General features: G+C 53.4%; 225 protein-coding genes, 2 tRNA genes and 2 riboswitches (1 of these 229 only partly in view). Of the genes, 144 read left to right on the top strand and 83 right to left on the bottom strand.

The features are described from left to right. The 5 genes from CLV80_RS09635 to CLV80_RS09615 all read left to right on the top strand — a co-directional run. Positions 1–778: the 3' portion of a KpsF/GutQ family sugar-phosphate isomerase gene (locus CLV80_RS09635; protein WP_106357420.1), read on the top strand. It extends 218 nt beyond the left edge of the window; the window shows 778 of its 996 coding nt (coding positions 219–996); its start codon lies beyond the left edge, outside the window; it ends in the stop codon at positions 776–778. Positions 779–864: 86 nt separating this feature from the next. Then, a complete protein-coding gene (locus tag CLV80_RS09630) occupies positions 865–2,928 on the top strand; it encodes a capsule polysaccharide biogenesis protein (RefSeq protein ID WP_165793357.1) in 2,064 nt (687 codons plus the stop codon). Then, positions 2,925–4,124, top strand: a complete 1,200-nt coding sequence (locus tag CLV80_RS09625) for a KpsE/RkpR family capsule polysaccharide export protein (RefSeq protein WP_106357414.1) — start codon at positions 2,925–2,927, stop codon at positions 4,122–4,124. Before CLV80_RS09630 ends, CLV80_RS09625 begins: the two co-directional genes overlap by 4 nt. A gap of 5 nt (positions 4,125–4,129) precedes the next feature. Continuing rightward, entirely contained in the window at positions 4,130–4,903 is a 774-nt protein-coding gene (locus tag CLV80_RS09620) for an ABC transporter permease (protein ID WP_106357411.1), read from the top strand. Between the two features lie 2 nt (positions 4,904–4,905). Beyond that, positions 4,906–5,553: an ABC transporter ATP-binding protein gene (locus tag CLV80_RS09615; RefSeq protein WP_106357408.1), complete on the top strand. Its 648-nt coding sequence runs from the start codon at positions 4,906–4,908 to the stop codon at positions 5,551–5,553. Here CLV80_RS09615 and CLV80_RS09610 read toward each other — a convergent pair. Next, entirely contained in the window at positions 5,538–6,167 is a 630-nt protein-coding gene (locus CLV80_RS09610; protein ID WP_106357405.1) for a TetR/AcrR family transcriptional regulator, read from the bottom strand. The genes CLV80_RS09615 and CLV80_RS09610 overlap by 16 nt on opposite strands. Before the next feature lie 160 nt (positions 6,168–6,327). Between CLV80_RS09610 and CLV80_RS09605 the strand changes: the two genes are divergently transcribed. The 8 genes from CLV80_RS09605 to CLV80_RS09570 all read left to right on the top strand — a co-directional run bounded on the left by CLV80_RS09605 (position 6,328) and on the right by CLV80_RS09570 (position 16,065). Continuing rightward, positions 6,328–7,389 carry an efflux RND transporter periplasmic adaptor subunit gene (locus tag CLV80_RS09605; protein ID WP_106357402.1) on the top strand — a complete coding sequence of 354 codons (1,062 nt, stop codon included), beginning with the start codon at positions 6,328–6,330 and terminating at the stop codon, positions 7,387–7,389. Continuing rightward, a complete protein-coding gene (locus CLV80_RS09600) occupies positions 7,386–8,462 on the top strand; it encodes an efflux RND transporter periplasmic adaptor subunit (protein WP_106357399.1) in 1,077 nt (358 codons plus the stop codon). Before CLV80_RS09605 ends, CLV80_RS09600 begins: the two co-directional genes overlap by 4 nt. Next, the gene (locus CLV80_RS09595) at positions 8,459–11,497 is read left to right on the top strand and encodes an efflux RND transporter permease subunit (protein WP_106357396.1); all 3,039 of its coding nucleotides are present in this window, start codon (positions 8,459–8,461) and stop codon (positions 11,495–11,497) included. The genes CLV80_RS09600 and CLV80_RS09595 overlap by 4 nt, the downstream gene beginning before the upstream one ends. 174 nt (positions 11,498–11,671) lie before the next feature. Beyond that, on the top strand, positions 11,672–12,577 hold the full coding sequence (locus tag CLV80_RS09590; protein WP_106357394.1) for a siderophore ABC transporter substrate-binding protein: 906 nt from the start codon (positions 11,672–11,674) through the stop codon (positions 12,575–12,577). A gap of 9 nt (positions 12,578–12,586) precedes the next feature. Beyond that, complete coding sequence (locus tag CLV80_RS09585; RefSeq protein ID WP_165793356.1) at positions 12,587–13,558, top strand: ABC transporter permease; 972 nt, start codon at positions 12,587–12,589, stop codon at positions 13,556–13,558. Then, positions 13,545–14,516 carry an iron chelate uptake ABC transporter family permease subunit gene (locus CLV80_RS09580; RefSeq protein ID WP_106357391.1) on the top strand — a complete coding sequence of 324 codons (972 nt, stop codon included), beginning with the start codon at positions 13,545–13,547 and terminating at the stop codon, positions 14,514–14,516. The genes CLV80_RS09585 and CLV80_RS09580 overlap by 14 nt, the downstream gene beginning before the upstream one ends. Further along, a complete protein-coding gene (locus tag CLV80_RS09575) occupies positions 14,513–15,289 on the top strand; it encodes an iron ABC transporter ATP-binding protein (RefSeq protein WP_106357388.1) in 777 nt (258 codons plus the stop codon). The genes CLV80_RS09580 and CLV80_RS09575 overlap by 4 nt, the downstream gene beginning before the upstream one ends. 8 nt (positions 15,290–15,297) lie before the next feature. After that, entirely contained in the window at positions 15,298–16,065 is a 768-nt protein-coding gene (locus tag CLV80_RS09570) for a siderophore-interacting protein (protein ID WP_106357385.1), read from the top strand. Position 16,066: 1 nt separating this feature from the next. Here CLV80_RS09570 and CLV80_RS09565 read toward each other — a convergent pair whose 3' ends face one another. Further along, positions 16,067–16,915, bottom strand: coding sequence for an AraC family transcriptional regulator (locus CLV80_RS09565; RefSeq protein WP_106357382.1), 849 nt, complete (start codon positions 16,913–16,915; stop codon positions 16,067–16,069). A 181-nt stretch (positions 16,916–17,096) separates the two neighbouring features. Here CLV80_RS09565 and CLV80_RS09560 point away from each other — a divergent pair, with 181 nt between their 5' ends. Then, entirely contained in the window at positions 17,097–19,211 is a 2,115-nt protein-coding gene (locus CLV80_RS09560) for a TonB-dependent siderophore receptor (RefSeq protein ID WP_165793355.1), read from the top strand. A 63-nt stretch (positions 19,212–19,274) separates the two neighbouring features. Beyond that, on the top strand, positions 19,275–20,804 hold the full coding sequence (locus CLV80_RS09555) for an esterase family protein (protein WP_165793354.1): 1,530 nt from the start codon (positions 19,275–19,277) through the stop codon (positions 20,802–20,804). Here the strand turns inward: CLV80_RS09555 and CLV80_RS09550 are convergent. From CLV80_RS09550 to CLV80_RS09535, 4 genes are read right to left on the bottom strand one after another with little or no spacing between them, the layout of a single operon-like run. Beyond that, positions 20,801–21,853 carry a 4-oxalomesaconate tautomerase gene (locus CLV80_RS09550; RefSeq protein WP_106357375.1) on the bottom strand — a complete coding sequence of 351 codons (1,053 nt, stop codon included), beginning with the start codon at positions 21,851–21,853 and terminating at the stop codon, positions 20,801–20,803. The genes CLV80_RS09555 and CLV80_RS09550 overlap by 4 nt on opposite strands. After that, positions 21,846–22,517, bottom strand: a complete 672-nt coding sequence (locus CLV80_RS09545; RefSeq protein ID WP_106357373.1) for a 4-carboxy-4-hydroxy-2-oxoadipate aldolase/oxaloacetate decarboxylase — start codon at positions 22,515–22,517, stop codon at positions 21,846–21,848. The genes CLV80_RS09550 and CLV80_RS09545 overlap by 8 nt, the downstream gene beginning before the upstream one ends. A gap of 9 nt (positions 22,518–22,526) precedes the next feature. Next, positions 22,527–23,486 carry a VOC family protein gene (locus CLV80_RS09540; protein ID WP_207766552.1) on the bottom strand — a complete coding sequence of 320 codons (960 nt, stop codon included), beginning with the start codon at positions 23,484–23,486 and terminating at the stop codon, positions 22,527–22,529. A gap of 11 nt (positions 23,487–23,497) precedes the next feature. Further along, a complete protein-coding gene (locus CLV80_RS09535) occupies positions 23,498–24,232 on the bottom strand; it encodes a PIG-L deacetylase family protein (RefSeq protein ID WP_106357371.1) in 735 nt (244 codons plus the stop codon). Positions 24,233–24,486: 254 nt separating this feature from the next. On the opposite strand from CLV80_RS09535, the gene CLV80_RS09530 reads away from it, so the two are divergent. The 5 genes from CLV80_RS09530 to hglS all read left to right on the top strand — a co-directional run bounded on the left by CLV80_RS09530 (position 24,487) and on the right by hglS (position 30,071). Continuing rightward, positions 24,487–25,671, top strand: a complete 1,185-nt coding sequence (locus CLV80_RS09530) for a LysR family transcriptional regulator (protein ID WP_106357369.1) — start codon at positions 24,487–24,489, stop codon at positions 25,669–25,671. A gap of 118 nt (positions 25,672–25,789) precedes the next feature. Beyond that, a complete protein-coding gene (locus CLV80_RS09525; RefSeq protein ID WP_106357367.1) occupies positions 25,790–26,761 on the top strand; it encodes a TRAP transporter substrate-binding protein in 972 nt (323 codons plus the stop codon). A gap of 3 nt (positions 26,762–26,764) precedes the next feature. Beyond that, complete coding sequence (locus CLV80_RS09520) at positions 26,765–27,274, top strand: TRAP transporter small permease (RefSeq protein ID WP_243394489.1); 510 nt, start codon at positions 26,765–26,767, stop codon at positions 27,272–27,274. Further along, the gene (locus tag CLV80_RS09515) at positions 27,267–28,571 is read left to right on the top strand and encodes a TRAP transporter large permease (RefSeq protein ID WP_106357365.1); all 1,305 of its coding nucleotides are present in this window, start codon (positions 27,267–27,269) and stop codon (positions 28,569–28,571) included. The genes CLV80_RS09520 and CLV80_RS09515 overlap by 8 nt, the downstream gene beginning before the upstream one ends. Positions 28,572–28,682: 111 nt before the next feature. Further along, positions 28,683–30,071 (top strand): 2-oxoadipate dioxygenase/decarboxylase HglS, encoded by a 1,389-nt coding sequence (gene hglS, locus CLV80_RS09510; protein WP_106357363.1) that lies wholly within the window; start codon positions 28,683–28,685, stop codon positions 30,069–30,071. A 1-nt stretch (position 30,072) separates the two neighbouring features. On the opposite strand, the gene CLV80_RS09505 is transcribed toward hglS, so the two are convergent. The 8 genes from CLV80_RS09505 to CLV80_RS09470 all read right to left on the bottom strand — a co-directional run bounded on the left by CLV80_RS09505 (position 30,073) and on the right by CLV80_RS09470 (position 39,699). Further along, entirely contained in the window at positions 30,073–32,517 is a 2,445-nt protein-coding gene (locus CLV80_RS09505; RefSeq protein WP_106357361.1) for a beta-glucosidase, read from the bottom strand. A gap of 84 nt (positions 32,518–32,601) precedes the next feature. Beyond that, positions 32,602–33,972 (bottom strand): FGGY-family carbohydrate kinase, encoded by a 1,371-nt coding sequence (locus CLV80_RS09500; RefSeq protein ID WP_106357359.1) that lies wholly within the window; start codon positions 33,970–33,972, stop codon positions 32,602–32,604. Then, complete coding sequence (gene rhaM, locus CLV80_RS09495; RefSeq protein ID WP_106357357.1) at positions 33,969–34,283, bottom strand: L-rhamnose mutarotase; 315 nt, start codon at positions 34,281–34,283, stop codon at positions 33,969–33,971. Before rhaM ends, CLV80_RS09500 begins: the two co-directional genes overlap by 4 nt. After that, on the bottom strand, positions 34,283–35,287 hold the full coding sequence (locus CLV80_RS09490; protein ID WP_106357355.1) for an ABC transporter permease: 1,005 nt from the start codon (positions 35,285–35,287) through the stop codon (positions 34,283–34,285). The genes rhaM and CLV80_RS09490 overlap by 1 nt, the downstream gene beginning before the upstream one ends. Next, entirely contained in the window at positions 35,284–36,264 is a 981-nt protein-coding gene (locus CLV80_RS09485) for an ABC transporter permease (protein ID WP_106357353.1), read from the bottom strand. The genes CLV80_RS09490 and CLV80_RS09485 overlap by 4 nt, the downstream gene beginning before the upstream one ends. Continuing rightward, positions 36,264–37,814, bottom strand: coding sequence for a sugar ABC transporter ATP-binding protein (locus tag CLV80_RS09480; protein ID WP_106357350.1), 1,551 nt, complete (start codon positions 37,812–37,814; stop codon positions 36,264–36,266). Before CLV80_RS09480 ends, CLV80_RS09485 begins: the two co-directional genes overlap by 1 nt. 56 nt (positions 37,815–37,870) lie before the next feature. After that, positions 37,871–38,863, bottom strand: a complete 993-nt coding sequence (gene rhaS / locus CLV80_RS09475; protein ID WP_106357347.1) for a rhamnose ABC transporter substrate-binding protein — start codon at positions 38,861–38,863, stop codon at positions 37,871–37,873. A gap of 29 nt (positions 38,864–38,892) precedes the next feature. Further along, the gene (locus CLV80_RS09470) at positions 38,893–39,699 is read right to left on the bottom strand and encodes a DeoR/GlpR family DNA-binding transcription regulator (RefSeq protein WP_106357345.1); all 807 of its coding nucleotides are present in this window, start codon (positions 39,697–39,699) and stop codon (positions 38,893–38,895) included. A 192-nt stretch (positions 39,700–39,891) separates the two neighbouring features. Here CLV80_RS09470 and CLV80_RS09465 point away from each other — a divergent pair, with 192 nt between their 5' ends. Continuing rightward, on the top strand, positions 39,892–41,994 hold the full coding sequence (locus CLV80_RS09465) for a bifunctional rhamnulose-1-phosphate aldolase/short-chain dehydrogenase (protein WP_106357343.1): 2,103 nt from the start codon (positions 39,892–39,894) through the stop codon (positions 41,992–41,994). Between the two features lie 12 nt (positions 41,995–42,006). After that, positions 42,007–43,281, top strand: coding sequence for an L-rhamnose catabolism isomerase (rhaI, locus tag CLV80_RS09460; RefSeq protein ID WP_106357341.1), 1,275 nt, complete (start codon positions 42,007–42,009; stop codon positions 43,279–43,281). On the opposite strand, the gene CLV80_RS09455 is transcribed toward rhaI, so the two are convergent. Together CLV80_RS09455 and CLV80_RS09450 are read right to left on the bottom strand one after the other, a co-directional pair. Beyond that, the gene (locus tag CLV80_RS09455) at positions 43,278–44,174 is read right to left on the bottom strand and encodes a sugar kinase (RefSeq protein WP_106357339.1); all 897 of its coding nucleotides are present in this window, start codon (positions 44,172–44,174) and stop codon (positions 43,278–43,280) included. The two genes, rhaI and CLV80_RS09455, sit on opposite strands and share 4 nt — an antisense overlap. After that, complete coding sequence (locus CLV80_RS09450; protein WP_106357337.1) at positions 44,171–44,863, bottom strand: GntR family transcriptional regulator; 693 nt, start codon at positions 44,861–44,863, stop codon at positions 44,171–44,173. Before CLV80_RS09450 ends, CLV80_RS09455 begins: the two co-directional genes overlap by 4 nt. Before the next feature lie 81 nt (positions 44,864–44,944). Between CLV80_RS09450 and uxaC the strand changes: the two genes are divergently transcribed. The 9 genes from uxaC (at position 44,945) to uxuA (ending at position 53,712) form a co-directional block, all read left to right on the top strand. Next, positions 44,945–46,351, top strand: a complete 1,407-nt coding sequence (gene uxaC / locus CLV80_RS09445; RefSeq protein WP_106357335.1) for a glucuronate isomerase — start codon at positions 44,945–44,947, stop codon at positions 46,349–46,351. A 30-nt stretch (positions 46,352–46,381) separates the two neighbouring features. Next, complete coding sequence (locus CLV80_RS09440; protein WP_106357333.1) at positions 46,382–47,362, top strand: TRAP transporter substrate-binding protein; 981 nt, start codon at positions 46,382–46,384, stop codon at positions 47,360–47,362. Between the two features lie 68 nt (positions 47,363–47,430). After that, positions 47,431–47,943: a TRAP transporter small permease gene (locus CLV80_RS09435; protein ID WP_106357331.1), complete on the top strand. Its 513-nt coding sequence runs from the start codon at positions 47,431–47,433 to the stop codon at positions 47,941–47,943. Position 47,944: 1 nt separating this feature from the next. After that, complete coding sequence (locus tag CLV80_RS09430) at positions 47,945–49,225, top strand: TRAP transporter large permease (protein WP_106357329.1); 1,281 nt, start codon at positions 47,945–47,947, stop codon at positions 49,223–49,225. A 7-nt stretch (positions 49,226–49,232) separates the two neighbouring features. Continuing rightward, a complete protein-coding gene (locus tag CLV80_RS09425) occupies positions 49,233–49,544 on the top strand; it encodes a cupin domain-containing protein (protein WP_106357327.1) in 312 nt (103 codons plus the stop codon). Between the two features lie 14 nt (positions 49,545–49,558). After that, positions 49,559–50,383: a 5-dehydro-4-deoxy-D-glucuronate isomerase gene (gene kduI, locus CLV80_RS09420; RefSeq protein WP_106357325.1), complete on the top strand. Its 825-nt coding sequence runs from the start codon at positions 49,559–49,561 to the stop codon at positions 50,381–50,383. Continuing rightward, positions 50,380–51,108 carry a 2-dehydro-3-deoxy-D-gluconate 5-dehydrogenase KduD gene (gene kduD / locus CLV80_RS09415; protein WP_106357323.1) on the top strand — a complete coding sequence of 243 codons (729 nt, stop codon included), beginning with the start codon at positions 50,380–50,382 and terminating at the stop codon, positions 51,106–51,108. Before kduI ends, kduD begins: the two co-directional genes overlap by 4 nt. After that, positions 51,086–52,537, top strand: a complete 1,452-nt coding sequence (locus CLV80_RS09410) for a mannitol dehydrogenase family protein (RefSeq protein WP_106357321.1) — start codon at positions 51,086–51,088, stop codon at positions 52,535–52,537. Before kduD ends, CLV80_RS09410 begins: the two co-directional genes overlap by 23 nt. Next, entirely contained in the window at positions 52,537–53,712 is a 1,176-nt protein-coding gene (uxuA, locus tag CLV80_RS09405) for a mannonate dehydratase (protein WP_106357320.1), read from the top strand. The genes CLV80_RS09410 and uxuA overlap by 1 nt, the downstream gene beginning before the upstream one ends. Here uxuA and CLV80_RS09400 read toward each other — a convergent pair. Further along, entirely contained in the window at positions 53,709–54,578 is an 870-nt protein-coding gene (locus CLV80_RS09400) for an AraC family transcriptional regulator (protein WP_106357318.1), read from the bottom strand. The two genes, uxuA and CLV80_RS09400, sit on opposite strands and share 4 nt — an antisense overlap. Before the next feature lie 430 nt (positions 54,579–55,008). On the opposite strand from CLV80_RS09400, the gene CLV80_RS09390 reads away from it, so the two are divergent. The 7 genes from CLV80_RS09390 to CLV80_RS09360 are packed head-to-tail and all read left to right on the top strand — an operon-like array spanning position 55,009 to position 63,221. Next, positions 55,009–55,893 carry a carbohydrate ABC transporter permease gene (locus tag CLV80_RS09390; RefSeq protein WP_106357314.1) on the top strand — a complete coding sequence of 295 codons (885 nt, stop codon included), beginning with the start codon at positions 55,009–55,011 and terminating at the stop codon, positions 55,891–55,893. A 4-nt stretch (positions 55,894–55,897) separates the two neighbouring features. After that, positions 55,898–56,791 carry a carbohydrate ABC transporter permease gene (locus CLV80_RS09385; protein WP_207766550.1) on the top strand — a complete coding sequence of 298 codons (894 nt, stop codon included), beginning with the start codon at positions 55,898–55,900 and terminating at the stop codon, positions 56,789–56,791. Beyond that, the gene (locus tag CLV80_RS09380; RefSeq protein ID WP_106357312.1) at positions 56,791–57,909 is read left to right on the top strand and encodes an ABC transporter ATP-binding protein; all 1,119 of its coding nucleotides are present in this window, start codon (positions 56,791–56,793) and stop codon (positions 57,907–57,909) included. Before CLV80_RS09385 ends, CLV80_RS09380 begins: the two co-directional genes overlap by 1 nt. Positions 57,910–57,932: 23 nt before the next feature. Then, complete coding sequence (locus CLV80_RS09375) at positions 57,933–59,198, top strand: ABC transporter substrate-binding protein (RefSeq protein WP_243394487.1); 1,266 nt, start codon at positions 57,933–57,935, stop codon at positions 59,196–59,198. Between the two features lie 60 nt (positions 59,199–59,258). Beyond that, complete coding sequence (pglA, locus tag CLV80_RS09370; protein ID WP_106357310.1) at positions 59,259–60,758, top strand: polygalacturonase PglA; 1,500 nt, start codon at positions 59,259–59,261, stop codon at positions 60,756–60,758. Positions 60,759–60,760: 2 nt separating this feature from the next. Then, positions 60,761–61,846, top strand: coding sequence for a glycoside hydrolase family 88/105 protein (locus tag CLV80_RS09365; RefSeq protein WP_106357308.1), 1,086 nt, complete (start codon positions 60,761–60,763; stop codon positions 61,844–61,846). After that, a complete protein-coding gene (locus tag CLV80_RS09360; protein WP_106357306.1) occupies positions 61,839–63,221 on the top strand; it encodes a pectinesterase family protein in 1,383 nt (460 codons plus the stop codon). Before CLV80_RS09365 ends, CLV80_RS09360 begins: the two co-directional genes overlap by 8 nt. On the opposite strand, the gene CLV80_RS09355 is transcribed toward CLV80_RS09360, so the two are convergent. Next, entirely contained in the window at positions 63,209–64,177 is a 969-nt protein-coding gene (locus tag CLV80_RS09355; RefSeq protein ID WP_106357304.1) for a LysR family transcriptional regulator, read from the bottom strand. The two genes, CLV80_RS09360 and CLV80_RS09355, sit on opposite strands and share 13 nt — an antisense overlap. Positions 64,178–64,369: 192 nt before the next feature. Between CLV80_RS09355 and chvE the strand changes: the two genes are divergently transcribed. From chvE to CLV80_RS09320, 7 genes are all read left to right on the top strand, one after another. After that, on the top strand, positions 64,370–65,431 hold the full coding sequence (gene chvE / locus CLV80_RS09350; protein ID WP_106357302.1) for a multiple monosaccharide ABC transporter substrate-binding protein: 1,062 nt from the start codon (positions 64,370–64,372) through the stop codon (positions 65,429–65,431). 113 nt (positions 65,432–65,544) lie between these two features. After that, complete coding sequence (gene mmsA, locus CLV80_RS09345; protein ID WP_106357300.1) at positions 65,545–67,077, top strand: multiple monosaccharide ABC transporter ATP-binding protein; 1,533 nt, start codon at positions 65,545–65,547, stop codon at positions 67,075–67,077. Beyond that, positions 67,074–68,282, top strand: a complete 1,209-nt coding sequence (gene mmsB, locus CLV80_RS09340) for a multiple monosaccharide ABC transporter permease (RefSeq protein ID WP_207766548.1) — start codon at positions 67,074–67,076, stop codon at positions 68,280–68,282. The genes mmsA and mmsB overlap by 4 nt, the downstream gene beginning before the upstream one ends. Positions 68,283–68,286: 4 nt before the next feature. Beyond that, positions 68,287–69,270 carry an AraD1 family protein gene (gene araD1, locus CLV80_RS09335; protein ID WP_106357298.1) on the top strand — a complete coding sequence of 328 codons (984 nt, stop codon included), beginning with the start codon at positions 68,287–68,289 and terminating at the stop codon, positions 69,268–69,270. An 8-nt stretch (positions 69,271–69,278) separates the two neighbouring features. Continuing rightward, positions 69,279–71,021, top strand: coding sequence for an L-arabinonate dehydratase (gene araD, locus CLV80_RS09330; protein WP_106357296.1), 1,743 nt, complete (start codon positions 69,279–69,281; stop codon positions 71,019–71,021). After that, a complete protein-coding gene (locus CLV80_RS09325) occupies positions 71,008–71,934 on the top strand; it encodes a Gfo/Idh/MocA family protein (RefSeq protein ID WP_106357294.1) in 927 nt (308 codons plus the stop codon). The genes araD and CLV80_RS09325 overlap by 14 nt, the downstream gene beginning before the upstream one ends. A 15-nt stretch (positions 71,935–71,949) precedes the next feature. Then, positions 71,950–73,473 (top strand): aldehyde dehydrogenase (NADP(+)), encoded by a 1,524-nt coding sequence (locus tag CLV80_RS09320; RefSeq protein WP_106357292.1) that lies wholly within the window; start codon positions 71,950–71,952, stop codon positions 73,471–73,473. 123 nt (positions 73,474–73,596) lie between these two features. Here the strand turns inward: CLV80_RS09320 and CLV80_RS09315 are convergent. Next, a tRNA-Leu gene (locus CLV80_RS09315) sits at positions 73,597–73,683 on the bottom strand. A gap of 164 nt (positions 73,684–73,847) precedes the next feature. Between CLV80_RS09315 and CLV80_RS09310 the strand changes: the two genes are divergently transcribed. Continuing rightward, on the top strand, positions 73,848–74,828 hold the full coding sequence (locus CLV80_RS09310) for a complex I NDUFA9 subunit family protein (protein ID WP_106357290.1): 981 nt from the start codon (positions 73,848–73,850) through the stop codon (positions 74,826–74,828). Here the strand turns inward: CLV80_RS09310 and CLV80_RS09305 are convergent. After that, positions 74,825–75,628 (bottom strand): undecaprenyl-diphosphate phosphatase, encoded by an 804-nt coding sequence (locus CLV80_RS09305; protein ID WP_106357288.1) that lies wholly within the window; start codon positions 75,626–75,628, stop codon positions 74,825–74,827. The two genes, CLV80_RS09310 and CLV80_RS09305, sit on opposite strands and share 4 nt — an antisense overlap. 218 nt (positions 75,629–75,846) lie before the next feature. On the opposite strand from CLV80_RS09305, the gene CLV80_RS09300 reads away from it, so the two are divergent. The 7 genes from CLV80_RS09300 to queG all read left to right on the top strand — a co-directional run bounded on the left by CLV80_RS09300 (position 75,847) and on the right by queG (position 85,849). Then, positions 75,847–77,274 (top strand): NAD(P)-dependent oxidoreductase, encoded by a 1,428-nt coding sequence (locus tag CLV80_RS09300; protein WP_106357286.1) that lies wholly within the window; start codon positions 75,847–75,849, stop codon positions 77,272–77,274. 39 nt (positions 77,275–77,313) lie between these two features. Next, the gene (locus tag CLV80_RS09295; protein ID WP_106357284.1) at positions 77,314–77,985 is read left to right on the top strand and encodes a hypothetical protein; all 672 of its coding nucleotides are present in this window, start codon (positions 77,314–77,316) and stop codon (positions 77,983–77,985) included. After that, positions 77,982–78,692, top strand: a complete 711-nt coding sequence (locus tag CLV80_RS09290) for a hypothetical protein (RefSeq protein ID WP_106357282.1) — start codon at positions 77,982–77,984, stop codon at positions 78,690–78,692. The genes CLV80_RS09295 and CLV80_RS09290 overlap by 4 nt, the downstream gene beginning before the upstream one ends. Further along, complete coding sequence (gltB, locus tag CLV80_RS09285) at positions 78,679–83,211, top strand: glutamate synthase large subunit (RefSeq protein ID WP_106357280.1); 4,533 nt, start codon at positions 78,679–78,681, stop codon at positions 83,209–83,211. The genes CLV80_RS09290 and gltB overlap by 14 nt, the downstream gene beginning before the upstream one ends. An 81-nt stretch (positions 83,212–83,292) precedes the next feature. After that, positions 83,293–84,042: a monofunctional biosynthetic peptidoglycan transglycosylase gene (mtgA, locus tag CLV80_RS09280; protein ID WP_106357620.1), complete on the top strand. Its 750-nt coding sequence runs from the start codon at positions 83,293–83,295 to the stop codon at positions 84,040–84,042. 64 nt (positions 84,043–84,106) lie between these two features. After that, positions 84,107–84,772 (top strand): FtsZ-binding protein FzlA, encoded by a 666-nt coding sequence (fzlA, locus tag CLV80_RS09275; RefSeq protein ID WP_106357278.1) that lies wholly within the window; start codon positions 84,107–84,109, stop codon positions 84,770–84,772. A gap of 42 nt (positions 84,773–84,814) precedes the next feature. Further along, a complete protein-coding gene (queG, locus tag CLV80_RS09270; RefSeq protein WP_375342194.1) occupies positions 84,815–85,849 on the top strand; it encodes a tRNA epoxyqueuosine(34) reductase QueG in 1,035 nt (344 codons plus the stop codon). Here queG and CLV80_RS09265 read toward each other — a convergent pair. Next, entirely contained in the window at positions 85,817–86,842 is a 1,026-nt protein-coding gene (locus CLV80_RS09265; protein WP_106357273.1) for a fatty acid desaturase, read from the bottom strand. The genes queG and CLV80_RS09265 overlap by 33 nt on opposite strands. A gap of 113 nt (positions 86,843–86,955) precedes the next feature. Here CLV80_RS09265 and CLV80_RS09260 point away from each other — a divergent pair, with 113 nt between their 5' ends. Then, positions 86,956–87,876: a DMT family transporter gene (locus CLV80_RS09260; RefSeq protein WP_106357271.1), complete on the top strand. Its 921-nt coding sequence runs from the start codon at positions 86,956–86,958 to the stop codon at positions 87,874–87,876. 2 nt (positions 87,877–87,878) lie between these two features. Here CLV80_RS09260 and CLV80_RS09255 read toward each other — a convergent pair whose 3' ends face one another. Continuing rightward, a complete protein-coding gene (locus CLV80_RS09255; protein ID WP_106357269.1) occupies positions 87,879–88,478 on the bottom strand; it encodes a hypothetical protein in 600 nt (199 codons plus the stop codon). A 393-nt stretch (positions 88,479–88,871) separates the two neighbouring features. Then, a complete protein-coding gene (locus CLV80_RS09250; protein WP_106357267.1) occupies positions 88,872–89,741 on the bottom strand; it encodes a branched-chain amino acid aminotransferase in 870 nt (289 codons plus the stop codon). A gap of 147 nt (positions 89,742–89,888) precedes the next feature. Between CLV80_RS09250 and CLV80_RS09245 the strand changes: the two genes are divergently transcribed. From CLV80_RS09245 to dxs, 6 genes are all read left to right on the top strand, one after another. Next, the gene (locus tag CLV80_RS09245; protein WP_106357264.1) at positions 89,889–90,395 is read left to right on the top strand and encodes a MarR family winged helix-turn-helix transcriptional regulator; all 507 of its coding nucleotides are present in this window, start codon (positions 89,889–89,891) and stop codon (positions 90,393–90,395) included. Next, a complete protein-coding gene (locus CLV80_RS09240) occupies positions 90,392–91,093 on the top strand; it encodes a response regulator (RefSeq protein ID WP_106357262.1) in 702 nt (233 codons plus the stop codon). Before CLV80_RS09245 ends, CLV80_RS09240 begins: the two co-directional genes overlap by 4 nt. Positions 91,094–91,175: 82 nt before the next feature. Then, on the top strand, positions 91,176–92,099 hold the full coding sequence (locus CLV80_RS09235; protein WP_106357260.1) for a histone deacetylase family protein: 924 nt from the start codon (positions 91,176–91,178) through the stop codon (positions 92,097–92,099). Further along, entirely contained in the window at positions 92,096–92,332 is a 237-nt protein-coding gene (locus CLV80_RS09230) for an exodeoxyribonuclease VII small subunit (protein ID WP_045995436.1), read from the top strand. The genes CLV80_RS09235 and CLV80_RS09230 overlap by 4 nt, the downstream gene beginning before the upstream one ends. Beyond that, positions 92,325–93,188 (top strand): polyprenyl synthetase family protein, encoded by an 864-nt coding sequence (locus tag CLV80_RS09225; RefSeq protein WP_243394485.1) that lies wholly within the window; start codon positions 92,325–92,327, stop codon positions 93,186–93,188. Before CLV80_RS09230 ends, CLV80_RS09225 begins: the two co-directional genes overlap by 8 nt. 11 nt (positions 93,189–93,199) lie before the next feature. Further along, positions 93,200–95,113 (top strand): 1-deoxy-D-xylulose-5-phosphate synthase, encoded by a 1,914-nt coding sequence (dxs, locus tag CLV80_RS09220; protein WP_106357256.1) that lies wholly within the window; start codon positions 93,200–93,202, stop codon positions 95,111–95,113. Here the strand turns inward: dxs and CLV80_RS09215 are convergent. Then, a complete protein-coding gene (locus CLV80_RS09215; RefSeq protein ID WP_106357254.1) occupies positions 95,110–95,895 on the bottom strand; it encodes an ion transporter in 786 nt (261 codons plus the stop codon). The genes dxs and CLV80_RS09215 overlap by 4 nt on opposite strands. Before the next feature lie 189 nt (positions 95,896–96,084). Between CLV80_RS09215 and CLV80_RS09210 the strand changes: the two genes are divergently transcribed. Beyond that, entirely contained in the window at positions 96,085–96,738 is a 654-nt protein-coding gene (locus CLV80_RS09210; protein ID WP_106357252.1) for an androgen-induced gene 1 family protein, read from the top strand. Here the strand turns inward: CLV80_RS09210 and CLV80_RS09205 are convergent. Continuing rightward, the gene (locus CLV80_RS09205; protein WP_106357250.1) at positions 96,704–97,564 is read right to left on the bottom strand and encodes an SDR family oxidoreductase; all 861 of its coding nucleotides are present in this window, start codon (positions 97,562–97,564) and stop codon (positions 96,704–96,706) included. The genes CLV80_RS09210 and CLV80_RS09205 overlap by 35 nt on opposite strands. A 162-nt stretch (positions 97,565–97,726) precedes the next feature. Beyond that, the gene (locus CLV80_RS09200) at positions 97,727–98,338 is read right to left on the bottom strand and encodes a TetR family transcriptional regulator C-terminal domain-containing protein (protein ID WP_106357248.1); all 612 of its coding nucleotides are present in this window, start codon (positions 98,336–98,338) and stop codon (positions 97,727–97,729) included. 171 nt (positions 98,339–98,509) lie between these two features. Here CLV80_RS09200 and CLV80_RS09195 point away from each other — a divergent pair, with 171 nt between their 5' ends. The 7 genes from CLV80_RS09195 to CLV80_RS09165 are packed head-to-tail and all read left to right on the top strand — an operon-like array spanning position 98,510 to position 105,199. Continuing rightward, on the top strand, positions 98,510–99,760 hold the full coding sequence (locus tag CLV80_RS09195; protein WP_106357246.1) for a Zn-dependent hydrolase: 1,251 nt from the start codon (positions 98,510–98,512) through the stop codon (positions 99,758–99,760). Further along, positions 99,757–100,104: a hypothetical protein gene (locus CLV80_RS09190; protein WP_106357244.1), complete on the top strand. Its 348-nt coding sequence runs from the start codon at positions 99,757–99,759 to the stop codon at positions 100,102–100,104. Before CLV80_RS09195 ends, CLV80_RS09190 begins: the two co-directional genes overlap by 4 nt. After that, positions 100,101–101,555: a dihydropyrimidinase gene (gene hydA / locus CLV80_RS09185; protein ID WP_106357242.1), complete on the top strand. Its 1,455-nt coding sequence runs from the start codon at positions 100,101–100,103 to the stop codon at positions 101,553–101,555. Before CLV80_RS09190 ends, hydA begins: the two co-directional genes overlap by 4 nt. Before the next feature lie 18 nt (positions 101,556–101,573). After that, on the top strand, positions 101,574–102,356 hold the full coding sequence (locus CLV80_RS09180) for an ABC transporter ATP-binding protein (protein WP_106357240.1): 783 nt from the start codon (positions 101,574–101,576) through the stop codon (positions 102,354–102,356). Positions 102,357–102,401: 45 nt separating this feature from the next. Further along, the gene (locus tag CLV80_RS09175; RefSeq protein ID WP_106357237.1) at positions 102,402–103,322 is read left to right on the top strand and encodes an ABC transporter permease; all 921 of its coding nucleotides are present in this window, start codon (positions 102,402–102,404) and stop codon (positions 103,320–103,322) included. After that, on the top strand, positions 103,319–104,176 hold the full coding sequence (locus CLV80_RS09170) for an ABC transporter permease (RefSeq protein WP_106357235.1): 858 nt from the start codon (positions 103,319–103,321) through the stop codon (positions 104,174–104,176). Before CLV80_RS09175 ends, CLV80_RS09170 begins: the two co-directional genes overlap by 4 nt. 39 nt (positions 104,177–104,215) lie before the next feature. Beyond that, positions 104,216–105,199 (top strand): ABC transporter substrate-binding protein, encoded by a 984-nt coding sequence (locus CLV80_RS09165; RefSeq protein WP_106357232.1) that lies wholly within the window; start codon positions 104,216–104,218, stop codon positions 105,197–105,199. Between the two features lie 54 nt (positions 105,200–105,253). Here the strand turns inward: CLV80_RS09165 and CLV80_RS09160 are convergent, their stop codons facing one another. Then, positions 105,254–105,823 carry a TetR/AcrR family transcriptional regulator gene (locus CLV80_RS09160; protein ID WP_106357230.1) on the bottom strand — a complete coding sequence of 190 codons (570 nt, stop codon included), beginning with the start codon at positions 105,821–105,823 and terminating at the stop codon, positions 105,254–105,256. A gap of 69 nt (positions 105,824–105,892) precedes the next feature. Between CLV80_RS09160 and CLV80_RS09155 the strand changes: the two genes are divergently transcribed. Continuing rightward, a complete protein-coding gene (locus tag CLV80_RS09155) occupies positions 105,893–106,300 on the top strand; it encodes a RidA family protein (RefSeq protein ID WP_106357228.1) in 408 nt (135 codons plus the stop codon). On the opposite strand, the gene CLV80_RS09150 is transcribed toward CLV80_RS09155, so the two are convergent. Further along, on the bottom strand, positions 106,289–107,308 hold the full coding sequence (locus CLV80_RS09150) for a P1 family peptidase (protein WP_106357617.1): 1,020 nt from the start codon (positions 107,306–107,308) through the stop codon (positions 106,289–106,291). The genes CLV80_RS09155 and CLV80_RS09150 overlap by 12 nt on opposite strands. A gap of 207 nt (positions 107,309–107,515) precedes the next feature. Between CLV80_RS09150 and panB the strand changes: the two genes are divergently transcribed. From panB to CLV80_RS09135, 3 genes are all read left to right on the top strand, one after another. Further along, a complete protein-coding gene (panB, locus tag CLV80_RS09145) occupies positions 107,516–108,343 on the top strand; it encodes a 3-methyl-2-oxobutanoate hydroxymethyltransferase (RefSeq protein ID WP_106357225.1) in 828 nt (275 codons plus the stop codon). Continuing rightward, positions 108,340–109,197: a pantoate--beta-alanine ligase gene (panC, locus tag CLV80_RS09140; RefSeq protein WP_106357222.1), complete on the top strand. Its 858-nt coding sequence runs from the start codon at positions 108,340–108,342 to the stop codon at positions 109,195–109,197. Before panB ends, panC begins: the two co-directional genes overlap by 4 nt. 135 nt (positions 109,198–109,332) lie before the next feature. Continuing rightward, a complete protein-coding gene (locus CLV80_RS09135) occupies positions 109,333–109,803 on the top strand; it encodes a hypothetical protein (protein WP_106357219.1) in 471 nt (156 codons plus the stop codon). Positions 109,804–109,841: 38 nt separating this feature from the next. Here the strand turns inward: CLV80_RS09135 and CLV80_RS09130 are convergent, their stop codons facing one another. Further along, the gene (locus CLV80_RS09130) at positions 109,842–111,116 is read right to left on the bottom strand and encodes an acetylornithine deacetylase/succinyl-diaminopimelate desuccinylase family protein (RefSeq protein WP_106357216.1); all 1,275 of its coding nucleotides are present in this window, start codon (positions 111,114–111,116) and stop codon (positions 109,842–109,844) included. Between the two features lie 142 nt (positions 111,117–111,258). Here CLV80_RS09130 and CLV80_RS09125 point away from each other — a divergent pair, with 142 nt between their 5' ends. From CLV80_RS09125 to CLV80_RS09090, 8 genes are all read left to right on the top strand, one after another. Further along, positions 111,259–112,194 carry a glycosyltransferase family 2 protein gene (locus CLV80_RS09125; RefSeq protein WP_243394484.1) on the top strand — a complete coding sequence of 312 codons (936 nt, stop codon included), beginning with the start codon at positions 111,259–111,261 and terminating at the stop codon, positions 112,192–112,194. Between the two features lie 15 nt (positions 112,195–112,209). Then, entirely contained in the window at positions 112,210–112,602 is a 393-nt protein-coding gene (locus tag CLV80_RS09120; protein ID WP_106357210.1) for a GtrA family protein, read from the top strand. Positions 112,603–112,653: 51 nt separating this feature from the next. Next, a complete protein-coding gene (locus CLV80_RS09115; RefSeq protein ID WP_106357208.1) occupies positions 112,654–114,441 on the top strand; it encodes a hypothetical protein in 1,788 nt (595 codons plus the stop codon). Positions 114,442–114,477: 36 nt separating this feature from the next. Further along, positions 114,478–116,472, top strand: coding sequence for a hydantoinase/oxoprolinase N-terminal domain-containing protein (locus CLV80_RS09110; protein ID WP_106357206.1), 1,995 nt, complete (start codon positions 114,478–114,480; stop codon positions 116,470–116,472). A gap of 94 nt (positions 116,473–116,566) precedes the next feature. Beyond that, positions 116,567–117,175 carry a CDP-alcohol phosphatidyltransferase family protein gene (locus CLV80_RS09105; protein ID WP_106357203.1) on the top strand — a complete coding sequence of 203 codons (609 nt, stop codon included), beginning with the start codon at positions 116,567–116,569 and terminating at the stop codon, positions 117,173–117,175. Positions 117,176–117,188: 13 nt separating this feature from the next. Continuing rightward, positions 117,189–118,388, top strand: coding sequence for an ABC transporter substrate-binding protein (locus tag CLV80_RS09100; RefSeq protein ID WP_106357201.1), 1,200 nt, complete (start codon positions 117,189–117,191; stop codon positions 118,386–118,388). A 73-nt stretch (positions 118,389–118,461) separates the two neighbouring features. Further along, positions 118,462–120,105, top strand: a complete 1,644-nt coding sequence (locus CLV80_RS09095) for an ABC transporter permease (RefSeq protein WP_243394496.1) — start codon at positions 118,462–118,464, stop codon at positions 120,103–120,105. Next, a complete protein-coding gene (locus CLV80_RS09090; protein ID WP_106357197.1) occupies positions 120,098–120,739 on the top strand; it encodes an ATP-binding cassette domain-containing protein in 642 nt (213 codons plus the stop codon). The genes CLV80_RS09095 and CLV80_RS09090 overlap by 8 nt, the downstream gene beginning before the upstream one ends. Here the strand turns inward: CLV80_RS09090 and CLV80_RS09085 are convergent. Then, positions 120,736–121,818, bottom strand: a complete 1,083-nt coding sequence (locus tag CLV80_RS09085; protein WP_375342193.1) for a THUMP domain-containing class I SAM-dependent RNA methyltransferase — start codon at positions 121,816–121,818, stop codon at positions 120,736–120,738. The two genes, CLV80_RS09090 and CLV80_RS09085, sit on opposite strands and share 4 nt — an antisense overlap. Before the next feature lie 64 nt (positions 121,819–121,882). Beyond that, positions 121,883–123,241, bottom strand: a complete 1,359-nt coding sequence (locus tag CLV80_RS09080) for a tetratricopeptide repeat protein (protein WP_106357193.1) — start codon at positions 123,239–123,241, stop codon at positions 121,883–121,885. A 158-nt stretch (positions 123,242–123,399) separates the two neighbouring features. Between CLV80_RS09080 and CLV80_RS09075 the strand changes: the two genes are divergently transcribed. Continuing rightward, complete coding sequence (locus tag CLV80_RS09075; RefSeq protein WP_106357190.1) at positions 123,400–123,903, top strand: CAP domain-containing protein; 504 nt, start codon at positions 123,400–123,402, stop codon at positions 123,901–123,903. 2 nt (positions 123,904–123,905) lie between these two features. On the opposite strand, the gene CLV80_RS09070 is transcribed toward CLV80_RS09075, so the two are convergent. After that, on the bottom strand, positions 123,906–124,658 hold the full coding sequence (locus tag CLV80_RS09070; RefSeq protein WP_106357188.1) for a methyltransferase domain-containing protein: 753 nt from the start codon (positions 124,656–124,658) through the stop codon (positions 123,906–123,908). A 62-nt stretch (positions 124,659–124,720) separates the two neighbouring features. Between CLV80_RS09070 and gloB the strand changes: the two genes are divergently transcribed. Both gloB and clpA read left to right on the top strand, forming a co-directional pair. Continuing rightward, entirely contained in the window at positions 124,721–125,497 is a 777-nt protein-coding gene (gene gloB, locus CLV80_RS09065; RefSeq protein WP_106357186.1) for a hydroxyacylglutathione hydrolase, read from the top strand. A gap of 181 nt (positions 125,498–125,678) precedes the next feature. Continuing rightward, the gene (clpA, locus tag CLV80_RS09060; RefSeq protein ID WP_106357184.1) at positions 125,679–128,006 is read left to right on the top strand and encodes an ATP-dependent Clp protease ATP-binding subunit ClpA; all 2,328 of its coding nucleotides are present in this window, start codon (positions 125,679–125,681) and stop codon (positions 128,004–128,006) included. A 129-nt stretch (positions 128,007–128,135) separates the two neighbouring features. Here the strand turns inward: clpA and CLV80_RS09055 are convergent, their stop codons facing one another. The 5 genes from CLV80_RS09055 to idi form a co-directional block, all read right to left on the bottom strand. Further along, entirely contained in the window at positions 128,136–128,762 is a 627-nt protein-coding gene (locus CLV80_RS09055; protein ID WP_243394483.1) for a dimethylsulfonioproprionate lyase family protein, read from the bottom strand. 42 nt (positions 128,763–128,804) lie between these two features. Continuing rightward, positions 128,805–130,511 carry a peptidoglycan -binding protein gene (locus CLV80_RS09050; protein ID WP_106357182.1) on the bottom strand — a complete coding sequence of 569 codons (1,707 nt, stop codon included), beginning with the start codon at positions 130,509–130,511 and terminating at the stop codon, positions 128,805–128,807. A gap of 3 nt (positions 130,512–130,514) precedes the next feature. Further along, positions 130,515–131,597 carry a biopolymer transporter ExbB gene (locus CLV80_RS09045; protein WP_106357615.1) on the bottom strand — a complete coding sequence of 361 codons (1,083 nt, stop codon included), beginning with the start codon at positions 131,595–131,597 and terminating at the stop codon, positions 130,515–130,517. Between the two features lie 153 nt (positions 131,598–131,750). Next, positions 131,751–132,281 (bottom strand): gamma-glutamylcyclotransferase, encoded by a 531-nt coding sequence (locus CLV80_RS09040; protein ID WP_106357180.1) that lies wholly within the window; start codon positions 132,279–132,281, stop codon positions 131,751–131,753. Positions 132,282–132,336: 55 nt separating this feature from the next. Beyond that, positions 132,337–132,876: an isopentenyl-diphosphate Delta-isomerase gene (gene idi, locus CLV80_RS09035; protein WP_243394482.1), complete on the bottom strand. Its 540-nt coding sequence runs from the start codon at positions 132,874–132,876 to the stop codon at positions 132,337–132,339. 147 nt (positions 132,877–133,023) lie between these two features. On the opposite strand from idi, the gene CLV80_RS09030 reads away from it, so the two are divergent. The 8 genes from CLV80_RS09030 (at position 133,024) to CLV80_RS08995 (ending at position 141,388) form a co-directional block, all read left to right on the top strand. Then, positions 133,024–133,806, top strand: a complete 783-nt coding sequence (locus tag CLV80_RS09030; protein WP_106357178.1) for a ThuA domain-containing protein — start codon at positions 133,024–133,026, stop codon at positions 133,804–133,806. After that, a complete protein-coding gene (locus tag CLV80_RS09025; protein ID WP_207766546.1) occupies positions 133,803–134,852 on the top strand; it encodes a Gfo/Idh/MocA family protein in 1,050 nt (349 codons plus the stop codon). Before CLV80_RS09030 ends, CLV80_RS09025 begins: the two co-directional genes overlap by 4 nt. A gap of 198 nt (positions 134,853–135,050) precedes the next feature. Further along, entirely contained in the window at positions 135,051–135,458 is a 408-nt protein-coding gene (locus CLV80_RS09020; RefSeq protein WP_106357175.1) for a hypothetical protein, read from the top strand. A gap of 90 nt (positions 135,459–135,548) precedes the next feature. Beyond that, positions 135,549–136,388: a flagellar motor protein MotB gene (locus CLV80_RS09015; protein ID WP_106357173.1), complete on the top strand. Its 840-nt coding sequence runs from the start codon at positions 135,549–135,551 to the stop codon at positions 136,386–136,388. A 96-nt stretch (positions 136,389–136,484) separates the two neighbouring features. Then, positions 136,485–137,804, top strand: coding sequence for a flagellar hook protein FlgE (locus CLV80_RS09010; protein ID WP_106357171.1), 1,320 nt, complete (start codon positions 136,485–136,487; stop codon positions 137,802–137,804). Between the two features lie 22 nt (positions 137,805–137,826). Beyond that, positions 137,827–139,275: a flagellar hook-associated protein FlgK gene (flgK, locus tag CLV80_RS09005; protein ID WP_106357169.1), complete on the top strand. Its 1,449-nt coding sequence runs from the start codon at positions 137,827–137,829 to the stop codon at positions 139,273–139,275. Positions 139,276–139,277: 2 nt separating this feature from the next. Then, positions 139,278–140,282: a flagellin gene (locus tag CLV80_RS09000; RefSeq protein ID WP_243394481.1), complete on the top strand. Its 1,005-nt coding sequence runs from the start codon at positions 139,278–139,280 to the stop codon at positions 140,280–140,282. Beyond that, on the top strand, positions 140,282–141,388 hold the full coding sequence (locus CLV80_RS08995; protein ID WP_106357604.1) for a flagellar basal body P-ring protein FlgI: 1,107 nt from the start codon (positions 140,282–140,284) through the stop codon (positions 141,386–141,388). Before CLV80_RS09000 ends, CLV80_RS08995 begins: the two co-directional genes overlap by 1 nt. A gap of 161 nt (positions 141,389–141,549) precedes the next feature. On the opposite strand, the gene fliP is transcribed toward CLV80_RS08995, so the two are convergent. From fliP to fliF, 4 genes are read right to left on the bottom strand one after another with little or no spacing between them, the layout of a single operon-like run. Beyond that, entirely contained in the window at positions 141,550–142,278 is a 729-nt protein-coding gene (fliP, locus tag CLV80_RS08990) for a flagellar type III secretion system pore protein FliP (RefSeq protein WP_106357167.1), read from the bottom strand. Beyond that, a complete protein-coding gene (locus CLV80_RS08985; protein ID WP_106357165.1) occupies positions 142,279–142,566 on the bottom strand; it encodes a FliM/FliN family flagellar motor switch protein in 288 nt (95 codons plus the stop codon). Further along, positions 142,559–143,119 (bottom strand): FliH/SctL family protein, encoded by a 561-nt coding sequence (locus tag CLV80_RS08980; protein WP_106357163.1) that lies wholly within the window; start codon positions 143,117–143,119, stop codon positions 142,559–142,561. Before CLV80_RS08980 ends, CLV80_RS08985 begins: the two co-directional genes overlap by 8 nt. Continuing rightward, a complete protein-coding gene (fliF, locus tag CLV80_RS08975) occupies positions 143,119–144,678 on the bottom strand; it encodes a flagellar basal-body MS-ring/collar protein FliF (protein ID WP_165793352.1) in 1,560 nt (519 codons plus the stop codon). Before fliF ends, CLV80_RS08980 begins: the two co-directional genes overlap by 1 nt. Before the next feature lie 121 nt (positions 144,679–144,799). Here fliF and CLV80_RS08970 point away from each other — a divergent pair, with 121 nt between their 5' ends. The 9 genes from CLV80_RS08970 (at position 144,800) to CLV80_RS08930 (ending at position 153,747) form a co-directional block, all read left to right on the top strand. Beyond that, entirely contained in the window at positions 144,800–145,273 is a 474-nt protein-coding gene (locus CLV80_RS08970) for a flagellar basal body-associated FliL family protein (RefSeq protein WP_106357158.1), read from the top strand. Between the two features lie 10 nt (positions 145,274–145,283). Continuing rightward, positions 145,284–145,643: a hypothetical protein gene (locus CLV80_RS08965; protein WP_106357156.1), complete on the top strand. Its 360-nt coding sequence runs from the start codon at positions 145,284–145,286 to the stop codon at positions 145,641–145,643. Next, complete coding sequence (locus CLV80_RS08960) at positions 145,643–146,215, top strand: MotE family protein (protein WP_106357154.1); 573 nt, start codon at positions 145,643–145,645, stop codon at positions 146,213–146,215. Before CLV80_RS08965 ends, CLV80_RS08960 begins: the two co-directional genes overlap by 1 nt. Positions 146,216–146,296: 81 nt before the next feature. Beyond that, positions 146,297–147,166 (top strand): flagellar motor stator protein MotA, encoded by an 870-nt coding sequence (motA, locus tag CLV80_RS08955; RefSeq protein ID WP_106357152.1) that lies wholly within the window; start codon positions 146,297–146,299, stop codon positions 147,164–147,166. Continuing rightward, positions 147,163–149,235 (top strand): hypothetical protein, encoded by a 2,073-nt coding sequence (locus CLV80_RS08950; protein WP_106357150.1) that lies wholly within the window; start codon positions 147,163–147,165, stop codon positions 149,233–149,235. The genes motA and CLV80_RS08950 overlap by 4 nt, the downstream gene beginning before the upstream one ends. Before the next feature lie 177 nt (positions 149,236–149,412). Further along, positions 149,413–151,503 (top strand): flagellar biosynthesis protein FlhA, encoded by a 2,091-nt coding sequence (gene flhA / locus CLV80_RS08945; protein ID WP_106357148.1) that lies wholly within the window; start codon positions 149,413–149,415, stop codon positions 151,501–151,503. Further along, positions 151,500–152,282, top strand: coding sequence for a flagellar biosynthetic protein FliR (locus CLV80_RS08940; protein WP_106357146.1), 783 nt, complete (start codon positions 151,500–151,502; stop codon positions 152,280–152,282). The genes flhA and CLV80_RS08940 overlap by 4 nt, the downstream gene beginning before the upstream one ends. Beyond that, on the top strand, positions 152,279–153,352 hold the full coding sequence (locus CLV80_RS08935) for an EscU/YscU/HrcU family type III secretion system export apparatus switch protein (protein WP_106357143.1): 1,074 nt from the start codon (positions 152,279–152,281) through the stop codon (positions 153,350–153,352). Before CLV80_RS08940 ends, CLV80_RS08935 begins: the two co-directional genes overlap by 4 nt. Next, positions 153,352–153,747, top strand: coding sequence for a hypothetical protein (locus CLV80_RS08930; protein ID WP_106357141.1), 396 nt, complete (start codon positions 153,352–153,354; stop codon positions 153,745–153,747). The genes CLV80_RS08935 and CLV80_RS08930 overlap by 1 nt, the downstream gene beginning before the upstream one ends. Here CLV80_RS08930 and CLV80_RS08925 read toward each other — a convergent pair. The 9 genes from CLV80_RS08925 to CLV80_RS08885 are packed head-to-tail and all read right to left on the bottom strand — an operon-like array spanning position 153,735 to position 158,257. Further along, the gene (locus CLV80_RS08925) at positions 153,735–154,232 is read right to left on the bottom strand and encodes a flagellar basal body-associated FliL family protein (protein WP_106357139.1); all 498 of its coding nucleotides are present in this window, start codon (positions 154,230–154,232) and stop codon (positions 153,735–153,737) included. The genes CLV80_RS08930 and CLV80_RS08925 overlap by 13 nt on opposite strands. Before the next feature lie 21 nt (positions 154,233–154,253). Next, positions 154,254–154,976, bottom strand: coding sequence for a flagellar basal body L-ring protein FlgH (gene flgH / locus CLV80_RS08920; protein WP_106357137.1), 723 nt, complete (start codon positions 154,974–154,976; stop codon positions 154,254–154,256). Between the two features lie 9 nt (positions 154,977–154,985). Next, the gene (flgA, locus tag CLV80_RS08915; protein WP_106357135.1) at positions 154,986–155,402 is read right to left on the bottom strand and encodes a flagellar basal body P-ring formation chaperone FlgA; all 417 of its coding nucleotides are present in this window, start codon (positions 155,400–155,402) and stop codon (positions 154,986–154,988) included. After that, on the bottom strand, positions 155,399–156,184 hold the full coding sequence (gene flgG, locus CLV80_RS08910) for a flagellar basal-body rod protein FlgG (RefSeq protein ID WP_106357133.1): 786 nt from the start codon (positions 156,182–156,184) through the stop codon (positions 155,399–155,401). The genes flgA and flgG overlap by 4 nt, the downstream gene beginning before the upstream one ends. Before the next feature lie 15 nt (positions 156,185–156,199). Further along, complete coding sequence (locus tag CLV80_RS08905; protein ID WP_106357131.1) at positions 156,200–156,913, bottom strand: flagellar hook-basal body complex protein; 714 nt, start codon at positions 156,911–156,913, stop codon at positions 156,200–156,202. A gap of 2 nt (positions 156,914–156,915) precedes the next feature. Next, positions 156,916–157,182: a flagellar biosynthetic protein FliQ gene (locus CLV80_RS08900; protein WP_106357129.1), complete on the bottom strand. Its 267-nt coding sequence runs from the start codon at positions 157,180–157,182 to the stop codon at positions 156,916–156,918. Next, complete coding sequence (gene fliE / locus CLV80_RS08895) at positions 157,182–157,463, bottom strand: flagellar hook-basal body complex protein FliE (protein ID WP_106357127.1); 282 nt, start codon at positions 157,461–157,463, stop codon at positions 157,182–157,184. Before fliE ends, CLV80_RS08900 begins: the two co-directional genes overlap by 1 nt. Positions 157,464–157,474: 11 nt before the next feature. Next, entirely contained in the window at positions 157,475–157,867 is a 393-nt protein-coding gene (gene flgC / locus CLV80_RS08890) for a flagellar basal body rod protein FlgC (protein WP_106357125.1), read from the bottom strand. Positions 157,868–157,876: 9 nt separating this feature from the next. Further along, positions 157,877–158,257 (bottom strand): FlgB family protein, encoded by a 381-nt coding sequence (locus tag CLV80_RS08885; protein WP_106357123.1) that lies wholly within the window; start codon positions 158,255–158,257, stop codon positions 157,877–157,879. An 86-nt stretch (positions 158,258–158,343) separates the two neighbouring features. Between CLV80_RS08885 and CLV80_RS08880 the strand changes: the two genes are divergently transcribed. Next, complete coding sequence (locus tag CLV80_RS08880) at positions 158,344–159,669, top strand: FliI/YscN family ATPase (protein WP_106357121.1); 1,326 nt, start codon at positions 158,344–158,346, stop codon at positions 159,667–159,669. A 40-nt stretch (positions 159,670–159,709) separates the two neighbouring features. Here CLV80_RS08880 and CLV80_RS08875 read toward each other — a convergent pair whose 3' ends face one another. The 6 genes from CLV80_RS08875 to CLV80_RS08850 form a co-directional block, all read right to left on the bottom strand. After that, positions 159,710–160,513 carry a DUF1217 domain-containing protein gene (locus CLV80_RS08875; RefSeq protein WP_106357119.1) on the bottom strand — a complete coding sequence of 268 codons (804 nt, stop codon included), beginning with the start codon at positions 160,511–160,513 and terminating at the stop codon, positions 159,710–159,712. Then, positions 160,510–160,914 carry a flagellar biosynthesis repressor FlbT gene (gene flbT, locus CLV80_RS08870; protein ID WP_106357117.1) on the bottom strand — a complete coding sequence of 135 codons (405 nt, stop codon included), beginning with the start codon at positions 160,912–160,914 and terminating at the stop codon, positions 160,510–160,512. The genes CLV80_RS08875 and flbT overlap by 4 nt, the downstream gene beginning before the upstream one ends. Beyond that, positions 160,914–161,288: a flagellar biosynthesis regulator FlaF gene (gene flaF, locus CLV80_RS08865; protein ID WP_243394480.1), complete on the bottom strand. Its 375-nt coding sequence runs from the start codon at positions 161,286–161,288 to the stop codon at positions 160,914–160,916. The genes flbT and flaF overlap by 1 nt, the downstream gene beginning before the upstream one ends. A gap of 92 nt (positions 161,289–161,380) precedes the next feature. Next, on the bottom strand, positions 161,381–162,226 hold the full coding sequence (locus CLV80_RS08860) for a flagellin N-terminal helical domain-containing protein (RefSeq protein ID WP_106357111.1): 846 nt from the start codon (positions 162,224–162,226) through the stop codon (positions 161,381–161,383). Positions 162,227–162,437: 211 nt separating this feature from the next. Continuing rightward, complete coding sequence (locus CLV80_RS08855; protein ID WP_106357109.1) at positions 162,438–162,779, bottom strand: hypothetical protein; 342 nt, start codon at positions 162,777–162,779, stop codon at positions 162,438–162,440. Then, positions 162,772–163,065 (bottom strand): rod-binding protein, encoded by a 294-nt coding sequence (locus tag CLV80_RS08850; protein WP_106357107.1) that lies wholly within the window; start codon positions 163,063–163,065, stop codon positions 162,772–162,774. The genes CLV80_RS08855 and CLV80_RS08850 overlap by 8 nt, the downstream gene beginning before the upstream one ends. Positions 163,066–163,172: 107 nt before the next feature. Between CLV80_RS08850 and CLV80_RS08845 the strand changes: the two genes are divergently transcribed. Further along, positions 163,173–164,408 carry a flagellar hook-length control protein FliK gene (locus tag CLV80_RS08845; RefSeq protein ID WP_106357105.1) on the top strand — a complete coding sequence of 412 codons (1,236 nt, stop codon included), beginning with the start codon at positions 163,173–163,175 and terminating at the stop codon, positions 164,406–164,408. Between the two features lie 9 nt (positions 164,409–164,417). Further along, entirely contained in the window at positions 164,418–165,077 is a 660-nt protein-coding gene (locus tag CLV80_RS08840) for a flagellar hook capping FlgD N-terminal domain-containing protein (RefSeq protein ID WP_106357103.1), read from the top strand. Here the strand turns inward: CLV80_RS08840 and ubiB are convergent. Next, on the bottom strand, positions 165,074–166,603 hold the full coding sequence (ubiB, locus tag CLV80_RS08835; RefSeq protein ID WP_106357101.1) for a 2-polyprenylphenol 6-hydroxylase: 1,530 nt from the start codon (positions 166,601–166,603) through the stop codon (positions 165,074–165,076). The genes CLV80_RS08840 and ubiB overlap by 4 nt on opposite strands. A 1-nt stretch (position 166,604) precedes the next feature. After that, complete coding sequence (ubiE, locus tag CLV80_RS08830; RefSeq protein ID WP_106357098.1) at positions 166,605–167,357, bottom strand: bifunctional demethylmenaquinone methyltransferase/2-methoxy-6-polyprenyl-1,4-benzoquinol methylase UbiE; 753 nt, start codon at positions 167,355–167,357, stop codon at positions 166,605–166,607. Between the two features lie 215 nt (positions 167,358–167,572). Between ubiE and mutM the strand changes: the two genes are divergently transcribed. From mutM to CLV80_RS08780, 10 genes are all read left to right on the top strand, one after another. After that, positions 167,573–168,424 (top strand): bifunctional DNA-formamidopyrimidine glycosylase/DNA-(apurinic or apyrimidinic site) lyase, encoded by an 852-nt coding sequence (mutM, locus tag CLV80_RS08825; protein ID WP_106357096.1) that lies wholly within the window; start codon positions 167,573–167,575, stop codon positions 168,422–168,424. A gap of 62 nt (positions 168,425–168,486) precedes the next feature. After that, entirely contained in the window at positions 168,487–169,263 is a 777-nt protein-coding gene (locus CLV80_RS08820; protein WP_106357094.1) for an enoyl-CoA hydratase, read from the top strand. Positions 169,264–169,436: 173 nt separating this feature from the next. Further along, a complete protein-coding gene (locus CLV80_RS08815) occupies positions 169,437–170,384 on the top strand; it encodes a type IV pili methyl-accepting chemotaxis transducer N-terminal domain-containing protein (RefSeq protein WP_165793351.1) in 948 nt (315 codons plus the stop codon). A 159-nt stretch (positions 170,385–170,543) separates the two neighbouring features. Then, a complete protein-coding gene (gene rpsT, locus CLV80_RS08810; RefSeq protein ID WP_106357089.1) occupies positions 170,544–170,807 on the top strand; it encodes a 30S ribosomal protein S20 in 264 nt (87 codons plus the stop codon). A 609-nt stretch (positions 170,808–171,416) separates the two neighbouring features. Beyond that, the gene (gene dnaA, locus CLV80_RS08805; protein ID WP_106357086.1) at positions 171,417–172,766 is read left to right on the top strand and encodes a chromosomal replication initiator protein DnaA; all 1,350 of its coding nucleotides are present in this window, start codon (positions 171,417–171,419) and stop codon (positions 172,764–172,766) included. A 125-nt stretch (positions 172,767–172,891) separates the two neighbouring features. Further along, on the top strand, positions 172,892–174,010 hold the full coding sequence (gene dnaN / locus CLV80_RS08800) for a DNA polymerase III subunit beta (protein WP_106357083.1): 1,119 nt from the start codon (positions 172,892–172,894) through the stop codon (positions 174,008–174,010). Positions 174,011–174,070: 60 nt separating this feature from the next. Beyond that, positions 174,071–175,171 (top strand): DNA replication/repair protein RecF, encoded by a 1,101-nt coding sequence (gene recF, locus CLV80_RS08795; protein ID WP_106357081.1) that lies wholly within the window; start codon positions 174,071–174,073, stop codon positions 175,169–175,171. Beyond that, positions 175,168–175,596: a VOC family protein gene (locus CLV80_RS08790; RefSeq protein WP_106357079.1), complete on the top strand. Its 429-nt coding sequence runs from the start codon at positions 175,168–175,170 to the stop codon at positions 175,594–175,596. The genes recF and CLV80_RS08790 overlap by 4 nt, the downstream gene beginning before the upstream one ends. Further along, positions 175,593–176,126, top strand: a complete 534-nt coding sequence (locus CLV80_RS08785; RefSeq protein WP_106357077.1) for a GNAT family N-acetyltransferase — start codon at positions 175,593–175,595, stop codon at positions 176,124–176,126. The genes CLV80_RS08790 and CLV80_RS08785 overlap by 4 nt, the downstream gene beginning before the upstream one ends. Continuing rightward, the gene (locus tag CLV80_RS08780; RefSeq protein ID WP_106357075.1) at positions 176,126–176,746 is read left to right on the top strand and encodes a LysE family translocator; all 621 of its coding nucleotides are present in this window, start codon (positions 176,126–176,128) and stop codon (positions 176,744–176,746) included. Before CLV80_RS08785 ends, CLV80_RS08780 begins: the two co-directional genes overlap by 1 nt. Here CLV80_RS08780 and CLV80_RS08775 read toward each other — a convergent pair. Next, the gene (locus tag CLV80_RS08775) at positions 176,730–177,329 is read right to left on the bottom strand and encodes a TetR/AcrR family transcriptional regulator (protein WP_106357600.1); all 600 of its coding nucleotides are present in this window, start codon (positions 177,327–177,329) and stop codon (positions 176,730–176,732) included. The two genes, CLV80_RS08780 and CLV80_RS08775, sit on opposite strands and share 17 nt — an antisense overlap. A 102-nt stretch (positions 177,330–177,431) precedes the next feature. Here CLV80_RS08775 and CLV80_RS08770 point away from each other — a divergent pair, with 102 nt between their 5' ends. From CLV80_RS08770 to CLV80_RS08760, 3 genes are all read left to right on the top strand, one after another. Next, positions 177,432–178,022: an NAD(P)H-dependent oxidoreductase gene (locus tag CLV80_RS08770; RefSeq protein WP_106357073.1), complete on the top strand. Its 591-nt coding sequence runs from the start codon at positions 177,432–177,434 to the stop codon at positions 178,020–178,022. A 107-nt stretch (positions 178,023–178,129) separates the two neighbouring features. After that, complete coding sequence (gene gyrB, locus CLV80_RS08765) at positions 178,130–180,544, top strand: DNA topoisomerase (ATP-hydrolyzing) subunit B (RefSeq protein ID WP_106357071.1); 2,415 nt, start codon at positions 178,130–178,132, stop codon at positions 180,542–180,544. A 271-nt stretch (positions 180,545–180,815) separates the two neighbouring features. Beyond that, the gene (locus tag CLV80_RS08760; protein WP_106357069.1) at positions 180,816–181,289 is read left to right on the top strand and encodes a GNAT family N-acetyltransferase; all 474 of its coding nucleotides are present in this window, start codon (positions 180,816–180,818) and stop codon (positions 181,287–181,289) included. A gap of 90 nt (positions 181,290–181,379) precedes the next feature. Here the strand turns inward: CLV80_RS08760 and CLV80_RS08755 are convergent, their stop codons facing one another. Continuing rightward, positions 181,380–182,438, bottom strand: a complete 1,059-nt coding sequence (locus tag CLV80_RS08755) for an AbrB family protein (RefSeq protein ID WP_106357066.1) — start codon at positions 182,436–182,438, stop codon at positions 181,380–181,382. A 110-nt stretch (positions 182,439–182,548) separates the two neighbouring features. On the opposite strand from CLV80_RS08755, the gene CLV80_RS08750 reads away from it, so the two are divergent. Beyond that, on the top strand, positions 182,549–182,686 hold the full coding sequence (locus CLV80_RS08750; protein WP_207766543.1) for a hypothetical protein: 138 nt from the start codon (positions 182,549–182,551) through the stop codon (positions 182,684–182,686). Here CLV80_RS08750 and CLV80_RS08745 read toward each other — a convergent pair. From CLV80_RS08745 to CLV80_RS08735, 3 genes are all read right to left on the bottom strand, one after another. Beyond that, complete coding sequence (locus tag CLV80_RS08745) at positions 182,683–183,912, bottom strand: APC family permease (RefSeq protein ID WP_106357063.1); 1,230 nt, start codon at positions 183,910–183,912, stop codon at positions 182,683–182,685. The two genes, CLV80_RS08750 and CLV80_RS08745, sit on opposite strands and share 4 nt — an antisense overlap. A gap of 67 nt (positions 183,913–183,979) precedes the next feature. Next, entirely contained in the window at positions 183,980–184,888 is a 909-nt protein-coding gene (gene trhO / locus CLV80_RS08740) for an oxygen-dependent tRNA uridine(34) hydroxylase TrhO (RefSeq protein WP_106357061.1), read from the bottom strand. Positions 184,889–184,914: 26 nt separating this feature from the next. Further along, on the bottom strand, positions 184,915–186,159 hold the full coding sequence (locus CLV80_RS08735) for an Hsp70 family protein (protein ID WP_106357597.1): 1,245 nt from the start codon (positions 186,157–186,159) through the stop codon (positions 184,915–184,917). A 117-nt stretch (positions 186,160–186,276) separates the two neighbouring features. Between CLV80_RS08735 and CLV80_RS08730 the strand changes: the two genes are divergently transcribed. From CLV80_RS08730 to pncB, 4 genes are all read left to right on the top strand, one after another. Beyond that, the gene (locus CLV80_RS08730) at positions 186,277–187,059 is read left to right on the top strand and encodes a metallophosphoesterase (protein WP_106357058.1); all 783 of its coding nucleotides are present in this window, start codon (positions 186,277–186,279) and stop codon (positions 187,057–187,059) included. A gap of 51 nt (positions 187,060–187,110) precedes the next feature. Beyond that, on the top strand, positions 187,111–187,617 hold the full coding sequence (locus tag CLV80_RS08725) for a P-loop NTPase family protein (RefSeq protein ID WP_243394479.1): 507 nt from the start codon (positions 187,111–187,113) through the stop codon (positions 187,615–187,617). A gap of 10 nt (positions 187,618–187,627) precedes the next feature. Next, on the top strand, positions 187,628–188,221 hold the full coding sequence (pncA, locus tag CLV80_RS08720) for a bifunctional nicotinamidase/pyrazinamidase (RefSeq protein WP_106357054.1): 594 nt from the start codon (positions 187,628–187,630) through the stop codon (positions 188,219–188,221). Between the two features lie 64 nt (positions 188,222–188,285). After that, complete coding sequence (gene pncB, locus CLV80_RS08715) at positions 188,286–189,578, top strand: nicotinate phosphoribosyltransferase (RefSeq protein WP_106357051.1); 1,293 nt, start codon at positions 188,286–188,288, stop codon at positions 189,576–189,578. A gap of 17 nt (positions 189,579–189,595) precedes the next feature. Here the strand turns inward: pncB and CLV80_RS08710 are convergent, their stop codons facing one another. The 7 genes from CLV80_RS08710 to CLV80_RS08680 form a co-directional block, all read right to left on the bottom strand. Further along, on the bottom strand, positions 189,596–191,083 hold the full coding sequence (locus CLV80_RS08710; RefSeq protein WP_106357049.1) for a P-loop ATPase, Sll1717 family: 1,488 nt from the start codon (positions 191,081–191,083) through the stop codon (positions 189,596–189,598). Between the two features lie 50 nt (positions 191,084–191,133). Further along, the gene (gene arfB, locus CLV80_RS08705; protein ID WP_106357044.1) at positions 191,134–191,547 is read right to left on the bottom strand and encodes an alternative ribosome rescue aminoacyl-tRNA hydrolase ArfB; all 414 of its coding nucleotides are present in this window, start codon (positions 191,545–191,547) and stop codon (positions 191,134–191,136) included. 336 nt (positions 191,548–191,883) lie between these two features. Continuing rightward, positions 191,884–192,513: a queuosine precursor transporter gene (locus CLV80_RS08700; RefSeq protein WP_106357042.1), complete on the bottom strand. Its 630-nt coding sequence runs from the start codon at positions 192,511–192,513 to the stop codon at positions 191,884–191,886. A gap of 88 nt (positions 192,514–192,601) precedes the next feature. Next, positions 192,602–193,435, bottom strand: a complete 834-nt coding sequence (locus tag CLV80_RS08695) for an esterase-like activity of phytase family protein (protein WP_106357040.1) — start codon at positions 193,433–193,435, stop codon at positions 192,602–192,604. Further along, complete coding sequence (gene mepA, locus CLV80_RS08690; RefSeq protein WP_106357038.1) at positions 193,436–194,335, bottom strand: penicillin-insensitive murein endopeptidase; 900 nt, start codon at positions 194,333–194,335, stop codon at positions 193,436–193,438. It abuts the gene before it with no gap. After that, positions 194,323–195,699, bottom strand: coding sequence for an MFS transporter (locus tag CLV80_RS08685; RefSeq protein WP_106357036.1), 1,377 nt, complete (start codon positions 195,697–195,699; stop codon positions 194,323–194,325). Before CLV80_RS08685 ends, mepA begins: the two co-directional genes overlap by 13 nt. 63 nt (positions 195,700–195,762) lie before the next feature. Then, complete coding sequence (locus tag CLV80_RS08680) at positions 195,763–196,302, bottom strand: acyl-CoA thioesterase (protein WP_106357034.1); 540 nt, start codon at positions 196,300–196,302, stop codon at positions 195,763–195,765. A gap of 141 nt (positions 196,303–196,443) precedes the next feature. On the opposite strand from CLV80_RS08680, the gene CLV80_RS08675 reads away from it, so the two are divergent. From CLV80_RS08675 to CLV80_RS08665, 3 genes are all read left to right on the top strand, one after another. After that, positions 196,444–196,734 carry a YggT family protein gene (locus CLV80_RS08675; RefSeq protein ID WP_106357032.1) on the top strand — a complete coding sequence of 97 codons (291 nt, stop codon included), beginning with the start codon at positions 196,444–196,446 and terminating at the stop codon, positions 196,732–196,734. Between the two features lie 120 nt (positions 196,735–196,854). Continuing rightward, positions 196,855–197,256 (top strand): PA2779 family protein, encoded by a 402-nt coding sequence (locus CLV80_RS08670; protein ID WP_106357029.1) that lies wholly within the window; start codon positions 196,855–196,857, stop codon positions 197,254–197,256. Positions 197,257–197,309: 53 nt separating this feature from the next. Further along, a complete protein-coding gene (locus CLV80_RS08665) occupies positions 197,310–198,068 on the top strand; it encodes a PA2778 family cysteine peptidase (protein WP_243394477.1) in 759 nt (252 codons plus the stop codon). Here the strand turns inward: CLV80_RS08665 and CLV80_RS08660 are convergent. Both CLV80_RS08660 and CLV80_RS08655 read right to left on the bottom strand, forming a co-directional pair. Next, a complete protein-coding gene (locus tag CLV80_RS08660; RefSeq protein ID WP_106357027.1) occupies positions 198,065–199,099 on the bottom strand; it encodes a permease in 1,035 nt (344 codons plus the stop codon). The two genes, CLV80_RS08665 and CLV80_RS08660, sit on opposite strands and share 4 nt — an antisense overlap. Continuing rightward, positions 199,096–199,395, bottom strand: a complete 300-nt coding sequence (locus CLV80_RS08655) for an ArsR/SmtB family transcription factor (protein WP_106357025.1) — start codon at positions 199,393–199,395, stop codon at positions 199,096–199,098. The genes CLV80_RS08660 and CLV80_RS08655 overlap by 4 nt, the downstream gene beginning before the upstream one ends. A gap of 163 nt (positions 199,396–199,558) precedes the next feature. Between CLV80_RS08655 and fdhF the strand changes: the two genes are divergently transcribed. Next, positions 199,559–202,327 (top strand): formate dehydrogenase subunit alpha, encoded by a 2,769-nt coding sequence (gene fdhF / locus CLV80_RS08650; protein WP_106357023.1) that lies wholly within the window; start codon positions 199,559–199,561, stop codon positions 202,325–202,327. 107 nt (positions 202,328–202,434) lie between these two features. Beyond that, positions 202,435–203,901 (top strand): peptidoglycan-binding domain-containing protein, encoded by a 1,467-nt coding sequence (locus CLV80_RS08645; RefSeq protein WP_106357020.1) that lies wholly within the window; start codon positions 202,435–202,437, stop codon positions 203,899–203,901. A 55-nt stretch (positions 203,902–203,956) separates the two neighbouring features. Here the strand turns inward: CLV80_RS08645 and CLV80_RS08640 are convergent, their stop codons facing one another. The 4 genes from CLV80_RS08640 to CLV80_RS08625 form a co-directional block, all read right to left on the bottom strand. Further along, positions 203,957–205,156 (bottom strand): ABC transporter substrate-binding protein, encoded by a 1,200-nt coding sequence (locus CLV80_RS08640; RefSeq protein ID WP_243394476.1) that lies wholly within the window; start codon positions 205,154–205,156, stop codon positions 203,957–203,959. 156 nt (positions 205,157–205,312) lie between these two features. After that, the gene (locus CLV80_RS08635; protein ID WP_106357018.1) at positions 205,313–205,879 is read right to left on the bottom strand and encodes a hypothetical protein; all 567 of its coding nucleotides are present in this window, start codon (positions 205,877–205,879) and stop codon (positions 205,313–205,315) included. An 82-nt stretch (positions 205,880–205,961) separates the two neighbouring features. Further along, complete coding sequence (gene ykgO, locus CLV80_RS08630) at positions 205,962–206,087, bottom strand: type B 50S ribosomal protein L36 (RefSeq protein ID WP_008231708.1); 126 nt, start codon at positions 206,085–206,087, stop codon at positions 205,962–205,964. A 76-nt stretch (positions 206,088–206,163) separates the two neighbouring features. Continuing rightward, positions 206,164–206,238 (bottom strand) — tRNA-Val (locus CLV80_RS08625). 153 nt (positions 206,239–206,391) lie between these two features. Between CLV80_RS08625 and CLV80_RS08620 the strand changes: the two genes are divergently transcribed. Further along, a complete protein-coding gene (locus tag CLV80_RS08620; protein WP_106357016.1) occupies positions 206,392–207,255 on the top strand; it encodes an N-formylglutamate amidohydrolase in 864 nt (287 codons plus the stop codon). A 27-nt stretch (positions 207,256–207,282) separates the two neighbouring features. Here CLV80_RS08620 and CLV80_RS08615 read toward each other — a convergent pair whose 3' ends face one another. Next, entirely contained in the window at positions 207,283–207,564 is a 282-nt protein-coding gene (locus CLV80_RS08615) for a DUF1330 domain-containing protein (RefSeq protein ID WP_106357014.1), read from the bottom strand. Between the two features lie 84 nt (positions 207,565–207,648). On the opposite strand from CLV80_RS08615, the gene CLV80_RS08610 reads away from it, so the two are divergent. Further along, positions 207,649–208,530, top strand: a complete 882-nt coding sequence (locus CLV80_RS08610; RefSeq protein ID WP_243394474.1) for a LysR family transcriptional regulator — start codon at positions 207,649–207,651, stop codon at positions 208,528–208,530. Here the strand turns inward: CLV80_RS08610 and CLV80_RS08605 are convergent. Both CLV80_RS08605 and CLV80_RS08600 read right to left on the bottom strand, forming a co-directional pair. Then, positions 208,527–210,035 carry an ABC-F family ATP-binding cassette domain-containing protein gene (locus CLV80_RS08605; RefSeq protein ID WP_106357012.1) on the bottom strand — a complete coding sequence of 503 codons (1,509 nt, stop codon included), beginning with the start codon at positions 210,033–210,035 and terminating at the stop codon, positions 208,527–208,529. The genes CLV80_RS08610 and CLV80_RS08605 overlap by 4 nt on opposite strands. A gap of 224 nt (positions 210,036–210,259) precedes the next feature. Continuing rightward, positions 210,260–211,513: a DNA polymerase IV gene (locus CLV80_RS08600; RefSeq protein ID WP_106357010.1), complete on the bottom strand. Its 1,254-nt coding sequence runs from the start codon at positions 211,511–211,513 to the stop codon at positions 210,260–210,262. A gap of 25 nt (positions 211,514–211,538) precedes the next feature. On the opposite strand from CLV80_RS08600, the gene CLV80_RS08595 reads away from it, so the two are divergent. The 4 genes from CLV80_RS08595 (at position 211,539) to CLV80_RS08580 (ending at position 214,729) form a co-directional block, all read left to right on the top strand. Next, on the top strand, positions 211,539–211,976 hold the full coding sequence (locus tag CLV80_RS08595) for an NUDIX hydrolase (protein ID WP_106357008.1): 438 nt from the start codon (positions 211,539–211,541) through the stop codon (positions 211,974–211,976). An 89-nt stretch (positions 211,977–212,065) separates the two neighbouring features. Then, a riboswitch (glycine riboswitch) is annotated at positions 212,066–212,154 on the top strand. A gap of 117 nt (positions 212,155–212,271) precedes the next feature. Then, the gene (locus CLV80_RS08590) at positions 212,272–213,522 is read left to right on the top strand and encodes a D-amino acid dehydrogenase (RefSeq protein ID WP_106357006.1); all 1,251 of its coding nucleotides are present in this window, start codon (positions 212,272–212,274) and stop codon (positions 213,520–213,522) included. A gap of 42 nt (positions 213,523–213,564) precedes the next feature. Beyond that, the gene (locus CLV80_RS08585) at positions 213,565–214,455 is read left to right on the top strand and encodes an SPFH domain-containing protein (RefSeq protein ID WP_106357004.1); all 891 of its coding nucleotides are present in this window, start codon (positions 213,565–213,567) and stop codon (positions 214,453–214,455) included. Position 214,456: 1 nt separating this feature from the next. Then, entirely contained in the window at positions 214,457–214,729 is a 273-nt protein-coding gene (locus tag CLV80_RS08580; protein ID WP_106357002.1) for an NfeD family protein, read from the top strand. Positions 214,730–214,834: 105 nt separating this feature from the next. Here CLV80_RS08580 and CLV80_RS08575 read toward each other — a convergent pair whose 3' ends face one another. The 3 genes from CLV80_RS08575 to CLV80_RS08565 all read right to left on the bottom strand — a co-directional run bounded on the left by CLV80_RS08575 (position 214,835) and on the right by CLV80_RS08565 (position 216,361). Beyond that, on the bottom strand, positions 214,835–215,014 hold the full coding sequence (locus CLV80_RS08575; RefSeq protein WP_106357000.1) for an orotidine 5'-phosphate decarboxylase: 180 nt from the start codon (positions 215,012–215,014) through the stop codon (positions 214,835–214,837). Between the two features lie 74 nt (positions 215,015–215,088). Beyond that, entirely contained in the window at positions 215,089–215,805 is a 717-nt protein-coding gene (gene pyrF / locus CLV80_RS08570) for an orotidine-5'-phosphate decarboxylase (protein WP_106356998.1), read from the bottom strand. A 355-nt stretch (positions 215,806–216,160) separates the two neighbouring features. Beyond that, positions 216,161–216,361, bottom strand: coding sequence for a hypothetical protein (locus CLV80_RS08565; protein ID WP_207766541.1), 201 nt, complete (start codon positions 216,359–216,361; stop codon positions 216,161–216,163). A gap of 290 nt (positions 216,362–216,651) precedes the next feature. Between CLV80_RS08565 and clpB the strand changes: the two genes are divergently transcribed. Both clpB and CLV80_RS08555 read left to right on the top strand, forming a co-directional pair. Beyond that, complete coding sequence (gene clpB / locus CLV80_RS08560) at positions 216,652–219,264, top strand: ATP-dependent chaperone ClpB (RefSeq protein ID WP_106356995.1); 2,613 nt, start codon at positions 216,652–216,654, stop codon at positions 219,262–219,264. Between the two features lie 144 nt (positions 219,265–219,408). Further along, positions 219,409–219,783, top strand: a complete 375-nt coding sequence (locus CLV80_RS08555; protein WP_106356993.1) for a SpoIIAA family protein — start codon at positions 219,409–219,411, stop codon at positions 219,781–219,783. 36 nt (positions 219,784–219,819) lie between these two features. Here the strand turns inward: CLV80_RS08555 and CLV80_RS08550 are convergent, their stop codons facing one another. Next, entirely contained in the window at positions 219,820–220,296 is a 477-nt protein-coding gene (locus tag CLV80_RS08550) for a fasciclin domain-containing protein (protein ID WP_106356991.1), read from the bottom strand. Between the two features lie 230 nt (positions 220,297–220,526). On the opposite strand from CLV80_RS08550, the gene CLV80_RS08545 reads away from it, so the two are divergent. The 10 genes from CLV80_RS08545 (at position 220,527) to msrQ (ending at position 228,138) form a co-directional block, all read left to right on the top strand. Further along, a complete protein-coding gene (locus CLV80_RS08545; protein WP_106356989.1) occupies positions 220,527–220,958 on the top strand; it encodes a hypothetical protein in 432 nt (143 codons plus the stop codon). A 105-nt stretch (positions 220,959–221,063) separates the two neighbouring features. Beyond that, positions 221,064–221,153, top strand: a riboswitch (TPP riboswitch). Positions 221,154–221,197: 44 nt separating this feature from the next. Then, positions 221,198–221,983 carry a hydroxyethylthiazole kinase gene (gene thiM, locus CLV80_RS08540; RefSeq protein ID WP_106357583.1) on the top strand — a complete coding sequence of 262 codons (786 nt, stop codon included), beginning with the start codon at positions 221,198–221,200 and terminating at the stop codon, positions 221,981–221,983. Continuing rightward, positions 221,974–222,609 carry a thiamine phosphate synthase gene (thiE, locus tag CLV80_RS08535; protein WP_106356987.1) on the top strand — a complete coding sequence of 212 codons (636 nt, stop codon included), beginning with the start codon at positions 221,974–221,976 and terminating at the stop codon, positions 222,607–222,609. The genes thiM and thiE overlap by 10 nt, the downstream gene beginning before the upstream one ends. After that, positions 222,606–223,406 (top strand): bifunctional hydroxymethylpyrimidine kinase/phosphomethylpyrimidine kinase, encoded by an 801-nt coding sequence (thiD, locus tag CLV80_RS08530; protein WP_106356985.1) that lies wholly within the window; start codon positions 222,606–222,608, stop codon positions 223,404–223,406. Before thiE ends, thiD begins: the two co-directional genes overlap by 4 nt. A 14-nt stretch (positions 223,407–223,420) precedes the next feature. Beyond that, the gene (locus CLV80_RS08525; protein WP_106356983.1) at positions 223,421–224,359 is read left to right on the top strand and encodes an ABC transporter substrate-binding protein; all 939 of its coding nucleotides are present in this window, start codon (positions 223,421–223,423) and stop codon (positions 224,357–224,359) included. Next, a complete protein-coding gene (gene tenA / locus CLV80_RS08520; protein WP_106356981.1) occupies positions 224,356–225,042 on the top strand; it encodes a thiaminase II in 687 nt (228 codons plus the stop codon). Before CLV80_RS08525 ends, tenA begins: the two co-directional genes overlap by 4 nt. Further along, entirely contained in the window at positions 225,039–225,764 is a 726-nt protein-coding gene (locus CLV80_RS08515; RefSeq protein ID WP_106356979.1) for an ABC transporter ATP-binding protein, read from the top strand. The genes tenA and CLV80_RS08515 overlap by 4 nt, the downstream gene beginning before the upstream one ends. After that, complete coding sequence (locus CLV80_RS08510) at positions 225,761–226,504, top strand: ABC transporter permease (protein ID WP_106356977.1); 744 nt, start codon at positions 225,761–225,763, stop codon at positions 226,502–226,504. The genes CLV80_RS08515 and CLV80_RS08510 overlap by 4 nt, the downstream gene beginning before the upstream one ends. 105 nt (positions 226,505–226,609) lie before the next feature. Then, on the top strand, positions 226,610–227,509 hold the full coding sequence (gene msrP / locus CLV80_RS08505; RefSeq protein WP_106356975.1) for a protein-methionine-sulfoxide reductase catalytic subunit MsrP: 900 nt from the start codon (positions 226,610–226,612) through the stop codon (positions 227,507–227,509). After that, positions 227,509–228,138: a protein-methionine-sulfoxide reductase heme-binding subunit MsrQ gene (gene msrQ, locus CLV80_RS08500; protein ID WP_106356973.1), complete on the top strand. Its 630-nt coding sequence runs from the start codon at positions 227,509–227,511 to the stop codon at positions 228,136–228,138. The genes msrP and msrQ overlap by 1 nt, the downstream gene beginning before the upstream one ends. The last annotated feature ends 513 nt before the right edge of the window (positions 228,139–228,651 follow it).

The raw sequence follows: 228,651 nt of genomic DNA, 5'->3' as shown, positions 1-228,651 counted from the left end.
TGCGTCCACGTTTCGTTCGCTTGGTCAGCAGTCTGTGTTTCTACATGCGGCCGAGGCGAGCCATGGTGATCTTGGTATCATTCACGATGACAGTGTTGTGCTCGTTCTATCCAATTCTGGTGAAACAACCGAGTTGGGTGATTTATTGGCATATTGTCGCGAATATGAAATCCCTGTTATCGGCGTTACGGCATCTGAGAACAGCACTTTGGGTAAAGCGAGCAAGATCGTAATTGCACATGGCAAGGTGCAAGAGGCTTGTGTGAACGGCCTTGCGCCGACAACGTCGACGACAGTTGCTTTGGCAATTGGTGATGCGCTTGCAGTTGGTGTAAGCCACCTTTCAAAAACAGAACCCCAGGATTTCCGGCGGTATCATCCCGGTGGTAAACTTGGCGCACGCTTACTGACAGTGCGGGACCTTATGCACACCGGGGATGCCTTGCCAATTGTTGCACCTGAAATGCCGATGCAAGAGGTCGTGATCACGATGTCTGCCAAAGGTTTCGGTGCTGCGATGGTTTGTAAAGGAACCGACGTGATTGGTCTGATCACAGATGGCGATATGCGTCGCAACGTAGCGCGTCTTTGGCAGTCGCGGGCAGCGGATCTTGTTTCTGGCCCGCCCAAAACAGTCGTTCCAGAAACCACTGCTGCCGCCGCTCTTACATTCATGAGTAGTCAGGCAATTACGGCTGCTATTGTTGTAGATGATAACGGCAAGATGCTTGGCCTGTTGCATATCCACGATTGCTTGCGGGCCGGAGTAGAGGAGTGAGCGTTAACGCGCGTCAAAGGGCATGTTATGCTTGGATTGACGCGATGTAGTTGCATAACGCCGCAAAAATGGTGCCTGTTAGAAAAATGAAGATTGTCGGCACTCTTGCGTTGACTTGGCGTCGGGCATCCAAGCTCGGTCAGTGGTTGCGGTTGATGGCTGGTCGGTTGCGGACCCAGCCCGGCGCGGATTTAGTGACATCAATGGATCTGTGCGACGACCCTCTTGTCGCGGATGCTTTGGGTGCTGTTCCGGCTTTTCACAGTCGGCTTATCCGGCCTAATGCAAACCGGTTTGTCGGCTGGGGTCGTAAATGGTCTGGGCGCCGTGCAGTCGATATTGCACAAGATCACGGTGCTGCCTTTGTGTTGCTTGAAGACGGGTTTTTGCGATCTGTAGGGCGCCGTGATCGAGCGGTTTCAGTCGCGGTGGACAATTTAGGTGTGCATTATGATGCTTCGACGCCTTCTCGGCTCGAAACCTTAATTTCCGGCGGACTTTCACCAGACGAAGACCTGCGCGCCGCGAATATAATTCAAATTTGGCGTGACGGTCGTGTATCCAAATACAACGCTGCGCCGGAGTTAACCCGCAGGCTGCCCGACCAATACGTATTGGTCGTAGATCAGGTGCGCGGTGATATGTCGATTGGGTTTGGTAGTGCGACAGCAGACAGTTTTCATGTCATGCTGCAAGCGGCTCTGAACGAAAATCCAGATATTGATATTGTCGTAAAACTACACCCCGATGTTTATACGAACGCAGCTAAAAGCCATTTTAACCCTGATCAGTTGCGCGAAATGGACCGTGTTCATGTCATCGCGGAAAACTGTCACCCGGTTTCTCTCATTTCGGGGGCGCGTGCTGTTTATGCGGTAACATCACAAGTCGGGTTCGAGGCTTTGATTTGGGGGCGGCCAGTTCATACGTTTGGGATGCCGTTTTATGCAGGATGGGGATTGACCACTGATGCCTTGCCCACGCCAACACGCCGCGGTCAAGCAAGCCTTCATCAACTTGTTCACGCTGCGTTGGTTGGATACGCGTTTTATGCAAACCCGGTGACGCGAAAACCGTGGGAAGTGGAAGATGCTATTGGCTATATTGCAGAGCAACGCAGGTTGCTTTTTGTGCTCCCTCCAAAGGTGACCGCAATAGGATTTTCAGCATGGAAGCGCCAGTTTATTCCTAAGTTCTTCGCTGACACAAAGGTACACTTCGCGAAAGAAGCAGCACCGCAAAGCGCTGTCGCTGTCTGGGGTAGGGCGACTGCACCTCGTCATGCGAAATCTATTTTACGTATTGAAGACGGCTTTCTGCGTTCTGCGGGTTTGGGGGCCGATCTTGTCCGCCCGATGTCGTTGGTTATTGACCAGACGGGAATCTACTACGATGCGACCTGCCCCTCTGACCTGGAGAACATTTTAAACACGCAGGACCTAACCCTTACGCAAATGGCGCGTGCACACAGGCTGCGAGAAAGCATCGTGGCTGGTCGGGTAAGCAAATATAATGTTGGCGCAGACAACTGGACGCGCCCCAGTAACGTGGAAAACGTTGTTTTGGTCGTTGGGCAGGTGGAAACAGATGCATCACTGGCATTCGGATCGCCCGAAGTCACAACAAACCTAGAGCTATTGCAACGTGCACGTCATCTGCATCCCGATGACTATATCATTTTCAAACCCCACCCTGATGTAATGGCGGGTTTGCGTGATCTTAAGGGGGTAGCAGGTCCGTTTGCGGAATTCTGCGATGAGGTCTTAACCACAGATGTGTCTGCCGATTGTTTGTTAGGGCAAGTCGATCGATTGCATACAATGACATCATTGATGGGGTTTGAAGCATTACTTCGTGGGGTTGCTGTGACCTGTCATGGTATCCCATTTTATGCGGGCTGGGGGCTTACGACTGATGTGTTACCGTGCCCGAGGCGGGTAAAAATATTGTCGCTGGATGAATTGGTGTTTGGTACATTGATTAGCTATCCACGTTATTTTGATTTTACAGCAAACTGCTTTGTGGGCCCGGAAGATACGCTTTATGCGCTCGGAAAAGCGCGTGAGGCGAGCCTAAGTTACAACTGGTATCGCAAGTTGCGCAGATCACTGATAGTATCCGCTCTAAAATTAAGAGGCGTAAAAAAATGAGCGACGCTCCAAAAGTTGAGGCCGCGCAAAAGGTCGTTTCGCTGACTAAAACCGAGGCGCAAAAGTCGTCGACAGTTCGGTTGCAACGCAAGCGGCGCAATAAGCTGTGGCTGTCGTTCGTTTTGCTCGTTCTGATCCCGATTACTTTGGCGACATTCTATTACACGGCGATTGCGACAGACCGTTACGCGGCGCGTGCAGGGTTTTCCATCCGAGGGATCGAGACTGGCGCAAGTCTTGACGGCTTGGGCGCGCTGACGGGATTGGCAAGTGCGGGTTCTACGACTGCAGACACCTATATTGTGTTAGACTACCTAGAAAGCCGCCGTCTGCTTGAGGACGTCGATGCGCGCTTATCTTTAAGAGAAGTGTTTTCCGACCCAAGTATTGATTTTCTGACACGGTTGGATCCTGACGCTCCTATCGAGGATTTCGTGAAATATTGGAACCGTCGTATCCGGACACAGTCTGATCCGACGTCAGGTATAATTGAGTTCGAGGTGCAATCGGTTACGCCAGAACATGCCCAGCAAATTGGGCAGGTTGTGCTTGAATTGACACAAAGCCTTGTGAACGAACTATCGGCAAGCGCGCGCCAAGATGCGCTTAGCTTTGCCCGCGAAGAGGTCGATTTACAAGAAATCAGATTGCGCGACTCTTTGGACAGTATTCGTGATTTCCGTAATTCTGAACAATCGGTTGATCCGACGGCAAGTGCAGCGCTTGAGATTCAGCTTTTGTCCGGGCTTGAGTCACGGTTAATCGATATTAACGCGCGCCTTGCCGCACAACGCGAGTCGCTTGATGAAAATGCGCCTAGTTTGGTTGCGTTGCGCCGTCAGGCCGAGGCTTTGTCAGAGCAAATCGATACACGTCGCCTTGAGATTGGTGGAGCGCTATTGGATGAAACTGGCACATCGGCAGTAACTGAACAGCTTGCTGCTTTTGAAACATTGGATGTTGAACGGAGGTTGGCCGAACAATCCTACGCGTCTGCTTTGAACTCGTTAGAGCAAGCACGCCGTGACGCAGATCGCCAACAACGTTACCTTGCCGTCCACGTGCGACCGCAAACCCCAGAGAAGTCAGAATATCCGCGACGGGTTAGAAATATTTTGCTGGCCAGCTTTATGTTCTTTGCGATTTGGGGCATCGGCACGCTGCTGACGTATTCCGTCAGGGACCACTTAACGTGAGGCAAATGGACACAGCCGAACTGCTTACATTGCAGCTTCGGGTTATTCTGAGCCTTGTTCTGCGTGAGACAAGGGCAACGTTTGGCACATCGTCATTCGGCTATGCCTGGGCCGTCATTACGCCGACGGCAAGTGTCGCGGTGCTCGTAATCTTGTTTTCCTTGATCGGTCGCCATGCGCCATTTGGCTCCAGTTTAGCGCTGTTCTTTGCGACGGGTATTTTGACGCTGCAATTCTTTACTGAAGTGTCGAGCAAACTGATGACTGTGTTTGATGCGAACAAGGCACTGCTAACTTATCCTGTGATTAAAGATGTCGACACGATTTTGGCGCGTGCGCTATTAATCTCAGCTACGTACCTTGTTATCATGGTGATATTCTACTCGGCGTTAATCGCCGTTGGCATGGCGGAGTTACCCGCCCGGCCTGAGCAATTGATTTTGGTGTTCTTTACAACTGCCTTATTGGGATTGGGGTATGGGACGTTAAATGCGGTTATTGCCTCGCTGTGGGATACGTGGATCCAGATTGAAAAGGTTCTGACGCGCCCGCTGTTTTTTATTTCCGGCATTTTCTATGTGCCAAGCCAGTTGCCTGTGCGCGCGCAAGAGGTGTTGCAATGGAACCCGATCCTTCATCTGGTTGAGGGTTTTCGCCATGGGTTCTATCCCAATTACAAAACGAGCATCTTGGACATGACATACCCAGCAATAGTTGGGACGATATTGCTGCTGATTGGGCTGACGGGCGAGCGGCTATTTCGCAGGTCGAGGTTTTAACGATGCTTGCATTCGATCGTGTGTCGAAAGTTTATAAATTGAAGGGCGTCCAAAAAGTAATTTTGGATGATCTGTCATTTGCATTTCCCGAAGACCGTAACGTTGCGATTATGGGTAAAAATGGCGCAGGTAAGTCAACCATGATGCGTTTGCTTGCCGGGTCAGAGCCGCCTACGACTGGCCGCGTGTACCGGAGCTTGCGGGTTTCTTGGCCGCTAGGTTTTGCGGGCGGTTTTAACGGCAGTATGACGGGGATCGAAAATATACGTTTTGTTTCACGTATATATGGGCAAGATACAGAACGTGTGATCGAATACGTGAAAGACTTTGCAGAGCTTGGGCCTTCGCTACAGCTTCCAATCAAGACCTATTCAAGCGGGATGAAGGCGCGCTTGGCTTTTGGGCTAAGTATGGCAATCAATTTTCAAGTCTACCTTATTGATGAAATCACGGCAGTAGGCGATGAAACGTTTCGCAAGAAAAGTAACGCGGTGTTTCAGGAAAAGCTGAAGAGTAGCCAGATCATTATGGTGTCTCATTCGGCTGCGACAATCAAAGAATATTGTGATTGCGGCTTGCTATTGAACAACGGCGGCGTCACATTTTACGATGACGTTGGTGATCTTCTTAAGGATTATAAGTCGCTTTGATCATTGCGTGACTTTTGACACGATCGCATCGTAGCGTCCAAGAAAACCCCCAAGGTTTCTATCACCGTTTTAGGGTCGTGCCGTGGCATCATGAGCTTTAGCCCGCGTGCCATCGCGATCATGCCACGCGCAATCTGATCCGCAGGCGCACATAGTGTCATTTTACGCGCACGTGCTATCTCGGATACAATATCAGTCATTTTTGCCGCGTGTTCATCAAGTAAGGCAAAGTAGCTATCGGCGAATTTCATATCCCGCATTGCATGCAGGCTAATTTCGGCTTCTAGCTGGGCTTTTTCGTCTGACCCACACATATCTTGCAACCAGACTGATGCTTCTGCCAGCATTTCGTCTGTTGGTGTCGTGGTATCTTTGCTGAAGTACGAAATTGAATCATAGGCGTGTTGGAATAACCGCCGCATGATCGCAAAGACCAGTTCGTCTTTGTTTTTAAAGTTCGAATAGAACGCGCCTTGGGTAAAACCAGCTTGGGCGGCGATGTCGCGCACTGAAGCACCAGCATACCCGTTTTGGGCAATTAATTGTGCACCCGCTTGAAGCAGGGCGTCCCGTGTTTGCTGTTGGGATTTTGCGCGATTGGATTGTTCTGACATATGTGACGAAATAGCAGTTGTAATCTGAATAGGCCAGTTTTATGTAACGTCAAATAGCAGTCGCTATCTGAATTTTCCGCAGGCGCTATTTGGCTGGGTTGTTCGGTTCCGAATCTGCGTTAGGCTGCAATTAGCGAGCCAAGAATATAGGGGAAAGCGAATGTTGCGTCTAAATGTCTTGGTTGCGTCGGTGGCGTTGGTCATTGGGTCACCCGCAGTTGCGGAAACGCCGTTGACCGTGGTGATAGTCACCGCACAATCAACTGAACTGGAACGCGGGATTTCGCTAACGGGGGAAATCGTTGCGCGAAATTCCCTGAGCGTATCGTTTCCCAGCGGCGGCCGCGTCGAAAGTGTTGAGGTCCGTGAAGGTGATGTCGTCGAGGCAGGCGCCGTATTGGCGCGTATAACGGCCATTCAACAAGAGCAGGCGCTTCGTGCCGCGCGCGCCGGGGTTTCGACGGCCACCGCAGATAGGGATCAAGCGCTTGAAGATCTTCGTCGCCAAGATGCACTGCTAGAGCGCGGGGCAACAACGCGCGTTTCCCGCGACAATGCTGCTGACCAGACGCGCGTTAAGGAAGGCGTGCTTGCTCAAGCGCGCGCAGATTTAGACCTTGCAGAAAAGGCGCTGGAAGACACGGTTGTAACTGCGCCAGAGGCCGCAACCGTCACCGCCCGCTATGCGGAGCCTGGGCAGGTTGTCGGCGCAGTTGAACCCGTTGTTGAGCTTGCGTTGGGTGGCGCGGTTGATGCGGTGTTTGATGTCCCTGAAAATCTTATGACCAGTACAAATCAAATCGAACACGTGCGTATGTTTCCGCTAGAACGCCCCAGCCAACTGTTTGCGGGCGCCGTGAGAGAGGTGTCACCTCTTGTGGACCCAACGACAGGTACCGTTGCTGTTAAGGTGAGTGTCGACGACAAACCGAACGGTATTGAATATGGCGATGCCGTTCGCGGTTCTACAACTGAATCAGTCGGTGAGGCGGTTGTCCTACCTTATAGCGCGATGAGCGCGTCCGCGCAGGGCCCCGCAGTGTGGGTGGTGGACCCCAAAACGATGCGGGTGTCGCTTGCGCAGATTACAGTGGACCGGTTTGAAACTGGAAACATCTTAGTCGCGGACGGTATTGAGGAGGGCGCGCTGGTTGTGTCAGCGGGTGCGCAGTTGCTTTACCCCGGTCGCCTTGTTCGCACCGAAGCGGGGACAAACGAATGAAACGTCTATTTATGTTACTCGCCTTGATGAGCGGCCAATCCGCATTTGCGGAATCCGCGCCAGTATCGGCCGAGATTGTGTCGGATGTTCCTCGTCCAGTTATATCACGCCGTGTTGGTGCCGATGCTGTGCAGCAGGCGACATATATCGGGACGGTTGCTGCCGGTAACGAAGTGTCGCTTGGTTTTCCGATCAGCGGTACAATGGTGGAACGCCGGGTTGATTTGGGCGCTTTAGTTGCCAAAGGCGATGTTTTGGCTCTGCTAGACCCAAAAGATTTGCAGGCAGAGGAGCGTAGCTCTCAAGCGGGTGTTCTTGTTGCTGAAACGAATTTAGGAGCAGCCCAAGAAGCATGGAACCGTGCGGTCGAGTTGGCAGAACGTGGCGTTGATTCCGCCACGCGTCAGGAAGATGCACAGCGGGCTTTGGTCGCGGCGCAAGCTGGTGTCGAACAAGCCCAAGCAAACCTTGCAAGCGCCCAAGACAAATTGGACCTCGCTGAACTGCGCGCCCCACAAGACGGAGTGATCACCGGAGCCTATGAAGATGCAGGCACGCTGGTTTCGCCGGGGCTAGAGGTGTTGCGCCTTGCGAACACTGACCGCCGAGAAATTGTCGTTGATATCAGCGAACAGGGTCTTGCCGAACTGGAAATCGGAACGGTATTTGTGGTCGCGTTGGTATCAAATCCACGTTTGACAACAAGCGCGCGTCTGGCACGGATTGACCCCGTTGCCGAAAGCCTGACACGGAACCGTCGTGCGCATTTGTTGCTGTCCGATCCGCCTCCTGGGTTTCGTTTTGGCGCGCTGGTTCAAATCCGCGCCGTCAGTGATGGCGCCACGGTTGTCAGTTTGCCGATTAGCGCAGTCTTGAACCCTGAAGGCGACGCTGCCGTGTGGCTGGTCGATCGCGATCAAAATGTGGTGAATCTACGCCACATAACGCTTGGGTTGAACTTTGGGGATCATGTCCGCGTGACCACAGGAATTGAATTGGGCGACGAAGTCGTTCTGCGGGGTATCCATTCCCTGCATGAAGGCCAAACCATCGGGCGGAGTGTATCGCAATGAACCGTTTTAATCTGTCCGACTGGGCGCTATCGCATCGGTCTTTTGTCTGGTTTTTAATGATCGTTTCGGTCGTTGCAGGGGCAATGTCATATATGAACATTGGTCGCGAAGAAGACCCTAACTTTGCGATTAAGACCATGATCGTGTCTGCCGCTTTACCGGGTGCGGATGTTGAACAGACGCTTTCACAGGTCACTGACCGCATTGAGAAGAAGCTAGAAGAACTACCAGAGCTGGATTTCACGCGGTCGGTCACTGCTGCGGGTACTTCGATTGTTTATATTGAATTGCTGGCTTCGACTGATGCCGACGAGTTGCCACGGATATGGCAGCGGGTCCGCAGCATGATGGGCGACATTCGCGGTGAGTTCCCGCAAGAATTTTCGGGGTTCCAGTTCAACGATAGCTTTGGTGATGTGTTCGGCAATCTGTATGCCTTTACCTATGATGGGTTCACCCCGCGCGAGGTCCGCGATTACGTCGAACGTGTCCGTCGCGAAATCCAAGCGTTGGATGACGCTGGTAAAGTCGAAATATACGGCGTGCGCGACGAGGTTATCTATCTTGAGTTCTCGACTGAACGGATGGCTGCACTTGGCCTGAACCAAGAGTCGGTGCAAGCAACGCTTGCCGCCCAGAACGCCATTCTGCCGTCCGGCGTGATTAAGGCCGGCGCAGAACAGGTGCTGGTTCGTATCGGCGGTCAATTCGCCGATGCAGAGAGCCTTGCCGATATTAACTTGCGTGTTGGTGATCAGTTCTTTCCATTGACCGATATCGCCGACATTCAACGTGCCTACGAAGATCCGCCGTCTGAGATGTTCCGCTACAAAGGCCAAGAAGCAATCGGTCTTGCGGTTGGTATGCGCCAAGGCGCGAACATCGTTGATTTCGGTGTGGAACTAGACGCAGTGATGGCGCACGCGATCACAGAATTACCAATTGGGATCGATATTCAACAGGTTGCCAACCAACCACACGTCGTTGACGAAGCCGTCGGTCACTTTCTACAGGCGTTGCTAGAGGCCGTGTTGATCGTGTTGGCCGTTAGTTTTGTAAGTCTTGGGATGCGGGCCGGTTTGGTTGTTGCCCTGACGATTCCATTGGTTTTGGCGATTACGTTTGTGATCATGGAATACACCGGGTTCACGCTGCAGCGGATTTCGCTGGGTGCATTGATTATCGCGCTTGGCCTGTTGGTGGACGATGCGATGATCGCGATTGAGACGATGATTTCGCGTCTTGAAAAGGGCGAAAGCCTGACGGCATCTGCGTCTTATGCGTGGACTTCGATCGCGTTCCCAATGTTGACGGGGACATTGATCACGGTGGCGGGGTTTATTCCGATTGGTTTGAACTCATCGGCCGCTGGTGAATTTACCTTCTCGCTCTTTGTCGTTATCGCGGTGGCTTTGCTGATTTCGTGGATTGTTGCGGTGTTATTTGCTCCGTTGATTGGGGTGACCTTATTAAAGGAAAACGTCGGACATCATCATGCAGAGCCTGGGCGCTTCCGCAGGATGTTTCATGTTGTGTTACGTGGGGCGATGCGATTCCGTTGGCTGACGATTGCCTTGACCATTGGGGTCTTTGGGTTTTCGATTTATGGAATGCGTTTCGTCGAACAGCAATTCTTTCCAAGTTCGGACCGGCCAGAGCTTATCATTGATTTGGCCATGCCGCAAAACACTGCGATCACTGAAACCCAAGCCCAGCTAGATCGGTTCGAAACCTACCTTGAGGGTGACGAAAACGTATTGTTCTGGACATCATATGTTGGCCGCGGTGCGCCACGTTTCTTGCTTGCGTTTGATGTACCGACACCCGGCCCGAATACTGGGCAAATTGTCATTCAAACACCGTCGGTCGAGGCGCGCGATGCATTGCGTGCTAAGCTGACAGATGTTGCCGAAACGCGGTTCCCAGGTGCTGATATCTTTGTCAAATTGCTGGAAATCGGTCCGCCTGTTGGTCGCCCAGTTCAGTATCGCCTAAGCGGGACAGATCCCGACACATTGCGCGACCACGCCCGTGACTTAGCCGCGGTTATGGCGACAGATGACCGTCTGACGGGGATCATCCTTGACTGGAATGAACCAGCACGCGTGGTGCGTATCAATATCTTGCAGGACAAAGCGCGCCAGCTTGGACTTTCGTCCAGTGACATCGCGACATCACTGAACACCATTTACGATGGTAAGACCGTGACGGCGCTGCGCGATGATGATTATCTGGTTGATATCCGTGTGCGCGGAAACGAAGCTGATCGTCAGTCGGTCGAGGCATTGTCGAACCTGCAACTATCCTCACCCAGTGGTTCTGCGATCCCCCTTCGGTCGATTGCGACGTTTAGTTATGAAACTGAACAGCCCGTGATCCACCAACGCGACCGCACGCCGACGATTACCGTTAAGGCTGCGATTGTTACGGATGACCAACCTGCCACGATTGTAACCCAACTGACAGATAAGATTGCTGCTTTTAACGCGGACCTACCGCTTGGCTATCAGGCGGTAATCGGCGGCGCCGTTGAATCTAGCGTTGATAGCCAAGCACCTATTGCTGCGGTTGTGCCTGTGATGCTGTTGATCATGCTGACACTGATCATGGTCCAAATGCAGGGGTTTAGGCTCGCGTTTATCGTGTTCTGTGTAGCGCCACTGGGGTTGATTGGTGTGGTTGCTGCGCTGGTGCCATCGGGCGCGCCGTTGGGCTTTGTTGCGATCTTGGGTGTGCTTGCTTTGATGGGGATTTTGATCCGGAACTCGATCATTCTAGTGTCCGAAATCGAAGTGCTGCGCGACAAAGGGCGCAATGCTTGGGATGCGGTTTTTGAGGCTAGCGATGCGCGTGCGCGTCCGATCCTGCTGACCGCCGCTGCAGCGAGCCTCGCGCTTATCCCGATCTCCCGCCAGATTTTCTGGGGTCCGATGGCCTATGCAATGATGGGCGGGATCATCGCTGGTACGGTGATCACGCTGGTTTTTGTGCCCGCGCTGTATCTGGCGGTCTTTCGGGTCAAACGAGACGTCTAACTTTAATAGCAAACCGACCCGCCTGTCTTGGTTGGGTCGGTTTATCCGTTAGATCACGTTTTAAAGTTTACTCTTTTTATCGATTATTATTTCGAATACATCGCATTGTATATTGAGGACACTGCGCTGTTAGCTGCCGCCAGAGCCTGTGACCGTCAAACAGAAAGGATTACTATGTTTGAACGATCTATTTTTGGTGCGGCTTTTGTTGCAATGGTTGCGACGTCTGGCTTTGCTGACACGTCATTAACAACGCCGGATGGTGCGGTTTCTGTCGCTGAAAAACCTGAAACTGTCATTACTTTTGATGTTGGAGCACTGGATACGCTCACGGCGTTGGGTGTCGATGTTGCTGGCCTAACAGAGCCACTATATGTCCCTGCGCTTGCTGCTTTGGATGACGGAACTAAACCCAAAATTGGATCGCTGTTCGAACCCGATTTTGAACAAGTTTTTGCGCTTCAGCCTGATCTAATCATTGTTGGACCGCGCAGCGTGAGTCAGATGGATGCGCTGTCTGACATTGCGCAAACAGTCAATCTAAGCCCCTTTTCAGATGACCTAGAACAGGTTGTGCTTACGCAAACGACAGAGCTTGGCGCGTTATTTGGGAAAGAAGCCGAAGCCGAAGCTCTTATTGGGGAACTGCACAGTTCACTGACCGAACTGCGAGGGCTGACGGAAAATGCGGGTAAAGGTCTTATTGTGATGACTAACGGGCCAAAGATTTCTGTCTTTGGACCAGAGTCCCGTTTCGGGTGGGTCCACGCCACGCTTGGCGTTGTGCCTGTGCTTGAAAACGTTGAGGCGGAAACACACGGCGAGGCGATCAGTTTTGAATTCTTGCACGATGCAAATCCAGATTGGATGATCGTCTTTGATCGGACATCTGCTACTGGCGGCGACGGGCCAAGCGCGAACGAAACACTGGACAACGAACTGGTTGCGCAGACGACTGCGATGCAAACAGGTCAGGTCATCTATGTGAACCCCGCTGACTTCTATATCGCGACATCTGGCGTGCGGTCGTTGCAAGATACGGTCGACCAATTCATCGAAGCTTATAGCGCCAATCAATAAGCGCAATCGATGAAATCGCTTTCTTTGCACATGCTGTTGGCCTTGGCGGCAATCGTAGCCATGGCGATGCTTAGTCTGACAATCGGCGCAGCTGATATGTCGATTAGCGCTGTGTGGCGTGGGCAAGGGGACGATACACTTATCTTGATGGCCAGCCGTGTTCCTAGGACGTTGGCCATCATTCTAACAGGGATATCAATGGCGATATCCGGTCTGATTTTTCAAATGCTGACCCGCAATAAATTTGTTGAACCTGCAACGGCTGGTACGACAGAAAGCGCTGGGTTGGGTTTGCTGGTCGCCGTGTTTTTTCTACCAAGCGCGCCGTTGATCGTTAAAATGTGTGTTGCCGCCGTTTTCGCCATCGCAGGCACAGTGCTTTTCTTGCGCATCCTTGACCGGCTGCCTGTGCACGAACCATTGCTTGTTCCGCTAGTCGGGCTGATGCTGGGCGGGGTCATTGGGGCCGTTGGCACGTTCTTTGCCTATCAAGCGGATCTTTTGCAGTACCTTGGCATATGGACGACGGGAGAATTTTCTGGCGTCCTACGTGGCCGGTACGAGATTTTATGGATCACGGGTGTATTGGCTGCTTTGGGCTACGTTTTTGCAGACCGGTTTTCGATCATGGGTATGGGGAAAGACGTTTCTGTCACGCTTGGGCTAAACTATCGCGGTGTGATGTGGCTCGGATTGCTGATTGTATCGGTCATCAGCGCAGTTGTTGTGGTGACAGTGGGCACCATTCCATTTTTAGGACTGATTGTCCCTAATATTGTTAGCAGAATGATGGGGGATAACCTGCGTGCAGCTGTGCCGTGGGCTGCCAGCCTTGGTGCGGGGCTGCTTTTACTATGCGACATTTTAGGCCGTGTTGTCCGTGCACCTTACGAAATTCCCATTGGCACAATTTTTGGCGTTATCGGATCGGCAGTGTTCTTGTATTTACTCTTGGGGCGCCAAAGTCATGCGGTCCGATAGTACTGCTCCACGCTTTGGTTTGCGGCTTGGCCTGCTTGGGGGGGCGGCTCTGATCGCGGTCGCACTGTTCTTTGTGCTTGGTGTGCCGGCAGGGGCTTGGGCGTTTGCGCTCAAGTTTCGAACGGGTAAAGTCGTTGCATTGATCCTTGTGGCGTTTGCAATTTCGGCGTCGACGCAACTGTTTCATGTCACGACCCGCAATCAGATTTTGACGCCCGCAATCATGGGCTTTGACGCATTATACCTGATGATACAGACCGGATTGGTCTACAGCATCGGCGGTATGGCCGCGCTGTCGATCGACCCAGTTGCTAAATTCTCGGCGGAAGTTGTCGCGATGATGGTGTTTTCTACGGGATTGTTCTTGTGGTTGTTCACCGCGAAATCGCGGGACCTGCATCTATTGGTACTGGTTGGGATCATCTTTGGCGCGTTGTTCCGCAGCCTGTCCAACTTTGCCGCACGGATGATTGACCCCAATGATTTTGTGGTTGTCCAAGGCGAGATGTTCGCCCGTTTCAACGCAGTGAACCTTGATCTGCTTTGGATTTCTATCGGGCTTTGTGCTGGAACAGTGCCGATTTTATGGGGCATGCGCCACCAATTTGACGTGCTGGCATTGGGACGCGAAACCGCAATTAATCTAGGTCTACGCTACAAACGTGTGATGCTCATTTCATTTGCGACGATTGGCTTACTCGTGTCGGTTTCCACAGCGCTTGTTGGTCCAGTCACATTCTTTGGGCTGCTTGTAACGCATTTAGCCTATCGGTTCTTACCCGGAGCACGCTTTGGCGTAACGCTGATCGCGACCACGCTGGTTGCCATTGTGACGCTCGTTGGGGGGCAGGCGATTTTCGAACATGTGTTAGGTTTCAAAGGCACGCTGTCTGTTGTCATCGATATGCTTGGCGGATTGGTTTTTCTTACTCTGCTGCTTAAGGGGGCTGCAAAATGATCCGAATTAATGGGGTCAGTCATCAGATTGCGGGTGCGCCTATCCTATCAGATGTCACACTAACCTTGCCCAAGGGGGGCATTACCGCATTGATTGGGCCGAACGGCGCGGGCAAGTCTACGCTGCTTTCATTGATGGCACGCTTGACGCGTATCCAAAGCGGTAGCATTTCTTTTGATGATGCGGATGTGGCAGAAACACCGACGCAAGAGCTTGCCAAGCGGTTGTCGATCTTACGCCAAGACAACGTGTTGACTGCGCGCTTAACGGTGCAAGACCTCGTTGGGTTTGGCCGGTATCCACACCACAAAGGGCGACCGGGGCCGACCGATGTGAAGCTTGTCAACGACGCCTTACAGGCAATGGCGTTGACGCCGCTGCGAACACGGTTCCTGGATGAACTGTCTGGTGGCCAGCGGCAGCGCGCGTTGGTCGCGATGGTTTTGGCGCAAGACACAGATTACGTACTGTTGGATGAACCGCTGAATAATCTCGATATGCGCCATGCGCGCCAGATGATGATACGGCTACAGACGGCTGCCCGTACACAAGGCAAAAGCTTTGTCGTTGTGATCCACGACATCAATTTCGCGGCGGCCTATGCCGATAGGATTGTCGCGCTAAAGGATGGTCGTGTGCTCGCGACCGGAACCCCGGCCGAGATTGTGACCCCAGCGATGCTAAATGATATTTTCGACCTTGATATTGTGGTGCAGCAAATTGCGGGGCACCCGTTTGCCCTGCATCAGATTGCACCGCCTTCGACGCAATAGGATCTCGTATGAACACCACAGCTCCGCAACTCTCCGATGCGTTCCGCCTTGCCGAATTAGTGTCGATTGATCGGCCATTCCCAAGCTTCTTTCGTGTCACGATGCGCGCGCCTGACTTGCAGCGTTATACCGAAGGCGGGATGCATTTTCGTTTACTTCTCCCGCCAAAGGATCGCACACCTGTTTGGCCATATATAGACGAAACAGGTCGTGCGCGGTTCCCAACCGGGGATGATCAGCTTCACAATCCGGTCTACACTTTTGTTTCGGTTGATGTCGCGGCCGAGCAGTTCACATTTGATGTTTATATCCATGAAGGTGGAAGGATCACCGAATGGATGCGTAACGCGTGTTTGGGGGACACAATCGGAATCAATGGTCCCGGTGGTGGCACGATGCCTGTCGCAGATAAGATCATTATGGCGGGTGACGAAACTGCATTACCTGCGATCCGACGGATTTTGGCGGCGTCGGCGGTAGACGTGACAGGTGCCGCCTATATCGAAATCGGAGCGCCAGAGGATGTTCAGGACCTCAAAAAGCCTGCCGGGGTTGATCTGCAATGGCTTATCCGCGGGCGCGATGTTGGCCCAGTTCAAGCATTGATTGATAATCATTCAAATCTGTCTGTTGGTAATCCGCCGTTCGTTTGGTGCGGCGCCGAAAAATCGCAGGTACAAAAGGCGCGCGCGCATTTCCGTGATACATTGGGCATTGGTACTGACCATAGCTATCTGTCTGGATATTGGCGTCTGGCAAAGCCCACGGTGATATGACTTAAATTGCGCAGTTGCGCATTGTTTGTGGCGGATGCCCAAACGCATGCCGAAACGCAGTCGAGAAATTTTCTGGTGTTGAATAACCCGCGATATGCGCCGCTTGGGCAACTGTGAACCCGTCTTCGGATAGGGCGCGGCGTGCCTGTACAAGTCGTTCACGTCTCATAAAGTCACTTAACGTGATGCCGGTACCCGTCTTAAAATGCCGTTGAAGCGAACGCCTGTTCATGCCCAAATCTTTTTCAATCCGATCCAGTGTCAAATCCTGACTTAGATTGCGTAACAAATACAGACGTATGCGTTCTGCAATCGGATGCGCGTCGCTGGGGGACTGGGCAGGTTCATTGATGCAGTCGGTCAAGGCCCGACGGATCAATTCTAGCGCACGAGAAATCCGAAACAGTTCCTTTTGCGTCGCGTTGTCCTGTGGCGGGGGGAGCAGGATTTGCGTTGCGAGCCGGGTCAATTCGGTATCAATGGACCAAATGTGATAGGTAAACGTGGTGCTGCCCTTACATAGGCTAGCTGCAACAGTATCTCCGCTGGCGGTGAGTTGGTGTAGCCATTCGCTTGGGGTTGCCAGTGCAATCTTCCTATAGGGCGCGCCATATGAAATGTCGTAGTGCAACTTTGCGGTGCGTCGCAGATGCATCATCATCGCGACAGGGTGCTCTCTCGCGTCGAGTTCGATCTGGTGATCGTCGATTGAAAATCGCTGATAGCCTTTTAACAGCACCATTATTTGAAACTTTGGATCGACTGTATCAACAGGCGGTCGTCGTCCGGGTGTTACGACCTCGTCCAGAACGCCGATGCGTAAGTTGCCGGGAAACAGTTGAACTGCCATATTGTGTCGCCCTTAGGGTGCGTGATTATCCGTTGTGTCGCGCGATCAAAGGTATGAGTCGCCCGCGCAGGGGGCTGGCACGTGGACGCGCTGGCGTGGTGACTTTAGTAAACCTGATAGAAAAACTCAAGTAAATCGGGCGTGCCCTTGCGTCCGGGTAAGTATGTATTGGGACACGATAATGACATTGCGAACAAACAGACATTCAAACGCGCGCCATCTGATCTTGGCTGGGCTTATGGCAAGCACAGCACTGGTCGGTCCAGGGTATGCACAAGATGCGATCAACATCGGCACTGTCGTTCTAGAAACAGAGGATGGTACGGCAATTGGCTATGTCGCAACTGAATCATCTGCGGGTACAAAGACTGATACGCCGCTGTCTGAAACGCCTATCACTGTAAATGTCGTGACCGCTGAACAGATCGAAGCACAGGGCGCTAATTCCGTGGCCGAAGCCGTACGTTACGTTTCGAACGTACAGGGCGAATACCGCGGCACGTCGAATTTTCACGACGAAGTAATGATCCGTGGCTTCACATCTTATTCAGGAAAATCGTTAGACGGCATGTCGTTTGGCGGATCGTCTAATGGTCAGCTCGATACATACCTGCTTGACAGTGTTGAGGTCGTCAAAGGCCCGAACTCGCTGACTTATGGTCAGGTCTCGCCCGGTGGTCAGATTAATCAGGTGCTGAAAACACCAACTGATAATCAAACGAACCGCGCTGAAATTGCGGTGGGTAGTGAAGACTATCGTCGCTTTAGCGCTGACCTACAGGGTGATCTGAACGACAGCGGTTCTGTGCACTATCGTCTGCTAAGTTCCATTTGGGATAAAACAATTGAAAGCGGGCTGGGTCAAAGCCGTGTGCTTGTTGCGCCATCTGTAACGGCAAACCTGTCTGACCAGACCGAAGTCACTGTTTATGGCATTTACCAAGCTGACCCCGAAGCAGGTTATCGTAACCACCAAACGCAGGGCGGTACCCTAGAGGAAACGTCTGCGGGCTATCTATACCCAGATGGTTTTGCGTCTTACGCTCCAGATTATGACGAAGCAGACAGGACGACGACTTCGTTTGGGTATGGGGTTGAACACGATTTTGGCAACGGTCTGACGCTAAATCAAAAGGCACGCTACAACACGATCGATCTGGATCACAAAGGTGTTTCGGGCGATGCAGTCACTGCTGATGGCTTGGGTGTTGACTTGTTCGCCTTCCATTCTGTGGATCACAGTGAGCAGCTGACAACCGATTCATATTTGTCCACATCGTTCGCGACAGGAACGATTTCACACGAGGTTGTCGGTGGCGTTGATACCCAATGGATCGAAACACGAACCGACTATGCGCGCGCATTCGGTATCGGCACATATTACTTTGCCGACGGATCAACCACAGATCTAAGCACGATCACAGTGAACCCTGTATATGACGAAACCACAACTGTTACCCAAGTTGGCGCTTATGTGCAGGACCAAATGAAGGTTGGTAATTTTAGCGCGGATGTTGGTTTGCGCCACGATTGGGCCGAAACAGACACTGGTGCGACGGATGGATCGTATTCATCCAACTTCACAGAGGAAGCCACAACAGGGCGCGCTGCGTTATCTTACAAGTTTGCGAATGGTTTAATGTCATATGTCAGCTATTCTAATTCATTTACTCCGGTCACGCGCAGCAGCGGTACAGGTACCCCGTTTGATGCTGAAACGGCTGAGCAGTGGGAAATTGGTGCTAAATGGGCGACGCTTGATGGCGCGTTGCAAGTGTCGGGTTCAGTCTTTGATATCACCCAAGAAGGCGTGATGGAGTGGGTGTCCGGTGTAGGTTGGTCACAGGTTGGTAAAGTTCAAAGCCATGGTGTCGAACTTGAAGCGCAAGGTCAGGTGAATGACCGTCTGGCTGTCGTTGCATCATTCGCGCATCTTGATCCTGTTTACAAAGAAGGCGGAAATACCGGTAACCAGCAACAGCGTGTTCCTTTGGAATCTGCCGCTGTGTGGTTGGACTATGATGTGACCGAAGCCATTGGCGTATCTGTCGGTGGGCGTTTCATTGGCAAAAGCTGGGGCAATGCAACAAACACCGTCGAGGTGCCATCAACAACGCTTTACGACATCGGTATGACCGCTGATTTAGGTGCTCTTAACAGTGGCCTAGATGGAATTGGTGCACGCGTAGCAGTCACTAACGTTGCGGATACGCGCTATACCGCGTCCTGCACCAATGGGTATTGCTGGCAAGGCGAAGGCCGCGCTGTTGTCGCGACCGTCGGATACGAGTGGTAAATTATGGCCCTGAAATACTTTCAGGCTGCTCTACCGGTGCTCTTCTTGAGCGCCGGTATCGGCATGTGTGAAGATCTCGGTAGTGATCTTTCTCAAGAAACGACGTGGATCGCGCCAGGGGAAACTGCATCGTTTGAAATGGATGCAACGCCGGGTACCTATGTTCGGGGGCGCTTGCATTCTTTGGGGCATCCCTTCGACCTTTCTTTGACCGACAAGACGGGCATGCATGTTCGGCGGCTGCTCGACGACAACACGGGCGCTGGGCAGTTTCATGTTGTGATCGGTGAACAAGGGCAGCAATTTCGTGCTTTGAATGATGGTGATGTGGGTGCTGAAGTGACGCTTGAGATCGAACGTATTGTCCCACCAGATGAACAAATTGGCAACGCCAAATCTTATCTCAGCCCAATAATTGCAGCACTTTCTGATGGCGGTGATACAGCCGAATTCTGGGCTGCACGTGCTGTTCAAGGCACACCGATGGTTGAACCGTCCACACGTGACGGGCAAATCATCACGACATTCCTATGGCGAGGTGCCGAAAAAAACGTACGGCTTTGGGGAGGTCCGGCGGCTGACCACATGTGGATGGATCGCCTCGGTGACACCGACGTTTGGTACATCTCTTTTGAAATGCCCGACAGTGGTCGCCTTTCCTATGGCTTTTCGCCTGATGTTCCGCAGTTTGACGGTAGCATGCGTGAAAACCGCGTGGCGTTGCTGGCCACCTTGCAGGCGGATCCGCTGAACAAGACGCCAATCTATTCGGAGGCACCAGATCAATGGGCGCAGCGTTCGCTCTTCGAAGCCCCGAACGCGCCCGTTCAGCCGGGGATGGATGGCCAAGGGGATTTTGCAGAGGGAACCATTGAACCCGGGCTGTTACGCTCTGATGCTTTCTCAGATCGGAGGGTTGATTATTACCGCCCCGCTGATTTCGACGCAAACGACCCTAACACAGTGCTTTTGGTGATGTTCGACGGTCCAGCCTATCAGACAGAACGCGCACCTATCCCCCAAATCTTAGACCGTTTGATCGCCGATAGTCGGCTGCCACAAGTTGCTGTCGCGTTCATTGATCCGGTAGACGGTGATCAACGTGGTGTGGATCTGACATGTAATCCTGAGTTTTTGGATGTGCTTGCGAATGATTGGTTGCCGCAGGTCGAGAGCACTTTGAAAATTGCACCAACGGCTGCGCAAAGGGTTGTGTCTGGGTCTTCGTATGGTGGTTTAGCGTCTGCGTGCCTTGTGCATCGTCATCCTGAGACCTTTGGCAACGCGGTCGTTCTATCGGGCAGCTTTTGGTGGGCGCCACAAGGATACGAAGGCCAGGGAACACCCTATGTCTCAGCGCTTTGGATGGATAATGCGCCTAAGGATGTTCGGATTTGGATGTCTGCTGGGATTTATGAAATCAGCCGTTTGCCGGGCAGCGTGTCGATCTTTGAAACGACCCGGCACCTGCGCGATGTGCTGACGTTACAGGGGATCAAGGACGTGACTTACCGCGAATTCGTGGGCGGTCACGATTACCTCGTTTGGCGCGGTGCGTTGGCCGAAGGCTTGCTGCATCTATTTGGTGATTAGGGCGCCGGAAAAACTTTCCCATCGAACAGTTTGCGCGCGGTCCTTAATGTGCCCGCGCACTGAACCTGACCGTGTGTGTCGCGTTCAATCAATACGTCGGCAGCTCCAGTCGGATGTTCGATCGCGAATGTGTTGTCGGTTGGTAAAACCGCGACGCTCGCGGCAGGCGATCCGGGCAATGTGCAGGCCGTCGCCACGCTAACCGCCGCAAAGACCCCAATCGTTGCGTGGCATCGATGCGGGATAAAGCTACGGGTTGTGATGGTGCCGTTCTTTGGCGGTGCGACTAACGTCATTTTCGGAACTGATTTTTGCGCGACATCACCAAGGCTCATCAGTGGCCCGCACTGTAGGCGAATTGCCTCTAGCCGCGCTTTCAGCGTAGTATCAGCATCAAGCACTTCACGAGGTTCATAGCCCGTTAGCCCAAAATCGGTGGCACGCATAATTACGCAAGGCATGCCGTTATCGATTAGCGTACATTCGATCCCATCTATTACATCTACAGCATTGCCAGAGGGCAACAGCGCCCCACACATCGACCCTGCGACATTGTCGAACATCAGCGGAATTGGCGCATGGGTGCCGGGAACGCCATCAATATGCGCGTCACCAGCATAGGTCACGATACCATCCGGGCTTTGCACCCTGGCAGTCGCGATTTCGCCGGTGTTTAGCATATGAATGCGGACAGAGGTTTCATCCATATTGGCAGGAACCAAGCCCCGCTCAATAGCGGCAGGGCCAACCCCGGCAAGGATATTTCCGCAGGCTTGTGCGTCTGTTACGACGGCCTGATCAACGAATACTTGTAGAAACAGATAATCTACATCGGCGTCAGGGCGTGACGCTGGCGATAGGATTGCCACCTTGGACGTTAGTGGATCTGCCCCACCGATCCCGTCGATTTGTAGCGGATCAGGTGACCCCATGATCCGTAGCAACAATGCGTCACGGTCGGCCGTGTCGGTGGACAAATCGGACGCAAGAAAATATGCGCCCTTTGACGTCCCGCCGCGCATCCAAAGACATGGAATGCCTTCAGACATACTTCAGACCCTTCTCCGCCAGCCGTGGCCGCATGTCGTAGATATCTAATCCCAGTTCACCGGCTGCTAGGCGAACGCGTTTGGCCTCTTCCGCATCAAGCCGTTTTTGCGCGTTGACCAAGACTGTCTCGGCTTCGGCCTGTTTAACGACGACAACGCCATCATCATCCGCGACGATGACATCACCTGCGTCAATCGCTTGTCCTGCGCAAACGATTGGCACGTTCACAGAACCAAGCGTTTCTTTGACGGTGCCCTGCGCGCTGATCGCTTTGGACCAGACCGGGAAATTCATTTGGGTAAGGTCGCGAATGTCGCGGATGCCCGCATCAATGATCAACCCACGACAGCCGCGTGCCATCGCCGAGGTCGCTAACAAGTCACCAAAGTACCCGTTATCGCAGGGCGACGTAGGTGATAGAACAAGGATATCGCCTTCTTGCAACTGCTCGATCGCGACATGAAGCATCCAGTTATCACCGGGCGCTGCGCTGATCGTGACGGCAGACCCAGCGATCTGTGCACCGCGATATATCGGGTTCATATAGGAGGCTAGGCATCCTTTGCGACCCTGTGCCTCGTGAACAGTTGCGACACCTGCTTCACCTAGTTTCTTGATGGTTTCAGGGTCAGCGCGTTTCACGTTTTGAACAACTACAGACATGGGGTTTCCTTATTTCTTAACCGGCGGCGTGCCGTGGGTGTGGAAGCTTTCGATGGTCTTCAAGCCCCAAGCCTGACCTTTCATGCGGTCTGCTTGTGTCCATTTTATTGGCTTCCAATCGGGTGCCATGATCAGGCGTGCGCCCGCATTCGCCAATTCCACGCGGTTCCCCGCAGGTTCCCAGACGTACAGAAAGAACGTCCCTTGAATGGCGTGTTTATGCGGGCCAGTTTCGATATGGACACCGTTTTGCAAAAAGATGTCAGCGGCACGCAGGATGTCTTCGCGTTGGTCCGTGGCATAGGTCACGTGGTGCAGTCGCGCGTTGCCGCCGCCTTGTTCTTCGGTGCAGGCCAGATCGTAGGTCTTGTTATTCACGGTGAACCAGCAGCCGCCAATGCGCCCGTTGTCTAACTCAATGTATTCTGTGACACGTGATCCAAGGCAGGTCTCCATGAACCGCTTGAATTCAGTCACATCACTGGAAAGCAGGTTCAAGTGGTCGACCCGGCGCGGCGCGGCACCTTCGAACGCAGAGGCCGTATTTTTCAGTGCGGCAACGTCATCGCCTTTGGCTTCGAACCAAACAGTATCGTAGTAAATTTCGAATACATGGCCAAAGGGGTCTTCGAAACGGAAGGCCCGCCCGTGGCTAAGATCGCCATCGTTCCAGCCGTGGACCTTATATCCGCTTTCCTCAATCACTTTGACGCGACGCTCTAACGCTTCGGGTGATGCAGCACGGTAACCAATGTGGCCGACCCCAGTGGTGTCCGCCTTGGTCAGTTTGAGCGTTGCGAATTCATAGTCATCCCACGCCCGAAGATATGCCGATGTTTCGTCCTGCCCTGAGAGTTTGAGGCCATAAACGCGAGTAAAGAAATCAAGGCTTTCTTCGAATTTGTCGGTCAGCATTTCGACGTGGCCCAAGTGGGCCAAATCGAATGATTGATTTGTCATGTCTGTCATACGTGTCGACCTTACAGCTCGTCTACGGTGCGTGGAAAAATTGATTGGAACCCTTCGGCGTATTGGCAATCGCGTCCGCCAGATTGGCCGCCAGAGTTACGCTTAAAGTGGTTCGCACGCTGCTGGGCGACGCGGGTGTAATAGTCCCACAGGTGGACCTGACCTTGATTACATTCCATCGCTTTGCGTTTCTTGTCCCAGACCGGCGTGATGTCGAGGAACGTATCTGGCTTCCAACCCATCTGTTCGGTCTGATGCGGTTCAAACAGGTATAGCTGTGGCGCACCAAGAACCTTTTCACCGGGGTTGTGGCCCCACGCTTGCGCGATCATTCGGCATTCAAGCGCGACCTGCGTCATATACATGTGGTCGGTGTTGTAGGGGTCGTATTGGCTGTGGCTTATCATGAATGACGGCTGCACCTTTCGGATAAGGTCGACGAGTTTGAACTTGTCGTCCTTATCAAGCTCGAGCGGATAATCCCCCAAGTCAAAGCATTCCAAGTGGTGCGCACCAAGCGCGTCAGCGGCGGCTTCGGCCTCTGCACGACGGATGTCTTTGACTTCTTGGAGTGATTTGCCTTCTTTCCACAGACGCGCGCTTTCACCGCGTTCGCCGAATGAAAGGCAGGCAACGGTGACTTCGTAGCCAAGGTCAGCGTGCAGCGCGATTGCGCCGCCGCAACGCCAGACAAAGTCAGCGGCATGGGCCGAGATAACGAGGGCGGTCTTCTTTTGGGTGGTCATGGAATTGCTCCGAAAAATCGTGTTTGTCCGACTGTCACATGGCAATCCCCGGCAAAACAATTTTGAAGGCCGTCTATCAGGATAAGAATTTGCTATAGTGTATGGTCATGGTGGCCCTCGGATGGCAGGCTTGTTTGGGTGGATACGCATAGTGTTTCGGTATCGCAGGGGAGTAATTTAGTGAAAAGTAGCACGATACTTGAATTAGGTTCTGTAACGCATCCTGCGCCAGATTACGGTTTGGGCCACAAGCTATGATTTCGCGAAATCTCCGTCACTTTCGGGTGTTTCTTGCCGTTGCCACTTCGCGTTCGCCAACTATAGCAGCGGCGCGGTGTAATGTGTCGCAACCCGCCGTGACCCAATCGTTGGCTAAGCTCGAACGAGAGGCGGGTGGCGAACTTTTTGACCGTACACGTCACGGATTCTTTTTGACCGAGCGCGGCGCATTATTCGAATTGCGCTTGCGCCGCGCGATGCAGCGATTGGATGCAGCATTAGCAGAGGTGTCACCGCGTTTAATCGTGACGGCTACCGTTGCGCAGTTGCAGGCGCTCATTGCGGTTGTTGATGCACAAAACTTTACCTTAGCTGCACGTAATCTGGGGTTGGCACAGCCCACAGTGCACCGTGCTATCACGCAGATCGAGCAAGAGGCCGCCCGCCCATTATTCGAGCGCACGACATTCGGTCTGGTCGCCACACGTCCGTGCCGTGATTTGGCAAAGGCTGCGCAGTTGGCGTTTTCTGAGTTTGATCAAACCGAAGCAGATCTAGGTGAATTTGACGGACGCGAAGTTGGAACAATTGTTGTGGGGTCACTGCCGTTGTCGCGGTCTGTCGTGCTGCCGCAGGCATTGGCCCAGTTTCGTGCGCTGCGGTCGATGCAGCCGGTGACCGTATTGGATGGGACTTATGATGATCTATTGGGCGGGGTTCGTTCTGGCGAAATAGATTTTATGATCGGCGCTTTGCGTGATCCTTTGCCAATTAGTGATGTCGAGCAAGAGCAGCTGTTTTCAGATAAGATGGCGATTTTGGCGCGGCCTGCGCACCCATTGGCAAACAATGCAGATATTGGGCTGGATGTTCTTGCAAAACAGCAGTGGGCGGTGCCGCGTCAGGGTACGCCAAGTCGAACCCAATTTGATGACTTGTTTGCATTGGCTCATATTGATGCGCCCGGCAGCATTCTTGAGTGTGGCTCCATTCTTTTGATGCGTGAAATTTTGCAACGTAGCGATATGTTGGGCTGTATTTCTGAAAAGCAGGCAGAAGCTGAAACTTTACGTGGTTTGCTGATCGCGTTGGCTGTCGACACAAATTGGAAAGGTCGCCCAATTGGCCTGACTTATCGGATCGGGTGGGTCCCGACCAAAGCCCAAGCGTTGCTATTGGAACTTGTGCGCCGCGCCGCCGCAGTTTCGGACAGGCTATAGCGGATACTTATGCTGTTCCTCTGGCTTTGAATTCGCGTTGGTACTGGATGCGCTGACATAAGATGCGCATGCGTGCGAGCTGAACCTCGTACATCGTGAATTTTCGGGAGGAAGAAACATGCGCCTAACTACACCTATTGCCACTGCCGTTGTCGCTTTGTGGGCGACGAACGCAGTTGCCGAAGAACTAAGCTTTGCCAATTTTATGCCACCAGGTCACCCATATGTGTCAGGTGCGTTTCAGCCGTTCGCTGACTTGGTTGGCGAAAAGACTGGCGGCGACGTGACCGTGCGCCTTTATTCTGGCGGTGAACTTGGGCCGGGTCCGGTCGAACAATACAACCGTGCTGTTGACGGTGTCGCCGATTTTGCGATCGGTTTGCCCGGTTACACCGCGTCGAACTTTCCTCTGACGCTAACCGCTGAATTGCCCGGTGTGATCAACACCGAAACGGGTACCGCAGATCTGTGGGAAAACATTGATCTATTCAAAGACGAATACCGCCGCGTGCAGCTGGTTTCGCTTTGGTCCAGCGCGCCAAACGTCCTGTACACGCGTGATGTTGCTGTTCATAGCCCTGCGGACGTTGCAGGGATGAATATTCGGGTGCCGTCACGAAACGCGGGCCTTCAGGTCGAAGCATGGGGTGGTAACCCAGTATCCATGCCCGTGACCGAGATTTACAATGCGATGCAAACCGGCGTGATTGACGGTGCGATGATCGACACAACCGCCACCCGCGCTTTCCGTTTGGGTGAAGTCGCCAATTATCTGACCCTTGGGTTCGAGGCGACGAATTCGCCGTTCTTCATCGTGATGAACCGTGATGCATTCCGTGGTCTGTCTGACGATGCCCAAGCCGCCGTGGTTGAGGCTGGCAAAGAGGCATCCGTGCTGGCGAACACCACCCAGCTAACCGTCGCCGAAGGCGGGATCGTCGCATTCGAAGAAATGGGCGGCGAAGTCGTTCGCCTAAGCGATGACGAAGCCGCAGCGTTCAACGTATTGTCTGCACCGATTGTGGATCAGGTTGTGGCCGATACCGGCGACGCTGCACAAGCGGTCGTCGACGCACTGACAGCGGAATAAACCGTGTCGCGTTTCAGTAAATCAACTTGGGCGGCGTGGTCCGCCTGGGTTCCCGGATTGCTGGCCATCGGGGCCGGCATCTGCCTTATTGCCATGGTGATTGTCGTCAGCACTGGCGTGATCTTGCGGTACGTTTTTGGCGCGCCGCTGCTTGGGGTGAACGAAATCGTCCAACTGGTCGCTGTTGCGTTGGTCATGATGGCGCTTCCTTATGCGACCTACACCGGCTCGCATGTCCGGGTGGACCTTTTTGATAAACCGCTCGGCCGTTGGGGCCGCTTGTTTGGTGATCTTATGTCCCGAACACTGTCGATTATCGCGCTGTATGTGCTGTGCGGTCAGGCGTGGAAAAAGGCGGCCGAGGCTATCGAATTTGGTGATGTGACCAACATGCTCGAACTGCCGCTGTGGCCCGTTTACGGGGCGATCTGTGCGGGTATGGCGCTGTGCGCGATTGTGTTTGCAGCGCAAATGATTGCGCTGATTTTCGGATGGAAGACGATAGATGACTGACCTAGCTATTGGGATCTTTGGGATCGGCGCACTGTTTGGGCTGATGATCCTGCGGACACCTGTTGCCTTTGCCATGTTTTTGACTGGCTTTTTCGGGGTTTGGTATCTTGACGGATTACGCCGCGCGACCGCGATTATGTTCACCGAAACCTATTCGTCGATCAGCAGTTACAACCTGATTGTCGTTCCGATGTTTGTCCTGCTTGGCAACATCGCGTCAGAGGCTGGATTTAGCCGCGCCCTTTATGATGCCGCCCATGCTTGGGTCGGGAGATTTCGGGGCGGATTGGCATCTGCGTCTGTTATCGGGTGTGCCGCGTTTTCGGCTGTGTCGGGATCGTCAGTCGCGACTGCGGTGACCATCGGCCGTGTTGCCCTGCCCGAGATGAAGCGGCTTGGATACGGTCCGGGCCTATCGACGGGCGCCATTGCTGCGGGCGGTACATTGGGTTTCCTGATCCCCCCTTCGACAGGCTTTGTTATCTACGCGATCCTGACTGAGGAATCGATTGGACGCTTGTTTATGGCAGGTATACTGCCCGGTTTGCTCATGAGCAGTCTGTTCATCATGGCGATTTGGATTGTCACGTTGCGCAACCCAAATGCTGGCCCACGCGGCGAAGCCAAGCCACTCGCGGAACGTCTTCGTTTGTTTGGCCGCGCTGCACCTTTGATTGGGGTCATCATGATCTCAATCGGTGGCATTTACTTGGGTGTTTTCACCCCGGTCGAAGCATCCGGCGTCGGCGCAGGGCTAGTGATCTTGATTGCGTTGCTTACCGGAAGCCTATCATGCACAGGTTTTGTCAGCGCGATTGGTGACACCGTCAAAACATCGGCAATGCTGTACATGATCGTTGTTGGGGCGAACGTGCTGAACCCGTTCTTGGTTATCACGGATATCCCGCTTGCGCTTAGCAATATGCTGACCTCCTTTGGACTTGGGCCGTATGGAACGCTGGTGCTGATCTTACTAAGCTATGTTGTTTTGGGTATGTTTTTGGATGGGTTGGCGATGCTGGTTGTAACCATTCCGATCTACTATCCGATTATTCTTGGCCTTGGCTTTGATCCAATTTGGTTTGGCGTGATTGCGGTGATCGTGATCGAAATGGGTATGATTACACCACCTGTGGGGTTGAACGTCTTTGTCGTGCGTAGCGTCGCCGAAGACATCCCGCTGCATACGATCTTTAAGGGCGTTACCCCGTTTCTGATCGCTATGATTGTGACTTTGGTCCTGATCATCCTGTTCCCGCAAATCGCGCTCGCGATCCCAAACTCTATGTTTGGGTAGCTGGGTTAATAGGTCTCACGTCACAAGACTATTCAGCGTCATCAAAGCATGATTTACAAATGACCGTGGCCATTCGTTTGGCCCGGTCGTTGAATGCAAGGATGAATCGTGATGACCCAGAATTTTGCACAACCTGACACGATCCGCGCTGATTTTTCAGCGGCGATGTCTGCGATGTACCGGACAGAGGTCCCAGCCTATGGCGACCTGCTAGAGATTGTTCAGGACACAAATGCCGCGACCCTGAATGGGCCATCGGCGGCAGGGTTGAATCTCACACCTGACGAAGACACCACACGCATTTCCGAAGAACGGCACGGTGCGATCCGTCTGGGCACAGCGGATGAACTGGCAATGATGGCACGCGTTTTCGCGGTCATGGGGATGTACCCCGTGGGCTATTACGACCTGTCGGCGGCTGCGGTGCCTGTGCATTCGACTGCCTTTCGCCCAACGACCCGCGCCGCACTGGCGGCCAATCCGTTCCGGGTGTTTACTTCGCTGTTGCGCCTAGAACTGATCACAGATGATACGCTGCGCGCGCAAGCCGCGGCCATTTTGGCAAAGCGGCAAATTTTCACCGCTGGCGCCGTCGCCCTGACCGAAAAAGCAGAGGCCCAAGGCGGGCTGTCATCCGAAGACGCGACAAAATTCGTGGCTGAGGTGTTGGAAACATTTCGTTGGCATGCTGACGCTTGCGTCGATATCGACACGTTCAATCAACTGAACTCCGCCCACCGCCTCATCGCGGATGTGGTTTCGTTTAAGGGGCCGCATATCAATCACCTTACACCCCGCACGTTGGATATTGATGCCGCCCAGGTCGGCATGGTCGAACGCGGCCTGCCTGCCAAAGCCGTCGTTGAAGGCCCGCCACGCCGTGACTGCCCCATCTTGCTGCGGCAGACATCGTTCAAGGCACTAGAGGAGCCTGTGAAATTTCCATCAGCGGATGGTACAGCGACCGTTGGTAGCCACACCGCCCGTTTCGGAGAGATCGAGCAACGCGGCGTCGCCCTGACACCTAAGGGTCGCGATCTTTATGATCGGACGCTTGCAGCAGTTCGCGCCGAAATACTGCCTGCAGGCGATGGATCGAACGCTGCCGCATATATGGCCGCGTTGTCAGATGCGTTCAAAGTTTTCCCAGACGATTGGCGTGGCATGTATGATCAGGGCTTGGCCCATTTCAAATTCTCAATCGACCACATTCCTGACACCACGCGCGATCTGGATACAGTCGCGCTGCTAGATGAAGGTGTGCTAACCCTAAGCCCGATCATCTACGAAGATTTCCTGCCAGTCAGCGCAGCAGGCATATTCCAATCAAACCTTGGCGATGATGCAGGGCAGGATAGCCACAGCGCATCTAGCAAAGCCGAATTCGAAAAGGCACTGGGCACTTCCGTGGCCGATGAATTCGCGCTTTATCAACAGATCGAGGACGCTTCGCTGTCGGCCTGCCTCGACCAAATTCGCAAGGCAGGCCAATCGGCTTAGGTCACTTTTCGTAGGTCGTTGCCTGCATCGTAATTTGCGCGGTGCAGGCGATGTCTGTGGCCGAAAAACCGACCGCGATATCAAATTCGCCTGCCTCAACCCGCCAAAGCGCGGCATCGACATCGAAATACGCAAAATCGCGACCATTCAGATCAAGATCGACCTGTTGGCTTTCGCCCGGCGCTAACGAAACCTTCGCAAAGGTTTTTAGCTCTTTGACGGGCCGCAAGATGCTCGACGCCTTATCGCCAACGTAAACCTGCACGACAGTAGCGCCGCTTCGGTCGCCTGTGTTGGTCAGTGTGACAGTCACGTGCGCGCCGCCACCCACAGCTTTGACAATGCAATCAGACAGGGCGAATTCGGTATACCCTAACCCATGGCCAAACGGGAACAGTGGTGCGATCCCATGTTTGTCATAGTGCCGGTAGCCGATGAACACGCCTTCCTCGTAACGGACTTTGCCGTCTAGGCCGGGATAGATCTCGGGGTCTTGTGACCATGTCGGGTTGTCTTGCCAGCGCACAGGGAAAGTCTGCGGTAGGCGACCGCCCGGTTCAACATCGCCGAACAATACGTCAGTGATCGCATTGCCTGTTTCTTGACCGGGGTACCATGCTTGCAAAACGGCCTTGGCTTGATCCACCCAAGGCATTTCAACCGGGCCACCCGTTTGCAACACAATGACCGCATTCGGGTTTGCGGCCAGAACGGCAGCGACCAGTTCGTCTTGGGCACCGGGCAAAGTGATGTGTTCTAGGTCGGAACCTTCGGTGTCCCATTCCCCAGACCTCCCGACGAATACAATCGCTGTGTCGGCTTCTTTGGCGGCATTGGCTGCTAGTGCGATCGCGTCGTCTGGCAGCGGTCGCCCAACGCCAGCGCGGAAGGCCGACAGATCAAGCATCTCGCCTTTGCGCGCGACGAATTCCACGGTGACCGCATAGGATTGTCCTGCAATCAGGTCAGCCTCTTCCACGATCTCGTCGCAGCCTTCCTCAAAGAAGGTACGACCGCGTGTCCAACCATCGGCCGCGTTTACAACAAGCTTGCCATCAACGAATAGCTTACTGCGGCCAGTCGCGTGAAGCCCGAACCGGTGCTGACCTGATGCATCGGGCGTGTAAGTCCAGCTAATCCGGGCCGAGAAACCTGTGGGGTCAACCTTGCCTTCACCAATGGGCGGCATCCAGAAGGTCTGTGTCTGGCCTAACGTTTGCGTCGCGACCGGGTCACCGGAAAGATCGCCATTATCAAAGAAATCAACGCTGACATCGCCAATGAACAAGGGTTCCCACCGATGGTTATGACATCCCGGTGCGTGGATGATGTTGTCGGCGCCAAATCGTTCGGTCAGCGCCTCGAGCGGCGAAACACGATAATGGGCGTTGATGAACGACGATCCGCCACCCATGATCTGCGCCTCGGCCGCGTTTGGTCCGATGACTGCAATCTTGCCGGGCTTTGCCGTCAGCGGCAGGATTTTTTCGTTCTTTAACAAAACCGTACCTTCAGCCCCTGCGCGCCGGATAAGCGCGCGGGTTTCTGGTAGGTCCTCTGACTTTTCTGCGTAAGGAGTTTTATCGGTAAGCGCCCCGGTGCGTTCCATCAGGCGCAACATATTCAGCGCGCGGGTGCGGATCATTTCGGGTGTAACAGCGCCTTCTTTTACGGCTGTAACCAGCTTGTCGCCTCGGTCACGGGGTGGTCCGGGCATTTCCAGATCAAGCCCTGCATTTACGGTTTCGGCGGTTGTGTGGGACCCAAACCAATCGGACATGACAATGCCGTCATAATCCCAGTCGCCACGTAGAACGTCGGTCAGCAGCCAAGTGTTCTCGGATGTATAGTCGGCGTTCAATCGGTTGTATGAAGACATCATCGCCCAGGCGTTGCCGTCTTTTACCGCCGCCTCAAACGGGCGAAGATAGACTTCGCGCAAGGTGCGTTCGTCGACCTCTGAATTCATCGTCGTACGCTGAATTTCGGATTCATTCCCGGCAAAGTGTTTCGGCGTCGCTGCAATCCCGTTGTCCTGAAGCCCATGAATATATGAAACAGTGAGCGATGCCGTGAGTTCAGGATCTTCGGCAAAGCATTCAAAGTTGCGACCATTGGTGACGGACCGATGGATGTTGATTGTTGGGGCAAGCAGCACATGCGCACATTTTGATTTGGTTTCCTTGGCTAGCGCTGCGCCGACTTCATACGCGAGTTCGGGGTTCCATGTAGCACCAAGTGCGATACCCACTGGGAACGCCGCCGCTGTGACGCCGCCGAACCAATCACCGCCACCACGCGCGCCATTTGGGCCGTCAGTCACGCGAAGTTTGCTAAGGCCAAGCCGTTCTATCGCCGGAATCGACCAAAGGTCTTCGCCTGACAGCAGTGAAACCTGCTCTTCCAGCGTCATTTGATCCACTAGGGTTTCGATATTCACGGTCATATTGCGGGCTCCTCCAAGCGTTTGGAAATTGATAGCGGAAGAATTAAAGGAAAGACAATTGCTACAAAGGCTTGGCTGATTTCATTAGCCTTGATTGACGTGATCGCGCCATTCGCTGGCGTAAGCCTGCAAATCGGCCACATTGCGGGAGCATGTGACCTTCGGCGGCGATTGATAGGTCGCATCGTCCAACAATAGCAACGCGCTGCCCGCGCTGGTTCCCGTTGATGCAGCTGACGCGCATACGCCGTCCGGTCGGATCGCTGCCAGCATGTCTAGGTAATCAGCGTTCCGCGCAAAGGGGCCTTCGATGATGGTTGGGCCAGTCGCGCCAATCAGGTTCAGGCAGGTGTCCGTCATGAGGGCCAGATAATACGATAGGGCTAGCATCCGTGTGCCGTCGGTTTTCGGCTCTGCTGTCCAGCTGTGCATTCGGTCTGGGTAGGGGCCTGACCCTTGGACGACCGATGGTAGAAGCATCACGCCGTCAGCGATTAAGCGCATACGGTCTTGGGCGTTGGGGTCGGCGGTTGAGGTGCCTCGGATCTCTTCGAATGAACGTCCCCCCATGAATCGCGCCGATGGAACTGCTGCGCCTAATGCGTTGACGTTGATCAGCGTGTCGCGCGCCGGGTCTAGCGTGCCCTGAGCGCCACCCACGGCCATGGCAATTACCCATGTTCCGGTTGAAACAACGCTGAACGCCCCGTCCTGACCGATCACATGAGGATAAAGTGATGCATTGCTGTCGTGGATGCCAAAGGCGACGGGGATATCCGATGAAAGCCCAGTCTGCGTCGCAATATCATCGGCCAATTGCCCAGCAATAGACCCTGATTTTTGTGCTGCTGGCAGTTTTCCCGAGATCCCAAGCGTATCGATGAGCGACGAAAAATCGCCTGCATATGGGTTCCACAGATCAGTATGGCAGCCAAGCGATGTGACTTCGGTTGCCATGACATCCGTAAGCCGCCATGCCCAGTATTGAGGGTAGGTCAGGATATGCGCCGTGCGGTCGCAGAGCGTTGGGTCAACCGCAAATTGCCAATCCAACTGCGCCCCAACGTTAAGCCCCATAGGAAGACGTGGCGAACCCGTTTGCGAAAATTCGGGGCGGATTGCGTCGTATTCAGCTGCCCTGTCATCGGGCCCGGTATGTTCATAGTCCAACATCGGCGCGGCAAGTGCACCGTCTTTGTCCAACAGAACGACAGCGGCCCCATGTGTGGTGATAGAAATACCGGTAATCGCGTGTGTCTGACCAAATTCAGTAAGGGCATCCAGAAAGAATGCCCAATGTCCTTCAAGGTCGAAATGTGGCCAAGGTGGTCCCGGCAAGACGGTATTGGGACGGGTTCGAACCGCAACTTCGTCGAGCGTATTGGCATCCACTAACGCCAGTTTTGCGTTTGTTTTGCCGACATCAATGACAGCAATAAATTGATGGTCGGTCATGGCATGTAAAACATTGGCTCTAGCGGCATCGCGATGGGTTCGTTTGATGGGTGGGTTTCCATGATGTCCGCCATATGCGCCCACCATTTTTGCATAACAGGGTGGTCAGGCAGGTTGTCCATGGCATGATCGTTTGTACGCATCAGGATTCCAAACAAGGCGTTGGTGTCTTCGTCTAACCAGATCGAATAATCACTGATCCCTGCTTCAGTCAGCAGCGCGGATAGCTCTGGCCAGATGTCATCGTGCCGTTGTTTGTATTCTGCGGTCTTGCCGGGAAGTAAGGTCATGCGAAAGGCGTAGCGTTCCATCAGCGTTTCCTTTGTGCGGCGATCAGCCCGATCAAACGGGGTAGGGCAATAACCCCGATTAGCAGTCCACCGATAAAGATCGACATGACGATGCCGGGAACGTTCAACAGGCCAAGGCCAAATGTAACCATGCCCATGACAAGGGCCGCGATCACGACGCCGACAATTGTACCTGACCCGCCTAAGATCGAAATGCCACCTAGAACGACCATCGTGACGACCTCTAATTCCCAGCCCAATGCGATGGACGGGCGCGTCGACCCCAGCCGGGACGTGAGGCAAACAGCTGCAAGGCCGGACATTAAGCCTGTGAGCAGGAACAAGATCATCTTGGTTCTTTGAACCTTCACCCCGGAAAACAACGCTGCAGTGGGATTATTCCCGATGACATAAAGCTTTCGCCCAAAGTTGGTCAGATGCAGCAAGACCCCAAAGGCGATTGCAAGCACGATGAGAATTACGATCTCCCATGTGATGACGCCAAAGGCATAGCCCCGCCCGAAGACGCTAAAGTCGCTGGGGTAGCCGTTGAATGCTTGGTCGCCCAAGACAATATACGCAATACCGCGAAACAGGCTCATGGTTCCGATGGTGACGACGATAGATGGCAAACCCATCTTGGTAATCAGCACCCCGTTGAACGCGCCGCATAACACACCCACGCTCAGACCGATCAGAACCAGCATTGGCGTGCCTGCCCCAAGCTGCAGCGCATAGCCCATCGCAGTGGATGACAGCGCAATAATCCCGGCAACGCTTAGGTCGATTTCACCGGTGATGATCAGCAGCGCCATTGCAAAAGCGATCATGGCTTTTTCGGTAAAGTTAAAGCTCGCGTCGCTTAGGTTCCAAGGGTCCAGAAAATATGGGCTGGCTTGGGTGTTGGCGAAAAAGATAATGATCGCGACGCCTAGCAATAGGACTTCCCATGATCGGATTAGCCGATAACCACGGCTGTGCAGTCGGTTCGGGATCGTACGCTGGGCTGTGTCGGAAATGCTCATGATGTGGCCTCGGCAGATTTGAGGATAACACGGCCCTTGGTTCGTTCAGACTGGGCGTTAAATGCGACAGCGATGATGATCGCTGCACCTGAAATGGCAAGCTGCCAGAATGGCGAAATGCCAGCGACCGGAAGTGCGTTCTTGATCACGCCAAGAAATAGCGCGCCCAAAACTGCACCACCAACGGAACCGATCCCACCGGCGATGGAAATGCCTCCAATGACGCAGGCGGCAACCACGTCCAACTCAAACCCGCCAGCGACGTCCGTATAGGCCACGGCATAACGCGACACCCAAAGATACCCGCAAAGCCCGGCAAGCCCACCGGATAGCACAAAGCTGTTGAACCGTGTCCGACCAACGTTAATGCCAGTGTAAACCGCTGCATGTGGATTTCCACCAACGGCATAGAACGCGCGGCCCATCGGGGTGCGCATGATCAACGGAACGAACAGCGTGATAACCAAAATCGCGATCCATCCCAGCACGGGTAGGCCAAGGATCACATGACGCGGCAGCGCCTTAAAGCCATCGCTCATTTCATGTGCGTTGATCCATGCGCCATCTGAGATCAGGAAGATCACACCGCGATAGATTGTCATCGTACCCAGGGTGACCACGATTGAAGGCAGGTCCAAAAGCCAGACCAACACGCCGTTGAATGCCCCCATAAGCATCCCTAGTGCGATAGCAATCAGGATCAAAACCGTTACAGGCATCCCCGGCATTGCGGCGTTGATTGTCGCAACGACCATCCCTGTTAGGGCAAGGTTTGACGCGACCGATAGATCAATGCATTTGGTCAAGATGACCGTCATTTGGCCCAAGGCAAGGATCATCAAGATCGAGGTGTCGTTAAAGATGCTTGCCAGATTGCCCGGCGCAGCAAACCCAGAAAACCGCGTTTCAACCAAGGCGATCAGCGCGATTATTGCGCCTAGCAGGATCGTTTCCCGTGATTTTAGACGTTTCAGCATTAGGCGCTCTCCTCGTAACCTGCGGCGGCGCGCACTAGCTTTTCTGGGGTTAGACCTTTGCGGTCGCATTCATCGACGATCCGGCCTTCGCGCATCACAATTACGCGGTCGGACATGCCTAAGATTTCCGGGATCTCAGAGCTAACCATGATCACCGACAGCCCTTCGTTTGCTAGTTCGGCCATGAATTCATGCACGGCAGCTTTGGAACCTACGTCGATGCCTTTGGTGGGTTCGTCTAGGATGATCACCTTAGGCAATGTGGCGAGCCATTTGGCGATGACCACTTTTTGTTGGTTCCCCCCAGATAGATTGCCGACGTTCTGGTCAAGCGCAGCCGCACGAAGATCAAGCCGTTCAGTGTATTTGCGCGCAAGGCTGAATTCTTCGGCCATTTTCAGAAAACCATTGCCCGAAATCCGCCCCAACGATGGAAGTGTCACGTTTTGGAAGATAGGCAAGTCAATGATTGCGCCTTGCTTGCCGCGGTCCTCGGGGACGTAAACGATGCCTTGTTCTATTGCTTCGTTCGGGCTTCGGATGATGGCGATTTTGCCGTCGATCTTAATCGCGCCCTTCGATGGCTTTGTGACGCCAAACAGCGCCTGCATGAATTCGGAACGACCAGCACCAACCAGCCCGTAAAATCCTAAAATCTCGCCTCGGCGCAGGCCGAAATTGATGTCGGCGAATTCGGTTGGATGGGAATATCCCACTACCCGCAGGATTTCGTCACCTATATTTGTGCTGCGGGTTGGAAAGACTTGCCCAACGGGGCGGCCGACCATCATTTCGACCAGCTTGTTTTCGGTGATGTCGGCGATCATGCCCGCACCCACCATTTCGCCATCGCGGAACACGGTATAGCGGTCGGCGATGCGGAAGATTTCATCAAATTTGTGGCTGATGAATAGGATCGCTTTGCCTTCGGATTTCAGGCGATCAACCAGTTCGTACAGCTCTTCGATCTCTGCCCTGGACAGGGCGGCGGTTGGTTCGTCCATCACCACGACGCGGGCCTGCACCGACAAGGCGCGTGCGATGGCGACAAGGTGTTTGTTCGCGATGCCCAATTCCCGCAGGGTGGCATCTGGGTCCAGATTTGCACCAATACGCGTCAGGATTTCGGTCGCTTGGGTGCGCATGGTGCCCCAATCAATTAGCCCCCAGCGGGTACGTGGAGCGTGACCTAGAAAGATGTTTTCAGCGACCGTAAGATCATCAAAAAGCACCGTTTCTTGGTGGATCGCTGTCACACCCGCGTCTGACGCGTCGGTGGCCGTTTGAAATTGAGTGGGTGTATCATCAATGACAATGTCACCAGCGTCTGGGCGGTAAATACCAGTTAGCACCTTTACGAGTGTCGATTTCCCTGCGCCGTTTTCACCAACGAGAGCGGTGACTTGGCCGGAATAAAGCGCCAGATCAACGCCACCCAGCGCGCGGACGCCGGGAAAAGTCTTGGTGATGCCACGCAGCGTAAGAACCGGCGCAAGATCAGCCGTGTCCCCGCGCGCCGCTATTGGCTGCTTGGTGTTGTCCAAAGTCATGATGTTCACTTGAGAATATGGATGCAGGCCCAGTCAAGCCGGACCTGCAAGTTAAATCAAAAGACGCTTTTGAATTCGTCGATGTTGCTGGCGTCGTATTTGAACGGCGTCGACATTGCTGCCTCGTTATTGTCATCCAATGTGGCAGTGCCCATCCGGCCCATGCCGATTTCTGCACCCGGTGCGGCTGTCGCGGCATCTGTCGCCAGATTGTAGGCCAGCATTGTAGTCGCATAGCCTAGATCAACTGGGTTCCAGATCGCGAAGGACTTTGACGCACCGCTTTCGATGGCACCGGCCATTTCCGACGGAAGACCAAGACCGGTCACGTTAACTTCGCCAATTTTGCCTGCGTCAGCCACGGCTTGTGCGGCTGCGACGATACCGACAGAGGTCGGCGCAATGATTGCATCCAAGTCAGGGTAGGTCTGAATAAGTCCCTGAGTCTCGCGGTAGGATTTGTCAGCCAGATCATCGCCGTAAACTGTCGCGACGACTTCGATGTTTGGATAGTCGCCCATGACGGCGTTCATTTCATCAATCCAGATGTTCTGGTTTGTCGATGTCGACGTTGCTGACAAAATGGCGACCTGACCGCCGTCTGGCATTTCATCTGCCGCCAGTTTGATGATGGTTTGACCAATCAGCGCGTTGGATGAAGGTGATAGGTGCATTTCGCGGCCTTCAGGTGCAACGCCTGAATCCCAAGAAATAACTGTGATCCCACGATCCATCGCCTTTTGTAGCGCGGGTACCAATGCGTCAGGGTCGTTTGCAGAAACGGCGATCGCGTCAACGCGCTGCGCAATCAGCGAATTGATGACTTCGATCTGACCTTCGGCAGTGGTGTCTGTTGGGCCGGTATAGATAATTTCTACCCCACCCAATTCACCGGCGGCTTCTTCTGCGCCGCGTGCTGCGGCCTCGAAGAAACCGTTGCCCAGTGATTTAACGACAAGCGCAATACGCACGTCGTCGGCCATAGCTGTGGTCGCAATGAATGATGTCGCAAGGCCAGCGGCCAATGCGATTTTCTTTGATAGGCTCATGTTGTTCCTCCCTAATGAGCAGTCGTGCGTTATCCCACTTCGCGCTTTTCCTCCTCGGCACGGGTCGGGGTAACGGTAATTAATGTGACACCGGCCGCGTCGATCATGCTGGCATGGGCGTCCTCAATCCGGTCGTCGGTAATGATGGTGGCAATCTGATCAAGGCCGCACAAAATGAGGCTAGACCGTGATTTGAATTTTGTGCTGTCAGCAAGCAATATAACTTCGTCCGCTTGGCCCATCAGTTTGTTTTCGGCCTGAATGATCAGCGGGTCTTGCTCCATCACGCCTAGTTTGGACACACCTTGGCATCCAAGAAATAGGCGCTTGGCGCTAAAGTTCCGGGTAACGTCATTATCGAACGGCGACAGAATGATGTTCTGTTCGCGATAGATCGTGCCGCCCGACAGCATGACCGTGTTCTTGGATTGGTGCAGCAGATGTTCCGCGATGGGGAAAGAGTTTGTAAAAACAAGACACCGCTTGTTTGCCAGCGGATGCACCATCTGAAATGTTGTTGTGCCGCCGTTGATAATGATCGGATCCCCATCATCGCATAGTTCGACCGCTGCGCTCGCAATTGCGCGTTTTTCTGCAATCTTGTGGCTTTCGTTCATCGCGAACGGACGCCCCTTAAGACCAACGAATTGTGGGGGCGCGATTGATTCTGCCCCACCCCGCACGCGGCGCAGCTTTTTCTGCATATGAAGCGTGGCGATGTCGCGGCGCACGGTGGCTTCTGACGCGTCTGTCAGTTCAACCATTTCGGCAACCGTAACAACGGGCCGGGCTTCTACAGCAGAGAGAATAACGCGGTGGCGTTCGCTTTCGATCATGGTTTTTTGTCCCGTTCTTTGGTCGCAGCTTCAATCATTCAATCAGTCATTGTCAATCAATTTCTTTCATTATTGATCGTTTCTGCGGCGCAGCGTGATCGATAATGATTGAAAATGATTGACGCGACGTTCAATCTCGCGCAGTAATCTGGCAAACGTGACCAATTACTGGTCCCGAATGGGAGGAAAACCATGCCGACATCTTCGCCAAAGGCGCGACTTGAAAACCTATGGGACGATGCAACCGCTTCAAACATGACCGAGCCTGAAAAGCTACTGTATCGGTCCAACCTTTTGGGGTCCGATAAGCGCGTCACCAATTATGGCGGGGGCAATACTTCGGCTAAGGTCATGGAGACGGACCCGCTAACGGGTGATCAGGTCGAGGTTCTTTGGGTCAAAGGGTCGGGTGGTGATATCGGTTCGATCAAGATGGACGGATTTTCAACGCTTTATATGGACAAGCTGAACGCCCTTAAGGGGCTGTATCGCGGTGTCAAATTTGAGGACGAGATGGTCGGCTATCTTCCTCATTGTACGTTCAATTTGAACTCACGGGCGGCGTCGATTGATACGCCGCTGCACGCATATGTGCCGCGCAAGCATGTTGATCACGTGCATTCAGATGCGATCATCGCGATTGCTGCTTCCAAAGACGGTATCGCGCTTACCCAAGAGATTTTTGGCGATACCGTTGGTTGGCTACCGTGGAAGCGCCCCGGTTATGAATTGGGTTTGTGGTTGTCGGACTTCTGCGAAAAGAACCCGAATGCGAAAGGCGTCATTCTGGGGTCGCATGGTTTGTTCACTTGGGATGATGATGCCAAGGTTTGTTATGAAACCACGCTAGAGGTGATTAACACCGCGACAGCGTGGCTTGAAAATAAGACGGCGGATGTGCCCGCGTTCGGTGGGCAAAAACATACAGCTTTGTCTGCGGATGAACGTCGTCGTGTCGCAGCAGCACTGATGCCCGCGATCCGCGGTATGATTTCCGAGGATAGCCACAAGGTTGGTCATTTCGATGATCAGGACGCTGTCCTGCAATTTGTCGGTTCAAATGATATGGAGCCGTTGGCGGCGCTGGGCACGTCATGCCCTGACCATTTTTTGCGCACTAAGATCCGTCCGCTTGTTGTCGATTTCGATTCAGCGAACCCTGATATTGACGGGACATTGGCGGGTTTGGCTGGCATGGTCGCTGATTACCGCGCGGATTACACCGCCTATTACGAACGTTGCAAACACGATAACAGCCCGGGCATGCGTGACCCCAATGCGATTGTGTACCTCGTGCCCGGCGTTGGCATGATCACCTTCGCGAAGGACAAGGCGACGGCGCGCGTATCTGGCGAATTCTATGTTAATGCGATCAACGTGATGCGCGGCGCACACGCAATCAGCGAATACCAAGGTCTGCCCGAGCAAGAGGCGTTTGATATCGAATACTGGTTGCTTGAAGAAGCAAAGCTGCAGCGCATGCCAAAACCAAAAGCGCTGGCTGGCCGCGTTGCCATTGTGACTGGGGGTGCTGGTGGCATCGGGGCCGCAACGGCCGAACGGTATCTAATGGACGGTGCATGTGTCGTGCTTGCCGATATTGATGCTGATGCATTGGCTTCAACGAGCGAAGGCTTAGCCGCGAAATACGGTGCTGATGTTGTGCGCACCGTCGAAATGAACGTCACCTCGGAAGATGCCGTTGCCCAAGCTTACGCGGATATGGCGGTTGAATTCGGTGGCGTCGATATCGTCGTGTCCAACGCAGGGATCGCATCATCCGCCACAGTCGAAGACACCACGCTAGAGCTATGGAACAAGAATATGTCGATCCTTTCGACCGGTTATTTCCTTGTCGCTCGCGAGGCATTCAAACTGCTAAAGACCCAAGGCATCGGTGGGTCCATGATCTTTGTCGCGTCCAAGAATGGGTTGGCTGCATCGCCGGGCGCATCCGCCTATTGCACGGCTAAGGCTAGCGAAATTCACCTTGCCCGCTGTTTAGCATTGGAAGGCGCGCCTGATGGTATCCGCGTGAATGTTGTGAACCCTGATGCGGTGTTGAAAGGGTCCAAAATCTGGTCAGGCGAATGGTTGACGCAACGGGCATCGACCTATGACACAGACAAAGACGGGCTAGAGGAAATGTATCGTCAGCGGTCGTTGTTAAAACGGTCGGTCCTGCCCGAAGATATTGCAGAGGCGTGTTATTTCTTTGCCGCCGATGTCAGTGCAAAGTCGACAGGGAACATCATCAACGTGGACGCGGGCAATGTCCAAGCGTTCACGCGTTGATCGGGGGATACAATGATTAAGACTGACCACATTTCCGCCGCCAATGCGCAGGCTGAAACAGCGCTGCGTACGGATTACGATGCCTTGGGCGAACAGCTTGATCGTCGCGGTATCGATATTGCCGCGATCAAGGCACAGGTGTCGGATTACGGCGTTGCCATTCCATCTTGGGGCACCGGCACCGGCGGCACCCGCTTTGCCCGGTTCCCGGGCGCGGGCGAGCCCGCAAATATCTTTGATAAGATGGATGACTGCGGTGTCATTCATCAGCTAACGGGTGCGACGCCAAAGGTGTCCCTGCATATCCCGTGGGATGACGCCCCTGCTGCTGATCTGTTGGCAAAGGCCGAAGAAACCAATTTGGCGTTCGATGCGATGAATTCGAACACCTTTCAGGATCAACCGGATCAGGCGCACAGCTACAAATATGGTTCTCTTTCACACACGGACAAAGCCGTCCGTCAGCAAGCGATTGAACATAATCTGTACTGCATCGAACTGGGTCAAAAAATCGGGTCAGAGGCTTTGACGGTTTGGGTCGGCGATGGTTCCAACTTTCCGGGGCAGGCGCATTTCATTCGCCAGTTTGACCGCTACCTTGATAGCGCGAAAGAGGTCTATGCGGCGATCCCAGATGATTGGCGATTATTGACTGAGCATAAAATCTTTGAACCCGCGTTTTATTCGACCGTGGTTCAAGACTGGGGCACCAACTATCTGATAGCGACCGAATTGGGTGATCGCGCGCAATGTCTTGTTGATTTGGGGCACCATGCGCCAAATGTGAACATCGAGATGATCGTCGCCCGGTTAATCCGGTTTGGTAAATTGGGTGGTTTTCATTTTAACGATAGCAAATACGGTGATGATGATCTCGATACGGGGTCGATCAACCCTTATCAGTTGTTTCTTGTGTTTAACGAGTTGGTTGATGCGGCTGGTACCCTAGGATTTAACCCCGCCCATATGCTTGACCAAAGCCACAACGTAACCGACCCAATCGAAAGCCTGATGTCATCAGCGATCGAAGTGCAGCGTGCCTATGCACAAGCGCTGATCGTGGACCGCGATGCGTTGTCGGGCTTTCAAGATGGGAATGATGCGTTGATGGCGAGCGAGACGCTCAAGCAGGCCTATCGCACTGACGTCGAGCCGATCCTTGCGATGGCGCGTTTTGAAAAGGGCAGTGCGATTAACCCGGTCGCGACTTACCGTGCGTCCGGGTATCGGGCGCAGGTCGCTGAAACACGGCCCGTGTCTTCGGGCGCTGGTGGTGGGATCGTTTAGGTTACGTCGACCAATGCGCCCTTGTGCGACACAACTTTGTGCGACAGGGCGCAGCCTGCGGCAATTGCGAGTGACAGATATTCGCCGCGCAAGTGACCGGCAAGGAAGGCTGCGTTAAAAGAATCCCCTGCGGCAGTGGTGTCCACTGGCGCGGGGTTCAGCACGGGGCTTACCGTAACGGGCGCGGCCGATCCGTTTTGCGCCAGAACATCGTCGGGTCCGTCTTTGACCACAACACAAGTCACCCCGACATTTTGATAGCGGGCAAGTGTCGCGGCCTTGTCAGCGTCGCCGAAAACAGTTGCTTCATCTTCAAACGATGGCAGGGCGATGTCGGAAACGGCCGCGGCTTTCATGATCCAGTCGCGCATTTCATCGGTGCCAGCCCAGAGCCGCGGGCGAAGGTTTGGATCAAACGCGACGGTAACTCCACGTGCGCGGGCAGCGGACAGCGTATCAAGCAATGCTTGGCGGTCCTCGGGTTCGACAATCGCAACAGTGATCCCGGAAAAGTAAGCGACATCACCCTTTTCCAGCGCATCAATAGGCGCAGGATGCTGCGCCAGCTTGCGTGCTGCGGCGACGCTACGCCAATAGCTAAAGCTACGTTCGCCGTCCTTGAGAGAAATCATATAAAGCCCGACCGTGCGATCCGGCACCGTCAGCAGCTCTGGCGTAATGCCTGCGCCACTGATGAAGTTAGTCATCTGCTCTGACATTGCGTCTGTTCCGACGCCGGTCAGATATGCGACCTCCCAATCGGCAGGTAGGTTTTTGCGCAGATACCAAGCGGTATTGAACGTATCGCCAGCAAATCCCATCGCATAGCCACCTTGCGCTTGCGGGGCCATTTCGACCATGCATTCGCCGATCGCCAATATCTTATTGGTCATTTCTGTTGGCTTTCCATCAGCTCTGGGTGGGAAGCGCTGACTTGTTCAAGGATGTTCAGAATGCGGGAAAGATGCGTACGCAGCTGTTTTTCAGCGCCGTCCGGATCACGGTCGCGGATGCACTGCATGATGGCGCGGTGATCATCCAGCGCACTTTGCGCACCAAATGCAAGGGACAGGTAACGCACGCGATCAAGGTGGACCTTTTGTTCGTGGATCAGGTTCCACGCGTTTGGATGCCCCGCAATTTCGCAGATGACTTCGTGGAATTCGTCGTCGAGTGCGTGAAAGCCTAACCTGTCGTCAGTCTTTATCGCGGCCTCTTGCTGATTGATGAGCCCTTCAAGGCGCAGAATATCGTCATCTGTAATCTTAGAGATAGCAGTACGCATACACTCGACCTCGAGCGCGGTGCGGATGAAACGTGCATCCAGCAACGCTTGTTCAGAGATATATGTGATCGTTGTCGCGCGTTGTGGGCGGATCAACATAAAGCCGAGTTCAGATAGTCGATAGAACGCATCGCGTACCGGCTGCCGAGAAACGCCAAGATTGCGCGCAATTTCAGCCTCGGAAACCTTTGTGCCCGGCGCAAGTTCCAGCGTGATGATCGCAGAATAAAGTGCCTGAAACACCTGATCAGTGGCTGTCGTCGTCTGCAGTTGGGCAAGTGAGGCTAGCGCGGGCATGGCAATTTCCAGTTTGACGTATCTACCAGACTAACATATTAGATGACTAGAGGTATCGCAAGTGCTTTGGGGGGAAATCTAATGAAATTAACTGATCCGGACCGTCTTTTTCCGGTCGAATCAGCGGTGCGAACGCTGGCGCGTGAATTGTACGAAAGCGTCGCGGAGTTGCCGATCATTAGCCCTCACGGTCATTGCGATCCAAGTTGGTTTGCAAAGAACGAGCGCTTTCCCGATCCTGCGCAATTGTTCGTGGTTCCGGACCATTACGTATTCCGGATGCTCGTGTCCCAAGGCGTGCCGATGGCTGATCTGGGTGTTCCAAGCGTGGATGGTCGCGCTGTCGAGGATGATCCGCGCAAAATCTGGCGTCGTTTTGCAGAAAACTACCACCTGCTACGTGGCACCCCATCGTCGATGTGGTTGGATCATTCTTTCGAACACGTGTTCGATCTGGATGAGCGTCTGTCGGCTGATACCGCTGATGCATATTACGATCACATCGACGCCAAACTGGCAGAGGATGCGTTCCGCCCGCGGGCGTTGTTTGATCGCTTTGGGATTGAGCTGCTTGCGACGACCGAAAGCGCATTGGATGATCTGACGTGGCATAAAATGATCGGCGACAGCGATTGGAATGGTCGGGTCGTAACGACCTATCGCCCGGACAATGTTGTTGACCCTGAATTTGAAGGTTTCGCTGATAACGTCGTGCAGTTTGGCGCACTGACTGGCGAAGATACCTCTACTTGGGAAGGGTATCTTCAGGCGCACCGGGTCCGTCGCGCGTTCTTTAAAGCCTATGGCGCGACCGCCAGCGACCACGGCCACGCGACTGCCCGTACCGAAGATATGTTGCAGGCCGATGCGGCGGCGCTGTTCTCTAAGGCATTGGCGGGGACATGTACCCCGGACGAGGCGGACGCATTTCGCGGGCAAATGCTAACTGAAATGGCGCGGATGAGCCTTGATGACGGGTTGGTTCTGCAAATCCATCCCGGATCGTTCCGCAACCACTCGGCCAGTGTTTTTGCGGGCTTTGGTCGTGACAAGGGTTTCGATATCCCAAGCCAGACTGACTACGTGCACGCGCTAAAGCCGCTTTTGGATGCGGTTGGAATGGAACCGTCGCTGACGATCATCGTCTTTACGTTGGACGAAACCAGCTACAGCCGCGAATTGGCACCGCTTGCTGGTGCGTACCCGGCGCTGCGTTTGGGGCCGCCTTGGTGGTTCTTTGACAGCAACGAAGGGATCAAGCGGTTCCGCGAAGCAACAACTGAAACATGCGGGTTTTACAATACCGTCGGCTTTAACGACGACACCCGCGCATTTTGTTCAATTCCCGCCCGGCACGACGTCGCCCGGCGGTCGGATTGTGCGTATCTGGCTAATCTTGTCGCGACGGGGCGGCTTGGTTTGGCGGATGCACATGAGGTCGCACATGACCTCACTTACCGGCTTGCTAAGCAGGCTTACCGGCTCTGAAAGGGCCATTTTTTCTGGGAGGAGAAAATAATGACTTTTACAAAAACTATTGGTGCAGCGTTGCTGGCCAGCGTTGCGATGGCTTCGGCTGCAACAGCGTGTGAAGTAACGCTTCGTTCATCCGATACGCACCCTGACGGTTACCCAACCGTCGCTGCCGTGAACCACATGGGCGATCTGTTGGAAGAGCGCACTGACGGGCGTCTTTGCATCGAAGTATCCCACTCAGCGCAGCTGGGTCAGGAAAAGGACACGATCGAGCAGACACAGTTCGGTGTAATCGACATGAACCGTGTTTCGCTTGGGCCGTTCAACAACATCATCGAAGAAACACAAATCCCTTCGCTGCCGTATATCTTCCGTTCAGTTGAGCACATGCACAAAGTGATGGATGGCCCTGTTGGCGATCAGATTCTGGAAGCATTCAGCGACCATGATCTGGTGGGTCTGGCATTCTTTGATGGCGGTTCACGTAGCTTCTACAATTCGCAAAAGCCGATCAATTCCATCGAAGATTTGGCGGGTCTTAAGTTCCGCGTGATGCAGTCTGACATGTTTGTTGATATGGTTTCTGCGCTGGGCGCGAACGCGACACCGATGCCGTATGGCGAAGTGTATTCTTCGATCCAAACGGGCGTTATCGACGGCGCGGAAAACAACTGGCCTTCATACGACAGCTCTGGTCACTTTGAAGTTGCACAATACTACACGCTTGATCAGCACTTGATCGTGCCAGAGGTTCTGGTGATGGCGAAATCCAGCTTTGATAAGCTGTCAGCCGAAGATCAGGAAATCGTACGCCAAGCAGCGCGCGATTCCGTTCCTGTGATGCGTGAACTTTGGGCTGCGCGTGAAGCTGAATCCGAAGCACGCGTTCGTGCTGCTGGTGTCGAGATCGTCACAGACATCGATAAGACACCATTCATCGAAGCTATGGTTCCAGTTTACGAAAAATACGTAACTTCACCTGTGCTTCAGCAGATGGTCGCTGACATTCAGGCAACTGAATAATACCAAATTTGGCCCGCAACAGCTGTTGCGGGCCGAAACTTTCGGGGGGAACGCCTTTGCAGGGCTTTATGATGAAAATTGCAGTTCTGACGGGCTTGATCGGGCGCGCCGCGCTTTGGACAGCTGGTACGGGACTGGTGTTAATGACGGTGTTGATCGCTGCGCAAGTGTTTTGGCGTTACGTGCTGAATGACAGTATTTCGTGGACTGAACCTGCGTCGGTGATGATCATGGGTTGGTTCATATTCTTGGGTGCAGCAGTCGGTATCCGTGAAGGGTATCACCTGTCGTTTGACGTGCTGCTTTATGTGATCCCGCACAAGGGCAAGATGTTCCTGTATTCTCTTTCCGATCTGGTCGTGACTTGCTTTGGCATTGGCATGATCTGGTTTGGCTGGCAGCTTGCGGAAAAGACCGCTGGAAATACGCTGCCGTCTTTGGGCATTTCTGGTGCCTTTGATTTTATTCCTATCGTTGCTGGCGGCGTTCTTGTCGCGCTGTTCTCGGTCGAGCGTATCGCGCGCCGTGCCGCAGGCCTGCCCACCGCCCGCTTTGGCGACGATAACAGCGAGGCGACTTAAGATGGAGCTTTACGTCCTTTTTGGAACATTCGTGTTCCTGCTTCTGATTGGTACGCCTGTTGCGTTCTGTCTTGGCGTTTCTAGCTTTGCCACGGTTGCCTATCTTGGCCTGCCGCCGGTGGTGGTGTTCCAACGTCTGAATTCTGGCGTGTCCGTTTTTGCGCTGATGGCGATCCCGTTCTTTATTTACGCAGGCGACCTGATGGTGCGCGGCGATATCGCGCGGCGGCTGGTGGCACTTGCGGGTGCCTTTGTTGGACACTTGCGCGGCGGCCTTGGTCAGGTGAATATTCTCGCCTCTGTCATGTTTGGTGGCGTGTCTGGGTCGGCTGCGGCTGATGCATCTGCCGTGGGTGGCTTGATGGTCCCACAAATGAAAGAACGCGGCTATGGCGTGGACTATGCGGTAAACATTACCGTCGTCAGCTCGATCATTGCGCTGATGTTGCCGCCTTCGCACAACATGATCATCTATTCGATCTCGGCTGGTGGCCGTATTTCGATTGCTGATCTGTTCACTGCAGGGATCATTCCGGGTTTCTTGCTGGCAATGTCGCTGATGACTGCTGCATGGTTTGTTGCCAAAAAGCGTGGTTACCCAACTGAAAAATTTCCCGGTCTTGCTATGATGGGCACTTTGTTTGTGTCCGCTGCCCCTGGTTTGATCTTGGTTGCGATCATCTTTGGCGGGGTCCGGTCCGGTATCTTTACGGCGTCTGAATCGTCCAACATCGCGGTTGTCTATGCGTTGCTGATTACGTTCTTTGTGTATCGCAGCCTTAGCTGGCATGACTTTGTCGAAGCAACATTCGCTGCTGTTCGCACAACCGCGATGGTACTGTTGGTGATCGGGTGCGCAGCATCATTTGGATGGCTGTTGGCTTATCTCAAAGTGCCCGCCGCGATGGTTGAAATGCTGCAAGGTGTGTCTGACAACCCTATCGTCATTTTGCTGTTGCTGAACGTGGTCCTGCTAATCCTTGGAACATTCATGGATATGTCGCCCCTGATCGTCATCACGACACCTATCTTCCTACCAGTTGCCACAGCGTTTGGTGTCGATCCGGTACACTTTGGTGTGATCCTAATCCTGAACCTTGGCATAGGGCTTTGTACGCCGCCCGTTGGCGCTGTGCTGTTCGTGGGGTGTGCGGTTGGGCGCATCCCAATCTTTGATGCGGTCAAATCCATCTGGCCGTTTTACGGTGCTGCCTTTGGTACACTGATGCTTGTCACCTATATTCCGGCGCTGTCGCTTTGGCTGCCGTCACTCTTTCACTGAGGAAACTATGACCCAGAAATTCCCCATCGTGCAGGCTGATCCCGGCGTCACACGCCAAGTCCTGTCCGAAAGCCCCGAACTGATGGTAGTGGCTTTCACCTTTGACAAAGATGGCGAAGGCAAACTGCACAGCCATCCGCACGTCCAGTCCACCTATGTGGAATCCGGTCGCTTTGCTTTCACCGTCGACGGTGTCGAAACCGAAGTCGGCCCCGGCGATAGCTTTGTAATTCCATCCCGCGCTGTTCACGGTTGCCGCTGCCTAGAAGACGGCCGCTTGATCGACACTTTCACGCCGCGCCGTGATGATTTTCTTTGAAAAGGAACCTCCCCATGCTGAAATCTGAATCCCGTTACGCCATTGATCCCGCAACCACGAAAACCCTCGATACCGAGGGGCTACGCAGCCATTTTCACGTTGGCGATCTATTTGCCGACGGTGAAATTCGTCTGGTCTATAGCCACTATGACCGCTTGATCCTTGGGTCGGCTGTTCCGGGCAAAGGTACGCTGACGCTGACTGACATGCCCGAAACCGGCACGAAGACGTTTCTTGAACGTCGTGAAATGGCTGTGCTGAACATCGGCGAAACCGGGACGGTCAAAGTCGATGGCGCTGCGTACGAATTGGCCAAAGGCGAAGTTCTGTATGTGGGTATGGGCGGTGGCGCTGTTGAGTTTTCTGGCGCTGGCCGTTTCTACATTCTGTCGGCCCCTGCGCACCAAACCTACCCAACCACGCACATCAAAGAATCTGATGCACGCCGCGTTGAAATGGGTTCGCGCGAGCAAGCTAATGAGCGCGTCATCATTCAGGTGCTACATCCAGATGTTTGCAAAAGCTGTCAGTTGTTGATGGGGTATACCCAGTTCAAGCCGGGTTCATTGTGGAACACAATGCCTGCACACCGTCACGACCGCCGGATGGAAGCATATCTGTATTTTGACGTGGATCCTGATCAGCGGGTCTTCCACTTTATGGGTGAACCATCAGAGACACGTCACATGGTGATTGCCAACGAAGAGGCTATCATTTCCCCACCATGGTCGATCCACTGCGGCGCAGGCACCGGGTCTTATACGTTCTGCTGGGCGATGGCTGGCGACAACGTTGATTTCACTGACATGGATATGATCGCGATGGGAGACTTGCGGTGAACCCGTTTGACCTCACTGGAAAACGCGCCCTTGTGACGGGTGCGAACACGGGCATTGGGCAGGCGATTGCGGTCGCCTTGGGGAATGCTGGGGCAGAGGTGGTTTGTGCCGGGCGATCCGGCATGGATGAAACGCTCGCGATGGTCCCAAATGGGACCGCGCTAAAGCTAGACTTTGCTGATCCGATGGCCGCGACGGGCATCTTTGCGAATCAGCAGATCGACATTCTGGTCAACAATGCGGGAATCATCCGCCGTGACGATAGCGTCGATTTTTCCGAGGCTGACTGGGACGACGTCATGGACGTGAACCTAAAGGCTGTGTTCTTTACCTGCCAAGCATTTGCGAAGGCGGCATTGGCACGTGGGACTGGCGGGAAGATCGTCAACATCGCCTCGCTTTTGTCGTTCCAAGGGGGGATTCGTGTGCCGTCTTACACGGCGTCCAAGCATGGTGTCGCGGGCCTGACCAAGCTGATGGCAAACGAATGGGCTGCCAAAGGCATCAACGTGAACGCATTGGCGCCCGGATACATTTCGACCAACAACACGACCGCATTGCGCGCGGACGAAGAACGCAACAAAGCAATCCTTGACCGTATTCCTGTGGGCCGTTGGGGGGACGCGTCTGACATGGGTGGTGCTGCTGTTTTCCTAGCGTCTTCGGCTGCGAACTATGTGCATGGTGCTGTTCTAAACGTTGATGGAGGCTGGCTTGCCCGCTGAACCACATTTGCAGCGCTCTGATACGCCGCGTCCTAAGGTGGGTATTGTTCACCTTGGGCCGGGCGCATTTTTCCGGGCTTTCAATGCGCCGTTCACAGCAGAGGCAATGGAGAAATCCGGCGGCGACTGGGGTATTCTAACTGTCAGTCTGCGCAGCAGTGACATCCGCGAAAAGTTAAAGCCGCAAGGCTGCGCCTATACAGCGGTAAAGCTGGCACCAGATGGCGCTGAATACACCGTGGTCGAGGTCATCGATGACGTGTTGGTTGCCCCTGAAAACCCCGAAGCCGTGCTGACGGCGATGGCGGACCCGCAGGTAAAGATCGTATCAACGACGATCACTGAAAAGGGATATTGCCACAACCCAGCAACGGGCGCGCTATTGATGGACCATCCCGATATTGTGCACGATTTGAGCCACCCAGAAGCGCCGCGTTCCGCAATTGGCTATATCGTTCACGCATTGAACCGTCGGCGTTTGGCAGGACATGCGCCCTTCACGTTGATGCCATGTGACAATCTACCTAATAACGGTCCGCTGACACGCAGCGTAATTTTGGACTTTGCCCGTGCATTAGACCCGGAATTAGCGGAATGGATCACCGATAACGGGCGTTTCCCCGCGACAATGGTTGATCGGATCACACCAGCGACGACCCCCGTTGATATTGCGTCGCTTGCGACGGCCCAAGGGTACATCGACAATGCTTGCGTGATGCATGAACCGTTTCGGCAGTGGGTCATCGAAGATGACTTTGTGAACGGCGATCGCCCAGACTGGGGTGGCGTTGGTGCGCAATTGGTCAACGATGTTGAGGCGTTCGAGCTGATGAAACTGCGCTGCCTGAACGGCACCCATTCGACGCTGGCCTATCTTGGTTATTTGGCAGGATATGAAACGATCGCCGATACAGTTGCAGATCCGGCGTTCGCCAATCTTATCAACGCACTGTGGAAAAACGAAATCACACCCACTGTTCCGGAGCCTGAAGGTGAGGATTTGTTGGCCTATTGTGCGGCTTTGCTAGAACGCTACCAAAACCCTGCGATCAGACATCGCACATGGCAAATTGCGATGGATGGTTCGCAAAAATTACCGCAACGGTTGCTTGGTACTGTTGTTGATAATCTGGCCGCTGGTAGGGGTATTCCCGGGCTCGCACTGGGTGTCGCCGGATGGATGCGCTACGTCGGCGGTGTCGATGAAAAAGGTGCGGCGATTGAGGTGAAAGACCCGCTCGCTGATCAGTTGCGCGCCGCCTATGACAGCAGCGACGATCCAGAAGAAAAGGTGTTGGCCTTGTTGGCAATCAAAGAGGTTTTTGCGCCGGAACTGGCGGGCAACCCAGTTTTCCGTAACGCTGTGACCGACGCATTCATGCGCCTGAGCCACGACGGTGCGCGGGCAACGGTTCAAGGGTTTAGCTAATGCAAGAAACTTGGCGTTGGTACGGGCCTTTTGACAAAATCACACTGCCAGAGGTCGCGCAAACCGGCGCGACCGGCATCGTGAACGCCCTGCACGAAATCCCCTATGGCGAAGTTTGGAAGCCCGAGGCCATCAACGCCCGCGCGGATGAAATTCGGACGGCTGGCTTTGATTGGGCGGTCGTCGAAAGCCTGCCGATCCACGAACGTATCAAACGTGGCGAAGGCGATCTGACACAACTGTTCGCGAACTACCGTCAGTCGATGGCGAATTTGGCTGCGGCTGGTGTGCAGGTTATTTGCTATAACTTCATGCCCTTGCTTGATTGGACACGTACCGATCTTGCCGCGCCCGTTGCACGCGGTGGGACATGTCTGCGGTTCGAAGCCTACCGCATGGCTGCGTTCGAAATTCACATGCTGGGTCGTGCCAAAGCCGAGGACGATTACCCCGAAGAAGTACGTCATCGCGCTGCGATTTGGTTCCAGAAATCGACCGACGCCGACCGCGAAGCGCTGCTTCACGCGATTATGTCAGGACTTCCGGGTGCCTACGACCGATACGATGTGGATGGGTTGCGTGATGCGCTGACGTTATACGACGGCTTGGACCGCGATGCTTTGCGTGCGAACTATCGTAGGTTTCTTAACGAGATCATTCCAACCGCTGAAGACCTTGGGATGCGGTTTTGCGTTCATCCAGACGATCCCCCGCGCGACATTTTGGGGTTGCCCCGGATCGTGTCGAATGCTGCTGATATCGATTGGATCATGTCCGCACATGACAGTAACGCAAACGGGCTAACGCTTTGCGCGGGGTCGCTTGGCGCTAATCCCGCAAATGATGTTCCAGCGATAGCAGCTGCCCACGCTGACCGTATCCATTTCGCGCACCTGAGGAACGTGCGCAAAGACCCAGATGGCGCGTTTGAAGAAGCGGCACATCTGGAAGGTGACACCGATATGGTCGCGCTGATCAAGGTGCTGTTGGATGAAGAAAAGCGGCGCAAGTCCGAAGGTCGCGCCGATGCATCAATCCCATTTCGTCCTGACCATGGTCATGATCTGTTGTCTGACGCTGATCGCGAAACGCATCCGGGCTATCCGCTGATCGGGCGGTTGCGCGGGCTGGCAGAGTTGCGTGGCGTGATCGCGGGATTATCGCACGTAGACTAGGCGATTTCGTCTGCATCAATCGGTGACGAGCCCGCCCAACGATACCGCGACGGGCTCGCTCCGATGTATTGTTTGAACATCCGGCTAAAGAAATACGGGTCCGAATAACCCAGTTCTGCGGCAACTTCTTTCACTGACAATCCAACGCCCAAACGGTTTACTGCAAACTCCATACGTTTGAGTTCGCGGTATTTTTGCGGGGTCATGCCAATCCGATCACGGAACGCACGACGAAAGTAGTCAGGGTTGTATGGGACGGCAGCCAGTGCTTCGGTCAGGCCGCCAGCGCCAACGGGGTCCGCGGCAAGCCGGGATGCAGTTAGCATAATCTGAAGCGATAGCCGATCTTGGTCGTGCTGCGGGTTAGCGGCTGTGCGCCATTCAATTAACGCATCATCTAGATAGGCTAATAGTAACACCATGAATTGGTGATGCGCTGCCAGTGTTGTTGTCGTACCTTGTGGCGTGTTCCGAAAGTGCCTGACTAGCGGTTCAAGTACGTCCCAATTACTTAGCTTAACACAGCGCCGCAAATTCATTTGTCCGACAACATCGCCGCGACCAAATAGTTCTAGCGAAAAATGTTGCGCTACGCCTGTCAGCATCTCGCCGGACCCTGCATACTGTCCAAGAAAACGTTGGTAGGCGGGAATAAGCATCGCCATGCCCGGCCTGAGCTCGGTCTTTTCGCCATCCAAATCATAAACTGCCGACCCGGACAGGCAAATAACCAAGTCATGGTCTGGATTGATTTTGTTTATTTTCCAGCTTGGTGTGTGGGTCATTCGAATCGCTGTGCGGGCCAATTTTAGTGAAAATGCTTGGACGGGCATCGCTGAAAGAAGTGAATGTTCGATTTTATCCATCTTTTTGTTGCATACTGTTCATTCAAAGGGTCACTGCTACCAGACTAACATAACAGGCAAGAAACAAATCGTCTGCAAGATTCACCTGAATTTGCAGTAAGGGAGGAGCCTTACCTATTTACCGCACTGACGTGCGATCGATGGGTTTGGGGTTTAATGCATGAATAATTCCGAACACGGTACTCCCGTGTCAACTGCCTATGCCATCAAAGGTGTGAACAACCGCGTAGCAGCGCTGGTTGTTGCCCCTTTTAAAGGCATATCTACCGCTTCTTGCGATTTTCCGGGTGTTGCGGCCGGGGCAGACTTACTTCGCGCTAATCCGTTGAGCACACGTCTGGACGACCGTCTTTTGCACGCGCTTTATCGGGATATGGAGACTGCCACGGTGGGCCATCTTCCGAAAGAAATAGTTAGGGAGGCCGCGTAAATGGGTGGTGACAGTAAATATCTAGGGCTTTGGTATGTCGCGCCCTATGTCATCGGGTTGTTGTTGTTCACGGCGTTTCCGTTTGTTGCGTCCTTCTATCTTAGCTTTACAGATTACGATCTGCTGTCAAAGCCGGAATGGACCGGCCTCGATAACTATCAAAAGCTGTTCACGCGTGACCGGACGTTCGACAAGTCGCTCAAGGTTACCTTGGCCTATGTGTTTATGACGGTGCCGCTAAAGCTGGCGTTTGCTTTGTTCATCGCGGTGATTTTGAATTATCGCCTACGCGCGATCGGCCTATTTCGGACAGCGTTTTATGTGCCTTCGATCTTGGGTGGTTCAATCGCGATTGCGGTTTTGTGGCGCTACATCTTTGCTGATACGGGCCTCGTGAACATGATGCTTGAAGGTGTCGGGCTGGAAGGTGTGAACTGGTTCGGCGATCCCGAAAACGCGTTGTTTACCATCAGTCTGTTGCGTTGTTGGCAGTTCGGCTCTGCGATGGTGATCTTTCTAGCCGCGCTGCAGTCAGTCGATAAATCCTTGTACGAGGCCGCGTCGATTGACGGTGCGAACAAATGGCAATTGTTCCGCTATATTACCCTGCCGCTGATCACACCGGTCATCTTTTTTAACCTGATCATGCAGACGGTGCAGGCGTTCCAAGAATTCAACGGTCCCTACATCATCACCGAAGGCGGCCCGCTGAAATCGACCTATTTGCTGCCGCTCTATATCTACGACAAGGCCTTCAAAAGCTTTGACATGGGCTATGCGAGCGCGATCGCTTGGGTGCTTTTCGTAATTATTATGGTCCTAACTTTGATCGCCTTCTGGTCATCAAAGAAATGGGTCTACTACGCCGGCGACAAGAGGAGCTAAGCGCATGACAGCTATGCCACAAATCAGCGCAGATACTCTTGCGAATATGGAAAAACAGCGGCGTCGGGCACGAATATCTTCGACCTTTCGATATAGCCTGTTGATCATTGTCGGATTGATCATGGTTTACCCATTGGTCTGGATGTTTGGTGCATCATTCAAAACCAACGCCGAGATCTTCTCGAGCCCGTCGTTCTGGCCAAAAGAACCCACCGTCCAAGGCTACATCGACGGTTGGAAAACATCGACGCCGTACACCTTTGCAAAGTTCTTTATGAACTCGATGATGATCATCATTCCGAAAATGATCGGGACAGCGATTTCATGTACATTGGTTGCTTACGGGTTCGCTCGGTTCGACTTTCCGTTTAAAAAGATCATCTTTTCGACGGTGATAGCAACGCTGCTGCTGCCAAACGTTGTAACGCGCATTCCGCAGTACCTGCTGTTTCGTGACATCGGTTGGTTGGACAGCTTTCTGCCGCTGTGGGTGCCTTCGGCGCTGGCTGGCGATGCGTTCTTTGTCTTTATGCTGATCCAGTTCCTGCGGGCGATCCCGCGCGACATGGAAGAAGCCGCCCGCGTGGACGGTGCGAACACGTTACAAACCTTGATCTACATCGTTGTGCCGATGTTGACGCCTGCGCTGATCTCGGTCTGTTTGTTCCAGTTCATGTGGACCATGAACGACTTTCTAGGGCCGCTGATTTACCTGTCATCGGTTGAAAACTATCCGATCAGCCTTGCGCTGAAACTGTCCATCGACACGACCGAGGCGTTCGCTTGGAACCAGATTTTGGCGATGTCCTGTCTGGCGCTCGCGCCGTCACTGATCGTGTTCTTCATGGCACAAAAATACTTCATCGAAGGTATTTCGACCGGGGGGGTCAAAGGCTAATGGCTGAGCTGCAACTAAAATCCGTCGAAAAAATGTACGGCAATGGTTTCAAGGCGGTGCATGGCATCGACCTTGATGTCAAAGACGGTGAATTCATGGTGCTGGTTGGCCCATCGGGCTGCGCCAAGTCGACGACACTGCGGATGATTGCAGGATTGGAAACCATTTCTGGCGGTGAAATTCGCATCGGCGACAGGATCATCAATGACCTGACACCCGGCAAACGCGGCATCGCAATGGTGTTCCAAAACTACGCGCTTTATCCACATATGAAGGTCCGTAAGAACCTGTCCTTTGGGCTCAAGCTTAAGCGCAAGCCAAAGGATGAGATTGAAGCATCGACTGGCGAAGTTTCGGGTATCCTGGAGATCGACGAACTGTTGGACCGTTTGCCAAAACAACTGTCTGGCGGTCAGGCCCAGCGTGTCGCCGTTGGTCGTGCGTTGATTAAAAGCCCAGAGGTGTTTTTGTTCGATGAACCGCTGTCGAACCTTGATGCGAAACTACGTGCGTCGATGCGCGTGCGGATCACTGATTTGCATAAACGGCTGCGCGATGAAGGTCGCCCCGCGACGGTGATCTACGTGACCCACGATCAGGTCGAGGCCATGACAATGGGCGACCGGATTTGCGTGATGAAAGATGGTCACATCATGCAGGTCGCAGATCCTGTGACGCTATATGAAAAGCCCGCGAACGCGTTTGTCGCCGGTTTCATCGGTATGCCGGAAATGAACCTTGCGGATGCCGAACTAACGATGGATGGCACGCCAAAGCTAACGCTGGCTGGCCAGACGATTTCTGCGCCCGCTGATTTGTCGGCGCGTTTGAATGCTGCGCCGGGTCCGGTCACGCTTGGTATTCGCCCACAGCACATGACCATCGAAACCGATGGCGCTGCCGACGCATTTTCCGGCGTTATTCACAACATTGAATTTATGGGACACGAGGTGAACGTTCACGTCACGATTGGTGACGCGGCATTTATCGCGGTCGTTCCGACCGAAAAATTTGATCTCAAATTACAGCGCGGTGATCGCGTAGGTCTGCGCCCTACAGGTGTGCAGATGCATATTTTCGACAGGGCCAGTGGGGAGAACGTGTCGCTGGCTGAATAAAAACGTCAAAGGGAGGAAACCAAATGACGCATATGAAGACACTTCTAGGGGTCGCGCTGACCTCGACTATTTTGGCCGGATCGGCCACCGCAGACGAACTCCGCATGAGCTGGTGGGGCGGTGATAGCCGTCACGCTGCAACCCAGGCTGCGCTTGAGGTTTGTGGTGCAAAGCATGGTCATACAATCAGCCCAGAATTCACAGGCTGGTCTGGTCACTTTGAAAAAGTCGTGACGCAGGTTGCTGGTGGCACCGAAGCCGACATCATGCAGATTAACTGGCCATGGCTACCAATCCTGTCTGCAGACGGCACTGGTTTTGCTGACATGAACCAACTGTCCGACACGATTGATCTATCCAGCTGGGATGCTGCACAAATCGAAGCGGGCACAATGAATGGTGCGTTGAACGGTTTATCCGTTTCAACAACAGGTCGCCTGTTTGTGTTTAACAAAAACAGCTTTGAGGCCGCCGGCCTTGCGATCCCAACTACTTGGGCTGAACTGATGGCTGCTGGTCCGGTGTTCCGCGACACGCTTGGCGAAGATTTTTATCCGTTCGAGGCCGCCGGTCTAGACGCCGCGCTAATCATCACACTGTACGGTACCCAAAAAACGGGCAAGCCGTTGATTGATCCTGCGACAAACACAGTTCTTTGGACCAAGGAAGAACTGGTTGACGCGATCGAGATGTATCAAGCAATGGTTGATGAACATGTCATCGAAGCATGGCGTGATCGTGCGGCTGCAGGCAACGTTGCCTTGCACGAAAACCCACGCTGGTCACGCGGTGAAATCGCAGGCACTTACCAATGGGATTCAACCTATTTCAAAATCTCTGATCCTTTGGATGAAGGCCAAGAGGTCATTTACACCGGTATCCTTTCCCAGGATGGCCAGCAGACCGAGGGCATCTATCGCAAGTCGTCGATGGTGTTCTCGATCTCGGCTAACTCGGATCACCAAGAGGCCGCGGCAGAAGTGCTGAATTGCCTGTTGAATGAACCCGAAGGTGTTGCTGCAATGGGAACCGCACGTGGCGTCCCAAGTTCAAGCGCGGCAAAGGCATTGCTATCGGACGCAGGTGCTATTGCGCCAGAACAGTCAGCAGCGCAGCAGTTGGTTCTGGATGCCGAAGGCCCAGCAATCCACCCCTTCATGGAGCACCCAGATGTGCGTTCAGCGATGTCCGATAACCTAGAGCTATTTGCTTACGGTGAAATCGACGCGGAAACCGCCGCCGATGACATGCTGTATGGCATCAACGAGGCGCTTGAAGACATTAAATAAATCCTTTGGGTGGCGCCGTGGTTTGCGGCGCTACCTATCTCAAACCTAATTGGTTATCCCATGTCTGTTATTGAAATTATTGCTGTGACACCACGCACGGCCACGGTACTGCTATCGCCTGATCAGGCGCTATATCATCTCGCTGAACCTATTGCGTGGTCGTTGGCAAGGGCCGGAAATGAACCCGTTCATACAGGCGAAGCCACTACGGTTTCAGTGTTTCTGGATGCGCTAGAGCCTGACACAAACTATGAGTTTCGCGCGGCAATGGGGGTGGCAACGTTTCAGACGCCGCCATGTGCAGGCCTAATCGATTTAACTGACTTTGGTGCAGCTACTGGCAGTGTTGATAACGCGCCTGCGTTTGCGGCGGCGATTGATGCGTTGCCGATTGGTGGGACGCTATACGTACCAGCCGGCAGATATGTTGCTAAACCAATATTTCTACGCAGTGATATGACATTGTACTTGGCGAAAGGTGCCGAAATCGCCGCGCCGGGTGACCGTACAGACTGGCCTATTCTTCCTGCTTGGGACGAAAACGGAGTGAATGTCGGTACTTGGGAAGGTCTTCCCGAAGCGAGTTTTGCGTCACCAATTACTGCGATCGGGTGTGAAAATTTGACGATCACCGGGCTGGGCCGCATCGACGGTGGCGGTGATAGTGGCGACTGGTGGAGCTGGCCAAAAGAAACCCGAGATGGCGCGCGACGCCCACGTACATTGTTTTTGGCACATTGTCAGAATGTCACCCTAAGCGGGATAACTGTCGCGAATTCACCTTCTTGGACGGTGCATCCGTTTCATTGCTCAAATCTTACTGCTGCGGCAATGTTTATTCAGAATCCGCCAGACAGCCCAAACACCGATGGCTTCAATCCGGAAAGTTGCGTTGATACGCAGGTGGTTGGGCTGCGGATATCGGTCGGCGACGACTGCATCGCGGTCAAAGCTGGTAAGCGGCAAAAGGGGGATAACCGTCATTTGGCCCCGACAACCCGGCTGACTATCCGTAACTGCCTGATGGAACGCGGGCACGGTGCGGTGGTGCTGGGCTCTGAAATGAGCGGTGACATTACCGATGTGACGATTACGCGTTGCACATTTGATGGTACGGACCGTGGTGTGCGGATTAAGACCCGGCGCGGGCGCGGTGGCAAAGTCGCACGGATCGCGCTTGATATGGTTCACATGGAAAATGTTGCTACGCCTTTGGCCGTGAACGCATTTTACTTTTGCGATCCTGACGGTCGCAGTGATGCAGTTCAAACGCGTGATCCCGCACCAGTCGATGAAACAACCCCGTTGGTTACCGACATTACACTTAGGAACGTGATGGCAAAGGGCGTGCAGCATGCTGCCGCTGCTCTTATCGGGTTACCCGAAGCGCCGATTATAGGGATTTCGGTTGATGGATTTTGGGTGTCTTACGATCCCAATGCAACACCGGGCGTTCCCGTGATGGCTAGCAACGTAGGCCCAGAACTTCACGCAGGAATTATTACTGAATTTGCCAGATTGGGCGGTGATCTGACCGTGCTTTCACCAGAGGAAATCTAGCCATGCTAAGTGACTATTTTGATGCCTACGCGCGTGATCATAAATACTATAAAGGTGGATCATGGTGCTATGAAGACGGGCTTGTCTATCGTGGGCTCGAAGCGATGCATCAGGCGACGGGCGAAGATCGCTGGCTTGACCACCTAAAGCGTTTGGTCGACGGACAACTAACCGATGCGTCATTGCCGGTTGGGTACGATCCGTCAGAATATAATATTGATCACATCCTGTCTGGGCGCGCTTTGGTTTATCTTCACGCGCAAACGGGTGATCCAAAATATATGGTTGCGGCTGATTACCTTGCGCTGCAACTGAAACATCATCCGCGTACAAAGTCTGGCGTATATTGGCATAAGTTGCGTTACCCTTGGCAAATTTGGTTGGACGGTTTGTATATGGGGCCGACATTTCAGGTGGGTTATGCGCAGGCAATCGGTGATCAGGCGATGGTGCAAGATTCGCTGACGCAAATTGCCACCGCGCTGAATACCAATCGCGACGCAAAATCAGGCCTATTCGCGCATGCATATGACGAAGCGCGAATGCAGCCTTGGGCGGATAAAAAGACGGGTCATTCTGCCGCTTTTTGGTCTCGTGCAATTGGTTGGGTTGCCATGGCGCTTGTCGATATTGCCGAAGTCGTATCAGAGCAAGAGTTCGCACCTTTGCGCCAAGACACGGTTGAATTGCTTGAGAAAATTTATGAACTACGTAAGCCCGACGGACTGTGGCTTCAGGTTATTGACCGCCCCGATCTTGTTCAAAACTATCAAGAATCTTCGGCGTCTGCGATGTTTGTATATGCGCTGGTCAAAGCATCACGGATCGGCATTTTGCCCGCCAATTATGATGAGCTCGTCGATACGCTGATTGATCAAACCGTGCGCCAACGCCCCGATGGTCAGCTAGAGATGTTTGACATGTGCTGGGTTGCTGGACTTGGTCCGTTCGAAGGGCGCTATCGTGACGGCAGCGCAGAGTATTATGTCAGCGAAAAGATTTGTTCTGATGATCCCAAAGGTGTTTCACCATTAATCACGGCCTATGCGTTATCCTTAGAAATCAAAAAGGAACGCGCCGTTGGCTAATGTTCTGCGTCCTCAATTAACTAAGGCACAAGCTGTTGAGTATTCAGCTGCCAATGTGTTGCGTTGTACAGGTGTTGCAGGAGACGAAACGGTTGATCCGTGGTGTCCATGGTTGGATGAGTTCATGGCGGGGCAGGTTGTGTGCGACCCGGATTATATTGGCACACCAGAACTGGGTTTAGCCGACGTTGTGAACCAAGCCGTGACTGAATGCGCTGGTCCTGATCGCATTTATATCGGCTTAGAGCCGGGCGAATACAAAGGTCCGGTCTTTATTCCTCAGATTACTTGGCAGGGCCGGGCTGTTCCGGTCACGATTTATGGAATGGACGCGGATCCGAGCCGCACCAAGATTTCTGCAAATGTTGATGCGGAAATGCCGGGGGAGGAATATCAAGACCGATTTGCAGGTCTGTTTACGGGACATGCCCCCGAAATTATTGCGATATTTGACCGAATTTCTGCGCACAGTAAGATCACGACGGCGAATACGTCGGTGGTGCGGGTTGAAAACGACGGTTGTCAGCTTCGAAACATGACACTGGTTAATACTTATAACGCGGATCGGTTGCCGCAGGGCGCAGACGATAGTGGTGCGACCCGCGCTGATTTTCAGCAAAGCACCGGGCAACATCAGGCTGTGGCTTTACTAGTTGCAGGTGCAGATCAAGTGCATTGTGAGAACCTGCATCTCGAAAGCTTCCAAGACACGCTTTACCTGAAATCACCTGCTCCTTTCACGACGTCACGGTCGTACTTTAAGGGCTGTAAAATCGCTGGCGATGTGGATTTTATATTTGGTCAAACGACTGCCTATTTCACCGACTGCACGATTGTGTCGCGCGGATCACGCGCGCTTCATGCGTGGGTGGCGGCACCAAGCACGAATATCCGCACATCATTTGGATTTGTGTTCAGCGCATGCACGTTTGCGCATGATGGCAGTGAAAACGCGTTGGCAGGGCGATTCAGTTTAGGGCGACAATGGTTCGAATCTGTACGGGCAACGCCGTATGGCGTGCCGTCCGTACTGGATTATACTTGTGATCTTGATCATGTGTCAGAATACAATGAACCAAATGGAACGATCAGTCGCGCCACGCTAGAAGCCGTCGGCAAGTGTGTTATTTTGCGTTCTAAAATTGGCGCGCATATCAACCCGGCAGCGCCATGGGATGACTGGAACGGGGGGACTTTCGGCCGTGATGGTGAATATACGCCCGGCGTGTGGAATGCACGGTTTCGTCCCGTACAGTTCCGCGCAGCCGATGTGACGTCTGCCCTTTCTGATTGGCTACCGGCGCAGCCTGTGGATCTGTCAGATGTTTCGCCTGATACTGTTTTTCTAGCTGAATTCGATAATCAAGAAATCTGATCAAGTCGCGCTTTCAGTTGGTTTAGCACACGTCGAACGGCGGGGCTTGGGTCGGACCCGCGTCGCTGGATTAATGCATATGCCCCAACGGACATGTCATGAGCGACATCAAGAATGCGAACATTGCTGCCGAGTTGGGCAGGATTCGTAAAAAGCTCGGCCACGGATCGCGCAATTGGTGTGATCGCATTCGTGTCACTGATTAACCCCATCGTAAGAAGAAGTGATGACGTACTCAGCACCCGCGCTGGCGGTTCTAAGTCGTGTTCAAGCAGATATGTCTCGGTTGCCGACCGCATGAGGCCGTTTGTTGCCTGCATGACCCAATCGTATGCCAAGCAGTCCTTTAGCGTTAAGTTTGTATTCCGCAAAAGTGGGTGCCCATTTCGCACAACGAGCGCGATTGGTTCCGGCCCGACGGGGCGCAATGTGACGGCACGGGGATCGGTATTTCCTAAAACACGGCCGAGATAGAAATCGAGATTATGCGCAAGCAGCGCCTCGGATAATTTGTCGGATGTATCTACCAGCACATCAAATTCAATGTCGGGATAGGTCACACGCAGTTCCCTTACGACCGGCAAGATGAGCTCTAGTCCTGGTCCGGTGACAGTTCCTATCCGTACAATTCCGCGTGCGCCGCTGTTAATAAGGCTGATTTCATCGAATGCACTGTCTAGTTCCTGAAGCGTCTTGCGGGCACGAGCGGCAAGGACATGCCCGGCTTCGGTTAAGTCGACACCGCGTGGATGGCGCTCGTACAGTTTGCAGCCAGATGTTTTTTCAAGCTCTGATAACAGTCGCGATGCGGCGGGCTGTGTCATCCCTAACTGATCCGCCGCCGTCGAGATTTGACCCGTGTCTTCGACGCATACAATCAGCCGAAGTTGAGAGAACCGAAGCCCACGTTGGATAAGTCGTGCTGTTTGACCAGTTTCAGATACAGATTTCGCCATGCGCGTTGATCACTTCATATATCAAATTATATATATCCAATGTCTAATTTCTGATTTGATTGCAATGACGAAGATTGCGACTGTCCGGCGCGTACCAAGCGTGGTGGGGATGGAAATTGATCCCACGCGAGGTGGCAAATGGACAATGCATCGGGCCTGTATTCCGTGCTGCGATGCGCCAGGGAGGAAAATATGACTGGTTTTAAGACAATTCTCGCGACCACAGCATTGGTGGCATTGGGGTCAAGCGCGATTGCGCAGGACGCAGGTTATGTTGGTATCGCGATGCCAACGAAATCATCTGCACGTTGGATCGCTGACGGCGAAAACATGGTGCAGCAGTTTGAAGCGGCCGGATACGAAGTTGATCTGCAATATGCAGAAGACGACATTCCTAACCAGCTTGCGCAGATCGAAAACATGATCACCAAAGGTGTTGATGTTCTGGTTATCGCAGCGATTGACGGCACGACACTGTCGAACGCACTGGCCAACGCGGCAGCGTCCGATATCGAAGTTGTGGCCTATGACCGACTGATCCGCGACAGCGGCGACGTCAGCTATTACGCGACATTCGATAACTTTAAGGTTGGCGTTCAGCAGGCAACAACAATCGTTGATGGTCTTCAGGAACGATTCCCTGATGACAAACCTTGGAACGTTGAACTGTTCGGGGGTAGCCCAGACGACAACAACGCTTACTTCTTTTATGACGGCGGTATGTCTGTTCTTCAGCCAATGATCGATTCTGGTGATATCGTGATCCAGTCCGGTCAAATGGGTATGGATACTGTTGGTACGCTTCGTTGGGATGGTTCCGTTGCGCAGGCGCGTATGGATAACCTGCTATCTGCCAACTACACCGACACAACAATTCACGGTGTTCTGTCGCCTTATGATGGTCTGTCGATTGGTATCCTTTCTTCGCTGAAAGGCGTGGGCTATGGATCTGGCGATATGGCAATGCCAATCGTTTCCGGTCAGGACGCCGAAGTGCCGTCTGTCAAATCCATGATCGCAGGCGAGCAGTATTCCACAGTGTTTAAAGACACTCGTGAACTGGCCCGTGTGACTGTTGGTATGGTCGAAGCCCTGTTGAATGACGGCGAGCCTGAAATCAACGACACAACAACATACGACAACGGCGTAAAAGTCGTGCCGTCTTACCTGTTAGAGCCTGTCGCAGTGACAGCTGAAAACTGGGAATCTGTTCTGCTTGAAAGCGGCTATTACACTGCCGACCAAATCGAGTAATCAACCGCTCCCGTGATGGCGAGTGTTGTTCATGCTTGCCATCAATTTGGTTCCCGCCCGGTCCCCTATTTCAAGGCGGGAACCACCTATTCTAGCTCAGACGAGAGCCGTAAATGTCAACAATTCTAGAAATGCGCGCGATCACCAAGGAATTCCCGGGTGTTAAAGCGCTTGATCAGGTGAACCTGTCCGTGGCCAAGGGTGAAATTCATGCCTTGGTCGGCGAAAACGGTGCCGGAAAATCGACCCTAATGAAGGTGCTTTCAGGTGTTTACCCACATGGCACCTACACGGGTGACATTGTTTATGACGGTCAAGTCAAAAGCTTTGGCAGCATCCGGGATAGCGAAGACGAAGGTATCATCATTATCCACCAAGAGCTGGCGCTGGTGCCGCTTTTGTCGGTGGCAGAAAACATCTTTTTGGGCAACGAGCGTGCCAACCGTGGCGTGATCGACTGGCGCAGTACCCGCAAAGGTGCCGCCGAAGTTTTGGCCCGCGTCGGATTAGACGAACACCCAGATACGATTGTCGACAACCTAGGCCTAGGCAAACAGCAACTGGTTGAGATCGCAAAGGCACTATCGAAAAACGTCCGCCTTTTGATTTTGGACGAACCAACATCGTCCTTGAATGAGACCGACAGTGAAAAGCTGTTGGACCTGCTGCTAGAGTTCAAATCTCGGGGCATTACCTCGATCTTGATCTCGCATAAACTGAACGAGATTTCCCGCGTCGCCGATACGATTACAGTGATCCGTGACGGTGCTGCTGTGTCGCGATTGGATTGCAGTGCGGGCATCAGCGAAGATGATATCATCCGCGATATGGTTGGTCGGTCGCTTGATGACCGCTACCCGCCGCGCATCCCACATGCCCGCGATGAGATCGCGATGGAGGTCAAGAATTGGTGCGTCACGCATCCGCTTCATGCCGAACGCGAAGTCGTCAAAGACGTGTCGTTTTTTGTAAAGAAGGGTGAGGTTCTTGGTATCGCTGGTTTGATGGGCGCTGGCCGTACCGAATTGGCGATGTCGCTGTTTGGGCGCAGCTATGGTGCCCACATCCGTGGCGAGGTGTCGATCAACGGTGCACCCGTGCATCTGCCCAATGTGCGCAGCGCGATTAACGCGGGGCTGGCATACGCGACCGAAGATCGAAAAACCTATGGTTTGGTGCTTGATGATACGATCCGGCGCAACGTCCCCTTGGCCGACCTTGAAGGGGTTGCGAATGGGATCGTAGTGAACAACGCCAAAGAGGTGGCTGTCGGAAACCAATATCGTGACCGACTGAATATCAAGTCCAGCTCGATTGAGCAGGAAACGGTGAACCTTTCGGGGGGCAATCAACAAAAGGTCGTTTTGTCTAAATGGCTGTTTTCCGACCCTGATGTGCTGATCCTTGATGAACCTACACGGGGCATCGATGTTGGCGCGAAATTCGAAATTTACACGGTGATCCGCGAACTGGCCGCATCAGGCAAAGCGATCATCGTTATCTCGTCTGAATTGCCCGAACTGCTGGGCATCACAGACCGACTTTATGTCATGAACGAAGGCCGTTTTGTGGGCGAAATGCCGACCGAAGACGCGTCACAAGAAAAAATCATGGCCACCATCATTAAATCAGGGGACCAGGCATGACCCAGGCAACCACCAATACCACCGACGATCAGCCCAAGATGGAGGTCAAATCAAGTTGGTCATTCCTACGCAGTCACATGCGCGAATATGGGATTCTGTTTGCGCTTGTCGCGATCATGATCTTCTTTCAGATCACGACTGACGGTATTTTGCTAAAGCCGGTCAATCTGACCAACCTGATCCTCCAAAATTCATACATCATCATCATGGCCGTGGGCATGTTGTTGGTCATTGTCGCGGGCCATATCGACCTATCCGTCGGGTCCGTTATGGGGTTTGTTGGTGCGCTTGCCGCTGTGATGATCGTGAATTGGGATATCCCTTATCCGATTGCCGCCGTGCTTTGCCTGATCGCAGGTGGGATCATCGGTATGGCCCAAGGTTTCTGGATCGCCTATCTACGCATTCCATCGTTCATTGTGACTTTGGCGGGGATGCTGGTGTTCAAGGGTCTGACACTTTGGCTGCTCGCCGGTCAATCCGTCGGCCCGTTTCCCAAGCAGTTTCAGCTAATCGCGTCCGGATTCATCCCTGACCTGTTCAATGGTGAAGATCTGAACCTGTTCTCTCTTTTCTTGGGAGTGCTTGTAGCGCTTATCATCGTGGGCTTGGCCGTGCGCAGCCGCATGGAGGCCACGAAGACAGGGAGTGTCGAAGAACCTTTTGTATTCTTTGCCGCCAAGAATGGTCTGATCTTTATCGCGCTTATCTACATGAGCTGGCTGATGGCTGACTTCCGCGGTTTGCCCAATGTGTTCATCGTAATGGCGCTGTTGATTGCGGTTTATTCCTTCATCACGTCTCGGACGACGATGGGGCGACGGATTTATGCGATCGGCGGCAATGAAAAGGCGGCGATGCTGTCTGGGATCAACAGTAAAAAGCTGACCTTCTTTACCTTCGCAAACATGGGCGTACTGGCGGCGCTGGCTGGTCTAGTCTTTGCCGCGCGCCTTAACACCGCGACCCCCAAAGCAGGTCTTGGTTTCGAACTGGACGTGATCGCGGCTGTCTTTATTGGCGGTGCGTCGATGGCGGGTGGCGTTGGTACCGTCGTAGGTGCCGTGATCGGTGCCTTTATCATGGGGGTGATGAATAACGGCATGTCGATCCTAGGGATCGGTATTGACTGGCAACAAGTCATCAAGGGCCTCGTGCTTTTGGCTGCGGTTGTCTTTGACGTTCTCAACAAGAAGAAAGGCTAATCAGATGCTGATTTCACAATACCGTAAAGCTGATGGTCGTATTCAGGTTGTCGCCCGCGACGGGACAGAGGCGTTCGAAGTAAAATCGGATCAATCGCTGTATGAAATGGCGATTGATTGCGCCGCAAAAGGCACAACACTGCATACACATATTTCCGATGTCGGTTTGGGTGCTGCTGTTGACCTTGAGGCGTTATATGCCGATGGTCGTTTGCTCCCACCTTTGACCCACCCGGACGCGGCACATCTGCATCTTACAGGCACGGGCTTGACCCATCTTGGGTCTGCGTCAACCCGCGCTTCAATGCATGCCAAAGCGGACGAAGAAACAGATTCCATGAAGATGTTTCGCATGGGTGTCGAAAGCGGCAAGCCTGATGCCGGGCAGGTCGGTGTGCAGCCTGAATGGTTTTACAAAGGCACGGGTGCAGCATTGGTCTCACCGGGTGCGCCATTAGTATCACCGTCATTCGCGTTGGATGGCGGGGAAGAGCCGGAACTGGCTGGGCTTTATATTATCGGCGCAGACGGCACGCCGTTCCGCTTGGGCTTTGCATTGGCCAACGAATTTTCGGACCACGTGACCGAACGCCAAAACTATCTGTACCTTGCGCATTCGAAATTGCGGCCCTGTTCCGTTGGCCCAGAGATGTTGGTCGGCGATTTGCCCAACAGCGTGGAAGGTACCAGCAAAATTATGCGTGGCGACGACGTAGTATTCGAAAAGCCATTCCTGTCTGGCGAAACCAACATGTCGCACACCATTGCGAACCTCGAACACCACCATTTCAAGTACGACGTGTTTCGCCAGCCCGGTGATGTTCATGTGCACATGTTTGGCACGGCGACCCTGTCGTTTGCCGATGGCATCGTTCCCCAAGATGGCGATGTGTTCGAGATAAGCGCGCCAGCCTTTGGACTACCGTTAAGAAATGCACTTTCCACCACCCCTGCGGTTAACGGCGCTGTCGCCGTCCGCAAACTATAGGAGCCGTCATGACATTTATTCCCGCTGAATGGCCCCGCAAGCTGCGTTCTCAAGAATGGTACGGGGGCAATTCGCGCGATAATATTTACCACCGTGGTTGGCTGAAAAACCAAGGTTACCCGAATGACCTTTTCGACGGGCGGCCGGTTATTGGTATCTTGAACACGTGGTCTGAATTGACCCCTTGTAACGGTCACCTGCGTGAACTGGCCGAAAAGGTCAAAGCTGGGATTTGGGAGGCAGGCGGTTTCCCTGTCGAGCTTCCTGTATTTTCAGCATCAGAAAACACCTTCCGCCCCACCGCAATGATGTACCGTAACCTTGCTGCGATGGCGGTTGAAGAAGTCATGCGCGCACAGCCGATTGACGGTGCTGTGCTTTTGGTCGGATGTGACAAGACAACGCCTAGCTTGATGATGGGTGCCGCCAGCACTGACATTCCGTCTATCGTTGTGACAGGCGGGCCGATGTTAAACGGTTGGTTCCGGGGTGAACGCGTCGGATCGGGCACCGCGCTTTGGCAAATGTCCGAAGACATCAAAGCAGGAAAAATGACCCAAGAAGATTTCCTTGAGGCAGAACAAGCCATGAGCCGTTCATCGGGTTCATGTAACACGATGGGTACCGCCTCCACGATGGCATCAATGGCCGAGGCGCTGGGCATGGCCCTGTCAGGGAACGCGGCAATTCCCGGCGTTGATAGCCGTCGCAAGGTGATGGCACAGATGACGGGTCGGCGGATCGTGCAGATGGTAAAAGATGACCTGAAACCATCCAATATTTTGACCAAAGAAGCCTTTGAAAACGCTATCCGCACCAATGGCGCAATTGGCGGTTCGACCAACGCAGTGATCCACCTTCTCGCGCTTGCTGGTCGGGTCGAAGTTGATCTGACGCTAGATGATTGGGATCGTTGCGGACGTGACGTGCCGACCATTGTGAACCTGATGCCATCTGGAAAATACCTGATGGAGGAATTCTTTTATGCGGGTGGTCTGCCTGTTGTTCTAAAACGTCTGGGCGAGGCAGGGTTGTTGCACAAAGACGCTCTGACTGTATCCGGTGATGCTATCTGGGACGAAGTCAAAGAAGCGACCAACTGGAATGAAGACGTTATTCTGCCCGTCGAAAAGGCGCTTGCCGCGTCTGGCGGGATTGCCGTGCTGAAAGGTAATCTTGCACCCAATGGTGCAGTGCTAAAGCCGTCTGCCGCCAGCCCGCATTTGATGAAACACCGTGGTCGTGCTGTCGTGTTCGAGGACATCGACGACTATAAGGCCAAGATCAACGATGATGCGCTGGATATCGACGAAAATTGCGTGATGGTCCTGAAAAACTGCGGGCCAAAGGGTTATCCCGGTATGTCCGAGGTCGGCAACATGGGGCTACCGCCCAAGGTGCTGAAAAAGGGGATCACCGATATGGTTCGTATTTCTGACGCGCGCATGTCTGGCACCGCCTATGGCACCGTTGTTTTGCACACAACGCCCGAGGCCGCAGCAGGTGGTCCGCTGGCCGTCGTTCAGAACGGAGACATGATCGAACTGGACGTCGCAGCGCGGCGGGTTCACCTTGATATCAGCGACGAAGAATTGGCAACACGACTGGCTGCGTGGCAAGCCCCTAAGAATAGTGTGGTCGGCGGCTACACACGGATGTATCTCGACCATGTCGAAGGTGCGGACACTGGTGCGGACTTTGACGTTCTAAAAGGACAACGTGGAAACGAGGTACCCCGTGACAGCCACTAAGATTGCCATTCTAGGCGTGGGCAAAATTGCCCGCGATCAACATATTCCAGCGATTGCTGGTAACGAAACGATGGAGCTTGCCGCGACCGTCAGCCGCTCCGGCGGTATTGATGGCGTGGATAACTATGCTGATATCGACGCGTTGATTGCAGGGCGTTCGGATATCGCCGCGCTATCGCTGTGTATGCCGCCGCAGCCACGCTATGACATTGCAGTAAAGTCGCTGATGGCTGGCAAGCACACGATGCTAGAAAAACCACCCGGTGCGACGGTGTCCGAGGTTCTGAAGCTTGAAAAACTGGCCAAGGCAAAGGACGTGACCCTATTTGCGACGTGGCATTCGCGTTACGGTGCTGGCGTCGCTGCCGCACGTGGTTGGCTGTTTGATAGGCAGATCACCTCGGTTCAAATCGACTGGAAAGAAGACGTGCGCCGCTGGCATCCCGGCCAAGACTGGATTTGGCAAGCAGGCGGTCTGGGTGTGTTTGATCCCGGAATCAATGCCTTGTCGATCATGACAGAAATCCTGCCTAACCCCGTGCACCTGACCGCATCGACGCTGTCGTTTCCGGAAAACCGTGCAACGCCAATTGCGGCTGATCTGACCTTTGCTGGACCCGCAGGGATGACTGTCAAAGCGGATTTCGATTGGCGTCAAGAAGGTCCGCAAACGTGGAACATCACCGCCGAAACCACGGAAGGCACGCTAAAGCTAACCGATGGCGGTGCGACGCTGGCGATAAACGGTGTGGCCCAGACCCTGCCAGAGGCAGGCGAATACCCCGGCCTTTATCACCGCTTTGCAGAATTGATCGAAGCAGGTCTTTCAGATGTGGACATCAGCCCACTTTTACACGTGGCTGACGCTTTCATGCTGGGTGATCGCAAAACAGTCGCGCCATTTCATGAATAAATTCAAGGACGAAACATGACCGATACAACTCTTACCGGACAACATCTTATTGCGGGCGAATGGGTGAATGGCGGAACGCCGTTTCAGTCTGATCCCGCTAGTGGCGAAGCAATGACTGTTCTTTGCGGTGGTCAGGCCGAAGTTGATGCTGCGGTGGAAGCTGCCGAAGACGCGTATCTGACCTATGGTTGGACCAGCCGCGAAACACGCGCTGCGTTTCTTGAGGCGATTGCTGAAGAGATCGACGCACGTGGCGATCAGCTGACGGCAATTGGTCATGCGGAAACAGGCCTCCCAGAGGCTCGTTTGCAGGGCGAACGCGGCCGCACATGTGGTCAGCTTCGTCTATTCGCGGACCACATCCGTAAGGGTGAGTGTCTTGATCGACGTCACGATGTTGCGCTGCCGGATCGTGCTCCACTTCCACGTCCTGACCTGCGCATGATCCAACGACCAATCGGTCCCGTCGGCGTGTTTGGCGCGTCAAACTTCCCACTCGCGTTTTCAACAGCAGGTGGCGACACAGCATCTGCGCTAGCTGCAGGCTGCCCGGTTGTGTTCAAGGGTCACCCCGGTCACCCCGGTACCGGCGAATTGGTTGCCCGCGCAATTGATGCTGCGATCAAAAAGACTGGCATGCCAGCCGGTACATTTGGGTTCGTACAATCAAACACGAACGAGGCAGGCACTGCTCTCGTTAAGCACCCATTGATCCGTGCGGTAGGCTTCACTGGTTCGTATGGGGGCGGTAAGGCGCTGTTCGATATCGCAATGTCGCGCCCCGAACCGATCCCATTCTTCGGCGAACTTGGCGCAATCAACCCTGTGTTTGTAATGGACAACGCATTGGCGGCACGCGGGAACGATATCGCGACAGGTTGGGCCGGATCATTAACCATGGGCGTGGGACAGTTTTGTACCAACCCGGGCGTTGTGGTTTTGACAGCTGGTGATGCGGCCGAGCAATTTGCTACGATAGCAGCCGCTGCATTGGGAGATGTCGCCCCGCAGGTCATGCTGACAGACGGAACCGCCGCTGCGTACGGACGCGGTGTTCAGGCGCTGGCTGACGCCGGCGTCGCAACTGCGCTAAATACACCAGCCGAGGCACCAGCACGTTGTGCCGCTCCCGCTGTTTTCCGCGTGTCTGGTGCCGACTGGCTGGCACATCCTGAGCTGGCGCATGAGGTATTCGGTCCTGCCGGTATTTTGATTTTCGCAGCAGATGCAGAAGAACGTCAAAAAATCGCGACACAATTGGACGGTCAGCTGACTGTCACGTTGCAGTTGGATGATGCTGACACCGACGCAGCCCGGCCATTGATGCCAGTGTTTGAACGCAAGGCAGGCCGAATTCTGGTGAACGGTTTCCCAACCGGGGTCGAGGTGGCGGATGCAATGGTTCACGGCGGACCGTTCCCTGCGTCAACGAACTTTGGCGCGACTAGCGTAGGCACAATGGCGATCCGACGGTTCGTACGCCCAGTCTGTTTCCAGGGCATACCAGAAGCACTGCTTCCTGCTGATTTGCAGGGCTAAGACAGGATGATTCTGGCGGACATCGCCAGAATCACGCAAATTCCAGCGCTACGATAGACGCAAATCTATTGTGGCGCTTTCTTGTGCGCGTTCGCGATTTATTAGCTGTCGGGAAAAACGACTTGGTGCCCAGGAGAGGACTCGAACCTCCACGTCCATACAGACACCAGCACCTGAAGCTGGCGCGTCTACCAATTCCGCCACCTGGGCAGGTGTCGTAGGGGGCGACTTAAGGTGGTGGCGCGGTGCTGTCAACGCGATTCGGCCGGAAATATGCGATAGTTAAAGGAACGTAGCATGAAACCTTTCAAATGCCGCTTGTCTGGCAATAGGTGGCCGGGTAAACCGTGGCAAACGAGCAAAGAGGCCTTGCCATGTCTAAGCTAGTCACCATTTTCGGCGGTTCCGGTTTTGTGGGGCGTTATATTGCCCGTCGCATGGCCCTTGAAGGGTGGCGCGTTCGCGTCGCTGTGCGGTCTGTGAACGAGGCGATGTTTGTCCGTCCCTACGGTGTTGTGGGGCAGGTTGAACCAATTTTCTGCAACATCCGTGATGACGCAAGCGTAGCGGCAGTTACTGAAGGCGCTGACGTGGTTGTTAACTGTGTTGGCCTTTTGGACGAGGCGGGTAAGAATACCTTTGACGCCGTTCATGCCGATGGCGCAGGGCGCATTGCTCGTATTACATCAGATTTGAACGTTGCACGTATGGTCCACATCTCGGCTATTGGCGCTGATGAAAAAGCGCCAAGTGCATATGGTCGTACCAAAGCAGCAGGCGAAGCCGCTGTACTGGCAGGATTTCCGGGTGCGGTCATATTGCGTCCGTCAATTATATTTGGCCCCGAAGACACGTTCTTTAACCGTTTCGCAAGCATGTCCCGTTTTGGTCCTGTGCTGCCAATCGTGGGCGCGAATGCGCGGTTCCAGCCGGTTTATGTCGATGACGTAGCCGCTGCTGCGACTAAGGCGGTATTGGGCGAGGCTGAAGCAGGTGTTTATGAATTGGGTGGGCCAGATGTTCATAGTTTCCGCAGCTTGATGCAAAAGATGCTGGGTGTTGTGCGTCGCCGTCGTTTGATCTTGAACATTCCGTTTTGGATTGCGCGGATCATGGCGTGGGGCTTTGGCGTTGGTCGTGCCTTGTCGTTTGGTTTGGTCAAGGGGCCAGTCACTAAGGATCAGGTTGCAAGTTTAACGGTTGATAATGTCGTCTCCGAAGGTGCCAAGGGATTGGATGCCTTTGGTATTCAGGCGACGTCGCTTGATGCTGTTCTTCCTGATTACCTGTGGCGCTTTCGTCCGTCGGGTCAGTACGACGCAATCAAAGAATCTGCGAAAAACTTAAAAGCCTAAGTATAGGCAATCCACAAAAGTATCACGCCCAACACCAGTCGATAAACGACATAGGGCGTGTAGCTTACTGCACGCAGTAGTCTCATCATCAGTGTCAGCGCAATGAGAGCGGCAAGAAATGACATCACCACGACAATGCCAATGTCGCGCAGCGCGCCCACGTCTGTCGTGCCAATAAGATCAAGGCTAAGCAGGCTGGCTGACGCAATGATAGTTGGGATCGACATTAACATCGATAGTCTTGCGGCATCTGTACGCGTGTAGCCAAGCAGGCGCCCTGCGGTGATGGTGATGCCTGACCGCGACGTGCCGGGGATAAGTGCAACAGCTTGCCAGACACCCATCTTAATCGCGTCTTTTATGGTCCATTCATCTGTTGTTTTGGCTGTGGGCCCGGTTTGGTCTGCCCAGTATAGCACCACTCCAAAGATCGTCATGGTCCATCCGATTACCGCAATTCCACGCAGGTGGTCTGATATTCCGGTAACTTTCAGGAAAAGTCCAAATACGATGACCGGAATGGTTGCGGCAATCAGACCTAAGGCCAGTTTTGCGCCTTGTGTGTCTGCCTTGCCTTGGGTTAGCCGCAGCGTGCCGCCGATAGCAACCCGAACGTCCGCCCAGAAATATAGGACAACAGCAGCAAGCGTTCCGACATGGGCCGCGACGTCGATGGTTTGTCCTTGGTCATCTAGCCCTGTCAGCGAAGGTAGTAGGATTAAGTGCCCAGACGAAGAAACCGGCAAAAATTCGGTGATCCCTTGAATAAGTGCCACAAAGAGGAGGTTAAATGTTGTCATCTGAATGTGCCCGCGATTCGCTTTTTCTCAACCTAACCTGATGGAAATTGGGGGGAAGGGAATATGTATGTCCGTATCGGACCTAATATTCGCGAATCTAAAGGTCGAATGGGCTTGATGGGGTGAATTTATTTTAATATAGGTCAGCCATGCTGACTTTTCATTTCGGAAGTTCCGATTTAAAAGGCAGTTCGCTCTGTAATACGGGAGGACGGCGTATGGCTGGCCAGAAAATGCTAAAATTCACTGCGGTCGACCGCGAGATGCCGGAAAAGCGTCCGCCGAATTTGCGTAAGCAGGATTTTGGTGAAATCTACGCCGAGTTCGCGACTGCGAAAGCAGCCGAGCAAGCGAGCCGTTGTTCTCAGTGTGGTGTGCCGTATTGTCAGTCGCACTGCCCGCTGCACAACAACATCCCGGACTGGCTACGCCTAACTGCCGAAGGTCGTCTGGAAGAAGCCTATGAGATTTCTCAGGCAACAAACACTTTCCCAGAAATCTGTGGCCGCATTTGCCCGCAGGACCGTTTGTGCGAAGGTAACTGTGTGATCGAACAGTCTGGCCACGGTACTGTGACCATCGGTTCGGTTGAAAAATACGTAACTGACACAGCGTTCGAGGAAGGCTGGGTGAAGCCAATCCGTCCAACCGCTGAGCGTTCAGAAAGCGTTGGCATCATTGGTGCTGGCCCGGGTGGCTTGGCTGCGGCAGACATGCTGCGTCGTCAGGGTGTTCAGGTCACTGTTTATGACCGCTATGATCGTGGTGGCGGTCTTCTTACCTACGGTATTCCCGGCTTTAAGCTGGAAAAAGACGTGGTCATGAAGCGCATGGCCCAATTGGAAGACGGCGGCGTACAGTTTGTTTTGAACTGCAATGTCGGCGAAGACCTTTCCTTTGACGCGATCCGTGGCAAACACGACGCGGTTCTGATTGCGACAGGTGTATATAAAACACGTGATCTGCCGGATTCCGATGCCGAAGGTATCGTGAACGCGATCGACTTTTTGACAGTGAGCAACCGCCAAAGCTTTGGCGACGTTGTGCCTGAATTCGACAGCGGAGAGCTGAACGCAGCTGGTAAGCGCGTCGTCGTGATTGGCGGCGGTGACACGGCTATGGACTGTGTCCGAACATCTATTCGTCAGGGCGCTGAAAGCGTGAAATGTCTGTATCGTCGTGACCGTGCCAACATGCCCGGTTCTCAGCGCGAGGTTCAGAACGCCGAAGAAGAAGGCGTAGAGTTTGTTTGGCTGGCGTCCCCAGATGGGTTCGAAGGTGAACCTGTTTCCGGCGTAAAGGTGCAAAAGATGCGTCTTGGCGCACCCGATGCGACTGGCCGTCAAGCACCCGAAGTTATCGAAGGCGCTGACTATGTTGAACCTGCTGACCTTGTGATTAAGGCGCTTGGCTTCTCGCCAGAGGATCTTCCGACGCTTTGGGGGACCGAAGGTTTGGAAGTCACCCGTTGGGGCACCGTCAAAGCCGAGTTCGGCACAGGCGCGACCAGCCTTGAAGGCGTTTATGCCGCAGGTGACATCGTGCGCGGTGCGTCGCTTGTTGTGTGGGCCATCCGTGATGGACGTGACACAGCCACTGCAATCTTGGACTATCTGAACGAGGCTGCCGCCGTCGCAGCCGAATAAACTTCGCCACATCACTATACTGACCTGAAAGGTTAAGACATGATGAAGCCCGTATTGACCATCGCCACATTGATGTTGGCCTCTCCCGTTGCTGCGCAGCAAAGCTTTGCCGCGCCCGAAGGGTGCGAAGCCAAGCTGACTGTTCAGCAAAAGGGCTGCGTGATGGTTAATGTGTGGACCTGTGAAGCCGATAGCGAAGGCGACCAGTGGATCGCTTTGATCGGCCAGACAGGCGTGTTTAGCGTGCAACGTGTTGACGACGAATTTCAGTGGATGGAAACCTATTCCGTTCTCGGGAATGAGGCGCTGCAAGAGCCCGTTGAAGACCCGTCATCATTGACCGAACTATTCGCTAATCAGGTGGATACATGGGATTTCACAATCGAAACCGAAGGTGGCGCGGAGCGTAACGTTGGTTTTGACATGCTAACCGGCGAAACGATTGTGATCGATGGCGAGACATTGTTTGAAACCGAATATCAGGGTCAGACAATTGACGCGGACGGCAATGTTTTAGACGCAAGCAGCGGTCGCCAATACGTCAGCGAAGACCACCGGTTGTTCTTTTTCGGTCAATCTTGGTCGGAAGAAGACCCCGATCAAATCACTGACATGTCTCCAGTTGAATTCATCTACCCAGACGAGCCCGGTTTCTTTGCGGACCAACCAGTCTACGAATGTAACGAGATCGAAACGAGCTATCAGCCATGAGGATCACACTTGGTCTTTTGATCGCTGCCAGTCCCGTCGCTGCGCAGGACAGTCGGGCGACCTTTGGTCTGCCCGCTGGCTGTACTGCGTATTTAACGGTGCAGGCAGAAAGCTGTCAGGTTGATCATCACTTTACCTGCGAAGGCGACGCGCCGGGACACCAACGTCGTGTTTCGCTGGATGAACAGGGCATGACCTACGCCGGTGAAATCGATGCCGAAACGCAGTGGATCGCCAGCTTTCACGCGCTGACAGGTCACAGCGAGCAGCTTATGTCGAACCCGGCAGAGCCAGCGTCACTGTCTGATCTGATCGCGAATGGTGTTGATGATTATGATTTCAGCACAATGTCTGACCAGTTCGGTGCAACGCATTTCGTCGGTCAGGACACGTTGACCGGGCGCGAAATCACGATTGACGGCGTTACGCTGCTTGAAACGACTTATGACCTGACCGCGACTGCGGACGACGGCACCGTGATTTGGTCCGGCGAAGGCAACGAATTTATTCACCCAGACTGGCGCATATTTTTGTCTGGCACTGGGGTCACAACAACACCCGAAGGGCAGTTCGAACACGACGACCGCCCTGTCGAATTCATCTTTCCCGGGGAACCGGGTTTTCTAAGTACACGGCCAAAGCACGGCTGTGGGGTTGCGATCTCATCCGCACCACTTTCTGAGGAGAATACCTATGACCACATATGATCAAGCTTGGGTCGCGGCTGAGGAAGCTAAGCGCAAATGGATGACCGAAAACGGTCTTTATGCTGATGAAGACGAACATTCGTCTTGCGGTGTTGGCCTTGTGGTTGCCATCGATGGTACACCTTCGCGTGGCGTTGTCGAAAACGGTATCGATGCGCTAAAAGCGATTTGGCACCGTGGTGCTGTTGATGCCGACGGCAAAACAGGTGACGGCGCGGGTATCCACGTTCAAATCCCTGTTCCATTCTTCCAAGATCAAATCCGTCGTACTGGTCACGAGCCAGAAGACGGTGAAATGATCGCGGTTGGTCAGGTGTTCCTGCCACGTACCGATTTCGGTGCCCAAGAACGCTGCCGTACAATCGTTGAATCCGAGGTTCTGCGCCTCGGTCACTATATCTATGGCTGGCGCCACGTTCCGGTGAACACCGAATGTTTAGGTGAAAAGGCGAACGCCACACGTCCAGAGATCGAACAGATTCTTATCCGCTGTGAAAAGGATATCGACGAAGAGCAGTTCGAGCGCGAACTGTACATCATCCGTCGTCGTATCGAAAAAGCAGCTGCCGCCGCGCAGATCAACGGCGTTTACATTTGTTCGCTGTCTTGCCGCTCGATCATCTATAAAGGCATGATGCTGGCCGAGCAGGTTGCAGAGTTTTATCCAGACCTGCTCGACGAACGTTTTGAATCGGCATTCGCGATCTACCACCAGCGTTATTCCACAAACACTTTCCCGCAGTGGTCACTGGCACAGCCATTCCGCATGTTGGCACACAACGGCGAAATCAACACGCTGAAGGGTAACGTCAACTGGATGAAGTCCCACGAAATCCGGATGGCGTCTGGTGCATTCGGCGACAAAGCCGAAGATATCAAGCCGATCATTCCGTCGGGTGCGTCAGATTCGTCTGCGTTAGACTCTGTTTTTGAGGTTTTGGTACGAGCAGGCCGCAACGCGCCGATGGCGAAAACGATGCTGGTTCCCGAAGCATGGGCGCAGCAAGCATCTGACATGCCACAGGCGTGGCAGGACATGTATAGCTATTGCAACGCCGTGATGGAGCCATGGGATGGCCCAGCCGCGCTAGCGATGACCGACGGTCGTTGGGTCTGTGGTGGTCTGGATCGGAACGGTCTGCGCCCACTGCGTTACGTTGTGACAGGTGACGGTCTACTGATCGCAGGTTCTGAGGTTGGCATGGTGCCAATCGACGAAGCCACTGTTGTCGAAAAGGGCGCGCTTGGCCCCGGTCAGATGATTGCCGTCGACATGAAAGAAGGCAAACTGTTCCACGACACTGAAATGAAAGATGTCCTGTCTGGCGCGCAGCCATTTAGTGACTGGATCGAAAAAGTTATCGATCTAACTGATTCAATGGGCGATGTAGCAGAAGAGGCCATGTTCAAAGACGCAGATTTGCGTCAGCGTCAGGTTGCTGCGGGCTATTCTATCGAAGACCTAGAGCAAGTTCTTGCGCCGATGGCCGAAGACGGCAAAGAAATGATCGCGTCGATGGGCGACGATACCCCGTCTGCGGTTCTTTCAAGCGTTTACCGTCCGCTGTCGCACTTTTTCCGTCAGAACTTTAGCCAAGTAACCAACCCGCCAATCGACAGTTTGCGTGAAACACGCGTCATGTCGTTGAAAACACGGTTTGGTAACCTGAAAAATGTGCTGGACGAAAACTCTTCGCAAGCAGAAATTCTCGTACTGGAAAGCCCGTTCGTTTCAAACGGCGAATTCAATGAAATGGTGCGCCATTTCGGCGATAACGTTGCCTTTATCGACTGTACCTTTGAAACAGGGCGCGGCGCGCTTTCCGCAGGTCTTCAGCGTATTCGCGAAGAGGCCGAGGATGCCGTGCGTTCAGGTGCAGGGCATTTGGTGCTGACGGATCAGCATCAAAACGTTGACCGCGTGCCAATGCCGATGATCCTTGCGACATCTGCTGTGCACTCTGGTCTGACATCAAAAGGTCTGCGTACATTCTGTTCGATCAACGTGCGTTCTGCGGAGTGTATCGACCCGCATTATTTTGCGGTGTTGATTGGCTGTGGCGCAACGACTGTGAACGCTTATCTGGCGCAGGATTCGATTGCGAACCGCGTTGAACGTGGATTGCTAGAAGGTACCCTTGCCGAAGCAGTGAGCCATTATCGCAAAGCAGTTGATGCAGGCCTGCTGAAAATCATGGCCAAGATGGGGATTTCGGTTCTTGCGTCTTACCGTGGTGGTCTGAACTTTGAAGCAGTCGGTCTGTCACGTGCGATGGTTGCGGAATTCTTCCCGGGTATGCAAAGCCGTATCTCTGGTATCGGTACAAGCGGTATCCAAACCAAGCTGGAAGAAGTCCACGCGCGCGGTTGGAAAAACCCAACTGACATCCTGCCAATCGGTGGCTTCTACAAAGCCCGCCGTTCAGGTGAAAAGCACGCTTGGGAAGCGCAGACAATGCATATGTTGCAGGCTGCTTGTAACAACGCATCCTATCCGATGTGGCAGCAGTACAGTAAATCAATGCAGGCGAACCCGCCAATCCACCTGCGTGATCTATTGGCGATCAAACCAATGGCAAAACCTGTGCCGATTGAAGAGGTCGAAAGCATCACGGCGATCCGCAAGCGTTTCGTGACGCCCGGCATGTCTTTGGGTGCGCTTAGCCCAGAATCACACCGTACGCTGTCAATTGCGATGAACCGTATCGGCGCAAAGTCGGATTCTGGTGAAGGCGGCGAGAGCCCAGAGGATTTCACACCAGAACCAAACGGTGACAACGCTTCTGCAAAGATCAAACAGGTCGCGTCTGGTCGTTTCGGCGTCACAGCCGAATACCTGCTGGCTTGTGAAGAGCTTGAGATCAAAGTTGCGCAGGGTGCAAAACCTGGCGAAGGTGGGCAGCTGCCCGGCATGAAGGTCACTGACTTGATCGCCAAGCTGCGCCACTCAACCAAAGGCGTGACGCTGATTTCACCGCCGCCGCACCACGATATCTATTCAATCGAGGATCTGGCCCAGTTGATTTATGACCTCAAGCAGATCAACCCGATCTGTAAGGTCACCGTGAAACTGGTTGCTGCGTCTGGTGTTGGTACGATCGCTGCTGGTGTTGCAAAGGCGAAGGCCGATGTGATCCTGATTTCAGGTCACAACGGCGGTACAGGCGCATCACCGGGTACATCGATCAAATACGCTGGTCTGCCATGGGAAATGGGTCTGACCGAAGCACACCAAGTGCTTGCCATGAACAACCTGCGTGAACGTATCACATTGCGGACAGATGGTGGCCTGCGCACTGGTCGCGACATCGTCATGGCTGCGATGCTTGGTGCCGAGGAATACGGCATCGGTACCGCTGCGCTGATCGCGATGGGCTGCATCATGGTGCGCCAGTGCCAGTCAAACACTTGCCCCGTCGGCGTATGTACACAAGACCAAGCACTGCGCGACAAGTTCACGGGTAACGCGGACAAGGTCGTGAACCTGATCACCTTCTACGCAACCGAAGTACGCGAAATCCTCGCTAGCATCGGTGCGCGTTCGTTGGATGATGTTATCGGCCGTGCCGATCTGTTGACGCAGGTTAGTCGTGGTTCTGCGCATCTTGATGACCTTGACCTGAACCCATTGCTGATCACAGTCGATGGCGCTGAAAAGATCACTTATGACCGCAACAAGCCACGTAACGCTGTCGATGACACGTTGGATGCGCAAATCGTTCAGGATGCTGCGCGCTTCTTGAACGAGGGCGAAAAGATGCAGTTGGATTATGCAGTGCAAAACACACTGCGGACCATCGGTACACGCACATCCAGCCACATCGTTCAGAACTTTGGCATGCGTAATGAACTGCAGCCCGATCACCTAACGGTCAAACTACGTGGCTCTGCTGGGCAGTCGCTGGGTGCATTTGCAGCGCCGGGCCTCAAGCTCGAGGTTTCTGGCGACGCGAACGACTATGTCGGTAAGGGGCTGTCGGGTGGTACAATCGTGGTTCGTCCACCAATGGTTAGCCCGCTGGTTGCTGCCGATAACACGATCATCGGGAACACTGTTCTGTACGGTGCGACTGACGGTTATCTGTTTGCGGCGGGCCGTGCAGGCGAACGTTTCGCGGTGCGGAACTCTGGCGCGACTGTCGTGATCGAAGGCTGCGGAACTAACGGTTGTGAATACATGACTGGTGGTGTTGCGGTAATTCTCGGGTCAATTGGTGCGAACTTTGGTGCCGGTATGACGGGCGGTATGGCCTATCTATACGATCCAAAAGGCGAGGCCGCCGACCTGATCAACATGGAAACACTGGTGACGAACCCTGTGACCGTGGATCACTGGCTCGATCAACTAAAAGGCCTGATCGAACGCCACGCGAAAGAAACAGGTAGCCGCAAAGCTGCTGACATCTTGCAACACTGGGAACTGGAGAAAGGCAACTTTGTCCAAATCTGCCCGAAAGAAATGCTAGTGCATCTGAAGCATCCGCTAAGCATCGAAGACGCTGCAATCCCTGCTGAGTAAAAACAACGCCCCTGCACTGAAATAAGTGTGGGGGCGATCTGCTTCTTGACCACACAACCCGGCACGTGGCTTATGGTGCTGATGGCAGAGCGTAAAACACCCAAAAAGAAACCCACGCCCAAAAAGCGAAATACGCGGAAAAAACAGCCCAGCTTGGTTGAGCGGGGCTGGCAAATGGTGCGCCGGGTGATTTGGGGTTTTGGCTTTGCAGTGCTTGGATTCGTGTTGTTAGCGACCTTGCTTTACGCGGTCGTCCCGCCGCCAACGACGCCATATATGTTCTCGGAACGCAGCCGTTTGGGTTCAATCAAATATGATTGGACCCCGATCGAGGATATCGCACCAGTGATGGCGCGCTCTGCCGTGGCAGCAGAGGATGCCAATTTCTGTTTGCATTGGGGGCTGGACGTCAATGCTATCCGTTCCGCGATTGATCGTGGCCGCGGTGGCGCATCGACGATTTCACAGCAAGTCATCAAGAACGTTTATCTTTGGCACGGGCGTAGCTGGCTGCGCAAAGCGATGGAGGCATTATGGACCCCATTGTCAGAGGCGGTTTGGACCAAACGCCGTATTCTTGAACTGTACCTAAACGTCGCTGAATTCGATGAGGGTGTGTTTGGTGTACAGGCTGCTGCGCGCCATTACTTTGGCGTGGATGCTGCGAATCTGTCTGCGACACAGGCCGCACGGCTTGCCGCGATTCTACCCGCACCGAAAACCCGTTCGGCATCAAACCCCAGCCCATACACTCGCGATCGGACCTCTGCCATCATCAGCGGAGCCCAAACAATCAAGGCGGATGGTCGCGCGGATTGTTTCGAAAGCTGATCCAACCATTGATCCGGACGCGCCCTTGCTGCATTGAAGAGTAAAACCGATTTGTGAGTCCGTCATGAACACCCTGTATCATTACCCGTTGTCTCCGTATTCACGCAAAGTGCGGTTGTGCCTTGCCGAAAAGAAGATCGAAGTCGGTCTTGTCGAAGAACGCTATTGGGAACAAGACGCTGAATTTTTGCGCCGTAATCCGGCCGGAAAAATTCCTGTTCTTAAAATGAATGGTCGCATGATGGCGGACAGCAATGCGATCTTTGAGTACCTCGAAGAACTGCACCCAACGCCAGCTCTTCTGCCGCGCGAGTTGGATGCCCGTTACGAGGCGCGACGCCTTGTTGGCTGGTTCGACGATAAATTTTATCACGAGGTCACAACAAAGCTGATCGGCGAACGTGTATATCGCAAGGTGATGGGGACGGGTTACCCGGACAGCACGAACGTCAAAGCAGGGGCGCGTGCGATCAAGTACCATCTCGATTACATGGCCTATTTGCTGGAAGACCGCCGTTGGCTTGCTGGCAACGAAATGACTATCGCAGATTTCGCGGCAGCGGCGCATTTGTCCTGCCTAGATTACACAAGTGATGTTGACTGGAATCGCCACGAGGTCGTGAAGGACTGGTACGCCAAGATTAAATCGCGTCCGGCGTTCCGGTCGCTTTTGGCGGATGAGGTGCCTGGTTTCCAACCGGCTGCGCATTATGCTGATCTGGATTTCTAAAGGTCGCGGAACACGTTCTGCTGTAATCCTGTGAAGGACCGGTTGGTAACATACGTCCAAGAGGCGGGTTTTGCTAAAGTTGGCATCTGCCGCCCGGATTCAGTTCCTGAGATTGCCGACCGATTAGCGACATTTGTTGATGCAGGGATGCATGGACAAATGGAATGGATGGCCGAACGGATGCATTGGCGAGGCAACCCTGCCGCGCTTTGGCCGGAGGCAAAATCGGTTATCATGCTGGCTGAACCTTACACGCCGGAACATGACCCGCTCGAGGTATTAGATCATCCTGACCGTGCAGCGATTAGCGTCTATGCCCAAGGACGCGATTACCATGATGTTGTGAAAAAACGGCTAAAGCGTGTGGGGCGTTGGCTGATCGAACAAGTGCCAGAGGCCCAGATCAAGGTTTTCGTGGATACGGCCCCGGTTATGGAAAAGCCATTAGCCCAAGCTGCCGGGCTGGGTTGGCAGGGAAAACACACCAATGTTTTGGGGCGCGATCTTGGATCTTGGTTCTTTATCGGTGCGATTTTTACGACGGTTGAATTTGAGCCGGATACGCCAGAGGTCAGCCACTGCGGTAGCTGCACGGCGTGCCTTGATGTCTGTCCAACATCGGCCTTTCCCGCCCCGTATCAGTTGGATGCACGGCGCTGTATTTCCTATCTGACGATTGAACACAAAGGTCCGGTCGACCTCGAATTACGTGCCTTGATGGGGAACCGGATTTACGGTTGTGATGACTGTTTGGGTGTTTGTCCGTGGAACAAATTCGCAAACACGGGCCGTGACGCGAAATATGCCGCACGCGAAGATCTAATCGCGCCGCCGTTATCCGAGCTTGCTGCGCTTGACGATGCTGCATTTCGGGCGCGGTTTTCGGGGTCGCCTATCAAACGCATCGGTCGTGACCGGTTTGTGCGCAATGTCGCATATGCCATAGGCAATTCGGGCGACCGAACCCTTGCTGGTGCGGTCGCCCGATTGATTGGCGATTCGGATCCCACCGTCGCCGAAGCTGCACGGTGGGCATTAGACCGTTTAGGAAGTAGCGCGGCGCGCAGCAGCGAATGAAACCAACCGACGCTTTTTCTCATCCCAAAGATCAAGGCTCGCGCACTTGACGCTTTGCAGCATTGTCAGGCGGCTAACTTCGACCAGTTCTTGGTGGTCGCGCAGAACTTCTGTCAGGCGATAGAAGGGGATGCGGCTGTACAGGTGGTGTACGTGGTGAATCCCGATGTTCGCAGTGAACCAACGCAAGATTGGTGGCAAATCATAGTGAGAGCTGCCGTGAAGCGCGGCCTCGTGTAGTTGCCAATCTGGTGCCTGTTCCCAGTGCGTGGTTTCAAACTGATGTTGAACGTAGAACAGCCAAACACCAATGGACGCGGCGATCAGAGTTGTTGGAAGAAAGACAAGGAACAGTGCTTGCAATCCGCCGAAATATACGATCGTGCCGAGGATTGCGACGATTGCTGCGTTTGTCCCCATGGCGCTGATCCAGTACTTTTTACCTTGGTCCATCAATCCAAGTGGGAGACGGTTCTGGAGGATGAACAAATATGTCGGGCCAAGGCCGAACATGACCAGCGGATGGCGATAAGCGCGGTACATGAAACGACCAAATGCGGTGCGTTGATGATATTCTTCAACGGTCAGTGTCATCACGTCACCAATGCCGCGATGATCAAGGTCACCGGCGTGGCTATGGTGGATCGAATGTGTGCGGCGCCATACATCGTAGGGGGTCAGTGTAACAACGCCCAAAACGCGGCCGACCCAGTCACTGACTGTCCGGTTGCCGTAGAATGATCCGTGCCCGCAATCATGCTGAATGCAGAAAAGTCGAAGAAGAAAGCAGCCGTTAAACGCAGAGATCAAAAATGCGCCGATATAGCTGTAAGGAGCCACGAGGCAGGCCAATATCCATAGGCCAACGAACGGAACAAAACTTATCATCAGTTCAATGCTGCTACGCAGGCTGCTGGGTTCACGATAGTTCGCGAGAATTCGTACCCAATCACGTGGGCTAGGCGATGTCGGGGAGTTATTATCTGAGGGCATGCAGTGCTTCTTATTGTGACTGTGTAACGGATACCTTAACGCTGAGCGGTAGCAAGCAATAAAGGCTTCAATGTGTTGGGTATGCGTCCTAGGGTGCCCAAAAGGAGACAATCATGCAGCCCCTACGCGGAATTCTTCTCAAGGTGATGTCAGTCTGTATGTTCATGGCGATGGCGAGCTTGATCAAAGCCGCGTCGGCTGATGTACCACCGGGAGAGGCGGTATTCTTTAGGTCGTTTTTCGCGCTTCCTATTATACTTGGCTGGCTCGCTTTGCGGGGTGAGCTGCGCCATGGTTGGAAGACAAGTAATCCGATGGGGCATTTTTGGCGCGGCTTGGTTGGAACGTCTGCAATGGGCTTAGGCTTTACCGGGCTGGGATTGCTGCCTTTGCCAGAAGTGACGGCAATTGGTTATGCAGCGCCGCTGTTGGTCGTTATCTTTGCCGCGATGTTTTTAAACGAGCAGGTTGGTGTTTTTCGGTTGTCTGCGGTTGCATTGGGGATGGTTGGTGTTTTGATCGTCTTGTCGCCCCGATTGTCGGTTGGTGCGTCGTTGGGCGCATCCGAAACATTAGGCGCACTCGTTGTGCTGATGGGGGCGGTCATGGCGGCTTTGGCGCAGGTGTTTGTCCGTAAACTGGTCAATACTGAGGGCACCGCCGCGATTGTGTTTTGGTTCACCATTACATCGTCGGTCATGGCGTTGTTTACGATTCCGTGGGGCTGGACGATACCGTCAGCGTCAATGGCGTTGATGTTGATTTTTGCAGGGCTTTTCGGAGGTATCGGGCAGATATTCCTGACCTCAAGCTATCGTTTCGCGGATGCTTCGCTTGTTGCGCCGTTTGATTACAGTTCGATGATTCTTGCGCTTGTTATCGGATATTTCATCTTTGACGAAGTTCCGACAGGAACGATGTTGTTAGGGGCTTCGGTTGTTATTGCAGCCGGTGTGCTGATTATCTGGCGCGAACGGCAGCTTGGGCTTAAGCGGTCCCAACAGCGCAAGGCGACAGGAAACGTGGGCGGCTAGTTTTAGTTACGTTCTGTCCGTCGCAGGAACCGGTTCTTAATCTGAGCGATCTGGCGAGGTAGGCCGGGTGCCGCAGTTGGCACATCAAGTCCCGCATCAGCGTATTTCTTCCAGATTTTATGCACATCTGTCGGCGAAAGGTGCGCTGGGATGCTAATGTTCGTTCCGCCCTTTGGCTCTAGAAAGCGAGTAGGTACCTGAAATGGCAACGACCCACGTGGGCGCGCAATAACTTTTTGGTTTAGTCGTGCGATCTGGCGCAATGGCGCATCGCGGTCTTCAACCATGAGGCGGTGAGTGCGATAAAAACCGATGTCCCATTGTATCAAGACCCGAGAGAATATGTCGTCGGGTTCTGGATGGGCTGGCAGCGGTTTCGGGTCATCCAAATGTTTTGCGGGATTGCTGCGATAAAACGCATGAACTGCGATTGCAAAGTCACATTCGGGTTGGCTTAGCATCCACGAGATGAGCGTATTGTGTGACGCGTATTTTGCGCGCCTAATCGTGTCTAGCCATAAATCCTGGGGCGCACCTTTTAGAATATGTCTGATAGAAAGATCTGCATTCAGTTGGTCATGCTTGTGTCGTGTCGAATGCATATTCTTGCGTCTTCTCATCGTCTCAAAGAACTGGTTACCGGGCCGGTTATACTTTGAAAACTGGCCGAATTTTGTCCATCAACTATGAGATGATCGATTTATGTAGAAAAAGTTGCCCAGATTACACCTAAGGCGTGCAAAATATGCTATCCTAAGGGTCTACTTGGGAGGACAACATGACAAAACAAATGCTTGATCAACCAGAAAGCCCCACCAGACTCACTTTAGGACGACTCATTGCTGTTGTAAGAAATGCGAAGCCGAGTCAGCAAAGTCTAGCATTGCAGCGCCGCCGCCGGGCGAGGGCCAGCGACGGTCGGATCAATGCTTATCGGGTCCAGCGCTTGCACGCATGAAGCGTGATAGCCAACCGATGATCAGCGCAGTTCACTGTTAAGCGCGAACGAGTTTTTCATAGTCTTCGGCGATCTCGCGTGTAAGCGCGCCAACTTCGAATGTGTAATCACCGATCTGGCCTACTGGGGTTACTTCTGCTGCGGTGCCGGTTAGCCAGCATTGCTCAAACCCTTCTAGCTCTTCTGGCATGATGCGGCGCACGTTGACCTTGATCCCTTTGGCCTCGAGCATGCCGATCACGGTCTGGCGTGTGATCCCGTTCAGGATCGCATCTGGATCAGGTGTGTGCACTTCGCCGTCTTTGACGAAAAAGATGTTTGCGCCAGTCGCTTCGGCGACATAGCCGCGATAATCCATGAACAGCGCGTCCGAGCAGCCTTTGGCTTCGGCGGCGTGTTTGGACATTGTGCAGATCATGTAAAGACCGGCGGCCTTAGCCGCTGTTGGGATCGTTTCCGGTGACGGGCGTTTCCATTTCGCGATGTCCAGCTTTGCGCCTTTCATCTTGGCGTCGCCATAATAGGCACCCCATTCCCACGCTGCGACAGCCATGCGCACTGGGTTTTTGTTGGATGCGACACCCATGTCCTCACCTGCGCCACGATATGCGACCACCCGGACATATGCGTCTTCCCAACCGTTGGCCTTTAGAACGTCATATTTTGCTTTTTCGATTTCTTCGATTGAGTATGGAATTTCCATGTCCAACAGCTTGCCTGATTTGATCAGGCGTTCAGAGTGTTCGACGGATTTAAAGATCTTGCCATTGTAGCAGCGCTCGCCTTCAAAGACAGATGACGCATAGTGCATAGCGTGGGTCAGAATGTGAACGTTGGCATCGCGCCATTCGACCAATTGGCCGTCCATCCAGATTTTGCCATCACGGTCATCATATGCACCAGCCATCATCGCCTCCACGGGAATTTGCATTTGTTACGACATTAGGTCCGTTTTGGACATAATATTGCGTATTTTGTGGGTTTCGCTAGCAGTTGATTCTTGGAATGTCAACAAAGCTGACGTATTGTTCCTTGAGTTAAAAGGAGTACGCGCATGAGTGACGGGCCGCAGCCACAGACGGGACAAAGTCTGCTTTTTCTGACGGACGAACAGTTGCGTAAGGGGATCGAGGCGATGTTTTTCGCCTATCGTGGATTTACCGCTGACCCAGACCGTATCCTTGAAGAAAAATCTTATGGTCGGGCACATCACCGCGCAATCCATTTCATTCATCGCAGTCCTGGCACGACGGTAAATAACCTGCTGTCAATTCTGGGTGTTACAAAACAATCGCTTAATCGTGTGTTGCGTACATTGATCGAAGACGGTTTGGTGGCGAGCACTGTCGGTAAAAAGGACAAGCGAGAACGACATTTGCATCTAACACCAGAGGGAGCTGTGTTAGAACGTGCATTGTCGGATGCGCAACGTGATCGAATGCGGGCGGCATATCGTACTGTTGGACCTGACGCGGTGGCGGGGTTTCGGCAAGTGTTGGAGGCCATGATGGATGACCAAACGCGTCACCATTATGAGGCGATGAAGGATAGAACAGAATGAAGGCTGACGACGCCCATTTATTAATTGTGGACGATGATGAACGTATTCGCAGCCTGTTGCGTAAATTCTTGGTCAGAAGTGGTTTTCTTGTAACGACAGCACGTGACGCGGCGCATGCGCGGCGTATTTTGTCAGGTTTGGAATTTGACCTGATTGTGTTGGACGTGATGATGCCGGGCGAAGACGGTGTCACGCTGTGCCGCGATCTGCGCCAAAAGCTGACAACGCCAATCATGTTGCTGACGGCTAAGGCGGAAACGGATGACCGTATTTCAGGGCTAGAGGCTGGTGCAGATGATTATCTAGCGAAGCCTTTTGAGCCCAAAGAGCTGTTGCTGCGGATCAATGCGATCTTGCGCCGGATGCCAGAAGCCGAACCTGTCGTCGTTCTGCCCAAGGTTATGCACATGGGCCCTGTCCGCTACGATATTGAGCGTGGAGAGCTTTGGGAAGGTGACGCCTTGGTGCGTTTAACCGCAACCGAAAGCCAGCTCATGCGTATTTTCTCAGGGCATCCGGGAGAGCCGATTAGCCGCGCGCAATTGGTTGAAGAGCTAAGCCGGTCTGGTGGTCAGACTCAAGAACGTGCAGTTGATGTGCAAATCACGCGGCTACGTCGCAAGATTGAAGCGGACCCAAAGCAACCCCGCTACCTGCAAACCGTTCGGGGTGCTGGGTATATGCTCGCTCCGGAGTGACCTCGTTGTGCGCCCTGTGGGCGCGCGACATTTATTAGGTTAGTCTTATCGAGAGTTTGCACTTCGGACGAAAGGCTGCGCTATGGTCACCGCATTGATTACCCATGACGATTGCTACGATCATGTGACCCCACCGGGTCACCCTGAACAGGTGGCGCGGTTGGATGCGGTTCTTAATGCGCTATCCGATTTAGATTTGTATAGGGTGAAGGCCCCGCTTGTGGCCGAAGATGATCTGCTGCGTGCGCATCCCAAATCGCACGTTGCCGCGATCAGGGACGCTGCCCCTGAAAATGGTTGGCGGTCACTGGACGCTGACACGCATATGTCTGTTGGTACTTTGCAGGCGGCCTATCGTGCGGCGGGCGCTGCTGTTCGTGGTGTTGATATGGTCATGTCTGGTGATGTTAGCAATGCGTTTGGTGCGACACGCCCCCCCGGGCATCATGCGGAACGTGAAACCGCCATGGGGTTTTGTTTCTTTGGGAATATCGCGATTGCCGCGAAATATGCGCTGGACCACCATGGTTTGGATCGTGTCGCCATCGTTGATTTTGACGTGCACCACGGGAATGGCACGCAGGATTTGGTCGAGGATGATCCGCGCATCCTCTTTTGTTCAACGCATCAATCGCCGCTATATCCCGGTACCGGGGCCGCACATGAAACGGGTGTAGGCAACGTTTTGAACGTGCCATTGCCCGAAGGGACGGGGTCAGCCACTTTCCGCGATGTGATGGATCGTGTGGTCTTCCCGCGCGTTGCTGCGTTTTCTCCTCAACTTCTGCTGATATCGGCGGGATTTGATGCACATGAAGATGATCCATTGGCGGGTATGAGATTACAAACCGACGACTTTGGCTGGGTAACACAGCGTCTGTGCGATCTGGCAGATGAACATTGCGAAGGCCGCGTTGTGTCCATGCTCGAAGGTGGGTATGACCTGAACGCACTGGGCGATGCTGCCCGCGCCCATGTCAGCGTATTGGAGGAAAGAGGCCGATGACCACGCCTGTTGAAGAGATGAGCTTTGAAGACGCAATGAAAGAGCTAGAGGCTGTTGTTGGCCAGCTTGAGCGTGGTGATGTGGCCTTGGATCAATCGATTGCCCTTTATGAACGCGGTGCTGCGCTAAAGGCGCGCTGCGAGGCAAAGCTGAAAGAAGCTGAAGAAAAAGTCGCCCGTATTACGTTTGGCGAGAATGGTGAACCCAAAGGGACTGCACCGCTGGATGGCTAAGGGATTTGAAGTCGCGCTACGGACCGCCGCCGCGCAAACTGAACGATATATTGCTGGTGAACTGGACAACCTGCCCGGCGAAATCGGCAAGGGTATGGTATATGCGACGCAAGGCGGCAAAGCGTTGCGCGCGTTTCTTGTGTTGGAAACGGCCAAGCTGCACGGGATAACCTCAGCGCTGCCCGTTGCTGCCGCGATCGAATGCATGCATGCCTATTCACTGGTGCATGATGATTTGCCTTGCATGGATGACGATGCGCTGCGCCGCGGCCAACCGACCGTGCACGTGAAATGGGACGAGGCGATTGCTGTACTTGTCGGGGATGCATTACAGTCGCTTGCGTTCGAGTGTGTTCTGCGCCCCGATATCGCAGCTGACGCACGCATTGTATTAGCACAGACCTTGGCGCGGGCCGCTGGCGTTCGCGGGATGGTGGGTGGACAGGCCGCCGATATCGCAGCCGAGACTGCACGTGCACCGCTCAGCCTTGGACAGGTGATGGCGTTGCAGGCGGGTAAGACCGGCGCTTTGATTTCATGGTCTGCGATGGCAGGTGCACGTATGGCCCAAGCTGATACAGCGCCGCTTAAGCAATACGGGGATTCCCTTGGCCTTGCGTTCCAGATCTGGGACGATGTTTTGGATATTGAAGGCGACGCTGAGCAAGTAGGTAAGGCCGTCGGCAAGGATGCCGCAGCAGGCAAGGCGACATTTGTGTCGCATTTAGGGCTGGACGGGGCGAAACGTCGCGCTGCGGACCTAGTAAAAACTGCCTGTGATGCGCTATCTGTCTATGGAGACGACGCTGAGACGTTAAAAGAAGCCGCCCGCTTTGTGATTTCGCGGACGCATTGAAGGGTAGCAAGATGACCAGCCAGCCACTTACCCCCGTTTTGGATCGCGTGAATACGCCAGATGACATGAAGCAGCTATCGGACGCGGAGCTGCGGCAGCTGGCCGATGATCTGCGCGCCGAAACTATCGCAGCGGTGTCCGTGACCGGCGGGCATTTGGGCGCTGGGCTGGGTGTGGTTGAAATGACCGTCGCCTTGCACGCTGTGTTCGATGCGCCCAAGGACAAGATCATCTGGGATGTATCCCACCAATGTTACCCACATAAAATCCTAACCGGACGTCGTGATCGTATTCGCACGCTGCGGACCGAAGGTGGGCTAAGCGGTTTTACAAAACGATCTGAAAGCCCCTATGACCCGTTCGGCGCTGCGCATTCGAGCACGTCGATTTCTGCGGCACTTGGCTTTGCCGTTGCACGTGACCTGGGCGGCGAAGGTGGCGATGCGATTGCCGTAATCGGTGATGGCGCGATGTCGGCTGGTATGGCCTATGAGGCGCTGAATAACGCAGGTCATCTAGGCAAGCGTTTGATCGTGATCTTGAACGACAATGAAATGTCGATTGCCCCGCCAACTGGCGCGATGTCTTCATATCTGTCACGTCTATACGCGGGCGAACCGTTTCAGGAATTCAAAGCGGCTGCAAAAGGTGCAGTGTCATTGCTGCCCGAACCATTCCGCGAAGGTGCCAAACGCGCCAAGGATATGCTGAAGCATATGACCGTCGGTGGCACGATGTTCGAAGAACTTGGTTTTTCCTACCTCGGCCCCATCGACGGCCACGACATGGATCAGCTCTTGTCTGTGCTGCGCACCGTCAAAGAACGCGCAGATGGCCCGATCCTGATCCACGCGATTACCAAAAAGGGCAAGGGATACGCCCCCGCCGAAGATGCGAGCGATAAGGGTCATGCCCGCGCAAAGTTCGACGTTGTTACTGGCGAACAAAAGAAAGCGCCAAGTAACGCGCCGTCTTATACTTCGGTATTTGCTGAGACTTTGATTGATCTGGCCGCCAATGATCCCAAGATTTGCGCGATCACCGCTGCGATGCCTGACGGAACTGGCCTTGACCGTTTCATGAAACGCTACGCCAGTCGTTGCTTTGACGTTGGTATCGCCGAACAACATGCGGTGACGTTTAGTGCGGGTCTTGCCGCTGGCGGGATGCGTCCGTTCTGTGCGCTTTATTCGACGTTCCTGCAGCGTGGCTATGATCAGGTTGTGCATGATGTTGCGATCCAGCGTTTACCCGTCCGTTTCGCGATTGACCGCGCTGGGCTTGTTGGTGCTGACGGCGCGACTCATGCGGGTGCATTCGATGTGGCGTTCTTGGCGAACTTGCCAGGGATGGTCGTGATGGCCGCCGCTGATGAGGCTGAATTGGTGCGCATGGTTGCCACGGCTGCCGCCTATGACGACGGTCCGATTGCGTTCCGTTTCCCACGGGGCGAAGGCGTGGGTGTCGAGATGCCGCAAAATCCAGAACTGCTGGAAATCGGCAAAGGCCGGATGATCAAAGAAGGATCGCGCATTGCGATCCTGTCTTTCGGGACGCGGCTGCAAGAAGTGACCGCCGCCTGCGAAGCGCTATCTGCAAAGGGCATCAATCCAACCGTGGCTGATGCACGTTTTGCTAAGCCGCTTGATAAAGACATGATCCTGAAACTGGCCGCTGATCACGAGGCACTGATCTGCATCGAAGAAGGCAGTGTCGGTGGCTTTGGGTCACATGTCGCACAGCTATTGTCGGATGAGGGCGTGTTCGATCACGGCCTGAAATTCCGGTCCATGGTGCTGCCTGATACCTTTATTGATCAGGCCAGCCCACGCGCGATGTATGACACTGCGGGACTGAACGCCGATGATATCGAAGCCAAGGTTTTGGATGTCTTGGGCGTTGAAGTAATCGGAAAACGCGCCTAGTCCTCAGGCGCGTTCTTCATATCCAAGTGTTTTTCGATCGCGATCAAACGCTGTAGAACGGCGTCACGATAGGCGTCTGTGCTTGCGTTTGCTTCTTCGGCGTGGGCGTCTTGCATTGAATTCACGATCAGACCCACCAGTAGGTTCACGACAGCAAAAGTTGTGACCATGATGAATGGGATAAAGAACGCCCACGCATAAGGGTAGGTCGCCATCACGGGTCTGACGATCCCCATGGACCAGCTTTCAAGCGTCATGATTTGGAACAGCGAATAGGCCGATTGGCCTAGGCTTCCGAACCATTGGGGAAAGCTATCGCCGAATAGCTTGGTCGACATGACCGATCCGATATAGAAAATGATCGCCATCAAAAGAAACACACTGCCCATCCCGGGAAGCGCGGTTACGAAACCTTCGATAACGCGGCGAAGGCTGGGCGCGGCTGACATGATCCGCATCACGCGCAAAATTCGAAGGGCACGCAACACGGCAAGGCCTTGGGCTGCTGGGATCAAGGCGATGCCAACGATGATGAAATCAAACAGGTTCCAGCCACTGCGAAAGAATTGCCGACCGTGCGCGACCAGCTTTGCAGCGATTTCGATAACGAAGATTGTAAGGCACAGCGTGTCGAGTGCTTCGATCAAACCACCGAAACGGCTCATGATGGCGTCGGATGTTTCGAGGCCAAGTATCAGGGCATTAAATAGAATGACACCGATGATGAAATTGCGTGTGAAGGGTAAGCTAAGGTAGTGCGCAAGCGTTTCTTTGTAAGTCATCGGTCCGCCAAAATTGTTGGTTTCATATGGCGCGGGCCGGTTTAATACGCAAGTGATCGGCGGGGCTATTCGCGCAAATGTGTGCACTGCGCATCAGGTGGCGCTGACGGGCCGTTAGCGCGCCCGACGTAGCGTTCTTATGGACCGAATATCCACAACCAACGCAGCATAAGCGTCGGGAGGATCTATATGACGCATTTTGTTCACATCTATCGGTGGGTGGTTTTCTTGTTGGCCGGCGGTTACGTCCTGCGGACTTTGATTTTTGGCAATTATGATGGGTTTGGTGGACCGCTGAGGTATCTGACCGTCTGGGCGCTTTTCGCATCCTTCTTTGCGGCAAGCCGTATGATGGCAATCCAAGAGGGCCGAAGCGAAAGGCGCTGGGACGGTTTTGTCTGCATGACCGCCGTGATCAACACGATGGTCGTATTCTTGTTTTGGCGGTTGTATTTCGCAGACCCAACATCAGTGACCGACAATGGGCAGCTGATGGCATGGCATTTAGAACTGTACTTGCATCTGTTCGGACCGTTGCTTCAGCTGATTGACACGCTCTTTATCCATCGCAGTTATCGGCGGTTGGGTGCGCCTTTGGCGTGGCTTGTCGGGGTGATTGGTGGCTACGTGTTGTGGACCGAACTTGTGATTAGTCCAACTAACGCAACCCCTATGGGCGCAGTGACAAGCGGACTGCCTTATCGGTTCTTGAACAATCTAGAACTACCGCAACGCATGATTTTTTATGGATCAAACTTAGCGATCGCCGTTGTTCTTTTGCTACTATTCGCTGCCATCGCGTGGACCGTCAGGCGTTTTCTTCCTGCGCTAATAGCGCCTTAAGTCCGCTCCGGTAATCAGGATAGATGAGCCGAACGCCAAGTTCGTCTTTGATCTTGTCGTTACGTACCTTTTTGCTTTCTGCGTAAAAGCTGCGGGCCATTGGTGTCATCTCGGCAGTTTCAAAGTCTTCGGCGGGGGGCAGTGGTAACCCTAGTAATTCGGCCGCGTAACCGATGACGTCTTCAGGTGGCGCCGGGTCGTTGTCGCAGACGTTATAGACCGCACCGGGGTTCGGTTTGGCGATAGAAGCTGCAAGAACCTGTGCGATGTCATCAACGTGGGTGCGGCTAAAGACCTGACCCTTCTTGATGATACGCCGTGCGCTACCGCTGCGAACCTTAGAAAATGGTCCACGTCCGGGACCGTAGATGCCCGCAAGCCGGAAAATATGCAGGGGGAGGTCGGGGATGTCTGCCCAAGCGGCCTCTGCCTTGACTCGCGCGATGCCGCGTTTTGTTGCTGGGGTTAGCGGCGTGGTTTCATCAACCCAATCACCAGCGTGATCGCCGTAAACGCCAGTGGTGGACAAATAGCCGACCCATTCGAATTGTTTTGCACGTGCCGCGATCTCATCTTTCAGGGCGGCAAGCACAGGGTCACCATCATCGCCGGGCGCGGTCGAGATCAGCAGATGCGTCGCCTTATCCAGTGCAGGTACCATATCGGTGCCGGGCCATAGCATAGCCTCAACCCCTGTTTCTGCGACCTCGGCAGCGCCATCAGCGGAGCGCGTTGTTCCGATAATCGTGTAGCCCTGCGGCAGCAAAACACGGGCAAGCGCCTGCGCGCTAAAGCCGTGACCGAAAGAAAGAAGTGTATGGGTCATAAAAGTAGTGGTGCCGTAGCAGGGCGGGGATCGCAAGCCCTGACGCTAGCGTTAGCTTTCATAATCGGTTCTTGCTCATGCATCGTATAGTAAAAGATGCCGCATTTCTAACGCAATTGGCCTTGGCAGGTGAACGTTGCCAAGGCCAAACCTATTCTCAATCTATGAATTGGGAGGGGTTAGCATCCGGCGAAATAGCGTATCAAGATAGGCCATCGCATCTTCGAACGGGTCCTTGTCGCCTAAAACAGCACGGACCTGCACATCAAAATCCGCATAGTGTTGTGTCATTGCCCAAATTGAGAAGACAAGATGATGAGGGTCGATAGGCGCGATCTTTCCGGCTGCTTCCCATGTCTTTAGCACCACTGCTTTTTCATCGACCAGTTGTCGTAAATCTTGACTGAGGTGATCAGCAATATGCGGAGCGCCTTGTAAGATTTCGTTCGCAAACAGACGGCTTTCGCGGGGGTAGTCTTTGCTCATCGCCAGTTTGCGATGCACATAACCAAGTATTTCTTTTATGGGATCTCCGTTGGCGTCCATTTTCTGAAGTGGATCAAGCCATGTTTCCAGAAGACGTTCCAAAAGTGCGGTATAAATCGCGTCTTTCGACTTAAAGTAATAAAGTAAATTGGGCTTCGATAACCCTGCGGCGTCAGCGATTTGATCAAGCGTCGATCCTCGAAGGCCAAATTGAGAAAAAATATCTAGCCCTGCAGATAAAATTGCGGCGCGGTTGCGTTGTTGAATACGTGTCTCAGGTTTACTCATAGTATGTACTTGCTCAATTTTAGGGCGTCGGTGGTCACTGCCTAGCGTATTTGCATCCTTTTGCGGCAACTGCATGTTCTCTGCGCGGAAAACTTGACTGGGCCTATGTCTCTGTTAGCCTCACTTTGACCGAATGGTCAAATTAGACTTGTTCTACGGCGGAGATAACTCATGGCAGCCCCAGGCGAAAATTTAAAGATCAATAGTGCACGTTTGTGGGACAGTCTGATGGAAATGGCCAAGATTGGCCCGGGTATCGCCGGTGGTAACAACCGCCAAACTCTGACCGACGAAGATAGTGAAGGTCGTCACCTGTTTCAGAAGTGGTGCACGGATGCAGGTTGCACCATGGGGCTCGATCAGATGGGCAACATGTTCGCCCGCCGTGAAGGTGCCGACCCCGATGCGTTGCCCGTTTATGTCGGATCGCATTTGGACACGCAGCCGACTGGTGGCAAATATGATGGTGTTCTGGGTGTGTTAGGTGGGTTGGAACTGCTGCGCACGATGAATGATCTCGACATCAAAACCAAGCACCCCATTGTTGTTACTAACTGGACGAATGAGGAAGGCACGCGCTTTGCCCCGGCGATGCTGGCCTCTGGTGTATTTGCTGGCATGCACACCCAAGACTGGGCTTATGACCGTGAAGACGCTGAGGGTAAGAAATTTGGCGCAGAGTTAGAGCGCATTGGTTGGAAGGGCGAAGAAAAGGTTGGTGACCGCAAGATGCACGCGTTCTTTGAGTTGCACATTGAACAGGGTCCAATTCTAGAGGCCGAGAATAAACAGATCGGCGTTGTGACGCATGGCCAAGGCTTGTGGTGGTTGCAGGTCACCCTTACGGGCAAAGATGCACATACCGGATCGACCCCAATGAATATGCGTGTGAATGCAGGGCTTGGCATGGCGCGGATCACGGAGCTGGTGCACACGATTGCGATGGATAATCAGCCCGGTGCGGTTGGCGCGATTGGTCACTGCGACGTCTACCCAAATTCGCGTAACGTGATCCCGGGCAAGGTTGTCTTTACCATCGATTTCCGTTCCCCTGATCAGGATAAACTCGACGGCATGAAAGCACGACTAGAGGCCGAGGCAGTACCGATTATTGAAGAACTCGGGCTAACGATGGAAATCGAAGCCGTTGGCCATTTTGACCCGGTAACGTTTGACGAAGGTTGCGTGACAGCCGTGCGGAACGCCGCGGACCGTCTGGGGTATTCCCACATGGATATCATCTCGGGCGCTGGTCACGACGCCTGCTGGATCAATCGCCTGACACCGACCGCTATGGTCATGTGCCCATGCGTTGACGGACTGTCACATAACGAGGCCGAAGAAATTAGCCAAGAATGGGCGGCTGCGGGAACAGACGTGCTATTCCATGCGGTTGTTGAGACGGCGGGGATTGTTGGGTGAAATTAGACGAATTCGTAAAGAACACACTATTAGATATCACCAAGGGTGTATCCGAAGCCCAAGATGAAAGCCTTCTATACGTAGCCCCGGGTTTTGTTGAAGGTGAAAAACAAACTGAAGGACAGTTCGTAACATTTGAGGTTGATGTAACTGTAACAGGTGAAGGTGGTGGAGGTATTTCTGTGTTAGGGATCGGAGAACTCAAAGGAAGTGCGTCTCGTGAAGCGGCTAATCGGATTTCATTTCAAGTTCCGGTCCATTTCAACGCCCCTACCCCTAAAAATGGTAGGCACTATTCAAACACGGGCCCTATAGATTACCCCCCCTCGGAGAACAAAAAATGACCAAAGTCATCAAAAACGGAACCGTCGTCACCGCTGATCTGACTTATAAGGCAGACGTGCTGATTGACGGCGGCAAGATCATTGAGATCGGGCCGGACCTGTCGGGCGATGAAGTTCTAGATGCGACCGATTGCTTTGTCATGCCGGGTGGGATTGACCCGCATACGCATCTTGAGATGCCGTTTATGGGCACTTACTCCGCAGATGACTTTGCCACGGGTACCCGTGCTGCGCTGGCTGGTGGTACCACGATGGTTGTTGATTTCTGTCTGCCCAGCCCGGGTGACAGCCTGCTGGATGCGCTCAAGGTTTGGGATAACAAATCGGGCCGCGCGGCCTGCGATTATTCCTACCACATGGCGATCACATGGTGGGGCGAACAGGTCTTTGATGACATGAAGACCATCACCGAAGAACACGGCATCAACACGTTCAAACATTTCATGGCCTATAAAGGCGCGTTGATGGTGAACGATGATGAACTTTACGCATCCTTCAAGCGCTGCGCTGAACTGGGCGCAACGCCGTTGGTCCACGCCGAAAACGGCGATGTTGTTGCAGAACTAACCGCTAAATTACTGGCTGAAGGCAACACGGGCCCCGAGGCACACGCCTATTCCCGCCCGCCCCAAGTCGAAGGCGAAGCCACCAACCGCGCGATTATGATCGCCGATATGGCAGGTGCGCCACTGTATGTCGTGCACACGTCTTGCGAAGAATCTCACGAAGCGATCCGTCGCGCCAAAATGCAGGGCAAACGCGTTTGGGGTGAACCATTGGTGCAGCACCTTGTCTTGGACGAATCTGAATACTTCAATGAAGATTGGGACCATGCCGCGCGCCGCGTAATGTCACCCCCATTCCGGAACAAACAGCATCAGGATAGCCTTTGGGCTGGTTTGGCGTCGGGCACGTTATCATGCGTGGCGACCGACCATTGTGCCTTTACCACCGATCAAAAACGCTATGGCGTGGGCGATTTTTCAAAAATCCCCAACGGGACCGGCGGGCTAGAGGACCGTTTGCCTGTGCTGTGGACCTACGGTGTCGAAACAGGCCGTATTACGATGAATGAATTTGTTGCCGTGACATCGACCAACATCGCGAAAATCTTGAACTGCTATCCAAAGAAAGGCGCGATCCTTGTGGGCGCAGATGCGGATATCGTAGTGATGGACCCGAACGCCAAGAAAACCATTTCGGCCAGCACCCAAGCGTCTGCGATTGACTATAACGTATTTGAAGGCGTCGAAGTTTCGGCGACCCCTCGCTATGTGCTAACCCGCGGTTACGTCGCGGTGGACAATGGCGAATTAAAAGCCAAAGAAGGCCACGGCGAATTCGTCGCCCGCGATCCAAATGGCACGGTGAACACTGCGCTGTCGAAATGGAAAGACCTAACCGCTCCGCGGCCTGTGGAACGCACCGGCATTCCGGCGACTGGGGTCTAATTTATAAGGGTGCAAGTGTTGAGCCAGCCAACAATAATAAATGCGCAGGGGCTAAACCTGACGTTTGAAACGAACGACGGCCCGGTGCACGCGCTGAAGGGTGTGAATTTAGAGATCAAGAAGGGTGATTTTGTCAGCTTTATCGGGCCTTCGGGGTGCGGCAAGACGACGTTTTTACGCTGTATTGCCGGGTTAGAGACGCCAACTTCGGGTGCGATCACTGTTAACGGAATGACCCCAGACGAGGCCCGTCGCGCGCGTGCCTATGGTTACGTATTTCAGGCGGCTGGGCTGTATCCTTGGCGGACGATTGGTGGGAATATCAAGCTTCCGCTTGAGATTATGGGTTTTTCTAAGTCAGAACAGGCTGAACGCGTTGGGCGTGTTTTGGAGCTGGTTGATCTGGCTGGGTTTGAAAAGAAATTCCCGTGGCAGCTATCGGGCGGTATGCAGCAGCGCGCGTCGATTGCGCGGGCGTTGGCGTTTGACGCTGATATTCTGTTGATGGATGAACCGTTCGGCGCGCTTGATGAAATCGTCCGCGACCATCTGAATGAGCAGCTTTTGAAGCTGTGGGCGCGGACAGAAAAGACTATTGGCTTTGTGACACATTCGATCCCCGAGGCGGTTTATCTGTCGACCAAGATTGTCGTTATGTCGCCGCGGCCCGGTCGCATTACCGATGTCATCGAAAGCCCGCTTCCTAAAGAACGCCCCTTGGATATTCGCGACAGTGCGGAATTTATCGAGATTGCCCATCGCGTGCGCGATGGATTGAGGGCGGGGCATGACGATGTGTAGGAGCCTCCGGCGGAAGTATTTTGGGCAAGATGAGGGAGTGGCCGTATGAAATCTGTCCTTCCAGTTTTGACTATTGTTGCCGCGATTTTATTCGTCTGGGTGTTGGCGGTTATTCCGATGAATATGCATCTGACTGCGGATCAGGCGCAGCGTGATGGGCTGGCTGTGTCACCGGAAACACCGGCAGAGCGCCAAGATCATAGCGGTTTGGGGCTGTCGCTTCGCAATCCTTCGTTGTTGGGTCTGACCTTTGTTCAAGAACGCCCACGGCTGCCTTCGCCCCACCAGGTTGCGGTTGAGATGTGGGATACGATTGTGATGAAGAAAATCACGTCGAAGCGGTCGCTTGTTTACCATGGTTGGGTGACGCTATCCGCGACTCTGCTTGGCTTCGCGATTGGGACTGGGCTGGGAATCTTGCTTGCCGTGGGTATCGTTTACAACCGCGCAATGGATATGAGCGTGATGCCTTGGGCGATTGCGAGCCAGACGATCCCGATCCTTGCTTTGGCTCCGATGATTATCGTCATGCTGGGCGCGATTGGGATTCAGGGGCTTTTGCCGAAGGCGATTATTAGCGCTTATCTTAGCTTCTTTCCTGTGGTCGTAGGGATGGTAAAGGGACTGCGTAGCCCCGATGGTATGCAGCTTGATTTGCTACGCACCTATCATGCCAGCCCCGCCCAAGGGTTTTGGAAACTACGGTTGCCAGCATCTGTCCCTTACCTGTTTGCGTCATTGAAGATTGGTATTTCCGCATCGCTTGTTGGTGCAATCGTGGCTGAATTGCCTACGGGTGCACGGGCCGGATTCGGCGCACGCATGTTGGTGGGTGATCAATATGGTCAGCCGCTTGTGACTTGGGCGGCCTTGTTCGCTGCGGCGATCACGGCCGCAGCGTTGGTCGGACTGTTTAGCCTGTTAGAGCGTCTGACCTTACGTCGGATGGGGATGGTGCGCGCATGACTTGGGTCGCAATCATCGGGGCCTTGGCCATTTGGGCTGTTGGGTGGTTTATTAACACGCGGCTGGCAAATGGGCCAAAGTCTGACGCCCGCTTGGTAGGCCTGCTTGTGCCTATCATATTCGGATTGACCCTTTTGCTAATGTGGGAATGGCTAGTTCGCATGTTGGAGGTGAATGCGGTGATCCTACCGCCGCCATCGGCGATTGGTGTGCGGTTTGTAAGCGAGCTACCGCGCCTTTGGGCTGATTTTGAGCAGACCATTATCAAAGGCGCGATGACCGGATACTTCTTTGGTGCTGTTGCTGCGTTTGCTGTTGCCATCCTTGCTGATCGTTCAGATTTTCTGACGCGTGGTATCTTGCCGGTTGGTGGATTTATGGCGGCGCTGCCAATCGTCGGGACCGCGCCAATCTTTGTTAAATGGCTTGGTAGCGGCTGGGAATCCAAAGCGGCTGTTGTTGGGGTCATGGTGTTTTTCCCGATCCTTGTGAACACGGTTGCCGGGTTGCGAGACACGACCGCGATGCAGCGTGATTTGATGCGGACTTATGGTGCCGGATACTGGCCGTCGCTGTTTAAATTGCGTTTGCCAGCTGCGATGCCATTCATTTTCAACGGGCTAAAGATTGCGACAACTCTTGCGCTTATCGGGGCTATTGTTGCTGAATTTTTCGGCTCTCCGACGGTTGGGATGGGCTTTCGCATATCTACCAGCGTCGGGCAGCTTGCGCTGGATATGGTCTGGGCTGAAATTGTGGTGGCAGCAATCGCCGGAAGCACGCTTTACGGGCTGATGGCATGGATCGAAGGGCGGGTCACATTTTGGCACCCTTCGCAAAGAAAACAACTTTAAGCCCCGAAAAGAGGGCTCTAATCTGACTTGGAGGTCAAAATGAAGAAACTGATGATGGCGGCAGCTCTTGCCGCGGGTTTAGGCAATGCAGCATCTGCCGACGACGAAGTAACACTGCAGTTGCAGTGGGTCACGCAAGCCCAATTCGCGGGCTATTATGTGGCGCTCGACCAAGGGTTTTATGAGGAAGAAGGGCTGGACGTGACGATCTTGCCAGGTGGCCCTGACATCGCACCGCCGCAGGTGCTTGCTGGTGGTGGCGCTGACGTCATGCTGAACTGGATGCCGTCCGCATTGTCCGCGCGTGAAAAAGGTCTGCCTGTTGTGAACATCGCGCAGCCGTTCAAAACATCGGGACTGATGCTGACCTGCTGGAAAGATACCGGTATTGAAAGTGTCGAAGATTTCCGCGGCAAAACCATTGGCGTCTGGTTCTTTGGCAACGAATATCCGTTCCTGTCATGGATGTCCCAAGCGGGCATTCCAACTGACGGTGGCGAGGAAGGCGTGACCGTTCTAAAGCAGGGCTTTAACGTTGATCCACTGTTGCAGCGTCAGGCGGATTGCATTTCGACGATGACCTACAACGAATATGGTCAGGTCTTGGATGCGGGCGTTTCACCTGATGAACTGGTCACATTCCTATACGAAGACCAAGGCGTCGCGACCCTAGAAGACGGCATGTATGTGCTGGAAGATAACCTCGAAGATCCTGCCTTTGTCGACAAGATGACCCGCTTTGTCCGCGCCTCTATGAAGGGCTGGAAATGGGCCGAAGAGAATGCCGAAGATGCGGCTGGGATCGTTTTGGATAACGACGAAACCGGTGCGCAAACCGAGGCAGCACAGGTTCGCATGATGGGCGAGATCGCTAAGCTGACAGCTGGTTCCAATGGCGCACTTGATCCTGCTGATTACCAGCGCACGGTCGATACGCTGCTGGCTGGCGGTTCTGATCCTGTGATCTCTGCTGCACCAGAAGGCGCATGGACAAGCGTCATTACGGACGCTGCGCTGAATTAAACAGCGTCATCTATGCTAAGAATAAGCGGCGGCGCGCCCGTCGCTTATTTGTTTTCAAAGTAGCGCTTTCAACACGGCCTTTATCTGATCGGTTGTGGGCTTGGGCCCCTGGCCGGTCACGTACATGAGCGTGATTCCGTCAACGAGCCCCGCACAGGTATCAACAGGCACATCTGTGCGTCCGTCAGAAACAAGCTGTAAGAAAAACGCGATAGGGCGGCGTGCAGCCGCTGTCAGTTTATCGCCCACCGCGCTAAGGTCCTCGCGCCGAGATGACGCGACCGTCAGCTCGATGCGGGCTAGGAATAAATTCTTACTGTCTTCTGCATAGCGAACCATTTCATCGCCGACATATGCGATCGCTGCGGTCATGCCCTTTTGGGCGGTGATATCGGAAAACGCCACCTGAAGTTCATCACAATCCTTGCCCAGTAGATCAGCAAGATGATCGGCTGCTGCCAGCAAAAGAGCGGTCTTTTTCGGAAAGTAGTAGGTTGTTGAGCCCTGCGGCAAACCTGCGGCCTCGTCCACGGCGCGGTGCGTGATCCCATCCAGCCCCCGTGATGCAAGCAGCCCGATTACCCCCATCAGGATTGCGGTCTTGCGTTCGGCTTTTTGCGCCATTGAATTGCATCCTCTACATATGTAGTAATTTAAGAATCAAAAGAAGAGCTTTTCTCATTGGGTGACCTTATGACACAGACAATTACACGTATGAACCCCCCGACGATGCCGGATGCAGGCGCGATGGGGTATTCGCAGATCTCAATCGTTGAACCGGGCAGGATGGCTTATGTTTCGGGGCAGGTCGCGACACGGGCAACAGGTGAACCTGTACCCGAGGGCTTGATCGAGCAAACGCAGATCGCGGCCGATAATGCAAAAGCGGCGCTTGACGCGTTGGGTGCATCCCCACAGGATATCGTGATTTTACGGTGCTTTATGACTGACCTGAACCCGGCAAATTTGGAGCAGGTGTTTCCACCGATCCTCGCGCTTTTCGATGGTGCACAGCCATGCATCACTGGTGTGGGCGTTGCGGCGCTCGCGGCGCCAGAGTTCAAGGTTGAACTAGAGCTAACCGTACGCTTACCGGATTGATCGGCTTTGATAGCACGGAATAAGGTCGTTGGCTGCAGGTGTTGCTTCGTAAACGCCACGGCAAATTGCGCGACTTAGGCAAACAGCCGCTGCGGCACCGATTTCACGCATGGCTGTCGGATCAACACCTGAGCCGTCTCCGGTCGCTGCAGCGAACACCAAATCCCCATCTAGCGGAGTGTGCGACGGAACGATTGCACGCGCCATGCCGTTGTGGGCAGTGACCGCCATGCGGTGGCATTGCGTTTTGGTCAGGGGAGCATCCGTTGCGACGATGGCGATTGTTGTATTCGCGTTTTCGGCGGCCTGTAACGCCATCGCCTTTTCTTTGCGGCTTTCTTGTGGGGCGACCAGCCCGCTGGCTGGATCAGGGCCGATGCCGCCAAATTCACCGTCAATTTCAAACGGGGCGGCCCAAAAATGCCGATCACCGGGGGTGGTCACACTGCCAAGCGAATTAACGACAACCAGCGCACCAACGGTCGTACCATCGGGTAACACCATTGATGCGGATCCAAGCCCACCTTTTTGCATTGCGGCAAGCGCACCAGTCCCGGCACCGACGCTGCCTAAATCAAAATCTGGGGCCGCGTTGTGCAGCGCAGTTTTACCCAAGGCACGATAGGGGTTTTCATCCCAATCCTTGTTGCCACCATTGATCAGGTCAAACACGATTGCACCCGGCACAATCGGGATCGCCATATTGCCGACAGCAAATCCACGGCCCATCGCACGCAGGCCATCCATCACACCAGAACAGGCATCTAGCCCAAAAGCAGAGCCACCAGACAACACAAGCGCATCGATCGCACCCACGGTTTTGTCCGGTGCCAGCAGATCGGTTTCTTTAGTGCCGGGTGCGCCGCCCATTACATGAACGCTCGCAACGAACGGGACGTCACCGACCAAAACGGTGCTGCCTGACTTTAGATCAGAGTCTTGGGCATTACCGACACGCAATCCCGCTATGTCGGTGATCAGATTTTTCGGTCCGGGTCTGTATGTCATGGTTTGCATGCTGGCACGGTTAAGCCTCTTAAAACAATGAAGATGATGCAAAATTTGCAGCGCTACGTTCGAGTTTGCCGTCTAAATCGGACGCGAAATATTATTTCAACGTTGGGTTAGATTACCTGATTCTAGAGGCTTGTCGCTGGAAACACGCTCGTTCGGCTGTTATCTGACGTGCAACTAGGCGTTAGGTTGGAGGACCAGATGAGCGCGACTGCGAAAAAACGAGCCCCTTTGCCGGATGATATCCGTGCTGCAAAAGGTGGCGCGCCACTGGTCAGCCTGACCGCATACACGACCCCGATGGCCGAAATGATGGATGAACACTGTGATTTCGTTCTGGTTGGTGACAGCGTGGGTATGGTCCTTCATGGTCTTCCTTCAACACTTGGCGTGACGATGGAGATGATGATCATGCACGGCCAAGCCGTTGCACGCGGTTTGAAAAGCGCGATGATGGTTGTGGATATGCCGTTCGGTTCATACGAAGAAGGCCCGCAGCAAGCATTTCGGAATGCGGCGCGATTGATGTCTGAAACAGGCGCAGGCGCAGTGAAGCTTGAAGGCGGCGTTGTGATGGCCGAAACCATCGCGTTCCTTGTTTCGCGCGGCATTCCTGTCATGGCCCATATCGGCCTGACCCCGCAATCCGTGAACACTTTGGGTGGTTACAAGGTCCAAGGGCGCGGCGATGATCGCGACGCGCTGATTGCAGATGCACGGGCGGTAACCGAGGCAGGTGCTTTTGCAGTTGTACTTGAAAAAGTACCGGCAAACCTTGCCGATGCGATCACAGCAGATATTGCGATCCCGACCATCGGGATTGGCGCAGGCGCGGGTTGCGATGGCCAAATTTTGGTCGTTGACGACATGCTTGGCCTGTTCACGGCGTTTAAAGCGAAGTTCGTGAAGCGCTACGCGCATTTGGGCGACGATGGCGCAGCAGCGATCGCCAACTACGCAGAAGAAGTCCGCGCACGGACCTTTCCAGCCCAAGAACATATTTTCGCGGACGAGGCCCCCAAGAAATGATCGCACCGATTGAACGGACCCTTGCCGGGTTGCGCGCGCAGACGGCTGTCTGGCGCAAAGCAGGCGAGACGATTGGCGTTGTACCGACAATGGGCGCGCTGCATCAGGGACATTTGTCGCTGGCCCGGGCCGCGCGCGCGGCATGTGACCGAGTGATTGTCACGATTTTTGTGAACCCCAAACAGTTCAACAACCCCGACGATCTGGAAAACTATCCCCGCACAGAAAACGACGATGCGCGGAAATTGGAATCGATTGGCGTTGACCTGATCTACGTACCTTCACCGGATCAAATCTATCCCGAAGGCTTTGCGACGACTGTTACGGTGTCTGGCCTAACAGACATGCTTTGTGGTGCAACACGTCCCGGCCACTTTGATGGTGTGGCGACTGTGGTACCGAAACTGTTTTTGCAAACCAGCGCTGACAAAGCGTTCTTTGGCGAAAAAGACTATCAACAGCTACAGGTCGTGCGCCGTCTGGCCGCTGATCTGGATATCCCGATAGACGTCGTCGGATGCCCAACAATCCGCGAAGAAGACGGGCTGGCAATGTCATCGCGCAACCTGCTGCTATCCGACCGTTCCCGCATTCACGCGCCCGTGCTGGCAGAGGTCATGAACGACCTTCGCGATCAGCTTTTGGCAGGTGCCGCAATGTCAGACATCGAAGCCGATGCGCGCGCGCGCCTGCTGGCCGTAGGGTTCAACGATATCGACTACCTTGAACTGCGCGACGGTGGGGATTTGTCACTGCTGGATAAGACCAAACCCGATGCGCGGTTGTTTGCGGCGGCGTGGCTGGCGGGTGTGCGGTTGATTGATAATATTGCGGTGGTTTCTTCATCGAATTGAACAATACCATGCAAGGAAAACGACCTTAATCAAGATTGCGGTCGGTTAGATACGTAAATACGTACGCCCACTGTGCGGGACTATGCAGACCTTTGCTCTGGTGGCCTACAACCCAAACTCATAATAGCATCATTGATGACATTTGAATTATTTCTTGAAGGATTTCAAAAGATGAAAGCTTGGGAAAAGCGGCAGCAGTTTGCTGACAGATTGTCCAAATTGGTTGGTATATTTCTACTTTTGCTCGTTTTGATGGTACTGGCGATTCACACCACGGCCCTGTCAGTCCTTCCTTTTCCAAAATCGTTGAATTTCCAAGGTTCTCACGACGATTTTGTCGTGTGTTTTGAAAAACATGCGAAGCTTGCAGTAACAGATGGGGTTACCAGCTATCGGCGGGATATTATGAAACCCGAAAATCGCATCCGTCTTGGTCAGGTTCGAGGATTTTTAGGCCCATCCGTATCCAGAGTGTTATTTGTTGATACGAAAGAAGAAGGCTACCAAATAGTGGACGGTTATTATGAATCGTCTCACGGTAAGTCTCGACCGGTTCGTAAGTATGATTGGCTCATAGTATGGTTGTGCGGCACAGGGATTCTCTAACGCTTTGGGCTCTAAGCTGACCTTCAGCGTTGAGGAACTCACCCCACCAAAATCTCCCGCAACGCCCCCGCCATGACCTTGGCGCTGTCGATCATGTCATCTACGCCGATGTATTCGTCGGGTTTGTGAGCGAGCTCTAAAATTCCGGGGCCATAAGCGATGCAGTTTTTCAGCTTCCCGATCCGGTCGATGTGTTTTTGGTCGTAGGTGCCGGGCGAGGCCACGAATTCGGCGGGTCTACCTAAGACCTGTTCGATCTGCGCGGCGACGGTTTTTACCACGGGCGCATCGCGGTCTGTCATGCTGGGCAGAACGCTATTTAATTCGGTCAGGGAATAGTCGAATTTTTGACGGGTCGATTTGAGGCCCTCTAACAGGCCAGTCACCTCGTCCCGTACTTGATCAAGGCTTTCTTCGACCAAGAAACGCCGATCAATCACGATCCGACAGCTATCGGGCACGCAATGCGCGGGTAGGCCGGTGAAATCGTCGGATTGTTCGGCCTGACCGCCGTGGATGGAATTGATGTTCATCGTCGATGACCGCGCCCCTTCGGGAACGACCGGCATGTCGGTGCGGCGGGCGGCCATGGCGGGGAATAGCTTATCTTCGAATTCTCCCAGCACTGCACCCATATGGCGCACCGCGCAATCGCCCAAGAAAGGCATCGACCCGTGGGCAATTTCGCCGAATGTTTCAATCTCAGCCCACCAGCCGCCGCGATGGCCAAGGCAAACGCGGTCTTTATTCAGCGGTTCTGGAATGATGACGTGTTGCACGTTTTTGAAGAACCCATGCTCAGCCAGATAAGCGACACCACCATAGCCCCCAGATTCTTCGTCCGCCGTGCCGGAAATTTCAATCGCGCCGGAAAAATCGGGGTGCACTTCTAAAAACGCTTCTGCAGCGATGATGGATGCCGCCAGCCCGCCCTTCATATCACAGGCTCCGCGCCCGTAGATCTTACCGTCGATCAGGTCACTGCCAAATGGGTCCACGGTCCAACCGTTGCCGACTTCAACAACATCCGTGTGGCTGTTGAAGTGTATGCAATCACCTGCGTGCGCCCCTTCACGGCGGGCAACGATATTCCAGCGCGGATATTTTTCGCTGTCGCCGGGGGTGCCGTGCGCACGCACCAATTTTGTCTCGAACCCAGAGTTCAACAGACGGCGATTTAGGTATTCGCAAATCTCGCGGTAGTTTTCACCAGGAGGGTTTAGCGTTGGAATACGGATCAAGTCTTGTGTCAACGCGATCAGGTCATCACGCCGGTTTTCAATTGCATGGGTTAGAGTATGTGTGTCGCTCATGCCCCAACTATTGGCGAAAACAACTGAGGCAGCAATACCACCCGTTGCATCGCCGTTTCGTATGCACGCAGTTAAGTCTATCAACAAAACCGATGGTCACCTATACAGCGCTTTAAATCAGGTAATGTGACTGGATGCTATCGTGGCAGAATTCAATGACAAAATCGTTGTTTTGATCCCGTGCTACAATGAGGCCAAACCTATTGGCCTTGTTGTGCAAGATTTCAAAAAGGCGCTGCCGACAGCTGACATATATGTTTATGACAATAACTCATCTGACGATACAATTGCTGTTGCCAAGGAAGCGGGGGCTATTGTGCGTACCGAACCTCAGCAAGGTAAGGGGAACGTTGTGCGTCGTATGTTTGCAGACATTGACGCGGATGTTTACGTGCTGGTTGACGGCGATAACACCTACGAGGCAGCAGCGGCCTCTGACATGATTGCTTTATTGAAACGCGATACGCTGGACATGGTCAGCGGTTGCCGTGTCACTGAAATTCAAGAGGCATACCGCCCCGGGCATCGGCTCGGGAACTGGATGTTGACAGGTTTGGTGGCAAGCATTTTTGGGCGACGTACTCAAGACATGCTTACAGGCTATCGTGTTTTTTCACGCCGGTTCGTCAAGAGTTTTCCTGCCCTGTCGCAGGGGTTCGAAATAGAAACTGAACTAACCGTGCATGCTCTAGAGCTGCGGATGCCAATTGCTGATCATGATACAGTTTATATTGATCGGATGCCCGGTTCGGACAGCAAGCTGAACACAATTCGTGATGGAATACGCATTTTACGGGTGATTATTTCGCTAGTGAAAGAGGAACGACCATTCCCTTTCTTCGTTGGTATTGCCGCAATGTTAGCATTTCTATCCATCGTAATTGGCTATCCCGTTGTTAAAGAGTTTATCGCGACAGGGCTGGTCTCGCGGATTCCTTCCGCGGTCTTGGCTTCTGCGATTATGACAATTGCGACGTTATCGTTCATGAATGGACTTATCCTTGATACCGTAACGCGTGGCCGTCGCGAGATGAAGCGACTGGCTTACTTGTCGCACCACGCCCCAAGGGATCAGTAGTCTTTGGTGGACGCTATGCTTGTCAGGCAGATAATCCGTTTTGGTATGGTTGGTGGCGTGGGTTTTGTTATCGACGGCGGCATGCTTTGGCTTTTGTTGGCATGCGGGCTTAACCCTTACATAGCGCGCGCGTTTTCATTTCCGTTTGCAGTTGTGGCAACCTGGGCGCTCAATCGTAGTTGGACGTTTGCTACTGCCGGTCGGTCTAGAAAGCTACGGCAATTCAATCTTTATTTAACGGTTCAGCTTATCGGCGCGGCGGCAAATTTTTCTGTCTACACGCTGGTGGTGCACCGTTTTAGCGGCGCTGGGGCGACAATATTGTTGGGATTGTTACTTGGATCGTTCGTTGGGATGTTTATTAATTTTTGGGGCGCCCGCCAAATCGCCTTTCGCCATGAGAACTAACCTTCTTGCTGCGCGGAATGCGTTAGAGCTTTGAAAAGGATCGAACCGTTAATGTCGCGCTATCCCTTCCTGAATATTCTCAAAAATCATGCATTTCCGATCGTGTTGACCTTGGCTGTACTGCTTGTGGTGTCCAAAGCAGTCGTGGCCGGGTTGGGAATGCATGAAACCTTTGCAACTAAGGGAAATGACAATGTTATGCGCTTGCTTACCGTCCGTGATTGGTTAGCAGGGCAAAGATGGTATGATGTCGCACAGTATCGTCTTATGCCGCCCGAAGGCGTTTCATTGCACTGGTCGCGCTATGTAGACGCTGGCATAGCCGCCATAGTCGTTCCGTTTTCATGGTTCCTGCCCATGACGTCAGCAGAGATGGTTGCAATAACTCTGTGGCCAACACTGATTTTGATCTTAAGCTTAGTGTTGATTGGTTTTGGGACGTTGCGTATTTTTGGGGCAATGGCCGCCTGCTTTGCGGTGTTGTGTGCTGTGCTTTGGCCGGTCACATCAAGCATGCATTCAAGCGCGGGTAGCTTAGACCACCACAACATACAGATGCTGTTGATGACTTTGATGTCTCTGGCTCTCGTGTGGCCATCGCGCCCAAATTTTGCCGGGATAATTTGCGGCGTGGCAGCGGCACTTTCGTTAGCAATTGGCCTTGAGGGTTTTGTCTTTATTGTTGGAATTGGCTTCCTGAACATGGTGCGGACTGGAATGAACGCGAATTCTGATAATCGTAAATTCCTTGTCTCGTTTTGTGTCATGCTAATGATGGGCAGTGTGTTGCTGTGGTTGGGGCAGACGGGTCCTGCAGCTCGCCTGGAATTGATGTGTGATCAGCTTGGTCCTCCGGCTTTGACGCTAGTGGGCGTTGCATCAGTCGCCTGCTTTGTTCTGTTGATAGTATCTGACTATACACAGAGTGTTGTCGTCCGATTGGGTGCTGCAGCTTTGGTCGTTTTCGTGGGGCTGATGCTGGTCTCGCCGTTTTTATCGCACTGTTTAGCAGGGCCATATGCGCAGATTCCGCCTGAACTGCAAAAACTGATAACAAGTCAAATTATCGAGGCCAAACCTTTGTTGGTGTACGTCCGTACGAACACTGTCGCAGCGTTAGTATTTTGCCTTCCAGTTGTCGTTGCATTGTTTGTTGGAGCTGCGGTTTGGTTCAGCCATGACAAGCTTGAGAGTGCAGAGATGAAGGCTCATGCAGCTTTGGGTTTATTGATAGTTCTTGGCTTTATTGGCTTGCCAGTAATGCTTGTTCAGATGCGTGCAGTGGTAATTCCTGCCTCTGTTATCCCAATAGTTGGCGGGGTCGTCGTTGCGCGTTTGGTGCAATCGTATCTCAGATCACGCTCACTTAACGATGGGCTTATTGCCTTGCTCGTTGCGACAACAGTGGTATCGCCAACGGTGGTTGTTCAGTCGCTTAAGCCGATTTTGCCAGCGCGTGAGGCTTCTAGCGAAGCCGAACGGGGAGACTGCCGGAGCTATGCGTCACTGTTAACACTTAACGAAGCAAGCCCTGCGATTATCTTGAACCATGTAAATTTCGGGCCTGCGTTGATTTGGGCGACACACCATAGCGTATTGTCGGCACCATATCATCGCAGCACAGAGGCGTTCATGAATGGGATTGTCCCCTTTCAGTTGGATCAGGGCGCCTTCAAAAGTTACGTCACTGAAACCAAAGCAACGCATCTTCTACTATGTCGCGGCCTTCACTATCAAAGCGAATATGTGCGTGGGCTTGCCAATGGTGATGAGGCTGAGTGGTTGCGACGCGTTCCGGTTTCGAACGAAGATCAGCTGTTGTTCGAGATATTGCGCTAAGGTATGCCATCCGACGAAAGCTAAAGGGTAGGTTTGATGGCGTATCTATTGGGTGTGGACACCGGCGGAACCTATACTGATGCCGTTGTTTTAGCGGAAAAAGCCGATGTGATCGTCGCCTCTGCAAAGGCGCTAACGACCCGACCTGACTTAGCGATCGGTGTTGGTAATGCTATTGATGCAGCCTTGGCACAGGCCAGTGTCCCGGTATGTGATATCGCTATGGTTTCGCTGTCGACGACCCTTGCAACTAACGCTTTGGTCGAAGGGCAAGGTGGCCGAATAGCCCTAATCGCCGTTGGATTTGACGACTCTGATCTGCAAAGGTCAGGCTTGGCCGATGCGCTTGGGGGGGATCCGTTAATCCGGCTTTCTGGAGGGCATGATCACGCGGGTGTCGAAGCGGCACAGATTGACATGCAAACACTTCATGATGAGGTTAAGTCGTTGGATGTCGAGGTATCCGGTTTTGCTGTGGTGGGTAGGTTTGCAACGCGCAATCCCGCGCATGAACGCGCGACACGTGACTATCTTCGCAAGATGACAGGCAAGCCAGTGACGTGTTCGTACGAGCTGTCGCAGGCTTTGGGTGGGCCAAAACGTGCACTTACGGCTGTCTTGAATGCGCGGTTAATCGGACTGATCGATCAGCTTATCACAGTGTGTAAAGGTCACCTTCAGCGGCGCGGGATCTCGGCAAATCTGATGGTTGTACGTGGCGATGGCGCGCTTATTCCTGCCGATGTCGCACGTGATAAGCCGATTGAAACAATCCTTAGCGGACCAGCGGCGTCCGTTGCGGGCGCAAGCTGGTTAAGCGGCGAAACAGATGCATTGGTTAGCGATATTGGGGGGACAACAACAGATGTTTGTCTGTTGCGCGATGGCCGCCCAATGATCGACCCGCAAGGCGCGCGCGTGGGGACGTTCCGTACAATGGTCGAAGCCGTCGCAATGCGTACTACTGGCCTAGGCGGCGATAGCGAAGTCCATGTGATGGATGGTCTGGAAGGCGCAATACTGTTGGGGCCACGACGGCTAATGCCAATTTCACTCGCAGCAACCCAGTTCCCTGAACTTATCCACCCCGAGCTAGATCGGGCGTTAGCGCATGATATTCCTGCACCCGATGGCGGACAATTTGCTATCCCTTTATGGTCCAATTTTCCCAGTGGTTTAGATGATCGCGAATTGACGGTTGCAACGCGGCTTTCTGATGGGCCGATGCGTCTTGGTAAAGCTGTACAAACACGTGTCGAAAGCCCTGCGATGACCCGTTTGATAAATCGCGGACTGGTGATGATTGCAGGTGTGACCCCGTCAGATGCATCACATGTTTTGGGCAGATCAGATAGCTGGGACCGTGATGCGGCGGACAAGGCGCTAACCTTGTTTGCCCGACGCCGCGCGGGCTCTGGTCAACGTATTGCACCGAATTCTGATGTCATGGCGCAGATGATCGTGGATCAGCTTACCGGGCAAACTGTGAATTGCTTGCTTGAGACAGCGTTTGCCGAAGATGATATTGCAGGTGAAGCCACAAACCTTGCGCGACATCCATTGACTATGGCGGGGCTTGATCGACACCAAGGTGTGCTTCAAATGCAATTGTCGATTGGCGTGCCAATTGTCGGGCTAGGGGCCTCTGCGCCAGCCTACTATGGGGCAGTTGGTAAACGGCTTGGCACAAAAATGGTATTGCCAAAACATGCTGATGTGGCGAACGCTGTTGGCGCCGTCGTTGGGCAAGTCAGAATGCAAGAAACCGGCACGTTGATAAACGACGGCGGGTTTACTGCCTACCTACCAAGCGGGCCGCAACGGTGTGCAGACAAAGAATCCGGCCTTGCAGCATTGGAGCAGGCTTTAACAGATGTGGCTAAGGCAAAGGCAGTTGCCGCGGGGGTCGCGGCTCCGCGGATTAACGTTGCATGCGACATGAAAGAGGCTGAAATCGAAGGCCACCAAACATTTATCGAGGCGACCATGCGGGTTACAGCAAGTGGCCGACCGCGCATTGCTCACGCTTAATGTGTCAAAACAGTTGATTTTCTCACATTCCTGTCACCGTGATTGCGCCGGATGAATGCATCGGCGACAAGGTTTAGACCTTGGGGAGGTACGAATGCTCGACCGATATGCACGCCGATTAATTGACCCGCCGCTGAACAAGCTTGGCCAAGGGTTAGCGAGGCTTAGCATTACTGCTGATTTTATCACGCTTTCTGGTCTGTTCCTTGGCGTGCTAGCCGCTGTTTCTATCGCGCTTGATGCACCTGAGTTAGCGCTCGTTCCGTTGTTGCTAAGTCGGGTTGCCGATGGGTTGGATGGCGCCGTGGCGCGGGCGACCCGTAAAACTGACTTTGGTGGATATCTCGATATTACCGTAGATTTTTTGTTCTACGGGCTGATCCCGATGGCGTTCGTCTGGCTGTCACCCGCGACGAATGGCGCTGCTGGCGCGTTTTTGCTGGCGTCGTTCTATTTCAACGGTGCCAGCTTTTTGGGTTACGCAATTCTGGCTGAAAAGCACGGTCACAAGACCACGGCTCAAGGTCAGAAATCGCTCTACTACTCGAACGGCATTCTCGAAGGCACCGAAACGATCGCGTTCTTCGTCTTGCTTTGCTTGCTACCCACGTATTTCGCCCCGCTATCATGGGTCTTTGGCGCGCTTTGCTTTGCGACCGCAACACTTCGGCTATACGCCGCGAAACAGATATTCACCGAATAAAGGATCAATCTTGATGAAACACCTTGCTGTTCTGGCCGCGCTCTTGGCGCCTTTGCCTGCCCTGGCTGATGTGAATCCCGCCGACTGGGATGCCGTTCTGGCCGAGGCTACAGGGCAAACCGTTTATTGGAATGCATGGGGTGGGTCGACCACAACCAATGAATTCATCGCATGGGTCGGTGACCGTGTGTCTGCAGAATACGGTGTCACGCTGGAACATGTTAAGCTGACTGACACAGCCGATGCCGTTACGCGTGTTCTTTCGGAAAAACAGGCAGGTGAAGACGACGACGGCGCGATTGATATGATCTGGATTAACGGGTCCAACTTTGCAGCAATGAAAGACGCGGATCTACTGTTTGGCCCCTATGCCGAAGACTTGCCAAACTGGGGACTGGTCGATGCCGAAGGCAAGGCAGTGCAAACTGATTTCACTGTCCCCGTCGAAGGATACGAGAGCCCATGGGCCATGGCCCAAGTGGTATTTGTCCACAACACTGAAACGATGCCTGATCGGTTGGGTTCCATGCAGGCGCTACAGGATTGGGCGCAAGCCAACCCCGGCCGTTTTAGCTATCCGCAGCCGCCGGATTTCTTGGGCACGACTTTCCTAAAGCAGGTTTTGGTCGATATTTTGGATGATCCTTCGGTTCTGGCTACGCCTGCGACCGACGAAAATTACGATGCCGTGACAGCGCCATTGTGGGCTTATCTTGATGAACTCACGCCAAACTTATGGCGCGAAGGCAAAGCATACCCGGCGACCGGAACAGCGATGTTCCCACTGATCGCTGATGGTGAACTTGATCTGTCGATCTCCTTCAGCCCGGGTGCTGCGTCTACAGCGATTGCGAATTATGAACTGCCTGACACAGTTCGGACCTTTGTTTTGGACAAGGGGACAATCGGCAACGCGTCATTTGTGGCGATCCCTTATAATTCCGGGTCCAAAGCAGGCGCGATGGTCGTCGCAGACTTTTTGATGTCGCCAGAGGCCCAAGCCCGAGCACAAGACCCCGCGATCTTGGGGTATGGAACCGTGTTGAACATGGACTCGCTCACCGCCGAAGATCGCGCGGTCTTTGATGGGTTGGAATTGGGTATCGCGACGCTAACACCAGCCGAGCTTGGCACTGTTCAGGCTGAACCGCACCCAAGCTGGATGACACGCATCGCAGATGATTGGTCAGCACGTTACGGTGTTGCGCAATAAGCGCGATCTTGGGACGTTGATACATACGCGACGTCCTATTTTGCCCCTGCTGCCTGCGCTGACACTTTTGTTTATGCTGGGGCCGGTTGTTGCGGGCATTTGGGGAACACTGCTGCCCGCCTTCGGACATCTGCCAGCTGCGGGGCTGACAGGGCCATCGTTGGAGCCCTTTCGCGCCTTGTTCGATTGGCCCGGCCTTCCGCGCGCTGCATTGCTGTCAGTGACAACGGGGATAGGCGCAACTGTCGTATCCTTGGCTGTTGTTACTCTTCTCTTGGCGGGGTGGTCGGGGACCCGTCAGTTTCGCGTTCTTGAAAGGCTATTGTCGCCACTTTTGTCGGTGCCGCATGCCGCCGCCGCCTTTGGCTTGGCGTTTTTGATCGCACCGTCTGGATGGATTGCGCGGCTGTTGTCTCCGGTCATGACGGGCTGGGACCGCCCGCCGGACCTTTTAATTGTCCAAGACCCTTTGGGCCTGACAATGATGGTTGGTCTTATCATCAAAGAAATCCCGTTCCTGATCCTGATTAGCATCGCGGCCCTTGGCCAAGCGCAGGCGCAAAACAGTGTCACAATCGCCCAAGCATTGGGATACGGCCGCGTGACAGGTTGGCTCAAGACGGTGTTTCCACGTGTCTATGCCCAGATCAGGCCACCGGTGTATGTGGTGTTGGCCTATTCGATGTCGGTCGTTGATGTCGCGGTGATACTTGGACCAAACACACCTCCGACGCTGTCGGTACAGATCGTGAAATGGATGTCGGACCCGGACCTTTCTATGCGCCTTTTGGCTGCGGCTGGTGCGATCATGCAGCTTGCCTTGGTAGTCGGCGCGCTCGCGTTTTGGCGACTGGGAGAGATCGCTGTCGCCCATTTCGGTCGCCGTTGGATTGCGTCAGGCGCGCGTGGAAAATGTGACCCTATTATTGCCCAAGTCGCCCTTTTTTCTGGTGGGGCATCGGTCTTGGCGGTGCTGTTTGGGCTGGTCGTCTTGGCGATCTGGTCGGTCGCGGGTTATTGGAGCTTTCCAGATGCGTTCCCAGACGGGTTCACTTCACGCAATTGGACGCGGCATGGGCCTGGCGCATTCGCGGCCCTTGGTGAAACCGGGTTTATCGCGGTCGTCGTGGCGATTAGCGCGTTGGTTTTGACCATCGGATGCCTGGAGGCCGAGTATCGCCACGGGCTACGTGTAACACAGCGAGCGGTGTGGTTGCTTTACCTGCCATTGCTGGTTCCGCAAACGGCGTTCTTGCCGGGCTTACAGACACTAATGCTAGGGATTGGGGCCGAAGTCGGGCGGATACCTGTCATGCTGGCGCATTTGGTTTTCGTACTACCCTATGTGTTTTTGTCACTTTCCGATCCATTTCGTGCATGGGACACCCGGACTGGAACGGTCGCCGCAGCATTGGGCGCAAGCCCTGATGGCGTGCTGTGGCGGGTGCGCCTGCCAATGCTTTTACGCCCAATATTAACTGCGCTTGCCGTTGGGCTTGCTGTTTCTGTGGGGCAATATTTGCCAACGCTATTGATCGGGGGCGGTCGTGTCGCGACCCTAACGACCGAGGCCATCGCGCTCGCGTCAGGTGGCGACCGTCGTGCGATTGGGGTCTATGGTTTGATGCAAACGGGTGCCGCGTTGTTACCCTTTGCAATGGCGCTGTTGGTCCCAACGTTGGTCTGGCGAAATCGAAGGGGTTTGCGGCATGAATAAGGGTCTATTCCTGCGGAATGTTGAAATTTCGAACGGTGCACAACCGCTGCTAACGTTGTCACATGACATCGCACCGGGCGAGGTTTTGACCATTATGGGCCCCTCTGGCGTGGGGAAATCGACGCTGCTGGCGTACATTACCGGCACCCTTTCAGCTGACTTTGCCGCAAGTGGCAGGATTGTTTTGGATGGTCATGACATCACCCATGCACCGGCGCACAAGCGACACGTTGGCATCTTGTTCCAAGATGACCTGCTTTTCCCGCATTTATCCGTCGGTGCAAACCTTGCGTTTGGGCTGGCGCCGGGGGGGACACGGGAAGAGCGACGCAAAAAGATCGCAGAAGCATTGGCCGAGGTTGATTTGGCAGGCTTTGAAGATCGCGATCCCGCGACCCTATCTGGGGGACAAAAGGCACGTGTCGCGTTGATGCGGATGCTGTTGTCAGAACCCTGTGCGTTGCTGCTGGATGAACCGTTTTCGCGGCTTGATACCGCATTGCGCGCGCAGGTTCGCGATTTGGTGTTCGCACGGGCAAAGGCCCGGTCATTGCCTGTGTTGATGGTGACCCACGACGCCGAAGACGCCCGCGCCGCAGGTGGTAAAGTCATCACATTGGAAGTGCAGAGCTAAAGCGGACCTGTTTGGAACAGCCAGACCTTTAACCCGCCATGCGGAACGGGTGCGCCTTTGGGTTTGAATGGCAGGCCAGTGGCCTTGGCGAGTCCGGCGTCGCTTGTGATGATCCCGACGCGCCAGCCGCCAAACCGTTCTTTGAGCGTCTGACCTAGGCTACCGTACAGTCCAAACAACAGCTTGGGGTTCCCGATCCGGCCACCATAGGGCGGGTTGCAGATGATCAGGCCGGGTGGTCCGTCAGGGCGTTGCAGGTCGGACACCGGATGGTTTTCAAAGGTGATCAGGTCATCGACACCAGCACGCAGTGCGTTTGCTTTGCTCATCCGGATGGCACCCGCGTCGCGGTCGCTGCCATAAAAATGCTGTGCCGTTGGCTTTGGTGATTGTTTGCGCATGTCTTCCCATGCTTCTTGATCGAAGCTGGCGAGCTTTTCAAACGCGAAACTGCGTGACCGACCCGGGTTCAAACCACGCGCGATTTCTGCCGCCTCAATCGGAAAGGTGCCAGAGCCGCACATAGGGTCTAACACAGGCTCTTTTCCGTCATAACCACATTCACGCAAGAACAGCGAAGCCAGCGTTTCACGCATAGGGGCCTTGTTCACGGCTTCTTTGTGACCGCGCTTGTGCAAGCTTTCGCCAGATGTATCGAGGCTGATGGTCACCCGGTTGTCGTCGATACGCGCTTTGATCACGATCTCGGCCTCGGGGCTGATCGTCATGCCGTGGCTTTCGCGTAGTGCGGTTTCGATCCGCTGTGTCGCAGCGCCAGCGTGATAGATTTTGGATTTCTTGCTCGTGCTAACTTCGACCCTAACAGGCAGATTAGAGTCTAATATGTCACCCCAAGGGAACTTGCGCGACCGTTTGTCGAGCTGCGCCAAATGGAACGCCATGAATGATCCCACCCGCGCCAAAACTCGGGTCGCACCGCGCATGGTTAGGTTAGCGCGCCAGACGTCTGGCCAACCGCCCATGATTGTCACCCCACCGGGTGTGACTTTGGCATCAAGAAACCCGTTTTCCATCGCTTCTGCGTGCAGCGCAGATTCGAGTCCGGGAGTGGCGGTCATGAATATTTCAAATTGGCTCATTCGCCGTGCATAGGGCCAAGCACTGCGTTTGCGCAAGCTCCGTTTAAAAGGTGGACTGTATCCCAATACGGGCTTGCAACTGCGATGTCGTGAACTGGGTCACGTTAGATTCCGTATGCGTTGCTGTCACGCCAACAGTCGGCGCGAATCCAAAATAGGCCGCATTGTTGAAGACAACGGTCCCGCCAAGGCTGGCGTAACGGTCCCTACGTCCATCAAGCGAGAGGGTGAATTCGTCATAGCTTTTGTAACCAAGTCCACCGGATACGGAGACATGTGTTCCCATCAGCGGTTGGCCGAAATGATAGGCGATGTTTCCCCGATACTCTGTGAAACTGTCGGTTTCGAACGCGGCGTTTTGGGTCAATCCTGAAAAAGTGATCGTAACCTTGTCTTGGTTTGTGCGCATATGTTGCTGGCTTGCGTAAACATATGTGACCTGAGTGTCAGACTGTGTCGCATGACGTGCTGTGCGGTTTTCGAAACTACCCCCAATGGTTAACGCGTTGTTCGCGCCATCTGGTATCATCTGCGCCAATGACACCTTTCCATAATCCCAAAGAGGGTCGCCGCCAAACCATGCCTTGCCGATGTGTGCCGATACGCTGGTTGGTCCCCATCCGCTTTGCAATAGCCGACTGTGGTTTATGGCTGCCTCTGTCAGGATCAGGGCATAGTCATTACCGGAAATGTCCGGCACAGCGGCTTGGGATTTACGAGACAGTGAAAACGTTCTGCCAAAAATGTAGCCCTGTAGCTGTGTGCGGTGGTTCGGCCCTTGTGCCAGATCGTAGGTTGCAAATACATCGCCAGCGTATTCGATGCCGCTTAGCGCAAGGCTGCTTTCGGGCAGAAAAAATTCAAAGTCCAATCCTTCTAGGAAAAACGATTCCGATTCGGATCCGTTGTTGATGTTGTCGGAAGGCGCGACCGAGAAACCAAGATTGACGCGCAATGGATTTTCGGTGCGAATTCTCGTGAACTCCTGTCGTACTTTCGCTGCTTCTTGGGGTGTCTCGGCGTCGTTGCCTGCGCGCCTAAGCCACCATTGCGCACGAGTGTATTGATTCATCTTAAAATGTGCACCGGCAACAATCCGTGCTGCTTGAAGCCGTTGGTCGGCTGTCGTTGCGACCCGATAGGCATTCGTCGCGGCATCTGCAGAGGCATGGTCAGCGCCAAGGTCGGCGTGTGCTAAGGAAAGCAAGATTAGCGCTGCGTAGTTGGACGGTTCTTGGTCGATGATACCTTCCGCCAGCGCGCGCGCACGTTCTGGGTTGCCAGTGACCAGTGCTTGTTCCGATTGTGACAGCACGTTTGTGGGTGACGCGTGGGCGGTTCTGACTGATATTTCTAAACACAATAAAGTGGTTAATGCGATGACGTAACAGGAGCGTTTCATAACGGCATCGCTAATACGGTGCAGCGATACCAGCAATGATTTGACTACTTTTGTCGGTGGATCGGCGTTTCGTCGCCAGCTTTGATGAGCGCGGTGAAACGGTTTTGATGCTGTATCGGACTCGACTACGCATTTCGTAAGCTAAATGAGGTCACGCTATGAAATCCTATCTCGCAGTCGTTGCTATATCCGTTTTAGGCGCGTGTAGCAGCGGAACCTCGGGTGCTGATACCAGCACCGGAGCTCCGACGACCCCAAGCACCCCAACGGTGCCATCGACACCCGTAGATGCGTCGTTTCAGGGCATGCTAAACGATGTGCGCGCTTCCAACGGTGCTGGAGCAGTTGCATATGACGCGCGGCTGGGCGCTGCCGCGCAAGGCCATGCTGACGATATGCTTGCGAACAATTACTTTAGCCACACAGGGCTGAACGGTTCGTCACCCGGTGATCGGATTACCGCGACCGGCTATGTCTGGCGTACGTATGGTGAGAACATTGCTAAGGGGCAGACATCCGAAGAACAGGTGATGGAGGGCTGGACAAATTCACTGGGCCATCATGCAAATAACATCAACCCAGCGTTTGAAGACTATGCATTAGCCAAGGCAGGTTCAGGTAGCAACACCTATTGGGTGTTGGTGTTAGCAACAGAGATGTAGCGCTAGGCGGTTTCAGGTTTTGGTACGGGTTTGGTCATGCCTTCTAACACCCTTAATGGCCGCTTTACGGTTTCGGAAAGTCCCGTTGGGGTGGGTGCCGCCATTTGTTTGCTGACTTCAACCATAAGAACGCCTCCTGCAGCGATCAACGGCATGGAGTGCCCGACACGTTCAATAAGTCCGGCTGACTTACGCCAAATTCGGCCGCTTGATGGAGGTTGATAAAGCGTAGAAAGCGTTCGTTCTGTCACGAACCGATGTTTGCGTAATTGCGATTCAAGTTGGCTAAGCGAATATGGGCGCCCGTAGCCAAATGGGGTCTTGTCCGATCGCGACCAAAGCCCAGCACGGTTCGGTACAATGAAAACAGCCCGACCCCCTGGACCCAACACACGCCATGCTTCGTCCAGCAATGCTGTTGGTTGTTCAGTTGTATCCAGCCCGTGCATCATCACCAGCTTGTCGACGTGACCGGTTTCAATGGGCCAAAGAGTGTCTTCGCACAAAACGCTTTGGTTTTTTTCGCCCGGCGGCCAGGGCATCACGCCTTGTGGACCAGGCATCAGCCCGATAACGCGCCGTGCATCTTTTAGGTATGGTCGCAATAGCGGAACAGCAAAACCAAAGCCGACAACCATTTGGCCTTGGGCCTCTGGCCACATTTGGGTTAGCTCTGTGCGGATTACCTTTTGGGCCGCCCGCCCAAGAGCGCTTCGGTAATAGAATTGACGCAGATCCAAAACATCTAGGTGCATTGCGGTTGCAGTTCCTTGGGCAAAGATTACGTTTAACCATAACAACAGAAGGGCGCATTGCCATGGGAAACACTTCAACGACATTAGAATTGGTCACTGTGCCGTGTTTGTCGGACAACTATGCGTTTTTGGTCCACAATGCGCAGACTGGCGAAACCGCGTTGATCGATGCGCCGGAAGCGGCCCCAATTCAAGCAGAACTTGATGCACGCGGTTGGGTACTGTCCGATATCTTGCTGACTCATCACCACCCAGATCATATTGATGGCGTAAAAGAATTGCGCGGGAATGCGCGTGTGATTGGTGCAAAGGCAGACTCTCACCGCCTACCGCCGCTAGATGTTGAAGTAAGCGAAGGTGCGCTGTTGACCGTGTGCGGCACACAAACGGACGTCTTTGACGTGTCAGGGCATACCTTAGGTCATATCGCGTTTTACATGGCCGCTCCTGGCTATGCGTTTACGGCAGATAGTTTAATGGCGCTTGGATGCGGCCGGTTGTTTGAAGGCTCGCCTGCACAAATGTGGGACAGTATGCAAAAGCTGCGAGCGCTGCCTGACAGCACGGTTGTTTGTTCCGGTCATGAATATACAGAATCGAACGCACGTTTCGCGCTGTCTCTTGATCCTGAGAATTCTGCGCTTATCTCTCGTGTAGAGAAAATCACAGCCGCACGGACGACCAATCAGCCAACGATTCCCTCAAACTTAGGCGACGAAAAGCGGACAAACCCGTTTTTACGGGCTGACGATACTGCCTTAAAAGCAGTTTTAGGGATGGAAATGTCGACTGATGTCGAGGTGTTTGCTGAAATACGCGCAAGAAAAGACAGATTCTGACAGCCATTTTCCCCGATTGGGCCAGAATTTCGCGCAAAAGCCACTTTTCACATGTTTTGTGAGGATGAATCGGAAAAAAGTCCTTGAAGGTTCCGGCATAAAACCAAACCTTAAGGATAAGAGGCCACGGTTGGTTTGTGCCCAAGGCACCAGCAGACCCACGATATGAAGGAGCACAAAAGTGCCATCATTTTCGACCACACTTGAGCAAGCAATTCATGGGGCGCTGGCCCTTGCGAATGCCCGCAAACACGAACTTGCCACGCTAGAGCATCTTTTGCTCTCGCTTATTGAAGAACCTGATGCGGCGCGTGTCATGCGTGCTTGCTCGGTTAATCTGGACGACCTGCGCAAGGATCTAGAAGACTTCATTGATGACGATCTTGCGACGTTGATCACAGATGTCGAAGGATCAGAGGCCGTGCCGACAGCCGCGTTCCAGCGGGTAATTCAGCGCGCTGCGATCCATGTGCAGTCATCTGGGCGTAGCGAAGTAACAGGCGCGAACGTATTGGTTGCCATCTTCGCTGAACGCGAAAGTAACGCGGCTTACTTCCTGCAAGAACAGGACATGACGCGTTACGATGCGGTGAACTTTATCGCGCATGGCGTTGCCAAAGACCCCGCTTTCGGCGAATCGCGCCCGGTATCAGGATCGCCTGAAGATGGTGAAACGATTTCATCCGGTGGCGAATCCGAAGAAAAAGAAAGTGCACTTGCCAAATACTGCGTTGATTTGAACGTGAAAGCATCAAAGGGTGATGTTGATCCGTTGATCGGTCGTACCCACGAAGTTGAACGTTGCATTCAGGTGCTGTGCCGCCGTCGTAAAAATAATCCGCTGTTGGTGGGTGATCCGGGCGTAGGTAAAACCGCGATTGCCGAAGGTTTGGCGTATAAAATCGTAAATAACGAAGTGCCAGAGGTTCTGTCGAAGGCGACGATCTATTCGCTCGATATGGGGGCTTTGCTTGCTGGTACGCGCTACCGCGGCGATTTTGAAGAACGGCTAAAAGCCGTGATGACGGAAATGGAAGACCACCCTGATGCGGTGCTGTTTATCGATGAAATCCACACCATTATTGGTGCCGGGGCGACATCAGGTGGCGCGATGGACGCATCCAACTTACTGAAACCTGCGTTGCAGGGCGGCAAGCTGCGCTGCATGGGGTCGACAACATACAAAGAGTTCCGTCAGCACTTTGAAAAAGACCGTGCGCTATCCCGTCGTTTCCAGAAGATTGACGTGACTGAACCTTCGGTTCCAGATGCGATTAAAATTCTGCAAGGGCTGAAGCCGTATTTCGAAGAGCATCACAGCATCAAATACACAGCTGACGCGATCAAAACTGCGGTAGAGCTTTCTGCGCGCTACATCAACGACCGCAAATTGCCGGATAAGGCGATCGACGTCATCGACGAAGCTGGGGCAGCACAGCATCTGCTGTCTGAATCCAAGCGCCGCAAGACGATTGGTGCTAAGGACATCGAGGCTGTTGTCGCAAAAATTGCACGTATCCCAGCCAAGAACGTGTCTAAAGATGATGCCGAGGTTCTGAAGGACCTTGAAAAGTCTCTTAAGCGTGTCGTCTTTGGTCAGAACACTGCGATCGAGGCATTGTCTTCGGCGATTAAACTGGCGCGTGCTGGGTTGCGTGAACCTGAAAAGCCAATTGGTAACTACCTTTTCGCGGGTCCAACTGGTGTCGGTAAGACCGAGGTCGCCAAACAACTGGCCGATACATTGGGAGTAGAACTACTGCGTTTCGACATGTCTGAATACATGGAAAAACACGCGGTATCACGTCTGATTGGCGCACCTCCGGGTTATGTCGGTTTTGATCAAGGTGGCATGCTGACGGATGGTGTTGACCAAAACCCGCACTGTGTGTTGCTGCTCGACGAAATGGAAAAAGCGCATCCGGATGTTTACAACATCTTGCTGCAAGTCATGGACCACGGGAAACTGACCGACCACAACGGTCGCACAACGGATTTCCGCAACGTGATCATCATCATGACATCGAATGCTGGTGCGTCTGAAATGTCGAAAAACGCATTGGGCTTTGGTCGTGAAACCCGCGAAGGCGAAGACACCGCGGCGATTGAACGGACGTTTACGCCTGAGTTCCGCAACCGTCTGGATGCGATCATTAGCTTTGGCGCACTGCCGAAACCAGTGATTATGCAAGTGGTCGAGAAATTTGTACTTCAGCTAGAAGCGCAATTGATTGACCGCAATGTCCATATTGAACTGACCAAGGCTGCGGCCGAGTGGCTGGCAGACAAGGGATATGATGCGAAGATGGGCGCGCGCCCACTTGGCCGCGTTATCCAAGAGCACATCAAAAAACCACTTGCCGAAGAACTGTTGTTTGGCAAGTTGGTCAAAGGTGGAATCGTCAAAGTAGGCGTCAAAGGTGGCGCGCTTGCCTTAAGCTATGAAGCCCCAGAGCAAGGTAAGATCACTGATGGTGGAGATAAGCCACCGCTCTTGACTGCGGATTGATAAGGTCGACATAAATATCAAATGCCCGCCCTTAGTGGCGGGCATTTTTCGTTTGTACATCCATCATTTTGGCTTTCGTAAAGTGCTTAACTTCATCTGCGGTTCTGCTAGGCGCTCACCGGGACCCACCTAAGCATAGGCAAGAAGACAAGGGTCGCGGTCGCCGGTCGTAATGCGATGCTCGTCTCCGGGCCGATTGAAGATCAGCGATCCGTGGGCATAGACCGCCGTGTTATTTTCAGACCATGCGCCTGAAATTGAAACATAGCTTTCTTCAATGTCTTGGTGGCTGTGTTGCGGATAGGTCGTGTTCGGCGCGAATAAAACGAAACCTAAAATCAACGTATCGCACTGGACTGGGCCGCGTGGGCCTAATATTTCGCAATATGCGTATTTTTGCCCTAGCGATTTCGATACTTTTTCGTACCCGTATTCCCATGTGAGGCTGTCTTTTACTTCGCGAAGGGCGCGGGCCATTCCTTGCATAGCAGCCCGTTCGCCCAGATCTAAAGCACGCGAAAAATGCGCTGTTACATGCTTTTGGCTGGCAGTCCGATCAATGAGGTGCGGATTTTTCGCGATTGTCGCAGAAAGTCGATCGCGTACGCGTTTGCGATGGCTTCGGATCGGGATGCTGCCGCCATCTGACCAGAACCGGTACAAGGAATCGATCTCTCGTAAGAGGTACACCCAATTCGGGCAGTCCATTAACCTTGGTGTTTCAACGCGATCTGTAAAAGCAGGTACTTGGGTCATTTCAGCAGCCAAGCACAAAGTTTATGATTTTCGCAAGAATTTCTATCGCTCGGTCAGTTTTAGTTCGATACGCCGGTTTTGCGCGCGCGCCTCCGGTGTATTTGCAGGGTTCAGCGGTTGGAATTCTCCAAATCCATTCGCAGCGAGACGTCGCGGATCAATACCCAGTTCTTCGGACATGAAACGCACCACCGAAAGAGCCCGTGCTTGGCTCAGTTCCCAGTTATCACTGTAACGGCCGCCACCCGATACAGGAATGTTATCTGTATGGCCGTCAACGCGGATCACCCAGTCGATCCCTGATGGGATATCATCGGAAATACCGCGCAAAATATCAGCAATATTTGCAATTTCGGCTTCGCCAAGTGATGAAAGCCGTGCGCTGCCCGGTTCAAACAGAACTTCGGATGAGAACACAAAGCGGTCGCCTTCGATCCTAACACGGTCTTGACCCTCTAAGATTTTACGCAATTCGCCAAAGAAGTCGGATTTGAATTGTTCAAGATTTTGGGTTTCGGCGCGCAGGCGTGCGGCCTCGGCTTCTAGGCGAATACGCTCTGCTTCTTCGAGCGCGCGGCGCTGACGTTCTTCAGATGCGACGCGTGCAAGCGCGGTGTTAAGCTGGGACCCAAGTGTTTCAATCTGAACTTGTGCCTCGCGATCGGAGTCTTCTGCCAAGTTTAACAAACTTTGCAAGTTTGAAACTTGGCGACGCATTTCTGCGATCTGCTCGTTAAGCAGTGTAACCTGCCGCTGGCTTTCCGCAGACACGGCTTCTTCGGTTTGTAAGGCTTCGTTTGCCATCGCAAGTAATTGCGCTTGTCGTGCGGCTTCCGTTACTTGGTTCGACTGATCACCCTGCATTTGCGCGAGCGCAGCCCGGGCTTCGGCGAGTTGGATGCTTAAGGCGTCATTTTCACTTGAAAGCGAATTTTTAATCGCGTCGAGTTCGTCTTGCGCAGCCCGTGCCGCAGCCAAAAGCGTCAGCGTTTCTTCGGCATCCCGACGTTGCTGTTCAAGGTTCAGCGTCATCGCGGTCAGTTCTGTATCAGCATTGGCAAGACGTTCGCGCAATGCTTCAGCCGCAGCCGCATCAGCGAGTTGCGCTGTTTCCAATGCTGATAGCTGCGCAGTTTTATCTGTCGCTTGTGTTTCAAGATCTGCGACCATCGCTTCAAGCGCTTCGCGACGGGCAGCTGATAGGCGGGCTTCTTCTGTGCTGGCGTCAATTTCACTGCGCGCTCGTGCAAGCGCAAGATTCAGCGCGTCCTGCTGTGATATGAGCGATGCTTGATCAGCAAGTAATTGCGATTTTTCAGCTTCCAAGCTGGCAACGTTATTGCGGGCGGCATTCATGTCTGAAAGCAATCCGGCGACTTGTGCCTCAAACTGTGTGATCTCGGTTTGGGCCTGTGCCAGAGCCTGCTCTTGTGCTTCTCGGTCAGCAATTAGCGATGCAATGCGGTTGGCTTGGCGTGTGGCTTCGGCATTCGCTGCGTCGAGATTGGCAGTCAGCGCATCATTGCGGTTACGTTCAAGCCCAAGGGTGCTTGCCAGCGCGGCAACCTCGTCGTGAAGCGTGTTTAGTTCGCTTTCCTGCCCGGTAATGGTTTCCTGCAGTACAAATTGGATCACCATGAATATGGTAAGAACGAACATTAAGACGAGCAAAAGGCCCGTCATAGCATCGACAAAGCCGGGCCAGATTGCGTTTTGGAAACGGTTCGATGATCTGCGGCTTAGCGCCATGGATCAACCTCTGTCCTTGATTGCACTTGCCAATGTGGCCAAGTCGGCGCGCAAGTCGCCGATGCTTTCTTGTCGTCCGGCGGACATTTCTTCCAAAATCCGCAGCAACTGCACATCGATTGACCGTAGGCGCATACGGCTTTCGGCATCGATACCTTCCATGCCGCTGTCATCTAGTTTTTTGATCAACCGGTCTTGGCCGTCAGCAACCCGTGTGAGAAGCGCGTTGTTATCATTTGCCTTGGTGGTGTGCGCCAATTGTTCAACAGCGGCTGCAAGGCTGGCGAAACGAGTATCGGTTGTCTCGCGTTCGGTTTCATTCTGGCCAATCATGACCTGCATTGTGTCCATCAGTTCGCCAAGCTGATCAACAAAGGAATCCATCGCACCCAGATCGGTTGTGCCACCTTCTTCGCCGTCGATTCCGACACGTGTAATCGTCGATAGCCATTCTTCGAGCTCGCGGTAGAAACGGTTTTGACCGTGGCCAGCAAAGAGTTCCAACAAACCAACGATCAACGACCCGGCAAGGCCCATCAATGAGCTAGAGAATGCAGTCCCCATACCGCCAAGCTGGCTTTCGAGACCGGCCTGTAACCGACCAAACACATCTGCACCGCTTTCGCCCTCGGCTGGGTTTAGGGAACGAATGGTATCGACCAATGCGGGAACAGTCGTTGCTAAGCCGTAAAATGTCCCCAAAAGCCCAAGGAAGATAAGAACATTGCCAATATAACGTGTGATCTCACGGTCTTCGTCGATCCGCTGTGCGACAGAATCAAGAATTGATCGGCCGGAACTCGATGAAACTTGGGTGCGCGCCCCGCGTGATCGTAGCAATGTGGCCAAAGGCGCCAGCAGTGAAGGTGCTTTGGTAAAGTTGTGACCGCCCGTTTCTTTGGCAAAGTGTTCGATCCAACGAACTGACTTCATCAATAGGAAAACCTGATTGATGCAGGACAACACCCCCAGCCCAAAGACAGCAAGGATCACCCCATTTAAATATGGGTTTGATTTATAGATCGATACGATCTGGTTCAGCCCAATGTAGAAACCGGTTCCGACCAGTCCCAGAACGACCAGCATGAAAATGATTTGCCGAATTGGCTGCGAAAATTTTGGCTGCGCTTTGGCTTCCCGTTTGTCCGACACAGAAGGGAGTCCTTATTCCTGAATTCTTCTATTGGTTCATAACATTAACGGCCGATCGCCATGCACAAAATAATAATGGTGATGAATTTATGTTGCAGTCAAGGCACGCACGCGGTCAACCAGCCACGTCATATCGGCGTCACGGATACCAAGCTGCGTTAGATGAGCAGCCGTATTGAACAGATATTCTGTGTTCGGGCCACGACCGCCGATGGCTGTCGCGATCATCTGTGCCTGCCGTTCAAGGTCGAATTGGCAGTACTGCACATGATTAGGGTCGATGACATAAGCCAAAGCGCGAATCGTGTCATTGTCGTCAGTCTTTAGGTCGACATGTTCTTCGACATAGGCGGACGAAATGAGTTCACGTTCGCGCAGCTCACCAAGCACTTTGTCTTCTTCGGCAGGGGCGACTTGAAACGCCATACCTGTGCATCGCCCACCGGGCATTGCGTCAAGTGCCAGAACAAGACCGGGTTCGTCTTCTGATCCGCGATGATGGATCGAGAGCATGCAGAAACTGCGGTGGTAGTCATGCAGGCAGGCTTTGACCGCTTTTGCGGGTGCAAAGCCGGGATTCCATAGCAATGACCCATATCCGAAAACCCAAAGCGACATGATACTTTCCTTTTCCTAACAACCATAAACACTGGAATGGCCCTGACGAAAAGACCTAGCGCGGGCTGTTCCCTAAATCGCCAAAGATCGCTGTGGCATGCTCTTGGAGGTAAATCTTTAGCCATGGGGTATAGTTTTTAGGGTGCCGCGCCACATCGGCAGACAGATCATAAAAATCGACCCAGCGTGTTGCCATGACTTCATCGGGATTTGGCGTGAATGTCAGGTCATCGGGTGCCTCGGCGACGAATACCTCGACGACCTCGTGTTCGATAAGCCCGTTGCCCACATCCGCGCGATATTCAATCTGATCACGGTGGCTGGGGTATAGTCCTGTGATCCCGAGTTCTTGTTCCAGTCTGCGCATGGCACAATCGCTGTCGGTCTCGTTCCATTCTGGATGGGTACAGCAAGTGTTCGCCCATAGGCCGGGTGTGTGATATTTCTCCAGCGCGCGCTGCTGGATCAACACCCGCCCACGGTTCATCACAAAGACGCTCACGGCCTTGTGTTTTAAGCCCTTTTCATGGACTTCTAATTTCTCGACGGGGGTCAATGTCCCGTAAACCCATGAGGGAATCATCTGTTGTGGCATTGGTCAGGCCTAGTTTGTTCGCCGCACATATAGCCATGAAACCTTTGGATTACACCCCGACACAATGCCCCACGTTAGATCGCGACTTGCGTTTCAAAAAACTCTGGCGCAACGTTCTCTCAAAGCGCTTTGAGATGGAGTATTGAAATGACAATTCGTGCGGTTGTGTGGGGCGAAAATGTCCATGAGCAGACTAATAAAGTTGTGTCTGATATTTATCCTGACGGGATGCACAGTGCGATTGCGGATGCGATTAGTGATGATGAGGTGATAGCCACCACCGCGACGTTACAAGATGCTGAACATGGGCTGACCGAAGAAAGGTTAGCCGAAACCGATGTCTTGTTATGGTGGGGCCACGCGGCGCATGGCGATGTATCTGATGAGGTCGTTGAGCGCGTTGCAGACCACGTGAATGCGGGAATGGGCCTTATTTTATTGCACTCTGCCCATTTCGCTAAAATCTTTAAACGGCTGATGGGAACGCCTTGTAATCTGACCTGGAGAGAGGCCGGAGAACGAGAGCGGCTTTGGGTAACATCGCGTAATCATCCGATTGCGGCGGGCTTGCCTGACCACTTTGAACTTGAAAACGAAGAAATGTACGGTGAACCTTTTGGCGTTCCAGAGCCGCTCGAGACGGTGTTCATCAGTTGGTTCCAAGGTGGCGAAGTATTCCGTTCCGGGCTTACATATAAACGCGGCGCAGGGAACGTGTTTTACTTTCGTCCCGGTCACGAAACATATCCGACATATCACGACGCGAACGTGCAGCGTGTTTTGCAAAATGCAGTGCGCTGGGCCTATAACCCAGCCCCCCGTGTTGCAGGAGTGAATGACGCACCAAACGTTCCTGTCGATCAGGCGCTTGAACCTATCGAGGAACGCGGCGCACGTCTGCACCAAGACGGAGAGGAAGGTTTCCGATGATCCGTGTTTTGATCGTAGGTACCGGTGGAATGGCAAACCAACACGCCGAAGCCTATGCCGCGATGGAAGATGTACAGGTCGTTGCCGGTGTGGACCCTAACGCAGCTAACTTACACGAATTTAACGCCAAGCACGGCATCACACATGCGTTTGATCAGGTGCAAGATGCGCTTGATTGGGGGGAATTTGACGCGGTGTCTAACGTAACGCCTGATGCAATACACCACCGGACAACACTCCCGTTCCTCGCAGCGGGTAAACATGTTCTATGTGAAAAACCGCTTGCGGCAAACTATGAAGATGCGGCCGAAATGGTTTCTGCTGCAAAGGCCGCGGGCGTCGTGAATATGGTCAACCTGACTTATCGCAACGTTCCCGCGCTGATGCAGGCCGCGGAAATGGTTGCCGCGGGCAAGATTGGTGAGGTGCGCCATTTCGAGGCATCCTATCTGCAAAGTTGGCTTACCCAACCAACATGGGGCGACTGGCGGACCGAAGATCAATGGCTGTGGCGTTTATCGACTGCACATGGATCAATGGGCGTGTTGGGCGATGTTGGTGTCCATATTCTGGATTACGCAACATTTGCAGCTGGGTCTGACACAGCGCGCGTTTCTTGTCGTCTGAAAACGTTTCACAAAGCGGAAAATGATCAAATTGGTATCTACCCGCTGGATGCAAACGATAGCATGACGATGCAGCTCGAGCTTGTAAATGGTGCGGTGGGCGTCATTCACGCCAGTCGGTTCGCAAGCGGTCATATCAACGACCTAAGCCTGCGTTTGTTCGGTACCGAAGGCGGGCTTGAGGTGCGTTTCGAAAATGAAATCAGCACGCTAAGGTCGTGCATCGGTGGCGACATGATGACAGGGGCTTGGACAGACATTGCACCGGAAACTATTCCGACGAATTATTCCCGCTTTATTGATGCTGTTCGTGCAAATACGATGACCAACCCTGACTTTGCGCGTGGCGCTGCGTTACAACGTGTTTTAGATATGGCCGTTAAGTCAGACACAGACGGATCACGCGATCAAGTCTTATAAGATTAGCACCGTACGGTGCTAATTTTGACTTTTATCCGCAACTAGGGTTGAATTCTATTATGAAATTTCGCCCTTGCCGTGCGCGGTGCGGATAAGCGCAAACATTTCAGAAATACTTTTGCGGTAGGGCTTATTTGCAATGCCTATACAGATCGCGGTTACCCGTGCGTTGTGTCGATACGGATTGGAAGGTTTGAAATGAATGAAATCCTTGTACCGTTGGCTGCTGCTGACTTGATTGACCGTATTGCCTTGTTGCAGCTGCAGATAGAAAACGACGCGACTGGATGCCAAAATGGTGCTGCGCGACGTCAGAAAAATCTTTTAGATCGGCTTGCGCATCGTGTTTTGCCAGACGACGTTGATCTTCATCGGATGCGGTTGCACCTCTACGAGGCAAGATGTGATCTTTATGCTATCGAAGAAGACTTGCGCGCTTGTGATGAACGGGCAGAGTTTGGCGTGCCGTTCGTTGCCTTGACCCGTGCGTTTTTAGCTTCTCGTGACGCGCTTGAAGATGCAAAGGCAGAATTACGCGATCATTTGAGCAAACCTTTGTTGATAAACGAAGAATATGTACAAACGCAGGGACGCAATGACGTTTAATAAGGCATATTTTTAGCTAATTTTACCATTAATCATGCGTTCATTGCTTCGCGTCTACCTCTGTTATTGGGTGAATAACGAGGTGGTAAGATGGGTGTCGAAAAAGCTGCGCCAATAATTATTAAACGAAAAAAAGTGGTGTCTGGTGACGGTCACCATGGTGGCGCTTGGAAGGTTGCATACGCTGATTTTGTCACAGCGATGATGGCGTTCTTTATGCTGATGTGGTTGCTGAACGCGACAACGGAAAAACAGCGCAAAGGTATCGCGGATTACTTTTCTCCTACGATTCCGATCAATCGCATTTCCGGGGGTGGTTCCGGCGCATTTGGTGGCGACAGTATTTTCTCGGAAGATGTCCTTGCGATGAATGGCACCGGGATCAGTCAACCGACTATTGGCGCGAATCCTGTGCGTGTCGATGACGCCGATCAAGGTGAAGCTGCCGCAGTTGCCGCTCAGGTGGCAGCGCTGCGCGATATCGAAGAGGTATTGATGGGGCGCGGTGGCGAAAGCATGCTGTCAGATCAGGCATTGCGCCATATCGTGACGCGCCTCACTGACGAAGGGTTGGTTATCGAAATATTTGATCTACCCGATGCCGCGTTATTCGTTGATGCTACGACGACGCCTCATCCGGTGACAGCTGAAATTGCCGCAATGCTTGCGCGCTTATTTCAGGTCGTAACTAACCCTGTCGTCGTAAAAGGGCATTTGCGGGCAAAGACGGTTCTCGCGGTTGATAATCCGATATGGGAACTTTCCACTGGGCGCGCCGCTCAAATGCGTCTGATGCTTGAGGCGGGGGGGCTGGATCCACGCCGGATTACGCGTCTGACCGGGGCAGGTGATCGTACCTCTGCTGTTCCTGATCCGACCGCTGCACGGAACAACCGTGTCGAGGTGGTCCTGCTGCGGTCCGACCGATAGCCAGAAGTAAGTTGAATTTTATCCGTTAGGCTGACGTTAATTCTGAGCCATTAGGCATGAGGGGACAAATGATCTTCGACGCAGAAAGGCTCAGCTATGACCATTTCCTCTTCACTGAACGCGAGCGTTGCGGGGCTCGCGGCGAATGCATCGCGCCTAGCGACGATTTCTGACAATATCTCAAATTCCTCGACCTACGGATATAAGCGCGCGGTTACGGACTTTCACTCTATGGTCATCGAAAGCGGACAGGGAAGCTATTCTGCCGGTGGGGTTCGGGTTTCAACGACGCGTTTGATTGACGAACGTGGAGCGCTCGTATCGACGTCGAACTCGACTGATTTGGCGGTGCGGGGGCGGGGAATGCTTCCTGTGACTTCAGAAGCCTCAGTCGCTGCAGGTGAAGATAACCCCTTGATGCTAACAAGCACCGGATCGTTTCGGACTGATGCCGAAGGTTATCTTCAAACAACTGGTGGGCTGGTGCTCATGGGTATTCCTGCGTCCGCGGATGGAACAATTCCAACTTATCCACGCGATTCTGCTGATGCGCTTGAGCCAATTCAGATCAACGCAAATCAATTTATTGGTGAACCAACAACGACCGTGGAAATGGCCGTGAACCTGCCTGCAACCTCTGCCAGAGAAGGTTCCGATGGTGATGTTGAAACGCTGTCCGTCGAATATTTTGATAACCTTGGTGCGTCTTCAACGCTAAGCTTTTCGTTCACACCGACCGTGCCCGCGACAGGTGCATCAAACGAATGGACAATGGAAATTCGTGATAGCGAATCAGACCTTGATGCTGATGGAAATCCCGATGTGGTTGGCTTGTACGTTTTGACATTTGACGATAGCCGAGGCGATGGCGGAACAATGGCAAGCGTCACAGACGTGGGCTCCGGCGGTGCGTATGATCCCGCTACAGGTGCATTGGTGATCAATGTCGATGGCGGCCCGTTAGAGATCAACATTGGCGAACTCGGAAGCTCGGCTGGTTTGACCCAACTATCTGACGCATTTGCGCCCGTATCCGTGACAAAGGATGGTAGCCCCGTTGGTAACATGATTTCTGTTGAAGTCGATGAAAGTGGCTATGTGCGCGCGAGTTTTGATACCGGAACTAACCGTATCTTGTATCAAATCCCCTTGGTCGATGTCCCGAACATGAATGGCTTGGAAGCGCTCGATCAGCAAAGCTATCGGGTGACCCCAGATAGTGGATCATTCTTTTTATGGGATGCCGGTGACGGGCCAACTGGCGATATCGCAAGCTATGCTCGCGAAGAGTCGGCGACCGACGTAGCAGGTGAATTGACTGAACTGATCCAAACGCAACGTGCTTATTCATCGAATGCCAAGGTCATCCAGACGGTGGATGAGATGCTGCAAGAAACCACGAATATTAAACGCTAACCGCATATTGGAGTGACGGGAGATGAGCTTAACAAGCGCGCTCAATAACGCGATTTCTGGACTGACTTCGACGTCACGTATGGCAGAAGTCATTTCATCAAATCTGTCAAATGCATTGACAGACGGGTATGGGAAACGTGCGGTTGAGCTATCTTCGGTTCAGGTCGGTAATGTTGGTGGCGGGGTGCAAGTCGTCAGCATTAACCGTTTCGTTGACGCTGGTATATTAGCCGATAGACGATTGGCTGACGCTGCGTTGAGCGGACAACAAGATACAGTAAACACGCTGACACGCCTGGAGCAAAGCATCGGAGGTATCGGCGACGCACATGGGCTTTCCGCGAAGCTGGCTACATTCGAAAATGCATTGATTAGTGCCGCGACCGATCCCGCGTCCGAAACACGGTTAACTGCTGTTTTCAGCGGCCTTGAAGGGGTTACTGAGACCCTGCAAAGCAACACGCGTGATGTACAAGCACTTCGTCAGGAGGCAGATCAGGCAATTGCGAATGATGTTCAAAATTTGAATATGGCCCTTAAACAGGTCGAAAATTTGAATAAAGATATTTTGCGTATGCAAGGCAGCGGTAACGATGTGTCTGCCTTACTTGACGCGAGGCAGACTGCCGTCGACGAAATATCCGCAATTGTCCCTGTACGTCAGATAGATCGTGAAAACGGTACAATTGGTCTCATGACAACGACGGGAACGACTCTATTAGATGGACAGGCTGTTGAGTTCGGTTTTTCGGCGACGCCAACCATTACTGCGGACATGACATTTTCATCTGGTGCGCTTGGTGGGATCATGCTGAATGGTGCACCTATCGATTCAGATAGCGGTATTGGTCGGTTAGATGGTGGATCACTTGGGGCTGCCTTTACTATGCGCGACGATACGTTGGTCGCAGTTCAGCAATCACTCGACGAAATTGCCGTAGACTTGATCGCCCGTTTCGAGGATTCATCGACTGACCCAACTCTAACCGCAGGCGATATGGGTTTGTTGACGGACGAAGGGCGCGCGCTTGATCTTGGAGATATTCCGGGGTTGGCGGGGCGGATATCTGTCAATGCTTTGGTCGACCCAAATAAGGGGGGGGATCTTCGCTTGTTACGCGATGGTATCAACTCTGTGACTGCCGGTCCGTCAGGCAATGCTGCGCAATTGAACAGTTGGCTTGACGCACTTGATATCGCTCGGGCGGATGCCCCAGGTGGGGTGAGCCTGTCTGCGATAGGCCGAGTTGCGAATTTTACCGACGAAGTTGGTTCCGTGCGTTTGAATGCAGAAGAACAACTAAGTTTCACCGCGGCGCGCTGGGATACATTGCGAGAGGCAGAACTCGCAAATGGGGTCGACACCGATATTGAATTGCAAACGTTAATGCGTGTCGAACAGGCATATGCTGCCAATGCCAAAGTGCTCGAGGCCGCAGATTTTATGATGCAACGACTTATGGAGATTTAGACATGCCGATAAGTTCTGTAGGCGATATGGCACAACAGTATAATACTATGCGTAACGGGTCGACGATAAAACTCGAACTGTCGGGCCTCGCTGAAAGCATGTCTTCCGGGCGGGTCACAGATGTTGTGCAGCATCTGGGTGGCGAAACTGCGCAGCTTTCTGGTATTAATCACACGCTGTCTCGCTTGGATGCTTACATCACGTCGGGGGGCGAAATTGAAAACTCCTTAGCGAATATGCAGCTGGTCTTGGGGCAGATCGACACGATTTCTCAGGAAACAAGTAGTCAACTGCTATTGATAAATAGCAACGCGTCAGAGGGGCAAGTGACTGAAGCATCGCGCACGGCGAGATCAAATTTCGACACTATGGTCAACTTGCTGAATACGCGTGTCGGTGATCGGGCATTGTTCGGCGGGGCAGATGTTGAAAACACTCCGCTTGCTAGCGCTGATGACATGCTTGGCGATATAGTCACGGCGATTGGCGGCGCCACATCTCAGGCCGCAATTTCAGCCGCTATTGATACTTGGTTTGATGACCCGTCTGGTGGTTTTGCAACAATGGGTTATCAAGGGGATACAGGGGCAGTCGTTGAAAGGCGCATTTCAGGTGACACTACCATTTCTGTTGATGCTCGGGCCGACGATATCGCGATCCGTTCCACACTGAAATTCGCGGCTCTGGCCGCTATTGCGGATGAAATGCCTGCATTGGATTTGGGTACACGTTCCGGGCTGCTGCAAGAGGCCGGAATCGGGCTGTTTTCGGCTTCAAGTGAACTTGTTAACGTTCAAGCGCGTGTTGGCTCCTCAGAGGGTACCATTACGCGTGAATTGACTGAGATGTCCGCGCAATCGGCGGTGCTTCAAATTGCAAAAAATGATCTTGTTTCGGTGGATCCGTTCGATACTGCCTCGCGTTTGCAGGCGGTGCAATTGCAGCTTGAAACACACTATGCGGTGACCGCACGGATGTCGCAGCTATCTCTTCTGAGCTATCTATGATGAATATATTTAAAGTGCTGCTGTGTTGTGTGGGTTTTTTCACTTCATTTTCGGTGCAGGCGTCACCCATTCGGATCAAAGACCTTGTTGAATTTGATGGGGTCCGATCCAATGATTTAGTGGGATATGGCCTTGTTGTTGGATTGAACGGAACGGGTGATGGTCTTCGGAACTCGCCATTCACCGAAGAAATTCTAAGTAATATTCTTGAACGTCTCGGCGTGAACGTTACCGGAGAACAATTTCGCCCCAAGAATGTAGCGGCGGTTTTGGTTACAGCTAGCCTACCGCCATTCGCTCGGGCAGGTAGTCCCCTAGATGTTACGGTATCGGCGATCGGCGATGCCAAAAGTTTGTTGGGGGGAACTCTTATTATGACGCCGTTGAACGCGGCTGATGGGGACATATACGCCGTCGCTCAAGGTACAATCATTGCGGGGGGCGCTTCGGCGACAGGAGACGGGGCATCCGTTGTGCAAGGGGTGCCAACAGCAGGTGCAATTCCTTCTGGCGCGACCATAGAACGAGAAGTGGCATTTGACTTTGCTGGCATGACAACCTTGCGGTTGGCGCTTCGTACCCCCGATTTTACAACTGCGGGCCGTATCGAGTTGGCAATTAATTCAGATTTTGGTCGTGGCGTCGCGATCATGTTGGATGCCGGTACTGTAGAACTTGATATTGACGCAGCACGGATGACTTCGCCTGCACACGTACTAGGTCGTATCGAGAACATAATGGTTGAACCCGAGAGGCGCGCCCGGGTTGTTGTGGATCAACGATCTGGAACGATTGTCATGGGTGACGATGTTCGGATTAGTCGCGTGGCCGTCAGCCAGGGGAACCTAACGTTGAGGATACAAGAAGCACCGCTTGTGTCGCAGCCGAATCCATTTTCGCCCGGCGAAACTGTTGTTGTACCGCGAACGAATGCTGAAATTATTGATGAACCGGGTATCGGTTTGGCTGAAGTAGACGAGGGAACGTCGTTAAGCGAAGTTGTGGCAGGGTTGAATGCTTTAGGCGTAGCACCACGTGATATGATCGACATCTTGAAAAGCATCAAAGCTAGCGGAGCGCTACATGCAGAATTCATCGTCCGTTAGTGGCCTAATCGCAGTCAATATCTCATCCATAAACTACGGCGAAGCATAGCGATAAAGTGAGGTGAACCGTACCCCAAATCCATGCGACTTTACTTGGGGCCCTTGGGGCCAATCTCTTCAACAGGGCTTTAGACGGTCTTTGCTGCCCGCATTAGTTGCCACTAATTGTAACTTCGGACTAAACTTGATGCGATGAGGCCCCAACCATCTGCAACGACGAAAAACGCGAGCTTGAACGGAAGCGAAACAATTGCCGGTGGCACCATCATCATACCCATCGACATCAGGACTGCGGCGACAACTAAGTCAATGATCAAAAAGGGTAAAAAAATCAGGAAACCCACCTGGAACGCCCGTGCGATTTCACTGAGCAAAAACGAAGGTACTAATACAGACAAAGGTGCATCGGAAACTAGCGTTTGTGCTTCGACATCGGGCCGTAAGTCCGCCAACGACGCGAAGGTGTCAGGTTCGACGCGTGCGACCATAAATACCCGCAATGGCCGCATTGTGTTTTGAAATGCTTCGTCTAATTCTATCGCCCCACTCATCAACGGTTCAATCCCGGTATTCCAGGACTCCAGAAACACAGGTTCCATTACAAAATATGTGAGAAACAGGGCCAGACTTACAATAAGCATATTGGGTGGTGATTGCTGAAGTCCGATCGCTTGGCGTAAGATTGCGAATACCGTCACAATGAAGGGAAAGCAGGTCACCATTATTGCGATACCAGGCACAAGGCTAAGAACCGTCATCAGGATAATGAGTTGAACGGAACGGGTGGCAAGCGAGCCATCATCGCCCAACGAAATCGATATGTCCTGCGCAAGCGCAGGAGAGGTAATAAACACGAAAATAATCGTGCAATAAAAAATGTTCTTTTGCATCTAGTTGAGCTCGTCCGGCTCAGAGATCACCTCTGTTAACCGTACAGCGAGCTGGCCCGGTTCGCCGGTTTCTAGTTCTTGCAGTTCACCTCTTGCGATGAGGCGATCACCTATGAAAAGTTCGACGGGGTCTTCGATACGTTTGTCCAGGGGGATTACCGCATTCTCACCCAGAGCAAGCAGATCTCGCACGAGTGGGCGTGCTTTCCCTACCGAAACGAGTATCTCGATTGGGATGCGACGAAGTGGGTTTCCGTCTGTCGTTGAGCGGAGTTCTGGGTCATCCATGCCGGTCGATCCTATTATCTGAATGTGTAAGGGCGCTAAGAGTGTCGTTGATCTGTGCAATGAGGCTATCGGCATCAAGGAATGTCTCTTTCTCGATACAGTCGATCCAAGCCGAATTTTCAGATAGAGTGTTGTCGTCGCTAATGCGGATTGCCAGTTTTTGGTCCGCGAAAAGTTGCTCTATCGCCTGTCGTTGTGTCGGGTGTACAAAAAGAGTGGGGCCTCCTGATGTGCCGGTTTCGATAGCCAACTTCACTGCGTCGAATAGTGCCGGTCCAAAACTGGCTGCCGCCATAGCCGGCAATAATTGGCTTGAGATTGCGGACAACAGTGGCCTGAAAGATTGCAGTAGCTGTGCGCGTGCTTCCTCAAAGCCGAATTCAATATCGGCGATCGCGTGAACAAGTTGTTCTTTCAGCGCTGCTGCGTCGGCGCTTGCGAGTTCAGTTGCTGCGTCGAAGCCCTGCTCGTAACCGCTTTGGAAATCTGGACTAGGACGTTTAGGATTTGATCCACTACCGTCAAACGATTCAAGAGAAAGCATGTGTGTCATTATGTACTAGCCTTCGGGGCTGGTTCTTCGATCCATTCTTGCAAAATTTGAATGGTTTCAGTTTCTCGGTCAGAAACCATCTGACGAAGCCGTTTGACGGGGTCTGCAGATGCGTCTTCGATAACATCGACATTGTTACTGGCCGCTTCCGAAGTAATCGCTGCAGTCATCACCGAAAGATTGTTGTTTTCGTCCGCGTTATCGGGCGCAGGCAGCAGTGAAACAGGTGCGAGGATCGGTCTTACTACGAAAATCCCTAAAATGAGAGCGACAACGGCAAGAACTCCAATTTGAATAAGCTGCATCGTATCTAAGGGAACACCTGTAGCGGGTGCGCTGACCGTCGTCCCAAGCGAAGCGATTGGCTCAAACTGCATAGACTTCAGCGTGATAATGTCGCCGCGCGCTTCATTGATTCCAACTGCTGATGCAACAAGCTCTTTGAGTGATGCCAGTTCCGCTTCGGTTCGCGGCTCGAGAGATGTTTCGCCAGTCTCTGATACTGTTACTTGTTCGTTCACCAAGACGGCGACTGTAAGTCGCTTAATCGCACCTGGTGCACGCAGCAGTTGTCGTTCAGTTTCTGAAATTTCATAATTAGTTAGCACTCTGCTTTCGTTATTTTCGTTACTCGATGCACCTCCTGTACCGTTCGCATCGCCGTCAGGTAGATTGGAGGCCACCGTCACATCGCCGCCGCGACTGTCATTGGATACACCCGAGCTTTCGGTGACATCGGTGCTAATTGCGATGCGACTTTCTGGATCTAGCCGCCGTTCGGTAATGGATTCTGTTTCGGTCACAGTATCCATTGTCACTTCAACAACGGCGTTTCCCGGTCCGACACGTGCTGCAAGTAGCCGTTCCGCTTGTTGACGCAAAGCAGCTGCGCGGTCGTCACTACTTGCGACGATAGCATTTCCATCAGGATCGGACAGAAGTCCGCCATCATCATCGATGACCGCGACCGATTCGGGTGCCAATGCTGGTACCGCGGCTGCAACGAGGTATTGCAAAGCTTTGATATGCTGACCCGATAGCGTTCCGCCAATGGTTGTGACTGTTACTGCGGCTGTCGATGTTTGGTCTCGTTGAAACGACCGTGAAGATGGTGTCGACAAATGGACCCGTGCCGACCTTATGTGAGGGCTCGCTAATATTGTGCGTGCGAGTTCGCCTTCCTTTGCGCGCCAGTATGCAGCGTCGAACATTTGCGACGTGGTGCTAAATCCGGAAAGCGAATCAAGTAATTCATACCCTTGATTACCACTTGCTGGTAAGCCGTCGCTCGCCAGCCCCATCCGCAGCGTATCTCGCATCACTGTTGGCACATATATCGCATTCCCACGGACTTCATATGCGACACCGCGTTGGTCAAGTGCGGTCAAAATTTCGCCTGCAGCGCGACCTTCTACGGCACCAAATAAAAGTGACATGTCCTCGGTGCTGGCCCCCTTGGCGAGGGTTAAAATTGCGGCGAATACTGCGGCAGTAGCCACAAAAACGTACATTCTGCGACGCACATCAAGCGTAGACCAAACGGTGCTGAGGCTTTTCAATGTTGTTCTCCATTTCGATGGCATTCTGCCTATGTTCTCTGTTTGGACTAGGAGCCTTAACAATCGGTTAGGGCTTCTTGGTTTATGAAAAGTTTTATCAAGAGACAAAAAGGGCTGTGTCATGTCGGATGAAACGGATGCTCCTAAGAAGGGAACAAAGACACCTTTGGTGATTGGGCTGGTGCTTGCGCTGATTGGCGGGGCTGGTGGTTTCTTTGCTGTGCAAAAGGGGGCAACTGATCATGTCGAAGGTGCCGCGCCAATGAGTGAGGACGTTCACGACACTGATCAGATGGCGGTTGCATTCGTTGCACTTGATCCATTGATTGTTTCGCTGCCAAGCGCGCAGGGGCGTGAACATTTGCGTTTCGCTGCGCAGCTAGAGGTCGCTCCTGAACACGCGGCTGAAGTTGAGGCGATCAAGCCACGCATTATCGATGTCTTAAACGGATATTTGCGCGCAGTTGAGATAGCACACCTCGAAGACCCGTCCGCGCTTGTCCGGTTGCGTGCGCAAATGTTGCGTCGGGTACAGGTCGTTGCGGGCGAAGGTCGAATTCGAGATCTTTTGATTATGGAATTCGTATTAAGTTGAGAGGCAAAAAATGACGATGATTGCGGATATATTCATGATCGCGGGGAGCTTAGCAGCCGGGTTTTACTGCTTTGTTCTATCCCGCCGCTTGCGACGATTTACCGATCTGGAAAAGGGCGTGGGTGGTGCCGTCGCCGCTTTGTCCCTGCGGGTAGACGATCTTACAAAGACGCTTACACGCGCGCAAACTACAGCCAAGTCTTCGGTCGAGACGTTAGATTCGGTGAGCACACGTGCCGAAGCCGCGGGGCAAAAGTTAGAGTTACTTGTCGCCTCTTTGCATGACTTGCCCGAACCTGAACCCGAGGTCACGCGCGAAAACAGTAGCGCGTTGTTTGTTCGCCGCTCTCAGTCACTCGGAATGAATTGATGAGCGCGCGATTGAAACGCCGATCAACCGGTTGGACCTCGAATGCTATTATTGGCCTTCTGCTCACATCAGCCATTGTTCGGATCGGAATTACTGCCGGCCCTGCGATGGCTGATAGTACAACTGCATCTGTTGATGAAAACGCACCCATAGCGATAGATACCGCTGATACCGGCAGTTTATTGGCGGCGTTACAAGCACGCGAAATACGCTTGGATGAACGCGATTCGCAAATATCTGAGCGTATGCAGGCGCTTCATGTCGCCGAAACGGAAATTGAGGAAAAGCTGCAGGCCTTGATTGTCGCAGAAGAAAGGTTGAGTGCGACTCTTGCGCTTGCTGATGGCGCGTCGGAATCGGACTTGATGCGATTAACGACAGTATATGAAAATATGAAACCCAAAGAGGCGGCTGCGCTATTTACTGAAATGGCACCGCAATTCGCTGCGGGTTTCCTAGGCATGATGCGCCCTGATGTCGCGGCCCTCATTATGACGGAACTCGAACCGGAAGTAGCTTATTCTTTCAGTGTTGTACTTGCGGGCCGGAATGCAAATGTACCAACCGATTAGCGCTGACTGATCGTTAACACCTGTGCTGTAAAACAGATTCGAAACCAATGACGGTTCATTATAGCAAAGGGACAAACCTAAATGGTTGGCTTGATCGGTGTAGTCTTAGTTTTTGTAACGGTTTTTGGCGGCTATCTGCTCGCGGGTGGTAAAATGGCGATCATCTTAAAAACGCTCCCATTTGAGATGATCATGATTTGCGGCGCCGCAATCGGGGCTTTTACAATTAGTAATGATGGCGCAGCGATTAAACATACGCTCAAAGATATCGGTAAAGTTTTTAAGGGGCCAAAATGGCGCTCTCAAGACTACAGCGATGTTTTGTGCCTCTTGTTTGAGCTTATTCGGCTGGCTCGCGGCAATCCAATGGCCCTAGAAGGGCATATCGAAACCCCGGAAGAATCCCCGATTTTTGGTAAATATCCAAGGATTCTGGAAGACGGCGAATCCGTTGCTCTCATTTGTGATACGCTACGTTCGGCTTCCATGAATTACGACGATCCACATCAGGTTGAGGAAGTTTTGGAAAAAAGAATTGAAGCGACCCTGCATCACAAAATGCATTCAACACACGCATTGCAAACGGTTGCCGATGGCTTGCCAGCCTTGGGTATCGTTGCTGCCGTGCTTGGCGTGATCAAAACAATGGGTTCAATTGACCAGCCGCCAGAAGTGCTGGGGAAACTTATTGGGGGTGCATTGGTAGGCACATTCCTTGGGGTATTTTTGGCGTACGGTTTAGTCGCGCCGTTTTCCACCAAGGTAAAGTCGGTCATCGAAGACGATGCCCATTTTCATCAGTTGATAAGAGAAGTGTTGGTCGCGAACCTGTATGCACACGCACCAAATATTTGCATCGAGGTCGGGCGGCAAAATATGCCAGGTGGGCTGCGCCCCAGTTTTTCTGAGATGGAAGTCGCTCTTAAGGCTACCAAACAGAGTGCAGCATGACACGTAACGTATTGCTAATGATCTGTTTGTTTTTGCCATTACGTATGGCTGCTGCACCAGTCAGCGTCCAAACAGGCGAGCATCCCAATTTTACGCGAATGGTGTTTAGTATTGCCGAAGGTGCTGATTGGAAGCTCGGAAGAATAGATGATGGATATGCCCTATTATTGCCCTCCAGTGAAGGTTTCGATTTGCGCCGGTTCTATGACCTCATTCCACGTGATCGTGTTGCCGCGGTCAATCAGTTGTCAGACGATACCGTACGGATTGCCGTCGCATGCGATTGCAGGGCAGAGGCATTTCTTTTCCGACCACAAATTCTGGTTGTCGACATTATTGACGGCCTGCCGCAACCTGGATCGCCCTACGAAAAGCCTTTTTTTGATGATGTAGAGACACCTAATATTGGGACCCCTAGTGATTTACCTGAATGGAGTTTTCCGCTCATAATTCAGGCAGAACAAGGAGCTGTAAAAACGAAACCTGTCGTGGTGCCTGAGCTCGTGCCGGTCTCACCAGACGGGCTTGATGTTGATCTGTCGTTGCTAGAACAAACAGTTATTCACGGTCTGGCCGATGGGTTAACGCGCGGTGTTTTAGATAGAAACCATCCCCCTTTCACAGGTGCTATTGGCGAAGCAGTAAGCATGACCGAGCCAGAGGCTAGCAACGATCACCTTCCCGGGGTGATCGCGCATAACAACCTCGATGTTCTGGCGATTCAAGATGATCAAAGAATTGCGCACACACAGTCGGGAAACATTTGCCCTGAAGCAGAGTATTTTGAAGTTTATCGTTGGGCAGATGAGCGTCCATTTAGCACACAAATAGGCGAGGCGCGTTCTCGCATTACTCGAGAATTCGATCAAACAGATGAGCATAATGTTCTGCGGCTCGCGCAAATATATGTTTATTTCGGTTTCGGCGTCGAAGCGCTTCAAGCTTTAGAAATCGATGGGATTCATTCTAAGCAGCGTTCTTACCTCGCCCAATTGGCCCTTATCGTTGACGGAAATCAACTCAGCCATGAACTTGGCAAGCAACAAGTCAGCTGCAATTCGTCTGTCGCGCTATGGGCATTACTTTCGGTCGCTGAAGGGCCGCTGGATGCACAAGTTGATCGGTCTGCTGTCCTTACTGCCTTTAAAGCCTTGCCATCAGAACTGAGATCTCATCTGAGCGCTGAACTCGCCACCCGGTTTGTTGATATGGGTGACCAAGATGCGGCCATGCAGGTCCTGTCCAGCGTACCCGTTGACCGGGATAGGTCAGTTGAAGATATGTTAGCTGAAATTTCGCTTTCGGATGCTATGGGCGGCCATGATCTTACCGCGGACACCTTGCTAGATCTGGCAAAGTCAAATTCACGTATCACTCCTAACGCGATGACCGAGATTTTAAGCATGTCTAGCGAAAGGGATATTCCAGTTACGCCTCAGGACTTTGTCTTGGCGGATGCCGTGCGTTTCGAGGCGCGAAATTCGCCAGCAGCAGCAGAGTTAGCTCAGGCGCAGTTTGACGCATATCTCGCGCAAAATCACTTTAAAGGTGCACTGGCGCTTATATCTACTGAAACTGACAGCGCTGATCCATCAACGCGTATTGAATCATATGACGCCTTGGCAGTCCGCGCAGTAAGCGAGATGTCTGATGCGGTCTTTGTCGAATTTGCGTTCGACCAACCTCCAAACCATTTTTCACCTGAAGCGCAAAGTAAAATCAGTATGAGACTAGCTGAGTTAGGTTTTATAGATCGAGCTATCCTCTTTGGAATGTCCGACAGCCACATTGCAACGCCCCCAATAAGGTATTCTTTGACAACCGGCGAGGACAGCACAGGTTTAGAAACATCGCAAAATGGGCAAGTGGACGTTGATCAGGATGAAATCGGGCAGTCAGCTTTGGCGGGGCAAATGTTAGGTCAAGTATTTGACTTAGAAACGGAATATACAGATTTCAATCACCAATCACCGATTGCTGGCAGCCGCGCGTTGCTAGATCGATCATCAGAGGTGCGGGACGCGATAACGGCCTATTTAGAAAAGTCTAAAGCTGCAATTCGGCCTTAACCGCTTTGCGTATAGTTACGAATTGTAAACCAGTTTTAGGCCAATATCAACTAACTGATAGATCGGCGTTTAAGATGAATATACAATCCTTCCCTCTTCATAGCGTCATGGCAGACCAGCTTGTCGAGGATGCTTTCGTTGCTCAATCGGCACTCATGTTTGTTGGGTGGTGATTAGATGAATTCGTTTCAGATAAAGGAAATATTTCAACCAACAATTTTGTTGGCGCTGGCTTTGATGGCCGTGATCGTAATGATGATCCTACCTGTGCCCGCCTGGGTGCTCGATATTGGCCTAGCTGCTTCGTTTGCTCTTGCAATCTTAATGTTTACGGTGACGTTATTCATCGAACGGCCTCTTGATTTTTCGGCTTTTCCGACGGTGCTTCTAGCATCTTTAATGTTGCGGCTTTCGCTAAATGTTTCTTCGACAAAACTAATTATTGGGCAAGGCCACACTGGCACTGATGCTGCCGGCGGTGTGATCGAAGGGTTCGCAACGTTTGTGATGGGCGGCAACGTACTGCTTGGACTGGTGGTTTTTTGCGTTCTGTTAATCGTTAACTTTGTTGTCATTAATAAGGGGGCGACGCGTATGGCCGAAGTCGGCGCGCGTTTTGCATTAGACGCGATGCCGGGCAAGCAATTGGCGATCGATAGCGATATGTCGGCCGGCGTAATCGACCACCAAGAAGCCAAGGCACGACGCGAACGCGAACAAGCGGAAACAACGTTTTTCGGCTCGCTCGACGGTGCATCCAAATTTGTCAAAGGTGACGCCGTTGCAGGGCTATTGATCACGGCCCTGAACTTGGTGATGGGATTGGTTATTGGGATTGCGGTGAACGACATGCCAGTATCTCAGGCCTTTGAAACATATGCGATTTTAACCGTAGGCGATGGGCTCGTTTCGCAAATTCCTGCGGTCGTGATATCAATCGCCTCGGCGTTGCTTCTCGCAAGGGGGGGCGCGACCGGTCCGACCGATTTGGCGTTGGCATCCCAACTAGGACGTCACCCCGAAGCTTTGATAACAGTTGCAATTCTAATGGCACTTTTTGCATTGGTACCGGGAATGCCGTTTATCCCGTTTATGTTGGGCGCGGCGACGCTTGGGTTTTGTGCATTTGCGATAAAGTATAAGAAAAAAGATATTAAACAAAACACGACCGATGCATCTGAGGTCGTTGACAGTCAATCTACACAAAAATCAATGGGTGACGTTCTGGATTTGGACGATATTCACGTGGAGTTCGCGCCGGATCTTGTCGACATGGTACTGGACCCGGGTACTGGGCTTGACGCGCGGATTGCCAACATGCGCAGCCACGTTGCAACGGGATTTGGTATTCTACTTCCCGAAATTCGATTAACGGACAACGCGTCTTTGTTACCTGGGACATATATAGTTCATGTTCAAGGCGTCGAGCAAGTGCGAGACAAGTTAAAGCCCGATCAAATATTGGCGCTCATAAATGATGCAGGTGTACCCGAGATACGCGGAGATGTCGTGGCAGAGCCTGTATATGGGGCTCCGGCCAAGTGGATTACCATGCAGGAACAGGAAGATGCGGCGCTGGCGGGGTTTACCACGGTTCAGCCTGCAGAAGTTCTCGCTACTCATCTGTTAGAGGTCGTCAAACGTAATTTTTCACGTTTACTGACCTTTAAGGCGTTGCGGCGCAGGTTGGACGAGATGGTGAACCTTAGTGATGCGGCGCGTGGGGACGCAAACAGAAAAATGTTGGAAGAGTTGATACCCGACAAAGTTCCGTTTGATTTGCTTCTTTCAGTGTTGCGCTTGCTGTTGGATGAACGCGTTTCGATCAGGAACTTACCATTGATAATCGAAGCGGTCGCTGAGGGGCGGCAAATGCACCCGTCGGCTGACGGCATTACTGAACATGTGCGGCAGCGGTTGGGCTTTCAGCTGGTCGCCGAAATGCGCAGGTCTGATGGAACGATACCACTCGTTCAGTTGGCACCTGAATGGGAGGATACGTTTGCAACATATGAAATTCGGTCAGACCGCGGGTCCGGTGATGTTGCTTTGCCTCCCGAAAATTTTAACCGGCTTGCCGATGGAATAGCAGAAAAATTGGCTCAGGCTGCGTCATCTGGTGCCCATGCAGCGGTGGTCACTTCGATGCGACGGCGACGGTTCTTACGGACAGTGATGTCTGCCAAGGGGATCATGAATCCCGTTCTGTCGTTCGAAGAAATCGGCGTTGATGCACGGCCTGCGTTGGTGGGGCTCGTTGCAATATGATCGCGGATATATCGCAAATGGTAGTGCTTTGGCAGAATAGTCTTTGGGCTGCCTTTGTCGTATTTTTGCGCATCAGCGCGATGATGGCGGTTATGCCAGCTTTTGGTGACCAACCAGTTCCTGTGCGGGTGCGGCTGGCTTTGTCATTTGGGTTTACTTGCATTGTTGCACCTTCCGTTGTTTCGTCGGTGCCGTCGACAACGAGGGGGGTGACCGCAACACTTTTTACAGCTGCACCAGAGGTGCTAAGTGGCCTGTTTTTTGGTATATTTTTTCGCTTTTTTATTATGGCTCTTCAAATTGCAGGGTCAATCGCGGCCCAGTCGACATCGCTATCTCAAATCTTTGGTGGATCTGCCGGCGTCGATGCACAACCTGCGATTGGTCACCTTTTGGTCGTAAGTGGTACTGCGCTCGCCGTGATTGCAGGCCTGCATGTCCAGTTAGCTGGCTACATGATTCAGACCTATAAACTGGTTCCGATTGGGACAATGTTGCGTGCGGATACGGTCGTAAACCTAGGCTTGGACGAGGTGCGCCGTATCTTTGAGTTGGGGTTTTCGCTGGTAGCGCCATTCCTGTTGGCTTCACTCGTATATAACGTTGTCCTTGGCGTTATTAACCGGGCAATGCCGCAGTTGATGGTGTCATTTGTGGGTGCGCCCGCGATAACTGCGGGTGGATTGCTGCTTTTGCTACTATCTGCACCAATTATGCTGGCGCTGTGGCATGATGCTTTCAGTGAATTTATGGCGTTTCCATTCAGGTCGCCGCCATGAGTGAGGACGCAAGTTCAAAGCAATTTGAGGCCAGCCAAAAGAAGCTGGATGATGCACGCGAAAAAGGAGAGTTCGCGCGATCTGCCGATCTAACGACTGCTGCTGTATATGCGGGCTTTTTGCTCACTGGGATTACGCTTGGTCCTCAAGCGCTGATGGACCTAGGCTCAATGCTAAGTGCTATGTTGTCTCAATCTGATGAGATAAGCACACTGCTCTTTGATGGTTCAGCACAGCCATTGTTGGGCGGGATTATACGCGCATCTGTGTTCAATATCGGGGTATGGTTTGTTATCCCAGCATTATGTGCGGTGCTGTGTATTCTTGCCCAGCGCGCATTTGTCATAGCACCGAACAAAATTGCACCAAAACTTAGCCGGATATCTCTGATTTCTGGCGTTTCGAATAAATTTGGTCGTCAGGCACTTTTTGAGTTTGCCAAGAGTTTTTCTAAGTTACTGATATACGCGGTGATTTTGGGAGTTTTCCTGCGATCTCAGAAAGATCAAATCTTAGGAAGCATGTACTTGCCGCCGGCGCTTGTAGTTGCCGTACTTGGGGCAATGCTACTGAAACTCTTAGCCATTGTCGCAACCGTTGCAATCGCGATAGGCGGTTTTGACTATTTATGGCAACGTGCTGAACATCTTCGGAAAAATCGGATGAGCCGGCAGGACCTGATTGACGAAACGAAGCAGTCTGAGGGCGATCAAATAATGAAGCAGCAACGCCGCATGAAAGGGCAGGCGATTGCTATGAACAAGATGCTAGCCGATGTGCCGACTGCTGACGTCATAATCGTGAACCCGACACATTATGCCGTAGCACTAAAATGGGACCGCGCATCTATGGGTGCCCCAGTTTGTGTGGCTAAGGGAGTAGATGAAAGCGCTGCCAAGATCCGCGAAATTGCTTTTGAACATGGGGTGCCTGTGCATTCTGATCCGCCGACGGCACGTGCTCTGCATGCAAGCGTTGAAATCGGGGATACGGTCGCATCCGAACATTACCGAGCGGTTGCCGCTGCGATTAGGTTCGCTGATACCATGCGTAAAAAGGCACGAAACTGATGGCTGATGTTCCACAGGCACAAAGATTGTCCCAGTTGACGGGGTTGATGCTACGCTCCGTGCAGTCAGATATGGCTGAACTGTCTCAGCGGGAGGCTGACTTGCGCCGAAACCTTGCTCAGTTGGTGCAAACTAAGCGTGCTCGCGCGGCGGCCCAGTCATCGATTGTGGACGTAGCGATATTGGCAGGTGCAGACGTACGTTGGCTGCATTGGGTCGATCAAAGGCGGGCAACGATCAACACTGAACTCGCGCAGGTTTTGGCGCAACAAGAGGCCTGTCGCGCCAAACTAAAGAATGTGTTTGGACGTGATCAGGCCGTTCATGAAATAGTAAAACGGATGCAATCGGACAGCAGAATTTTGCATCAGCGCAGGGCGTATTATGTGTCCTGACGTACTATGTCTGTGATCAGAACATCGGTCACGTTGTGGCCCGCAATACGTTGCGCCGCATTGAGCAGCGCACCGCGCAGCGCGTGCATATTCGTTCCCGAGGTAAAATTACCAGAGAAGCCGCCAATGTTGGCATGATCAAACATGATCTGCAAAAATGCGTCGCGTAGTTTAGGCTCCGTCGTATGGACCGCCGAGGTGTTGTTCATCGTTACCTCAAGGCTAATCGCCATCACGACGAGCGCCGAAACGGCACCTTCCTCAACGACGGGGATGACGAACTGATTGTTTAACTTCGCGTATTCACGTTCTAGGGTTGTTTCCGCGACGACAGTATCCGAATGGTCCTTTGCAACGACTTCACCGCAAGGATTACCGTCAGTTAAAAGTTCCTCTTCGTTCGCGGGTATCAGCATTATCCCTGCGCCAACGCCTCCCCCCGTACCGATGAGCAAAAGCAACAACGGCAATAATATCTTTTTCATGGTATGTCCCTTGGTTTCTGATCAAAACGGCAGCGTGCTTTCAAGCACCTGATGCCCGTAACGTGGTTGCTGCATATCGGTGATCTGTCCGCGCCCGCCGTATGAAATCCGCGCTGACGCGATTTTGTCGTAGGTGATCTCATTTTGGCGGGTGATGTCCTCTGGGCGCACGTATCCTGTGATAATCAGTTCACGCAATTCGTAGTTAACACGCACCTCTTGCTGTCCTGTAATCGCAAGGACACCGTTTGGTAGGACATCCGTAATGGTTACAGCCACCCTGAGCGTTAGTTTCTCATTGCGCCGCACAGATCCATCGCCGGAGGAACTGCTATCGGAATTTAGATCAACAAGCGCGGCCGAAGAAGCCCCTTCAGGCAGGCGCGGATCGATACGTTGAGGGATGCCCATTAGTTGGGGTATCGCTGCTTGCTGGGATGCTGATCGCGACCTGGCAGTAGAATTAGAAATTTCGGCACTGTCGTCGATTTCGATAACGACTGTCATGATGTCTCCGCGCTGCATGGCGCGTCGATCTCCCAATAATGACCCACGTTCTCCAGTCCAAAGCGATGCCTGTGACGTTGGACCTAGCATTGTGGTTGTTACGCCGTCTGGAAAACTCGGATTGAACATTGCTTCACGCTCTACGGTGCGTTCTTGCGGGGTAAACTTTGGAGGGCGGCCAATGGGTGTCGTAGTGCACCCAGAAAACGCGGCGATAATCACAAGTATTTTACGCATTATTTGTCCTTAATGTGCGACGTAACCAGCGCCATCCGCACCAATTTGGGCGGTAACAGTGCTACGCGAGCTGATGTTCATGACCCTGATCACATCGCCGGGTCCCGCCCTGCCAAGAGCACGCCCTTCGGTGCTGATCATCAGGCCATGACGATTGTAATGCAGTGGGATAATTTGGTTGCGTTCAACAACAGCCGGAAATCCGACATCGCCCGCGCGGATAGGACGCCCCGCATACAGCGCGACGCGGGCTTCCATTCCGACAATTTGGGCGGGATCAGTGACACTGCCTGGGATGCTCCGCCCGTTTGCCATCACATCTTCGGGCATAATCGTTGAATGTGCTGGAATTGTCCGCGCCGCCACCACGGTGTCCGCGCTAATCGGCGTTGCAAAAATGCCAATTAAGACAACGGCGCGGATCATCGTACCTGAACCATAGAACTAAGCATTTGATCGGCGGCGGTGATAACCTTTGAATTCAATTCGTACCCGCGCTGGGCGGCGATAAGATCGGATACTTCCCGTACCGGATCGACTGAACTGGCTTCTAAATAGCCTTGGCGTAGCATGCCCAATCCATCTTCGCCCGGGGTGGCAACGAGCGATGGGCCGGATGCAGGGGTTTCGACGAACAGGTTAGATCCAACCGCTTCCAAGCCTTTGGGATTGGTAAAACCGGCCATTGTGAACTGGCCAAGCAACTGCGGTTCTACTTGGTCTGCAAAATACCCATAGACTTCGCCTTCTGCATTGATCGACAGCGATTGCGTATCGCGCGGGATCGTGATGTCAGGAACGACGGGATACCCATCTGAGGTGACAATTTGGCCGTCCCCCGTTAACTTTAATCCGCCATCGCGCGTGTATGCGGAAACGCCGGACGGCAACGTTACCTCTAGGTATCCGTCGCCCTCAATCGCAAGGTCCAAATCACCGCCAGTCGCGGCGAGCGATCCCTGAGACAGCATGACCGATACCGCAGTCGTGCGCACGCCAAGACCCAGTTGAACGCCGGTTGGTAATGAAGTTCCGTCAGATGCGTTAATTGTGCCAGGGCGGGCGATCTGCTGGTAATGTAGATCGGAAAATTCTGCGCGGCGGGCATTGTAACCTGTCGTGCTCATGTTCGCGAGGTTGTTCGAAATAACTTCGACGCGGGTTTGTTGTGCCGACATGCCGGCGGCGGCGATTTCTAATGCACGCATTGTATTTCTCCTGTGTTATCGGATCGACTGAATGACGCCGCGGATGCGTTCGTGTTCTTTATCCAGAAACCCCTGACCCATTTCATAAGCGCGCTGGACTTCAATCATGCGACTGACTTGTAAAATCGGATTTACGTTTGATTCCTCAAGATACCCTTGCAGCATTCGGCCGTCTGGAACTGGTTCAAATCCGCCCGCAGCGTCAAACAGAACACCACTTTCGCGGGTCATTTGATTTGGGTCGGTGGGTGAAAATATCCCGACCTGTCCGATAGGCTGGCCACCTGCGCTTATCGTACCATCCGCGCCGATCCCAACACGACCAACGCCTTGGGGAACAAACATGGGTGCGCCGCCTGCATCCAGAACAGGATAGCCATCGGGCGTCACAAGGTCCCCGTTCTCATTGGGGCCAAAAGCCCCTGCACGGGTAAGCCGCTGCCCGTTTGGTGTTTCGACAAGAAAGAAACCATCACCTTCAATTGCCAAATCAAATGTTCCGCCGGTTTGGGTCAGGCTACCTTGGGTCATGACAGTGTCACGCACGTTCGCTGTCGCCATCGACAACGAAGCAGTGTCGGGTCCAAGCGCCTTAACATGTTCAGAAAACATGACCTCTTCGGCGCGAAAACCAGTGGTTGAGGCGTTCGCGATGTTGTTCGCAAGCACCTGCATTTCGTTCATCAATCCCAACTGGCGGGTTAGGGCGGTATATGAAGCATTATCCATGTCTAACCTCCGGCGATGATGGGGATAAGTGTGCCTTGAAATAGGCTCACAAGCGTTTCAGTCATGTAGTTCATGGTGATCCAGAAGGTCCCGATGATGGCTGCCAGTTTGGGCACAAACGTCAGGGTCATCTCCTGAATCGATGTCAGCGCCTGAAATAGGCCCACGACCAAACCTGTGATCAGGGCGACGGTCAAGATTGGGATTGATATAATAAACGCTGTCCAAAGCCCCTGCCGCAGCGTGTCATAGAACAGCGCTTCGGTCATTAAACGGGCATCCGCAGAATTTCTTGATAAGCTTCGACGACGCGATCGCGGACTGTCACGGCGGTTTGCACAGCTAATTCTGTTTGGGCCAACGCCTCGACCAAGGCGTGCGGGTCCGCGCCCGTCGTCATTGCTTGCATGGCCGTGTTTTCACTGGCCTGCATTGTGGACATGAAATCCTGCGCGGCACCAAGGATTGCGTTTCCGCTCGATCCGGCATCTGGGGCTGTGGCTGTTTTACTGGCAGCATAGTTTTGTGCAACGAGTGAACTAATGTTCATCGGGGTTCTCCTTATTTGCGTAATAAATCCATGAGCGCAGATGACATCTGGCGTACTTGGTCAAACATTTTGAGATTGGCTTCGTAACTGCGCTGCGCCTCGCGGGCGTCGGCAATTTCAACGAGTAAATTTACATTCGACCCATCGTAATGCCCGGTCGCATCTGCCAACGGGTTGGATGGGTCATAAATACGCGGAAGCGCTGTTTGATCTAGCTTGACCCTACCAGTTTCCACCGCACCCGTACTGCGCCCGGCATCGACGACTTCGCTAAATGAAATTGTTTTGCGGTGGTATCCGGGGGTGTCGGTATTGGCGATGTTTTCGGACACATGCCGTAGTCGATTGGCTTGCGCTTTCATTCCACTGGTTGCCACTGACATTGCTTCGCTGAAATCTGTCATGATGTTGCCCTACATTTTGCCAAGACTGGTACGCAGCACGGTCATTGCATGCCGGTATACGGACAGCGCCTTGTCATGATCCTGACGAACCTCGACCGACTTCATAAGCTCGTCTTCAATCGCAACTGTGTTGCCGTTCGGAGATGGTTCACTTGTAGCGGCCGTGATCGCCGGGGAAAATTCCGTTGCGCCAGTGATCATATGTCCGGGGCGTGTCGTGCGCTGTTCGGTCGCGGTACTGCGCATTGCGTCGGTGAATGGAGCAACATCCTGAGCTTGGTAGCCGGGCGTATCCGCATTGGCGATATTGCGCGCGATCATAGTTTGCCGGGCTCCGGCATGACGTGCCATCGCACTGGCGGTTTGGAACATATCCAAAGAACTATTCATCGGGGGTTCTCCCTCGTTTGGTTTCAACAAAGCATTAAGGCTGATTCCTTAAGAAGAGGTTTGTGGAATCACGACAGGAACAGCAGATGACGCAAAATATCCTTGAACAAGCGGCGGCAGCGGTCGAAAATTTACGAGGCGTTCATAAAGTCGGGCGTGTGTTGGGGGTGCATGGCGGCACCGTCCAAGTGGGTGGTGCGAATGATTCTATAAAAGTTGGTGATCGCGCGCGCGTGTTTTGCGATGAACGACAAATCAGTGGCGAAATTGTCCGCCTAGATCGGGACGGTGCGCATGTATTGCTTGACGGTCCGTCGGACGGTATCCGTTTATCAGACCGGGTTGTGTTTGATAGATCTCCAATTTTTGCGCCAGATAACAGTTGGATAGGTCGTGTCATAGACCCTGATGGTGTGCCGATTGATGGGCGTCCGCTCTTGCCGGGTGTTACACCGCGCCCACTTCGCATGGATCCACCAGCGCCACATCAACGTCGCCCGATGGGTGCGCGGATCGAAACAGGACTAGCAGTTTTTAACACGCTTTTGCCGATTGTTCAGGGGCAACGGATTGGTCTATTCGCGGGTTCTGGCGTAGGAAAATCAACATTGTTGGCAGATTTGGCGCGCGGGGTGACCGCAGATGTGATTGTCATCGCACTCGTTGGCGAGCGCGGGCGCGAAGTTCGACATTTCGTCGAAGACGTTTTGGGGCAGGAGGGTATGAAACGCGCGATTGTTGTGGCCGCTACATCAGAACGCGCGCCTCAGGTGCGACGCAGATGTGCATGGGCAGCAACTGCGATAGCAGAACATTTCAGGGATAATGGCAGGCAGGTTCTATTGCTTGTCGATTCGGTTACTCGATTCTGCGAGGCCCACCGAGAGGTTGCGGTTGCAGGTGGAGAGGCCGCGAATTTGCGCGGATACCCAGCATCAACGGTTCCTGCGATTGCGGCGCTTTGCGAACGGGCTGGTCCGGGTACAGGTGACAGCGGCGACATCACAGCAGTGTTTTCGGTTTTGGTTGCAGGTTCAGATATGGATGAACCTGTCGCCGATATGTTGCGCGGGGTGTTGGATGGTCACATCGTGTTAGAGCGCGAGATCGCAGAGAGAGGCAGGTTTCCGGCGGTCAATGTCCTGAAATCGGTTTCTCGTTCACTGCCCAATGCTGCAACTGATCAAGAAAATAGCCTTATTGCGCAGGCCCGAACCCATATGGGTACCTTTCAAAAAGCGGAGCTCATGATACAAGCGGGTCTATATACTGGAGGTTCTGACGCGGCAATTGACGCAGCTATCGCATGCTCATCAGCGCTCGAAAGCTTTTTGACGATGCAAGATACTCGCGGAACTTTGGCTCATTTTGCAAAGCTACGCCAAGCAGTAAGTGGAAAATCCAGTCGCTAGGGCAATCGCAGTTTACCTGTAAACGTCTAATCAATGACCGTTAAAAGATAGAAGGTACGGATTGTAATAAAGTAAGTGCCGTGGAACCGCCTGTTGAGGTTGCAAATTTTGCGGCTTCAGATCGGATAAGAAACATCCGCACCAGCTTTTCTTGCTGTTCGGGATCAGAAAAATCGGCAAGGCTATCTGTGCCGAACACCGCCTGAGACCGTTCTTGGAAAATTTCGAGCTGCTGATCGAGGTCAATGCTAGATGTGCTAGATGGCAAGCCAAGCGCTGTCTGAAATACATTTCGCATGGGGGCATTCCCCATGACCGAATACCATTGCCCAGCTTGAGAACTATTTCTGCTTAAGATGTCTGAGATTCCGCTTTCCACGCTCATGGCGAGCCGGAGATCGTTATCTTGTTCACCAACAGCCTGTTCAAATTGTCGTACTTCATACCTGCCAATAATATCGTCTGCAAATCCTGCCGTTTGCGTCGATGGTGTCGTTTGGTCCCCAAAACCAAATGCTGCGCTGAAGTCAGCATAGCGATTATCGGCCAAGCGGTTCGCAAGAGCATCATCCGCCGAAGTTCCGTCTTCTAGGATTTTCCGAACAAAGAATTGGCTGTTGATATCATCATCAAGGCCGAACGCACCGAGAGCGACCGACAACAATCGTCGGTCACTAACAAGGTCCTCCGCTGTTTGGACATTGCCGATGTTTTCGCGGAAATATTCGGTATCTCTCACGATGGGCTGACTGTTTGTGAACGCTTCTTGTTGGCTATCAAGCGTGCGTTCAAGAAAGCGCCACCCACCATAACCCGAAAGCGGTACAACAGGCTGAAAAGTCACGCTTGATGTCCAGCAAGGAGACGCGCTTCACGCGGTAGTAGGTTACGTAAAGCTTTGAGGGAGCGATAAAAGTCGCATTTTTCAGCTGCATTGGTGGCCGCTGTTAGATGTTGGCGGCTGTCATCGTCGCGTAACGCTTGGCTTAGCTGTTCGATGCCGCGCATAATTTGGAATTGCGCATCACTTTCTTCGACATCGCCAGACAGTACAAGTTGAGCGATATAGCATACGCGACGCACAGGCGTCGTGACCTCGTCTGGTCGAATGGCATCACGCAATCGTAAAATATTGGCGTTCGGAGTGATGATGGAGAGACGGCTTCTCCGGTCGCCATTTTCAATGACTGCGCCGTTTACCAACACCCGTTCCTTGGGGTTTAGCTTTAAAACCAGCCCTGACATTATGACTCCCCTCGCCCGTTTAGACCGCGTAGAACGGCTGTATTGATTTCAACGAGAGCTGAAACGTCAGTTTCACGACGCAATACGCGTCGGCTATGATGTTCTGTAAATTCAGCCAAATAAAACAACTGCGCGCGTAGGGTTTGAGGGAGTGCGTTGTCGCTGCCAGCAACATCGCTAGCAAGGGTCGTCCACATGCGCCGATTATCGTGTACAGCAACTGCCAGCGCTGCAAAATTGCCAGCGCTTTGTGACATGGCATCGCGTAGACGGGCAGTGATTTGGCTGACGAGTTGAGCTTCGACTGATCGTTCTGTTCTGATTGCGAGTTGTGTGGGGGCATATGCCTGCCGAGCTTGTTCTATGACGTTCACGTGGGGTCCTTCCGGCACGAATTCGAACGATACGCGGGTTTTCCGCGACGAATGTTGTTGTGGTGCCGACATCGCGGCACCACTTATTCAATTTAACGGAACAGCGACAGAATAGTCTGGGGTGCTTGGTTAGCGATCGATAGCGATTGTACACCAAGTTGTTGCTGTACTTGCAGCGCCTGCAGCCTTGCAGATGTTTCTTCCATGTCAGCATCCACCATGGTGCCGATGCCAGACTTCAGGGAATCTGATAGTTTGCTCACAAACTCGTTTTGACTGTCGATCCGTTTCGCCGACGCGCCAAGCTGCGCAGCACCATCAATGGCCGTTGTCAAAAAGGTTTCAAGTTCGCCCAATGCGGTTGCGGCAGTTGCGGTGTCTGTGATCGCAGTTAGGTTTGCGACCAAATCGACATCGGCTTCAAAGTCTACGCTATCAACCGTAATCAACGTCGGTGTCGGTGCGCCGCTTCCGACACGATCAAGCGACGACAGCACGTTCAGGCCAGTGCCACCATTACCGTCCACATCTGTGGCAAGAAGGTTAGCCCCATTGAATTGCGATGCGCTGATGACCGAGGCGACTTGGGCCGCTTTTTCATCCATATCAGCTTGAATTTTGGCGAAATCAACGTTTTCAGACTGTGCAGAAACAGCAAGCTGTTTCATTTCGGTCAACGTTTCTACAATCTGCTCTGCCCCAGCCGAAGCGACCGCGACTGTTGATTCGCCAAGTGCCAGGCTATCAGAAATTGCCTTGAACCCAGCGACATCCGATTCCATGACCTTGGAAATCGCCCAAATCGCTGAGTTGTCTTTGGCGGAGCTGACTTCTTTACCCGTTGAAATCATCGACTGCGTTTCAGACAGGTCGCCGTTGATTGATTTAAGTGTCTGAAGCGCAACCATTGCGCTGTTGTTGGTCAGAATGCTGGACATGTTTCGTGATCCTATAATGAAGGGGGGCGCTTTGCGCCGGTTTGATTCAGGAAACCGTGGGTGTTCCACGGAATGAAACGTCATTCTGACGAAGATCAGTGCCTGCGTTCGCTACGCACCTTAGCCGTTTTGGCTGTGTCACCAGTTTGTGCGGATATGACTAAACAATGCGTTAAAGCTGAAAAGCGAAACGCTGCAAATTTTATCCAAATTATGCCTTCTTTTCGATTTCGGGTTGGGGATTCGCCATTTTGGAAATAGCACCCGACTTATCATATACGTTTAACCCCGAGCGCACATTTTGTAGTGCTTCAATCCTTGCCCGCGCAGCGCCAATCCCTGCTATTGCAGCCGACAACAATGTCTGGTTTTCGGTCACTGCCAATTGAACGGCACGTAATTCATTTGCATCCGGCGCTGACTCAGCGAGCTCTTTAAACAGTTCAGATTTCGGTTTTTCCAAACTGCCAAGCACATCAAAGCTGGCCTCCCGCAGCGCAGACTTCTCGGCTTTGAGCGTCTGTATCAGACGTTTGGTCACTGAATTACGCATCTAATTGTACCTTCATGGCTTCAAAAAGTGATTGAGCAAGGCCAATACCGCCCGCCTTTACCATCTCGTTGGCCTGTGCTTCGCGTAGGAATGACGAAAAATGTTCTTCTCCAGCGCCGCCACCAAAGGCCTCGCGAGGGGCGCCAAGCCCCGCAGATTTTAACATCTCCGATAGGAATGACGCCTCGAGCTTTTGCGCTGCCTCGCGCAGCTTTGCATCATTTTGGATATAGTCTGGTAGCTGCGGGTTTGATCGCGGTGCAGGTAAGGCTGGAATGGCTGTCATCGGCTTCTCCGGGTTTTGATCCTTTTTCACTTTGCCAGCGAGCCGTAAACAATCAGTAAGTATTGTCAGGCAAAAGGGACCCACTCACAGATTCTATTGGAGAGTTGATGATACCATTGTTGCCAACTGACGTGTCCACCATGGCTTCTGAAACGGTTTTGGTTGGTGAAATGCCGTGCGTAACGGATGACGCGTTCGCTTTTGCGGACATTGTAGATGAGTTGACAGAGACCGACATTGAGGCCGAAGAAGCGCCTGTATTCGCTGTGGTCGACGATCTGAGACTTGAGGAAACGACCGATGGGGGCAAGGTTCAGCAAAGCGAATCCGTCGACCTTATAATCGACGACGCGCCGGCAGAATTGCCAATATCTGAAGATGCGGTCGTAAGGCATGACGCGATTAGTATCGTGGCTGAACATGCGCAAAAACAGGTTCCCAAAGATATTGGTGTGTCTAAGCAAGTTGTTATGCCAAAAACGACTGTCGCGCAGTCCATTGTTGAAGGTTGCATTCCATTGACCAAGTCAAATGATGGCGCACCTGATACGCAGTCAATTGCTGTACCAAAGCCAAGTATCGAACAGGAAAAACAGATACTGATACCGATGGTCCCAAAACCAGTGGCGCGCGCCCTTGGCGCAGAGCGTTTTGTTGAGTTGGTAGATAGTGCCACTGGGGTGGCCGGACAACCGATGGCGTCTCGGCCTGATAAGAAGATCGAATTCGCGCCAAACCCCGATACAATTATTAGGCCATTTGCGCATGAACCAAAGCCTTTTTTGGATATCGCGCCAGCAATATCAAAAACGATTCTGCTCATAGCTTCAGAGGTGCCCAAACTGGAGGCTAGTATACAGGTACAAGATGCTGAATCTGGTGCCTTCTGGGTGCCTGATAAAGGCGTCTCTCAACACATACAGCCGGGTAGTTCGCCGACGCCCATCGCAAACGCAGATACTGTTCGGCATGTTGCGAACCAGCTTTCCGTGGCGGTGACAGAGCATGCTGGAAAGCCCACAGAAATTGCCCTGAATCCAGAAGAGCTAGGGCGCGTAAGGTTGAGCATGTCAGTGGTCGAAAATGCCATCACACTGAGCATCTCAGCTGAACGGCAAGAAACAACTGACCTGATGCGCCGGCACATCGAAACACTTGCTCAAGAATTCCGCGACCTTGGGTACAGCGATGTTTCCTTTGCCTTTGGGCAGGGCACAGGGCCAGAACAGTCGGCAAACACTGACGAGGATGACGAGGTCGACGAAAACGCCGAAGCAGCCTGCGCTGCGGACTCGCATACAACGCAAATGATATTGACCCGCGGCTTAGATATAAGACTTTAGGAAATCGATATGGAAGTAACGACCACAACAGCAACGACCACTGCAGTGACGCAAACAGCGGGAACGACAAGCGGGACAAGCGGTGACTTTGAGATGTTTTTGCAGATGCTTACCGTGCAGATGCAAAATCAGGATCCACTGAACCCCGTTGATTCAACCGATTATGCGACACAGCTTGCAACGTTTTCGGGGGTGGAACAGGCTGTGATGACGAATGATTTGCTTAAATCTCTCAGCGCACAACTTGCATCAGGTGGGTTGGCTGATATGGCCGCGTGGGTTGGCAAAGAAGCACGCGCCGCCACCCCGGCATATTTTGACGGAGAACCAATTACTTTGGCCCCGAACCCCGCTGTTGTCGCGGATAAGGCAGAGGTGGTTGTACGCGACGAATCGGGTGCAGAGGTGCAGCGGTTCGACGTTCCAATCAGTGCGGATCCTGTAGAATGGGCCGGGGTCGACACTGGCGGGTATCCATTCGCAGAAGGTCTATACTCCTTTGAGTTGATCAGCTCGCTCGAAGGCGAAATTTTGACCGAAGAAACTGTCGAACTTTACAGCACCGTGACAGAAGTACGTGCCCAAGATGGTGAAACCATTCTCATCCTTGATGGTGGTGTCGCGGTTGCGACATCACAGGTCAGCGCCCTGCGTGACCCGGCACTTTAAAGCAATGCACTGATCCAAACACCTGCACCGACAAGCGCACCACCAAGCGTCATCCACCCCAGCTGATGGGCCAATGACGGTGGCTTGGGCTGTGGCTGCGGATTATTACGACGTATCAACGCTTCTTCGGCTAATCGCGGTAGTTGCGGCCCAAATCGGGACAACACCATCGCTGTTTTGCCAAGATCACGCAGTAGGGCCTTGGGGCCGATACTTTGCTTGATGTAGCTTTCGACCACGGGCTTGGCGACTTGCCAGATGTTCATATGGGGGTCGAGCGACCGTGCGACACCTTCGACAACGACCATCGTGCGTTGTAGCAGGATCAGTTCAGTGCGGGTTTCCATGCCAAAGCGTTCGGTCACTTCGAACAGATAGCTTAGCAAGCGCGCCATCGAAATATGGCTCGCGTCCATACCGAAGATTGGTTCACCTACCGCACGAAGCGCACGCGCGAATTCATCAACGTCTTGGTTAGCTGGAACATAGCCTGCCTCAAAATGAACCTCGGCAACGCGTTGGTAATCTTTGCGGATAAAGCCAAACAAAATCTCGGCGTAGACGCGGCGCGTATATTCATCAATCCGTCCCATGATGCCAAAATCATAGGCAATGATGTCGCCATTCGCAGCGACCTTTAGGTTGCCCTGATGCATGTCACCATGAAAGAAACCGTCGCGTAGCGCGTGGTTCAAGAACAGTTGCAGCACCCGTGACGCTAGCGCTGTTCGGTCGTGTCCGGCGGCGTCGAGTGCCGCGTTATCACCAATACTGTCACCTTCCGCCCAATCAAGCGTCATGACGCGTCGGCCGGAAAGGTGCCAGTGGATGAGAGGGACCTGAAACCCAGTGTCACCTTCTGTATTCGCCGCGAATTCCGCAGCGGCCGAGCTCTCAAGCCGAAGGTCAAGCTCGCCAGCGACCACCCCTTCGAAATGGGTGATCACATCCATTGGGCGCAGACGACGGGAAGCGGGTGATAGAACCTCGATCGCGCGGGCCGCAAAATAGAATGCATCAACGTCTTTGCGGAACGCTTTTTCGATACCGGGGCGCAGGACTTTAACGGCTACAGCCTCGCCCGTGTCGGCCAGATGCGCCTTATGGACCTGGGCAAGCGAAGCAGCGGCGACGGGTTCTGAAAATGTCGAAAACAACGTATCGGTCGGTGCGCCCAGCTCTCTTTGGATCGCAGCTTTGGCTTCGTCCATCGAAAACGGTGGCAGTTTGTCTTGGAGCACGCGCAACTGTACGGCCAAATCGTCGCCTACAACATCGGGACGTGTCGATAGGACTTGCCCAAACTTGATATAAGCGGGGCCCAGCGCCGTCAGTGCCCGTGTGGCCGGGGGCATGTTTACATCGCCTTTGTAGCCAAGCCACTGAAACGGCCAAACCAACGTGCGGATGGTCATGCGTAGCAGCGGACCCGCGTCAAACGCGTCTAAAACGACTTTCATCGCACCAGTACGTTCGAATGTAGCGCCCGTACGGATCAGGCGAATGATATTATGGGGGCCGCGCATATTACAGTTTCCAACCCGAATGCAGCGCCGCAATGCCAAGCGACAGGTTGCGATACTTTGCATTCCCAAAGCCCGCTTTGCCCACCATGTCTAGGAACGTGTCTTGGTCTGGGAAGTTGCGGATAGATTCCACAAGATATTGATAACTGTCTCGGTCCCCGGCGATCAGCTGGCCCATTTGCGGGATGACATTGAACGAATAAGCATCATATGCGGCCTGCATCATCGGGTTCGGCAGTTGGCTAAATTCCAGAACCATCAAGCGACCACCCGGTTTTAACACGCGGTAAGCCTCGTTTAATGCCTCTTGGGGGCGGGTGACGTTCCGGATGCCAAAGCTGATCGTGTAAACATCAAAGGTGTTCGATTCGAACGGCAGCGCCATCGCATCGCCAACCACCCAATCAAGACTGTCTGACATGCGTTCTGCCTCGGCGCGTTTGCGGCCTTCGACAAGCATGGATTCAGTAATGTCCAAAACAGTGGAATGCCCGTGGCCCGCACGTTTCAGGAACCGGAATGAAATATCACCAGTGCCGCCAGCAACATCCAACAACCGTTGGCCGGGGCGAGGGGCAAGCCAATCCATCATCGCGTCTTTCCAAACGCGGTGGATACCAACCGACATCACATCGTTCATAATGTCGTATTTGCTTGCCACCGAGGAAAACACGCCCTGCACGCGGCCTGCTTTTTCGCCCTCGGGTACGGTTTCAAACCCAAAGTGGGTGGTGTTCTCTGGCTTGTCGGTCATGTCATTCTTTCGCCCGAATACTGTCCCAAACGGGTTATACGGACTTGGTCCAATAGACAAACTGTCAATGTGACACGGGAGGTCAGTAACGGGTATTGCATTCATATCCCGCGATTAGAGAGCGGCAGAAAGACCGAGGTGATGAAATACCTTGTCGGCATCCGTCCCTTCCTTACATATGCAAGGGAACAAATCGCAAAGAATAACAGGATCTAATGCCCGAACTTCCCGAAGTTGAAACCGTCAAAGCTGGCATCGCCCCCGCAATGGAAGGGCAGGTGATTGCGCAAGCCGATATTAACCGCCCTGATCTGCGTTGGCCGTTTCCGGAAAACATGTCGGCGCGACTGACAGGCAAACGTGTGCTTGGGCTGCGTAGGCGATCCAAATACATCTTGGCTGATCTAGATAGCGGTGAGACGCTGCTGATCCATCTGGGGATGTCAGGCCGGATGTTGGTGTCTGGCGTAAAGGTTGGTGAATTTCATCATCCGCATCCTGTTCCCGCCAAACATGACCATGTCGTGCTTCACATGGAAAACGGTGCGCGGATCACCTTTAACGATGCGCGTCGGTTTGGCGCGATGGATCTGTTGGATACGGCCACACAAGAAGACCACTGGCTGATCCGTGACATCGGGCCAGAGCCGCTGGGCAACGCATTCGACGAAACTTACTTGGTTGAACGACTTAAACGTAAAAACAGCCCGATTAAATCTGCGCTTCTTGATCAAGGAATCGTCGCGGGCTTAGGTAATATCTACGTTTGCGAGGTCCTATTTCGCACAGGCATTCACCCCGCGCGCAAAGCAAGCCAAATCAGTGCCAAACGGATCGCCAGCTTGGTTCCCGTTATTCGCGAGGTTCTATCCGAAGCAATCGCCGCAGGCGGGTCATCGTTGCGCGATTATCGGCAATCCGATGGAGAGCTGGGATATTTTCAGCATGTCTTTCAGGTCTATGACCAAGAAGGAAAACTGTGCGTAACCGACGGATGTAAAAAGACAATTCAGCGAATCGTACAGTCGGGTCGTTCTTCCTTTTTTTGCCCGCAATGCCAAAGATAACTTGCACCACGTGTAACCTTTGCTAATCACTAAGGTAATCTGGGGAAACAGGAAGTACACGAATGGCTTTTGAGAAAATCATCGTAGACGTTAGCGATTCTGTAGCGACTATCACTCTGAACCGCCCAAATGCGATGAATGCGCTGAATAGCCAACTGTTGTGTGAACTGTGCACCGCACTTGAAGAAGCAGACGCAAACGACAAGGTGCGCTGTATTGTGATTACGGGGTCGGAAAAGGCATTTGCCGCTGGCGCGGATATCGCAGAAATGTCTGACAAGACATTCGTTGAAATGTACACTTCACGTTTCTTCGAAAACGAAACCGACCGTTTTAACCGCACCCGCAAACCGATCATCGCCGCTGTCGCAGGCTATGCGCTGGGCGGTGGCTGCGAACTGGCGATGATGTGTGATTTCATTATTGCCGCGGACAACGCGAAATTCGGACAGCCTGAAATCAACCTTGGTGTAATCGCCGGGATTGGTGGCACACAGCGTTTGACGCGTTTTGTCGGTAAGTCGAAGTCGATGGAAATGCACCTGACCGGTCGTTTCATGGACGCCGATGAGGCCGAACGTAGCGGACTTGTGAGCCGCGTCGTTCCTGCGAAAAAGCTATTGTCCGAAGCACGTTCTACTGCGGAAAAGATCGCCGAAAAATCACGAGTTGCGACGATTGCTGCAAAAGAAGCAGTTAATCGCGCTTATGAAACGACGTTAGCCGAGGGGCTGAACTATGAACGTCGTGTTTTCCAGTCGCTGTTTGCGACGGATGACCAGTCCGAAGGCATGGCCGCGTTCCTAGAGAAGCGTGAACCGCAGTTCCGCGACCGCTAGCATACCTTCTTTCCCACGTACCCACCTATGCGCTTTGGCGCGCCCGGCAGGTCACTGTTTTGCCGTATCGATTACCTTTTTTTGCCCCAATGTGTTCTCATGGTTGTGGGGTGATATCCCTTATCAACCCTGAGTCCATAGGCGCAATGCCAGGATCTAAGATAAGGAACGAAATGACCGTTTTGCCGCTAAAGAAGTCTGCCTTTTTACTGAGTACGCTGATTGCTCTGCTTCCCAATTCACTGCTTGCCGGGAAAACATCGCCTCCCATTCCCGAACAGATTGTTCTTGCTGAACAAACCGACATCATCATCGATATGGGTGCAGCAAACCGCGTTATCGCTGCAGATTTGGTGCGGACCTTATCCCAAGAAATTCCAGCCGCAGTTTGCTATCTTCATCACAATGTAGGCGTTGATGAAGCATCCGATCTTTTGCGCTCTAGCATTACGCAGTTTGATACGGCGCTGTTTGCATTGTTGAATGGTGACGAAACATTGGGAATTATCGGTGCAGAACGCTTGCATCGGGTGACCGTAGAGATCGAAGAATTGATCGCCACATGGGGGCCAATTCAGAACGCGGCGCTTACTGTGTTGGATGACCCCAGCGATGAAGCTGCCGTTACAACGATCTTCGATGCCGCTGATACGCTTTTGGATGCGACCTATCATCTGCTGAGCGAGATCGAGGCCGAATATTCTAACCCTGTAGAACTGCTTCAGTCCGATGTATTACTTCTTGAGGTGTCGGGCCGGTTGGCAATGATGACACAGCGCATGGCCTATGAAGCATGTCGGATCTGGTCGGGTGACGGAAGCGAAGCATTGATCGCGGATCTTCAAAAAACAATTTCTCAGTTCGAAGCTGGCATGCATGCATTGACCAATGGAATGCCAGAATTAGGGATTAAGCCCGCCCCTACGCCGGAAATCGCACACAATCTAGAATTCGTCGCCGCGGATTGGGCTGTTATCAGCGGATACCTAGAGGCCGCGATATCGGGTGCAGAGATGAGCATCGCAGATCGTGCTGATCTGTATCACTTGTTAGCGGTTAAGCTGCATAAGGTTGAAGAACTTGAAGTGCTTTACCAAACATATTCCAAACGCGTGTACTAACGCAGGTCAAAATGGCGTTGCATTGCTAGGGAATCTGGCTTATGCGGCGCCTCATACATGCGTGTGAGGCCCGCTTTGGCCAGATCAACCGGTTCTGAACCCGGTCGGGGCTTATTGCGCTATTGAATTTTAATTTGACCCGACGAAGGGAAAGACCAAATGGCAAACACACCACAGGCGAAAAAACGCGCCCGTCAAAACGAAGCCCGCTTTGCAGTAAATAAAATGCGCCGTTCACGTATCCGCACGTACCTGCGTTTCGTTGAAGAAGCGATTGCATCAGGCGACAAAGATGCAGCCGCTGCTGCACTGAAAGCTGCACAGCCAGAGCTGATGCGCGGTGTTACAAAAGGCGTTGTTCACAAGAACACAGCTGCTCGTAAAATCTCTCGCTTGGCGTCTCGCGTCAAAGCAATCGGCTAAATTTATCTGCTCCGCTCAGTAAAGAGCGGCGGATTACTGCTAAAGGGCATGCCTGTTCAGGGCATGCCCTTTTTTGTGCGAGTGTTGTCCGTTTGCGCTTATTTTGTGTGATTTCAGCGGCCCGTTAGATTCTTTTCACGCAATCTTAGAGTCAAGCGCGATGTTGTGTTGAAGCGTCCGCAGAGAGCTTGCTAGTTTAGCCAAGCGATTCACATCGTTCCGGGGGGACATGAAGAGTTTGCATCGAAAAAACACTGTGCGTCCGTCGTTTAGATGAACGTATAAAGAATTTCTTTGCCAAACTTCATGCAACGCTGGCAGGCAGGATTTGTATCAACTGATACTGCTGGGCTGGTTTTGTGTCTGTACGGTTGCCAGAGGCTGCTCTTTGGTAATTTTGCGGTTCTTGTTCTTTTGTCTGCCGCTCAGACGCCTGAGCCCGACTGTCGTCGGCTTGTGCGTTCAGGCCTATGGATTTGGTAACAGAGACCTTGTTTGAGTGGTGCACTCAAGCACGAGATTTCTGTTGTCCAAATGGATTGATTGTGAAGTGCAAGCGAGGCTCGCTTCGCGAGATGAACGGCATGTGTTTGGGGACAGAGATACAAGATGACGAACGATACTTGGGCGACGGTACAGACGAAACTTAAGGGCGCATTGGGCGCGAACAACTTTTCAAGTTGGATACAACCGCTCGAATTTTCGAAACTAAATGCTGGCGTTATGACATTTCATGTACCGACAAATTTTATCGGTAACTACGTGTCGCAAAACTTTGGTGATCAGATCATCTATCACATGAATCAGATGGGCGAATCAGTACGCCGTTTGGAATTCACGGTTCAGTCTCAAACGCGCACCGTTGCGGCTGCTACCCCAACAGCCGCACCTGCGCCAAAGCCGACATCGACCCAAGAAATCTCTGGCTCACCAATCGATTCGCGTTTTACGTTCGACACGTTTGTTGTTGGTAAACCAAACGAATTGGCGCACGCCGCTGCACGCCGTGTTGCGGATGGTGGCCCTGTCACATTCAACCCGCTGTTCCTTTATGGTGGCGTTGGTCTTGGTAAAACCCACCTCATGCACGCCATCGCAAATGAACTAAAGCTACGCTCACCAGAGCTAAACGTACTTTATCTCTCCGCAGAACAGTTCATGTACCGTTTCATCACTGCCTTGCGTGAACGCAAGATGATGGACTTTAAACAGCTGTTCCGTTCGGTTGATGTTCTGATGGTCGACGATGTTCAGTTCATCGGTGGCAAAGACAGCACTCAAGAAGAATTCTTTCACACGTTCAACGCGCTTGTTGATGGTCAAAAACAGATCATCATCTCGGCTGACCGTGCCCCCGGTGAAATCAAAGACCTTGAAGAGCGTATTAAGTCGCGTCTGCAGTGTGGTCTGGTCGTTGACCTGCACCCGACTGACTACGAACTGCGCCTTGGCATCCTTCAGTCCAAAGTCGAAGTTTACGCCGCGCAATATCCTGATCTGGCGATCGCACCTGGCGTTCTGGAATTCCTTGCACACCGTATTTCAACCAACGTGCGCGTTCTTGAGGGCGCATTGACCCGCCTGTTCGCATTCGCGTCGCTTGTTGGTCGTGAAATCACACTGGAACTGACCCAAGACTGCCTGTCCGATGTTCTCAAAGCATCAGATCGCAAAGTCACCGTCGAAGAAATCCAGCGCAAAGTATCTGAACACTACAACATCCGCCTGTCCGACATGATCGGTCCAAAGCGCGTGCGCAACTATGCACGCCCACGTCAGGTCGCGATGTATCTGGCCAAAACAATGACCAGCCGTTCATTGCCTGAAATCGGACGCCGTTTTGGTGGCCGCGATCACACCACAGTCATGCATGGTGTGCGCCGGATCGAAGAACTGAAAGTCACCGATAGTCAGATCGCAGACGATCTTGAATTGCTGCGTCGCGCGCTGGAAGAATAAGTCCAGCGCTTGACGCCGGTGCGCCCATCGTCAACAGTCCAACAAAACGCTTGAGCCCCACGGAAAATACAGTACATTTTCCGTCCCGGTGGCTCTTGCCACCAAGATATGCGGAGCATTGGGACATGAAAATCAGCATCGAACGCGGAGCCCTCCTTAAGGCCGTCGCACAAGCCCAATCAGTTGTTGAACGGCGCAATACAATTCCGATCCTAGCAAACGTGCTGATCGAAGCCGAAGGTGACTCTGTCCAGTTCCGGGCGACCGATCTAGATATCGAGGTCGTTGACCGCGCCCCAGCAATGGTTGAACGCGCCGGTGCGACCACCGTGTCTGCCGTGACGCTGAACGAAATCGTGCGCAAATTGCCCGATGGGGCCTTGGTATCACTGACCGAAGATAGCGCATCTGGCCGCCTAACAATTGAGGCTGGGCGTTCAAATTTCTCGCTCGCAACGCTGCCAAAAGAAGACTTTCCAGTCATGGCAACGTCTGAATATGCTGCGAACTTCTCGGCACCTGCGCCGGTTCTGCGTCGCCTTTTCGACAAATCCAAATTCGCCATCTCAACCGAAGAAACCCGTTACTACCTGAACGGCGTTTACATGCACGTCGCTGATGGCGACGGCGGTAAGGTGCTGCGCTGCGTGGCGACCGATGGTCACCGTTTGGCACGCATTGATGCGGAACTGCCCGAAGGCGCAGCCGAGATGGCTGGCGTCATCGTTCCACGCAAGACAGTCGGCGAGTTGCGCAAGCTGCTTGATGACGACGATATGCAAATCGCCGTGTCCGTGTCCGAGACAAAGATCCGCTTTGCGACACCTGACATCACGCTGATCTCAAAGGTCATCGACGGGACATTCCCAGACTACACACGTGTCATTCCGCAAGGAAACACACGCAAGATGGAAGTCGACGCCAGCGAATTCGCAAAGGCCGTCGACCGTGTGGCAACAGTATCATCCGAGCGTTCGCGCGCGGTAAAACTGTCACTCGACGAAGACCGCCTGATCCTTTCCGTGAACTCACCTGACAGCGGTGCAGCCGAAGAAGAGCTGGCTGTTGCCTACGGCGATGAGCGTCTGGAAATTGGCTTCAACGCGAAATACCTGCTGGAAATCGCCAGCCAAGTTGATCGCGAGAATGCTGTTTTCATGTTCAACTCGTCAGGTGATCCGACGCTGATGCGCGAAGGCAACGACATGTCTGCCGTCTACGTCGTCATGCCGATGCGCGTTTGAAGCGGACAGGTTTCGTAGAAACATTGCGCAAGGGTTTCATGCAAACCCTTGCGGCCAGATATGACTAAGCTCGCTATCTCAGAACTGGTGCTGTCGCACTTTCGATCGCACAAGCGGGCGGTGTTAGAGCTTGATCCGCGCCCATTGGCCATTTTTGGACCCAACGGCGCGGGCAAAACCAACCTCATCGAAGCTGTTTCACTGTTGTCGCCCGGTCGCGGTCTGCGTCGTGCAGCGGCGGATGATCTGACACGCCGGCCAGAGGCGCTCGGTTGGAAGGTCACTTCAGTCCTGCAATCACTGCACCAGACCCATGAACTAGAAACCTGGGCCGAAGCAGGCAGCGCCCGCCAATTGCGCATTGATGGCAAGGCATCGGCGCAGGTCGCGCTTGGCCGGATCGGGCGCATCTTATGGCTGGTGCCTTCGATGGATCGGCTTTGGATCGAAGGGGCCGAAGGGCGGCGTCGGTTCCTTGACCGCGCGACGCTTAGTTTTGAACCAAGCCATGCCGATGCAGTCCTGTCATACGAAAAGGCAATGCGGGAACGGAATCGCCTGCTAAAAGACATGGTGCGCGACTCACATTGGTACACGGCTCTCGAATCCCAAATGGCAGAGGCGGGCACAGCGATCCAAGCCAACCGTCAGCGCGCCATCGCCGAACTGACCGCCGCACAACAGGCCACGACCACAGCCTTTCCAACCGCAGATCTGACGCTGACCAGCCCGGACCCAATTCCCGATGACCTGCAGGCGGCATTCGCAAATAATCGTGGGCGTGATATGGCGGCAGGGCGCACCTTGATCGGGCCACACCGCGCTGATTTGCACGCCGTATTCGCGGATAAAGGCGTCGACGCAAAGGATTGCTCGACCGGTGAACAAAAGGCGCTGTTGATCAGCTTGTTCCTTGCCAATGGTCGTGCACTTGCCCGCGATTTTGGCGCACCGCCGATCCTGCTGCTGGACGAAGTCGCCGCCCACCTTGACGCAACGCGCCGGGCAGCGCTTTATGATGAAATATGCAGCCTCGGCGCACAGGCATTTATGACCGGAACGGGGCCAGAGCTATTTGCTGAACTAGGCGACCGCGCCCAATACGCCGAAGTAACTGAAATCGAAGGGCAATCGACCCTGACCCGAAAGGAAAGCCTATGACACCGCAGCGCGTGACATTGATTACCCTTGGGGTAGCAGATCTAGAACGGGCGAAATCATTTTACGGTACGCTCGGCTGGACCCTGCATTCCGAAACAGAAGGTGTAGTGTTCTACCAAATCAACGGCATGGTGCTGGGGTTCTTTGGGTTAGAACCACTGGCCAAGGACCAAGGACGACCTGACGCCAAACTGGGCACTGGCGCCATGACACTTGCGCAAAATTTCGAAACCGAAGCCGAGGTTGATGCGGCTTATTCTGCTGCACTTGCGGCAGGAGCGACTGCACTTAAGGCACCGGAAAAGGTGTTTTGGGGCGGTTATTCCGGCTACTACGCAGACCCAGACGGCCACGTCTGGGAGGTCGCACACAACCCGTTCTGGCCGCTCAATGAGGATGGTAGCCTGACCTTACCAACCCCATGACGATATCCATCGAAACCATCAATGAACTTGATCTGACGCCGCAGACTGACGCTGAAATCGCGGCGCTGTTGATGGCTGCGTTTGTTTCTGGGTTCGGTGGACGATCTTACTATCGGCAACGGCACCACCTACGCCTTTTGGCGCGTGATGGGGATGTATTGGCTGGGCATGTGGCCCTGCTGTACCGCGCTATTCAATCGCGTGGTCAGTTGATCCCGATCATTGGTCTGGCCGAGGTCGCCACAGCCAGTACGCATCGGGGCCAAGGCATTGCACGCACGCTGATCACGCAATCGCTACAAATCGCACAAGACAGCCAAGCACAGTTTGCGCTGCTTTTTGGCGATCCCGCGCATTACAACCGCTATGGATTTCGTAGGGCGCAAAACCAACTACGCCAATTGGACTTAAAAGACGGTCATTCGTCTGCGGTCACTACAGCACCGGACAGCGGCTTTATGGTTGCACCCACAGGTCATTTGGATTGGGATGACGCTGCCGAAATCGACCTTATGGGGCATGAATTTTAATGACGATCAGCCCTTACGAGCTCATGCTCTATGCCTCGGCGCTCTTTGTTTTGTTCCTTACCCCCGGTCCGGTTTGGGTCGCGCTGCTGGCCCGGTCAATGTCGGGTGGTTTTCAGGCAGCTTGGCCACTGGCGATGGGCGTCGCCATCGGTGATATCCTCTGGCCTTTGGTCGCCGTCTTGGGCGTTAGCTGGTTGGTGTCCGAATTCGCAGGTTTCATGGATGTGCTGCGCTGGGTTGCGGTGATTGTTTTTCTACTCATGGGCGCTCTGCTAATTAAGAACGCTGACAAGTCACTCAGCAGCAACAGTCGTCTTACACGTCCCGGCATGTGGGCTGGGTTCTTAGCAGGGCTAGCGGTCATTATCGGCAACCCAAAGGCCGCGCTGTTCTACATGGGCATCCTGCCGGGGTTCTTTGATCTGACCCAAATGACAACGCTAGATATCATTGCGATCTGCACGCTTAGCTTTGTTGTTCCACTGACCGGAAACCTGATTTTGGCACTATCCGTCGACCGCGTACGCGGGTTCCTAAAATCCCCCACAGCGGTCCGGCGATTGAACTTGTCAGCCGGCTGGCTACTGATCGGAGTCGCCTGCGTTATCGCGTTGACTTAGGCACCGCGAGCCAAGCGCGAAGGTAAGGCGCAAGCCGATCCTGAACATCAACGCTGTTGTGCAACGCGCAAAATTCCAAAGCGATGGCTTGGATAATGAACGCCTGAATGCCCTCGGCCAATAACATCGCATCGACATCGCTGCGTACGATGTGCGGTTGCAACCTCTCGACCCATTTCGCAAACAGCATGACTTGTTCCATGAAGTTCACCGAAATCAGCTCTGTCGTTTCAATCGCCGCTGCGCCTGAAAACCTGATCACGACATCAAATACGACACGGTTTTGGCCCATATAACCCATAAGCGGCGCGAGCGCCGGGCCAAAGCCGTCAACTGTATCCGGGGCAGGCGCCTGCGCAATTTGTTTCAGAATGCGGTCCATTTCTTGACCGATCAGCAATGCCATGAGGCGGTCTTTGTCTTCGAAATGCGAAAAGAACGTCCCCTTGGCGACCTTTGCACGGGCAACCACATCTTCAACACGCAAAGCGGCAAAGCCAGATTCTGCGACGATTTCGCTGGCTGCTTCAATCAATCTTTGGCGCGTCGCGATGCGGCGCTTTTGTGGGGGGCGTGCTTCCATGAACGGTAGAATACCAGTATTTTGACCGTGGTCAAATTTTAATTGACCGCGGTCATCTTTTGACGCTATGAAAATGACCATAGTCAATTTTAAGGATTCGTTATGACACAAAGACGTATTATCGTGCTCAATGGGCATCCTGGTCCGACCTCACTGTCGCGCCAGTTTTCTGAAAAATATGCGGCGGCTGCCCGTGATGCTGGCAATGCCGTGCGCCTGCACCACCTGCCTGAAATGTCGTTCGACATTGATTATGGGTTTGCGGGCTACGAAAACGCCAAACCCCTCGAACCCGACCTCGAAACCTTCTTGGCTGACTTGGAATGGGCCGAACATTTCGTGGTGGCGACGCCAATGTGGTGGGGCGGGTTACCTGCAAAACTGAAAGGGCTTTTCGATCGCTCATTCCTACCGGGTCGAACGTTTAACACAAGGGTAAAAAAGTTGGGAATGCCGACCCCAATGCTAACGGGAAAAACCGCGCGCATCATCATGACATCCGACACGCCACGCTGGTTCGAACGCCTAATCTACCGCAACGCGATCTTGCACCAAACAAACAAACAGATCATGGGTTTCGTGGGGATCAAGCCAACGCGCTACACTTATTTTTCAGGAGCAAGCGAAGCGTCAGAGGCAAAGGTCAAAGGCTGGTTTGCCAAGGTTGAAACAATTGGAAAAAGGGCGGCATAGCGGGCGCACTCCAAACTCCGCCTAAAACCACAAAATCTTGTGTCATTTGCGTGACAAACTTCCGTAAACCGCATATATTTTGCGCATAAAGACACGGGAAAAGTTACATGGTCGACGACAATAAAAATCCAGAAGAATACGGCGCCGATTCGATCAAAGTTCTCAAGGGCTTAGAGGCAGTTCGCAAGCGCCCCGGAATGTATATCGGGGACACAGACGATGGCTCTGGCCTGCACCACATGGTGTACGAAGTCGTGGACAACGGCATTGATGAGGCGCTCGCTGGTCACGCGGACCATGTTTACGTAAAAATTAACGCTGATGGCTCAGTCACCGTCGGTGATAACGGGCGCGGAATTCCCGTGGGCATCCACGAAGAAGAAGGCGTTTCCGCAGCCGAAGTTATCATGACCCAGCTCCACGCTGGTGGTAAGTTCGACAGCAATTCTTACAAGGTATCTGGCGGTCTGCACGGCGTGGGTGTTTCGGTTGTGAACGCCCTGTCTGATTTCCTTGAACTGCGCATTTGGCGCGATGGCAAAGAACACTACGCCCGGTTCGAAGGCGGCTTTACCACTGAACACCTAAAGGTCATGGGCGATGCCGATGGTCGCAAAGGGACCGAGGTCACATTCCTTGCCTCGACCGAGACATTCAGCAACCGCGATTTTGAATTCCACACGCTAGAAAAGCGTCTGCGCGAACTTGCGTTCCTGAACTCTGGCGTGCGGATCATCCTCGAAGATTTGCGCCCGGCCGAGCCTTTGAAGGCAGACCTGTTCTACGAAGGCGGCGTCAAAGAATTCGTTAAATACCTCGACCGCTCCAAAACGCCACTGATGGAAGAACCCATTTATGTGACCGGCGAACGTGACGATATCGGTGTCGAAGTCGCGATGTGGTGGAACGACAGCTATAACGAAATGGTGCTGCCATTCACCAACAACATCCCACAGCGCGACGGCGGTACACACCTTGCCGGTTTCCGTGGCGCACTCACCCGCGCGATCACGAAGTATGCGACTGAAACCGGGATTTCCAAAAAGGAAAAGGTTTCACTGACAGGCGACGACGCCCGTGAAGGTTTGACCTGCGTGCTGTCTGTCAAAGTACCCGATCCGAAATTCTCGTCGCAGACCAAAGACAAACTGGTCAGTTCCGAAGTACGCCCAGCCGTTGAAAACTTGATGGGTGAAAAGCTGAACGAATGGTTCGAAGAAAACCCAGCCGTTGCCAAGTCGATCATCAGCAAAATCGTCGAAGCTGCGGCAGCCCGAGAGGCCGCACGTAAAGCCCGCGAAATTCGACGCAAATCGGCGATGGACGTGAACTTTAACGCATCCAAGCTCAAAGACTGTTCTGAAAAAGACCCGTCGAAAACCGAAGTCTTCCTAGTGGAGGGTGACTCTGCTGGTGGTTCCGCACAAACGGGCCGTGATCGTCAGACACAAGCGATTTTGCCGCTAAAAGGTAAAATCCTGAACGTTGAACGCGCACGTTTCGATCGGATGCTGAACTCTCAGGAAATCGGTACGCTGGTGATGGCGCTGGGTACAGGCATCGGGCGCGACGAATTCAACATCGATAAGCTGCGCTATCACAAAGTCATCATCATGACCGATGCTGACGTCGACGGCGCCCACATCCGTACGCTTTTGCTGACGTTCTTCTTCCGTCAGATGCCAGAACTGATCGAAGGTGGGTATCTTTATATCGCGCAGCCACCGCTTTACAAAGTGTCGCGCGGCAAATCCGAAGTGTACCTGAAAGATCAGGCCGCGATGGATGAATACCTTATCGAACAGGGCATTGATGGTGCGATTCTACGCCAAGGCAACGGCGAAGAAATCGCGGGTGCCGATCTGCGCCGTATCGTTGACGAAGCCCGCCAGCTCAAGCGTGTTCTGGATGCATTCCCAACCCATTATCCACGCCATATTCTTGAACAGGCCGCAATCGCAGGTGCCTTTGTGCCTGGTGTTCTTGAAAGTGACCTACAAGGTACGGCAGACCGCGTTGCGGACCGCCTGAACCTGATTGCGCTCGAATGGGAACGCGGCTGGCAAGGCCGGATTACCCAAGACAAAGGCATGCGTCTCGCGCGTATCCTGCGTGGGGTCGAGGAAGTGCGTACACTTGACGGTGGCATGCTGCGCTCTGGCGAGGCGCGTCGCACCGGGACGTTCACGCAAAGCCTGCAAGACGTCTACAATCTACCCGCCACATTGGTACGCAAGGACCGCAGCCAGCTGATCCACGGACCGTTGGACCTGCTCAAGGCAATCCTTGAAGAAGGTGAAAAAGGCCTGTCGCTGCAACGCTACAAAGGTCTGGGCGAGATGAACCCTGATCAGCTATGGGAAACCACGCTTGACCCGGATGCACGCACCCTGCTGCAAGTGAAAGTCGAAGATGTCGCCGAAGCCGACGATCTATTCACCAAGCTAATGGGTGACGTGGTCGAACCACGTCGCGAATTTATCCAAAACAACGCGCTGAACGTGGAACATTTGGATTTCTAATTGTTGTGGGCAGCGCATAATACTTCGCGCTGCCCATGATACTTCGTTTCGCAGAATTTGGTCTCAAAAAATGCCGGCGAAGAATTAGACGTTAATCACAAATGTTTCTGTCAGGCGTTCGACTGTAGGGGCCCGCTTTGGCGTCACCGGTTTGCAAACAGTAATTTGGTTGCCGAACCTACTGAGTGTATATACGGCCTTTCGCGACGCGGTTAGTGTCTGCTTATTGGGTTTGTTCTTCGCAAAGAGCCGTTGATGGAGCTTTCTAAATTTGGAGCACGCGATCAGCATTCGAGATGTCGCCGAGACTGACTATGATCAATGGAGATCACTGTGGGGGCAATACAACGCCTTTTACGGACGAGAAGGTCCAACCGCCCTATCTGACGCTATCATTAAATCGACTTGGCGGCGGTTCTTTGACCCGAACGAGCAGGTGTTTTGCCTCGTGGCAGAGCAGGCAGGGAATCTTGTCGGCCTCGCTCATTACATCTTTCACCGAAACACGATCACGATTGAAAATACCTGTTACCTTCAAGACCTTTTTTCCGATTCCAAGATGCGTGGATTGGGCATAGGTCGTCAGTTAGTGACCGAATTCTACGAGCGAGCAAGACTTGCTGGAACGCGAGGGGTCTACTGGCACACGCACGCATCCAACCAAACGGCAATGAAGCTTTACGACAGGATGGCCGAGAACACAGAATTTGTTGTCTATCGGAGTTCACTTTCCAAACGACGCTGAGGTGATCATTGGCATGGAAACCGAAACGAAACTACGTCCGACATAACGGTGCATCACGTTATGATGCCGACCCCAACGTTTATAGAGCCATCAGTCTTTGCGCCATTTGGCGAAAACAACTGGCGCAATCGCAATGACCAGCGTGATCCGAAAGATATGCATCACCGACACATAGGTCACGTCTTGGTCCAGCGCGAGCGCAAGCAAAGACATCTCGGTCAGGCCTCCGGGTGAATAGGCAAGGAAGGCTTGGCTTGTTGGGATGCCATTCGGCCAAGCAATAATCACAGCAAACACCACCGCCACGACCAACATCGCAAGCGACGCCATCGCCGCCAGCGCAAGGTCGCGACCAACCTCTGCCACGCTTGAACCGGCAAAACGTGTGCCGATGATCGTACCAATCGTGATCTGCGCGATGATGATCAGCAGGGTCGGCGGCGCGACCGTGACCCACCCAATGATATGGGCTGCACCACTTAGGATCATGGGGCCAAACACAGGTGCCGCAGGCAGGCCAATGCGGTTGCCAAGCCATGTGCCAGCCACCGCGCAAACGCCCAAAATGGCATAATCCGCCCATGTCAGCGCATCCAATTGCACCCAATTCGACGCGCTTGGTGATCCGCTTGTCACTCCCAAAACCAGCCCAAAGAAAAGCGCGACAAACACAATAACCACCAAAATACGGGCCGCATGGGCGAGCGCGATCCTGCGTTCGTCACCACCCGCTTCGGCGCCCAGCATCAGCATTTCGTTAATACCGCCGGGCATCGCGGCATAAAACGCTGTGACCGTGTCATAGCCGCCTAACCGACGATATACAGTAAACGACGCCGCAGATGCGCAAGCCAAAAACACTGGTAACAAAAGCAGCGTCAAAATCCATGACTGCAGTAGCCCGAACACTTCGGCAGTCACGCCAGACCCCAGCAAAACTCCGATCACAGGAATGACCACAGGGCGCAAACGCGCTGGCGCTCGTACGGGTAAATGGCCCATTGCCGCAATCGTATTACCGATCATCGGACCCAACATCCAAGGCAGCGGCAACCCAACCGAATAGGCAGCAACACCACCAATAATCCCGATCAACAAGGCCAGCATTTGGGTGCTTAGCCCAGCAACACGTTGATCGGTCAGGGGCATTTTTCGTCCTTTTGGCAATGGGGTACACAGTTGCAATATGCCGCGCGTATCGTAGGGTCAACGTGTGGCGGCTATGCAGTCGGTGCATGTATTTTTAGAAAGACGAATTGATGGAAAACTTTGGTCCAGCTCTGGTCGCGCGGCTTGCGGGGCTGCGGTTAAAGCATCGTTGGGGTGGTTGGGATAAATCCGCCTTTACTGCCGAAAGCAAATTCCATGTGTCAGTCTATGAAAAGCCAGCGGACTAGTTGATCCAGATCGGGCCGATCAACAAGAACAAGCAGCTGATCGCGCCGATGACCGGGATAAAGATTGGCACGGTAAAAATGCCGTCCGGCACGGGGTCGCCGCGCCATTTCACGCGTACCAGCGCCATATTGACCAACACAAATATCGCTAGAATGATTTGTGAAGTCAGCGAGACCAGAAAATCCAGCGGAACGATCAGTGCCGATACCAGCATGGCACTTGTAATGATGATGGTAGCATTAAGTGGTGTGCGGCGCTTTGGGTCGACGCGTCCTAAGACCGTTGGAAGCTTGCCACCTTTCGCAAGGCCATATGCCACGCGTGCAGCCATGATGATCTCAATCACGACGCCGTTCATTGTGGCGACAATGGCGATCAACGTAATCGCAAACGGGGACATGCCCGTTAAGCGTTCGAACAAAAGGCCAATCGGGGCTTTGGACGCGATTAGCTCTTCTTGGGGCAGCGCGCGAACGGCGACCAGCATGACAAAGAAATAGATGACCGTCACAACGGCCAACGAAATCCCTATGGCCCAAGGCATAATCTTGCGAGGGTTCCTTGCTTCTTCAGCGAGGTTCACGACGTTGTCGAACCCAATGAACGCAAAAAAGGCAATCAGGCTGGCGCTAAGCACCCCAGTCATTGCAAAACCGTCTGAAATCGGTGGAATGACAGTATTGATTTCAGCCATCATTGCGGGGTCAACGCGATACCCGGCATAGATAATGACCAAGAGTCCCAGAATCTCAATCACGGTAAGCACCCCGGCAAAGGTGACAGATTCCTGTACGCCCTTCGCCGCAATCCAACCCATAGTCAGAATGATCGCCGTGACAATTATAGGTTCGGGTAGGGGGACCAATTCGGCCACATATCCCGCACACCCTAAACTGATCGCAGCACCCGCGATCGTCGCGGCAAAGATGATGGATAGGCCAACACCAAGCGTAAGCCACGACCAACCAAAGCCAGCTTCGACATAAACCGCCTCGCCCGCACTTAACGGAATGCGACCCGAAAACTCGGCAAAGCTAAGCGCGCTAAAGGTCATCACGCCAGCGGCGACCAAGAACGCGGCGGGGGCATAGACACCAGCCGCCGCCGCTGCCTCGCCGATCAGGACATAGATGCCAGCCCCAATGGTGATGCCCAGACCGTAAAGAACAAGTAGCGGCAAACCGATTGCGCGGCGCAGCTCGGGTGTCGTCGTATCTGATGGCATAGGGCGCGTTTCCTTGGTTGTGCGATGTCAGCCTATGGCAACACCGCACCCCAAGTCTTGATTCAGATCACAGGCCGCCGATGTGATGCGTGCCGCGCTTCTTCGCGAGCGCGATCTGCTTTTGACGCTCGCGGAAACGGGTTTTGTCTTCTTCGGTGGTCTCATGCGCACATTGGTGACATGCGACGCCTTCTTCGAATTCAGCGCGATTGCGATCTTCGGGCAGGATCGGGCGGCGGCAGGCATAGCACAACACATGCGGGCCTTCCTTCAACTCATGACCAACGCTCACGCGGGCGTCAAAGACGAAACATTCGCCGTCCCACTTGCTTTGCTCTTGAGGGACTTCCTCAAGGTATTTCAGAATGCCACCCTTCAGGTGGTAAACATCCTCAACACCTTGGCCCATCAGAAAGTTCGTGGATTTTTCGCAACGAATGCCGCCGGTGCAGAACATCGCAATACGCTTGTTATGAAAGCGATGCTTGTTTTCTTCCCACCACGCAGGGAATTCGCCAAAGGATTTGGTCAGCGGGTCAATCGCCCCGTCAAACGTACCAATCGCAACCTCGTAATCATTGCGTGTATCAATCACGGCCACATCGGGCGCGCTGATCAGTTCGTTCCAATCGGCCGCATCAACATAATGCCCCGTGCCATTCGCAATCGGGTCAACATCAGGCTGGCCCATGGTCACGATCTCGCGCTTCAGGCGGACTTTCATACGGTGGAACGGGGGCACGCTTGCCGTGCTTTCTTTCCACTCGAAATCGGCACAGCCAGGCAAGGATTGAATATGCGCGATGACCGCATCAATCCCAGCGCGGCTACCAGCGATGGTGCCGTTGATACCCTCTTTGGCGAGCAACAACGTGCCGCTGATCCCTTGCGATTTGCACAGGTCCAAAAGCGGCCCTTGCAACGCGGCAGGGTCATCAAAGCGGGTAAAGTGATATAGTGCAGCTACTGTATACATAGGGATCAGATAATCCTGTTGTTTTGTTAGGGCAAGGGACGCGATGCCGCAATCGCAAGGCCATCGGCCACAGCGGTAAAGGCTTCGGCACGTTCCAGCGCTGCATGAGGGAAGATCGTGGTCATGGCATTCTCAACCACATGCAGCAGGCTCGACCCGCCAACAAAGACGATCTTGCCAATTTGACCGGGGCTTACATCCGCCATGCGCAGGGTTTCAGTCGCGCAAGTGCTGATCTCATCCGCATGATCCGTCAGGATCGCACCCAGCTGCAGCTTGCTAAACCGCGCCCATAGCTCACGCTCAACGACACGCAGATCAATCCCGGCCTCGTCCACATCCGGTTTGTTGATGTGGATTTTCCCGGCCTCAACGGCAAAGGCAATATCATGCCCCAATTCCATATCCAGAACCGTATGAAGCCGCGCGAATAGCGCAGGATCAATGCCCAGCTTTGCGAAATCCGCAGCCATACGTTTGTTTTCGGGCGTATAGGTGAACGGGATTTTCTGCCAAGTCGCGAGATCATTAAAGATCGCGTTCGGCGCGATGTGACGACCAGAGCCCATCGCATTGCGCACCTCTGCGCCACGACCCAACAACGGCATGACCTGATCAATGCTAATCGCACGGTCAAAATCCGTACCGCCGACACGCACACCGTGGCTGGCAATCACGCGGGTATTGTCGCCATCGCGCTCAAAGACCGAGAAATCCGATGTACCACCACCAATATCCACGATCAGACCCAGTGTACCGGCATCAAGCGGACCACTGGCCAACGCCGCGGCTTCGGGCTCGTACATAAAATGAACGTCCTTAAAGCCCGCGATCATATAGGCCTCGCGCAGATCGACCTCGGCTTGCGCATTGCGCGCGTCATCAGATGAATGAAACCGCACCGGACGACCGGAAAGGGCCACGTCATAGGTTTGACCTGTCGCTGCCTCGGCTCTTTCGCGGATCATGCGCAAAAAACGCGCGACGACTTCGATCAGGGTCAGACGCTCATATGCAACCTGACGCTTTTCCCGCATCAACGGCGTGCCCAAAACGGACTTCAACGCACGCATAAATCGGCCTTCGCGGCCATCAATCAATGCAGCATTCGCAACCGACCCATAGGTCGTGACCTTGCGGTCATAATCAAAAAACACCGAGGTCGGCAGCGTCGTGCGCCCCGGCTCAACCTCGATCAAAAACGGACGATCCCCAGCCAGCACACCCGCCGCCGTATTCGAGGTTCCAAAGTCGATACCCAAAACCGCCATTTGCGCCTCCTGCTGCTTAAATGAAAGGCGGGCGAGGTACGCGATTACAAACTTGTCGTCAAGCCCTCGACGTTTTTGGAAATCGCGCATAGGTTGTAGCTCTAATTGGGAGCCTTCATGACAAAAATTCTATGGTTATCTGATCTTCACTATCGCGATCTAGGCGATGTGCAGGGGCACAATCCGCGAATTCGGCTAGAGGCAGCGATTGCGCATATTAACGAACACCATAACGATGCGGCGTTTGTGGTGATTACCGGTGATATGGCGGATAACGAACAAAGCTATTCGGCCCTTGCAAAACAACTAGATACGTTCTCAATTCCTGTTCTGCCTTTAACCGGCAATCATGATAGCCGGGACGCTTTGCGCAAAAGCCGTCCATTGCCGAACAACTGTATGGATGACTTTGTGCAGTACTTTGTCGAATTGCCCAGTTTTGCGGTAATTTGCCTTGATACCAAAAAAGAAGGTTCAGATTGTGGCGAATTCTGTGCGGCGCGCCGGGCTTGGCTCTGCGAAACGCTTGCTGATTTGGGGGATAAACCTGCCTATTTATTCATGCATCATCCGCCCATGACGCTGGGCTTACCAATGCAAGACCTGCTGATGATGCAGTCGGGGGATCAGTTTCTCGATATGATAGGTTGGTATAAAAACGTGAAGCACCTGTTTCTTGGGCATGTGCATCGACCAACGGCAGGTACCATCGGCGGGCTGCCTTACGCGACAATTGGGGCCGTGTCATATCAGGCACCTGCGCCAAACCCACGATGGGATTGGGATAGCTTCTCTCCTGCGAAAGAAGCCCCGCAATACGGTGTGATTGATATTTGGAATGGCCACGTAACGCTGCAATATACGCAGTTTTGCAACTACGAGACTGGAGTTCACAGTTAACAGCTTTTCAATGTGACACCTCAGCGATACCAATTCCCCATGCAGCGCGTCATGATTACAGGTGGGCCTGGTTCCGGCAAAAGTACGCTCGCCCGGATACTGGGCGAACGGACGGGGCTGCCAATCTTTCACATGGATCAAATCCACTGGATGCCCGGTTGGGTGCAGCGTGACATGGATGAACGCGTACAAATGGCCTGCGCTGTTGAGGCGCGCGAAACATGGATATTCGAAGGCGGCTTTTCCGCGACCTACGATAATCGCGCGAGCCGGGCGGATACGCTCGTTTGGTTAGACCTACCCGTTATGCTGCGGTTTTGGCGTGTCGTGCGGCGATTGCAGAGGGACTATGGGCAAACACGACCCGACATGACCAAAGACTGCCCCGAGGTGTTCCAGCAAGAAACCTTTGCCTTTTGGCGTTGGATATTCAGCTCTCGGCGTCGGACGCGGGCAAGGATCCAGCGGTTAATTGCAGAACACCCACATTTGTCCGTTCATCGTCTACAAAGCCGCTCGCAGGTCCGCGCGTATATTGCTAGCCTATCCACAAAATAGGAGACCCGACATGACGCACGCCCTTCTTGTGATCGACGTACAAAACGACTTTTGCCCCGGCGGAGCACTGGCCGTCGCTGGTGGCGATGAAATCGTATCGGGGATCAACGCTGCGATGAATGACTTTGACGCAGTCATCCTGACCCAAGACTGGCACCCAGCTGGGCATTCTTCTTTTGCATCGAGCCATGATGCCGAACCAATGTCGCTGACCGAAATGCCCTACGGCCCACAGGTGCTTTGGCCCGATCACTGTATCCAAGGATCAGTCGGCGCGAATTTCCACCCGAACCTGACCGTGGACCGGGCCGACATGATTATCCGCAAAGGCTACAATCCCGCCATCGACAGCTACTCCGCGTTCTTTGAAAACGACCACAAAACACCAACGGGACTCGAAGGGTATCTGCGGACACGCGGCATCGACACACTCACGATGGTCGGGCTGGCCACAGACTTTTGCGTTAACTACTCAGCCGTGGACGCGGCCAAGCTTGGGTTCAACGTCACCGTTCAAATGGACCTCTGCCGCGCCATCGACTTTGACGGGTCACTTCAGGCTGCGCGCGACGGGATGATCGCCGCAGGCGTAACAATCGCGTAACAAACTAGGCCTTGCCACCCCGTCAACCAATTGCTCTAACGCGTAAAAACGGGGGGCTAAATCAATGGTCGATATCGCAACACGAGTCTGGAACCACAAATGGAAGATCGACCCGATCGTGCGGTCGCTCATCGATACGGATTTCTACAAGCTGCTGATGTGCCAGTCGGTGTTTCGGAACCATCCAAACACCCAAGTCACCTTTTCCCTGATCAACCGGACCAAAACCATCCGGCTGGCCGAACTGATCGACGAAGGCGAACTGCGCGAGCAGCTTGACCACATCCGCTCTCTGCGGCTGACGCGCGGTGAATCCACTTGGCTGCGCGGCAACACCTTCTACGGTAAACGGCAAATGTTCCGGCCTGATTTTATGGAGTGGTTCGAGAACCTCCAACTCCCCCCTTACCACCTCGAGAAAAAGGACGGGCAGTACGAACTCACCTTCGAAGGCTCTTGGCCCGAGGTCATGCTGTGGGAAATCCCCGCGCTTGCGACGATCATGGAACTACGGTCGCGGGCCGTGCTGCGCGACATGGGGCGGTTTGAACTTCAGGTGCTCTACGCCCGCGCCATGACGAAACTGTGGGAAAAGGTCGAACAACTGCGACCAATCGAGGGCCTGAAACTCGCCGACTTCGGTACGCGCCGCCGGCATTCATACCTCTGGCAGGATTGGTGCGTGCAGGCGATGATGGAAGGGCTCGGCAACAGCTTTACCGGCACGTCAAACTGCCGGATCGCCATGATGCGAGAGATCGAGGCCATCGGCACAAACGCCCATGAATTGCCCATGGTCTATGCCGCGCTCGCCGATACAGACGCGCAACTGCTGCAATCGCCCTACGACGTGCTGTCCGACTGGCAAGAAGAGCACGACGGCAACCTACGGATCATCCTGCCCGACACATTCGGAACCAAAGGGTTCCTTGACCGGGCGCCCGATTGGCTCGCGGGCTGGACAGGAATGCGGATCGACAGCGGAGACCCGGCCACCGGGGCCGAAAACGCGATCAACTGGTGGAAATCCCGTGGCGAAGACCCGACGAAAAAGCTCGTCATCTTCTCGGATGGGCTGGACGTGGATAAAATCCTCGAACTGCATAGCCAATTCGCCGGGCGCGTGCGGGTGTCCTTTGGTTGGGGGACAATGATGACCAACGACTTCAAGGGGCTATCCGCAGGCGACGCGCTCGCGCCGTTCAGCCTCGTGTGCAAAGCCGTCGCGGCCAACGGACGCCCCACCGTGAAACTGTCGGACAACCCCAACAAAGCGATGGGACCATCCGAGGAAATCGCACGCTACAAACAGGTATTTGGCGTGGGCGAGCAAGAGCGGGTTGAGGTGGTGGTTTAGGGTGTAGCTCAGCGGTTCTAATTGTTGAAAGAAATATTCAAGTGCGATCGCAGTCCGCGGTGAATGATAATGCGAAGAGAAGGGTCCAATTCAGCGTCATCACGGTAGGACGCCAAGATGCTAAACCCGCCATTGCCGCTCTGGTAATTTAAAATAACACCTGTATCAAAAAGGTCTTTAATGAGTTCGTCAAGCGATGGCACTCTGTTCGAGAGTACATCAAGGTGAGCCAGTAACTCGTTCTTGTCTCTGAAGGCAGGTTTCTTAATTCTCAAGAACAACTCTTTTATTATCTCTTTTGAATACTTCACTTCCAATTCTGCGACAGTATCTTGGAAGCTGACCCTAGAATATTCTTTTAAAAATTTTAGCTGATCATCACCTTTTTCGAAGAGAGATGCCATATTCCCATTTGTGATTTGATAGCACTTCAGCACCCTGATGACATCTCTTGGCCGGTACCAAGTTAAATTTAATAAGTATTGTGGGAAAAGAACGTCTTTCTGTTCAACGACATTGTACACTTTTTCAGGGATTAGAGTGGTTGGTACCTCAGAAAAATCGCCACCGAACTGCATTTTCTTTAACATCAACTCAATTAATGGATTTTCTACCTTAGCATGGTTTGGCCAGCTTAAACTTACGAAATTTGAATCAATAATTTTGCTTAATTCGTTGTCTCGAGAAATAATTTCATTTCGAACTTCTGGCCGAATGGAACAAATGATATGAACATCTATATTATTCATTGAAAAAAAGTCATTAAGCTCGCAAGCTGCTCTGATAATATCCCTTACTAGCGCTAGAAGAGTTTCGTATTCTGACGAATCTGACTTGGTGTGGCTTAGGTTTAATTCATCAAAAAAGAAGTAGTGTTTTACATCTGAATGGCATTGCTTTAACAAATCCAATCCGATGCTATTGAAATCTCGAAGACTCATTGTAGCTCTATCGGGGAAAAGCGAATTTAGCATTTCAGCTAGCTTGCCAGTCATCTTAGGTTTGTCAATTACAAGCCCTTTTCCAACGCCGCTGGTTATGCTTGTTTCGGCGAGGTGAACGCTGGTGGCAAAATCAGTAAAGGTAGATTTTTTGCCGCTATCTGTAATGCGTTTTCCAATTTGTGAAATAACTCGCCGCTTCCATAAATCTCTAAAATCATAAAAGCTACTTATCGAATCAAAGAGCTTAGTCAGGCCCGCGACGTCTTTAAGGTCTAATGCTTGAGTTTGGACGGCTTCTTTTAGATCGTTGCGATTCAAATCATCTGAAAAGTTGTAAAATGTTGATAAGTACCCCTCAGCTTTTTTCATGTGAGCAAGGGCCAAGCAGCAAGACGATTTGCCTGTGCCTTTTCGGCCAACTAGAATATTATTTGCACCGTTCTGTAGGGAGTTCAGTGAGAATAGGCCGGGAGTTATAAAAGAGTTCATGAAAAACTCTGGATTTCTGTTGTACTCGCGCATGCCCGAATAGTCGCCAAAGTTAAAATCACGTATCTTCATTACATTTCCCTACTACTATAGGACGGATGCTATCAGGTAAGATAGCATTGTCACTCCTCAACCTTCCCTCTTAACGCCTTCACCTCACCACGCGCTTTCTTCCCTGCGAGTCTGCGTTTGACGGACCCATAGGTTGGTTTGGTTGCGACGCGGCGTTTGGGTCGCTCGGTTGCTTTTAGGATCAGTTCGGCCAGACGCTCCCGTGCGATTTCGCGGTTGCGGGCTTGGGACCGGGTTTCCTGCACAAAGATCACAATCGCCCCGTCTTTCGTCCACCGTTGCCCCGCCAGCCGCCGCAGTCGGTTTTTCACGGGGTCGGGCAGGTTGGGTGACCGCGCCGCCTCGAACCGCAACTCGACCGCCGTGGATACTTTGTTCACGTTCTGCCCGCCCGGCCCGGACGCGCGCGTAAAGCTTTCGGTCAGTTCCCAATCGGCGATTTCGATCTGATCGTTGACCCGCATGGCCCCTCGCTTGTTCTCAAATTACTTGGCCGTACGCAGTACATACGCTGTCTGTACGCTGTGTGTACGCCAAACATACGCCTAAAAACCAATGAAAAAGGGCTACCCCGGCGTTGGGATAGCCCTTCTCTGATTTTCGGAGGTGGGTCGGTTAGGATCTCCACCTTGTGATCTTCTCAGCCAAGGGCTGCCCTAGCTGCGACCCCCACAAGTTGTCCCGACACACTTCTCCAATACCTCATGATGCACTGGATCACCTCCTTTCAAAAATTTCGCCTAAAGGTAGGTTCGCACAGATTTTGTATATTTCAAGTAAAAATATACCACTGGTCGCGTTTAAGTGTTTTGCCGCGTGATCCGCCCAACAATGATGCGAAATGGCACCAAAGCAACCAAAGCGATAGTCAGCTTCACCCCCCAATCCGCCACAGCCAGTGACACCCAAAGCGGCACAAGCGGCCCAGCATTCAGGAACGGCACAGCGTCCTGCGCCCACATAATCTGATCCGCCGCAGCCGCGCTAAACCCATTGAAAGCCGCCGCAAACGCAATCGAAAAGAAAATAACCGTGTCAAAAGAAGAGCTTACGAGAGTGCTGCCCAGCGGTGCCTTCCACCAAGACCCGTCACGCAGCCGGTTGAACACAGCGATATCCAGCAATTGCGCGATGATGAATGCCGTCGCCGACGCAATCGCGACACGCACCGGAACGGCCGGCCCGAACTCTAACATGATCTGCGATCCGATAAGGCTACAGACGATCCCAACGATCAAACCCACGAACACAACCTTGCGCGCAGCGGACACGCCGTAAACGCGGTTCATCACATCGGTCACAAGGAACGCGAACGGATAAGTGAAAGCACCCCACGTGAGCAGCCCGTCAAGGATCAGGAATTGTACAAGAATGTTGGATGCCACAACAATTGTGGCCATGGCGATAACGCCGGGAAGAATACGTGTCATGTCAGGTTTCCGTTTTGACAAGGGTGCGGCACTTGGCCCCGCGGTTCATCCGGGGACGAAGCGCATTAGCCCTTTGCGCCGTGCCCTGTCAATCGTCGATCCGATATTCCACGATCTCGGTTCGCTGGAACACTCTAAAGTTATCATCTGAAACCATCGTTAGTCTTAGCCCTGTTCCGTCGTCCCAAACGCTAATGCCTTCTAGGTTGTCGTGGGTCATTGTGTGTGTCTGAAGCAGGGTTTTTTCGTTGTTTCCGGTCAGATCAAATCGCCGGACACGGCTTCGGAAACCGATGCCAACAAAGTCGCGTTCAAGGATGTATAGGTTTTCGTCGGGACCAATGTCCGACCCAACAATCAGAAATGCCCCACGCCGCGGGATTTCAAAGGCTTCATCCCAGTTGCCGTCTTTAAGGCGGTAAACCGGAAAAGGGCGGGTCGCGAGCCCGGATCGTTCGGGAATGGTATAGAGCGACCCGTCAGGTCCAATCGCCAGCGATTCAAGTGAAGAGTTGTTTTGCATTGCGTCAAATGCGCTGGCCACGGGCAACAGAGTTGATGCTGACTCGGTGTTCTCAAACGCTCGAACACCGTGGAACCCCTCAAATGAGACATAGATCGTCCCGCCGGGTGCGATGGCAATGCCTTCGCTATCCACTTGGTCCCCAGTCCCGATCATTTCGGTAAAGGTGTAGTCTTCGATCCCCGTAATAACGCCGTCCGCGCGTACAAATGTGCCCGAGACAAATGCGCTGCGGTCGCTAACTGCTGTAAATTGGCTTCCGTCTGGTGATACTTCGATCGCAGACAACCCGCCAAATGACGGGTCATCGACTTTCCAGTGAAAACTATTAATCCAAGTGGTATCTGCCGCAGCAGGTATTGCCCAACCAATCGCCACAAGGGCGTAAATCCAGCCCACTTAGTTCGCGCTCAGCACGCCAACACATTGTCCGGGCAGGTTTGCCATAGTCAGCTCTGCACGCGGAGTGGGTGGAGGAGCATTGGGATCCGGGGGCGGTGGGTTCAGAATATTGTCCACCCAACGTGCAGCATCTGCGCAACCGTCACCAGCTGGCGGAGGAGCCTGATTGGTGCAGCCAGTTGCACCATCTGGGCAGTTCAGTCGCACGTGGAAGTGATAGTGATGCCCCCACCATGGCCGAATTTTGTTTAGCCAGCTGCGATCACCCGTTGCGCTATTACACATGGCGACCTTTGCCCCTGGGAATACAAATATGCGTGCAACACGTGGGTCAGAAGCCGCAGCGCGCAAGATTGCCTCATGCTGGGGCGTCCATTTGTCATTGGTGTATGCCCCGGCGTTCCGCCGCATTGAGATCGATGAAATGCTTTCGCGTTCAGCCGCAGTCAGGTTCAGACGGTCAGGTGGTAGCATCCAGATATCAGCATCAAGCCCGGTTTGGTGGCTCGCGTGTCCTGTCAGCATTGGGCCGCCGCGCGGTTGGCTCATATCGCCGATATATAGACCTTCCCACCCAGCCTGTGTTGCGGCAAAGCGGCTAAGGTCTTGGACGAAATCGACAGTGACGGGCTGTGCCCAGTTGCGGTTTCGCGAAAGGCGCATCGCTTGCCACGTTGGGCCGGTTTCTGGGAGCTGTTCTGCACCGGCCTGGCAGCCACGTGCATATCCCCCGAACGATTGCGAACGTTGGTTCGATCCGGACTGCATTGCCCCAAACAAATGTTTGGCAATACGGCCGTCACCGGCGTTTTGGGATGAAATCGAAACTGTTGGTTCCTCTGGCTGACATGCTGCCAGCCCAAGGACCATACATACTGCTGTGATTATGCGGACCATTCTGCGCGATCTCCGTCTTTGTTAACCCATCGTAGCAACAAAAGCCCCACAATGAATAGTACAATAACGGGAGAAAAACCAATTTGTACGTTACCAGACAGCCATGAAACAAGGCCGATCAGTGCTGGCGCAAGGAACGCAGTCGCCTTGCCGGATAGCGCGAATAGGCCAAATGCCTCGGCGGGACGGTCAGGGTGGCTGTGGCGTACCATAAGAGAACGAGACGCTGCATAAACCGCGCCACCAGCACCACCGATAACCGCACCGCAGACAAAGAAAATGATGTCTGGCAGCGATGATGACGGGTCGAGAGGCACGCCAAAGACGGCCTCACGGGACATCCCGACGATAATACATGACACAGCGATCATGGCCCAAACGGCGGTGATGATCACAGGCTTTGGACCGAATTTTTTGTCAGCGAGCCCGCCAACCCAAGTTGTAATCGCGGCCGCAATCGCCGCAATCACGCCGAATACGCCGATTTGGGTAATTTCCCATCCCAGCACCAATTTGGCGTAAATCCCACCATAAGCATACAGGGCATTCACGGCATCACGGTAAAACATCGAGGCAAGCAGGAAGCTACGGAGGCTTTTGCGTTTGAACACATTTTTTAGGGTCTGCCCCAAGTCGCTTGCCACTGCGCTAAGCCGCACTTTTTCAGGTTTCGGCTGAGGTGCGTCGCGAACCCACAGGAAAAATGGGATCATGAAGATCGCAAACCAAATCGCGATGAACGGACCGACCGCGCGGGTGCCTTCCTTGAGGTCGGGGTTTAGCCCAAACAACGGATCACGCCCAATCAGAGTCTTACCGGTATCACCGTTTTCAGCAAGCAAAAGCAAAATGAGGATCAACGATAGTACGCCGCCCCAATACCCAAATGCAGCCCCGGAGCCAGAAATGCGCCCAACGTCTTCGTCATTTCCAAGGCTGGGCAGGATCGCGTTCACGAAGTTTAAGGCTGATTCAGCAGCGATAAAACCGACAAAGAAAATACCCATATACAGCCAGACAGAGCTGCTATCGGGCATTAGCCCCCAAAGGGCAAATGCGGCGATAATGTATACGACCGAAAACGCTGCGATCCACGGTATTTTTCGCCCTGAATGGTCTGCAAATGCACCAAGGAAAGGTGCCGTGAGCGCGATGAACAACCCGGCAACCATCTGACCTGTCGACCAGATGGACTGGGCCTGCGCGTTTGCAGTGTCTGCGTCTAATCCGCCGCCTTGCAGGTAGTCGGTGGCGACAGACGCAAAGTAAGGTCCGAAAATAAAGGTCAGGCCAAGCGTGTAATAGGGCTGCGAGGCCCAATCAAAAGCCATCCACCCCCAGATGCGTTTCTTTTCGACTGTCATGTGCCTGCCCCTGCGTATTCTTTGCGGCGATAAGACACCGTTACGCAGGGCAAAAGCAAGCGGTTAGGTGCCGCTATCGGTTGGTGGCCAAGGGCGCGTTGCATCCGCGTCGATCCAGTTTTTGATCCACTCAGGCAATTCGGGCGACTTACCTTCATTTCCAAGTGCTGCGAAAACCTGATCCGGGGGTACGATGCCATTCGCGCTGGTGATCGCGGACCGATACATCGCTTGGGTCGCGCATTCGTCGCCGATCCAAATCGATTGGTCGATATACACAAACCGATGGTCCCAGCCCGCTGTTTTGCTGACGATCCGGAACTTTGCAAAAGGCCGAATGCGCTTGCGGTAACGCACAGAAACGCCAGCCATCGTAAGGCCCCAGCTATTCTTTTTTAATACGTCAATTAGACCGACCCGCGTTGCCAATCCTGTGCGCCCAAGGTCAAAGATCGTCAAAATGCGACCGTTGTTCATTTCAAAATATGTATCAATGTCCTGCGGCCAGCAGCGGTGGTACGACACATGTGTATCCAGCGGGTGCAGCTTGGGCGCCTTACGGTTGGTGATCAGTTCTTTTATGACACGAACAACAGGGTACATGAGCGCCTCGAATTATGTTTCGCGTCTGGGATGATCCAGATTGACGTTAGCGTCAACTTTGACCTAAGGGAAACGGCGGCCTTGTAGGATGCTGGTGGAGCGCTTAATTCAGGGCAAACCAATCAAAGGGTCCCTGAGACGATGCTAACTATTATTCAAATTCTACTTTTGCTGATCAGTGTAGTCCGCTTTTTCGTGATCGCGCATTTTATCATGAGCTGGCTGATCCGTTTTGAGGTGCTGAATGTACGTCAAGAATTCGTGGGCCAGGTTTGGTACACGCTTCAACGCATTCTTGAGCCGATCTATAGCCGGGTCCGCCGCTTTATGCCTGATCTTGGTGGCGTCGACTTGTCGCCAATCGTTGTGCTGGTTGGCCTCGAGATTTTGCGCATCTTTCTCTACAATAACGCCGGTGCATTCTTGCACTAGCAATACGCGGGCTTTGGCGCAGTAGTAGACCAAACGCTTGCAATGATAGGGAATTCCTGAACACTATATGTCAAATGCATAGAAGGCGGTGCGGGGCCGCCTGACGAAAGGATTTGATGGATGGGTATTCTCGGGATTTCCAAAAAAGGCGTTGCGCTGGTTTTGACGACGCAGCTTTTGTTTGCGACGCAAACCGCGACGATGGCGCAGGCCGAAATGCTGGCGACTGAAAACGCGATTGATAAATACGCAACGCATGCCGACCGCGGTTATTTGATGGATGCGTTGCAGCGTGACGATGTGCAGGCGGCGATGATCGAAGAAGGCGTTGATCCAGCAGAGGCCGAAGCCCGCCTTGCTGCGCTTTCCGATGCTGAAGTCGAAGCACTTGTCGTGCAAATGCAGAACGACACGGCTGGTGCGGATATTGTCGGGACGTTGTTCACGGTGTTCGTAATCTTGCTCGTCACTGACATCCTTTGCTTTACGCGGATCTTCAACTTTACACGTTGCGTACGCTAAACCGATTAGCCTGTCTGCTAGCGTTTTGCTGGCTGGCAGGTTGCGCGGTCCCAATGGACCCGACCGCCACGTTTCCGGGCGCAGCCACCCGTGCGCACGTCGAAGGCGTACCACGCATTCAGCAAGACGCATTTTTTTGTGGCCCAACCGCAATTGCGATGGTCATGCAGTGGGCGGGTTCTGACATCCAACAGGACCAGATTGCCGAACTCGCGTTTAGCCCTCGCGCTAGGGGCACATATCAAGCAGATATGATTGGGAGCAGTCGCAGGCTCGGTCAGCTTGCCGTCGAGATTTCGACATTTGACCAGTTATTAACCGAAGTAGCCGCTGGTCATCCGGTCATTGTGTTTCAAAATCTTGGTCTCGGGATCGCGCCGGTTTGGCATTACGGCGTTGTGACAGGGTATGATCTTGAACGTGATGCTGTTTACCTGAATTCCGGGCAAGAAGACCAAATGGTTCTTCCCTTTGATCTGTTTCAACGCACTTGGCAGCGCGGTGGAAACTGGGCTTTGGTCGTTCTACCCCCCGATGATTTGCCTGTCAGTGTGGCAGAGACCCGGGTCTTGTCTGCCGCTGCAGCATTAGAGCGTGTTGATCAACTGCGTGCAGCAGAAACGCTGTATCAAACGGGCGCAAAACAATGGCCTGATAGTTGGCTTTGGCAGTTTGGGCTTGGCAATGCACTATACGCTCAAGGGGATTTACGTGGTGCGCGGGCGGCCCTAAGATACGCCCGCGCGATTGCCCCTGATGTTCCCGAAATTCGTAGTAATCTGGCACACGTCGAAGCGGAACTCGGTGGTTAAACGACTAGCTGGAACACGACCCCTGACAAGATGGCGCCAGTGATGCCCAAACCGATGTAGGCTGCAAAGACTTGGCGTCTGACCAGCGACCAAACCGCTGCCATTGCGGGAATAGAGCTAACCCCGCCACCGATTACGAATGCCATGGCTGATCCACTGCTCATGCCTTGTTCCATCAACCCGGCGATCAGAGGAGGGGCAACAAACCCGTTCAGATAGGCAGGCACACCAACCAATGCAGCAATTGCAATAGGCACGACACCTTCACCGCCGACAAGGCCGGCGATCAGGGATGCAGGCACGTAAGTGATCAACAAGGCTTCGAGTGCATATGCGAAGGCCAGCCATTTGAGCAAGAACAGCGCATTGTGGGCAAACTCATGTTTAAATGTTTGGACACGGGTGCTGTCGTTCCAAAACGCCCATATGGGTTTGCCGCTAAACGGGTCAGGACCACAGCCGCAACGCGACACGGGTGATGCGCGCAAAGGTGCAGACAAGAACCCACGTGATTGCAGCAGTTTGATGGCGAACCCGCCCATCAGCCCAAGGCCAACAGCGGCAAAGGCCTTGGCAACAGCAAATGGCCACCCCAGCGCACCTGCGGTAATCAGAAGTGTCGGCGGGTCGATCAAAGGCGACGCCAGCCAGAACGCCATTACAGGGGCAAGTGGGGTGCCAAGCGCAAGTAGGCCCGCGATAAACGGAATGACTTCGCATGAGCAAAACGGTGCCAGCCCGCCAAATAAGGCGGCGAGGACAATCATCCGCGTTTCGCGCCCTTTGAATATGCCTGCGATGACCGATTCCGCGCCTGCCGCCTTGAGGCTCGCAATCATGATCACGGCAAAAACGATGTAGGGTAATGTACCTAAAAGTGCGCGTATCGCGAATTCTATGACCGGGACGGTATTTGGTTGATCAAGGATCGCAACCACCACCGGAACAAGCAGGGTTAGCGTCCATGGAGATTTGAGCCGTTTGAGATAATCGGCGATGCGCGGTGCTGATGTTGTGTTGATCTGTGTCATGACTGCGGCCCTGGTTCAGAGCAGCATTCCTCAAGAATAAATGCTGCAAGGTTTTCTAAGTGATCAAAATTGGCGCGGTTCACGATTGCGCGCCCCTTCTTTTCCTGAAGGATCAGTTGCGCGGTGCTGAGAAATTTCAGATGGTGCGCGAGCGTCGATGCCGGGATGCCAGTGCGTTGCTGGATGTCCCCAACCAGCAGCCCGTTTTTGCCTGCTTTCACAAGGGTCTGGAACACTTCGATACGGGATTCTGATCCAAGTGCGGAAAATCCCTGTGCCGCTGTAACATTGTCCATTTTTGATGCCCTGAATAATGATTCGATATAACTAGAAATATAGAAATAATAAATCGAGTCAACTATTGTGTCGTTTTTGGACAATTCGACCTACGACCATCGACGTACTTTCGCGTAACAGCGGCAAATGCTTTAGTATGGTCGAAAGCGGCGGAGAAATCAGATGTCAGAACCCATCACGTTTACTTTGGACGGCAAAGAAGTCACCGCGCAGCCCGGTGAAACGATCTGGGAGGTCGCGAACGGTCGCGGCCTAAAGATCCCGCATCTGTGCCACAAACCAGCGCCCGGTTATCGGTCTGACGGAAACTGCCGTGCGTGCATGGTGTCGATTGATGGCGAACGCACGTTGGCTGCCTCGTGTATTCGTGAACCCGCCGAAGGTATGGTCGTGACGACCGACCAACCGCGCGAGGTGCAGGCACGTAAAATGGTGATGGAACTGCTTGTCGCAGATCAGCCAGAGCAACCGGTCGCCCATGACAAATCCAGCCATTTGTGGGATATGGCTGCCGCCCAAGGCGTTGAAAGTAGTCGTTTTCCAACAATGGACGCCGATCACATTCCGCTGCTCGACGATAGCCATGTCGCGATGTCGGTGAACCTAGATGCTTGTATTCAATGCGGTCTTTGCGTTCGGGCCTGCCGTGAGGTGCAGGTGAATGACGTGATCGGGATGGCCGGGCGCGGGCATGACGCTTATCCGGTGTTCGATATGTCTGACCCAATGGGTGCGTCGTCATGTGTGGCGTGCGGTGAATGCGTGCAGGCCTGCCCGACCGGGGCACTACTGCCTGCAACGGTCACTGATGAAAACCAGATTGGCGACACTGCGGATTATGATCGCGAAGTCAAAAGCGTTTGCCCGTTTTGCGGTGTGGGTTGTCAGGTTTCGCTCAAGGTCAAAGACAATAAGGTCAAATTCGTTGAGGGTATCAACGGCCCAGCGAATGAGGGGCGTTTGTGCGTCAAAGGCCGGTTCGGGTTCGATTACATCCACCATGAACATCGCCTGACAAAACCGCTGATCCGCCGTAAAGACGCGCCGGCCAAGGGGTTAAACGTTGATCCCGGAAACTGGCAGGCCCATTTCAGAGAGGCGACTTGGGACGAGGCGCTGGATGCAGCGGCTAAGGGCCTCAAAGACATTGGCGGAACGGGCGTCGCCGGCTTTGGCTCAGCGAAATGCACGAATGAAGAGGCATATCTATTTCAAAAGCTAATCCGTCAGGGCTTTGGTCATAACAACGTCGACCACTGCACGCGGCTTTGCCACGCGTCATCGGTCGCTGCGCTGATGGAAAACGTGGGGTCGGGTGCCGTCACCGCGACCTTTAACGAGATTGAAAATGCCGACGTGGCAATCGTGATTGGCGCGAACCCAATCGAAAACCACCCAGTTGCGGCAACCTATTTCAAACAGTTCACCAAACGTGGTGGCAAGCTGATTGTGATGGACCCCCGTGGGCAGGCGCTAAAGCGGTTTGCGTCGCATATGCTTCAATTCCGGCCCGGTGCAGATGTCTCGATGCTGAACGCGATCATGCATGTGATCGTCGAAGAACGCCTTTATGATCAGCAATATATCGAAGCCTACACCGAGAACTGGGAAGCCGAGAAAGCGCATCTGGCAGAGTTTTCACCGGAAAAGATGGAAGGTATTTGCGGCATTCCCGCTGACGTTTTGCGCGATGTTGCCCGGACGTTTGCCGGTGCGCAGTCGGCGATGATTTTCTGGGGAATGGGTGTCAGCCAACACATTCATGGCACCGATAATTCACGTTGCTTGATCAGCCTTGCGCTAATGACCGGGCAGGTTGGTCGGCCGGGTGCGGGGCTTCACCCGTTGCGTGGGCAGAACAACGTGCAGGGGGCGTCTGACGCTGGTTTGATCCCGATGTTCTTACCCGACTACAAACCTGTCGGTGACGATGGTGTACGCAGCGCGTTCCAACAGGTCTGGAAAGACGAAGGTGTGAACCCTGAAAAGGGGCTGACTGTCACGGAAATTCTTGATGCCGTTCACACCGGCGATATTCGGGGCATGTATATTTCGGGCGAAAACCCGGCGATGTCTGACCCTGATGTCGATCATGCGCGTGACGCTTTGGCTAAACTGGATCACCTTGTCGTGCAGGATATCTTCCTTACTGAAACGGCCAATTTTGCTGATGTCATCCTGCCCGCTAGCGCCTTTGCGGAAAAGACTGGGACCGTCACGAATACCAATCGTCAGGTGCAAATGGGCCGCCCTGCTGTGCCGCCGCCGGGTGATGCACGCGAAGACTGGTGGATCACGGTTGAGCTAGCAAAACAGCTTGGTTTGGCATGGGAATACGCTCATCCACGCGAGGTGTTCGCGGAAATGACGATGGTGATGGAGTCGTTTGATAACATCACTTGGGATCGACTAGAGACAGAGAATGCGGTGACCTACCCATCGCTGTCGCCCACGGATCCCGGGCAGGCCATTGTGTTCGCAGATGGATTCCCACGCGAAAATGGACGCGCGAAGTTCACGCCTGCCAATGTTATCGCACCCGATGAAACGCCTGACGCGGAATACCCAATGATCATGACGACGGGCCGTCAGCTAGAGCATTGGCACACCGGGTCGATGACTCGCCGATCCAAAGTACTGGACGCGGTCGAACCCGAAGCAAACTGTTCACTGCATCCGTCAACGCTGCGGCAGCTTGGGGCGGCGCCCGGTGATATGATCAGGCTGACCACACGGCGCGGCAGTATCGACATTATGGCGCGTGCTGATCGCGCTGTATCGCCCGATATGGTGTTTGTTCCCTTTGCCTATGTCGAAGCGGCAGCGAACACGTTGACCAATCCGGCGATAGACCCATATGGCAAAATTCCTGAATTCAAATTCGCAGCTGTGCGGATTGAAAAGATTGGGTCTGAAATCGCCGCTGAATAGGGGTTTGCGGTCGCGCTATTGAATAGCAGCCCCATCCGCGCAACCTTTTGAGTGACAAGGCGTTAGTGTCAGAACTAATGCGACGTGAACTTTGGAGGAAACGCGCGATGCGTAAACTAAGTCTGATTGCGGCCCTTTCGGCCTTTGCCCTTCCTGTATTTGCAGAGGATGCTGCGCTGTTGATGGGGGTGGAACGCTATCAGAATTTGCGGCGTGTCTCTAATGCGACCGATGTTCTTGATGGCGCGCAAAGCCTGCGTGAGGCGGGGTATGACGTTAGCACGTTATCGAATGGGTCGTCGGGCGATATGGCGCGACTATTGGATCGTCTGGCTGAAAACGCTACGGATGCTGACCGCTTGGTTGTCGGATTGTCAGGGCGATTTGTGACTGATGGCGAACGAAGCTGGCTGTTGGCAGCTGATGCAGAATCGCCAACATATTTTGGACTGGCAAATGCCGTTTCAATCGACAGCGTGCTGGATGTTCTTGCTAAAACGCCGGGACAGGCGGTGTTGATCCTTGGCTACGACTTAGACGCTGATAGTATGATCGGGTCATACTTGCGTGAAGGCATGGGTGATTTGGACATCCCGCAAGGGGTTACGGTTTTATACGGAGAGCCAAATGCGACTGACACTGTCGTCGTGGATGCCATTGCCATGCCGGGTGCAGATATTATGGCGTTTGTTCAGGATGTGCGTTGGTTAACTGCGGACGGCTTTCAGCCAAACCGTTTGGTAATGCAAACCGAGAATGAAGAGGGGGCCGCAGCACCTGCGGTTGAGGCCACCTTGCAGTTTTGGACTGATGCCCAGCAGGCCGATACGGCTGATGCATATCGTGATTTCGCTTTGACCTATCCCGATAGCCGTTACGCTGACGAAGCACGGCGACGTCTGGACGAAATCGAAAACGACCCAGTTCGGCTTGCCGAAAATGCTGAAGATGATTTGTCGCTTTCGCGTAATGGCCGCCGCGATATCCAGCGTGATCTGACTTTGCTAGACTACGATACGCGCGGCGTTGACGGGATATTTGGCCCGGGCAGCCGCCGGGCGATCCGGAATTGGCAGCAGTCCAACGGATTTGCACAAACGTCATTTCTGACTGCGGAGCAAATTAACCGGATTGACGCGCAGGCCAGTCGTCGCCAAGCCGAAATCGAGGCAGAGGAAGAACGTGCACGTGAGGAAACAGAGCGTCTTGATCGTGCGTATTGGGAAGAAACGGGCGCGCGTGGCGATCTGGCTGGATACCGTGCCTATTTGAACCGGTACCCAGAAGGGATGTTTGCCGATGAAGCAAAGGATGGGCTTTCTGAAGACGAGGTCGATCAAAATGCGGCTGCTGCGGACATCGAGGCAGGATTGAACATTAACCCAGTTCTTGCACGCTTAATCGAAAGTCGCCTTGCGCAAATGGGGTTCAACCCTGGGCGCGTTGACGGCCGCTTCGATAGTGATACGCGTGGCGCGATTAGTCGGTACCAGACGAGAAGCGGAACAGCCGCGACTGGCTACCTAAATGAGCCAACGCTGGCGCGTTTGCTGGCTGATACATTTGGCCGATAATAAAAAGTGGCCGTCCGGCAGGTGCCGACGGCCACTTTCGCAACATATATGTCGTTTATTGCGCGCGTACGTAACGTTCGGCCAATAGACGGATCAGTCCGTTGTTGCTGTCGTACTGTCTTACGCCAATAATATAGATTCCGGACTGAACGCGAGCCATCACCATGCTGTCCAAACCGTCACCATAATCGTCATTCTGGCCGATTTCACGACCAAGGTCGTCATACACGACAAGCCATGGATCACTGTTCCCACCGCCAATAGCTTCGACCACTAGCAGGCTGTTATCTTCAACTTCGATAGTGAACCATTTTACATCGTCCGTCGCTTGTACGTCTTGGCGTATGCGCGATTCTAGAATGCCAAGATCGGAGACCTCAACGCTTCCGTCTAGGGGCGGGGCTGCTTCGCCACGCGCATAAAGCGATTGCAGCGCTGCTTCGGCATCGTATTCTGAGACGCTGATAGTAATCGGTTGTGTGTCATCGCTTAGTGCGGACACCGCGATGCAATATGTACCAGCATCCAGTGTGTCAGTGACATCGATCCGAGAATTATATCCGTCGAAATCATCGTTTTCATCGATGTACATGTCGTTCGGGCCGTAAAGCGTGATCACTGGATCAGCAGATTCGTTTTCTGCAGTGACGCTGACCTGCGCAGGTGCATCCAGAGTAAAACTCCAGTGAGAGCTATCGGCCGCGGATCCAGATACCGTGCTACCAAGACCACCCATTGGGGTCGCTGCTTCGCATCCGCCTGAATCGCGTGCGCTGCTGGTTTCCATTGCGCCCTCAGTTAGGGGTTCATGTTCTTGCCGACCAACGCGGACAAATGCGGTCATTGGACCGCCATCATAGCTGCGCAGTGACATACAGTATGTTCCGGGGTTCAGGAACGTTTCAGCGCGCGACGCGCCATTGCCACCTGAATCATCATCGGACGTAACAATGCTGCCGGTGCTATCAAGCACGTCGATCACAGTGTCGCCCGCGCCGCGACCTGCGGCCTCGATCCGTACGTCAGTGCCTTCGCTAACTGAAAACAAGGAAACATAATCATTTCCGCCTAGAACAAGCGCCATTTGTTCTTGGTAGGTGTCAGCAGTTGTGATGTCAGATGACGCTTCGTCTCCGCCAATCCACTGACCACCTGCGCCTAGACCACCACAAATTGCGTCTTGGGCATAGGCAGGTGCCGCGAGCCCAAGCATCGCAACAGCAAGTGCACTTGATCTAATATTCAGAAAATGCATGAAAATGTTCCTTAGTCGTTTTTAAAACCGTTCTGCGGGCACGATACGCGGAATGCGGACCATGTGACTAGACTAAACGATAAAAAGTGAGGAAACCCTGACCTTCGATCAGCGGTCTCTTGCTATTGCTGTTAGCGGGACCAAACCGGCGCCGGCCTAATCGGTCATAGATATCGTACGCGGGAATAGTCCCCACCGCGTTCCATGACCGGTCACTAAAACGAAATCCTCTTTGGAGACACCGAGTTGAAATGCTTGGGACGTACCGCACACCAAATTGAACAAAAATGGTGCCTCAGTTAGCTTAATCGGTCGTCGGCATTTGTAACTTCCTGACTGCGATGCGTCCGCAACAGTATATGTTAAGGAACTTTGCGAACCTGCGACGATCGCTACCAGCATTGGTCCCGTTGCGGCAATGGCTGAAGCACCGACCGCTGGTGAGAACAAGAACACCGCCACCAAATACATCCCAACAATCTTGATCATGCCGCCTTCAGGTTTTTGTTTTTTGTGGCCGATCCTAAGCAACACGAGCATCAAAGCTGCGGTTCCAAACGCAGCAAGGGCCGCGATGAGCCGCGTGTTCTGAACCCATTCGGGACTTGGCAGAAAACGAAACCCAAATGCTAAGGCGAGTATTGGAAGGCATCCTAGAAAGAACCAAGTCAGAATGAGAATGGTGATCCATTTTGGTGGCTTATAATCTGCGTTGTTTGGCATGCATGGTTCTCAAATGTGTAGACAAAGAAAAAGGCCGCGTCCTTGCGGATGCGACCTTTTTACCATTTGCTTTTAGCAGGTTTTAGCCCTGACGGGCTTTGAACCGGCGTTGCGTCTTGTTGATAACATAGACGCGGCCCTTACGGCGCACGATGCGGCAATCGCGGTGGCGCTGCTTGAGCGAGCGGAGGGAGTTACGTACCTTCATGGTCGTGTCCTTCATGTCGCGGCGCGCGGATTGCGCCTTGGGTTGCAATATGGCCCAGAATGGACCAGTGAATTCATGGTGGACGATACTGGGATCGAACCAGTGACCCCTTCGATGTCAACGAAGTGCTCTACCGCTGAGCTAATCATCCATTTTCCAACGTGTTTGCATCTGTCCTATAAAGAAATAGGAAGCGGGCAAACCGCGTCAGGTGTGGGGTCTATAAAAGGAGTCGAACCGGGGATCAAGGGCTTTCGGAAAAAACAAAATTCAGGCTATCCTCTTCGCCAGAAGGAGCATTTTATTGCAAGAAACAACCTTTGATCTTTCGCTCCCTGCTGTTCGCAGTACGAGCGTTGTATTCGCCTCTCCACACAGTGGGCGTGATTACGCGTCTTCTTTTCTAAGTATAGCAGATTTAGACGCTGCTGAAATCCGTTCATCTGAGGATGCGTTTATTGATCGCCTGTATGAAGACGCACCCAGTTTTGGTGCGCCATTCATCAAGGCATTGGCGCCACGGGCATTTGTAGATTTGAATCGTGGACCTGACGAATTGGATCCAGCATTGATCGAAGGGGTGCGTCGCAAGCCCCACAACCCGCGAATCGCAAGTGGGCTGGGTGTGATTCCTCGCGTTGTGGCGAATGGACGTCATATCTATCGCGGTAAGATTTCATTGAACGAAGCGCACGATCGCATAGCCACATATTGGCGGCCCTATCATGACCAGCTTCAGACCTTGTTGGATGAAAGCAACCGTGCATACGGCGAATCAATCTTAATCGACTGTCATTCGATGCCGCACGAGGCGTTGACGACGATGAATCTACAAAACGCACCGCGCCCCGATATTGTATTGGGCGACCGGTTTGGCAGCACCGCAGCCGGGCACATCATGGATCAGGTCGAGGCCGCATTTACCGAAGCTGGCCTACGCGTCGCGAGAAATGCACCGTTTGCAGGGGCCTATATTGTTCAGCAATATGGCCGACCTTCACGGAATCAGCATGCGATTCAGGTCGAAATGGACCGCGCCCTTTATATGGATGAGCGGACTTTAGAGCCTAAGTCCGACTTTGCAGCGTTTAAGGAACAGATCAGCGCGGCTATCGCCATGATTGCCGAGATTGGATTTGCTAAAGATCAACCTGTCGCGGCTGAGTAGGGTGGATCTTGATCCACCCCACCTGAATTAACCAAGCAACACGATGTCCGACCCACCCGCGTTACGGCGCAGCGAGTGAATCTCTGCGAGTGCGGGGTCGTTGATCCATCCCATTGCGGAATCGGCGTCAGGGAAAGAAAGCAATGCGACAACGTCCGGAATTTGTGGCGTCCCATCAATGCCGCGGGCGGCGTTGGTCGCTGTTTCGACCTTCCCACCGTATTTATTCAAGGCGTCAGCCGCTTTTTCGCGGTAGGCGGCAAGAGAGTCTGGGTTCGTCACGGTTAGGCTTGCATATGCGTAGATCATTGGCTTCTCCTTTGTTGATGCCATGTAATTAGACGCCGCTTACACGTGCGAAAATGCGTGCATATGCATCACGTGCATGCAAAAATGCATGACATGACGGTTTCATGGGATGATATGCGCACGGTTATGTGCCTCGTGAGGGCTGGATCGTTGTCCGCTGCGGCGCAGATGCTTGGCCTCAACTACACGACCGTTGCTCGTCGTGTCGCCCGTGCAGAGGGTGCCTTGGGTGTCGCGCTATTTGAGCGTTTGACCGATGGCTATCGACCAACTGAAGCAGGGCTGCTGGTTGCGGATCACGCGGCGCGCATGGCAGATCAGACCGATGCGTTGATGCGCCAGCTGCAAGGGCAGGACGCGACTTTACATGGATCGCTAACCATCACCGCCCCACAATTATTGATCGCGCATATACTGACACCAGTGATTGATCGGTTCTGTGCCGCCTATCCCGATGTCGACCTGCATGTGCGTGCCACGAATGATCTGCTTGATCTGAACCGTCGAGAGGCGGATCTTGCTATTCGGATCAGTCGCGATCCGGGTGATACGCTCAAGGGGTTACGACTGATGCCACAATATTCGGCTAGCTTTGCATCGCCGAAGGTTGCTGCACAGATCAAAGCCGATCCGAATGGGATGGTCGATTGGATTGTCTATGCTGATTATACGACTGTGCCAAAGAACGTCGATCCGGCCTATCCCCACCATCGGATACGCATGACATTCGACGATATGGTCGCGATCCGCGCGGCTGCGCAGGCGGGTCTTGGGGTGGCGCGGATGCCCTTGTTTTTGGGCCGCGCAAGTGACGGATTGGTTCAGGTGCCCGTGCTGCCACCGCAGCCTTACCCTGAGATTTGGGTGGTCGCGCACCGTGATATCTGGGCCTCGGCCAAGGTCGCAGCGTTTCGTGAAATGTTGGTGCCCTACATGCGCGGTATTCGCGACCAGTTTGTGCCTTAGCCGAGTTCCGCGTTTAGGAACGCCTCTGGGTCGTCGACCTCTATCAATCGCTTGCGTTCGATCTGCCAAAACCTATTTCCGACATTTCGCAGAAAACTGCGATCATGGCTAACCAGCAGACATGAAGCGCCATGGGCAATAAGTTCCTCCTCTAACGCTTCTTGCCCTTCGATATCGAGATGGTTCGTAGGTTCATCGAGTAGGTAAAAGTTTGGTCGCTGTAGCCGCAGGATTAGCATCGCGAGCCGTGCCTTTTGCCCGCCAGAAAGTGCACCGATCTTGGTGTCCTGCATCTGGATGTTCACGCCCGTAGCCGCAAGCAACCCGCGTGCACGTTGATCGCCCACGTCGAATTGTCCTGCGACTGCGGTCATCGGGGTATCGGCGTCGTCCAGCTGGCTAAGATGTTGGTCCGAATACCCAAGCGCAACGCTAGGGGCGCATTTTATGCTGGGTTCTTCGTTCAATAATGCCCGGTGGATCATCTTAACCAGTTGGGTTTTACCTGTCTCATTGGTGCCAAGCAGCACAATGCGGTCGCCTTGCGTGATCCATTTCTTGCCAGTCGTGTATAGTAATCTGTCGTCTGGCGTGGTCACCGCCACATCATCCAAAGTGATAAGCGCCTTGGCGTGGGTGCCGCTGTTGGTCAGCTTGATGTCGCCGGCGCTGCGGTCTTGGTGGGCGGGTTTTGTTGCCGCTTCAATCTTGGCTGCGCGCTCGGTTAGCTGCTTGGTCTTTGTGATTAACAAATCAGAGCCTGAATTGATCCCAATGTTCTTTAACTTCGCGGCCTGCTTGCGCAGTTGGGTTGCCTTGTTCAGATCGTTGGCAAAGCGCCGTTCGTCGGCTTCGTCTGCCTCATCCAATGCGACGCGCGCCTTTGTGAAGCGTAGCTGAAACACGCGTGACCGCTCCGCCCGCAGGAAAAGCGTTCGGTTGGTTGTAGCATCTAGAAAGGCCCGGTCATGGCTGGTGATTAATACCGGCGTATCGCGTGGCAACGCACCCAGCCAATTTTGCAGCAACCCGATACGATGCAGGTCCAGGTGGTTGGTCGGTTCATCAAGTAACAGCAAGTCAGGTTCAGTCACCCAAGCGGCCGCCAACAACGCTGTGCGTTGCCAGCCCCCACTAAGCTCTGACAGTGGTTTTTGCTGTAGCTCATAGGGCACTTGCAGATCGCCGAGCACCACATCAACGCGCCATGCTTCGAAATCGGCCTGGTCAGGCGGCAATGCGGAAAGCACTAAGTCATACAGTGTCTGCGAAAGGCGTTCTGGCGCGATATGCTGTTCAACGTGCCCTATACGCAGGCCGCGTGCGCGGGTGATTTCGCCGGACGTGGGTTCAACCGTGCCAGCCATGCAGCCCATCAGTGTGGATTTTCCGCGGCCATTTGCAGCGACCAAACCAATACGGTCGCCTTTGGAAATCGTCAGGTTCAAGTCAGAAAATAGCGGATCGCCAAGCGTCACGCCTAAGGAGTTTATAGAAAGGATCATTGTGGTCACTTGTCAGATATAGTGTTGGCCGCGCGTGGCGCAGCGACAAGGGCAGACCGTGGGCAAATGCCAGTGATCAGCCCTGCAAACGGATTCGCAGGGCGGTACGGGGACCATGCTGAAGTTGGCGGAATATACGCATGTTCAGCTTGTGCCCTCCTGTTGTGTGCATTTGACTGATAAGGAAGTGTAATGGCGACGTGGGCGGTGGGTCAAGACCCACCCTACCGAAGCGACCGCCCTTTGATGATGGCGTCTTTGCCGAATTTTTCGCGTATTTTATCTGTTGCGAGCTCGGCCCGCGCGCGTTTTCCTGCGTCAGGGTCAAGCAAATCACCTTCGCGGTCGGCATCATCGGCTGATGTGATTTCTGATAGCCCCACACCCAGCAACCGAAACGGCCCACGCATTTTGACCTGTTCAAATAGCCCGTGCGCGGTTCGGTAAATTGTGTCAGCCATCTGGGTGGGGTGATGCAGGCTTAACCGTTTTGAAATCAGTTTGAAGTCAGAGGTCTTCAGTTTCAACGTAATGACGCGGCCTGCCTTATCGGTCGCCTTTGCGCGTGCGCTGACCTTTTCTGACATCCGCCAGAGGTGACCGTCTAGGATTTCGGGGTCAGCAGTGTCTTCTGAGAATGTCGTTTCGTTCGATAGCGTCTTAACAGGTGCGTGTGTCGAAATCCGTCGACCATCTTCGCCTCGGGCAAGCGAATAGAGCCGTTCACCCATGCCGCCAAACCGATCATGCAGGTCGCGACGATCCCAGCGCAGGAGGTCATCGAATGTCTGGATGCCTGCCTTGTTCAGGCTGACTTGGGCGGCGGGGCCGATACCCCAGATTAGCCGCACGGATTTGGGGCGCAGGAATTCGGTCGTCTCGGCCTTGCCGATAATCGAAAAACCACGTGGCTTTTCTAAGTCTGACGCGACTTTTGCCAAGAACTTGTTGTGCGATAGCCCGATTGAACCGCTTAATCCCAATTCGGTCTTCATCCGTTTGATTAACCGGGCCAGCATAACCGCAGGCGGCGCGCCGTGCAGGCGGACGGTGCCGGTGAGGTCCATAAACGCCTCGTCCAGTGATAGCGGTTCAACGACTGGGGTGAGTTCATCCATCATTGCGCGGATCGCACGGGATGCTTTGGTGTAAGCGTCAAACCGTGGTGGTAGCACGACGGCATCAGGGCAGAGTTTTAGCGCCTGAAACATCGGCATAGCGGATTTGACGCCCCTGATTCGGGCGACATAGCATGCGGTCGATACGACCCCGCGTTTGCCACCGCCGATGATCACTGGCTTATCAGCGAGCTCTGGATTGTCGCGCTTTTCGACCGAGGCATAGAATGCGTCGCAATCCATATGCGCGATGGTCAGATCGAACAGCTCTGGGTGCCGCGTGACCCGTGGGCTGCGGCATTGAGGACAGCGGGATTCACTGTCAAATGTGCAAAGGCAATCGCGGCAAAGGGCGGGCATGGCCGCATTCTAAAGGGGCGCACGGATGAGAACAACAGGGCAACATGATGGTGCAAAGGTTGCGCTGTTTTTAGGGGATAAGCTGATTAGCATCCTGCGCGATGATTTTGATCACATCACCTATCCGAATTTGTGGGACCTCCCCGGTGGCGGACGCGAGGGCGATGAGACACCGTTTGAAACGATGACCCGAGAGTTGAACGAGGAACTGGGACTGTCTGTGCCTTCGGATGCGGTTTTGTGGGAATCAAATTTTGCTGCGAATTATAAACCCGATGCTTGGGTCGGGTTCTTTGTCGCGCAATTACCGGCCGATACTGTCACGCAGGTTAAATTCGGTGATGAGGGGCAGCGTTGGGCCTTGTTTGATCTGCCTAGTTTCATTGCATTGCCGAACCGTGTGCCGTCTTTTGGGGCACGATTAGCGCTTTGGGAGAAGGAAACTGGTGGTTTGCCGGATTAATGTTCGGTTTTTTCTAAGATCAACATAATCATTATGTAGGAAATTTGATTGCTATATTTCTTTTTTGCTCTATGAGTTTCTTATAGGAAACACGCCGACCGGGAGAGAACGGTTCGGTCCGTCGCCGAAGGAGCAACCGCCCCGGTAACTCTCAGGCAGCAGGGACCGGTTGGGGTGCAATACACCGGAGAGTGGCAGCGATGCCCGCCGAAGGAGCAAGCCGCGATGCGGTGAATCTCTCAGGCCCAGTGACGGTGGGGGCGACGCGCGAAAGCGCCATTGGCGGAGAGATGCCTTGCCTTCGATTGCTGTTCTGGGTGCCGGGATTACCGGTGTAACCACTGCTTATTCATTGATGAAACGCGGATTTGACGTGACGGTTTTTGATCGCCATCGGTATGCCGCGATGGAGACTAGTTTCGCAAACGGTGGCCAGTTAAGCGCGTCGAATGCTGAAGTCTGGAACCAGTGGTCTACGGTCCTAAAAGGGATCAAGTGGATGCTGCAAGGCGATGCGCCGCTTTCCGTGAACCCGCGCCCGACATGGCACAAGGCCAGCTGGATGGCCGAGTTTTTGGCGAATATCCCCCGTTACAAGGCAAACACTATTGAAACCGCCCGTTTGGCTGTCACGGCCCGTGCTGGTCTGGCCGAAATGGCGGAGGTGGCCGGGATCGACTTTGATTTCACACCAGCGGGTATTTTGCATTTCTATCAAAGCCAACAGGATCTGGATCACGCCCGCCGCGTGAATGATCTGTTGGGCCAAGGCGGATTGGACCGCCGCGAGCTGACCGTCGATGAGGTATTCGCGAAAGAGCCAAACCTACGCGGCGACATCTTGGGCGGTTTCTGGACCGAAAGCGATAGCACTGGCGACATTCACAAGTTCACCGTTGGTTTGGCCGAATGGCTGCAGACACAGGGCGTGAAGTTCGCGCTGGGTGAGGATGTTCAGCAGGTGTCAGCGGACGATGACGGTGTCACTGTGCGGACATCAACCGAAGCCCGGTTTGATGGTATTGTGGTATCCGCCGGTGTCGCGTCGCGTCAGTTTGCAAAGATGCTGGGCGACCGGGTGAACATCTATCCGGTCAAAGGTTATTCGATCACTGTGAACCTGCGTGATGAAGCGTCGCAGAATGGTGCGCCAACTGTTTCACTGCTTGATGATAAGGCCAAGATTGTGACGTCTCGTTTAGGTCGCGATCGGTTCCGGATTGCCGGCACTGCAGAGTTTAACGGTATTAACCGGGACATCCGTGCGGACCGTGTAAAGCCGCTTGTTGATTGGTGCGAATCCCACTTTCCAAAGGTCAGCACAGAAAGCTGCGTTCCTTGGGCTGGCTTGCGTCCGATGATGCCAAACATGATGCCACGGGTTGGAAACGGCCGTCACGCGCGTGTCTTTTATAACACAGGCCACGGGCACCTCGGTTGGACTTTGTCAGCAGCGACTGCGGATTTGTTGGGAGACGCAGTGGAACAACGTATGCGTGCGAAAAATTCTCACGGTATACAACAGCATACATTGAAATCGGCCTAATGCATAACTATCTATCCTTCATAACAAAGAGGGATAGATCATATGCAAAGTGAAGATTTAATAGCCGAATTTATCGGTCAGAACGTGCTGTTCCTGCTATTAGCAGTGTTCATCATCGTCTGCATTTTGGCAGGCGTGCGGATCGTACCGCAGTCGCAAAAATTCGTTGTTGAACGTCTTGGCCGTCTGCGGTCCGTGCTTGGGCCTGGCATCAACTTTATCGTGCCGTTTCTGGATCGCGTTCGTCATAAGGTTTCGATTCTTGAACGCCAGCTGCCAGCTATGACCCAAGACGCAATTACGTCGGACAACGTGCTAGTGCAGGTCGAAACATCGGTGTTTTACCGCATTATTGAACCAGAAAAGACCGTTTACCGTATCCGCGATGTTGATGGTGCGATTTCGACGACCGTTGCTGGTATCGTGCGTTCGGAAATTGGCCGGATGGAATTGGACCAAGTGCAGGCAAACCGCGCGACGCTTATTGATGCTGTGCGCGAACAGGTTGCCCAGCAAGTTGATGACTGGGGCATCGAAGTGACCCGTGCCGAAATTCTTGACGTGAACCTTGATGCCGCGACCCGTGCGGCGATGTTGCAGCAGCTGAACGCTGAACGTGCACGCCGCGCGCAAGTGACCGAGGCCGAAGGTACCAAACGTGCCGTGGAACTTCAGGCCGAAGGTGAGCTATACGCTGCGAAGCAAGAAGCAGAAGCCCGCCGTGTACGTGCCGACGCTGAAGCATATGCGACCCAAGTTGTTGCCGTTGCGATCGCTGAAAACGGTCTAGAGGCCGCGCAGTACCAAGTTGCGCTAAAACAGGTTGAGGCATTCCAAGCCGTTGCATCGAAACAAGGCAACCAAACAATCGTCCTACCTGCGAACGCTGTCGAGGCGTTTGGCGATGCCTTCAAAATGTTGAAAGGACGTTAATATGCCGCTTTGGACACAATGGTGGGTTTGGATGTCTGCTGCAGTCGTCCTAGCCACGCTTGAGGTACTTGTACCCGGTTATATCTTTCTTGGGTTTGCTATGGGCGCTGCAGTGATGGGGTTACTTATCCTCATCGGGATATCTGCCAAAGGGTTCGCCCTGACGCTCGTCATCTTTGCCGTACTTTCGTTGGCTTCATATCTGGTAATGCGCAAGGTGTTTGGTCTGCGTACCGGTCAGGTGAAAATCTGGGATACGGATATCAACGATTGAAAAAATGGCCCGGCGCGCAATGTGCCGGGCCAGTTATGATCAAGCAGGTTTCAGCGTCTTGGGGACAGGACAGGCGCCGTCGCTTTGATCAGAGGGAGTTAGATTTTAGGTGTCGGACATTTGCAGCGCTTTGTGGCGCAACCGGTCAACCACTGCTGCTGGGTCCATGCTTTGCGGACCATGGACGGCACACGGGTACCGGAATGTGCGGCCAAAGCGCTCAATATCTACAGATGCCATGAAGGCCTGTTCTTTCGCAGAATAGCGCAAGTTTTTGATATTCATTGGGCAACCTCGTTCGCTTGTTTCAATTAAGAAATGCGCGAAACACTAATTGGTTCCCCAAAATACCGGAATTTTTAGTTGTTGGCGCGTTTCGCTTGCGGAGAATTCATTTCAGCAACGATTTCTTTTGCGGCTTGTGCGGGGTTTTCTGCCTGCCAGATTGGCCGTCCAACGACGACATGATCGGCACCATTTGCAATGGCCTGTGCTGGCGTCATGACACGTTTCTGATCACCCAAATCAGCACCTGCTGGACGTACGCCGGGGGTAACGATCAATTTGCCATCCGCCTCGGGCAGGGCACGAATGAGAGATGCCTCTTGAGGTGAAGCAATAACGCCGTCAGCGCCGTTGGATAGGGCAATGCCAGCGCGTTCTTGGACCAGATCAGTAATGTCGCCCGTTTTGATGCAGGAAGCGTCCAAATCATCGCGGTCAAGTGATGTGAGAATAGTGACAGCGAGGATTTTCATGTCGGAACCGCCGGCACCTGCGCGCGCAGCGCGTACAACATGCGGGTCACCGTGGACTGTCAAAAAATCAAGGTCGTATTGGGCAACGCCACGTACGGCCGCTTCGACGGTCGCGCCAATGTCAAAAAATTTCATATCAAGAAAAATACGCTTACCGAATTCTTGCTTTAATTCATTCGCAAGCGCGAGCCCGCCGCCCGTCAGCATCCCGAGCCCAATTTTGTAAAAGCTCACGCTGTCGCCCAGCTTTTCTGCAAGGTCCATGCCTGCAATGACGTTAGGGACATCCATTGCGACGATTAGGCGATCATCAGACATAGTCGTTTCCTTTGCAGCTTGGTTTTGCGCGGTCTACATCTTGTAAGAGTTTGGCGCAATCGGCACTGGGCAAAAGAAAAGGCGTAGCCTCGGGAAAAGAGCTACGCCTTTATAGTCCTGCGGATCTGGGGGAAGACAGCGCAGGAATTCTATGTGAGTGGTGTTAATCGTCTTTTGGGCCTGCCGACCCTGACTTGTCTGCTTTGGTGTCGTGATCGCGTAAACGGCGCACGGCTGCAGGTGTCAGAGGAAACAGCGGGTAGTTATATATAGTATTGTCGAATTGTTTCTTTTTATTTGGTGTCGTTTTCATGAGTCGTATTTAGGTGGACTTTGGTATCAAGAAACGGGGAACTTATTCTTCGGCTTCCCCGTCTGAACAGTTGGGCGACACTGCTTGTCGGTATAGATGTTCGAACCGCGTTAGCTTTGCAGCCATCAGCGCTGCCTCTTGATGGATCCTTTGTTTCAGGTTGGGTGGACCTTCTTGCACCATGACGATCACACTTTGTCCGCTTGGCTCACAGGTAGGGCTGACGCGGATGATCAAGTGCATATGCGCCTCCACGATGCCCGTTTGGCGCGCGGACACTTTGACAATGTGGCTGTGCAATACGTCCATGAGAAAGTACTCGATAATTATTCAAAACTATAATTTGAAATAGCTTGCGGTTTTTGTTCATCAACGGGGAAAAATTGTGGATAAACGCCTTGCAGGTATAACATTGCCCGCTGTGACCTTGCGGAATGTGGTCTGGCTTACCATCTATGGATAGAGGCCCAATAAGGGGTGTGCCGCAATGGTGGGCATCCGAACGACTGGGCGCTTAACAAAGGAGAGAACTCATGAACTTAGATAAGTTCACAGAGCGGTCGCGCGGCTTTATTCAAGCCGCACAAACGATCGCAATGCGTGAGAACCATCAGCGTCTTGCGCCAGAACATCTATTAAAAGCATTGATGGACGATGAGGAAGGCCTAGCCGCCAACCTTATCACCCGTTCGGGCGGTGATGTCGCGACGGTGCGCAGCGTCGTGAACGCAAGTGTCGCGAAAATTCCGCAGGTTACTGGGGACGCGGGCCAAGTCTATCTTGACAACAACACCGCCAAAGTCGTCGATGAGGCCGAAAAAATCGCCAAGAAAGCTGGCGATAGCTTTGTGCCGGTTGAACGCCTGTTGACCGCGCTTGCCGTGATCAAATCCAAAGCGAAGGACGCATTGGATGCTGGTGGTGTGACCGCAATGAACCTGAACGCTGCGATTAATGACATTCGCAAAGGTCGTACTGCGGACAGCGCAAGCGCCGAAGACAGTTTCGAAGCGCTCGCCAAATACGCTCGCGATCTGACCGAGGCCGCCGAGCAAGGTAAAATCGACCCTATCATTGGCCGCGACGAAGAAATTCGTCGTGCAATGCAGGTCTTGTCACGCCGGACCAAGAATAACCCGGTTCTGATCGGTGAACCCGGCGTTGGTAAAACAGCGATCGCCGAGGGGCTAGCCTTGCGGATCATCGACGGCGATGTTCCAGAAAGCCTGCGCAACAAGAAACTGATGGCGCTGGATATGGGGGCGCTGATTGCTGGCGCGAAATATCGTGGTGAGTTCGAAGAACGCCTGAAAGCTGTTTTGAAAGAAATCGAAACCGCTGCCGGTGAAATCATCCTCTTCATCGACGAGATGCACACGCTTGTTGGTGCCGGTAAGTCCGATGGCGCTATGGATGCGGCCAACCTGATCAAACCTGCGCTTGCGCGTGGTGAATTGCACTGTATCGGTGCGACCACTTTGGACGAATACCGCAAGTATGTAGAAAAAGACGCAGCCCTAGCCCGTCGTTTTCAGCCGTTGATGGTCGAAGAACCAACCGTTTCCGATACTGTCAGCATTTTGCGCGGGATTAAGGAAAAATACGAATTGCACCACGGTGTACGTATCGCGGATGCCGCGCTTGTGGCCGCTGCAACCTTGTCGCATCGCTATATTACAGACCGTTTTCTGCCAGACAAAGCCATCGACCTGATGGACGAAGCAGCGTCGCGTTTGCGTATGCAAGTCGACAGTAAGCCAGAAGAACTGGACGCGTTGGATCGTCAGATTCTCCAGCTTCAGATCGAAGCTGAGGCGCTGAAGAAAGAAGACGACAAAGCATCGGTTGATCGGCTTGAGAAACTGGAAAAGGAACTAGCTGACCTCCAAGATCGCGCGTCAGAAATGACCGTGAAATGGCAGGCCGAGCGCGACAAGCTGGAAGGCACACGCGAGGTCAAAGAACATCTTGATCGTGCGCGGGCGGAGCTGGATATCGCGAAACGCGAAGGTAACCTCGCGAAAGCCGGTGAACTGTCTTACGGCGTGATCCCTGATCTTGAGCGTAAGCTTTCAGACGCAGAGGAAAACGAAGACCTTATGGTCGAAGAGGCGGTTCGTCCTGAACAGATCGCCGAAGTCGTTGAGCGTTGGACAGGTATCCCGACCAGCAAGATGCTGGAGGGAGAGCGTGACAAGCTACTGCGTATGGAAGACGAACTAGGCAAACGCGTCATTGGCCAGCGGTCTGCTGTAACTGCGGTGGCCAACGCCGTGCGCCGTGCGCGCGCCGGTCTGAATGATGAGAACCGTCCGCTTGGATCGTTCTTGTTCCTTGGGCCAACCGGTGTTGGTAAAACAGAGCTGACTAAAGCGGTGGCTGAGTATCTGTTCGACGATGAACACGCGATGGTTCGTATCGACATGTCCGAGTTCATGGAGAAACACGCTGTATCACGTCTGATCGGTGCGCCTCCGGGTTATGTTGGCTATGACGAAGGTGGCGTGTTGACCGAGGCTGTACGCCGTCGCCCTTATCAGGTGATCCTGTTTGATGAAGTCGAAAAGGCGCACCCTGATGTGTTCAACGTGCTTTTGCAGGTGCTTGATGATGGTGTTCTGACCGATGGTCAGGGCCGGACCGTTGATTTCAAGCAAACGCTGATCATCCTAACGTCGAACCTTGGGGCGCAATCCCTAAGTCAGCTGCCAGATGGTGCAGATGCAAGCGACGCCAAGCGCGATGTGATGGATGCGGTACGTGCGCACTTCCGTCCAGAGTTCTTGAACCGTCTGGATGAGACGATCATTTTTGATCGGCTTGCACGCGAAGACATGGCCGGGATCGTTTCGATCCAGTTGGGTCTGCTTGCCAAACGTTTGGCCGGGCGGAACATCACGCTGGATCTGGATGATGCCGCACTGAAGTGGTTGGCCGACGAAGGCTACGATCCGGTGTTCGGTGCGCGTCCGCTTAAGCGGGTGATCCAACGTGCGTTGCAAGACCAGTTGGCCGAAATGATCTTGGCTGGCGATGTCATGGACGGTGATGCGATCAGCGTAAGCGCTGGCGCGGACGGGTTGTTGGTGGGTGACCGGGTGTCATCAAGTAAACGACAACCGCCCAAAGATGCGGTCGTACACTAAAGAAATTGGGCGCCTCCGGGCGCCCTTTTTTGTGGAATGTGTGCGGTTGATTTTACCATGGGAGGGTCGGCTTTCGCGTTGATCGAAATCAACGAAAGTCTGCGACCTGTGTGTCAGTATAGCCGCATAAAAGGAGATTTTATCATGCTTAAGATCACGAGCCCGAAGGCCAATCGTCTTGATATCGAACTGCACGGTGGGATTGATGCTGATACCATGCGCATGGCGCTGGATGACCTCATTGCAAAGTCCGAAGGTATATCCGATGGCAAAATGCTGTATACCATCACGGATTTTTCGCTGCCGACGCTTGGTGCAATCGGGGTGGAATTCGCGCGGTTGCCAAAACTGTTTGGATTGCTAGGTAAGTTCGATAAATGCGCCGTGCTAAGCGATGCTGGGTGGTTGCGAACTGCAGCTGAAGTCGAAGGCGCGCTTATTCCTGGGCTCAAGATAAAAAGCTTTGAACTGGCTCAAATTGATGACGCCGAAGGATGGCTATCCGAAGCCAGCTCCTGAGGGCCCCAATCATATGACCGAGGCCCAAGAAAGTATTCAGCTTGGTGGTAGGATCACTTTGTCGATGACGTGAATGACGCCGTTTGATGCTTCGATATCGGCTGCCACAACGTTTGCATCGTTTACCTTTACGCCGTTCATGGTGGTGATTGTCACCTCCGCACCGTTCACGGTGGTTGCCATCATGTTGTCGCTTAGGTCAGTCGACATTACTTTGCCGGCGATGACGTGGTACGTCAGGATTTGAGCAAGTGCATCTGGATCTGCTAGCAGTGCCTCGACTGTTCCTTCTGGTAGGGCAGCGAAAGCATCGTCTGTTGGAGCGAATACTGTGAACGGGCCGTCGCCTTTTAGGGTTTCAAAAAGTCCAGCAGCTTGGGTCGCTGCGATCAATGTTGTGAAAGAACCTGCGTCGATTGCCGTATCAACGATGTCTTTGGAATGACCGCCTGCGCAGGCTGCCGTTGCGAATAGTGCTGCTGTACTGAGTGCTGTGAAAGTTCTACGTAGCATTGTGGTTTCTCCCGTTAATGAAAGATGCATTGTCGGTAGCATCGGAAACGTTACGGACGCACACGAGTGATTGGATCACCATTAAAGATAGGTTTTCGCCGTTGACCAAAGCCACATTTGAACTAAGCCGGGCGGATTTTGGATTTCCACACAAATATTGGTGATAATTCTTGAGTGATCCGAGGTGTTGTCGCAGAATGAGAACCTCATTTATTTATTGAGATACACTTATGAGAAACCTCATTTCGGTATTTTTGATCCTGTTTGTCGGCAGCGCAAGCGCAGAGCCAATCACACCTCAGCCCGGCACCCAGTTAAGGCGAGATGTTTTAGATGCCGCGCGTGTTGCCGCAGAAGCCGATTTGGGGGCGCCTGTCAGATTTGTCGTTCAGGAGTTGTTGGTGGACGCAGGACGTGCTTTTGCCATTCTGGATGCGCAACGCCCCGACGGGAGCGCTGTTGATCTTGCGCTAACGCCCTTGGTTCTTGAGCAAGGTAGACCTATAGATTTGATCGATGGGCCGATATTTATCGGTTATTTGTATCAAAGCGATGGACGCTGGATTACGGATGACTATGTCATAGGCCCGACTGATGTGTGGTGGGCAGATGGACGGTTCTGCGCAAAATACAGCGCTGTCGTTCCCTACAATATTTGCTAAGCAACTATGCGTGTGGTGCTGCAAGGACTGTAACGCAATCTTTGCGGCCCTAAATTGCTAAGCATGAATGACAGTGGTTGACGACCTTAGCGCTGCCTCCTATCACGATGGTACCGGGGGCGCCTAACGGCTGAGAAGTACCCTTTGAACCTGAACCAGATAATGCTGGCGGAGGGAGGGTAGAAGTCGCTGTGTATTTCACGGCGGTCTTCCTTTTTTCGCTGGTCGGAGAATTGACCGTGAAAATAGAACAAGCTCTTGCCGACCTTCGTAATCAAGCGCCGTTGGTGCAGTGTATCACCAATTATGTTGCAATGAATATCGCGGCAAATGTCGTGCTTGCAGCGGGTGCATCGCCTGCGATGGTCCATGCCGAAGCGGAGGTCGCGAATTTTGTCCCCATCAGCGGTGCCCTGACAATCAACATAGGAACGCTTTCGCCTGATTGGGTTGCGGCGATGCAGCTGGCTGCGGATACGGCCGTGTCGGCAGGGGTGCCTTGGGTGCTTGACCCGGTTGCCCATTTTGCGACCCCTTATCGGGGCGAGGTGGTGCGCGATCTCATCACGCGTAGGCCAACGATCATACGCGGAAACGCGTCTGAAATAATGGCGCTGATCGGTGCTGAGACTGCTGGTAAGGGGGCAGATAGCGGTGATAGCGTGGCCGACGCTGAAAGCGCAGCAATTTCACTGGCGCAAAGTCAGGGGTGTGTTGTGGCGGTTACTGGCGAAGTCGATTTTGTGACTGACGGTGATCGTAGTGCACGTGTGACTGGCGGGTCCGAAATTATGCCTATGATCACTGCGATGGGGTGTTCTTTGACAGCTTTGATGGGGGCTTTTGCCGCTGTTGCCCCGCCGCTAGAGGCGGCAGTTGCCGCACTCGCGCATTTCGCCGAAGCCGGTTTGACGGCGGCCCAAAGGGCAGACGGTCCGGGCAGCTTTCAAGTCGCGTTTTTGGATGCTTTGCCAAACGTGATGCCAAGTGATCTGGACAAGCCCGGCCGTGTTCAATGGCTTTGATAGCTAAAAAGTTACGCGTCTATTTGGTCACTGATCCGGCGCTTTGCGCAGACATTGGCGTGGTTGAAACGGTGCAACGGGCGGTGGCCGGTGGCGTTACGATGGTGCAACTGCGCGATAAGCACGCGACAACGGCGCAGCGGGTGGACCTCGCGCGGGCGTTGATCCGTGTTTTGAATGGTACGGGTGTCCCGTTGTTGATCAATGATGATCTTGAGGCGGCAATCGCATCTGGCGCGGACGGCGCGCATATTGGCCAAGGTGACAGCTCAGTGCAAAAAGCACGTTCCGTTCTTGGCTCTGACCGGATTTTGGGACTGTCTTGCGAAACTGCCCGAACTGTATCCAAGGCCAATTCTGCGCCTGTCGATTATCTGGGAATTGGGCCCGTTTTTGCGACAGACACAAAATCTGACCACAAACAGCCTATCGGGATGGCGGGGCTAAAAACGCTTGTTTCGCTCAGTGATCTGCCGGCTGTCGCAATCGGGGGGCTAAATGCGACACATGTCGGTGATGTCATGTCCGCCGGCGCAGACGGTCTTGCCGTTGTGTCGGCCATTTGCGGGCAACCAGACCCGAGCGCGGCCGCAGGCAAATTTATACAAAACAGGAGATCACAATGATCGCCAATGTTCTTTCCATCGCGGGGTCCGACCCGTCGGGCGGGGCCGGTATCCAAGCAGACATCAAAGCAATATCTGCTAATGGCGCGTTCGCAATGGCCGCAATTACTGGTTTGACTGCACAAAACACCCAAGGTGTTAGCGGTGTGTATCTTGTGCCACCTTCATTCGTTTGCGATCAAATCGCAGCTGTTTTTGCGGATATCCGGGTTGATGCCGTTAAGATTGGGATGGTCGCGAACGCGGAAATCGCGAGGTCGATCGCCGATGCGCTACGGTCCTATCCGGATTTACCAGTTGTTTTAGACCCTGTGATGATCGCCAAGGGCGGGGCTTCTTTGTTGGATGACGATGCGGTTGCGACTTTGCGTGACACACTTCTGCCTTTGGCGACTGTCTTAACGCCTAATTTGCCCGAGGCCGCGCATTTGTTAGGGGCGTCTGTCGCGACAAACCGTGATGAAATGGTCGAACAGGCAACGGCATTAATGGGACTAGGGCCAGATGCGATCTTGCTTAAGGGCGGTCACCTTGCATCAGATGAAAGCCCCGACTGTCTTGTGACCGATGTTGGTCTGTGTTGGTTCGATGGCGCGCGTATTTCAACAAAGAATACGCATGGTACGGGCTGTACCTTGTCATCGGCGCTGACCGCGCAAATGGCGAAAGGTAAAGCGCTGACAGACGCTGTCGTCGCCGCCAAATCCTATGTTGCTCGTGCGATTGCAGATGCTGACCAGTTGTCCGTCGGCGCGGGGCATGGGCCGACACATCACTTTTCCTCATTCTATTCGTAACGAAAGAAAATCATATGAAACTGACATATTTAACCGCGGCCTTTTCGCTGTGTACATCGCCTTTGATGGCGCAGGACGACATGACGCTTATGCTGGATTGGTTCATCAACCCCGATCATGGGCCTATCATTGTCGCCCAAGAGCTGGGATACTTTGCAGATGCTGATCTTGCAGTCGAAATTATCGCGCCGGCTGATCCTTCTGATCCACCCAAGATGGTTGCCGCAGGTCAGGCGGATCTTGCGATTTCCTACCAGCCGCAACTGCACCTGCAAATCCATCAAGGTTTGCCGTTGCAACGCGTTGGAACATTGGTGGCGACGCCGCTGAATTGCCTTCTTGTTTTGGAGGGCGGCGATATCACTACCCCAGCCGACCTTGCAGGTCGTAAGGTTGGGTTTTCAGTGGGCGGTGTCGAAGAGGCGGTGCTGGGGTCCATCCTGCGTAAACACGGTTTAAGCCTAGATGATGTTGAATTGATCAATGTGAACTGGTCATTGTCACCATCGCTTATGTCGGGGCAGGTGGATGCGGTGATCGGCGCATATCGCAACTTTGAACTCAATCAGATGGATATCGAAGGTGTTCCGGGCCGTTGTTTCTATGTCGAAGAAGAAGGGCTGCCGTCATACGACGAACTTATCTATGTCGCGAATCCGGAAACGATGGATCGCGATATGATCCGGCGTTTTCTTGCGGCGACTGAAAAGGCGACGCAATTCATAGTGAACCATCCGCAAGAAAGCTGGGATATCTTCGCTGGGACATCGCCCGAATTACAAGATGAGCTTAATGCGCGCGCGTGGGTGGATACGCTGCCGCGTTTTGCACTGCGACCCACCGCAATGGATGTCGGACGTTATGCAAATTTCGAAGCCTTTTTGTATGATGCCGGGCTTGTGCCTGCGATGAATGATGTCGCAACAATTGCTATTGATGTGACTGCGGAATGAGCGGGCCTGACTATGGTCGCAGTTTCGCGGCGCTAAGGGCGGCGTGTCCCGATGAATGGAGCGCATATACGGATCATGCGTTTGTGCGTGGTTTGGGCGACGGGACATTACCGCAGGCATCTTTCCTGCACTACTTGGTGCAGGATTACGTGTTCCTTGTTCACTTTGCGCGGGCATGGTCATTGGGCGTCGTGAAGGCCGAAACAATGGCCGAGATGAAAACCTGTGCGCGTACAGTCGATGCATTGGTGAATCATGAAATGGCGTTGCATGTGAAAACTTGTGCTAAGGCTGGCATTGAAGAAACAGCCCTGTTCTCCGCCAAGGAAGAAGTCGCGAACCTTGCCTACACCCGTTATGTCATTGATGCCGGGTTGCAGGGTGATTTTTTGGACCTGATGGTCGCGCTTGCACCTTGCTGCTTTGGTTACGGTGAAATCGGACTGCGGCTCGTGGGTGCGGCGTGCAATGACACGCCTTATGCTGATTGGATCGCGACATATGCGGACGTAGATTATCAGCAGGTGATGGTATCTTTTGGCGATATGCTGGACGCTGCGGTGATCCGGCGGCTTGGGGCTGATTTCAAAGCCACACCCCGTTGGGCACAGTTGCAAGGCCGCTTTACCAAGGCGACTGAACTGGAGGTTGGGTTCTGGGATATGGGACTGTTGGGGGCATGATCTATGCCCCGACGATCACATTGCAAGGTCGCTATGACGTAGACGATCACCGTCTGTTTGGCCCGATTGATATGTCGATCTCCGCAGGACAATGGACTTGCCTGTTGGGGCGGTCGGGTGTGGGTAAGTCTACGATCCTGCGATTGATCCTTGGGCTGGAAACAGCTGGCGATTTTATCGGAGAGATCGTGGCCGATGACGGACAACCTATTGCCAAGCGGGCCAGCTATATGGCGCAATCGGATCTACTTCTCCCTTGGTTGAATTTGCACGAGAATGTTGTGATTGGTTCACGTCTACGTGGCGCAGAGCCGGATTTTGATCAGGCAAATGCGTTGATCGACCGGGTGGGGTTATCGGACCACATCAAGAAAAAACCGGGCGCTTTGTCGGGGGGGATGCGTCAGCGGGCAGCGCTGGCGCGAACCTTGATGGAAAACAGACCCATTGTGTTATTGGACGAACCGTTTTCAGCATTAGATGCAGGAACGCGCGCCGATATGCAGGATTTGGCGGCAGAGCTATTGGCTGGCAGGACCGTGTTGCTTGTGACGCATGATCCGGCCGAAGCTTGTCGTCTTGGTCATCAGATTACACTGTTGTCAGAGGATGGTGCGAATGCTTGGGATTTGCCTAATACGATGCCAATTCGCCAACCGGACGATCCGGAAATGTTACGTAGTCAGGCATCTTTGCTTGCACACCTAAGGGTGGGGGCATGAACCGTTTAACATATCCATTTTGCGCAACGCTATTGGGGTTATGTTTATGGCAGGCGTTGGTTTGGGTGACGGATGCACCGCATTTCATCTTACCTGCGCCATGGCGGGTGGCTAAAGCCGCATTTGAAAGCCGAGCGCTGATTGCAGAGCATGCGGTGGTCACCGGAACCGAAGTGATCTTGGGCTTGATCATTGGTGCTAGCCTCGGGGCGATTACAGCAATCCAATTGGCTGCCTTTCCTAGGTTGGCGCGTCTTACGCTTCCATTGCTGGTCTTCACCCAAGCCGTTCCTGTGTTTGCATTGGCACCAATTTTGACGCTTTGGTTTGGATATGGGATCGGGTCAAAGATCGTCATGGCAGTTCTTATTATCTATTTCCCAGTGACATCGGCGTTTTATGACGGGCTATCACGGGTGACACCGGCGTTGTTGGACCTTGCTAAAACGATGGGGGCAAGCAAAACGCAGATGATGCTTCGGATCAAAATTCCGTCTGCGTTGCCATCGTTGGCGTCTGGGCTAAAGCTCGCGGCTGTTTATGCGCCAATTGGTGCGGTCATCGGTGAATGGGTCGGGGCATCGCGGGGGCTTGGCTATTTAATGTTGCTTGCAAACGGCAGGGCAAAAATCGATCTGATGTTCGCGACTTTGATCGTTCTCGCCTTGCTGACACTACTGTTTCACAAGGTGGTTTCGATGTTGGCAAACCGTTTGACGGATACGTCGGTGACAAGTTGAAACATGGCTTTGGCGCAACATTTCAGTCGGCTGGCGGCATCGTGAGACATCTTTCAATACTTCTACACTATATACTGTCGGGAAACGTACTGAACGGAGCCCTAAATGGCCTATCGCTGGACCAATGATCTTACCCGCGCGGATATCACCCCAAAGTCCGCCTATCTTAACCGTCGTCAAATTCTGGCAGGCACTGTTGGCCTCGGCGCGATTGGGATCGCAGGTAGCGCGAGCGCACAAGACGCGCTTGAGCCGAACACTCTCGAAGAAATCAGGACCTACAATAACTACTATGAATTTGGTGTGGGCAAAAACGACCCGGCGCAAAACGCGCACCAGTTGGATACGTCGAACTGGACGGTGAAGATCGACGGGCTGGTTGATAACCCCGGCGATTATGCTTTGGCCGATCTGTTGTCGGGGCTTAGCGTCGAGGACCGCCTATACCGCTTCCGCTGTGTAGAGGCATGGTCGATGGTCATTCCTTGGAATGGCATCGAATTGGCCGACATCTTGAACAAGGTTGGCGTGCAGTCCTCTGCGAAATATGTTGCGTTTGAAACCGTGGTTCAGCCTGACAACATGATTGGTGTTCGGAACCGGGTTCTCGACTTTCCATATGTAGAGGGGCTTCGTCTGGACGAGGCGATGCATCCGCTGACAATTATGGCGACGGGCATTTATGACGAGCCGCTGGCAAACCAAAACGGTGCGCCCATGCGGTTGGTTGTGCCGTGGAAGTATGGGTTCAAGTCGATCAAATCCATCGTGCGCATCACCCTGACCGACGAAGAGCCACCTATCAGTTGGAACAAGGCGAACCGCCGCGAATACGGGTTCTATAGTAATGTGAACCCAACCGTCGATCACCCGCGCTGGTCCCAGGCAACCGAACGTCGCGTTGGCGGTGGTCTGTTCGCATCCCGCCAAGACACGCTAATGTTTAACGGTTACCCCGAAGTCGCCAGCCTTTACGAAGGCATGGACCTGTCAGAGTTCTTTTGATGCATATTGTTGATACCGTTAACCAGTCACTTCGCAGGGTTCCGACGTGGACTATATATATAGTAGGTGCCGCTTGGGTCGTTTGGATGTTCTATCTGGCTGCGACCGATCAAATGGGCCCGGAACCGATCAATGCGCTTGAGCGTGAATATGGTGAGCTTGGGCTAAAGCTGATCGTGCTTGGATTGATGGTGACCCCGCTTCGAACATGGACTGGGGTGAACCTGCTCAAGTTTCGTCGGGCCATTGGCGTAACCGCGTTCTTCGTCGTGCTCGCGCATTTCCTTGTGTGGGCGGTCCTCGATGTTCAAAGCTTTGGCCGGATGTGGACCGAAGTCGTTAAGCGGCCCTATGTCACTGTGGGCATGATTGCCTTCGTTTTGATGGTTCCACTGGCATTAACTTCGAACAACCGTTCAATTCGTAAACTTGGTGCCAACTGGCGTAAGTTGCACAAGCTAACCTACCCTGTCGCTGTATTGGCGGTCCTTCACTACATATGGCTGGTGAAAGGGTTCCAAATCGAACCTATCGTCTATGCGTTGATTGTCGGGGGCCTGTTGGCTCTGCGAGTTAAGCTGCGCCAAAGGCGGGCGGTAAAACCCGGTGGCTTAGCTGTTGGCGAGTAGGCGTCATTAAATGACACGGTATGGAGTGGCTGTCGTTGGACTCGTTCACGGCGGTCATTTCAGATTCGCCCCCAAGTCGGGCCGAGTCCCTAGATTAAGCCTCATGTCCGCAGATTTTGCACCTAATCACGCAGAGCGATTCACATTTGGCGGGGAATTACGCAGATTTTTACAACGCACCTGCCGTGAAACTGGGGACGACTCGGGGCTTTGTTGATTGTTGGTCTGCCATCCGGGTCTGTGAGCGTAATTAAGTTACGTTTGACGTCGGGGTCTGCGCAATGAACGGTGGCTAACTGCTTCAAAACACGCGAATTTCTTCTTTTTCTCAAAAACTTTATGATTTTTTGAAAAAGGGGTTGCGGGTGTTGGGTGATAACCTTAGAACCCCCTTCACCGGCGGCGCTAACAAGCACCGACGGGGCGCCGGACGGGTCAGACGGAAGCGGAGACGCTGAGGGATGGATCGGGGGCGGTAAGAAATTTTGAGGTATTTGAGGCGGGGCGCGCCAT

Origin of the sequence: Yoonia maritima (assembly GCF_003003285.1) — a bacterium.
Lineage (GTDB): Bacteria > Pseudomonadota > Alphaproteobacteria > Rhodobacterales > Rhodobacteraceae > Yoonia > Yoonia maritima.
The sequence above is the reverse complement of the archived record's forward strand: the minus strand, read 5'-3'. Positions and strand labels throughout refer to the sequence as shown.

Coding starts and splice junctions, on each gene's coding strand:
- CLV80_RS09630 (WP_165793357.1), top strand. CDS start 865: ATGAAGATTGTCGGCACTCTTGCGTTGACTTGGCGTCGGGCATCCAAG.
- CLV80_RS09625 (WP_106357414.1), top strand. CDS start 2,925: ATGAGCGACGCTCCAAAAGTTGAGGCCGCGCAAAAGGTCGTTTCGCTG.
- CLV80_RS09620 (WP_106357411.1), top strand. CDS start 4,130: ATGGACACAGCCGAACTGCTTACATTGCAGCTTCGGGTTATTCTGAGC.
- CLV80_RS09615 (WP_106357408.1), top strand. CDS start 4,906: ATGCTTGCATTCGATCGTGTGTCGAAAGTTTATAAATTGAAGGGCGTC.
- CLV80_RS09610 (WP_106357405.1), bottom strand. CDS start 6,167: ATGTCAGAACAATCCAATCGCGCAAAATCCCAACAGCAAACACGGGAC.
- CLV80_RS09605 (WP_106357402.1), top strand. CDS start 6,328: ATGTTGCGTCTAAATGTCTTGGTTGCGTCGGTGGCGTTGGTCATTGGG.
- CLV80_RS09600 (WP_106357399.1), top strand. CDS start 7,386: ATGAAACGTCTATTTATGTTACTCGCCTTGATGAGCGGCCAATCCGCA.
- CLV80_RS09595 (WP_106357396.1), top strand. CDS start 8,459: ATGAACCGTTTTAATCTGTCCGACTGGGCGCTATCGCATCGGTCTTTT.
- CLV80_RS09590 (WP_106357394.1), top strand. CDS start 11,672: ATGTTTGAACGATCTATTTTTGGTGCGGCTTTTGTTGCAATGGTTGCG.
- CLV80_RS09585 (WP_165793356.1), top strand. CDS start 12,587: ATGAAATCGCTTTCTTTGCACATGCTGTTGGCCTTGGCGGCAATCGTA.
- CLV80_RS09580 (WP_106357391.1), top strand. CDS start 13,545: ATGCGGTCCGATAGTACTGCTCCACGCTTTGGTTTGCGGCTTGGCCTG.
- CLV80_RS09575 (WP_106357388.1), top strand. CDS start 14,513: ATGATCCGAATTAATGGGGTCAGTCATCAGATTGCGGGTGCGCCTATC.
- CLV80_RS09570 (WP_106357385.1), top strand. CDS start 15,298: ATGAACACCACAGCTCCGCAACTCTCCGATGCGTTCCGCCTTGCCGAA.
- CLV80_RS09565 (WP_106357382.1), bottom strand. CDS start 16,915: ATGGCAGTTCAACTGTTTCCCGGCAACTTACGCATCGGCGTTCTGGAC.
- CLV80_RS09560 (WP_165793355.1), top strand. CDS start 17,097: ATGACATTGCGAACAAACAGACATTCAAACGCGCGCCATCTGATCTTG.
- CLV80_RS09555 (WP_165793354.1), top strand. CDS start 19,275: ATGTGTGAAGATCTCGGTAGTGATCTTTCTCAAGAAACGACGTGGATC.
- CLV80_RS09550 (WP_106357375.1), bottom strand. CDS start 21,853: ATGTCTGAAGGCATTCCATGTCTTTGGATGCGCGGCGGGACGTCAAAG.
- CLV80_RS09545 (WP_106357373.1), bottom strand. CDS start 22,517: ATGTCTGTAGTTGTTCAAAACGTGAAACGCGCTGACCCTGAAACCATC.
- CLV80_RS09540 (WP_207766552.1), bottom strand. CDS start 23,486: ATGACAGACATGACAAATCAATCATTCGATTTGGCCCACTTGGGCCAC.
- CLV80_RS09535 (WP_106357371.1), bottom strand. CDS start 24,232: ATGACCACCCAAAAGAAGACCGCCCTCGTTATCTCGGCCCATGCCGCT.
- CLV80_RS09530 (WP_106357369.1), top strand. CDS start 24,487: ATGATTTCGCGAAATCTCCGTCACTTTCGGGTGTTTCTTGCCGTTGCC.
- CLV80_RS09525 (WP_106357367.1), top strand. CDS start 25,790: ATGCGCCTAACTACACCTATTGCCACTGCCGTTGTCGCTTTGTGGGCG.
- CLV80_RS09515 (WP_106357365.1), top strand. CDS start 27,267: ATGACTGACCTAGCTATTGGGATCTTTGGGATCGGCGCACTGTTTGGG.
- hglS (WP_106357363.1), top strand. CDS start 28,683: ATGACCCAGAATTTTGCACAACCTGACACGATCCGCGCTGATTTTTCA.
- CLV80_RS09505 (WP_106357361.1), bottom strand. CDS start 32,517: ATGACCGTGAATATCGAAACCCTAGTGGATCAAATGACGCTGGAAGAG.
- CLV80_RS09500 (WP_106357359.1), bottom strand. CDS start 33,972: ATGACCGACCATCAATTTATTGCTGTCATTGATGTCGGCAAAACAAAC.
- rhaM (WP_106357357.1), bottom strand. CDS start 34,283: ATGGAACGCTACGCCTTTCGCATGACCTTACTTCCCGGCAAGACCGCA.
- CLV80_RS09490 (WP_106357355.1), bottom strand. CDS start 35,287: ATGAGCATTTCCGACACAGCCCAGCGTACGATCCCGAACCGACTGCAC.
- CLV80_RS09485 (WP_106357353.1), bottom strand. CDS start 36,264: ATGCTGAAACGTCTAAAATCACGGGAAACGATCCTGCTAGGCGCAATA.
- CLV80_RS09480 (WP_106357350.1), bottom strand. CDS start 37,814: ATGACTTTGGACAACACCAAGCAGCCAATAGCGGCGCGCGGGGACACG.
- rhaS (WP_106357347.1), bottom strand. CDS start 38,863: ATGAGCCTATCAAAGAAAATCGCATTGGCCGCTGGCCTTGCGACATCA.
- CLV80_RS09470 (WP_106357345.1), bottom strand. CDS start 39,699: ATGATCGAAAGCGAACGCCACCGCGTTATTCTCTCTGCTGTAGAAGCC.
- CLV80_RS09465 (WP_106357343.1), top strand. CDS start 39,892: ATGCCGACATCTTCGCCAAAGGCGCGACTTGAAAACCTATGGGACGAT.
- rhaI (WP_106357341.1), top strand. CDS start 42,007: ATGATTAAGACTGACCACATTTCCGCCGCCAATGCGCAGGCTGAAACA.
- CLV80_RS09455 (WP_106357339.1), bottom strand. CDS start 44,174: ATGACCAATAAGATATTGGCGATCGGCGAATGCATGGTCGAAATGGCC.
- CLV80_RS09450 (WP_106357337.1), bottom strand. CDS start 44,863: ATGCCCGCGCTAGCCTCACTTGCCCAACTGCAGACGACGACAGCCACT.
- uxaC (WP_106357335.1), top strand. CDS start 44,945: ATGAAATTAACTGATCCGGACCGTCTTTTTCCGGTCGAATCAGCGGTG.
- CLV80_RS09440 (WP_106357333.1), top strand. CDS start 46,382: ATGACTTTTACAAAAACTATTGGTGCAGCGTTGCTGGCCAGCGTTGCG.
- CLV80_RS09435 (WP_106357331.1), top strand. CDS start 47,431: ATGATGAAAATTGCAGTTCTGACGGGCTTGATCGGGCGCGCCGCGCTT.
- CLV80_RS09430 (WP_106357329.1), top strand. CDS start 47,945: ATGGAGCTTTACGTCCTTTTTGGAACATTCGTGTTCCTGCTTCTGATT.
- CLV80_RS09425 (WP_106357327.1), top strand. CDS start 49,233: ATGACCCAGAAATTCCCCATCGTGCAGGCTGATCCCGGCGTCACACGC.
- kduI (WP_106357325.1), top strand. CDS start 49,559: ATGCTGAAATCTGAATCCCGTTACGCCATTGATCCCGCAACCACGAAA.
- CLV80_RS09410 (WP_106357321.1), top strand. CDS start 51,086: ATGGAGGCTGGCTTGCCCGCTGAACCACATTTGCAGCGCTCTGATACG.
- uxuA (WP_106357320.1), top strand. CDS start 52,537: ATGCAAGAAACTTGGCGTTGGTACGGGCCTTTTGACAAAATCACACTG.
- CLV80_RS09400 (WP_106357318.1), bottom strand. CDS start 54,578: ATGGATAAAATCGAACATTCACTTCTTTCAGCGATGCCCGTCCAAGCA.
- CLV80_RS09390 (WP_106357314.1), top strand. CDS start 55,009: ATGGGTGGTGACAGTAAATATCTAGGGCTTTGGTATGTCGCGCCCTAT.
- CLV80_RS09385 (WP_207766550.1), top strand. CDS start 55,898: ATGACAGCTATGCCACAAATCAGCGCAGATACTCTTGCGAATATGGAA.
- CLV80_RS09380 (WP_106357312.1), top strand. CDS start 56,791: ATGGCTGAGCTGCAACTAAAATCCGTCGAAAAAATGTACGGCAATGGT.
- CLV80_RS09375 (WP_243394487.1), top strand. CDS start 57,933: ATGACGCATATGAAGACACTTCTAGGGGTCGCGCTGACCTCGACTATT.
- pglA (WP_106357310.1), top strand. CDS start 59,259: ATGTCTGTTATTGAAATTATTGCTGTGACACCACGCACGGCCACGGTA.
- CLV80_RS09365 (WP_106357308.1), top strand. CDS start 60,761: ATGCTAAGTGACTATTTTGATGCCTACGCGCGTGATCATAAATACTAT.
- CLV80_RS09355 (WP_106357304.1), bottom strand. CDS start 64,177: ATGGCGAAATCTGTATCTGAAACTGGTCAAACAGCACGACTTATCCAA.
- chvE (WP_106357302.1), top strand. CDS start 64,370: ATGACTGGTTTTAAGACAATTCTCGCGACCACAGCATTGGTGGCATTG.
- mmsA (WP_106357300.1), top strand. CDS start 65,545: ATGTCAACAATTCTAGAAATGCGCGCGATCACCAAGGAATTCCCGGGT.
- mmsB (WP_207766548.1), top strand. CDS start 67,074: ATGACCCAGGCAACCACCAATACCACCGACGATCAGCCCAAGATGGAG.
- araD1 (WP_106357298.1), top strand. CDS start 68,287: ATGCTGATTTCACAATACCGTAAAGCTGATGGTCGTATTCAGGTTGTC.
- araD (WP_106357296.1), top strand. CDS start 69,279: ATGACATTTATTCCCGCTGAATGGCCCCGCAAGCTGCGTTCTCAAGAA.
- CLV80_RS09320 (WP_106357292.1), top strand. CDS start 71,950: ATGACCGATACAACTCTTACCGGACAACATCTTATTGCGGGCGAATGG.
- CLV80_RS09310 (WP_106357290.1), top strand. CDS start 73,848: ATGTCTAAGCTAGTCACCATTTTCGGCGGTTCCGGTTTTGTGGGGCGT.
- CLV80_RS09305 (WP_106357288.1), bottom strand. CDS start 75,628: ATGACAACATTTAACCTCCTCTTTGTGGCACTTATTCAAGGGATCACC.
- CLV80_RS09300 (WP_106357286.1), top strand. CDS start 75,847: ATGGCTGGCCAGAAAATGCTAAAATTCACTGCGGTCGACCGCGAGATG.
- CLV80_RS09295 (WP_106357284.1), top strand. CDS start 77,314: ATGATGAAGCCCGTATTGACCATCGCCACATTGATGTTGGCCTCTCCC.
- CLV80_RS09290 (WP_106357282.1), top strand. CDS start 77,982: ATGAGGATCACACTTGGTCTTTTGATCGCTGCCAGTCCCGTCGCTGCG.
- gltB (WP_106357280.1), top strand. CDS start 78,679: ATGACCACATATGATCAAGCTTGGGTCGCGGCTGAGGAAGCTAAGCGC.
- mtgA (WP_106357620.1), top strand. CDS start 83,293: ATGGCAGAGCGTAAAACACCCAAAAAGAAACCCACGCCCAAAAAGCGA.
- fzlA (WP_106357278.1), top strand. CDS start 84,107: ATGAACACCCTGTATCATTACCCGTTGTCTCCGTATTCACGCAAAGTG.
- CLV80_RS09265 (WP_106357273.1), bottom strand. CDS start 86,842: ATGCCCTCAGATAATAACTCCCCGACATCGCCTAGCCCACGTGATTGG.
- CLV80_RS09260 (WP_106357271.1), top strand. CDS start 86,956: ATGCAGCCCCTACGCGGAATTCTTCTCAAGGTGATGTCAGTCTGTATG.
- CLV80_RS09255 (WP_106357269.1), bottom strand. CDS start 88,478: ATGCATTCGACACGACACAAGCATGACCAACTGAATGCAGATCTTTCT.
- CLV80_RS09250 (WP_106357267.1), bottom strand. CDS start 89,741: ATGGCTGGTGCATATGATGACCGTGATGGCAAAATCTGGATGGACGGC.
- CLV80_RS09245 (WP_106357264.1), top strand. CDS start 89,889: ATGAGTGACGGGCCGCAGCCACAGACGGGACAAAGTCTGCTTTTTCTG.
- CLV80_RS09240 (WP_106357262.1), top strand. CDS start 90,392: ATGAAGGCTGACGACGCCCATTTATTAATTGTGGACGATGATGAACGT.
- CLV80_RS09235 (WP_106357260.1), top strand. CDS start 91,176: ATGGTCACCGCATTGATTACCCATGACGATTGCTACGATCATGTGACC.
- CLV80_RS09230 (WP_045995436.1), top strand. CDS start 92,096: ATGACCACGCCTGTTGAAGAGATGAGCTTTGAAGACGCAATGAAAGAG.
- CLV80_RS09225 (WP_243394485.1), top strand. CDS start 92,325: ATGGCTAAGGGATTTGAAGTCGCGCTACGGACCGCCGCCGCGCAAACT.
- dxs (WP_106357256.1), top strand. CDS start 93,200: ATGACCAGCCAGCCACTTACCCCCGTTTTGGATCGCGTGAATACGCCA.
- CLV80_RS09215 (WP_106357254.1), bottom strand. CDS start 95,895: ATGACTTACAAAGAAACGCTTGCGCACTACCTTAGCTTACCCTTCACA.
- CLV80_RS09210 (WP_106357252.1), top strand. CDS start 96,085: ATGACGCATTTTGTTCACATCTATCGGTGGGTGGTTTTCTTGTTGGCC.
- CLV80_RS09205 (WP_106357250.1), bottom strand. CDS start 97,564: ATGACCCATACACTTCTTTCTTTCGGTCACGGCTTTAGCGCGCAGGCG.
- CLV80_RS09200 (WP_106357248.1), bottom strand. CDS start 98,338: ATGAGTAAACCTGAGACACGTATTCAACAACGCAACCGCGCCGCAATT.
- CLV80_RS09195 (WP_106357246.1), top strand. CDS start 98,510: ATGGCAGCCCCAGGCGAAAATTTAAAGATCAATAGTGCACGTTTGTGG.
- hydA (WP_106357242.1), top strand. CDS start 100,101: ATGACCAAAGTCATCAAAAACGGAACCGTCGTCACCGCTGATCTGACT.
- CLV80_RS09175 (WP_106357237.1), top strand. CDS start 102,402: ATGAAATCTGTCCTTCCAGTTTTGACTATTGTTGCCGCGATTTTATTC.
- CLV80_RS09170 (WP_106357235.1), top strand. CDS start 103,319: ATGACTTGGGTCGCAATCATCGGGGCCTTGGCCATTTGGGCTGTTGGG.
- CLV80_RS09165 (WP_106357232.1), top strand. CDS start 104,216: ATGAAGAAACTGATGATGGCGGCAGCTCTTGCCGCGGGTTTAGGCAAT.
- CLV80_RS09160 (WP_106357230.1), bottom strand. CDS start 105,823: ATGGCGCAAAAAGCCGAACGCAAGACCGCAATCCTGATGGGGGTAATC.
- CLV80_RS09155 (WP_106357228.1), top strand. CDS start 105,893: ATGACACAGACAATTACACGTATGAACCCCCCGACGATGCCGGATGCA.
- CLV80_RS09150 (WP_106357617.1), bottom strand. CDS start 107,308: ATGACATACAGACCCGGACCGAAAAATCTGATCACCGACATAGCGGGA.
- panB (WP_106357225.1), top strand. CDS start 107,516: ATGAGCGCGACTGCGAAAAAACGAGCCCCTTTGCCGGATGATATCCGT.
- panC (WP_106357222.1), top strand. CDS start 108,340: ATGATCGCACCGATTGAACGGACCCTTGCCGGGTTGCGCGCGCAGACG.
- CLV80_RS09135 (WP_106357219.1), top strand. CDS start 109,333: ATGACATTTGAATTATTTCTTGAAGGATTTCAAAAGATGAAAGCTTGG.
- CLV80_RS09130 (WP_106357216.1), bottom strand. CDS start 111,116: ATGAGCGACACACATACTCTAACCCATGCAATTGAAAACCGGCGTGAT.
- CLV80_RS09120 (WP_106357210.1), top strand. CDS start 112,210: ATGCTTGTCAGGCAGATAATCCGTTTTGGTATGGTTGGTGGCGTGGGT.
- CLV80_RS09115 (WP_106357208.1), top strand. CDS start 112,654: ATGTCGCGCTATCCCTTCCTGAATATTCTCAAAAATCATGCATTTCCG.
- CLV80_RS09110 (WP_106357206.1), top strand. CDS start 114,478: ATGGCGTATCTATTGGGTGTGGACACCGGCGGAACCTATACTGATGCC.
- CLV80_RS09105 (WP_106357203.1), top strand. CDS start 116,567: ATGCTCGACCGATATGCACGCCGATTAATTGACCCGCCGCTGAACAAG.
- CLV80_RS09100 (WP_106357201.1), top strand. CDS start 117,189: ATGAAACACCTTGCTGTTCTGGCCGCGCTCTTGGCGCCTTTGCCTGCC.
- CLV80_RS09095 (WP_243394496.1), top strand. CDS start 118,462: ATGCTGGGGCCGGTTGTTGCGGGCATTTGGGGAACACTGCTGCCCGCC.
- CLV80_RS09090 (WP_106357197.1), top strand. CDS start 120,098: ATGAATAAGGGTCTATTCCTGCGGAATGTTGAAATTTCGAACGGTGCA.
- CLV80_RS09085 (WP_375342193.1), bottom strand. CDS start 121,818: ATGACCGCCACTCCCGGACTCGAATCTGCGCTGCACGCAGAAGCGATG.
- CLV80_RS09080 (WP_106357193.1), bottom strand. CDS start 123,241: ATGAAACGCTCCTGTTACGTCATCGCATTAACCACTTTATTGTGTTTA.
- CLV80_RS09075 (WP_106357190.1), top strand. CDS start 123,400: ATGAAATCCTATCTCGCAGTCGTTGCTATATCCGTTTTAGGCGCGTGT.
- CLV80_RS09070 (WP_106357188.1), bottom strand. CDS start 124,658: ATGCACCTAGATGTTTTGGATCTGCGTCAATTCTATTACCGAAGCGCT.
- gloB (WP_106357186.1), top strand. CDS start 124,721: ATGGGAAACACTTCAACGACATTAGAATTGGTCACTGTGCCGTGTTTG.
- CLV80_RS09055 (WP_243394483.1), bottom strand. CDS start 128,762: ATGACCCAAGTACCTGCTTTTACAGATCGCGTTGAAACACCAAGGTTA.
- CLV80_RS09050 (WP_106357182.1), bottom strand. CDS start 130,511: ATGGCGCTAAGCCGCAGATCATCGAACCGTTTCCAAAACGCAATCTGG.
- CLV80_RS09045 (WP_106357615.1), bottom strand. CDS start 131,597: ATGCTGGTCGTTCTGGGACTGGTCGGAACCGGTTTCTACATTGGGCTG.
- CLV80_RS09040 (WP_106357180.1), bottom strand. CDS start 132,281: ATGTCGCTTTGGGTTTTCGGATATGGGTCATTGCTATGGAATCCCGGC.
- idi (WP_243394482.1), bottom strand. CDS start 132,876: ATGCCACAACAGATGATTCCCTCATGGGTTTACGGGACATTGACCCCC.
- CLV80_RS09030 (WP_106357178.1), top strand. CDS start 133,024: ATGACAATTCGTGCGGTTGTGTGGGGCGAAAATGTCCATGAGCAGACT.
- CLV80_RS09025 (WP_207766546.1), top strand. CDS start 133,803: ATGATCCGTGTTTTGATCGTAGGTACCGGTGGAATGGCAAACCAACAC.
- CLV80_RS09020 (WP_106357175.1), top strand. CDS start 135,051: ATGAATGAAATCCTTGTACCGTTGGCTGCTGCTGACTTGATTGACCGT.
- CLV80_RS09015 (WP_106357173.1), top strand. CDS start 135,549: ATGGGTGTCGAAAAAGCTGCGCCAATAATTATTAAACGAAAAAAAGTG.
- CLV80_RS09010 (WP_106357171.1), top strand. CDS start 136,485: ATGACCATTTCCTCTTCACTGAACGCGAGCGTTGCGGGGCTCGCGGCG.
- flgK (WP_106357169.1), top strand. CDS start 137,827: ATGAGCTTAACAAGCGCGCTCAATAACGCGATTTCTGGACTGACTTCG.
- CLV80_RS09000 (WP_243394481.1), top strand. CDS start 139,278: ATGCCGATAAGTTCTGTAGGCGATATGGCACAACAGTATAATACTATG.
- CLV80_RS08995 (WP_106357604.1), top strand. CDS start 140,282: ATGAATATATTTAAAGTGCTGCTGTGTTGTGTGGGTTTTTTCACTTCA.
- fliP (WP_106357167.1), bottom strand. CDS start 142,278: ATGCAAAAGAACATTTTTTATTGCACGATTATTTTCGTGTTTATTACC.
- CLV80_RS08985 (WP_106357165.1), bottom strand. CDS start 142,566: ATGGATGACCCAGAACTCCGCTCAACGACAGACGGAAACCCACTTCGT.
- CLV80_RS08980 (WP_106357163.1), bottom strand. CDS start 143,119: ATGACACACATGCTTTCTCTTGAATCGTTTGACGGTAGTGGATCAAAT.
- CLV80_RS08970 (WP_106357158.1), top strand. CDS start 144,800: ATGTCGGATGAAACGGATGCTCCTAAGAAGGGAACAAAGACACCTTTG.
- CLV80_RS08965 (WP_106357156.1), top strand. CDS start 145,284: ATGACGATGATTGCGGATATATTCATGATCGCGGGGAGCTTAGCAGCC.
- CLV80_RS08960 (WP_106357154.1), top strand. CDS start 145,643: ATGAGCGCGCGATTGAAACGCCGATCAACCGGTTGGACCTCGAATGCT.
- motA (WP_106357152.1), top strand. CDS start 146,297: ATGGTTGGCTTGATCGGTGTAGTCTTAGTTTTTGTAACGGTTTTTGGC.
- CLV80_RS08950 (WP_106357150.1), top strand. CDS start 147,163: ATGACACGTAACGTATTGCTAATGATCTGTTTGTTTTTGCCATTACGT.
- flhA (WP_106357148.1), top strand. CDS start 149,413: ATGAATTCGTTTCAGATAAAGGAAATATTTCAACCAACAATTTTGTTG.
- CLV80_RS08940 (WP_106357146.1), top strand. CDS start 151,500: ATGATCGCGGATATATCGCAAATGGTAGTGCTTTGGCAGAATAGTCTT.
- CLV80_RS08935 (WP_106357143.1), top strand. CDS start 152,279: ATGAGTGAGGACGCAAGTTCAAAGCAATTTGAGGCCAGCCAAAAGAAG.
- CLV80_RS08930 (WP_106357141.1), top strand. CDS start 153,352: ATGGCTGATGTTCCACAGGCACAAAGATTGTCCCAGTTGACGGGGTTG.
- CLV80_RS08925 (WP_106357139.1), bottom strand. CDS start 154,232: ATGAAAAAGATATTATTGCCGTTGTTGCTTTTGCTCATCGGTACGGGG.
- flgH (WP_106357137.1), bottom strand. CDS start 154,976: ATGCGTAAAATACTTGTGATTATCGCCGCGTTTTCTGGGTGCACTACG.
- flgA (WP_106357135.1), bottom strand. CDS start 155,402: ATGATCCGCGCCGTTGTCTTAATTGGCATTTTTGCAACGCCGATTAGC.
- flgG (WP_106357133.1), bottom strand. CDS start 156,184: ATGCGTGCATTAGAAATCGCCGCCGCCGGCATGTCGGCACAACAAACC.
- CLV80_RS08905 (WP_106357131.1), bottom strand. CDS start 156,913: ATGGATAATGCTTCATATACCGCCCTAACCCGCCAGTTGGGATTGATG.
- CLV80_RS08900 (WP_106357129.1), bottom strand. CDS start 157,182: ATGACCGAAGCGCTGTTCTATGACACGCTGCGGCAGGGGCTTTGGACA.
- fliE (WP_106357127.1), bottom strand. CDS start 157,463: ATGAACATTAGTTCACTCGTTGCACAAAACTATGCTGCCAGTAAAACA.
- flgC (WP_106357125.1), bottom strand. CDS start 157,867: ATGACAGATTTCAGCGAAGCAATGTCAGTGGCAACCAGTGGAATGAAA.
- CLV80_RS08885 (WP_106357123.1), bottom strand. CDS start 158,257: ATGAATAGTTCTTTGGATATGTTCCAAACCGCCAGTGCGATGGCACGT.
- CLV80_RS08880 (WP_106357121.1), top strand. CDS start 158,344: ATGACGCAAAATATCCTTGAACAAGCGGCGGCAGCGGTCGAAAATTTA.
- flbT (WP_106357117.1), bottom strand. CDS start 160,914: ATGTCAGGGCTGGTTTTAAAGCTAAACCCCAAGGAACGGGTGTTGGTA.
- CLV80_RS08860 (WP_106357111.1), bottom strand. CDS start 162,226: ATGTCCAGCATTCTGACCAACAACAGCGCAATGGTTGCGCTTCAGACA.
- CLV80_RS08855 (WP_106357109.1), bottom strand. CDS start 162,779: ATGCGTAATTCAGTGACCAAACGTCTGATACAGACGCTCAAAGCCGAG.
- CLV80_RS08850 (WP_106357107.1), bottom strand. CDS start 163,065: ATGACAGCCATTCCAGCCTTACCTGCACCGCGATCAAACCCGCAGCTA.
- CLV80_RS08845 (WP_106357105.1), top strand. CDS start 163,173: ATGATACCATTGTTGCCAACTGACGTGTCCACCATGGCTTCTGAAACG.
- CLV80_RS08840 (WP_106357103.1), top strand. CDS start 164,418: ATGGAAGTAACGACCACAACAGCAACGACCACTGCAGTGACGCAAACA.
- ubiB (WP_106357101.1), bottom strand. CDS start 166,603: ATGCGCGGCCCCCATAATATCATTCGCCTGATCCGTACGGGCGCTACA.
- ubiE (WP_106357098.1), bottom strand. CDS start 167,357: ATGACCGACAAGCCAGAGAACACCACCCACTTTGGGTTTGAAACCGTA.
- mutM (WP_106357096.1), top strand. CDS start 167,573: ATGCCCGAACTTCCCGAAGTTGAAACCGTCAAAGCTGGCATCGCCCCC.
- CLV80_RS08820 (WP_106357094.1), top strand. CDS start 168,487: ATGGCTTTTGAGAAAATCATCGTAGACGTTAGCGATTCTGTAGCGACT.
- CLV80_RS08815 (WP_165793351.1), top strand. CDS start 169,437: ATGACCGTTTTGCCGCTAAAGAAGTCTGCCTTTTTACTGAGTACGCTG.
- rpsT (WP_106357089.1), top strand. CDS start 170,544: ATGGCAAACACACCACAGGCGAAAAAACGCGCCCGTCAAAACGAAGCC.
- dnaA (WP_106357086.1), top strand. CDS start 171,417: ATGACGAACGATACTTGGGCGACGGTACAGACGAAACTTAAGGGCGCA.
- dnaN (WP_106357083.1), top strand. CDS start 172,892: ATGAAAATCAGCATCGAACGCGGAGCCCTCCTTAAGGCCGTCGCACAA.
- recF (WP_106357081.1), top strand. CDS start 174,071: ATGACTAAGCTCGCTATCTCAGAACTGGTGCTGTCGCACTTTCGATCG.
- CLV80_RS08790 (WP_106357079.1), top strand. CDS start 175,168: ATGACACCGCAGCGCGTGACATTGATTACCCTTGGGGTAGCAGATCTA.
- CLV80_RS08785 (WP_106357077.1), top strand. CDS start 175,593: ATGACGATATCCATCGAAACCATCAATGAACTTGATCTGACGCCGCAG.
- CLV80_RS08780 (WP_106357075.1), top strand. CDS start 176,126: ATGACGATCAGCCCTTACGAGCTCATGCTCTATGCCTCGGCGCTCTTT.
- CLV80_RS08775 (WP_106357600.1), bottom strand. CDS start 177,329: ATGGAAGCACGCCCCCCACAAAAGCGCCGCATCGCGACGCGCCAAAGA.
- CLV80_RS08770 (WP_106357073.1), top strand. CDS start 177,432: ATGACACAAAGACGTATTATCGTGCTCAATGGGCATCCTGGTCCGACC.
- gyrB (WP_106357071.1), top strand. CDS start 178,130: ATGGTCGACGACAATAAAAATCCAGAAGAATACGGCGCCGATTCGATC.
- CLV80_RS08755 (WP_106357066.1), bottom strand. CDS start 182,438: ATGCCCCTGACCGATCAACGTGTTGCTGGGCTAAGCACCCAAATGCTG.
- CLV80_RS08750 (WP_207766543.1), top strand. CDS start 182,549: ATGGAAAACTTTGGTCCAGCTCTGGTCGCGCGGCTTGCGGGGCTGCGG.
- CLV80_RS08745 (WP_106357063.1), bottom strand. CDS start 183,912: ATGCCATCAGATACGACGACACCCGAGCTGCGCCGCGCAATCGGTTTG.
- trhO (WP_106357061.1), bottom strand. CDS start 184,888: ATGTATACAGTAGCTGCACTATATCACTTTACCCGCTTTGATGACCCT.
- CLV80_RS08735 (WP_106357597.1), bottom strand. CDS start 186,159: ATGGCGGTTTTGGGTATCGACTTTGGAACCTCGAATACGGCGGCGGGT.
- CLV80_RS08730 (WP_106357058.1), top strand. CDS start 186,277: ATGACAAAAATTCTATGGTTATCTGATCTTCACTATCGCGATCTAGGC.
- CLV80_RS08725 (WP_243394479.1), top strand. CDS start 187,111: ATGATTACAGGTGGGCCTGGTTCCGGCAAAAGTACGCTCGCCCGGATA.
- pncA (WP_106357054.1), top strand. CDS start 187,628: ATGACGCACGCCCTTCTTGTGATCGACGTACAAAACGACTTTTGCCCC.
- pncB (WP_106357051.1), top strand. CDS start 188,286: ATGGTCGATATCGCAACACGAGTCTGGAACCACAAATGGAAGATCGAC.
- CLV80_RS08710 (WP_106357049.1), bottom strand. CDS start 191,083: ATGAAGATACGTGATTTTAACTTTGGCGACTATTCGGGCATGCGCGAG.
- arfB (WP_106357044.1), bottom strand. CDS start 191,547: ATGCGGGTCAACGATCAGATCGAAATCGCCGATTGGGAACTGACCGAA.
- CLV80_RS08700 (WP_106357042.1), bottom strand. CDS start 192,513: ATGACACGTATTCTTCCCGGCGTTATCGCCATGGCCACAATTGTTGTG.
- mepA (WP_106357038.1), bottom strand. CDS start 194,335: ATGGTCCGCATAATCACAGCAGTATGTATGGTCCTTGGGCTGGCAGCA.
- CLV80_RS08685 (WP_106357036.1), bottom strand. CDS start 195,699: ATGACAGTCGAAAAGAAACGCATCTGGGGGTGGATGGCTTTTGATTGG.
- CLV80_RS08680 (WP_106357034.1), bottom strand. CDS start 196,302: ATGTACCCTGTTGTTCGTGTCATAAAAGAACTGATCACCAACCGTAAG.
- CLV80_RS08675 (WP_106357032.1), top strand. CDS start 196,444: ATGCTAACTATTATTCAAATTCTACTTTTGCTGATCAGTGTAGTCCGC.
- CLV80_RS08670 (WP_106357029.1), top strand. CDS start 196,855: ATGGGTATTCTCGGGATTTCCAAAAAAGGCGTTGCGCTGGTTTTGACG.
- CLV80_RS08665 (WP_243394477.1), top strand. CDS start 197,310: ATGGACCCGACCGCCACGTTTCCGGGCGCAGCCACCCGTGCGCACGTC.
- CLV80_RS08660 (WP_106357027.1), bottom strand. CDS start 199,099: ATGACACAGATCAACACAACATCAGCACCGCGCATCGCCGATTATCTC.
- CLV80_RS08655 (WP_106357025.1), bottom strand. CDS start 199,395: ATGGACAATGTTACAGCGGCACAGGGATTTTCCGCACTTGGATCAGAA.
- fdhF (WP_106357023.1), top strand. CDS start 199,559: ATGTCAGAACCCATCACGTTTACTTTGGACGGCAAAGAAGTCACCGCG.
- CLV80_RS08645 (WP_106357020.1), top strand. CDS start 202,435: ATGCGTAAACTAAGTCTGATTGCGGCCCTTTCGGCCTTTGCCCTTCCT.
- CLV80_RS08640 (WP_243394476.1), bottom strand. CDS start 205,156: ATGCATTTTCTGAATATTAGATCAAGTGCACTTGCTGTTGCGATGCTT.
- CLV80_RS08635 (WP_106357018.1), bottom strand. CDS start 205,879: ATGCCAAACAACGCAGATTATAAGCCACCAAAATGGATCACCATTCTC.
- ykgO (WP_008231708.1), bottom strand. CDS start 206,087: ATGAAGGTACGTAACTCCCTCCGCTCGCTCAAGCAGCGCCACCGCGAT.
- CLV80_RS08615 (WP_106357014.1), bottom strand. CDS start 207,564: ATGATCTACGCATATGCAAGCCTAACCGTGACGAACCCAGACTCTCTT.
- CLV80_RS08610 (WP_243394474.1), top strand. CDS start 207,649: ATGCATGACATGACGGTTTCATGGGATGATATGCGCACGGTTATGTGC.
- CLV80_RS08605 (WP_106357012.1), bottom strand. CDS start 210,035: ATGATCCTTTCTATAAACTCCTTAGGCGTGACGCTTGGCGATCCGCTA.
- CLV80_RS08600 (WP_106357010.1), bottom strand. CDS start 211,513: ATGCCCGCCCTTTGCCGCGATTGCCTTTGCACATTTGACAGTGAATCC.
- CLV80_RS08595 (WP_106357008.1), top strand. CDS start 211,539: ATGAGAACAACAGGGCAACATGATGGTGCAAAGGTTGCGCTGTTTTTA.
- CLV80_RS08585 (WP_106357004.1), top strand. CDS start 213,565: ATGCAAAGTGAAGATTTAATAGCCGAATTTATCGGTCAGAACGTGCTG.
- CLV80_RS08580 (WP_106357002.1), top strand. CDS start 214,457: ATGCCGCTTTGGACACAATGGTGGGTTTGGATGTCTGCTGCAGTCGTC.
- CLV80_RS08575 (WP_106357000.1), bottom strand. CDS start 215,014: ATGAATATCAAAAACTTGCGCTATTCTGCGAAAGAACAGGCCTTCATG.
- pyrF (WP_106356998.1), bottom strand. CDS start 215,805: ATGTCTGATGATCGCCTAATCGTCGCAATGGATGTCCCTAACGTCATT.
- CLV80_RS08565 (WP_207766541.1), bottom strand. CDS start 216,361: ATGCACTTGATCATCCGCGTCAGCCCTACCTGTGAGCCAAGCGGACAA.
- clpB (WP_106356995.1), top strand. CDS start 216,652: ATGAACTTAGATAAGTTCACAGAGCGGTCGCGCGGCTTTATTCAAGCC.
- CLV80_RS08555 (WP_106356993.1), top strand. CDS start 219,409: ATGCTTAAGATCACGAGCCCGAAGGCCAATCGTCTTGATATCGAACTG.
- CLV80_RS08550 (WP_106356991.1), bottom strand. CDS start 220,296: ATGCTACGTAGAACTTTCACAGCACTCAGTACAGCAGCACTATTCGCA.
- CLV80_RS08545 (WP_106356989.1), top strand. CDS start 220,527: ATGAGAAACCTCATTTCGGTATTTTTGATCCTGTTTGTCGGCAGCGCA.
- thiE (WP_106356987.1), top strand. CDS start 221,974: ATGGCTTTGATAGCTAAAAAGTTACGCGTCTATTTGGTCACTGATCCG.
- thiD (WP_106356985.1), top strand. CDS start 222,606: ATGATCGCCAATGTTCTTTCCATCGCGGGGTCCGACCCGTCGGGCGGG.
- CLV80_RS08525 (WP_106356983.1), top strand. CDS start 223,421: ATGAAACTGACATATTTAACCGCGGCCTTTTCGCTGTGTACATCGCCT.
- tenA (WP_106356981.1), top strand. CDS start 224,356: ATGAGCGGGCCTGACTATGGTCGCAGTTTCGCGGCGCTAAGGGCGGCG.
- CLV80_RS08515 (WP_106356979.1), top strand. CDS start 225,039: ATGATCTATGCCCCGACGATCACATTGCAAGGTCGCTATGACGTAGAC.
- CLV80_RS08510 (WP_106356977.1), top strand. CDS start 225,761: ATGAACCGTTTAACATATCCATTTTGCGCAACGCTATTGGGGTTATGT.
- msrP (WP_106356975.1), top strand. CDS start 226,610: ATGGCCTATCGCTGGACCAATGATCTTACCCGCGCGGATATCACCCCA.
- msrQ (WP_106356973.1), top strand. CDS start 227,509: ATGCATATTGTTGATACCGTTAACCAGTCACTTCGCAGGGTTCCGACG.